The organism is Flavisolibacter ginsengisoli DSM 18119, assembly GCF_900129295.1.
In the GTDB taxonomy this organism is placed as follows: Bacteria; Bacteroidota; Bacteroidia; order Chitinophagales; family Chitinophagaceae; genus Flavisolibacter; species Flavisolibacter ginsengisoli.
This window is the reverse complement of record NZ_FQUU01000008.1, coordinates 1-197,973: the sequence shown is the minus strand read 5'-3', so window position 1 is coordinate 197,973 and position 197,973 is coordinate 1. Positions and strand designations below refer to the sequence as shown.

Genomic DNA, 197,973 nt, shown 5'->3' with positions numbered 1-197,973 from the left:
CAGTGCCAGGATACGGTAACGCTGCACTTAACCATCAAACAATTGACTACATCCATTACAACAGTTACAGTATGTCCTAACCAATTGCCTTATACGTGGAATGGAAAACAATATACCCAGGCAGGTACATATACTTACATTACTACCAATGCAGCAGGTTGTGATTCGGTTGCTTCACTGGTACTGGAAATAGCACAGGTAATTACCGGCAACACAGATAACGTAACCGTTTGCGCCAATAGCCTTCCTTACGTCTGGAATGGTCAGAATATTATGCAGGCAGGTACCTATAATGCCACACTTAAAAACACGGCAGGTTGTGATTCGGTTGTGACATTAAACCTTGTAACCACACCTCTGGCAACTGCAACAGTTAGTGGAGGCAATCCAATTTGCGCAGGAGCCAGCACAACCCTGGCCATAACATTAACTGGTTCTGCTCCGTGGACGGTTGTATATTCTGATGGTGTAACCAATCATGTGATCAACAATATAGCTGCTTCGCCATATGAATTAACTGTATCACCAACGGCAACCACTACGTATACTTTATTGAGTGTTACAGATGCCAAGTGCAGTAATAACGCACCTAACAGTGCCATAACGATCACTGTTCAAACGCAGCAATCAGGTATAAGGTATCCGAATGTGACAACTACGGCCAACACAGCCACTCCATTGCAGGCAAGAAACCTGGGAAGTAACTATACTTACCAGTGGAACCCTCCTGTTGGATTGAACCGTACGGATGTAATTGATCCGGTATTTAATTATGACAATTCAGTGCAGTATACCATTACCCTTACGCCTGACAATGGCTGTAAAGTGATAGATACGGTGCTCGTCATTATGCGTGACCAGGGCCAATTGATCCGCTCCGATATATTTGTTCCAAAAGCATGGAGTCCTAATAAAGATGGGCATAATGATGTGTTGCGACCACTGTGTGTAAACATAGCCGAGATCTATTATTTCAGGATATTTGATCGTTGGGGTCAGTTGATGTTCGAGACCAATGAGATAGGTAAGGGTTGGGATGGTATATTTAATGGCAAGGCACAGGTGCAGGATGTGTATACCTGGACATTGGAAGCAAGAGGTGAAGATGGTAAACATTATAAACGGAGTGGTAATTCCATATTAATGAGGTAAAATTGTATATGAGAAAGATCCTGGTATTGACAGCTTTTATATGGGCCCTTGGGGCCGGGAAAAGCTATGCCCAGGATCCAAGCTTCTCCCAGTTTTTCTCTTCTCCGCTTAATATCAATCCTGCATTAACAGCCAATATTAATGCTGACTGGCGCATGGTTTCCAATCTCAGGGACCAGTGGATAGGACCTGCCAGTCCCTATATGACCGGCTCTATTTCCTATGACCGAAAGGTGATGCAAAATAAGATGTCTGGGGTTGAAGAGGGAAATGTGATGGGAGTGGGAGGGATGTTGATGTTTGACAGGGCCATGGGGGGAATAGCCAAAAGTATTTATGGATCACTGGATATTTCCTACCGGATCAAACTCATAGATGCAGGCAATAAGCACAAATTGGGAATTGGCTTCGGCGGTATTTATGGTCACCGCACTGTTGACTTTAGCCGGCTGGATTGGGAAGAGCAGTTTACAGGGTATGGATTTAATACAAATCTGCCTACAGGAGAGGCGGCCCTTGCCAATATGAAGGGGTACATTTCTTTAAGTGCAGGACTTACCTATAGCATCAGTAATGAAACCAGTAACCTTGATTTTGGAGTAGCAGCTTTTCATGTGAATAAGCCAAAGCAAACCTTCCTGGAGGATGATAAACAGGTATTGGCCATCCGCAAAGTGGGTCATGCCAATTATGAAACTTTCCTTGATGAGCGAACAGTGCTTAATATCAATGGCATTTACCAGTTCCAGGACCAGGCAAAGTATTTCTCTGTTGGTGGGGCTGTAGGTTATTACCTGGAAGATGAAAATGAATCTTTAATCACAGCAGGCGTATGGTACTGGTCAAAGAATGCCATTGTGCCGTATGTAGGCCTTGCCTATAAGGATATGCAGTTTGGTGTAAGCTATGATCTTACTGTTTCAAAACTCAACCAGGCTACCCGCAAACCTAATACGTTTGAGGTATCTGTCATTCTACGGGGAACTAAGCCAGCCACTGGCATTATTCCATGCCCCTGGAAGTAATAGAATCCATTCATAGCCTAGGTAGTTAATGCAGAAAAAACTCTTCACTTTTTCTCCAGTTATTTTATTCTTATTAATATCAGGACATATAGATTGAAAATAATAATGCCCATTCTTATCAGGAATGGGCATTATTGAAATAGGTTTATGATCTTATTTAGCCAACAATTTAAAAGAAGCTTCTTTCACATCTGATGAATTGGTACCAATGAATACTTTAAAGTCTCCAGGTTCTGAAACCCATTTCAGATCACTATTATAGAATTTGAGGTCATTTACTCCAATAGTAAAACTTACTTTCCTGGATTCACCTGGTTTGAGGCTTATTTTTTGAAAGCCTTTCAGTTCTTTTACCGGGCGGGATACACTACCCACCAAATCACGGATATATAACTGCACTACTTCCTTTCCTTCTTTAGTTCCCGTATTGGTAACCGTTACAGAGGCTGTGATTTTGTCCGTAGGGTGCATTTGATCCTTGCTTAGCGTGATATTGCTATAATTAAAACTGGTATAGCTTAATCCATAACCAAAGGGATATACGGGTTCGTTGGAAACATCGAGGTAATTGGACCTGAATTTCTGGAACCATTTTCCCTGTTCAAGGGGACGGCCTGTATTCATATGGCTGTAATAAATGGGTATCTGACCTACATTCTGAGGGAATGTTGTTGTCAGTTTCCCGGATGGATTCACATCACCAAACAATACATCACCAATGGCATTGCCTGCCTCAGAGCCTCCAAACCAAACATTCAGTATGGCTGGTACATGCTCCGATTCCCATTTGATGGTGAGGGGTCTACCGGTGAACAATACCAATACTACAGGTTTACCTGTTTTTAACAACGCAGCTAAAAGGTCTTTTTGTGTTTGGGGTATATCAATATTGGAACGGCTGGAACTTTCTCCACTCATTTCTGCCGCTTCACCTACAGCTGCTACAATAACATCGGCCTGTGCTGCAATGTCAAGTGCCTGTTGTAGTAAGGTTGCTGCAGAACTGGTATCGCGTTTCAGTGTTTTTCCAAACATGGTAGCTCTTTCAACGAATGCACTATCCGCATCCAGGTTGGCACCTTTTGCATAAAGTATTTTGGCATTATTCCCTGCCACATTTTTAAGTCCTTCTAATACAGTAATAGGCTTGGTGAAGTCCGTGGCTACACTCCAGGTACCAGGCATATTCTCACGTGCATCTGCCAATGGGCCTACCAATGCAATAGTACCGGATTTCTTAAGAGGCAGCACATTGTTTTGGTTTTTCAACAGCACAAAGCTTTCAGCGGCTATGCTCCTGGAATCTTTCAGGTTTTGGGGTGTATAGATCTCGGTTTTGGAGCGTTGAACATCGCAGTATTTGTAAGGATCATCAAACAGGCCCAGTTTATATTTAGCTTCCAGCACACGCCTGCAGGCTACATCTATTTCCTGCTGGGTAACCTTTCCCTCTTTTAATGATTTTTTTAATGTGGTCAGGAAGCCTTCACCCACCATGTCCATATCAACTCCGGCTTTAAGTGCCAATGCAGAAACAGTTTGGAGGTCACCCATGCCATGATCAATCATTTCATTGATGGCAGTATAATCTGTAACCACGAATCCTTTGAATCCCCACTGCTTACGTAAAAGGTCAGTCATCAACCAACGGTTGGCGCTGGCTGGTATTCCGTCGATTGTATTAAAAGAACTCATCACACTTCCGGCTCCGGCATCAATGGCTGCCTTATAAGGTGGCAGGTATTCATTGTACATGCGGAAATGACTCATATCCGTAGTATTGTAATCGCGTCCTGCTTCTGCTGCACCATATAATGCAAAATGCTTGACGCAGGCCATGATGGTATTGTTCTTTGTAAGATCCGTGCCCTGGTAACCTCTTACCATTGCCCTTGCAATCTCAGAACCCAGGTAAGGGTCTTCACCACTTCCTTCCGCAATACGTCCCCAACGCGGATCACGGGCAATATCTACCATAGGAGAGAACGTCCAGCAAATTCCATCCGCACTGGCTTCAGTGGCAGCTATCCTTGCAGATTTTTCTATTGCATCCATGTTCCAGGTACAGGCCAAACCCAACGGGATAGGGAAGGCCGTCTGGTAGCCATGGATGACATCCATTCCAAATATGAGGGGGATCTTCAGGCGGCTATCTTCTACGGCCACTCTTTGCACTTCCCTTATCTTTTCTACCCCTTTAATATTGAACAATCCACCTACCTTGCCAGCCTTGATCTTGCCGGCAATATCAGAACTGCTGGCCTGGCCTGTTGTAATATCTCCGGCCCCCGGTAAGTTCAATTGACCCAGCTTTTCATCAAGGGTCATTTTGCTCATCAGGTTTTTGACAAAGCTGTTCATTTTAGTATCACCGATATTACTCTTAGCCTGGCTGCTGGCGCTATTAGCTGCGAACAGCAACAAGGCTGCTGCTATTATTTTGAATCCTTTCATTGCTTTATTTTAAAAGATATGGTTTAATTATTTCCTGCCATAAGGCGTAGCCCTTTTCATTCATGTGTAAATTATCTTCAATAAAGATATCACTCCTCGGTTTATGGTCAGCCCCGAGCATGGCATCATAAATATTGATAAAGGCGCTGTTTTTTTGTTTTGCCAGGAATGCTTTGATCATGGCATTGGCCCTTTTCATTTTTGGCATAAGATGCACACGGCTGGGGCTGGGTTTTATAGATACATAGGCAATATTTGCTTTCGGTTCATTCTTGCGGATGATATTAAACAATGTCTTAAACCTGCTTAATACCATTAGTGGCGTTACTGCATCTGAAGAAGCCAGGTCATTATCACCACAATAAATAACTACCTGTTTTGGATGGTATTTCAAAATGGTCTCAGGTGCAAAATGGATAACATCCGGTAGTGTTGAACCACCGAAACCCCTGTTGATAATAGTATAGCCAGGGAAATAATCAGATACATTCGTCCACTTGGTAAAAGAAGAACTGCCAACAAATACGATTGCATGGCGGGGAGGTGCAGAAATGCTATCAGCTCTTTTGAATGCCTGGATATCATTTTGATACGGTACCTGGGCCACTACAGTTTCCTTGCATCCTGCGAGGATCATTAAGCCGATCAGGAATTTCATAATTCTTATCATACGCTGCTATTTAAGATTAATCAACACGCATCACTTTTGTTCTTTGTGATACCCCATTTTCATTGATGGCCTCAATCTGGAAATAATAAGGCTTCGTTCTATCCATACCCTTATAATAATATTCATTGGCATTATAGATCATGATATTATTATACAATTTATCAGGAGCTGTGCCCATATAAATATTGTAAGCATAGGCATTATTTACCGGCTCCCATTTGATCCAGGCACTTCGTTTGTCCTTTTCAGTTCTCAATACAATAAAACTTTTTACTGTATCAGGAATATTTCCTGGCCCTTTCCCAAAAACCCGGAAGCCACTGATAGCAAATTTGCCCGTGGGCATATGTATATTTTCCAGCTTCAGAAATCTTGTTTGTACAGGTTTGGATAGTTCAATGTAATCATGTGGCACATCTGTCCTGTTCTTGCTTTTATCTATCAATAGCTGCCATTTTTTACCATCATTGGACTCATAGATCTTATATTGGTGGTAAACATTCAATGACTTTCCCAGGAATGAGGAATCTACATCCTGGTCAGCATAATTTAGCTGTATGGCATTTACTGTAGACATTGCACCAAGATCTGTTTGTATCCATTCTCCTTTGTCTGCTGACCTGGCGCTCCAATAGGATTTGATGTTTTCATCAACGGCATTATTGGGATAGTAGCTGCCGAGTGTGGATGATACCTGTACCGGTTTATTATAATTCAGCAACATCCACCCTGTGAATCCCCCATGTTCTGCTTTGTCCTGGTAGGGTGCCCAATGGGGATAATCACCGAAGGCTGTATTGCACCACATCACATCATCCTTATCAAAGCCGGCAGGCCATATGCCCAGTCGGCGTTCAAAATTATTCTTCACTGAAATAGAGATGGTAGATATGTGCCAATAGTTGTTTTGATTATCCGTGAAAGTAGAACCATGTCCTGCTCCGCGGGCAAACCCACCAGCTTTCCAGGAGAGTGGGTCTGATTGTGGAGTGAAATAACCTAATGGTTCCGGGCCGACAACTACACCATCTGCATAGCCGCTGAATTCTGTACCGGGAGCTCCATATTGTAAATAATATTTTCCATTGTGTTTGGTCATCCAGGCACCTTCGATAAAAGGATCAAGGAATGTATTGTCAAGGTATTCTCCAAATCTTTGCCATCCATACCTGTCCGGTTCCAACAGGTACATTTCTTTTCTTGTTCCTATCGGCTGCATGGTTTTTCTATTCAATTCCACGCCATATAAAGGATATTTATTGCTGCTTCCATTATACATATAAAACCGGCCGTCAGTGTCTGTGAAAAATGCAGGATCCCATCCCCCGATATCGAATGAATCCACAAGAGGTTTCCATTCATTAGCCTTAGGATTGGTACTCATCCAGATAGTGAATTGACGGGTATAGGTAGATCCGAATACAAGCATGGTATCGCCAATGATCCCTACTGCGGGTGCACACAATTCGTCATATCCTTCATTCCAGGGTCGGAGGAATCGTTTGGATACATAATTCCATTTGAGCATGTCATGACTCCACCAATATCCCCACTGGTTGGTAGAAAACAGGTAAAAGTCTCCTTTGTAGTTAACGATCACAGGGTCTGCCGTTGCCCTGTGTCTTCCCCATTCACTGAAATTAGGTATGGGCGTATAGCCATAATCAATATTAATGGGGTTGCAAAAGGTTTTTTGATTTGCCTGGGCGAACAATTCATTTTTGCCAGGAATAATAAACAAGAGCGATAAGAGATAGCGGGTAAATTTCTTCATAGTGCTTATTTATGATGAGAGAAAAGCCAGGGCAACAATTCTTTTTCTGCTAAGGCCGAGTCCCAGCTATTGTGATTGGCATCGGGGTACAAAGTTAACCTTACCTCAGCACCAGCCGCTTTTAATGCTGCTGCCATGATCTTACTGTGAACCGGGTCTACAACATTGTCTTTTAAACCATGAAAGATCCACCATGCAGTATTCTTCATTTCACTTGCACTGGAGGCATTGGCACCTCCGCAAATGGCAAAAGCTGCTGCGAAAAGTTTTGGTTTTCTTCTTACCAGTTCAAAAGTTCCCATGCCACCCATGGATAATCCACCCACATACAGCTTGCTTTCATCCAGGCGATATTCTTTAGAAAGTTGCTTTATTAAGCCCAATAATAAGGTCATGGCTTTTGTAGGCTCCCCATCTTCCTGGAAATTAAAAAACCGTGTTTTTTGTATGGTGTCTGAAATGATGTTTACATTACTCCAATAGCTGTTCCTGCTGCACTGAGGAAATACCACTATAGCCTTGTACTGGTTCCTGATGGAATCTCTTAAAAAAAACTCCCCGCCATGGATCAACTGTGACTTATTATCATTTCCCCTTTCTCCTGAACCATGAAGGAATAAGATCAAAGGATACTTAATGGACGGGTTATAATCAACAGGCAATAACACCCTGTAGGGCATGGTGTCTTTTTTGTCAATATAATACTGGTGTTTATATAAGGAAGTGTCCTGGGCCATCACACTAAAAGGTAAGAAAAACAGGATGTATAAAAAGAACCTTAGCTGTATATGCATTCTTACCGGTTTTGCGTTCATGCTGCCTGTTTTTTGTTATAGAGCAAATGATCTAAGCTATACTTTCCCGGCCCTATGAAAAAGAATACCAGGGCCAGTAATACAAACATAAAGGGATGTTGATCTTCGTACCAAATTTTTCCTGTGCCTACAAAGAAGGTGATATAGAACATGGTAACAGCAATAAGCAATGAGGCCACTCTTGTCCATAATCCTGCAGATAGCAATAATCCACCGGCTAACTCTGCGCTCTTTCCCACATAGATCCTGCTAACTGCAGTGGCATCTTTAAATTGATCCCATTGCAGGTAGGTATTCATTTTCTCATCATCAAATACTTCCCATCCATGGTATACCATAAATGCGCCAACAAACACCCTTATAAAGGCAAGACCGTAATGTGGCCAGATGGGCGAAGTGGAAAATAAGTTCATATTGTATGGAGCCATTTTATTTCAATGCCTCGTCTTTTTCCTTATCAAGGAAATTTGTACTTACCATAGCGGCACTGTGGTTTTCCATCATAGCTTCGTCTTCCACTACCTGGAGGGGTATTGTACTTGATTGGGAAGGCTCATTATAAGGCACATTACTGCTCCTGTTATACACACTTATCAGTGACCAGCGTGGCTTCTCTGAAAGATTGGCTTCCGACCTGTGCAGCAGGTTGCTGTGAAAGAACAGTGCATCTCCCGGAGACAACTCAACGTATACATGTTCCATTGTTTTCAGTGCAAGGTCAACATAATGTTGCGAAGCACCCACCTGTTCTCCTGCAAAACCATGTTCTAACCGACCCATTTTATGAGATCCCTTTATAACCTGCAGGCATCCATTTGCCTTGTTGGCTTCTGTGATGGCGATCATCACCGACATCATTTGGTCGGGAAATAAAAACTCGTTCTTATACCAGTATCCATAGTCCTGGTGCCATTCCCAGGCGCCACCAACGCGTGGTTCCTTTTGCATCAGTTTAGAGTGAAAATGACAAACTGCAGCATTACCATCCAGTAGCTTATCTACAGATTCAACCATTTTCCTGCTCCTGGTAAGCAAGCCATAAGCATCGTCACCCGGGGTGTACCATAAGGTTAGTTTAGTTTTTTTTCCTGACTGGTCATTTAAGTCAAAGGCATGCTGCCGCATGGTTTCGTCACCGGTTGCGATCTTATACAATTTATTGGCTTCATCGGCAGCAAGGAAACTCTTGATAATTACATAACCATCACGATGGTAATCACTGATCTGCCGGCTGGAGAGTTGAAAAGTTGACATAGCTGGTGTTTTAAGGGTTTATAAAATTAATCCTTATTGGTTGATCGAAAATGATTGGTTAAACCATTGGCCATGGAAACCTGCTTTTTAATTTTATTTTCATGCCTGTGTCAGATGATTTCCTGGCTGCTTCAATTATTTCCAATACATGTAAAGCATGTTCTACATTGATACGTGGTTCTTTTCCCGTTACAATACTTTCTCCGGTTACCCTTGCGCCTTCCTGCCATTCATATCCGCCTTTTTCTGTTTCCAGCAATTGCGGCGGTTCTGTTTCTGAATTGTCAAGAACAACACCATTTGTTTCCCAATCATAACCTATCAGCCGCATATTCCCTTTGTTCCCAAAAATCTGTATTGAATGCAGTTTCTGATCTTTAGCCTCATGACCGTGTGTGTCAAAAAAATTGAACCCACACATGACATGACTAATCACTCCTTTATCATGTTCTAAAAGAAGATGTGCATTATCCTCTGCTTCTACTTTTATTTTTCCTTTGTCATCCACAGTTCTCTCGGGTGTAATAATGCTTGTCATGGCCATTACAGCCTTAGCAGGCCCCAGCAACCCTGTTAGGGTGGCCATATTATACACACCAAGGTCTGGCATGCTGCCACCACCTTTTTCGTAAAAGAAAGCCGACCACCCGGGGCATGGGCACTTGCCAGGCGTCCTAATTTACCTGCTTGTATAGTCTTGCTCATAAATGCAAACTGCGGGCTGTTTACTACAGCCGGGGCACCCCAAATGTGTAGTTTTTTGGCTTTCGCCAGGTCAAGCAATGCCTTGCCTTCGGCATAAGTATTGGCCATGGGTTTTTCACTCCACACATGCCTCCCTGCCTGCAATGCCTTTTTATTCAGGTCTCCATGAACCTGCATATCAGTTAGTGTAACCATCATGTCAAAAGGCACACCTTTTAACATGGCGTCAATATGAGGGTAGGTGGCTGCATTCACCTTGTATTGCTTGTTCTGGGCAAGAGCACGATCATATTTGATATCACAAAGGCCGACTACTTCAATCATTGAGGAGGAAAGTAATTGTGGCAGGTACCTGTTACTTACACTTCCACAGCCTATTACCGCAACCTTGATCTTTTTGGCGTTCGTTGCCACAGCCCAGCTTTCCAGGGAAGATACCAACAGCCCCGCACCAGCAAGGGCGGTCATTTTTAAAAACCTTTCCCTTGAAATTTTATCATGCATACGAAATAAGTTTAGTGTTGTAAAATAAGTTCAGCCACTATTTTTCTTTAAACCATTTACTGGTAAAGCCCAATTTTTTTAAACCATTCTGGATATCAGGTATTTGCATGAAAAGCTTCCAAATCAATCCAGTCCTGTAATTCTCAAGCATCACTACGATTGGCCCCTGGTCAATGGCCAGGTGGCTTTTTGCATACCAGTTATGATGAATGCTGAAACCATCAACAAAACCATATTTGCTCCAGATCTTATTGCCAAGCCCATAATAGAAATACCGTAATGCGTGCATGCTTTCCTTTGGTGTATAGGGCATTGAGGAAATGGCTGCTGTAGGTTGAATCACTCCGAGATCATTTTCCGGGCTATGGGCTACATAGCCTTTATAACTATCACCTGCCGTTAATCCCCAGCAGGTTTCACTATAACCTTTATACTTTTTGGGGTTTTCAATACAATAAGCCCTGTTGATGAGGGTGTGGTTTTTTCCCTGCATAAAATAGTCATTACCCAGGGAGTCTGTTAGTCCATTTGGGTCAATACCCTGGAAGGTGTATTGTTCAAAGAATAATGGTCCGCCCTTGTCCTTATCATAATTTCCCAGGGGGAGTTTGAATCCATAATATTCCTTTCCGTTTTTAAAGCCAGGACTTCCTACCCAGGATCCGTTGTATACATCTTTAGAAATGGAATGGTTAGGTGAAGAAGCCGACATGATATATGTGATCAGGCATTCATTCCATCCCCACACAGGAAAGTTCATGTCGAAATCGTTATTAGGGCTCCAGTGCCAATACAACTTATTTTCTCCTTTTGTATGCCAGTTCCAATTGGCGGCACCCCACATCTGGTTGATGCGGTTACGTAAATACACTTCCCTTGGATCACTACTATTAAAGTATTCTCTCGCACACAAAAACCCCATGAGCAGATAGGAGGTTTCAACAATGTCAGCCCCATCATCCAGCCTGTCAAAGGGAATGGTCTTTCCCGTTCTTCCATTCATAAAATGCGGGTAGATACCATGGTAACAATCAGCCTTGATGAGGAAGTCAGCAATTTTTATCAATCGTCTCACAGCGGTATCACGCCCTATCCAGCCCCGGCTAACAGCTACCACTGTACTCATGATACCAAACCCTGTTCCGCCTATAGCTCCAGCGTCAGGGCCAAAAGGTGTTTTACTGAAATTGGGTTCTCCCCAGGCTTCATTAATATAGTCCCAGTAATGTTCAGCCAGAACCGTATTGCTTCTTTCAAGCGCCAGCCCGCTCACCGGGTGAGCCCCATGCCAGAAATACCTGAATGTTTGCTTTTGTACTACTTCCAGTAATTGGTCGTCATTCAATCCTTTAATGATCCCCACAGGTGCAATGGAATCAGGATAGGTGCGTCCACCTGCCTGTTTGGTTTTTTGCGCATAGAGAGATGTGCTAAAACATAAAACAGCGATGCTTAAAAAGGTGATGTGAAACTTACTCTTCATTGCTTCATTTTTTATTAATCACTATCCATCGGTTCAACATGTTAAAAGGCATTTCAATGACTATTTTATAAAAACTGGAAGGGGTATTCTTTACGTCAACTATTGCCTTTTGTGCACCTACAGGTATGGTTGCCACCAGTTGGTATTTATCTCTGCCACCTGTCTTAAAGGAATTCGTGGTGGCCAGCCAAATCTTTGCTTTCCCTCTTCTGTCAATTGCCTTCCAGCTAACCCTGATCTTATCTTTGATGAGGATAGCCCTGGCATTGGTTGCCGATATTTTACCTGTCAAGGGAATACCATCTACTTCCATTAACTGTTCATGGGGTATGTTGATCTGTAAGAACCTAGCTAAAGACGGCATGATATCTACAATAGCTGGTTGTTCTTTTGTAAACCTTTTATTCAAACCCTTTGCATTGGTAACGATCCATGTAGTTCTTTCTCTTGGACTCTGCCCTCCATGATTGTAACCAATTGAATCCCTTCCATGATCAGTGGTAATATAAAGTTCCCAATCTTCTTTGAAATTTTGCTGGCGATATTGAATAGCCTGCCATATTCTATGGACCTGCTTATCAAGCATCAGAACGGCATTGTCCAGGTATTTGCTATTTCCATGTCGGTGGCCCATTTCGTCCGTATATTCAAGGTATACCCATGTCAGGTCAGGGGCCTTTTCTTTAATGTTGGAAACAGTACTATCTGTAACCGCTTCATCTATAAGGTGGTAGAAATAGCCTGCGGTATCATGGGTATATTTGACAGTATCTAACTCTAATCCATCCACATGAAAATCGGGTTCCAGGTTATCTGCTTCTTTCACTTTACTTCCCACTAATTTGGTCCTGTTGTCAAGCCATGTAGAGAAAACAGCGGTCTTCTTTTGGGGATATTGATTTTTTAATAGCCTGAAAATATTCCAGTAGGCGTAATTGGGTGATTTGATATCGTTATTCCATACATTGTGTTTATTAACCCAGGTGCCAGTAAGCAAGCTATTGTAACCCACTGCTGAAATGGTGGGTGTTTGGGAATAACCTCCTTTCTCTCCACCTACGTAGGCACGGGTGTAGCCTCCCTGCCTGCTAATTTCATCCAGTGCAGGTGTAGGTAATTTTTCAATCACATCAGCAGGTATTCCATCGGCAATAATGAAGATTGCCTTATGTGCCTTTTGAGCAAATAATTGAGTAGAAAAAGCTAGCAATAGTGCCAGGTGAAAAATGGCTGGTATTTTTTGTGAATTGTATTTCTTAATCAAAGCAAACACGTATAAAAAGGAGATATACTTAGGCATTATTCAATCAATTAGATAATCGGCTAGTTTCTTTCAGCAGTTTCTTTATTCAATCTCTTTAAACCATTTTGCACATCCTTATCACTCATGAAAAGCTTCCAGAGCAAACCGGTACGGTAATTTTCCATCATTACTACTATAGGTGCCTGGTTCAAACCCATATAGATATCTGAACACCAGTTTTCATTGAGATCAAAGGCATCACGAAAACCATACTCCCCCCAAAGAAATTTGCCATAGTTGTAATAGTAATTCTTCAAGGCACTCATTGATTCCCGTGGAGTATAAGGAAATGAAGCCAATGCACCCGTGGGTGCTATCTTGCCCAGGTCACGATTGAATACCGGCTCATCCGCTGAATAATGGAAAGGGCCGTCACTGGCTGTCAGGCCCCAGCAGCTATCACCATATCCTTTGTAATGGTGCGGATTAGTTATGCAATAATTCAGGTTGATCTGAGCAATGTGCTGGTTATTGGTGAAGTAATTGGTGTATTTGTCTGTCAACTGGTGAGGATCGTAGCCCAGATAAGAATAATGGGTAAAAAATAAGGGGCCTCCATTGGAAACGCCAACATCCAGCTTAATGCCGAAATAACTGTTACCATTAGTGTACATTGAACCTTCTCTTGTACCTCCCCAGGCGCTTCGGTATTGTTGTCCAGTGCTATCCTGGTTGGCCCATCCTGAGTAATATAGACTAGCAGGTACAGGGTGGCCAGGAGAGGCTATAGCTAACAGGTAAGTTACCATGGTCTCATTCCATCCTATCAGCCGGTGATTGATTACCCATGCCTGGTCCGGCGACCAGTGCCAGTACAGGAATTTACTGTCCGGGAACCTCCTGTACCAGTCCCATTCAATTCTTTCCCAGATGGAGGTAATGCCTTTTCTTATTTGTTCTTCATCCTTATTACTTTCTTTAAAATAAGCCCTCGCAGCTATCAACCCTTGTAATAGGAATGATGTCTCAACCAGGTCTCCACCGTTATCCCGTTTGCCAAAAAAAGGTTCTACTTTACCTGTGTTCCCAGCAATGAAATGTGGAAAAGCCCCATGAAATGTATCTGCTTTTTCAAGAAAGCTCACGATCTTTTTAAAACGGTCTACCAATTGTTGCCTGGTTATAAATTTCCGTTCTGCACCCACTAACAATGCCATAATTCCGAAACCGGAGGCACCTGTCGCGATCATGGATTGCCAGCCAGGAATATTTTCCCTTGCCATACCACTATTTGATTCAGCTCCTTCCCAATAATACCTGAAACAGGCTTCCTGAACCATATCCATTAATTGTTCATCATTCATAGACCTTGTTCTAGCTTTTACTTGTTTGGATAGAGCCGTTTCCTGGTAGTTTGAATTCAGGAAGGAGATCTTATACAGGTACGACCTTCCTGTTTCCCCAACAAAATCTGAATACCTATGGATAGACATTGCTTGTATGCCAACTGGTTTAAAAGGGTTTCCGTTTTCAGATCTATAGATCTTCACATATTTGATATTGGTATCAGTTACAGGCTTCCAATTAATATCAATATGTCTTGCATATCTATTTATTGTTAGTATAACAGGTCTTTCTTTTACAGTTTTTGTCTTTATTGAGCCGGTCAACTCTATATCGTCTACAAAAATGCGCTGGATTGTTTCACTGGTGCCCTGTTGTGAAAAAACGATCCCGATGATTTCCCTGGGATCTTTAAATTCCCTTTTATCAAATTCAGCCAGGGGAATGTTTATTGTTTCCCATTTGCCCGAATTCTTTATCGTTATAGCATTTTTTTTTGTCAGGCTACTGTCTCGTAACAAAAGCTGTACGTAGGGAAGATTACTGCGGGATATAACTGTAGAAGCTAAAAGGTGGAAAGAAAGAAAGTGTGAAGGAATAAAATGATCCTGGCCTCTGAATGCTGGTTTATAGATGAAAGCCATCCAGTTACCTTTTGCACTGTTTTTATATTCCAATAAAAGAGAATTGCCGGGGGTAAAAAAATTACTATCGTGGACAGGCAATCTATCCTTTTCACTTTTTATATAAGAGGATCCTTCTATTACTACCTTACTATAAAAATAATTGCCCTCCATGCGGCTATTGACAAAGAACTGGTAGGTATATGGCAGTTCCTGGGCCTTGCAGGCAATAGTAAACAGCAAGCAAATTATTACCGGAAGTGTTCTCAATGAATTCTATTTAGGTTCAGGTAATGGTTTTATATGTGGACTTTCAAATCCTAGTTTTTGCAGACCGTGTTGTACTTCCGGGCAACTCATGAATAACTTCCAAAGTAATCCTGTCCTGTAATTTTCAATCATCGAAATAATGGGTCCCTGGTCAATAGCAAGGTAAGATTTGGCATACCAGTTCTTTGATTCACTAAAGGCATCAATAAACCCGTAATCACTCCATATTTTATCTCCAAGATCATTGTAAAAATGTTTCAATGCCTGCATAGAATATTGTGGTGTATAGGGAAATGCAGATAGTGCCGCAGTAGGTGAAATCACGCCCAGGTCTTCCGTGGGTGAATGCGCTGCATAGCCTACCCAGCTATCACTTGCTGTCAGTCCCCAGCAATTCTCCCCAAAGCCTTTCCATTTTTTCGGATTATCGATGCAATAAGCCCTGTTGATAAGGGTGTGTGCTTTATTCTGTTCCCAATAATCTGCGTACCGGTCTTTCAGTCCACGGGGGTCAAGACCGAGGAATGAATATTGGCTAAAGAACAATGGTCCGCCATAATCAAACCCTAGTGGTAATTGAATATTATAAAAGGATTTACCATTTTTAAAAAAGTTGCTTTGAGCCCATCCTCTATGGTAAACTGCACTGGACACAGGATAGTGTTCACCAGATGCTGCTAATACATACACGATCAGGCATTCATTAAAACCACGAATGGGGAAGTTCATGGCCCAGCCATTATTGGGACTCCAGTGCCAGTATAACACTTCTTCGCCTCCTTTAGTGAACCAGTTCCATTCTATATCATTCCACAGCCAATTGATCCGGTTGCGCAGATCTCTTTCAACCTGGTTATCTGCTGTAAAATATTGCCTGGCACACAACAGGCCCTGGAACAGGTATGAACTCTCTACAAGATCTGCCCCGTCATCTTTCCGACTGAAAGGAATAGTTTGCCCTGTTGCTCCGTTCATCCAATGGGGGAATACGCCATGGTAAGAATTGGCCTTACTTAAAAAACTGACAAGCTTCAATAAAAACCTGGCGGCTGTGTCTCTTTTGATCCATCCTCTTTCTGCAGCTACTATGACGGACATGACGCCAAAACCACTACCACCTGTTGTAACCACTTCGTTGCCGTACTCATAAGCCACATTGCTCCTTTCCCTGGCTAATCCACTTATGGGATGTGCAAAATCCCAGAAGTATTTAAACGTTTGTTTTTGTACTAATTCCAGTAAGGCCGTATCTGAAAGGTTCTTTGGTCTTTGAAGTGGAACAGGATTCTGCGCACTCAAATAAAAAGGCAGTATGGCAAAGAAGGTGAAGAGTATTTTATTCATTTAGCAGGCAGTAAAAAATATTATAAATAAGGAGCTGTAAAACCAAGTGATTTCATACCGGTTTTAACTTCCGGGCAACTCGTAAATAAATTCCAAAGTAATCCAGTTCTGTAATTTTCAATCATAACAATGATTGGTCCCTGGTCGATGGCCAGGTATGAATTGGCAAACCATCCATCCTTCAGGCTAAAAGCATCATAAAAACCATAAGGACCCCATAGCTTGTCGCCTAGCTTATAATAAAAGAATTTTAAAGCTTTCATAGATTCTGTTGGAGTGTAGGGAAAAGATGATAATGCAGCCGTAGGCGCTATGACACCTACATCATTGGTAGGAGAGCTGGCAGTATATCCATTTTGTATGTCGCTTGCCGTAAGTCCCCAGCACTGATCACTGTACCCGTAATACCCGTTTGGGTTCGATTTGCAATATTCGTAATTGATTTTTGTATGATTAACTACCTGTGTGTGATAATCTGCATAGGCATCTGTAAGGTTATTTGGATTAATTCCCAGGAAAGAGTAATGGCTGAAAAATAATGGTCCTCCCTTTTCAGGTCCCAGGGGCAGCACATAGCCATAATAGCTTTGTCCATTTTTCATACCTCCATTTTGTGCCCATCCATTATCATAAACTATTTTGGGAATTGAATAAGTGGGTGAAGAAGCTGCCAGCACATAGGTTATCAGGCATTCATTCCATCCTTTTATTGGCATATTCATGTCCCAGCTGTAATTCTCACTGTAATGCCAATACAAAGTGTTTTCATTGTTTCGGCGAAACCAGTTCCATTCCACACCATTCCATAAGGCATTTATATCCGTTCTTAATGTTGTTTCATTGGCGTCATTGCCATTAAAATATTGTCTTGCGCATAAGAGTCCCTGCATGAGGTAGGATGTTTCAACAAGGTCAGCGCCATCATCTTTCTGGCTAAAGGGTACTATTGCACCTGTGGCCCCATTTAACCAATGGGGGAATGCCCCATGTACTTTCCGGGCAGTATTTTTTAAAAAACTAACCATGGTTTGCAATCTGTCCAATCCCTGTGCCCTGGTAATAAAGCCCCTGTTTACCCCCGTTACAATTGCCATGATACCGAACCCCGAGCCTCCTGATGTAACAATATCTCCTGAAGTATTTCTTTCCCTTGCTAATCCACTTACAGGATGACCAAAATCCCAGAAGTATTTGAAGGTCTGTTTCTGTACCAATTCTATCAAGGCAGAATCACTGATCTGTGCAAACTTGTCAGAAGAATCAATCGTTGTCATGAAGTTGATCTCAGTAGCCGCATTAAGATTTCCTCCACTGGCAGATTTTAATCCCTTTGATACACTTATCCTGTATTTTGTTAATGGAACTAACGGTGCTGTAGGTTTTATTGCAAGGGTATTGTCAGCATTACTATAAACAACATCATATGGCACGTTGGTGCCGGAAGTCTGGTTAAAAGATATGTTACCTGAAACCGTGCTTTTATCAATGGCAGTCGAGAAATTTAATTTCACTTCGGGTGTTCTGCTTGCAATATTGCCTGTCCATCCATCTACTGACCAGGATTTCAAAGAAAAACTGGATGGAGTAGGAGTTGGCTGTGGTTCCGGGGTTGATGATTTACTGCATTGGGTGAATGTAACTACGGAAAGTATAAAGATGCAGGTATAAAATAGTTGTTTCATTGTATTCTGATCATTTCGGGGTGGTCAAACTATAAAATTTTAATGGACTATTATTTCCGGCTACTACAAGCACAGGTCCAGCACCAGTCTTTATCCATTTAATATCTCTTACCTGCTCTTTTAAGCCAGATATATTTGGGTCATTGAAATAGTGAACCTGTTGCTTATTGATACTAAATAAGGCAAGTGCCTGGGCATCATAACGTCCCTCATAGGGAATAACATCAAAAAAGTTGCCACCGGCCAGGTATCCACTTATATTATTTGGAAGACCTATCTTTTGAAAACTGAAAATAGGGGCCAACTGCAAGTTTGCCTGCAGGTCTTTAACTGTGAAGCCTCCATTACCATCTCCAAAACAAACAGCAGAACCTAGTCTTTCTGCTTCCAGGGGTTTAACTGTTTCCGCAAATCCATAAAACGCATCCTTCATGGGCAGGCCAGCATAATCAGCATATAATAGATAATGTTTCTTTAAAACTGGCAATGCCTTTTCCATTTCGTCCTTGGCAAGAAAAGGATACTCGATTCCATCTTTTGTATAAGATAATAACTGGTCAGTTTGCCCATTCTTATCAAAATCAGCTACGTAAAGTTTTACAGGACTGTTTTTACCATCTTCAAATTTGTTGTTCCATCCCCAATTTCCTGCAAGTATGTCCATTTTCCCATCCCCATTCACATCATCGGCAAAGATATTTTGCCACCATCCCGTTGTATGGGGTATCTCGGTTTTTACAAACTTTCCATGGTTATTTGTGAATACTGTAATAGGCATCCATTCACCAGCGAGTAATAGGTCACTCCATCCATCATGGTTGATATCGGTGAATATGGCTGTTGTTACCATTCCTATATTCAATAAGGGCATGATACCATTGTCAGCTACTTTAAAATTCCCTTTGCCATCGTTAAGGAGAAGTTCCGAAGTTTGGGGAATGCCATATGCTTTTGCATTGGCCAGGTTCCCAACAAACAGATCCATATCACCATCATGGTCTATGTCTGCCGCACTCACACAGGATTTATTCTGAAACAAATCCGGTAATGCATTTGCTGTCCTTGCAAAGTGGCCCTTGCCATCATTAATATATAAGCGGTCCAGCAGGGCAGGGTCATTGCCTGTATATTCATTTCCCCCACTTACTACGTAGAGGTCAGGCTTTTTATCGCCATTGGCATCAAAGAAGATCGCATCTACATCTTCACTTGCTGCATCTTGTTTAAAAACAGCCGTATCACTTGTAATGAAAGATCCACCCGGTTTTTGCAGCAACAATGTCCCGGGTTGTCCTTTTGCCCCGCAGGCATACATATCATCAAGGCCATCGCCATTCACATCTGCCACAGCTATCTTAGGACCGCGGGTTGATTCTGCATGGGGAATAAGGTATTGAACATTGTAGTCTTCAAAATCATTCTCCTTATGTTGCCAGTTTGTAACCAGGCTGGTTATAGGAAATAAATAAGATGGCGGGGGAGGAAAAAAGCGGTTGTAGTCAAAATGACCCGCTGCTTCTTTTTGTTGTATATGCAATATTTGATTAGTCTTAAGATTTTTTAATACCTGCCATTTCTGATCAGGCCAGACTATTAATAAACTGTCTACCCTGGCTGCAGAATCAAGTCCGAAATGCAACCTCGTATCTGAACTTGATTGAAAACCCCTTGTTGCCATTACTTGCTGGTATTGCATTTTGCCATTGACAAAAACATAAGCTTTGGTGCCCAGTCCCATTCTGTTAAGGCCATCCCCCTGCAATGCTAGTGTTATGTAGTTTTTGCGTGGCGCATTATTTTTTAAAATCACTGCAGGTGCATCAATACAGTTTATTACAAGGTCAAGATTGCCATCATTATCAAGATCAGCATAAGAACTACCATTATAATAACCTTTCATTTTACCAGTTCCCCAGTCATCACTGACATCCTTAAAATAATTTTGCCCATCTCCCTTAAATAAAAAAGGATGAGAACTCCCATCAGGCATTTTTTCCAATGCCATATCATCATATTTGTCAGAAGTATTCAATGCTTTATGCATGTACAGGTTAGAAACGAATTTCACGTAATCCAGGTCAACAGGGCGTTTTACAATGCCACTGGAAACAAAAAGATCCTTTGACCCATCATTGTCAAAATCGGCAAATAAAGGACACCAGCTCCAGTCGGTTGCCGAAACACCGCTTAAGAGCGCTGTTTCACTAAAACTTGCACCATTACCATTATTGCGTTGCAGGCAATTCTTTGAATATTGATACTGGTATCCGTTCCTCAGTATCTTCAACTTATAGATATCTGCATTTTCATCGCTTCCATAGGTCTTTAAAACTTTTTCATCCTTTGGCAGCATATCCACTGTTACCAGGTCGGGTTGGCCATCATTGTTATAATCTGCAATATCATTACCCATACTGAACCTGGAGTAATGATTAAAAACCTTTGAACCGCTTTCTGTAAAACTGCCATTGCCGTTATTGACATAGTAATAGTCATTCTCGTGAAAATCATTACCTATATAAATATCATCCCATCCATCATTATTCATATCGGCTATAGCAATACCAAGGCCATAACCCAGGCTGCTCTGGTAAATGCCTGCGCTTGCTGAAACATCTGTAAATTTTCCAGCAGGCGTATTCATGTCGTTTCTATACAGCCTGTCACCGGCATATTTATCGAACTTTCTCCGGTTGATGGTATCAACAATGTTTTGGTTTGGTTGATGCGACTGGTTTAAAATATAACAATCGAGGTCGCCATCATGGTCATAATCAAAGAATGCTGCCTGGGTAGTGAAACCAGAAAAATCAAGACCGTATTTAGCAGCGCTTTCGGTAAATGTTCCATTACCATTATTAATAAATAATTCATTACGTCCTTGTAGTCCATGGTGGTTGGCTACGGCAGAAACATATATATCCAGGTTACCGTCGCCATTTACATCCGCCATGGTTACACCACTGCACCAATCTGAATTACCTGCAACTCCTGCCTTGTCTGTAATATCTTCAAATTGAAAGTTACCTTTGTTGAGATAGAGTTTGTTATGACCTTTACTATTGGCTGTGAAATAAATATCAGGTAATCCGTCATTATTAATGTCCCCTGTAGCAACTCCGCCACCATTGTAATAATACAGGTAATAGAGGATGCTGAACAAGTCACGTTTTTCCAGGTTGTTAGCGAAATGGATATTTGTTTTAGATGCCGAAAGGCTGGTGAATAAACTGCTTTTTTTCTCACAGGAATTAAATAGCAAAACAAAGGCTATACATGATAAAAAAGAGAGGCCTTTTGAAGGCATAGTTTAAATATTTATTCGTCAGGAATTAGCAAATAAATGTTACGAGATAATTTATCAATTGCACCGAAGGCTTTGGAGCTCACGGATTATAACATTAGCTTGTAAATTTACTTAAGTTTATTATGGCAACCTATCCTTTTACATTCAAAAGAATACTGAAATATCCACGTACTGTCACCATAGTTGGTTTAATGGCCATAGGGGTGTTAGTTTTTTCAAAATGCTCAGATAAGAAGGATGAAAACCCAGGAGTAATTGAAAACGCTTCAGGTGAAAGGTTTGCTGGTTCTGCCTCCTGTGCCGGTTGTCATAAAGATATTTTTGATCATCATTTGAAAACGGCTCATTATCTAACTTCCAGGCCTGCTACTGCTGAATATATCAAGGGAAGCTTTGAGGCAGGAAAGAATGCCTATTTTTTTAATGCCAGCGTTGTCGTGGAAATGGAAAAAAGATCTAATGGGTTTTACCAGGTGGAATATTTTCGAGACCAGCAGAAGAAGGCCAAACGCTTTGACATTGTGGTTGGTTCGGGCACTATGGGCCAGAGCTATCTTTATTGGTCAGACCATAAATTGTTTCAATTACCCATAACTTATTTCACAGCAGCTGACACATGGTCTAATAGTCCCGGATTTCCCGATAAGGTAGTTTTCAACCGTGTAATTACTTCCCGTTGCCTGGAGTGTCATGCCACTTATGCTAAAACTATCTCAGACCCCGGGATTGAGCCTGAGAGGTTTGATTCAACGAGATTAATACTTGGTGTTGACTGTGAAAAATGCCATGGACCCGCAGCAAAGCATGTGGACTTTCAGTCAGCGCATCCCAATGAAAAGAAAGGACAGTTTATTATCAACCCGGCATCTTTATCGAGACAGCAGAACCTTGATCTATGTGCATCGTGCCATGGAGGCCGCCTTCAAAAAACACAGCCTTCATTTAGCTTTAAGGTGGGAGATAAGCTATCTGATTTTTATATTGTAGATACCACTGCTCCGAAGCCTGAAAATATTGATGTGCATGGAAATCAATACGCGTTGATGCGGGCAAGTAAATGTTTTAGAATGACGCAGACATTGACTTGTAATACTTGTCACAATACTCACCAGCGGGAGAAAGGGCAAACTGCATTGTTTTCACAGAGATGTATGGAATGTCATAACAATGGACATGGTTCTGATTGTAAATTAACCCAAAGCCTGGGTAAAGTAATTACCAGTAATTGTATTGATTGCCACATGCCATTGCAGCCTTCAAAAGCTATTGCTGTAAGATTACAAGGGGAGGAGCAGCCAGTAGCAGCTATGATCCGCTCGCACTATGTTAGTATTTATCCTGATGAAACAAAGAGAATACTTCTTGAATTAAAAAAAGAACCCCGGAAAAAATAATATGATTGAATTAGAAAGAAAGTGGTCATTATAATAATTAAAAGAGGGCTGTATTCACAGCCCTCTTTTAATTTTATTTAAGTCTTATTATTTTTTGTTCGTAAACAAATCTGCAACTTCACTAGCAGAAAGAGCAGTATCATATAACCTGAATTGATCAATCATACCATTAAAATTACCCATCCAGCTATCTGGAGTTTTACCAATAGCATAATGTCCTGCACCACCAATTACTAAACCAGCAGATTTTGAGAAATTAACCTGTCCGCCATTATTTGTAAACTTTCCAAAATCTGCAGGAAGATTAGTGAAAGCTTGTCCATCAATGTACGTAGTAAGTGTTGAGGTAGTTTGATCAAATGTAAATGCTAAATGATGCCACTGACCGTCCAATACATGAGGCATTCTTTTAGCACCTGTAAATTCAAACCACTGATCTAATAAATAGAACTTGGCAGAAGCCAGGTCGGCACTGCTTGGATTTCCGGCATCTTCAAACTCAAGGAACATGTCCTGTTTTGTCCATATATCTGTTGTAGTAGCTAAACCAAAGACGAAAGATGTACCAGCTCCGGCCGGATTGGGACCATTTTTCTTCAGCCAAAAGGCAACAGTAAAACTGGTAGATTTTTTAAAATCATTAGCCGAACCATAGCTTATATAGCCATTATGTGTACCATCCATTGCTTGTCCTTGCACACCCGCTGTATAAGTAATATCTTTTTCAGCACCAAAGTTGGCTCTTGTACTGTCAACTGAAGTGCCATCCATGGCAGCATAAAATTTTAGGGGACCTCCGGGAGGATTTGTATCTTTTGCATAATCTCCTAAAGTAGGTCGGTCCATTTTCTGACATCCCATCACCGCAAAGCTAAAAGCAGCCAGGATCACTGTGCTTCTAACTATTTTATTCATGTAATTCATAATAATTAAAACTTTAATGATTTGAAAAGATAAGTTGCCTTTCCAGGCAACTTATCATTATAAGATTACCATTCTGGATTTTGTGTCAGTACACCACCTGAAAGATCAATTGCTTTTTGCGGAATAGGATAGAACCTCGCCCGATGTGTATATCCAAGTGGTCCAAGCACGGCATCTGCATCACCCCAACGCACCAGGTCGTAGAAGCGGTATCCTTCCATGGCAAACTCCCAACGTCTTTCGTCTTTGATAGCCTGGCGCATTTGCGCCTGGTTAACAAAGTCGATCTTTGGAACTATAGTACGCAAAGGTCCTTTATTACCACTGGCCCTGTTGCGAATCAACTCAAGGTTTTCAGCAGCAGCTGCACCATTTCCTAATTCATTGTCTGCTTCCGCTAACATAAGGATCACATCTGCGTACCGCAAAATTCTGTGGTTGATCCAACGGGCAGCACCACTGGCATTGATGTAACCAGTTGACTGACGAATGGTGGGATCATTTCCTGTATACAATTTCTTATTCCAGTATTTCTGTGCAAGGCCTCCTGTGCCTGCAGGATTGGAATAGGCAGGAACATTAGCTCCAAAGCCTCCCAGGTCACGGCCCCCATCATTTTGACCAGAAAATAAAATTGTTTGTTGTTTCCTGGGATCGTCTGCCGGCCAATCACTAACCAACTTATCTGTTGGCGTATTCCAACCCCAGCCAAGGTTCCATTCAATAGGCGCTCCGTTGCGGCGAACCTGCTGGCTGGTTCCCCAATCAGAACCGAAATCTACAGCAGAATTAGAAGCTGCTCCAGGTCCTACATAAGCCTGCATTTCGAATATGGATTCAGGACCATTTTCTCCTTCAGTTCTCCAGATATCAGAGAAATTAGGCACTAATGAATATTGATTGGAAGCTATTACCTCTGTACAAAGTGCAGCTACTCTCGCCCAATTACTTCGGAACAAATAGGTCTGTGCCCATAAGGTATTGGCCGCCCCTTTAGTTAACCTCCCATCATACCCTGCACCATATTCGGAAGAAGAAACTGGCAGTAAACTTACCGCAGCCTGCAAATTGGAATCTATGAATTCATAGATCCTGGAAGCAGGTGATTTAGGTACAATTCCCTGGGCAGCAGTTTTTACTTTAAAGTTGATCAGCGGTACATCTCCATAGGTCTTTACCAATTCAAAGTAAGAGTAAGCTCTGAAAAAACAGGCTTCACCAATATTTCTTAATGACGCTGCATCTGAAACCTTTAAGGAATCAACTGCTGTATATAGAGCTTCGTTCGCCAGGTTGATCATTGCATAGTGGTCATTCCAATAGGTATTGGGTGCCCAATCATCCTTGGTATATTGGTACGTATCAAATTCAGTGATCACTTCATTGCCATCTGTATTATCACTTCCTTTTTGAGCATCATCACCCCGAATGCTGTGAAAGTCGATCCATGGAAGTAATGAAAAACCTGCAAGTGTTCTGAGGTTCGAATACATCCCTAATACCTGCCCCTCTAAGGCGCCCTGGTTCAAATCTTGTAAGGTCGCCGTAAGCGGCTTACGATCCAGGAACTTTTTACATCCGGCTACTGCTAACAACATCGGAATAGCAGCCAATAAACTCCAGAATATTATTTTATTTTTTTTCATGCAATTAGAATTAGAAATTTAAAAAGTAACATTCAAACCTATAGTTCCTACCATTGGTAAAGCACCACCGGCATTGTCAAAGCCAAAGCCAGTTGCATCACCACCATATTCTGCTGTATATCCATAATTGTGCTTAAAGGTCTTTAAGTTTTGAACGTTGGCATAGATACGTAGGTTAGTCATTTTTAACCTGGATATAGTGCTTCTTCCAAAATTATAACCCAGTTGCACATTTCGAATACGGAAGTAACTACCATCTTCAATATTATAGGTTGATCCGTTATAATTAAAACGATCGGCCTGGCTAACCAATGGAACCCAGTTTGAAGTGCCAGGTCCGTGCCATGCATCTATCTGGAAAGCCGCATAGTTCACACGCTGGAAAGGTGATTCCAATGATCCCCATGTTCTGAAGATCTCGTTTCCATATACTCCATTAACATCGATGCCTAAACTCAAACCTTTGTAGTTGAAATTAATTGAACTTCCATAGGTGAAATCAGGCGTTGGATTTCCGATAACAGTGCGGTCATCGGAAGTTATCTTTCCATCACCATTTACATCTTTGAACTTAAAGTCACCTGGCCTGTAGGCACCCAGGGCACCCGCATTTGGCGATTTTAAAATATCGGCATAGCTCTGGTAAATGCCTTCAACAACATAACCATAGAAGGAACCAATAGGATACCCAGGCAAAGTTCTTGCTTCAGCACTTCCATTATTCTGAAAGCCTCTGATTAATACTCCAGTTGGAATATCTTGTGCAAGGCTAATCACTTTATTCTTTAAGAAGGTAATATTTCCACCAATGGTTATATTGAAGTCTTTGGAAATATTTTGATTCCAGTTGGCACTTAGCTCTTCCCCCCAGTTCCTGATCTTTCCGCCATTTACTAATTCATCTTTTTGACCAATGGTATACCTGCTCACATAGGTCATTAAATTATTAGTTGTTCTTGAGAAATAATTAGCCTCAAAATGAAGACGATTCTGAAATGCGTTTAATTCAAATCCTATTTCTTTCGCACTTACCGTTTCCCATTTCAAGTCAGGATTTGGGATATAAGATGGATCAGCTGCAGCATGCATTACTGTGCCAAAATTAGCTGCAGTACCTGTATTTAATCTGGGATAGAACGGGTAATCTAATGAATTTCCTCCCAAATCCGAAGCCGATTGGTTACCTAGAACGCCTATAGAACCTTTAATCTTCAGAAAGTCGAAGAAACGCTGATCTGCCATAAAGCTTTCCTTGGTCAGGTCCCAGGCGGCGCCAACAGCCCAGAATTGCTGGTGGCGATTCTTTTCAGGAATCCTTGAAGAAGCGTCATCACGGTAGGAAGCATTAAGGAAATACCTGTTCTGGTAATTATACAACACCCTTGCGAGGTAAGAAACGGTGGTATATTCACTTTGACCTGAACTGGAAGAAGTGCTTCCTGAATTCTCAAAACCATTGGTAACATACCAGAACCTTGGATCATTAGGAATTGGTGCAGCATTTTGGTCAGGTTGACTTGAACTCGCATACCTGTTGAAATTTCCAAAATAGTAGGTTGTAAAACCTCCTGTTGCCGTAATTCCATGAGCACCAATATTCTTTTTAAAAGTTAATAAATGGTCCTGCTGGAACTTCCTCCAGTCTTGATTACTTTCATTCACACCGGTAACCTGGCTATACAATTCAACTTCATTAGTACGTGGATTATATCCATAATACCTGGGGTTGTAAGTACGCCTTTCCACGTTACTCATATCAGCATAAAATGTAGACCTCCAGGTAAAATTTTTCAAAAAGTTTACTTCTCCAAAAACACTTCCCACTGTCCGGTATTCAACACCTTTTGTTTTATCCCAGGTGTTTTCAACCTGTAACAATGGATTAATAACTCCGGAGTTTTGCAGACCTACGTCAAGCAAAGAATATAAGTTCTGTGTGATCGTATCTCCACCATAAGGGTTTCTAACCTTGAAAGGTTTTGTACCAGAAGATATCTGCGGCATTACCTTTCGGGCTGCATCCAGTACCCAGGTTGCGTCATAAGGACTATTTTGACGGGAAGCATTTAAGTTTACTCCGATTTTAAAAACATTGCTGATCTTAAACTCATCCCCTAATGAAAGCACCAGGCGGTCCAGTTTTTCATGAACGATCAGTCCTTCATCATATATATAACCTAAACCAAAATTGAATTTATTCCTGTCAGAACCTCCGGAAATGCTCAGGTTACTGTTGCTGAACTTTCCTGTTCTAGTTACTGCATCGATCCAGTTAGTATTGGCATTTAAAGGACCATAATCAAAAGGATCTACCACTCCATTGTTTAAATTTTCCTGGTCAAATAGTGTCTTAAATTGTGCAGCATCTGCCATTTTGATCTTGTCAACCAGCTTCTTGAAACCGTAGTTGGTATTAAAGTTCACTACCACCTGCCCGGCTCTTGCCTTTTTGGTGGTAATGGCAATTACACCTGTTGCACCTCTTACACCAAAGATGGCCAACGAGGAAGGATCTTTCAAAACTTCAATTGATTCAATATCATTAGGATTCAGGTAGTCAATGTTATCCTGTAAAATTCCATCTACGACATACAATGGATGTACCTGCCCAATGCTGATCGTACCTCTAATACGGATATCTGGCGCCTGTCCCGGAGTTCCAGAGTTAACAACCGATAAGCCGGCAACTTTACCCTGTAAAGAAGCAATCGGGTTAGAGTTGGGCTTGTCAGCTACTTCTTTACCTGAGATCTTTACTATAGATCCGGTAAGGTCTCTTTTGCTGGCAGTACCATATCCAATTACAACGATCTCATCCAGGGCGTTTCTTGAAGAACTTAATGAAACATTTATAGTAGTTCTTCCATTGATAGCTTCTTCCACCGCATCATAACCAACATAAGAAAACACAAGGGTCGTGCTGTTATCCGGAACACTAAGTGTATAATTACCTCCTGCATCTGTTGTGGTTCCGATAGTGGTCCCCTTAACAGATATGGAAACGCCAGCTAATCCTTCACCATTCTGGCCGGTAACTTTACCGGATATCCTTATATCCTGAACTTCTATTTTCTGCCCATTAACAGAAGCTTTCAATACTATCAGGTTATTATCCATGATCTGGTAGCCAATACCGATTCCTTCAAATATGCTGTTTAAAACAGCTGGAACTTCAGCATCCTTAACATGCACATCTACTTTCTTATTATTAATAAGCGCCTGGTCATACAAAAAACGGTAGGTCGTTTTCTTTTGTATCTCTGTCAGCACCTTTTTGAGGTCAGCCGACTGAAGATTTAACGTGACCCTGTCCTGGTTAAAACCTGCCGCAGATACCTGCAGGCATATTAACAGCATAAATGCACACATCATTTTCATAATCCGGCCTATGTTTGAAAGGTTGGGATGTTTTAGATAAGTCGTGTGTCTCTTTTTTTTCATACTATGACATTATAAGTTATAAGTTAATTGATGATCTTCTCTCCATTTAGTTCTTTGTTCTTTAAGATGTATTGTCCTTCATAAGCAGTCTGTTTAGCGTGTTATCAGTATAGTATTCTCATTTATAGTATAATTAAAAGGCGTTGCGATGCGCAATGCATCCAGCGCCTGCCGAATATTCTCATTTTCAAATGTTCCACCCAACCTAACCCTGGCAAGTTGTTGGTCTTTTATATCCATCCTGACGTTATACCATTTTTCCATTCTTTTGGCCACTTCTTCAAAACTCTCATCCTGGAAAACCAGTTTATTATCCACCCAGGAAGTTTCAACAATTGTATTGTCAGCTGAATGGGTCAATGAGCTTAAAACAACTTTAGGTTCAGTTGTTTGAGTAAACTGGGGCTTTTTTTCTTCCGGTTCATTAGCGATGACCAGTTTTTCATTAGGCTTTAGTATGAATACTTCTCCGGGTCTTTTATCGTGAGTAATTTCCACCCGGCCCCTGATCAGGCTGGTCTCCGTCTTGCTCTCATCGGGGTATGATCTTACATTGAAAGCAGTGCCTAACACTTTTATATGCAAGCCATTAGCCATAATGGTAAAGGGAATAGTACTTTTCTTTACATCAAAGTATGCTTCACCAGTTAATGTGGTATTTCTGTTGGTAATGCCAAAATGTTCATTGTAGGTAAGTTTGCTCCCTGCATTCAACCATACAACAGAACTATCGGGTAAAATCATTCTTGTTTTGGACCCAAAGCGGGTTGACACCTCACTGAAGGCTTTTTCATCAGCAGGCGTGCCTGAAGGAACAGAAGTATAATGTTGGATCCAAAGCACCAGCGCCAATAAACAAACAGCTGATAATGCCAAAGCCCAGGTTTTTTTATAAGATTTTCGGGTTAATGTTTGTCCGGAGAATGGAATAGGGAGGGGATCAGCATGGTCTAAATCAATTCCATTCTTTTTTAAATTGTCAAGGTGAAGTTCGAAAGCTATTTCTGAGTCATAAGAATTTAATTCGTCAGGCTTTACCTTCCAGATATTCTCAATAAATTCAGTCGAATAATGCCATTCAGGATGAGATTTTATCAGGCTTTCCAGTTCCTGTAATTCTTCAATCCCGGCATCTCCGGCCAGTTTTTTAGCAAGCAAGTTCCAATATCTGTTTTCGGTCATTAGCAGGCAGTGTATGCAATGGACAATAAATATCTCTTTTACCCCTAAACCCTACAAGAAATTAATTCAAATAGGTTTTGGAAACTTCCAATTGGATGGATTCGCCAATCTTCCGTAAAGCAATAGTCATTTGATTTTCTATTGTTTTCTGCGAAAGTTCAAGCAACTGGGCTACTTCCTTATATTTCAAACCATCTTCCTTAATAAGCTTAAAGATCAACTTGCACCTGGGCGGAAGGGCGTCAACAGCCAGGTTCAAACGCTTGTGCATTTCAGAGGTGATCATTAATTGTTCCGGGTTGGGATACATACTCTTTAATTCAACTTCAGTGTCATCAATGGAAAAAGACTTATTTCGTTTTAACCTGGTAAGACAGTTAATTGATTGGTTCTTTGTTATAATATAGATGTATAAATGAAAGTTTTCTATCCTCGTCAACGTAGAACGGGTATTCCAAACTTTAAGGAATACATCCGATACTACTTCTTCGGCTGCTTCTTTTGATTTAGTGATCAGTGCTGAAAAACGGATAAGTTTCAGGTGATAAAGAGAAAAAAGTTCCTTATAGGCGATAGCATCGTCATATAGGGCAATCCTGTTTAGCAGTTTATCCAGCAGTGTAGTACCAATCATTTATAGCAGTCGATAACCAAATCTATGTTAAAAAGCTGAACTAACCATTAACATTTCACGTTGATTTTTAAAAAAAAGGGCTTGCCTCATCATTAGGCAAACCCTTCTATAGTATTAAAAATCAATAAGTAATATAATCTTATATGATTTGTCTTTTAAAATACCATTGTCATTATGGAATGTGCAAGGCTTTTGGTTTCAGCTGCCTTACCGCCCATCCATAAATGAAAAGGCATATCCTTACCAGTGGTATTCATTACCACTACTGCAATTTTCCCATCCGGATTGATAAAAGCTGTGGTTAAAAGCGGGCTTCTGCTTGCCGAACTTTCAATTCTTTTAGCACCAGGGCGAACAAATTTAGATATCTGGCCAATGTAATAATAGGAATTCGTATAGATCAAATTGCCTGTTTTAGTATCAGCATGGATAGGTGCAAAGCAAAAGTTCCCAACATGGTTAGGCCCGCCTTTCTCATCTAATAATACGTTCCAGTCCGTCCAGCCTACTGTATTATTATTCAAATCGTTAATCATGGATCTGCCATACCGTTCCCCAAGCGCCCAGTCTTTAAGCCTGGCTGCTGTAAACTTGTCATTACAACCCTCAGTAAAAATCAGGTTTTTATCCGGAAAGCTTTCGGATACTTTTTTTACATTTTCGAATACCTGGTCGCCACCACTCCAGTCCTCATACCAGTGAAAACCAACTCCCCAGGCATATTTTGCAGCTTGCGGGTCATTTAATAAAGTACTTGCCCGTTGGTACAAAAGGTCCCTGTTATGGTCCCAAACTATGATCTTCCTACTGCCCAATCCTTCTTTGGCCAGGGTAGGACCAAGGTTGTTCTTTAAAAAATTTGTTTCTTCTTCGGCAGTATAAATACAGGATTCCCAGGTTTGCCTGGCCATAGGTTCATTTTGTATGGTTAATCCCCAAACCGGTATCCCTTCTTTTTCGTAAGCCTTAATAAATTTTACATAGTAGTTGGCCCAGGACTGGTAAAATTCTGTTTTAAGTCTTCCGCCATGCAGCATGTCGTTATTGTCTTTCATAAATGCCGGCGGGCTCCAGGGAGAGGCATATAAAGTTAGCTTACCACCCGCGGCAGCAATGGCATCCTTTATAAATGGAATCCTGTATTGTTTATCATGATCAATATTAAAAGAGGCGAGCTCCTTGTCGCCTTCTTTAATGTAGGTATAGCTTCCACTGGAAAAATCACAGCTATGGATATTTGTCCTGGCAAGGGTATAGCCAATACCAGTATTGGGATCATAATAGGCCTTTAAAAATTCCTTTTGCTTTTCCCTGGAAAGTTTAGCAAATGTTTCAGCAGAGGCATCTGTAAGGGCGCCTCCTATTCCCAATAAAGTCTGGAATGTTTTTGTAGGGTCTACAAATACACAGGGTTGTGTTTCAAGTGGCTGTCCAAAATCTTTAAACTCCAATGTATCAGTGGGAGTCAGCCTGTAGTTGGCTGTATCGGCTGTAGTATAAACTACAATCGATTTTCCTGCAGCTGGTACGTTGGCCGAAGTTGTAGCGGAGGAAAGTACTTTTGCCTTTTTTTCTGAACAGGCAAAGACCGTTACCACTGATATTGCCAATAGGATTTGTTTCATTATACTTTATTTAAACTTAAATATTAAAAGAATTCAAATTACCAAATATAGGTTCCAACTGCACCAGCAGGCAAAGAGGTAGTTACCCACTTGTTCACCATACGTATCTTAAACCCCTGGGTTGTATTACCATCATTTTCCACAATTAATACTTTTTTCCCTGCGGGAGTTTTAAAGGCTACATTTTGCAGGTTGCCTGCGATATTGCTACCAATTCTAACAGAACCTGAAGGAACAAATTTAGAGGCATGGGCCACTATGTAATAAGCTACATTACGCTGTACTGTACTTGTAATGGTCAGGGCTCCCTTGCAGGTGTTACATCCACCAGGGGTATGTGGCTCAAAGGAAGCATTATTAGCCAGGTTCCATTCTAATGCGGTCTTGCTCCAGTTACGCATAGAACCAATGATCACATTCTTCAAATGCCATTTCAGGTCACCCCCAAAATCGCCATTGGACGCAGTGTACTGTTCGGTAAAATATAGGTTCTTATCCGGGTGTGCATTTCTTACCTGTGAAAGGGCGCTGATGTCACCTGCATAGAGGTGAAAGGCAGAACCTTCAACAAAAGCCTTTGCGGCCGGGTCATTTAGTATCGTTAAAGGATAATCAGGCCTGTCGCAGTTGTGATCGTACACAATGATCTTAGTAGAAATGCCGGCCGTTTGGAATGCGGGGCCTAAATGATCTTTAATAAAAGTTAATTGCTGTTCAGCCGTCATATAAAGGCTTGGATTATTGCCCGGGTTCAAAGGTTCATTTTGAGGAGTTATGGCAGTAATGGTGATCCCCTGGGCCTTCATTTGCTGAATATATTTTATAAAATACCTGGCATAAACATCATAATACTCAGGCTTAAGGCTTCCACCAATACTACTGCCATTATCCTTCATCCATACAGGCGATGACCATGGCGTTGCCAGTATTTTGATAGCGGGATTAATAGCCAGTATTTCCTTTAACAATGGGATCAGGTTGTCCATATCAGGAGCTAAAGAAAAATTAGCCAGTGCCAGGTCGGTTTGTCCTGCCGGCACATCATCATAGGTATAGACGGAGGCACTCAGGTCTGAAGCACCTATGCTTATTCTTAAATAGTTAATGCCTATGGAATTGGCATCATTACCAAACAATTCTTTCAAAAGCGCAGATTTGGTAGCTGCGTTTAATGCGTTTATTACCATTGCGCTTCCACTTGTGAGCGTATAGCCAAAACCATCAATGGTTTGAAAGGTATTGGTGGTATCTACATCTATATAGGGATCATTGTTGGCTACCGTTCCAAAACTTAAGATGGTACTTTGCTTTTCTAATAATGCAGTCTGGTCACTTTTGGTTAACCAAAAATCCACTTCATTCACACCAGGTGGAGGAGGGGTGGGAGGATCTATAGGGGGAACAGGGGTGGGGGTAGGCGTGCCCCCGGTGCTTGTGCTTTTGTTGCAACTGGAGGAACATACCACCAGGAAAAGACAGGAAATTAAAATAAACCGGAAAGCTGGTATTAAACGTTTCAAGAAAAATGATTTAATTGTAGAGGATAGTTCTGCTCCTACTCCGGCAAAATACCGGTGTAGATCAAAATTAGTTTAGAAAGCAGTATAACCACCAGCTTATGGACAATTAATCAGCTTTCTACCCCTAAGTTCTGTAGAAAATGAAATAGGATCCCGAAGCTGGCCATAATGGGTTTTGTTCTAAATTATCAGGTGATTGGTGGCGTAGTTCTACTATATTGATGCATTTATGATGTCATTCTAATTTGGGTACAGCCCGATACCTTATTTTTGCGCCGCCTGATCAAAGGCCAATATTTACCCAATGGGAAGTAATGATGAACCTGTATTAGTATTGAAAATCGCTCTATAACGAACTGGTTTCAGAATGAAATATGTCATTTCAAAAAATGTAGATAGTTTTTTTACAGATGTCTCAGATGTCTTTGGCTTTGTTGTACGTTTTTTTAAGGAGGTGTTTAAGCCCCCCTTCGAGTTCAATGAAATGATCAAACAATGTTATAATGTAGGTGTTCGCTCAGTAGCATTGATAACAGTTACAGGTTTTATAACAGGGCTCGTTTTTACCAAGCAATCAAGACCATCACTTGCTGAATTTGGAGCTACTTCCTGGTTGCCTTCCCTGGTAGGCATAGCGGTTATTAAATCCCTGGCGCCCCTGGTAACTGCCCTGATCTGTGCAGGTAAGGTAGGGTCGGGTATTGGTGCTGAATTGGGATCTATGAAAGTGACAGAGCAAATAGATGCCATGGATGTTTCAGGAGTAAACGCTTTTAAATTCCTTGTAGTTACCCGTATCGTTGCTACCTCTATATGCATTCCATTGCTAATGATGTACGCTGCTTTTGTGTCCCTTATGGGTTCCTATATTGATATCCACTCCCATGAAAATATTACCCTGCTTACCTTCTTCCAGAATGCTTTTCAGAAGATCACTTTCCTTGATTTTGCTTCCACGTTATTTCGCTCTGTGATATATGGATTCACCATTTCTTTGGTTGGCTGCTTCAAGGGCTACAATACCACCCAGGGAACAGAAGGCGTTGGAAAAGCTGCAAATATGGCGGTGGTCGTTTCAATGTTCCTGATCTTTATAGAAGAAATGGCAATTATTCAAATGGTAAACTGGATCCGTTAAATGCAAAAAGAAAAAGGCCATATCGATTATAATACCCCGGTCATAATAATTAAGGACCTCTACAAGTCCTTTGGTGACAATGATGTATTGAAAGGAATAGACCTTACAGTTTACAAAGGGGAAAATGTGGTGGTATTGGGTAGATCGGGAACAGGTAAGTCGGTCCTGATCAAAATGATCTCAGGCCTTTTAAAACCTGATAGTGGTACTGTAAATGTTTTAGGTTATGATGTTCCCTCCCTGAATGAAAAGAAACTAAGAGAACTGCGCATGAAACTGGGATTTTCTTTCCAGAACAGTGCTTTATATGATAGCATGACAGTCAGGGAAAACCTGGAGTTCCCGCTGGTAAAAAATTCTCACCACCTGGCTAAAAAAGATTTGAATAACTCTATTGAAAGAGTGCTGGATGCTGTGGGCCTCCTGCAATCTATCAACCAGATGCCTTCTGAACTTTCAGGCGGACAACGCAAAAGGATAGGTATAGCCCGTACATTGATCATGCAACCACAGATCATGCTGTACGACGAACCAACAGCAGGTCTTGATCCAATTACCAGTACAGAAATTAATAACCTGATAGTGGCCGTGCAGGAAAAATTCCATACCAGTTCTATTATCATCACGCATGATCTTACCTGTGCCAAGGCAACAGGGGACAGGGTGGCTATGATGCTGGACGGTCAGTTCGTCAAGGTTGGTTCTTTTGATTCCATCTTTGATACCAAGGATGAACGGATCAATAGTTTTTACGAATACAATTTTATACAATAAGAAATGAGATCAACTAAAAATACAAGAAGTGTATTGGTAGGTATTTTTATATTCATAGCCCTTGTAATTTTTATAGTGGGTATACTAACACTGGGAGGCCAGCGGAAGACCTTTGCCAATACCATTGACCTCATGGCTGTTTTTGATGATGTGAATGGCTTGCAGAAGGGAAGCAATGTATGGTACTCGGGTGTTAAAATAGGCACTGTAAAAAGCATTTCTTTCAATAAAGCGGGTTCTGTTGATGTGGCTATAAGCATTGAAGAGAATACTACGCAATTTATTCATAAAGACGCTTTTGCCAAAGTAGGTTCTGATGGCCTGATAGGTAATAAAATAATTGTGTTATATGGAGGCACTCCACAGGCAGCGCCGGTGCAGTCTGGTGATATGCTACATGTTGAGAAAACTGCTAGCGTGGAAGATATGATGAGTACTTTTCAATCTAATAACAAGAACATACTTGCTATAACCACTGATTTTAAAGAAGTAAGCCGCCGCCTGGCAAATGGGGAAGGCACTATAGGCAAATTATTGAAAGAAGAATCTCTTGCCAATGATCTGAATAATACAATGGCCGTATTAAAAAGGGCTTCAGTTAATGCAGAAAGGTTGACCACACAATTCAACTCCTATGCTGCTAATCTTCAGAAGCCGGGAACACTTACCAATGATCTTATTACAGACACTGTATTGTTCTCCAGGTTGAAGACAAGTGTATTACAGGTGGAGGAAATGACCCGGAAAGCAAATGAGGTAATGGTAACCATTAATAACGTTAGCCAGAACCTGCAGTCGGATCTTAAAAAAACCAATACACCTGCCGGCGTATTGTTGAACGATGAGCAATCTGCTGCTTCCATAAAGGAAACAATTAAAAACCTGCAATCAAGCACTCAAAAACTTGATGAAAATATGGAGGCCCTTCAACATAACTTTTTATTAAGGGGATTCTTTAAAAAGAAGGCACAGGGCAAGCTGTGAGACAAGTCAAAAGCCAACATTCAAAAGTAAAGATCATAGCTTAGAGGTAAGGGGTGAAAATTGATTGGTCGATAATTTAACAGGGGAAAGAGCAAGTCAAAGCTCTTAAGGTTAGTCCATTAATAGCGAGGTTATTTCTTAGCGTTCGGATCTGTCTTTTTCATCATTTCAATTGCCATTTCGAAATAACTGGCCCAACCGATAGTCAGTTTGTTCCATTTTCTAAGGTTCCCTGATACGGCTATTACATAGCTGGTTAGTTTACCTCCCAATTTTGCCATGTCTTTTTATCATGTATGTAACGGCTTTGTACCGCCTCTTTAAAGAGCCGTTACATAGGCGGCACAAAGCCGTTACATAGGCGGCACATAGGCGTTGCATAATGCAGTTAGGGTAACTGGAAAATTTCAGTTCTTTCTGACTTTTTATGGGATAAAACTGTCAAAATAACATGGAGACATATCAATTGATACCGACAGCATATAACCGGGTTATTGCAATAATTCAACGTGGTATTCTAAGTTCCATGAATAAGATTTTAAAGAGAGGGAAATTGGTCTTATATAAAAACCTACACAAATGCTGTAGAACATAAACCATTCGAAAGCTTTTCTTTGAAATGAAAGGATATAAGTTTTAGTTTGCCGCGTGTTATTACAATATATATTTCTACTAATACTATTGACGGGAGGTGCTTTAACCAGCATTTGGACCGGTAAACTGACAACAGTAGCTGGGATAACGGGTATCATGTTAGGTTTAGTGATCTTTATTGGTACAGGGTGGCTGGGATTGTTGCTTATGGCATTTTTCTTTTTACTGGGCACCCTTGCTACTGCCTGGAAGCGTAATAAGAAAGAATTGTGGAAAATTGCAGAAAGAAATAAGGGAAGACGCAGTGCCACCCAGGTACTGGCCAATGGCGGAATGGCAGGAATATTAGCTTTGCTGGCAATTGTATGGCCCGAAAAAGCAGACCTGTTTACCTTACTCATAGCCGGGGTTTTTTCTTCGGCCACGGCCGATACCCTTTCTTCCGAATTGGGCAGTTTGTATGGATCCCGGTTTTATAATATTCTAAGCTTTCGAAAAGATACAAGAGGCCTGGATGGCGTGATAAGCCTGGAAGGAACACTTATTGGGATTGCAGGTAGTTTTTTGGTAGCCATAGTAACATCAGTGGGCTATGGTTGGGGCCTGTATATCCTATGGATAGTTATTGCTGGTACTATAGGTAATCTTACTGATTCCTTATTAGGAGCTACATTGGAACGTCGGGGCCTGATGCCAAATGACCTTGTAAACTTTTTAAATACTGTAGCTGGCGCCCTGGTTATGTTCCTGTTATTAAAGATCCACTAATGATTTGTTTTTGAAATATGCGCATACGATAGGCATTCATAGCTGTTAGACCCAGTTTTTTTACCAGTTTATAATTAACTAACACGCCAACTACTGCACCAATTCCAGGCACCAGTTGCGCCATTTTAGCAAGGTCAATATAATCCCTGTATTCCATTTGAAAGTTGCGCCAGTCAAACTGGTTAATATCATCTGGCAACAAATGCTTTTGATTTTCCCAATCATTCATCTGCAGGTATATATGTGTGCGATGCTCATGGCTGCTAAAGGCAAGCTGGAAAATGTGAAGCAGGTAAACCCGTTCTTTATAATCCTGCACATCAAAGCCATACAGGCTGGCAATATCAAACAGCATCTTGATCTTAATAGCAAGGAGTAAAGGGAAATCGGCAAGGCCCATAAGGATGCCTCCTGCGCCTGTCACACCGCCTTCCACCGATGCAGTATGTTTATAATTGCGAATGATTTTTTCCACTGCTTCTTCTGTAGCCTGGAGATCCTGAAAGGGGGAACTTTCTTTTGTGATCTGCCTTGCTCCAAATAACACCCCCTTTATCATTTGCTTAATAGTAGCGGTGATAACCTGGTGGATCTTTTCTGGAATGAAACTGTTCATTTTAACCTGCAACTTTTTGGAAAGGCGGTTAAAAAAAGAAGGGCTGCTAACCATTTCACACTGCCAGGCCCGAAGTTCCCTTAATGCTATGTCTTCATAACTCATGAACCAGGATGTTGATTAGGTGCCATAAATATCTATTGATTTGCCAAAAGCAAGACCCCTGTTTCCAGGGGTCGAACTACTATTAAAAAATTATGATCATGCTTTACCTTGCCATTGATCCTGTTGCTTTTCTTTTGCCTTTCTCAGCATACCCTGGAGCTTGTTTACAGCGGAGTCTACCGATTGTTCAAATTCAAGGCTACTTTCTTTTATAAATAGATCATTGCCTGGTACTTCCAGCCTGATCTCACAATAGGTATTTTGAGTCGCCTTATCTGGTCCTAAAAACAGGGTTACGTTAGCCCTTACTATATGATCGTTGGGCGTTAGTTTTTCAAGTTTTTCCTTAATATAAGCTTCCAGTTGTTCTCCCGCTTTAAATCCAAGCGATTGTATGATTACGTCCATAATTTATTTTTTTAAAGTTGTACCATTATCATACCATCTTAATTATATGGCATATGGAAGGTAGGATGTATTTGGGCAATAAATTTGTCAGGATTAAATAAAATCAGAAGAGGAAATGCAGGAATATATTATAGATGTTTCAAAAATAGAAGAATTACAGACAATCAGTAACATCAATGAACTGGATAACATATTCGAACGTGCCAAAAGCACCATCGTAAATGGCGAAAAAGTGCAACTGGTTAGGAAGTTGCAGGGGCAACCCCAAAAATTTGATGAGTTCTCAACTCTTGAAGAGCTTGCTGACTATAAAAAAACGGTTTACAAGTATTTATAGCCAATCAGATAGCTGAGGCATTTGCATATTGCTCAATGGCTGTTCCTAACATGCCCAGTAATGCCGGAGATATATCATCAGCACAATGCCATTGTTTCTTTTTGTACAATATATATTCTGCCTGAGAAGAGGATACAAGCACCATAGTTTCTTTAATAAAATAGAACGAATACATTTCACCGTTTACCAAGGCTTCAAAATTCATAGAGAAAGGTTTCGGATTGCAATATATAAATCTACTATAAAGTACATAAATATTTTCTATGCTTTATAGGTGAATCTCCTTAGTATTTTTCCGATTAAGCTCAAATAAGCTGTTTAAAACAACCTATTGGGGCCTATTTATAAATTTGAATGTATTTTTCCCTGATGAAATATGGTATTTTGTTTTTTACCAGGAAGATTTGCACCAGGTTTTTATTGCTGCCTCTCTATCTGCCTATTGTTTCATTTACCTCCTGCCAAAAAACATCTGCAGCTGTTGAAATAGCCCTGTTCGATTCTGTACCCGTTGTAAAGCCTGTATTACCCATGATCAATGAGATTTCGGGTATTGCTGATAGTAAATTAAATGCCGGTTACCTCTGGGGTGAGCAGGATAGCGGCAATCCGCCTGCTATTTCCCTGATTGACCATAATGGCGAAGTGTTTAAAAACGTTTTCATAAAAGGCGCAGTTAATCGCGATTGGGAAGATATGGCCCTGTCAGGCTCTGATTTGTACATTGCCGATATTGGAGATAACAACCAGGTATATCCTGATTACACGATCTACACTTTTCCAGAGCCTGCTAAATCAACCGACACAGTAACTGATTTTCAAAGCATCAGGTTTCAATATGAAGATGGATCGCATGATGCAGAAGCCTTTATTGTAGATCCGGGCTCAAAAGATATTTACTTGTTTACCAAAAGAGATAATAATTCCAGGGTTTTCAAATTGTCCTATCCTTATTCCTTTACAACTATAAATGTGGCCAAACAGGTGACAACGTTGCCGTATGGTGGGGTAGTTTCTGCCTGCCTTTCAGCAGATGGAAGGGAACTGCTGGTAAAGACCTATCCTGCTATTTTGCATTATGCAATAGCAACGCAACAAAGCATTGTACAGGCGTTGGGCAAAGCTTATACAACTATACCGTATAAAATGGAGCCATTAGGCGAAGCGGTAACCTTTGCTGTTGATAATAAGGGTTATTATACCTTGAGCGAAAAAGGCTTCAGTAACAGTGTGAATCTCTATTATTACAAAAGAAAATAAAAAAAGCCGCCATTTGGCGGCTTTCCAGGCTTATGCCAGCGTACCTTCTGCCGAAATTTCGGTGTTCAATAATTTAGATATAGGACAGTTTTGTTCAGCATTCTTTACAGCTTCATCAAACTTTTCCTTGCTGATTCCAGGTACTTTACCCGTAACAGTTAAATGAGATTTAGTAACCGCTCCGTTTTCAAATGTGATGCCGCACTTTGTTTCCAGGCTTTCGGGTGTAAACCCTGCTTCACCTAAAACAAAACTCAATTTCATTGTAAAACAACCAGCATGCGCTGCTGCTACCAATTCTTCAGGGTTAGTGCCAATACCATTCTCAAAACGGGACAGGTAAGAATACTGGGTATCCTTTAAAACAGTGCTTTGAGTGGTCAGTTTTCCGTTGCCTTCTTTTCCAGAGCCGTTCCAAACGGCGGTTGCATTACGTATCATAGTTTTTAATATTAAGCGTGTTATTAAAACAAAGCTACAGGAAAGCGTGGAAACTACTCAGTGGCAACAAGGCCTTTCAACATGGAAGGGGATAGATGGTGTCTATAATCGGGAGATTCATCTATTGGTAAACTACAAAGGGAACCATGAAGGTTCCCTGGAAGAAATATCTTTAAACTTTTATTATGCTGCGTGAGCGCTTTCCAGGATTTCGTCCATGGAAATACTCAGGTGACTCTCATCATAGATGCATTGACCATCTTTAATGACAAGAACCTGGGGAGATTCGTGATACACTCCAAATACCTCTGAGATCTTAGAAGAAAGTCCCCTGTAAGCGATCAGGTCAAGAAAGTAAAAGTCAATATCAGAGGGCTGATCTACTTTCTGCAATCTTTGCAGGGCAACCGAACTAATAGAGCATCGGGTGCTGTGTTTAAATATTACCTGTGGCTTATTTTGAGAATTACTAATGATCTTTTTCAACTGCTCTTCATCGGTAAGATGAATCCAATGCATACACAATAATTTTTAATGATTAAACCTTATGCTTCTCAATAACAGGAGTTTTGGCAGATGCTGTTGAAGCAGGGCAACCATAACGGGAACCTGCACAGGAAGCAAAGACCAGGCTGGTCAGGATTAACAGGGAAAGGTAAAGCAATTTGTTTTTCATAATAACTAGTTTGGATTAAAACGGCTTAATTTGCCGCTTATTATGCAAATATAGCTATGAAAATTACATTTAAAACCCCTGTTGGCCCTGTCCAGCCCTTTCATCGGTCAAAAGCTCATAAAAGCAGGTTAGCAGGCTATAGCTTATCCATCCAAACCATATAGATAAACCATGAGAATACATTTTACTTCCATTGGTGGCAGCGTTATGCACCAATTGGCAATAGCGTTAAAGCGAAAAGGATACCAGGTTACAGGAAGTGATGATGAAATATTTGAGCCCGCCAGGGGCAACCTGGACAGTGAAGGTATATTACCACAGCAACTTGGCTGGCAACCAGACCTCGTTGATAGCAAGCTGGATGCCGTAATACTGGGTATGCATGCCAGGGCTGACAACCCGGAGCTTATAAAAGCCAGGGAACTGGGCATCCCCATTTATTCCTTTCCGGAATATATTTACCAGGAAAGCCGGGGAAAGACAAGAGTAATTGTTGGGGGTAGTCATGGAAAAACAACTACCACTTCCATGATTATGCATGTGTTAAGGTCAGCCAATATCGACTTTGACTACCTGGTAGGGGCCAGGCTCCATGGGTTTGATCAATCTGTTAAGATCACCGGGGCTCCTGTTATTGTTTGCGAGGGAGATGAGTATCCCGCGAGTGCAATAGAAAAACGACCTAAATTCCATTTCCTATTTCCACATATTGCGGTTATAACGGGTATTGCCTGGGACCATATCAATGTATTTCCCACTTTTGATAATTATTTGGAACAGTTCAGGATCTTCATTGAAAAGATTGAAAAGGGAGGCCACCTGATCTATAATGATACGGATGCCACATTAAAAGAATTGGTGGAAGCTCAAAATAGAACGGATATACATTATCATCCATATAGGGTACCCGCACATGAGATAAAGAACGGGGAAACAAAAGTTACTATTGAAGACAAAGAAGTGTCTTTAAAAGTATTTGGCGATCATAACTTACTCAATATGCAGGCCGCCTGGCTTGTTTGCAAGCAATTGGGTGTAAGCGCGGCTGATTTTACAAAAGCTATTAGCAGCTTTACGGGTGCCTCCAAACGCCTGGAACTGCTTGCAAAAAATGAACAGGCTTTATTTTTCCGGGATTTTGCCCATGCGCCATCCAAAGTGAAAGCAACAATAGAAGCCCTTAAGCAACAGTTTCCCGACAAAACCCTGATAGCGGTCCTGGAACTTCACACCTACAGCAGTTTGAATGAAGCTTTTATGAAAGAATATGATGGCGTGATGGAAAAGGCAGATTGGGCTGCTGTTTTTTATAGCAGGCATGCATTAGAGATAAAGCGGATGCCAGACCTGTCGAAAGAATCTGTAGCAAAGGGATTTGACAAAAAAGGTTTGGCGGTGATCAATGAACGGAAGGATCTTGAAGACTGGTTAAACAGCAATGATTATAAAAATGCAGTTGTAGTCTTTATGAGCTCCGGAAATTATGATGGATTAGACACAGAATTATTTGCTAAACAAATAACAGGGGCAAGTCATTAATTTCGTCCTGAATATTACAAAACTTTACCTTTACCCATTTTAAGAAACCACTGTAAATGTTACAATTAAAGAAACCCCTGGCCTTTATTGATATTGAAGCCACGGGCTCGAATGTCAGTGCAGATAGAATAGTTGAAATAGCCATTGTAAAAGTGTTGCCGGATGGTAACCGCACGGTGAAGAGAAAGATCATCAATCCACAGATACCCATTCCGGCTTCCATCAGTGAGATTCATGGCCTCACAGATGAAATGGTAAAGGATGCTCCAACTTTTAAGCAGGCAGCGCATGAGATCAGGCAATTTTTAGATGGCTGTGATCTTTCCTGTTACAATGCTTACCGTCTTGATATACCTATGTTGATGGAAGAATTTATCAGGGCTGATGTGGAATTTGATATGAAAGGCCGTAAGGTGGTTGATGTTCAAAAGATCTTTCACCAGATGGAGCAACGTACATTGTCAGCAGCTTACAAATTTTATTGCAATAAATCACTGGAGGGGGCACATGGCGCAGAAGTAGATGCCGTAGCTACTGCAGAAATTTTAAATGCGCAGTTAGAAAAATATCCTCAGTTAGGGACTAATATAGATAGCATAATAAAAGCTATTGGTGAAGAGCAGATCATTGATTTTGCCCGACGTTTTATATTTAATGATAAGGGTGTGGAAGTATTTAATTTTGGAAAGCATAAAGGGCGGCCTGTTGCTGATGTATTAAAGGCTGAACCACAGTATTATGACTGGATGATGAAAGGAGAGTTTCCAATGAATACCAAACAGAAGCTAACTGAAATGTATACCCGCATCATGTTAAAAAAGTTCTAGTAACCTTTTGGAGAAACTCGTTATTATACCAACCTATAATGAAAGGGAGAATATTGGCCCTATCATCCAGGCCATACATGACCTGAACCAGGATTTTCATATCCTGGTGATTGATGATGGCTCACCCGATGGGACGGCTGATATTGTTCGTACCTACCAGGCACAATATCCTGATACTGTTTTCTTGGAAGAAAGAAAAGGGAAACTGGGACTGGGTACAGCCTATATACATGGTTTTAAATGGGGGATCAAGAGAGAGTATGCATACATTTTTGAGATGGACGCTGATTTTTCGCATAGCCCTTCAGACCTGCCTCGTCTTTATGATGCCTGCAAAAACGGTGGGGCAGATGTTGCCATTGGTTCAAGGTATATAAAAGGTGGAGGCGTGCAGAACTGGCCACGTAACAGGATATTATTATCCAAAGGCGGCTCATTGTATACACGCCTGATATTATGGATGCCTGTTGAAGACCAGACTGCAGGTTTCATGTGCTATAGACGTGAAGTATTAGAAACCATTAACCTGGATGAAATTCATTTTGTTGGATATGCTTTCCAGATAGAAATGAAGTTTGCTGCCTGGAAACTTGGGTTCCGTCTTAAAGAAGTTCCCATTCAATTTGAAGACCGTAAATATGGAGAGTCGAAAATGAGCAAGGGAATTGTAAAGGAAGGCATCCTGGGTGTATTGAAACTGCGCTGGTACAGCATGTTCACCAATTACAGGCGCAGGGTGAAAAGCAAACTAGATCCCAGCCTGACAAATGGGTCTTAGTCTTCACTGTAACTACTCTTTACTGCTTTCCATTGAATATTCCTGATACTTTGCATGATCAGCCAGGTGGCAATGATGGAAAGAACTGCGCCTATAATAACCACGGGCATGATGGTATATATAAAGAAATGAAAGAGGGCAATTACCCCCGAAACAGCCAATACAAACAGGTTTCTTAATAATGACCCGGATTTTATATTTGTATTTTGATGCATGGAGAAGGGGAAAAGTTTATTGCCCACATAAACAAGTAAGGTTGCGATAAGCAATTCATTAAATAAGCCCAGCAAAATATTAGGCAATACACCAGGTCCTATAAGTACCAGGCCAGCAACTGTTATAAAAAACACTATAGGAATATAGAATTTCAGGATGGCGGCTTTGGCGCCCCCTAAAATGATAGCTCCGGGCTTGTCTACCGGTGGGATGTAATACATCCAGGAAGCTTTATACTTTTCTGAATATACTATTTGGGAAATGGCCATGGTGAGGATGAAACTTGTAAAGTACAGGGCTGATATTACCAGTATCCTGCTCTTTATACTTTCTTCCCTTAATTCCTGCAGGTCCATAGATTTGGTATTCATGAACATGATGACTACATATACGGCCAGGTAGCCAATGGAGGGATAGACCTTTAATTTAAAATCTCTGCTCCGCGATGTCATCTTCCAGGAAAACAAAAAACCCATTTTTTCGGAAGGAGAGGAAGTGAAAAGTTTGCTTAATAATAAAGGGTAGTCAAATCGGTGCTTACTACTGTTCACAGGCCTTGCAGTTGCAGAAGTTCCACTTCCGGATGACAATAAAGCCAGTTTATTATTGAAAAATGGAGCCAGGTATTTGACAACAAGGTAAATGCTGATAAATGGTAAGCACAATCCCAGAGCTGTTCCTATGGCTTCCCTGCTGCTAACATGAAAAGAGTACAAGAATTTCCAGGTGCAGGCTATCCAGTAAAGGGGATAAAAAAGAATACCTTTTTGAAGGGAAAGATCAAGGCTGCCCAGGCCAAACCGGTTAATCATGCGGGGAAAGACCTGGTAGCTGGCATATATAACTATAGCAAAGACAATTTGGATATAACTGATAACAGATTGGAATTTCTGAGGAGTTGTTACTTTAAGAATTCCTATGTAAACGGCATTGATAAACAGTATAGCAAAGATGGTGGTGAAAAGAACCATCAGGATAAAGGATAGCGCTGCAGCAATGTTAACATTCATAACCAGGTAAACAATACCTGCAAGGCTCATGGGAAGGACTATTTTGGAAACATGTATCAGGATGTGCAACAGTCGTGAGATTAATAACGTTCTATCATTAACGGGTTTAGGTAAAATGATAAATGTATCTCTTACATCTATAAGCACCGATGTGAAATCAGAGATCAAAGTTGCAGAAAGCATAAAGAAGAACATGGAGAAATAAATGGTAAGACTGGTCACCATATTAGAACCTATTGAGAATGCAAACAGGTAAACCAGGCCGATTAAACCACTCATAAGCATGGTACCAAGAGTAGCCATAGATACCTGTTTGCCTTTGTTTCTGGTCCTGGTTTGCTGGATGGTGTTAGGTCTTCTATCATCCATGATCAGTTTAGTGACAAGTATGGATCTTAATTGATCCATGTTTACTCCCATGCTTTTGTATACAGCTGTGGGAAGCAGCACCAGCTTTAAAAATATTTTATTGACCGGGTTCACTTGGGTTTCTATTTATTTTCGTACCAGCCACTTAATTTAATAACAGGGTATTAGTTTTCCAATGCTTTGATCAATTCATCTGCAGTTGAAGCCAGCGAATCCTTACTTGTAAGATTGGCAAAGATCTGTTCAAGACTTTTATTACCCTGTTGAACTTTTAATTCTTCAAAACTTCCGTTTGCAATGATCCTGCCTTCATCAATCAATACAATGCGGTCACTAACCTTTTCCACGACATCCATCATATGGCTGCAGTAAAAAATTGTTTTGCCATCACGGGCCAGCCTGCTGATCATTTCCTTAATGATAATAACACTGTTGGCATCCAACCCACTCAATGGCTCGTCAAGAATGATAACATCTGGATTGTGTAAAAGCCCGGAAGCAATCAGTACCTTTTGTTTCATACCCTTGCTAAAGCTATCCATGCGCTGATCTATATTATCAGCTAGGCTGAATGCTGACAGTATCTTTTGTATTCTTTCAGAACATACCTGCTCATTGATACCATACAAAGCTCCCATGAAGGAAAGGAACTCCTTTGGTGTGAGTACGTCATAGAGTTCTGCCATCTCTGGTACATATCCTATTATCTTTTTCACCTCAAGTGTATCCTTTTTAACATCAAACCCCTTAACTTTTACTTCACCTTCATAATCTGTAAGCAACCCGCAAAGGATCTTTACGGTTGTGCTTTTTCCTGCACCATTTGGGCCAATGTACCCTATGACCTGTCCGCTATATACTTCCAGGTTTATATCTTTTAATACCTGCTTATTTCCAAAGTTCTTGAACAGGTTTCTTATGCTGATAACAGGTTCCATATAACGGTCGAATGCTTTTTAATAGAAATGAACATGAGGACTGCCGTCTAAAGATAATCAAGTAATTGAGTCCGGGGCTTATAGTGGATTTTATGTTTCTTTGATCATGCGAAAGGCTTTGCTGCAGTTACATACTGCGGTTTTTTTATGGGGTTTTACTGGTGTGCTGGGAAGGGTAATAACACTTGACCAGACATGGTTGGTCTGGTATAGGCTACTGATCACTACTGTTTCGCTATGGGTATTATATTTCTTTATGAATAAGATAAAGAAACTGCCCTCCAGGTCGATCTTTCTTATTAGTTGTATTGGATTCATCCAGGCATTGCACTGGGTATGTTTTTATGGTAGTATCAAATATGCCAATATTACTATTGCCCTAACTACTTTATCAACATCTGCCTTGTTGGCATCAGTTATTGAGCCTTTGCTGCTGCGCAAAAGATTTGATACAATTGAGATATTCCTGGGATTATTTGCCATTGCGGGTATTGTCATAATCTATAATACCCATGTACAGTTCTCTGTTGGTATCATCATAGGCTTGTTGTCCGCATTACTTACTGTATTGGTTTCTGTATTAAATAAAAAAATTGTTGACCAATATGCCCCAGACCAGATCACGCTTTACCAACTTACAGGAGGATTTGCAGGTTTAAGCCTGTTACTGCCTGCATACCAGTATTTCTTCCCGGAACAGCATCATATACCAGTTGCAATGGATTGGTTGTGGCTGGTCTTACTGAGTTGGGTTTGTACCATAATGACCTTTTTCCTGTATATACGTTCCCTGAAAAAAATATCAGCTTTTACCATGAACCTCACGCTTACCCTTGAACCCGTGTATGGTATTTTGCTCGCCTTTGTGATTTACCATGAGAATGAAAAGCTCAGTAAATGGTTTTATGTGGGTTTTGGACTGATAGCATTGGCAGTGGCCTTTCATATGATTCATTTATTACGGTATACACGACTAAAATCATCATCAAATTAAAGGGCTATGCTTATTTTTAATGCCTATATAAATCTTTATGAAGCTACCGGTTTTCCTGTGTTGTATTCTTAGTTCTTTTTACGCTTTCTCCCAAAAGCCTCCGCTTGATCATTCAGTATACGATGGATGGCAAAGCATAGGCGAACGGATGATCTCAAATGATGGCAAGTGGATAGTATATTCTATAACGCCACAGGAGGGTGATGCTTGTTTGTATATTCTTCCTTCTCAGGATACATCTCAAAAAATCGTTGTACCAAGAGGGTATGGAGCTGTGATATCAGAAGACAACCGGTTTGTTGTATTCAAAATAAAACCAGCGTACAAGGAAACCAGGGAAGCAAAAATTAAAAAGAAAAAGGCAGATGATATGCCCAAAGATTCGGTTGGGGTATTAGAGTTAGGCAATAAGGAAATAAAGAAATGGGCTCGCATCAGGTCATTTAAGACACCTCAAAAGGCAGGTGGATGGATTGCCATTCAAAAGGAAAAGGATCCAGGCAAGCCAGGCACAGCTCCCACTCAGAAAACGGTTGATAGTTTAAAAAAGACCATTGATTCTTTGTTGCTGCTGGTGACAGAAATTAAAAATATAAAGGCTGGTACAGTCGACAATATAGATGCGGAAGAAGACCCTGCTTCAGTGGCTGGAGCATTAGAGGGAACTGACCTTATTCTATATAGCCCAAACAATAAAAAAGATAAGGTATTCAGAAACGTCAGTGAATATTTCTTTAATGCATATGGGCAGAAACTATTGATGAGGATTACAAAGAATTCCAGGGATTCTGCTTCTGTGAATGGAGTCGTTGTTTATGATCTTTTACAGGGGAAACCTGATACTATTATTAAAGGTGGAAATGATTTTAGAAACTTTGCCTTAACTGAAGCAGGAGATAAAATAGCTTTTGTAGGCGAAAGGGACACTACTACCAATGCACTGCAGAAATTTTATGGTGTATACTTATACCAGGCTGGGGGTGATAGTGCAAATTTATTATTGGATAAGAACACGCCAGGTATGCAACTCGGTATGACTGTAAGTGAGAATGGACAGGTTAGCTTCAGTAAAACCGGCAAGCGGTTATTTTTTGGAACCATTCCCTTACCAAAACCAAAAGACACAAGTTTGGTTGATATTGACCTGGTCAAACTTGATATCTGGAACTATAAGGATGACTATTTGCAAACACAACAATTATTACGGTTGCCGTCTGATTTGAAAAAAAGCTTCCTTGCAGTGTATGATTTCTCTTCGCAAAAAATAAGACAACTGGCAAATGAAGGATTACCAACTATAATCCCAACCAATGAAGGAGACGGGAATATGTTTGTTGCCATCACCGATACAGGCAGGAGAGTGGAAACACAATGGTTGGGCAATGGCAAAAGCGATGTTTATTCCATGGATGTGCTTACGGGGCATACCACATTGGTCAAAAAAAATCATGATGGTGGTATTTATCCTTCCTCTACAGGGAAATATATACTCTTATATGATGCTAAAGAGAAGCATTATTTTTCATGGAACGGGAAAGGTTTGAAAAATATTACTTCTAACATCCCGGTGCCTTTATATAACGAAGAAAATGATGTCCCGGATGATCCCGGTCCTTATGGCTTGATGGGTTGGCACAAAGGGGATTCGGCAGTGTACATTTATGACCGATATGATGTGTGGAAAGTTGATCCTGCTGGTATATCGCAACCTGTTAATTTAACTGCATCAGGGCGCAGGCTTAAGAACACTTATCGGTATATACGGCTAGACGAAGATGAGAAGTTTTTCACCAGTTACCAGCCGGTATTTTTTAAAGTGCAGAATCAGGTAACAAAGCAAACAGGTTATGCATATAGTACCCTTGACAATAAACTAAATTTACATACGCTGGGATTTGGGGAATATAATTTCAATGCACTAACCAAGGCAAAAAACGGACAAACCATCTTATATACGAGGGAGAATTTCATACAATCCCCTAATTTATTTCTTATTAATGGTAATAATGAGCATAGCAATTTATCCTTGCCTTTAGATATTGATAATAGTATTAAAATAACAGCCTTAAATACCCAGCAGGCAAATTATAATTGGGGAACTACGGAATTGTACAAATGGAAGGCCTTCGATGGAAAACAGGGAACAGGAATTTTATACAAGCCAGAAGATTTTGATGCTTCCAAAAAATATCCTGTAATCTTTTACTTCTATGAAAAATTGAGTGATGGATTATACAATTATTCCGCTCCTGCACCTACACCCAGCCGCCTAAATATTCCTTTTTTTGTAAGCCGCGGCTACCTGGTTTTGGCGCCGGATATTTATTATACAAAAGGCCATCCGGGAAAGGATGCCTATAATTATATAGTTAGTGCTGCTAAATCTTTAGCTAACCGAAAGTGGGTGGATGGGAAGAACATGGCTATACAAGGACAAAGCTGGGGAGGTTACCAGGTGGCTTACCTGATCACAGCAACTAATTTATTTAAAGCTGCATGGGCAGGAGCACCTGTGGTAAATATGTTTAGCGCCTATGGAGGCATACGTTGGGAGAGTGGCAACAACAGGCAGTCGCAATATGAAAAAGGCCAAAGCCGCATCGGCTCAACCCCATGGGAAAGACCTGATCTTTATATGGAGAACTCGCCATTTTTCCATTTGAAGAAGGTAACTACACCATTGGTTATAATGGCTAACGATGCCGACGGTGCAGTGCCATGGTACCAGGGAATAGAATTTTTTACAGCCATGAGGCGATTAGGTAAAAAAGTGTGGCTGCTGAATTATAACGGGGAGGCGCATAACCTTGTTGAACGCAAGAACCGGAAGGATATTCAGGTTCGGGAACAACAGTATTTTGATTGGCTATTGAAAGGTCAGCCAGCTCCTAAATGGATAACCGATGGAGTGCCGGCTGTAAAAAAAGGCAAAGAATGGGGTCTTGAATATGGTGTTTTTTAATGTGTGAATTGCTTTCTTTAATCCTTAGTCAATAATTTATCCAACAGAAGGTGAAAGGTATTTCACGAGGCTCCTTTTGGCTATGGGTAACAAGGTCTCTTCTACCGGGAACTGGAGCTCGGTTTCAATACAATAAACAGCCGGATTGGGCAAATCAGTCCGGTTTTTAATGAGGTCATACTTCAGGTTTTCATAAGTGTTAACAAGACTGCGGCGCATTTCATCAAGGTAAGAGGTACGGATGCTCCTGAACTTTTCATCATGTTTTTCAAATATGGACAACCGGTAATGATAAACCCGGGTAGCTTTGACATACCCTGCACTTAAAAAGAAATAGCCTTCCTGGTTATCAAGAGGTACAAGGCCCACAGGTGTAATGGTCAGCTTTTCTTCTACAAATTCATACAGTTCAGTTCCGCTACTAATGGTAGTCTTCATTTCATTAGCTGAATAATTGATGATCTCTTCCAGTTGTTGCATGAGTTCATCATCCGCAATCATTTGTTCATATAATAATTGAAGTTTTTCTATTTGAATGCCTGTTAATTTCTTTGGGAAGTGTTCCTGCAGGTATTTCTTATTTTCTCTAAAGGCAACAATATTGTTGTAATGAAAGATGAGATCTGCCAATTGCGGATAGAGCTTATTCTGATTGAAATACTTATTGATCTCTTGCAGGTAAGCCAATAAGGTATACTTCTTTAACTCAAAATCTATATATCCTTCGGCAAACCATGTTTCAGACAATTGCTTCATAGTTTAAAGATTTGATTACCTAATTTACTAAATAGACTATTCAAATCATAGACCTGTTTATCTTTAATGTGTTAATAATATGAATATGCGTATTGCCAGGCTATTATTGGTATTATTACTCCTTCATTCCTGTAAGTCAGCCAGTTATTTTGTTGTGCGTCATGCCGAAAAGGAAACAACCACCTCCATGGGAAGTGACGTTCCTTTGTCTGAGGAGGGAAAGGAAAGGGCAGAAGCCTTGAAAGATCAATTGATGCATAAGCATATTCGTTCCATTTATTCTACAAATTTTTTACGCACCAGGTCAACTGCACAGCCTTTGGCAAAAGCATTAAATCTTTCTATTCAAATCTATGAACCCCTTGATACCAGCCTGGTAAAGCTATTAAGGAACAGGAAGGAAAATATATTGATAGTTGGCCATTCCAATACAGTAAATAATATTGTCAATACGCTTATAGGGTCAAAGGTTATCCCAGGGGATCTTGCTGACAATGAATATGGAGATCTATTTGTAGTAAAAAGAAGGGGCCGGCATTACAGCTTTGACAAAAAACATTTTGGTAAATGAGGAGTTTGATAATTCTTTGCGGATGGCTGTACTTTTTATAAGCTTAAAAGAATAGGGAGAACCAATACACAAATAGCATAATGGTTCTCCCTATCTATTATTACTGTTTTAATACTCCCTGTTGATATCAAAATTCTGAAGCTCATTGGCTACAGCGGTAAGGAATGTGGCCCCAAGGCTGCCATCTACTATCCGGTGGTCATAACTCATAGATAAATACATCATGTGCCGGATGGCTATACTATCGCCATGAGGTGTTTCTATCACAACCGGGCGTTTTTTGATAGCACCAACAGCTAATATGGCAACTTGTGGCTGGTTAATGATCGGTGTTCCCATAAGGCTTCCAAACGTTCCTACATTGGTAAGGGTAAATGTTCCGTCTGCAATGTCTTCCGGTTTTAATTTATTATTACGTGCAGCGTCGGCCAGGCTATTGACTTTTTTGGCCAGGCCTACCATATTTAGCTGGTCGGCATTCCTGATCACAGGCACAATAAGATTTCCTGTGGGCAGGGCTGTAGCCATGCCAATGTTTATATCTTTTTTGACAACAATATTATTTCCATCCAGGGAACTGTTGATCAATGGAAACTTCCTGATACAGCGAACAATGGCTTCAATGAACAAAGGAGTAAAAGTGATCTTTGTTCCCTCCCGCTTTTCAAATTCTTTCTTCACCTTTTCCCGCCACAATACCAGGTTGGTCACGTCTGCTTCAGTAAATGATGTTACATGGGGGCTGGTGTGTTTACTGCGCACCATATGGTCGGCTATCAATCTGCGCATCCGGTCCATTTCAATGATCTCCACATTGCCGCTATAGGTAGTAGGGGCAGAGGACTCAACTTTATTCACCGGAATCATCATTTGTTGCTCACGGGGAGATGATGTTTGCTGGGGTTGAGGTGAAGCGCCAGTATTGGCTGGGGCTTTTCCACTTCTTCTTTCGTTTACATATTGAAGTATGTCTCGTTTTGTTACCCTTCCCTCATTGCCGGTACCACGAATATTTTCAAGTTCTACCATGCTAACACCTTCCTGCGCAGCAATATTCAAAACCAGGGGAGAATAGAATTTGTTACCATTTGAGCCAGTTTCATTACTGCTATTTACAGTAGAATAGGATGCTGAACTTACCTGTGGCTTTGGAGCATTATCTTCCTGGATACTATGTGATGTATAAGATGGCTCCTGGACAGTTGGTGCAGGTGTAGAGGGAGAAGTTGCCACTGATTCTCCTGCTCCTGTTTTTATTCGAGCAATGACAGTACCTATTGGAACGACATCATTTACATTAAATAGAATTTCAGAAAGAACACCTTCTGCTGTAGAAGGCACCTCACTATCCACTTTATCTGTTGCAATTTCCAAAACAGTTTCATCCATTTTGACAGCATCTCCGGGGTTCTTAAGCCATTTTAAAATGGTCGCTTCCATTATGCTTTCGCCCATCTTAGGCATTACCAGGTCTACAGTAGCCATATAATAATTTAAAGTTTCGTTTTAACCTTCCAGGCCACAATGCAACCAGCATGACTTTCACACAGGATGCCTTTTTCAGAGCACCTATTAAGAAAATACAGCAATCATTAGCATTCCGTCCATGGAATTTGCGCCAAAAATAAGGAATGCCGCATTAATCCTTCAAGGTCTCCTGTTCTAAGATAAAGCCCCGCAACATGGTTAATGCTGCCTGCGCTGTCATTTCAATATTCCTGGTGCGATCGTACCTGAATTTATATTGAGCTGCCTTTACATTGTTTTTATTCCCTACAGCTATCCAAACCATGCCTACAGGCTTTTCTACAGAACCTCCATCAGGTCCCATGATTCCGGATGTAGCAAGCGCATAATCGCTGTCAATACAACTTAATACGCCCTGAACCATTTCTTTCACGGTTTGCTCGCTAACTGCTCCAAAATTCCTGATCGTTTCCTCCTTTACCCCTAATACATTTTCTTTTACTTTATTAGAATACGAAACGATACTTCCATTAAAAATTGCAGAGGAACCAGCTTTTGAGGTAATTAGGTGCGCTATATATCCGCCAGTACAACTTTCAGCAGTTGCCACCGTTTTGCCCAATTTCTTTAAAAGGTTACTTACAGCTTGTTGAAGACTAATGTCAGAATCAGCAACCATCCATTCTGCTACCAGGGGCTTCATTTTTTCAAATTGGACGGATACTTCCTGGTCTACCATTTCCTTATCGCTTCCCCTTCCTGTAAGTCGTAAACGAACCATTCCATAAGATGGGAGGTAAGCCAGTTTAATATGACCTGGCAAATCCCTTTCAAAATCTTCCAGTACGTCTGCTATGGTTGATTCGCCAATTCCGGATGTCAGCAAAGTGCGGTGTACAACTGCCGGTAACTCCAGTGAATCTTTCAATTTGGGAGCTACACTATTTTGCATCAATCCTTTCATTTCGTTTGGAACTCCGGGTAAAGACACATAGAATACGTTATCCTTTTCAAACCACATTCCTGGTGCTGTACCCCGAAGATTTGGTAATACCGTGCAATTGTCCGGTACTTCTGCCTGCTTCAGGTTTCTACCAGTCAATGGCTTATTCAATTTAGAGAAAATGTCTTTCACGTTTTGAAGGGCACCTTCATCAATGGTGATCTTTGAATGAAAATACTCGCATAGGGTAGGCTTGGTAATATCATCGGCAGTAGGACCAAGTCCTCCGGTTATGATAATCACCTCATTTTCTTTACTTGCTTCAGTTAGCGTATTTAGAATTTCTTCTTTATTATCCCCGATAGCCACTCTTCTTTTTACCCAAATGCCAATCTTATTCAACTCCTGCGCAATAAATGCACTGTTGGTATCAATGGTTTGACCTATCAACAATTCATCTCCGATAGTTATTATACAAGCATTAACTTCTTTCATCAGTGAATCTCTTAATTTTAGCGCAATGTACGAAGCCATGAAAAAACTACTTCTTTTCAGTCTTTTATTATCATATTTACCGTCCTTCGGTCAATCTGTTTCAGGGAATATTGAAAAAGCTTTCAGGTCTTTTGAAAACGACTCCCAATTAAGACATGCCATTGCCTCTCTTTATGTTATCGAAGAGAAAACCGGTAAGATTGTTTTTGAAAAGAATGCCGGTATCGGGTTGGCTCCTGCATCTACGCAAAAAATCATAACCGGTGCTGCTTGCTATGAATTACTGGGAAGTGATTTTAGATTTAATACTATAGTGACTACAAATGGAAAATTCGAAGGAAATGTATTGAAAGGTGACCTTTTCATCAAAGGCAGTGGAGATCCTACATTTGGCAGTTGGCGTTACCAGGATACAAAAAGGGAAGCCATACTTAATACCATAGTTTCTAAGCTTCGTTCTTTAAATATCAAACAGGTGCAGGGCACCATTTACCTGGATGAGTCTTCATTTTCCTTTCAGCCCACCCCGGGAGGCTGGATATGGGATGACATAGGTAATTATTACGGTGCAGGCAGCAGGGCCATCAACTGGAATGAGAACCAGTATGACCTGGTTTTGAAGCCAGGGAATAAACCTGGTGATACCACCCGCATCATTACAAAAGGAAATGGCACATCATCTTTCCAGTTGCACAATGGCATTAAAACCGGTAAAAAGGGTAGTGGTGACAATGGATATATCTACCTGGCACCGTATAGTCAATTTGGATTCACTACAGGAACTATACCCCAACAGGATAAAAACTTTACTATCTCAGGTTCATTACCTTATCCTGCATTGTCTTTTGCTGAAGAAATCGAATCCACTCTGCGAAAAGCGAATATTTCTATTAAAGGAGGAACTAAATTATATAATGGCAGTGAAGACTATTCATTAAAGGATGTAAGTGCTGAACATGAATTACTGACCTTCCGTTCTCCATCCCTTGATTCTATTATCTATTGGTTCTTTAAAAAAAGCATCAATCTATATGGAGAGGCACTTATCGAAACGCTGGCTCTAAAAAAGGAAGGCTTTGGTGACACTGAAATAGGCGTAGATATCCTAAGGAACTTCTGGAAGGAAAAAGGTATTGAGATCACTGAATTAAATATAGTTGATGGTTCAGGACTGTCACCTCTTAACCGGGTTACCACGCATGCACAGGTGACAGTGTTGCAATATGCAAAAAAGCAAAATTGGTTTTCCGGCTTTTATGATGCACTTCCTGAATACAATAAAATGAAAATGAAAAGCGGAACAATAAATGCCGTTAAAGGATTTTGCGGTTACCAGCATTCAGCTGATGGTAAAGATTATATCTTTTCTTTTTTAGTCAATAATTATAATGGTTCTGCTTCGGCAATTGTTCAAAAGATGTACAAAGTGCTGGATGAATTAAAATAAATCCAGCAACCCGCCTGTGCCTCCGGGCATTAGATTATTGCTATTACTTTGTATTTTGGAGCAAACAAAGACCCCGGTTTTATGAAAGAACAAAACTATAAGAATCACAGGCAGTTCCTTTTTACCTATCACATTCTCACACTTCTGTCTATTTTGGCTCTTTTGATAGGTTCGATAAGAAATGTAATTTATAGCAGCAGGGAGAATTTATATTCCGCCTGGTTAATTGTATTGATATCTTTTATTTTATTGAGTTTGTATATCCATAGCCGTGTCTTTGCACTAAAAGCCCAGGATAGGGCCATCAGGGCAGAACAAGGGTTGCGTTACTTCTTACTGACAGGTAAACGCCTTGACACGAGACTTTCCTTAGGCCAGGTCATTGCCCTGCGTTTTGCCAGCGATGAAGAAATGCCGGCATTGGCAGACCGAGCTTTAGAGCACGGGTTAAGTAATGACGCCATAAAAAAAGAGATAAAAATCTGGAAGGCAGACTGGCATAGGGTGTAACAAATAAATCTTACTCAATCATAATTGCGGCAATCAACCATTTGCCAGCTTTGTATATTACCCTGATACATAGGTCCAATTCCAAATAAAAGTACTGGTTACCTTCATAGTAATATGAACATAATATGGTAATCCAGCTACTGGTTATTTACCAATAAACCTGTCTAAGCTTACTTTCCCGGGACCTGTGAACAACAAGGTAATAAAGCAGGCAAGAAATAAACCTGCAGCTTCACCCACACCAAAGAAGGCACCTTTATTTGCAATGAACAAGGCCACTGACATAGCAATAATAAGCGGTATGCAGGCCAGTCGGGTGAATAAACCAAGAATTATAAATGCAGAACAAAAGAACTCAGCAAACACTACTAAGGAAAGAGATGTAGTGGAACCTATATGGAAAGGATCAGCGAACCTGGGTGCTTTTTGTGCAAAATGCATTAGTTTATCAAGGCCATGGTTGATCATCATTGATAAACCAACTCCAAGGCGTAGAACGAGCATGGCAAAGGAAAAAGCATTATCGGAAGTACTGGTGTTGAATAATTTTCTCATTAGGTTAATTGAATTGTGCCGCAAGTTTACGTAAACATATTGAAATATAACAGACCTTCTGATATGTTAAATAGGATGCGCAAATGCAATTTTATGATGTTCTTTGGAATGATGTTTGGGCATGGCCAAAATAATTGGAATTCAATCAACGTTATCTTCGCAACGGTTAAAGGACGATCTATGAAGAAAATTTGTACTTCTCTCTCATTCTGCTTTATTTGTGTATTATCCTATTCGCAGCAGACTTATTTCTTTAAAAATCCAAAGGAAACATTTAATGAGGCAAAGGAATATTTTCAAAAAGAACAATATAGCCTTGCATATCCTCTTTTTAAAGAATTGCAACAATCTGCGAGGGAAACCAATGTAGTAAATGATCCTATTGAAACCCAGGAGATCAATTATTATGCTACTGTAAGTGCATTAAAGCAAAATGAGGGTAGGGCGGAGCAGGATGCCCTGCAATTTATAGATGTAACCAAGAACAATGCGAGAGTGCAGATGATGAATTTTCATTTGGCTGAATATTACTTCAGACAAAAAAGGTTTTCTGATGCGGTGCAACTCTATGAACATGCCAATATTGCCAATCTTAATAACAGGGAAGTAGCGGATTATAAGTTTCATGAAGGGTATGCTTATTTTACCATGCAACAGTTTGCAAAGGCAAAACCTCTATTAAATACCATACGCCAGGTAAAATCTGACCCTAATTATATTGATGCTAATTACTATTATGGGTTCATTGCCTTTCGTGACAGGGATTATAACGACGCTCTTCAAAGCTTTCGCATAGTTGAAAACGAGCCTGCCTATGAAGCCATTGTGCCTTATTATATTGCCCAGATCTATTATGTGCAAGGTAAAAAGGAAGAAGCAATCAGTTATGCAGAAAATAAGATCAAACAAGGAAAGACTCAATATTATGACCTGGAATTAAAACAGTTATTAGGTCACGCTTATTTCGAAAAGAAACAATATTCTAAATCCCTGCCTTACCTGGAAGATTATGTCAACCGTTCAAAAAAGGTTCGTCGGGAAGATCTTTATGAACTTTCCTATGCTTATTACCAGGCTGCAGATTACAACAAGGCGATAGAAGGATTTAAGCAGTTAAGCGGTAAGGAAGATTCATTGAGCCAGCATAGCATGTACCTGTTAGGAGACTCTTATTTAAAGACCGGGCAGAAAACCAATGCCAGGAATGCTTTCTTATTCGGATCTTCTAACAATAGTAATCCTGAACAGAGGGAAATATCGAGGTTTAACTATGCCAAGTTATCTTATGAATTAGGGTACCAGGATGAGGCATTGAAGAGCCTCCGGACATTTCTGAATGATTATCCCGATTCTAAATACAGGGATGAAGCTATCGAGTTGCTGGTGGGCGCATTAGCCAATACTAATAATTACAAAGATGCTCTTACCCTGTTGGAAGGCATTCAATATCCAACAGCTTCGGTAAAACGTTTGCTGCCGAGGATATTATATGGCCGTGCTACTGAAATGATCAATGATGGACAGTTGGCAGAAGCTAATGCTTTATTGGATAGAGCATTGAAAGACCCTAATAATGCTTCCGTTCTGCCTCTTGTAAATTTTTGGAAAGGAGAGTTGGCCTATCGTAGTAATAATATTGATGATGCCATACGTTATTATAATGCATACCTGAATGCCGGAGCGCCAACTTCAGGCGAGGCCAGTGAGCGATCTGTGAAATATAACCTTGGGTATGCCTATTACAGAAAGGAAAATTACCCTGTTGCTAAAAGCTTTTTTGAACCCCTGGCTACTAACGTATCTCTCAGTTCAGACCCTATTACACAGGATGCATATATCCGGACCGCTGATACTTATTTTATGGGCCGAAATTATTCACAGGCTCGAAACATGTATGATAATGTCATTCGTTATTCCTGGCCTGCTGAGGACTATGCAACTTTCCAGAAAGCAATGATAACAGGCATTAATAACTCAAATGAAAAAGTCAACCTTTTAAATACGCTAATACGCAAGTTCCCACAATCCAACCTGGTAGATGATGCCAATATGGAGATTGCCAATACTTACCTGGCGGACGAGCGTTTCCGTGAGGCCATACCATACCTTACCACTATTATTAATGCTACGGGGAACAATAGCATGAAGCCCCAGGCATATTTAAAATCTGGTATAGCCTATTACAACTTAAACAATAATGCATCTGCCATCGCGCAGTATAAACAATTGCTCAACAATTATCCAAACTCGCCTGAAGCGGAGAATGCATTGGAGAATTTAAAAGTTATTTATGTAGAACAGGGCAAACCTTCTGAATATGCAGATGTGGCCAGGCAGGCAGGAAAGCCTATCTCTGTTTCAGCAGAAGATTCCTTAACCTATTCTGCAGCTCAATTGCAGTATGAAAATGGAAATATGCCAGCCGCACTGGAAGCTTTCAATACTTACCTCCAACGTTTTTCGGATGGTACCTATTCCACCAATGCACAATACTACAGGGCCGAGATCTATAATACACGTAAAGACTGGCAGAAAGCTTTAAGCAGTTATACGGTGGTGGCTGAAAGAGCTCCCAATACATTTGCTGAAAGAGCAGTGTTGCAGGCTGCCCGTATCAATTTCTTCGAATTGAAGAATTATGCAGAGGCGGAGCGTTACTATGCCCAGTTAAAACAAATTACCTCCAGCCAGGAAAACAGGCTGGAAGCTATGCGTGGATTATTGCGCAGCCAATACCAGCAGCAAAAATGGAGCGATGCGGTTGCTAATGCAAAAGACCTGATCAGCCAGAAGGGAAGCAGCTCAGATGATAAGTCCCTTGCTAATATGGCTATTGGAAAATCCGCACAAATGGGAGGGCAATATGATGTGGCAATAAATTCCTTTAAGCAGGTGGTGGCTGTAAATAAGGCAGCTCTTGCCGCGGAAGCACGCTATGAGATTGCAAATAGCTGGTTCCTCCTGGATAGAATGAAAGATGCTGAAAAGGCTGCTTTTGAAGTTATTAATAAATCGGGTTCCTATGACTGGTGGGTCACTAAAGCCTATATATTACTAGGCGATGTATATTTTAAGGAAAAAGATTACTTCAATGCCAAGGCCACTTTCCAAAGCGTGGTAGACAATTCCTTGAACGCTGAGTTAAAATCTGAAGCACAGGGTAAACTTGACAAAGTGATTGACGAAGAAGGAAGAAATAGTAAAGTGAATAATTAACCGGGTTAAGGAAAACAGTATGGTTAACAAACAAAATTTTGAAAAAGCATTTAGTAAGCAGCATATGAAAGCTTCCATCTTTATAGTATTTACTTTACTGGCAGGATTTGCAGGCATGGCCCAGGATACTACCATCAAAAAAAGAGAGGTCAGCGTAACCTCCACTTTCAAGCCCTCTTTAAAAGAGGCTGCTAAGATCAATATCAATCCTACGCCTCCTGTACCAGATACTACAAGGCCAAGGTTGCAATATATCATTCCGAACCAGAACCTTGCCTTTGCCTTTCAGCCGGGAAGTCTTAAGCCGTTGGCCCTACAGGTGGATACAGGTGGCAGGTGGAATAACGATAGTTATATTAAAGCTGGTTTTGGCAGTCTTTCCACACCCTATATACAGGCAGGCCTATCAGTGGGTGACGGTAAAACACTAGGATTGAATGCCTATGCCAAGCACTATTCCTCAAAAGGTAAGTTACCTTACCAGGATGTAATGCATACCAATATTGACCTGGATGCATTTGTTCAAACTTCAAAGAACCTTGAATGGAATGCCCGCTTTGGTGGAGTACAGGAAAAGTATAATAAGTACGGCTTTCAGCCTTCCACGCTGGAATTCCCTAAAGATTCACTCAATATAAAATACCAATCATGGAAAGGACGTCTTGCCTTCCACAATATCAATCGCACGGAATTTGGTATTTCTTATGCGCCTGAAATGAAGATTGATGTTTTCAATGACCAATTGAGCAATTCAGAAAACAATAGTTATGTCAACCTGCCTCTCACTAAAACAATAGGCACCCAGTTCGAAGTTGACCTGGCACTTGAGGCCAACCATGCTACTTACAAGCCTGAAGGCAAGAGTACCATAACCAATAATTTTGTCACTGCTTCTCCCTCGATTTTATATAAATCTTCCAACGTCAATATACAGGCTGGTATCAAGCCTAGTTGGGACAATGGGAATTTTAAGCTGTTCCCCAATGTCATGGCTGTATTTAGTTCTGCTGACGACAGGGTATCTTTCCAGGCAGGTTGGCTCGGATATATGCGTTATAGTGGATTTCAATATATGGCCAATTACAACCCATATATATGGGCGCCTGCTACTACCAGCAATACTTGGATTGAGGAAAGATATGCTGGCCTGAAAGGCTCGATAGGGGACCATTTCAGCTATAGTGCCAAGGTGGGTTATAATAAGGTCAATAACCAACCGCTATATATTAACGATACCCTGAGTGGTAAATCTTTCGAAGTGATTAATGAACCCGAAATGAAAGTGGTGAACTTTACGGGAGAATTAGGTTATACAGTAGGAGAGCAGTTCTCAGTGATATCAAACCTGGCTTTTAACAGGTATAAGCTACAGCAAAATGATAAGGCCTGGGGCTTACTTCCCCTTGAATGGAACACACGGTTGACTGTGCAGGTATTAAAAGACCTATATGTTAATGCTAATTTATATGCGTTTGATGGTCCCTGGTCTTTGAATAAGACAGGCAGAAGGGATTTACCTGCTGCCATGGACCTAAGTGCAGGCCTTGAATTCAAGGTGGTTAACAATGTAAAATTGTGGGCGCAGTTCAATAATGTATTCAATAAAGAATACCAACGCTGGAATCAATATCCAACTTATGGGTTTAATTTCCTTGGCGGAGTTGTATTTTCGTTCGCTCAAAAGAATTAAGGTGCTGGCTTTACTTACCAAATATTTATTGCAATTCCGCAGGCTATCCATTCCTCATGTAGGTACATTTGAGTTGGTGCAGTATCCTGCGGAATTTAATGTAGTGGACAAACTGGTACTGCCGCCCTCATTTTCTCTTAACTGGCATAACAATGATGCCCTGCCCGAACACCAGGTGCATTACCTTGCCTCCAGTTTTGATTCCGATCCAGAAAGTATCAAAACCAAATTGGATCAATTTGGTAAGATGTTTAGTACCCGGGTTAGAAAAGGGCCATTTGCCTGGAACGGGATAGCTAATTTACGGGGAACAGAAGGTAACATAACTATTGAGCAATACCCCATGCTTATCGAAGGTCTTGGACCTGTAGGCGCACATAAGGTAATCAGGGAAAATGTAGAGCACAATATGTTGGTGGGCGATCGTCAAATGACATCGCAACAGGTCACAGATAGTTTATCAAAGCCTGGTAAGAAAAGATCATTGGCAGTTTTAATTGGTTGGATATTATTGATTATAACCATCCTTGCCATAGTTTATATCTTATACAGGAATGGATTTAATCCGCTGTCCTCAGGTCTTACTTTGAAGGCGTCACAGGCAACTATCAACTAATATTGTTTTCCGATTACCTATTTTGCAGCCTCTTTTTATGAGCAAATTGCATTATACCCATTGCCCGGTTTGTGGCAGTTCTGATATTCATCCCATATTAACTGCAAAGGATCATTCTGTAAGCGGCGAAGATTTCGTAATCTGGCAATGTCAGTCATGCACCTTACGTTTCACCCAGGATGTTCCGGATGAGAATTCCATAGGGCCATATTATCAATCACAGGACTATATCTCGCATAGCAATACCAATAAAGGTTTGCTGAACAAACTTTACCAGGCTGTAAGAAAGTTTACCCTTGGGCAAAAGTCCGGATTGGTTATTTCCCATACTACCCAAAAAGGTAGGATACTAGATATAGGGGCAGGTATTGGTGCTTTTTTAAATGAAATGAAGCAAAAAGGTTGGGATATTGAGGGTGTAGAGCCAGACTATGGTGCAAGGCAGCAGGCCAGGAATCTCTTTGCCATTGATTTAAAACCAACACCGGAATTAAACCAACTGCCTCATGGCAGCTATGATGCCATTACTCTATGGCATGTGCTGGAGCATGTTGAGCCCCTGCAGGACTATGTGGCCCAGTTAAAAAAGCTGCTGACCCCAAATGGCAGGATATTCATTGCGGTGCCTAATTATACCTCTTTAGATGCAGATCTTTATGGAAACAGGTGGGCGGCTTATGATGTGCCAAGGCATTTGTACCATTTTACGCCTCGGTCCATAGAAGTACTGGTAGAAAAGCACGGCATGAAGATCATAGGCCGTAAGCCTATGTGGTTTGATGCTTTTTACATAAGCTTATTAAGTAGCAAGTACCGTACAGGAAATACTTCATGGTTAGGAGCCGGCATTAATGGAATCCGGTCCAATTTTAAAGCATTGGTTAATAAGAAAAAAGCCAGTTCCCTGATCTATATTATCTCAAAGAATTAAAAGGAGAATTGGATCTCATACATCTGCGACCAGTTTTTGCCGGTTACATATGCCTTTTTTGTTTCGGGGTTATAAGCAATGCCATTGAAGAATTCTGCATGGGGATCGCTGTTTTTAACTTTGTTAACCAATTCTGTCAGGTCCATTTTAGCTACTACCTGGCCATTCGAAGGATCTATCTTTAAGATGTAATTGTATTGCCATTGATTAGCATATACAAACCCGTTAATATATTCCAGTTCATTGATATTCACTGCAGGCGTACCATTTTCAGTTACTCCCTGCACGCGTAATAATCGAAATGTCTGTGGTTCATAAAAATAAAGGTTGCTACTGCCATCGCTTGCTATCAGGCTCTTACCATCATTGGTCATTCCCCAGCCTTCGGGATTCAAAGGCAGTTCCTTTATTTTCTTAAAATCTTTTGCTGAATACACCAGTACCCGGTGCTCCTGGTAGGTCAACTGGTACAAGGTATCATGTAAAACAGTAATTCCTTCCCCAAACAGTTTGGGGTCAAGTGTTACTTCTTTTAATATTTTAAGATCAGGGAAAGATTTCTGAACCAGCTTTGATTTTCCATACAAGCCAGTGCTTTCCAGTAAAGTGCCTTTATAGAATTCTATGCCTTCTGTAAAATAGCTGGTATCATGGGCATGGGTGGAAACCACACTGTAACTCATTATTGGAATGGGTTTTTCTGCCGGGGTGCCGGAACTGTCTTCCGTATTATTATTGCAACTAATGAAAATGATGAAAAGGGTAGCAGCAAGTACGCAACTAAGTTTCTTCATCTGACAAAAATAAGGGATGGGTCAAAAGACTTTTGTTAAACAAATAGTTTTGTATTCTTTGTTTATATGGATATTGGTATTTAAATTTGGGCATTCCCTTCTACGTATCCTACTAAAGATCCCCAATAACTTTACACTGTCCTTTACCTCCGATTCCTGGGAATGACTTTTGCAATTCCTTTTCCTGTAGTTCCAACATTCCTGGAAAATTCCGTACTCCATAAGCCTGTGCATTGCTGTAAACCCTGGAACTATGAGGACGATCGTCTTTGGTATATGTTTATTGCTTTCCACTTCTATATATGCTCAACGCAACTGCGGCACTCAATCCTATATTGAGGTTTTAAGAAGCGCACAGCCTCAATTACAAAATAAGCTTTCTAATATAGAAGCATTCCTGCAGCGCCAGAAAATGAACTTCCGTGTAGATGGAAATTTTGCAAACCCTGTTATCGTTATTCCTGTTATAGTCCATGTATTATATAATGATGGTTCTCAAAACCTTTCAGATGACCAGGTGAAAAGCCAGGTTGATGCATTGAACCGTGACTTTAGAAGATTAAACCAGGATACAAGCCTTACTCCACAGCGGTTTAAAGAAATGGCTGCAGATGTAAGTATAGAATTTAAACTGGCTACTGCCGATCCCTTTGGCAGGCCTACCACAGGGATTATTCATAAAAAGACCTCGCTTCCTTTCTGGAAGACTGACGATAAGATCAAATACAACAGGGAAGGGGGTGACGATGCCTGGGATAGCAGGTATTACCTGAACATATGGGTTGGTAACATCCAGTCAGTAATTGGTTATTCCTCAGTGCCTGGTTGCGATGCTGCCACCGATGGAGTTGTCATTGCCACTTCAGTTTTTGGAACCCTCAATAGGTCAGGTACTTACAATATGGGGAGAACAGCAGTTCACGAAGTGGGGCATTGGTTAGGCTTGAAACATATATGGGGTGACTATTATTGTGGCGATGATGGGGTTGATGATACCCCAGTACAGGGAAATTTTACACCCGGATGTCCTAACACTTTCAGAAGTTCCTGTAGTAATGGCGCATTGGGTGATATGTACATGAATTATATGGACTATACCGGTGATGCCTGTATGAATTTATTTACCAATGGTCAGAAATTAAGGATGCGCAGCATGTTTTATGAAGGCGGACCAAGGGCTGGCTTACTTTCAAGCAAAGGATTGAATGAGCCATGGATGGCTGAAGCTCCGCCTGTAACAATCATTCCTTCTGCAGCCATCTTCCCCAACCCGGCTATGGGTGACATTAGCATAAACCTTGACGATAGCTGGATTGGCTCAACCATCCGCATTGCGGATATGAATGGGGTTGTGTTATCTACTTTCAATATTACTGCAAGAATTCAAAAAGTACCTGTATCTCATTTAAAGCAAGGCATGTACCTGGTTCAGGGTGATAATGGTAAAAGACAGCTGAGAGAAAAATTCATAAGACTCTGACCATATCATATTGGGGTTATGGTTACTTAGACCCACTACCGGTCCATCATATGGGCTACCTGTTTTCCTACTTCTGGTGCCAAAGCTACTCCCATGCCACTCATACGAACTGCACAAAAAACACCTGGTTCCAATTCTTTTACTATTGGTGCCTTTTCGCTTCCCATTGCCATAATTCCTGCCCATCGGTATTCAACCTCGTATTTACCCCGATGATTAGGCAACACCACTTCAGCAAGGTAATTTTCCAATTCACCCTGGATGAACCCTGTGGTAGCCATTTCAGTGGTTTCCTCTTCCTGGAAAGCTTTATTCCTGGCACCCCCTAGTAAAACCCTTTTCCCGAGGTTTCGGAAGTAGTAATAACCTTCATCGGAATGAAAGGTTCCTTCCCAATCCAGGTCTTCTATTGGTGTAGTTAAAAGTACTTGTCCCCGTGCAGGTTTGATGTCCACCGATGGATATAGATTTTTGGTAAAAGCATTGGTGCATAGCAGCAACTGGGTGGCAAAAAGTTTTCCTATGGGAGGCACATGAACTTCCATATGATCATTTACTTTTTCGAAGCAGCTAACCTCCATGCCGGTAAATACCTGCACACCCATTGACTGAACTAATAGTAACAACCTTTGTAATAGTTTGCCTGAATGAAGGGATCCTTCCCAAATATTCTCCACCAGGTGGCGTGTATTTCCAAAACCAAAACCATTAATCTTTTCATTAACAAGGTTATAGGTTCTTTTACTTCCTGTTATTGGTTTAAGCAGGGAGTTAATGTATGCAATGTTATTTTCCAGTTCTTCAGGAGTTATGCCCTCCGAATTGTCATAGAGTTCGTACCCTCCGCAAAGTGAAAAGCCAATCTCCTTTTTTCCAAACACCTTCTGAATACGCTCCAGCCCTTTAAATCTTTTTTCCACTAGGTCTAGCATATTCTCTGTTCCCATAGCTTGAGCATCATGAACCAACTCACTTAAGCTGCCGAAACAGGCAAATCCGGCATTGCGTGTACTGGCCCCCATGGGAATAAGCCCTCTTTCAATAATGGTTACCTTCAGATCCGGGTCCCTCTTTTTTAAGTAATAAGCCGACCAAAGCCCCACAAAACCACTACCCACAATAATGATATCCTGTGGGGCATAAAAACTTTCCTTTTCCCAAATTGAAACCTGCATACTGTATAATATAATAACTAAAATATACCCAAAACAGGAAGTTACAATAGTTTAAAAATCTCCAAATGCAGTTTGTGTTGAATCGTGGATTTACCAGGAAAAAATACCCGTTATTAAAAGTCTAAACCTTATTTAACCCATTATTATATTCCAGATGACTATTTTCACTATACAAACCATTCTATGAAAAAATCACTATTGCTTTCTTCACTACTCGTATTCTTTTTCTTTGGTCAAAGCCAGGGATTGAAAGGCTTATTTAAAAAAGACTCTTCCGGGAAACTTGGAATAGGGAAGGTCCTCAACACCGGAACTAAAACAGGCTTAAGCAATGACGATATAATTAATGGATTAAAAGAAGCCCTTGCTGTTGGTACCAATAAGGCTTCGCAAAAATTATCTGCGACAGATGGATTTTTTAAAGATGCAGCTATAAAGATATTGATGCCGGAAGAGGCTAAAAAGGTAGAAAGCAAGTTAAGAGGAATAGGAATGGGTAAGCAGGTTGATAATGCAATACTCTCTATGAACAGGGCTGCTGAAGATGCAGCAAAAGAAGTGACACCCATATTTATCAATGCTATCAAGGGTATGACCATTCAGGATGGAGTGGGTATATTAAAAGGTGGAGATTTTGCTGCCACCAACTACCTTAAGGATAAAACCACCGCTTCACTCACAGAAAAGTTTCGTCCTGTTATTGAAGCCTCGTTGGCCAAAGTAGGTGCTACTAAATACTGGAACACTATTTTCTCCAATTATAACCGTTTTAGCAGCGAAAAGATCAATCCTGACCTTACTGCTTATGTAACGGAACGTGCATTGGCTGGTATTTTTCACCAGGTAAGCCTTGAAGAACAACAAATACGAAAGGACCCAATGGCCCGCACAAGCGATATTCTAAAGAAGGTTTTTGCTAATTAATAATAGTAAGAGCAAAAGGGTAGTTATTTAAAGTTCTACTCTTTTGCTCCTTTTGTTAATAGTAACCAAGTATTTTTAAAATGCTACTCCAAAGGAAACACCTGTTCGGAAACCAGGCAGGGCACCTTTAAAATCGGTAATGACCGTCCTGTTGTTCTTGTCTACCATCACATCCACATGATCCCTGATGAATGGAAACTTATCTATAAAGTTCCTGATGTCTTTTTCCGCTTCACCCGCCTGGATAGATGTCCATGGAATAGAATGTGATGTTTCTACAGCTTTGAAATTGTTCCGGCTTGAATTGATTTCAGGACCAATTAAAAACAGGTCAATTACAAATCTTTTTTTAATCATAAACTGCACGCCCAGTTGGGCACCTACACCCAGTCCATTATAATCATTGGTAAAATCCATAACCACCGGATCTCCTGAAAGCGTTCCATTTCCCACACCCTCCGCATTCTGATGAACATACTTAAAAAAAGGTTCAAAATACAAACCTCGCATATGCTTCTTTGAAAGGTACATCCTGTAACCAGCGAGAAAAGATGTTGCCCGCATTTGGAAGTCAGCATCTTTATCCTCATAGGTAAACGTATGATTCACCGTAACAGGCAGGCCTATTTTAGCTGTTAACGAGTTCTTTCCAAAATTGTACTCTCCCTGCAAACTAAGGCTGCCTAAAATAAGCCCGCTAGGTGCCCATTTTATGGCTAACTGTCTTGAATCAGCGACATCCTGGGCTTTAAGAATCGAAGCATAGGCAACAAGTGTAATAAGGATTAATAGTTTTTTCATTGGTAAGTAAGATTAAAGAGTTTTGAAGAAAGTATAAAAGCCATGCCCTGGTATCATCATTAAAAAAGCCCGTGGTTACACAGGCTTTTCTTTTTATGAATGAGGTGCTATTATAAATGAATAGCTTCACCATAAGCTACTTCAATGGCATCTTTAATGCTTTCACTGATAGTAGGGTGTGGATGAATGCTGTTTAATACTTCATGGTATGTGGTTTCAAGTTTCCTTGCTACCACAGTTTCAGCAATGATCTCTGTAACATTATACCCGATCATATGTGTTCCAAGCCATTCGCCATATTTAGCGTCAAAGATCACCTTTACAAAACCTTCGGTATGGCCGGCTGCCGAGGCTTTACCTGATGCACTCAATGGGAATTTACCTACTTTAATTTCATAGCCAGCTTCTTTAGCCTTTTGCTCGGTTAATCCTACAGACGCTATTTCAGGGGTGCAATACGTACATCCTGGTACATTTCCATAATCCAGTGGTTCTGGCTGGTGGTTGTATTTCTTCTCACCAAAAGCAATATTCTCTACGCAGATAATTCCTTCTTTCGAAGCTACGTGTGCCAGGGCCTGCCCGGGTACACAGTCACCAATAGCATATATGCCAGGAACGCTGGTCTGGTAGTATTTATCTACGCTTATAAGACCTCTTTCTGTTTTAATACCTGCAGCTTCCAGTCCTATATTTTCAATGTTGGCTGTAACACCCACAGCACTTAATAAAACATCTGCTTCCAGGGTTACTTCACCAGAAGCTGTTTTTACTGTTGCTTTTACCCCATTGCCAGAAGTATCCACTTTAGTTACCTCGGAAGAGGTCATAATGTCAATACCCTGCTTTTTAAAGTTCTTTTCCAGTTCTTTAGAGATCTCTTCATCCTCTACAGGAACCACCCGTGGCATGAATTCAACAATGGTAACCTTAGTTCCCATGCTACTGTAGAAGTAGCCAAATTCCACTCCTATAGCACCGCTACCCACTACGATCATGGATTTAGGTTGCTGTGGTAATACCATAGCTTCCCGGTATCCAATGATCTTCTTACCGTCAATTGGCATGGAAGGTAGCTGGCGGCTACGGCCACCTGTAGCAATAATGATATATTTTGTATCAACGGTCTGTTTATTGTTATCGGCACCAGTTACTTCAATCTTTCCCTTGGCTACTACTTTACCAAAACCATTTATAACGTCGATCTTGTTCTTGCGCATCAGGAAGGCTACACCCTTACTCATCTTATCTGCCACACCACGGCTTCTTTTAATGACAGCTTCAAAATTGTGCTGTCCAGTTGCTTCAATACCAAAATCCTTTGCATGCTTGATATATTCATATACCTGGGCACTTTTTAAAAGTGCTTTGGTTGGGATACAACCCCAGTTAAGGCATATACCTCCCAAACTTTCCCTTTCAATAATTGCTGTTTTAAAACCTAACTGTGAGGCACGGATAGCGGCAACATAACCACCAGGACCCGAACCAATAACGACTACATCGTATGCCATTTTATTACATTTTTAATTCCCTTTTCTTCCTAACAGGAATCAAGGTTAAGATTTAGAGTGATCAAAAATCAATTTCCAGGGTCAGAAGGTCCTTGTTTCAACGACTTACTTCCCTGACTTTTCAAAAGCGGCACGAAGCTAATTTAAAATGAGTGAAGCACAAAGAAGGTGAGCTATGAGCCGATAAGAAAAAGGAACTACCGGAATACAACATACTTTGGCCTTCAATAGGTTTATTGTAAGCCCTGCCATCCTTTCAGTCTACCTTATTTTAATCCAGGTTGGTAGCGGAGCCATACCTGCGCCCTGGGAACTCCCTATCTACGGTATGGATACTCCGTGCGGGTACGGAGTATCTATACCGTAGCTATACCGGAGATAGGGCTTTCCCATGGCTTTCCTATGTAGTAAACAGGAGGGAAGTAATTGTTATATAAAAAGGAGCCTGCACTAAATGGTATCTTTATTGCAGAAAAAGAAATATGGTGAATCATCCATCAACAGCATTCAAAGAGTACCTGGAAGAACAAATGGATCTTAGAAGACCCTGTATTATTAAGTTCAGGTCGGTAGATGGGGGCGTTTCTATTTTAAAGACCCGGATTATTGATATGAGTACCGTTTCTGAGCGGGATATGATAGAAACTGATGCAGGTATTCACATTGGTTTGGACCAAATTATACAGGTAAATGACAGAGTGGCTGAAAATTATTGCTAATATTTTCTAAACAGATGAAAATTTCTCAATTTGCCTTACGCTCATTGCCCATTTTCCCTTACCTTCGCCCTCCAAAATTTTCCAAGTCATGGCGCGAGTATGTCAGGTAACGGGTAAAACGCCAATCGCAGGTAATTCTGTTTCTCACTCAAACATTAAAACCAAGCGTCGTTTTCTACCCAATTTGCAAACAAAGAAGTTTTTCTTAGCAGAAGAGAATAAGTGGATCACTTTAAAACTTACTGCAGATGGTATCCGTACTATCAATAAAAGAGGTTTATTAACCGTTGTAAAAGAGCTGAGAGCTCAGGGTCAACATATTTAATTAGCTGATGGCTAATTTTTAAATTTTCAAATCAATCAACAATGGCAAAGAAAGGAAACCGTGTACAGGTAATTCTGGAATGCACTGAGCAAAAAACTACGAGCGTGCCTGGTACCAGCCGTTATATCACTGAAAAGAACAAAAAGAACAATCCAGAGCGTTTGGAGCTGAAGAAATTCAATCCAAACCTGAAGAAAGTTACTGTTCATAAAGAAATTAAGTAATTAGGTTTACCCTAGTGGCTCATGGTCATTTAGGAATGCCTGTCAACTAATCAATATATCAACTTATAAGTCATGGCAAAAGCAGCAAAAACCGCGATTAAATCTAAAGATGCCAGGGCAGCCGCTGAAGCAAAGAACTGGTCAAAAGTTATCAAAGCTGTGCGTAGCCCTAAAACTGGTGCTTATACCTTTAAAGAGGCTATCATTCACAAGGATAAAGTGAAGGATTTTTTAGCGCAGAAATAAATTAAGGGTTAGTAAATTTTCCTAAAGCTGTCCAACCGGACGGCTTTTGTTATTTGAGGCAAGGACTGCACTTTGTTCTTAACAGGAATATATATTCCTATTGTATCTTGCAGACCCCGAAGCTGGTGTTTTCAGTTTTAGGCTATCTAGCAGATAAATAATGGATAGGGCAAACATATTAAAAAAGGCCTCAAAGCAAATGAGGATTAGAATAACAATCAGCAAAAGGAGCCAAGATTATGGGATTTTTCAATAAGATATTTGGTAAAAAAGAAAAGGAAAGCCTGGATGAAGGACTTCAGAAAACCAAGGAAAACTTCTTTTCTAAAGTTTCAAAAGCTATTGCCGGAAAAAGCACGGTAGACGAGGAAGTGCTTGATGACCTGGAAGAGGCATTGGTGACGGCTGATGTGGGCATTGAAACAACTGTAGCCATTATTGATCGTATTGAACAACGAGTTGTAAGAGATAAATACCTTAATACCAGTGAATTAAACAGCATACTTCAAGAAGAAATTAAAGAAATGCTGGTTGGGGAAGCTTCTTATGATTTTACTTCAGACATTCCTCACAAACCCTATGTAATACTGGTAGTTGGAGTAAACGGAGTAGGAAAGACCACTACTATAGGAAAGCTTGCTTATAATTTTAAAAAGGCTGGTAAATCAGTGCTTTTAGGAGCTGCAGATACATTCAGGGCGGCGGCTGTTGACCAGTTAACCATCTGGTCGGATCGCACTGGCGTGCCTATTGTGAAGCAGGCAATGGGTTCAGATCCGGCTGCTGTTGCTTTCGATACGGTTCAAAGTGCAATTGCCCGGGGTACGGATGTGGTGTTAATAGATACTGCGGGACGTCTTCACAATAAGGCCCATTTGATGGAAGAGCTAAGTAAGATCAAAAGGAGCGTACAAAAGGTAATTCCAGGAGCTCCCCATGAAGTGCTATTGGTACTTGATGGATCAACGGGGCAGAATGCATTGGAACAGGCAAAGCACTTTACCGCAGCTACGGACGTAACCGCCCTGGCCATTACCAAACTTGATGGCACTGCTAAAGGCGGAGTGGTATTGGCCATTGCAAACCAATTCAAAATACCCGTTAAGTTCATTGGTGTAGGCGAAAAAATGGAGGATCTGCTCATTTTTGATAAGCATGAATTTGTAGATAGTATATTCAGTATCAACAAATAGTGGACCTTATTTAATAATAACGTTTAGGTGGTGCTTTAAGTACTTCCATGGTCATTCACTAGTAAGACTTTTTATTTAGGAAGGATGTTTTAAGCTAATTATCCCAACCGTGTATGGACCTGGTTTCCTTATTCATTTAAGACACAGGCATTGATTGATTTAAGAGGTTGGCAGTTCTAATAATTCGCGATTTCTATTTACCAATTTCTAAACAGGGCTAAAGATGGAATCTGCCTACCTTTGCGCCTCGCATGAAATCAAAAACCCTCAAAAAGGATAAAGTCAATATAATCACTCTTGGTTGTAGTAAAAACATGGTGGACAGTGAGGTCCTAAGTGGCCAGTTACTCGCCAATGAAATAGATGTGGTTCATGAAAGTGGCAAAAAGGATCATAATATAGTTATTGTTAATACTTGTGGTTTTATAGATAAGGCCAAAGAAGAATCAATAAATACCATCCTTGAGCAGGTAAACCTGAAACAAAAGGGACGACTGGATAAAGTTTATGTTACGGGATGCCTCAGTCAGCGTTATCGTGAAGACCTGGAACAAACGATTCCTGAAGTGGATGCCTGGTTTGGCACCATGGAACTCCCCCTTATCTTAAAGAAATTTGAAGCTGATTATAAGTCTGAACTGCTTGGAGAACGTCTTTTGGCCACACCATCGCACTATGCCTATTTAAAGATAGCGGAAGGATGTAACAGAACCTGTGCGTTTTGCGCTATTCCCCTAATGCGTGGCCAACATACCAGTCGATCTATAGAAGACCTGGTTAAGGAAGCTGAGAGCCTGGCCCGCCGGGGTGTGAAAGAGATCTTGCTAATAGCCCAGGAGTTAACCTATTATGGCCTGGACCTATATAAGAAAAGGATGCTTCCGGACCTTTTAAAAAGATTAAGTGATATCCCTGGAATAGAATGGATCCGTCTCCATTATGCATATCCTCATAAGTTTCCAATGGAAATCCTTGAAGTAATGCAGGAGCGGGATAACATCTGCAAGTACCTGGATATGCCATTGCAGCATGCTGCAGATAATATGCTGAAGGCCATGCGTCGCAATATTACCCGTGCTGAAATGGAAGATCTGATCGTTAATATCAGGCAAACCGTTCCAGGCATTTGTATCCGCACTACGCTTATTACTGGTTTTCCGGGCGAGACACTGGAGGATGTGGAAGAACTGAAAGGTTTCCTGGAACGTCAGCGTTTTGACAGGGTGGGCATTTTTACCTATTCTCATGAGGAAAACACATCCGCTTATGGGCTGGTAGATGATGTTCCGGCCGATGAAAAACAACGTAGGGCTGAAGACATTATGGCTGTTCAGCAAGAGATCAGCTATGAAAAGAACCAGGAAAAGCTAGGACAAACGCTGAAGGTATTGGTAGATAAAAAAGAAGCAGGTAGATACCTGGGACGTACAGAGTTTGACAGTGTCGAAGTTGATAATGAAGTTATTATTCAGACTGACAAGAAATTGCAGCCAGGTAATTTTTATAATGTAAAGATCACAAGAGCATATGATTATGATCTTGAAGGTGAATTAGTATAAGAAAAAGAGGGCCTTGGCCCTCTTTTTTAGTCCTCATCTTTAGTATCTGTTCCCCGAGCCTCATTCTGATTTGATCCGTTTTCTGTATTCTGATCACTTACAGTTGCAACTCCGGATCTGATTTCAGTATGCCTGATTGATCCCCCAAGGTGTGCTGTTTGAGCCATGGCTCCAGCTGAAATCAATGATAAAATAAAAACACTAGTGCGGGCCAGCTTTCCTATTATCCTTCTGGAATAAAACACAATTCCTGAAAGTGCCATTAAAGCAGTTAAGGAGATGACAATCAATGTGAGATTGGCAACATCTTCATGTTTTGAAATTATAGACTCTGAAACTCCGGGGAGATTTTCTACAGCCTCCTCAGTTCCTTCTCCTGTTAAATAAACAGGTACTGTAAAAATGCCTGCGGCCAACAACAGGTAAAAGGAGGTTTTGGTAATTGTTTCATTTTTCTTAAGCAGTCCAATGCTTAATATGACTAGGCCAATAAATGATAAAACTACTGGCACATGGGTAAGTGCCAAATGTATTTGGGAAGCGTTCATAATACTGTCTTTTAAGGAATTAATTAATAATAAATAACCTGGTTAACAGACAGTACGTGGAGGATGAAAAATGGAGAATACCTGGATTGAAGCAACAAAAGATATTGGTGGAAAGAACTTAGTATCCTGGTTAACAGGAGGTGTTTCAATTGTTTCCTGCCCAGCTGAAGGTAAACTTGCTACTAAAGAAGGTGCAGGTACAGCCAATTTAAAAGGAAGCTGCATATCTTCTTTATTATCGCCATCATCTCCGTGATAAGTATAATGCTCTTGCAGATAATTGAAGAATGAAACAGGATTCTTCTGATAATGGGAAAAATAATGCTGAACCAGTATGGGTAATTTAACCAGTTGCCCTAAATCAGTGTAAGTAGTGGCGAAAATTACTAGAAAGAATATGGATGTTATTCTTTGCATACCCATATAAAACTAATATTAATATGGGTTGTTTTAAAGAATTCATTGTTAAACATTTCTTTTAAACCTGGAGAAAAGCTAACCTGTACAAAGAGAAAATCGGAATACTTTTCTGAGCGTATAGAAAGGTAGAAAAAACTAAATGAGTCAAAACCTAATTAGCTATATAAAGTATTTAAGTATTCAATTTGAGATTAATACTAAAGGATGTATAATGATCGCAAAACAGTGTTTCCTATATTTTCTTTTTATCCTGGTTTTCTGAATAGAACCATGATTGGAAATATTGGTAGTAGGTACTTGCCTCGGCGGCATATAAGCCTATCACAGGCAAAGAATCAGGCGCGTTATTTTCTTTTATCGACTGGCGACAATAATCGCAGCCGGAACATTTATTTGCCTGTTTGCTTCTATCAAGGCACAGGTTGTAAGCGTTGACCATTTTAATAATTTTACGGTTTTGGTGATAAGATGCTTTACCTGGTTAATCATATTTACTTTTAATTATCATTGGGATAAGGTATAATCTGTAGCGAAAGTAATGGCGCCTTAAGCTCAAGGCAATAAACACATGGATGAACTGCTGAATCTCAGACAGGAATTGAGAAGGAATAAACCTATATAGTTATTTGTTAGTTTTTGTTAATCTGAATCCGTATTCATTGATTTACATTTATACAGCAAACAATCATTATGGCTTCTTCAATGGTAGATCATTATTCAACTACAAATCCTGACACTGGCTTTGGAAATCAACCAGGGCAATTTGGTGGGCGGTTTATGAATAAGGATGGCTCTTTCAATTTAAAAAAAACAGGTGCTCCTTATTTTAAAAGAGCAAGCTTTTATTCCTACCTGCTTGAGATTTCCTGGTTAAAATTTATTACGCTTGTCTTGCTGTTTTACCTGGTGGTGAACCTTCTTTTTGCTGTTGGTTATTTTATGATAGGGGAAGACCAATTGCAAGGTCTTGTATCCACGGGATATTGGAGCAGGGCCAGGGAATTGTTTTATTTCAGTACACAAACCTTTACTACAGTAGGTTACGGAAGGATAAATCCCATAGGTGATAGTTCGGATATCCTGGCATCGATACAGGCAATGGGTGGGTGGTTGTTCTTCGCCCTTGTCACTGGCTTATTATACGGAAGGTTTACAAGACCCCAGGCCTATATTGATTTTAGTGAACACGCCTTGATAGCCCCATATAGAAGCGGCAAGGCGCTTATGTTTCGTCTTGTACCCTACAAAAGCAATCATCACTTAAGCGATGTGCAGGTGGTAGTAAACCTTTCCTATGTTATGTTGAAAGATGGAAAACCAGAGTATGCTTTTTATAAGTTGGGACTTGAGCGCTCAAGGGTAGATATGTTCAATATGAATTGGACGGTAGTACATCCTATTGATGAGCAAAGCCCACTGATAGACTTTACAAATGAAGACCTGGAGAAAGCTGATGTTGAGGTACTTGTGCAGGTGTCAGGTTTCAATCCCATTTTTTCAAATGTAGTGATGAGGCGCACTTCTTATACTTACGAAGAGATCATATGGGGTGCGAAATTTAAACCTATGTATCACGAATCAGAAGATGGCATGACAACCATACTTGAACTGAATAAATTAAATCATTACGAACCCGTAGATTTATAATTAGAAAATCAGAACAACTGTATATCTATTCTCAGATACGGCTTTCAATTTCTTTATTAAGTTGTTTTTGTTTATAATATAAAAGGAAGCAAAACAACAGTACTAATAAGGCGTAGAATTCTATTCTCATAATAATCGGTATTTTTTATGGTGCTATTATTTGATTTAACCATTTAAAATTCCAATTGTTTAGTGTTATATAAATGAAGAAACTGAATGGAGTGTTATTAGTTTAAAATGAATTGTTCCAAATAAAATAGTTTACAAATCATTTAGATTTCTTCTTTTATAAAAGACCAGCAAACTGGCAAAGGTTATAAGGGTAATAAATAATTCAATTCTCATAGTGGTGTTTATGTATTTGACAGGAGAAAAAGGCCATTTAGCCATAACACTATGTTAAAAGGGAGATGAAGGGCTTAAATAAGTACGACTATAGGTAACGGATGATTCCATCTCAATTACGGAACTTTACAAAAAAACAATATGGGATTTGAGGATGCTACAAAAGGGGAAATAGACCAGGCCTTACAACTTTCATGGCAGGCATTTCAAGTGTATAAAGAATACCCACTCACAAAAAGGGCAGAGTTGATGGCGACTATTGCACATGAACTAAATAAAGGTGCAGCCAACTTGATACCAGTTGCGGCAAAAGAGACAAATCTTGATGCTGCCCGGCTACAATCAGAATTAAAAAGAACCATATTTCAATTAGAATCTTATGCAGAGGCGTGTATTGATGGGACCTGGTTAGATGCCAGGATAGATACGGCAGATAAGAGCAAAAGCCCAGTTAAACCAGATCTGCGTAAAATGCTCATTCCTCTTGGTCCAGTTATTGTTTTTGGAGCATCGAATTTTCCCTTTGCCTATTCAACCGCGGGAGGTGATACTGCTTGCGCCCTTGCTGCGGGTTGTTCGGTTATTGTAAAAGCCCACCCAGCACATGCTGAAACTTCGGATTTGGTAGCTGCAATTATTAAAAAAGCGCTTCATGCGCTTAATATGCCTGAAGACATTTTTATCCATATCCATGGTACTTCCTTTGAAGTGGGTAAAGAATTGGTCGAGCACCCTTTAACTAAGGCCGTTGGATTTACCGGGTCGTTGGAAGGTGGAAGGGCTTTATTTGATATTGGCGCCCGAAGACCTGTACCCATACCTGTGTTTGCGGAAATGGGTAGTGTAAATCCTGTATTCTTATTGCCCGGAAAACTAAGGCAGGATGCAAAAGCTATTGCATCGCAATTAGCTACATCCATTACCTTAAGTGCGGGACAGTTTTGTACGAATCCAGGCATACTTGTAGGCATTGATAATGAATCCTTATTGAAATTTAGAGACTACCTGGAATTGGAAGTGGAAAAAGTGCCACCTGTAAAGATGCTGCATCCGAGTATTGCAAAAAGCTTTCATGAAAAAAGAAATGCTGCATTACAACAAAATGATGTGAAAGTTATTGCAACAGCCAAATATGAAGAGAATGAATTACAAAGCCTCCCGACCATTGCAACAGTCAAAGCAAAGTCATTTCTGAATAATCCATTATTGCACAAGGAGGTTTTTGGTACATACTCCTTATTGGTTAAATGTAGTGATGTAGATGAAATGATTGAAGTGGCTAAAGCCCTGGAAGGCCAGTTGACTGCAACTATTATAGGAACTTCTGAGGAAATTAGGGATAGGCCACAATTGATCAATACTTTAAAAGAGAGAGCTGGGCGACTGGTGATGAATGGCGTGCCGACGGGAGTGGATGTTGCTATTGGCATGCATCATGGTGGACCTTATCCAGCTACTACAGATAGCCGTTTTACCGCAGTTGGAGCAGACGGTATCAGGCGTTTTGCAAGGCCTGTTTGTTATCAAAATTGGGAGAATGAACTATTGCCTGATGCATTAAAAAATGAAAATCCATTACATATCTGGAGAACTGTCAATAACCAGTTGACCAAAAATCCTGTAGGAAGGTTTCCAGAATAATTGATAGTTAACAATTTTGAATGACTGGTTGTTTTAATTTTAAACCATGTTTGCTGAACAGCGCATCCCTTATAGCCAGACCAACGCCTTTTCCAAAATTGCTCTCGATTACCTTAAAGGAGATGAAAAGTTGCGTTCTTTTTATGCAGAAAGCCCAACATTAAATGGTATTGCAGAAACAATAAAGCAGAAACAAGTTCAAATCATTGACCGGAACACACTCGTTCGAACATTATTGGAACAGTATGATCATATTCAGGCCAACACAGAAGTAATAAATAATATTAAAAAGCTGGCTAATGATAATTGTTTTACAATTTGCACCGCCCATCAGCCTAACCTGTTTACTGGCCCACTGTATTTTATTTATAAGATTCTCCATACTATAAAATTGGCTAAAGTATTACAACAGGAATTGACTGGGTTTGATTTTGTGCCTGTTTATTATATGGGCTCAGAAGATGCTGACTTTGCTGAATTAAACCATACTTATGTAGACGGGAAGAAAATAGAGTGGAAAAAGGAACAAAAGGGAGCAGTAGGCCGAATGGTTGTTGATAAAAGCCTGGTGCAGTTAATAGATGAACTGGAAGGGCAATTAATAGTGGAAAAGCATGGCGCAGAAGTAATTGACTTATTGCGAAGTTGTTATAGCGCAGGCAAGGATATTCAGACAGCAACTTTTGAGCTGGTGAACCATTTATATGGGGAATATGGATTGGTGGTACTCATTCCTGACCATCCTGCATATAAAGCCCAGATGATATCATTATTTGACCAGGAGTTATTTCAAAATACTTCAGCCAATATAGTACAACAAACCTCTAAAAAGCTGGAAGAACACTATAACGTCCAGGCGCATCCAAGAGAGATCAACCTTTTTTATTTGAAGGGTGACATACGGGAACGCATAATCAGGAAAGAAGAATCTTTTCTTGTACATAATACAACACTTAGTTTTTCAGCGGATGAGATCAGGGCAGAACTATCAAACCATCCTGAACGATTTAGTCCTAATGTAATATTAAGAGGGTTGTTCCAGGAAACTATTTTGCCTAACCTGGTATTTATTGGCGGGGGAGGTGAGTTAGCTTACTGGCTTCAATTAAAAGACCTTTTTGAATATTACAAAGTAGTATACCCTGTTTTGGTGTTAAGAAATTCTTTCTTAATTCTTGAAAAGAAATGGAAACAAAAGATAACCAGTTTAGATCTTTCTATCCCTGACATTTTTAAATCACCTGTTGATTTAATGAACCTGGTGGTTGAAAGAAAGTCAACAAACCAGGTGTCTTTAAATAGCAACTTTCAAAAAGCGAATGCTTTTTATAATGACCTTAAAACGCAGGCAGTAGCTATAGATCCAACGTTAGGTAAGCATGTAGCTGCACTTGAAGCCAGGTCCTTAAGATATCTCCAGGAGCTTGAGAAAAAAATGCTTCGGGCAGAAAAACGAAAATACACAGATGAAGAGAGGGGCATCCAGCATCTGAAATCTGCATTATTCCCTGCCAATGGATTGCAGGAGAGAAAAGAAAACTTTAGCAGCTTTTATGCTAAATGGGGCAAAACATTTATTGATCAATTATACAAGCATTCTTTGGCCCTGGAACAGGAGTTTATGGTACTTATCGAATCATAAGTCTTCTTAAGGCTAAACAAGTCTTTATTTATCGAAGGTATTGGGCCAGCCAGCAGATTGCAAATGCTGCACTTTTTCCAATACTTCTTTATTCATTTTTTCTTTATAGGCAGCAACCTTTTCAGCTATGTTTTGGTCAAAAGCACCAATGAACTGCGCGGCCAGTATGCCGGCATTTCTTGAGGCATTTAAAGCAACAGTGGCAACGGGTACTCCATTGGGCATTTGCAAAATAGATAGAATAGAATCCCAGCCATCAATTGAATTACTTGATTTGATAGGAACTCCTATTACAGGTAGTGAAGTAATGGAAGCTAGCATGCCTGGTAAATGCGCAGCACCTCCAGCACCTGCTATGATCAGTTTCAATCCACGATCTTTAGCTCCGGAAGCATATTCCACCATACGCAATGGTGTACGGTGGGCCGACACTACTGTAAGTTCAAAACTGATTTCAAAATATGTTAGTATATCAGCTGCGGCCTGCATCACAGGAAGATCACTGTCACTGCCCATAACGATGCCAACAACAATAGTTTCTGGTTTTTGGTTTATAGTTTCTTGTTCATTCATGATTTCAGTCTGTCTTTAAATTTTAGTCCTTTATGCTCTGCAGAATTTAAATAAATAATAAAAGAAGCGATTTTACGTGATAAAATATCCGCTTCACTATAAAGTGTATTAAATTCTTCGGAATTGATATAATTATTATCAAGGCAGCGATAGAGTTGAGACTTTAATTCACCCACTTCGCCTTTTGAAATACCAAGTGAATTCAAAAATTCAAGCCTGCTACTTCTTTCAAAACCTTCAGCAATATTATCCATTACTGAACCTGAAGCAGATCTCATTTGCTCTGCAAAACGATACTCTTTATTGTTTTTAAGAATTTCTATTACCGGAGATAAACTTTTATAGAACTTCCTGGATAATTGCCATATCTCCAGCTCTTCAAACTTATTGATAGTTGCCATAAGAGTGAATAATGCGCGATGAAGCTACAACAAGAAACTATAAACCAAAAACAAGAAACTATTTTACCAGGTCGCCTCTCAATCTCAATAATTCTATCTCGGCTACCTTGGTGTTATAGCGCGCCTGGATAAGTCGATTGGTAGCATCTGCAAGGCTTTGTTCGGCAGTACGCATTTCAAGAAAAGTTGTTACCCCAAGACGGTAACGTTCCTGGGCAATAAAAAGATTTTCCCTTACGAGCTTGATATTATCTTCTTCCAATAAAAGAGTTTGCTGGTATAAAGTATAATCCCTGTAAGCAGTTGCCACACTTGTATTGATTTGCGCCAGGTTTCTTTTATAAGCTAGCTGCTGGTATTGTATATCCAGTTCGGCAGCCCTTATATTCCTGCGGGTGAGGTAACCATTAAAGATGGGAATAGTAGCTGTAAAACCATAGTTCAATCCTTTGTTTTGACTGAACAAGGGTTGAAATGGATTAACAACGCTTTTATTATCTGTTCTATTAAAATTATAAGCCGAATTAAAACTTACAGTGGGTAATCTCTCAGCTCTGCGTTCCTGCAAAGCAAGTCCGGCAATATCAAGGCTTTTTTGCGCCAACAGCAACTGTGGATTCGTTGCTGTTAGGCTACCCTGGATAGAGTCCAATGTCAACCCGGTATGAATTGGAATGGTATCTAATACGGTAAAATCATTGTTCAAAGGGATGGCCAGTAAATTATTCAGCTGCTCCTTCAGTTTGAGAATATTGGTTTGTTGTGTTAGCTGTTGTGACTTCTGGGCATTATAATCAATTTGTGCCTGCAACACATCTGATTTAGTGCCTGTTCCAACTTCAAATTTATACTGCGCAAGTTTAAGGCGTTCACTACTTAACTGCATCTGTTCTTCAACGGCTTTCAATTGTTGTTGCTGGCGGCTTATATCATAGTAGGTGCGCATCAGGTCTGCAACACTTGCTATAACCTGGTTCTTTATCTGCAATTCTCCCAGTTCCACCATTTGCCCTAACCTGCGACGGGTTATAAACATCTTCAGACCATCAAATAGGGTCCAGTTCAGATTTAAAGATGCAGTAGCCACATTGGATTTGACTCCTTTACTTTCACGCTTGGTTCCATCTGCAAGCACCTGCTTCTGGTTATTATTATTGAAGTTGACGCCTCCATTAGCATTCAGCCTGGGATAAAATGCATAATCCGCAAATGCATAATCCAAAGCAGCCAATGCAGAATCATTCCTGGAAAGCTGTATATCGTAATTGTTGGCAAGTGAAGTGGCAATAGCCTCTTCTACACTTAATGGTCTTTGGGCCTTTGCAATAAATCCGATCAAACAACTACAGGCCAGTGCAATATTCTTTAGTCTCATTAATGTAATAATTGTGCATGTTCTTTTTCCTTCAGCTGTTCTTCTTCCAATACTTCCAGTTCATTTCTTTTTTTATTGGAAGAAAGGTAAGAATACATAGCAGGGATTACAAATAAGGTCAATACAAGGGAAAACATGATACCACCTACCATTACAATACCCAGTGGAATCCTGCTTGTTGCGGCTGCTCCAAGAGACAAAGCAATTGGTAAAGCTCCAAGGGTCATAGCTAGACTGGTCATGAGGATAGGTCTAAGGCGCTGAGATGAAGCATAAATTACAGCATCAGCTTTATTCATGCCGTTGATTCGGCTTTGATTGGCAAATTCAACAATAAGGATACCATTTTTGGTAACAAGGCCTATCAGCATGATCATGCCAATCTCTGAAAATATATTTAAGGTCTGGTCAAATAGCCAAAGGGATAATACTGCACCTGCAATAGCCAGCGGTACTGTCACCATTATTATAAATGGATCTATGAAGCTTTCAAACTGTGCTGCCAGGATCAGGAATATAAGACCCAGGGCAAGGAAAAAAGCAAAACCAATATTGCTTGAGCTTTCTTGGAAATCACGGCTATTACCAGCCAGTGAGGTAGTATAGGTATCATCCAGTAATTTATCAGCTATCTGCTGCATGGCTTGAATGCCATCCCCAATGGTCTTACCAGGCGCCAAACCTGCTGAAATAGTTGCAGATTTAAAGCGGTTGAAGTGATAGATAGTTGATGGGGTGGTAGCTTCTTCAAAACTTACCAGGTTGTCCAGTCCAATCATTTCACCTTTTTGATTTCTGACATAAAGTGCTTTTAAGTCCGTAGGATCATCCCTGTCAGATCTTGCCACCTGGCCATATACACCATATTGCTTGCCTTCCTTGGTAAAATAACCCATGCGACGATTACTCAATGCCAGTTGAAGTGTTTGCGATACATCTTCCACGCTAACACCCAATTCACTGGCTTTAAGACGATTCACATTGATCCGTAATTCGGGCTTATTAAACTTCAGGTCTGCATCTACTCCCTGCAATACAGGATTGTTACCAGCTGCCTCAATAAATGCAGGAAGGACTTGTGCCAGCTTATCGAAATTGTTATTTTGTATTACAAATTGAACAGGCTGCCCACCCCGACGATTGACCTGGATGGTTTGTTCCTCAATAGCAAACGCTCTTCCTTCATTAAACATGGATAAGTTCTTGTTGACCATGGCAACAATCTCCTTTTGAGAGCGGGTCCTGTCTTTAGGATCAACCAGGGTTACACGCACCATACCTGAATTGGTAGCACCGCTAATAAATCCTGGTGCTGTAATAGAAAGCACTGTTTCTTTTTCAGGGACAGAATCCAACATGAAGTTGGTAACTCTCTGCACATAATCATCCATGTAATCATAAGCTGTACCCTCAGGTGCCGTAAGTGCAAGCCTGAATTGGCTCCTGTCTTCCATTGGTGCAAGTTCCGATGGAATTCCTTTGCCTAGAAAATATATGATTCCTCCGCAAATAGCAATGATCACAAATGCTATCCAGCGCACTTTCATGAAACGGCTAAGCGCATTTTTATAGCTGTCTTCCATCCACCTGAAGAAAGGTTCCGTTCTGGTATAGAACCAGGAATGCTGGTGAATGTTTTTCCTTGTCATCTTAACATTCAGAACAGGGGTAAGCGTAAGTGAAACAAAAGCAGATATTAATACCGCTCCTGCTACCACTATTCCAAATTCCCGGAATAATCGACCAACAAATCCCTGGAGAAATACGATAGGAAGGAAAACGACGGCAAGTGTTATGGATGTAGCAATAACTGCAAAGTAGATCTCCTTAGATCCCTCTTTGGCCGCCTGCCACTTATTCATGCCCTTTTCCATTCTTTTATAAATATTCTCTGTTACCACTATCCCGTCATCCACTACAAGTCCTGTTGCTAAAACTATGGCCAGAAGGGTAAGTACATTTATGGTAAACCCACAGATATACATGATAAAGAAAGCTCCGATAAGAGATACCGGGATGTCAATCAAGGGCCTGATGGCGATAAGCCAGTCTCTGAAGAAAAGGTAAATGATAAGAATTACCAATACAAGGGAAATGATCAGTGTTTCTTCTACTTCGGATATTGATTTCTTAATGAACTTAGTCTGGTCAAGCGCTATATTCAGCTTGATGTCTTCAGGCATTTCCTTTTTGATCTGCTCATACCTTTTATAAAACTCATCAGAGATAGATACATAATTAGAACCAGGTTGGGGAACAATGGCAAGGGCAATCATGGGTATGCCACTTTCTCTTAATTGTGATTCCTCGTTCTCAGGGCCCAGAACTGCTTCGCCAACATCCTTTACCTTAATATCACTTCCGTTTACATTCTTTATAATAATATTATTGAACTCTTCTTCTGTGTTTAATTTTCCAAAAGTCCTTACTGAGAGTTCTGTTGCATTACCTGAGATCTTACCTGATGGTAATTCAACATTTTCCCTAAGTAAAGCATTCTGAACATCCAGTGGGGTTAATTTGTAAGCAGTTAGCATATCGGGCTTGAACCAGATACGCATAGCATATCTTTTTTCGCCCCATATCTGTATACCACTTACCCCGGGAATGGTTTGCAATCTTTCGAGCAATACGTTATTTCCCCATTCGGTAAGTTCAAGCTGGTTCTTAGTAGAACTTTGAACAGTCATGGAGATAATGGCATCTGAACTGGCATCAGCTTTTGATACAACAGGCGGTGCATCGAGGTCAGAAGGAAGAGATCTTAATGCCTGGGAAACCTTATCCCTTACGTCATTAGCTGCAGCTTCCAGGTCCACGCCAAGATCAAATTCTACATTTATATTGCTGGAGCCTGCATTACTGGAAGATGTAATATTCTTGATGCCTGCAATACCGTTTATTGCTTTTTCAAGAGGCTCGGTTATTTGAGATTCTATAATATCCGGGTTGGCGCCAGGATAGGAGGTGCGTACATTGATATTAGGAGGATCAATGGCAGGATAATCGCGTATGCCAAGGAACTTAAACCCAATGATCCCAAACACTACGATCAGGATGCTCATCACAATGGCTAAAACTGGCCGCTTTAATGAAAGTTCACTTATGTTCATCGTTAATTAGTTAAGATCGACATTTGAACACAGACTGCAGGCTGCTGCAGTCCATAAATAACTACTGAAACAATAGCCTTTAGCTTTGCTTGTTTATAACCTTATTGACTACAATCGGCGCCTTTGCTTTTACTGTAAGAAGGCCTGTAACAACAACTGTATCCCCTTTTTTCAATCCAGTAGTTACCTGGACCATGGAAGAATCCCTAACCCCTGTTGTCACATCAACAAAGTCGGCAATGCCGTTCCTTGCAACAATAACTTTCTTACCCCTTGCCTGTGGAATAATAGCTTGTGAAGGTATTAAAAGGGCATTAGGATCCGGTTGGAAATTCATCTTAACCTTGGCAAAATTTCCAGGCGTTAGCCCGGCAATATTTCCCTTTACCTGGGCCCTCATCACTAATGTCCTGGAATTTTGATCTATCCCGGATTCTGTAGCAGAGATGACAGCTGTATAATTGCGATCACTGCCTTCAACCGTAAAATTGACATATTGTCCCTTATGAACCTGGTTGGCATATTTCTCAGGAAGGTTAAAATCGATCTTTAGATCTGCAGTTTTTTGAATAGTTGCTATTACAGATTGAGGGGTAACATAAGCGCCTGTGCTTATATCCTTTAAACCAAGTTTGCCGCTAAAAGGTGCACGGATAACCGTTTTGGCTATCGAGGTATTGATGATGTCAAGGTCAGCACGCAGATTACTTACCTGCAGGGCGCTGGCAGCATAATCTTCTTTGCTGATACCACCAATTTCCAATAGTTTTTCATGACGACCTGATGTTTGCTGTGCTATCTGGAGTTGTACCTGTAACTTTCTTTTTTGTGCCTGCAGATCTGCATCATATAATTTGGCAAGTACAGCACCTTTACTAACAAAATTGCCTTCCCTTACATTCAGGTTTATAATTCTGCCTGAAACTTCAGGGTGTATTTCTGTTGCGTCCTCTGATACAATCGTTCCAGGTATTTGCAGCGATTCACTTACTGTTTGTGATTGCACTACAAAAACATCTACCCGGGGAACAGGGGGCTTATTACCCATTTTTTGTTTTGCCTGGGCTTCTTCCTTGCGTTTACTGCTGCAAGAGCTTAATTGAATGGAAAGGGTTGCGAAAAATAATAATAGATAAATGGGATAAAAAACTTTCACTTGGTATGTCAATTGATGTTAGAACGTCAAAAATAGCCTCTTCTACAGGAAAAGCGCCTTTAAAAAAAGCCTAAGAATCATTTGATTAACCTTAATTAACCTTAACCGCTTGATAAGCGGTCAATATAAATGATGACCTTAGGAAACTACATTTATGGTTTGCCTGATCTTATTGGCTTTATGAATGAGGTCTTGCTTTTCATTACTGATAATAGTTACATGACCCATCTTCCTTCCGGGCCTTGTCTCAGCTTTTCCATATATATGAACAAATGCGTTGTCTATTTTTAATACTTCATTCAGCCCTATATATTTCGCCTTACCGGAATGACCTTCTCCTCCAATGATATTGACCATAATTGATGGAAACAGGTATTTGGTATTACCAAGGGGATAGCCCAATATAATCCGCCAAAGCATATCAAACTGGGATGAATAATGAGCCTCAATGGTATGATGACCGCTATTGTGTACCCTGGGTGCTGTTTCATTTACAAAGACCTCGTTATTCTCGTCAACAAACAATTCTACTGCAAACAGACCTGGGGAATTAAAATTGCGAACTACCGTTAAGGCAATGGCTTCCACTTTCCATAACACCTGTTGCGGAATATCTGCAGGGCATAGCTGGAAATCCAATTGGTTCAAATCCTTATTAAACATCATCTCTACCGGCGGGTACAGTGCTGTTTTACCCAACTGGTCCACAGCTACTATCTGGGCGATCTCTTTTTTTATTTTGATTTTCTTTTCCAGCACACTATGTTCATCAAAGAACAAATGACTATCCGATAAGTTGTCTATTACCTGGACTCCCCGGCCATCATAACCACCCTCTGCCAGTTTTTGTACTGCCGGCAACAGGTGAGGTAATTGGCCGATTTCGTTTTTGTTAGTTATTATGGCAAATTCTGCAGTAGGAATGCCATGTTCGAGGTAATATTCTTTCTGGCGTACTTTATTCTTAATAATCCTGAGCACGGAGGGTTTGGGAAATACCTTCACGCCTTCAGCTTCGAGTCTTTCCAAAGCCTCAAGATTGACATTCTCAATTTCTATAGTGACAGCATCAAGACCTTTTCCAAAGTGGTAAACAGTCTCATAGTCACGTATATTGCCTTTTATAAAATACCGGCACAGGTGCGCTGCCGGGCATTCATCATCATTTTCCAATACATGTGTTTCTACAGGGTAATTTGCAGCTGTCTGCAATAACATTCTTCCCAATTGTCCACCCCCTAAAATGCCCACTTTTAACATGCGGCGAAGATAGTAACTGTTTGTAGTTTATTACTACCGTTTTAGCCCTCCGGATAGCTGCAGTTTAATTTGGCTTTTCCTTACATTAACCAGGTTATTAATAAGTATTTCTTTGGCTTGAGAGTTGTGCTAAATATAGAAATGGAATCATATGTATGAGCTCCAAACATCTAAAGACCTGGACGCTTTGATGGATGATATTGCAGATGCAGAAGTTGTTATGTTAGGGGAAGCATCACATGGAACACACGAGTTTTATACCTGGCGCACCGCCATTACCAAAAGGTTGATCAGGGAAAAAGGATTCAACTTTATCGGGGTAGAAGGTGACTGGCCTGACTGTTACAGGATCAACCGTTACATCAAAGGTTACCAGGATGGAGGTGATGATATTCAAACTATTTTAAAAGGCTTTGATCGTTGGCCTACATGGATGTGGGCTAACTGGGAAATAGCCGCCCTTGCTGAATGGCTTAAAGAATACAACGACATAAAACCAATAAATAGAAAAATAGGTTTTTACGGATTGGATGTTTACAGCCTTTGGGATTCAATGAAGCAAATGCTTGAATATCTGGAAAAAGAAGATATACAGGCAGCAGATGCTGTTAAACGGGCCATCAAGTGTTTTGAGCCGTATGAAGAGGATGAACAGCTATATGCCCGTTACTCCCTTACAGAACATTCCTGCAGGGATAAGGTGATGGAACTATTAAAAGAGGTGCGTTTGCGGGCACAGTTTCTTGATGGCGACCCCGAAGCCGGATTTAATACGGAACAAAATGCCTTGATAGCAGTTAATGCTGAAAAGTATTACACGGCCATGATGGGTTTTGATAATGAAAGCTGGAATGTGAGGGACAGGCATATGATGGAAACACTTGACCGGCTTAGGGTCTTCCACGGAAAAATGGCAAAGGCCATTGTTTGGGAGCACAACACACATATCGGAGATGCCAGGGCTACAGATATGAAAAGAGGGGGCATGGTAAACATTGGCCAACTCGCTCGTGAGCAATATGGGATTAACAATGTTTACCTCGTGGGCTTCGGATGTTACCAGGGATCAGTTATAGCAGGTGAAGCATGGGGTGCACTGATGGAAGAAATGGAAGTGCCGGGCGCCAGGGAAGGAAGCATAGAGTACCAGTTGCATAAAGAAAATCCCCGCGACCATTACTTATTATTTAATACTTCGGATATGCAAAGAAAATACGACACCTCCATCAGGCATCGCGCTATAGGGGTGGTGTATAACCCTGAAAGAGAAAGGCATGGAAATTACGTCCCATCAGTTATGTCGCAGCGTTATGATGCTTTTGTATTCCTTGATACAACCCGGGCGCTGCATCCATTGCATCTGAAGCCAAATGATATAAAGGTGCCCGAAACATATCCTTTTGGCTTTTAAACTAATAAAATAAATAAAATGCAAAAGGCAGCTTTATGCTGCCTTTGAAGAAGGTTTGTAATCACTTTATTTTGTTTTGATTTTACTGATCTCTTTTAATTTAAAATAATTATTAGCCTTTGGTAGGTACACTTCTTTTTCTATCCATGAAATGGCAATTTCTTTACCTATTAATGAGTTCAGTTTATCACCAAAGTAATTTTCGGAACCATCAAAGTACTCAAGCCATATAAAATTATGCTCCCTGTTTGAGGCATCTTTTACAGTGAGGTATACGAAATCCTTTTTATCAACTTTCAACAGCTTTCCGGAAGTAATAGTTTCCTTAACTGCATCTTGGTCATCCTTCTTTTCATTTGCCGATATCTTAGCGAATTCAAGATAGCTTGCACATTTTTGCTTTAGTAATTCCTTACCTATTTCTACACCAAGGTCCCTCATGGCCGTTTGGTCACTGACATCAAGCCCTCTTTCTTCAGCTAGCTGTACAACATGTTCCATGGCTCCTGTGGTAAAACAATTCATGGCTGCATCTTTATATTCCTGTACTTTGGCCGGGTCGTATTTAACTTTATTCAGGCAACCACAGATATCATCGGCTGCTTTTTGCATAGTAGTTTTTGTTTCCTGGGCACCTGCTATCAAACCTATCAATAATACAAAAGGGGTAACGAACCGTTTTTTCATAAGTAGTAGTTTTCGCAATAATACATAATATAATTGGCTGGCTAAACTGGTATTGTGCCTTAATTTTACAATAGATAATTAAAACGTATACTATGTCGATTGCTGCTATTCAAAAGGAAAATACTAATACCCAAACCGATTTCTTACCTCTGCAAGGCACCGATTATGTTGAATTTTATGTAGGCAATGCCAAACAGGCTGCCCATTATTACATGAGCGCTTTTGGTTTCCAGGCATTGGCTTATGCAGGACCTGAAACAGGTATAAAAGATAAAGTAAGTTATGCTGTACGACAGCATAAACTAACCTTCGTGCTTACTACTCCTATAAGACCAGGAAATGAAATAGCTGACCATATATATAAACATGGTGATGGGGTTAAATTCCTGGCTTTAATGGTAGATGATGCAACAAGTGCCTGGGAACAAACTACCAAAAGAGGTGGCCAGTCTTATTTGGCTCCCCAACAATTGAGAGATGAAGCAGGCCAAGTAGTGATGAGTGGGATACATACATATGGAGACACTGTACATTTATTCATTGAAAGAAAAAACTACAAAGGTGCATTCTTACCTGGGTTTAAGCCATGGAGCAATCCTCATTTTGCCCCTGCCGATACGGGTTTGTTATATGTTGATCATTGTGTTGGTAATGTTGGCTGGAACCAAATGAACCCATGGGTTAAATTCTATGAAGATGTAATGGGCTTTAAAAATATTCTCAGTTTCGATGATGAGGATATTTCAACGGAATATTCAGCCCTGATGAGCAAGGTTATGAGTAACGGGAACGGGTATGTTAAATTTCCAATTAACGAACCTGCGGAAGGAAAGAAAAAATCGCAGGTAGAAGAGTACCTTGAATTTTATAATGGCGAAGGAGTGCAGCACGTAGCATTGGCCACACATGATATTGTAAAAACTGTAAAGGACCTGATGAGCAGGGGTGTGGAATTTCTGAAAGTACCCAATAGCTATTATGATGACCTGCTGGACAGGGTAGGACATATCGATGAAGACCTGGAGCCCTTAAAAGAATTGGGGATTTTAGTTGACAGGGACAACGAAGGTTACCTGTTGCAATTATTTTCTAAACCGGTTCAGGACAGGCCTACGCTTTTCTTTGAGATCATACAGCGAAAGGGGGCTAAAAGTTTTGGAAAGGGGAATTTTAAAGCTCTATTTGAGGCAATCGAAAGGGAACAAGCTGCCCGGGGAAACTTATAACTTATAAATAATAACAAAATTTAGCAATACCTGGTTACATCGGGTTTGTAAGGATCTTCTTCCTACCTCCGGTATACCAAAGCCCTATCTACGCCCATGATACTGCGTAATCACTACGCAGTATCATGGGCGTAGGTATAGCGTTAATAGGTAGGAGCTATGGCTTTTCTATTCAGCAGATGAAGTGAAATGTCCATTTACCAGGTATATTAGGCAGGCCTTACCGAAGCAAGTTGGCGGCTTACCGAGTTCTGTTTCAGCATATTATAGTTTTCTTTACATTTATAACCAGAACTTGCTTCATTCTAAAGCTGTCATTCAATGAAAAACCTTTTAGTCGCCGTATTATTTATTTTAATAGCTGCGCCTGTTTTCAGCCAGGGGCCCAGTGCTTCCTTTGTTGATTACCAAAGGGCATTACCCCGCCCGGGTGATGCGCTGAAGCGAAAAGAAGATACCCTGCAAAAACAATTTGCCGCAAAAGGGCTTTCCTGGCCTGCCCGGTATGTTTATATCCGCTCTTTTAAATACGATGGCGAAATGGAGGTATGGATTAAAAATGAACGTAAGGAGCCCTTCAAACTTTTTAAAACCTATAGAATATGTGCTTTGGCAGGTACACTTGGGCCCAAGCGTATGCAGGGAGACTACCAGGTGCCTGAAGGATTTTACTATATCAATGAATTTAACCCTAATAGTGCCTATTATTTGTCACTGGGATTGAACTATCCCAATGCCTCTGACAAAATATTAAGCGATTCCATTAATCCGGGGGGAGATATCTATATACATGGAAGTTGTGTTACAGTGGGGTGCATACCTGTTACGGATAAACAGATTGATGAGATTTATATCTTAGCTGCCTATGCCCGCAATAATGGGCAGGACTACATCCCTGTGCATATTTATCCTGTCCGGTATAATAATAAAAGAAGCGCCACTTACCTGGCGAACCTGGAAAAGAATGACAGCCAACTAAAGTCCTTTGCTGACCAGTTGGAAAGTGTATATGATCATTTTGAGATCACCCACCAACTGCCTGTTATTATGACCAGTAGTAATGGTGACTATGTATATGATGGGTTATCAAAAAAAGTGGCAAGTGCAACAGTTGAAAAACCCAAAAGAAATCCAATGCCCCACAGGACAAGGAATATTACAGAACTGGCAGACGTGGTAGGACAATGGCCACAGTTCCCCGGTGGTGGAGACAATTTTTTAAAGTACCTTGATAAGATGGGCAAAGCCCTTGTTCCTTCATTGCCAGATGGAAAAAAGAAGGCTAATGTAATGATCGAATTTATTGTAGATAAAGACGGCACACCTACCAACTTCAAGGTGCTGAATGGTGTGAGCGAAGAGTTTGATGATGAATTGATCACAGTTTTGGAACAAATGCCTACCTGGCAGCCTGCTATTTTAAATGACAATCCTGTAGCTAAGAAAATGAAGCAAAGCTTTCTTATACAGTAAACACTTAAGGTGAAAGTTTATTTCTTTAGTGGCCTTGGTGCTGATAGAAGTGTATTCAGGCATATTCATTTACCTGCGGGGTTTGAACCTGTATTTATAGATTGGATTCCCCCTTTGGAAAATGAATCATTGTCTTCGTATTCTCTGCGCTTGTCAAAAAAAATTGATTTTACAGAATCCTTTTCATTGATAGGGGTATCAATGGGGGGTATGATAGCTGCAGAAATTGCCAACTACGCGAAACCAGAACACCTGGTGCTGATCTCTAGCATCCCTGTCTCCAATCACCTTCCACCATACTATCGATATCTTGCCCGGATCAAATTGCACAGGATACTTCCTGTTTCATTCTTTTTAAAAGGAGCTGTAGTAAAACGGTTTTTTACTTCTGAATCTAAAGAAGATAAAAAGCTGATCCGAAATATGATCAGCAAGGCAGATGTATCTTTTATCCGGTGGGGAATGGAAGCAATAGTAAACTGGCAAATGGAAAATATTCCAGTAAATATCATTCATATCCATGGTAGCAGGGATGAAATACTTCCCAGGCGTTTCACCCGGCCTACATTCGTCATTCCAGGCGCAGGGCATTTAATGGTTTTAAACCGTTCTTCAGAGATCAATAAAATACTTAGCGGGATATTCAACTAATTCCCCCGGGCTTATTTATCATTAGAAATTAACACCTGGATAGTTTCAGGAGTTTGCTGTTTCAATATTATTTGCCCTTCGCCACATAGTTCTTTCACCAGGCCTTCATTATAATGCCTTATAGTAAGCAAGGTCAATCCTTTGGTTACCTGCACATCAAAAAGCTTTGAAGCTTCCATGGCCAGTTCATTGATCTTTTCAGCATGGCCATCAACTACGCATAAAAGACTGATCGCACCATTTTGAGTAAGGTTTGGTTTGAACTTTATTTGTTCAAACATCTTATAGAGTTCTGCGGTCAATCCTTCTCCAACAAATGAAAAGTCCCTGGAATTTAATTGCACCAACGCCTGGTTTTGTTTATAAACAATAATGGGAGGGAGTTGGTTGATCGTTTTATTATGAATGCAGGTGCCGGTTTCTTTGGGGTGCAAAAAGGAACGTACAAACAAGGGAATGTTTTTGTTTTGCAGGGGTTTGATGGTCTTTGGGTGAATGACCTGTGCGCCATAGTAAGCCATTTCAATAACTTCCCTGTAGTTCAGCTCTTTTATCCATTGGGCGTCCTTATATTCCTTGGGGTCGGCATTCATTACACCTTTTACATCTTTCCAGATAGTCTGGCTTTCTGCGTTTAATAGATTGGCAAATACAGCAGCTGTATAATCACTTCCTTCCCTGCCAAGTGTAGTACTTTCATTTTCATCGGTTGCTCCTATAAATCCCTGGGTGATCACTATAGTATCACCATTGAATAATGGCTCTATTTGTTGCTTTACCCTTTCTGCAGTAAAGGTCCAGTCAATAATAGCATCTCTGAAATTGTCGTCAGTCCGGATAACATCTCTTACATCCACCCATTTATTAGGTACCCCTGCATTATTTAAATAATTACTGACTATGGCTGTTGAAAGTAATTCACCCACGCATACAATCTGGTCGTAGTAATAATCATAATTCCTTACAGGCCTGTCATGCAATAACCATTCTATTTCTGTGAAGAAGTCCTCGAGGTAAGCAGTGTCAGCCGAATTTCCATCTGCATTATTTACCAGTTGGCGGGCGATGGAAATATGGTTTTCTTTTATATCCTTAAAAAGAGATATAGCAGAATCCTTATCCCCGGCAAAAAAAGCTTCAGCCACTTTTTCCAGTGCATTGGTTGTTTTGCCCATAGCTGATATAACCACAAGTAGCTTTTCATTTGCATTGTCCTTCAGGATATCCCCAACAGTTTTTATTCTTTCAGCAGTGCCTACAGATGCGCCCCCAAATTTGAAAACCTTCATAGTTTGCAAAGATGTGTAAAATGAGGACTTTGAAATAAAACTTTCGTCACTTATGCATAGTAATCAACTATCCCATATTAAATCTCTATTAGCCTTACTTTTGTCTCCATTAAAACGATTGCATGAACCCTATAAACCGACAAATCTCGACCCTTGATGAATTTACCATCCAGTCACTGCGGCAATTTCCACATGCCACAGGAGAATTAAGTTCGCTTCTTCGTGATATTGGACTTGCTGCTAAAAGAGTCAATGTGGAAGTAAATAAAGCAGGATTGGTGGACATCCTTGGCGACCATGGAAGTACTAACGTGCAGGGAGAAGAAGTGAAAAAACTGGATATCTATGCCAATAACCAGTTTATGGGTGTATTGCAAAGGGGTGTTAGTTGTGCGGGTATTGCCAGTGAAGAATTGGATGATTATGTTGCATTTGATGATGCAGTAAGCCGTAACTCCAAGTACATATGCATGTTCGATCCATTGGACGGAAGTGGTAATATAGATGTAAATGTTTCTATCGGGACTATTTTCGGAATTTACAGGAGGGTTACCGAAAGAGGCACCCCTGTAACAAAAGAAGACTTTTTGCAAAAGGGTATCAACCAGGTAGCTGCAGGATATGTGATCTACGGATCATCGACTATGATGGTATATGCTACAAGGAGAGGAGTCAATGGCTTCACCCTTGATCCATCAATTGGAGAGTTTTGTCTTAGTCATCCCGACATTAAATGTCCTGAATGGGGTAAAATATATTCTGTTAATCATGGAAACTTTTTCCAATATGCAGATGGAGTGAAAAAATATATAACAGAGTGCCAGCATAAATGCAAAGACACCGGTGGTCCCTATACGCAGCGATATATTGGAAGCATGGTAGCCGATGTACACAGGAACCTGATCAAGGGCGGTATCTTTATGTATCCCGGAACCATTGAAAAGCCTAAAGGAAAACTCCGGTTGTTATATGAATGCAATCCTTTTGCCTTCATAGTGGAAGTGGCAGGAGGAAAATCATCCAATGGTGAAGTATCCATATTGGATATCCAGCCAACAGAACTTCACCAGCGGGCGCCATTTTTTGTAGGAAGTAAAAAAATGATGGAAGAACTGGAAGGATACCTGCATCCCCGGTTAGAAACAGTAAAATAATGGAAAGAACAATTATATCAGTTCAAAACCTGGTGAAGAACTATGGGAATTTTGAAGCCGTTAAGGGCATCTCATTTGATGTGCATGAAGGAGAGATTTTCGGATTATTGGGGCCAAATGGAGCCGGTAAGTCAACTACACTCGAGATCATTGAAACCCTGAGAGAGAAGACAAGCGGTAAAGTGATCGTTGATGGATTGGACATTGATAAGGATCCTAATGAGATTAAAAAGATCATAGGTGTTCAATTACAGACCAGCGGCTTCTATCCTGTTCTTAATTTAGTAGAGTTGATAGACTTATTTGCCGGGCTGTACAACCGTGAGGCTAACGCCATGGAATTACTCGACAGGGTGAACCTCCGCGATAAAGCAAAGTCAAAAGTGAAGGAGTTAAGCGGTGGACAAAAGCAACGTTTTTCTATAGCTACCACCATGATCAATGATCCCCGGATCATATTTCTCGATGAGCCCACAACAGGACTCGATCCGCAGGCCAGGAGAAATCTCTGGGAGTTAATACGTGATATCAGGAAAAAGGGGACTACTGTAATATTGACTACACATTACCTTGACGAAGCGGAATACCTCTGCGATAGGGTGGCTATTGTGGACAGTGGTAAAATTGTTGCTATGAATACACCTGACAAACTTATTGACGAATTAGTAGCGACCGGGTTTGAACGCCCCAAGGAAGTTAAAAAGGCAAACCTTGAAGATGTATTTATTCATCTTACGGGTCGCACATTAAGAGAAGAATAAAAATAAACATATGGGATTACAAGATAAATTACGCGGGCACCGCGAAGAGAAGCTACAGGCAGAAAAAGAAGCAGGTATGCAGTTTATGTCTGCCAACAAAAACAATGAAGGTGTGACTGAACTACCAAATGGTATTCAATACCAGGTGTTGAAAGAAGGTAATGGACCAAAGCCTCAACCGAACAGTAAAGTGAAAGCACATTACAGGGGTGCGCTCCTGGATGGTAAAGAATTTGATAGTTCTTTCAAGCGCAATCAACCATTTACAGCACCGCTTACTTCTCTTATCAAAGGTTGGCAACAAGTAGTTCCATTAATGCCAGTGGGCAGCATGTGGCGACTGTGGATACCTTCTGACCTGGCATATGGTGATTATGGAACAGGTGGCATCCCCGGGGGAGCAACATTGGTTTTCGACATTGAGTTATTGGAGATCGTTTCCTAAGGCAAGGGCTGTAAGTATTTGAAACGAAGGAACATTATAAACTAGCAAAGCTTTATTTACCAATATTTGATTATGAGTACAGATCCCCGTTATCCCGTTGGGAAATATGAACCAAAGCCATATTCAGACGAATTAAAAGAACAATGGTTGTCAGATATCAGGTTTTTTCCTGATGCTATTGAAAATGCCATTCTAAACCTGGATGAACAGCAATTGCAAACTCCCTACAGGGAAGGCGGATGGACAGTGCATCAATTGGTACACCATATTGCTGACAGTCATATGAACGCCTATATCAGGTTTAAGCTTGGCTATACAGAAAACAATCCTACAATAAGACCTTACGAAGAAAAGTTATGGGCAACTACTGCTGATGTAAAGAACCTTCCTGTAAATATCTCCACCACACTTTTGTTTGCGCTTCATAAGCGTTGGTACGAGTTTTTAAAAAGCTTTACCAGGGAGGATTGGGATAAGACCGTGTACCATCCGGAACATAAAAAGGAAATAACCCTTTGGTTGCTGTTAGGGATGTATGCATGGCACGGAAGACATCATGCAGCACATATTACTTCACTTCGTGAAAGAATGGGTTGGTAGGAATATTGTACGTGTTAGCTTTATTAAATTGTCATTCAGCATTGGCAGCAATAGAATAATATGCATTGGAAAGTTTTAAATTCCGAATACCTGTTCAATGAGCCATGGTTAACCATTAGAAAGGAAAAGTGTGAATTGCCCGATGGCAGGATTATGCCAGCGTATTATACGCTGGAGTATCCTAATTGGGTAAGTGCTTTTGCACTTACTAAAGAAGGGGAGGTGGTTATGGTTAAACAATACCGCCATGGTCTTGGAGTAGTGAGCACTGAACTTCCGGGAGGTGTGGTAGATAAAGGTGAAACGCCTGAGAGAGCTATAGCCAGGGAACTTATGGAGGAAACCGGATATACATTTGAATCTTTTGAGTTTATTGGAAAGCTTTGTGCCAATCCTGCCACCTCTAATAACTATATGCACATGTTCATTGCCAGGGAAGGGATAAAGGTAGATAAGCAAAAACTGGATGATACAGAAGATATTGAAGTTGTAATCTATTCCATTGAAGAGGTTAAACAATTAATCAGGGAAAACAAAATTGTTCAGGCTTTACACTCAGCATCCATATTCTACGCGTTGGAAAGGTTAGGCATTCTGAAGTATTAAATCCTTATTGACCTCTGCCACAAGGAAAATACTACCGCAAACTATTATAAGATCATCCATTGATATATTATGTAGTGCTTCGTGAAGTGCTTCATTCACATCACTATAAACTTTACCTGTGAGTGAAAAATTCGCAGCTTTTTCTTTTAGTTCCTCTGCAGGTAATGCCCTTGGAATGTGAGCCTGGGTAAAATAATATCTGGCATCACTGGGCAATAATGAAAGCACCTGGGCGGCATCCTTATCCTTTACCATACCAATTACCATATGGAGTTTATCAAAAGACAATAGTTTTAAATGCTGCAGCATTTGTTCCATGCCATCTTTATTATGCGCTACTTCAAGGATAACAATAGGTCGTTCGCGAAGTATTTCCCACCTTCCCATTAGCCCGGTTAGCTGCCTGACATTCTTGAGTCCTTCATGAATACTTGCCTCGGTAATTTGGTATCCATCCTTTTGTAAAATATCCAGTGCATTCAATACTGTCAGCAGGTTTTTTTGCTGGTATACCCCAGGCAGATCCAGTTCAAATGAACGGACACCCTGGCCTTCTTTTTTTACTGTAATGATTGTATGGTTGTTCTTCCATTCCTGGGAGATCAAATTGTATTGATCTTCTGCAAATGCTATGGAACTGTTTTTTTTGATGGATTGATCTAAGAAAACCGGGTCCGTTTCTTTTTTTCTTTCACCAATAACAACTGGAACACCTTCTTTAATGATCCCGGCTTTTTCTGCCGCAATTTCTTCCAGCGAATTGCCCAGCATGTTCATATGATCCCAGCCAATATTGGTAATAACAGATAACTCCGGAGTAATGATATTGGTGCTGTCCAATCTTCCTCCAAGCCCTACTTCCACTATGGCCATTTCAACTTTCTTTTGAGCAAAATAGTCAAAGGCCATAGCAACTGTGATCTCAAAGAAAGAGGGCTGTATATCTTCTATAACAGGCTTGATCTTTTCCACGAATGAAATAACGTAATCTTCGTCAGCCACCTGGCCATTCACTCTTATCCTTTCCCTGAAGTCATAGAGATGTGGTGAAGTATATAAACCTGTAGTATAGCCGCTTGATTGAAAAACTGAGGCAAGCATATGGCTTACAGAACCCTTGCCATTGGTGCCACCTACATGAACAGATTTGAATTGTTGCTGTGGATTGCCTAAATATTCACAAAGGATCCTTGTATTGGTCAGGTCTTTTTTAAAAGCCGCACTGCCGACGCGGCTGAATAAAGGCAGCTTATGATACAGGTAGTCTATTGTTTCTGAATAATTCACATCGGCAAAAGTATTGCTGTGGGGCTTATCCTCTTACTTTAAAATTAAAGATGACAGTTCCTTTTTGCCCTTCATCTGATGTAGGGAATTTTAATTCGAAGGCTCTTTTGCGTGCAATGTCTTTCATTTTCTCTGTGGCTGTACCGGTAGATCCCTTTGGTTGATAATTGGCAGATACAACCTTGCCATTCTCATTTACCACTATATCCATTGCTATTTTAGCATTCTGGTTAAAATCATCTTCAAATGTCTGGTTGGGAATACTCAGCACTTTTACTCCGAAGTTTCTTGGCGCACCATTATAATTTCTTCCATTAGGATCACCACCAGGTCTGCCCTGGTCGCCATTTCCGCCAGCTATACCTTCATTGCCACCAGGTTTATAACTATCTGCACCATTACCCCCGTTGCCATTGCCACCGACGGTTCTTCCAAGTACTGCTCTTGGTCTTGGAGGAGCTTGTGTAATGACAGGTTGCGGATTTGTGGCTTTTGATTTAACGACTTTGCTTTCAGAATTTATTTTAGTGGCCTCAGGTTTACTGACAGCAGGTTTAATTACAGGAGGAGCATCATGGCTGGTCTCATCAGAACTAACGTCCTTTACTGCTTCTTCATTTGATTGAACAGGTTGAGGCGGTGTATAGCTTGTTTGTTGGGCAGGTGCCGGGTCTCCGGGCAGTAAAGGCTGGTCGGAACCAAATCCCTGATCACCACTTCCCAGGTTTACTTCTACATATTCATCAACTGGTGGCACCTCTTCATGAGGAATGGCAAACTTTACCCATATAAAAATAAAAAGGAGGGCAACCGCTATTCCTGCGGTTATACCTGAAGCTTGTAAATTTTTTTGCCTCTCGAAATCAGCTGACATGGATAAATGGTTGTTCATACAAATATAAAAGTTCAGGTGGTAAACAGTCGCCTGTACAATAGAATTAATGGGTATCCTGGTAGCAGAACTGTCGCCAGCCTTTGTAGTTTTGACTCTTTAACGGTGCAAAAGTTAGACAAATTGCCCTGTAAACTATAGATCAAGGCCATGTTTTAACATTTAAGTGCAGCTATTTACTGGATATAGCAACCCGTTGCAGTTTTCTACGTATGTATATGCTGAATACCTTCAAAGACATAGTCATTACCACTTAACTATTAAAACGAAATCTATGGTAAACAAGGCTCTTAATTTTTGTACTGCATTTTTAATGGTGGGTTCTTTATTGGCAGGCATCGGTTGCAGTAAGGACAATAATAACAATAACCCGGCACCTAAAGTTGATTATACTCTGAGCGGCACTGCTTCTGGTAGCCAGGAAGTACCTGCAGTAACAACAGCCGGTTCGGGTTCAGTAACCGGAAGCTATAATTCCAGTACTAACCTGCTTAACTACACTGTTACCTGGACAGGCCTTTCAGGTCCGGCAACACTTATGCACTTTCACGGCCCAGCCCTTGCAGGTGCCAATGCTGGTGTTGCCTTAGGAATTACAGGTTTCACCTCTGCAGCCTCCGGATCATATACGGGCTCTGCTACCTTAAATGATACACAGGAAGCAGACCTCCTGGCCGGGAAATGGTATTATAATGTTCATACAACCAACAATGGAGGCGGAGAAATAAGAGCACAGGTTTCTGCTCAATAATTACCTTTCAAAATAAACATACCTGCCTGTAAACCCTGGCAGGTATGTCTATTTTCAATGGGCGAAATCGATATCGTACTGGCCTTTTATTCTTTCCATAGGTGGATTGAAATAGCCATATTTTAATTGGGGGAATTCTTCTTTTAGCAGTTGCATCAATTGTTTCATTCCTAAAATTTCCCCTGAATCTATCACACCAATCTTTCCTAAATACCAGTCAGGATCAATATTAAAATTCCTCCATTGTATCATGTCAAGATCTGTATCAATGATCAATTGTCGCAATGCTTCATATTCAGCCACTGAGTCGGTCATGCCTGGAAAAACAAAATAGTTTATAGAGGTCCATCCACCAAAAGACTTTACTACTTTAAGGCTTTCTATGATATCCTCAAACTGGTAATTATTGGGCCGGTAATATGGCAAATAGATTTCGGGCCTTGCAGAATTGGTGCTTACCCTTATACTATTCAATCCTACCTCGCACAAAGCTTTTACAGCATTGGGCTTAGAACCGTTAGTATTGATATTAATACTTCCTTTTGAAGTATGTTTCCTGATCTCAATGATTGATTCCCTGATAGTTTCCCACATCAGCAATGGTTCTCCCTCACATCCCTGTCCAAAGCTGACTATAGGGAATGGGGCAGTTTCCAGGTGCGGCACGGTATATTCAACTATTTCAGCCGCAGTAGGTTTAAAGGTTAAACGATCCTGCGTAGAAACTATGGTTTCCTCTTCAGGTTGGAAGGATATGCATCCTACACAGTTGGCATTACAGGCAGGGGATGAAGGAATAGGACATTCCCATCTGCCAATAAAATAATTTCTTGCAGCCGGGCAATGATAAGTGAGTGCACAATTGTTGGCAAGATGGGCTACCAGCCTGTTATGGGGATAAGCCTTCAAAAGCTGTTCTACTCCAGTTTCTATTTTGTTTTCATCGAACCCGCCACATTCCTGCCGGATGTCGTTTTCAATACGCGTGGCTGGTACAAAGAATTTATTGTCATGCCAACCCACTGCTGTGTAACAAAACAGGGGAAGGGTAGGTGCGTCGGGAGCCGTTTCATAGGCTGCCAAATAGAAGCCCGTATGCGCTGGTGGAATAAAAGCAGCTACAGCCCATCCTTTATCACACAACCGCATTTCACCAGTCTTTACATCTATTCCAATTCCTCTTCGGCCTGGTAATTCATACAACTGTCCACCCTTGGGTAACTCTACCCATTCATCGGAAGGTATAGGCATGGCGTCCCAGCCACTTCTTCCTACCACGTATAAACTCTGGTCCTCGAAAATGGACCCTTTCCCATCAGAATATAAAATGAATGGAGACATAATTAATTTTTTAAAACCCTTTCCATTACAATCAAATACAGCAAACTGTTTGCCTTCATTAACTCGTCAGCTTATTAACTCCGGCTTCAGCTTTTTCTATCTGCTCCCTGCAAAAGGCATTGATCTTTGCTACTTCCAGGGTGGAGAGGTCCTGCATTACCTGGTATTGCAAATATTTTTTCTTTACATGAAATAAAGTCAGGAAATCTTCCCTGATGATAACCTCATTCAATTCCTCCCAGCTTACCAGGTGGTCCTTATAGTTACCTGGAATCATTACACCCTTTTCATCAAAGAATAAGGTGGTTTCCTTGAAGATCCTTTTTTCCGATAATAAAAGCAGTAAACATAAAAAAGCAAATAAAAATAAACCTGCATAATCCCATGTAGTACCCCTGTTCATCATAGCTATTCCAAGCACCAGGAAAGTGATGATCTGCAGAACCCGGACCAGGGAATTGTATTTAGCAAATACATCAACCTTTCTTCTGAAAAAGCCATAAAACAATGAAATACCTGCAACGGCAAAAATGGGAAGAAGGGTAATAAATCCCTGGAAATTCAACAAACGGTAATAATCAGAACCTTTGGCAATAAGAAAGAAACCAGTAACAATATGCAATAACCCAGCGCTGCGTCTTTTACTTTCTATACCATCTATCTTTACCGTAATGCTGTACATATTTAAACCGGGTTGCTGGCTACCAGCAGGTTGCACAATTTAAATAAAACCCGGGCACCGACATTTGCATCCCAGTAATTCTCACTGGTACTTACTTCACTTAAATCAAATCCAATGATCTGTCGTCCGGACTGTAGTATCTTTTTAAATATATAAAATACCTGTTCTGTTTCAAACCCACCTTGTACAGGTGTACCTGTATTAGGGCAAAGCTTAGGGTCCAAACCGTCAATGTCAAAGCTGATGTATACTTTTTGAGGCAGCTGGCTCACAATTTCATCCACTACCTGCCTAAAGCTTTCACCTTCATATTGTCTTGCCCTGATATCAGCATCAAAATAGGTTTTTACCCTTTCTGAATTCTGTTTTATAAATTCATGCTCACCTTCAGAATAATCCCTTATCCCTACCTGAACAAGTTTTTGCAGTTGTGGCACTTCTTTCAGTGCATTGTACATAATACTGGCATGGGAATAAACAAACCCTTCATATCCTTCCCTTAAGTCGCAATGCGCATCAATTTGAATAATGCCAAAATCGCCATGTTTCTCACCAATGGCTTTCATAAAGCCCAGGGGTGTGCTGTGATCTCCACCAAGGAGAGCCACCAATTTACCTTTTTCTAAAAGTTCCCTGGTCTGGTGATAAACCCAATTATTTAAAAAGTAACCGCCCTCGTTAACTTCCTTCAATGTTTTACACATGAACTGGTTATTGGCCACAATATCACCTTTTGATATATAGTCTATATAAAGCTCAGCTTCTTTACGGAGGTAATCACTTTTTAACAGCACCTTACGGTCTGTCTCTTTCATAAAAAAACCTTGTTTCCAGCCATCGACTACCTCTGGATCAAATAGGTCTACCTGGAGGGATGCACGCATGATCTGCTCTGCGGAACGGGCAGTTCCTGCACCAAAACTCACGGTTACCTCCCATGGAATGGGAATGATCACCAGCCTGGCATCATCTTCAGAAAATGGGAGTCCAAAAATGTTATTGTTGGGGTTCCCGGCATCATTGGGATCAAAATTTGAAAGATCGGTCATGTTTGATAGTTAAAAGCGGTGCAAGATAGGAAGCTTTGACGTTCTTTTGCTATTCATGGCCCTATGCTTTAACTAAAGTGCGAAAGTTTAATGTTTCTTTTAGGTCAGGACAAAATACAGTTATACATACAGGTTTATTTCTAACCTATCCCATTATAGTTTTGTGAAAAAGGGTTTCAATTGAGCAATTAGGAACATGAACCGGGTGGGCGAGAACCTTTTTGCTCTAACTTTGCCAAGGCCACTTAGTGTAAACAATTTGGTGTCATAGCCCGTTTAAGTTACCAGAATGTTTCCTGGCTTAAAACAACTGTTCCGAGATGAAAAAAATTCATATTGTACTTTTACTCCTGGTCATCGGTGGTATTGTGGGCATGTCTTTTTTTATAAAAGACCTAACTACACAGGAAACTTTCAGCACAGCTTCCCAGAAAAAGGATTTCGTCGTTGTTAAGGTTCAACTGGATAAGAATACTCCCATTGAATATGACGGATTGAAAAATCCTAACCTCACCGTTTTTTATGCTACAGACCAGCAAGGTAAGCGCAGTAAGGTTGTCTATAAAAATGCCAAACCAACTGATATAGAAAAAAGCGATGGTATTGACCTTAACGGTTATATGCGTGATGGTTATTTTGAATGTACCAAACTGCAAATGAAATGCCCTTCTAAGTACAAGGATGATATGAAGGTTGCCCAGAAAAGTCTCCCAACAAGCGATAGCGCAAGTACAAATAAATATTGATCAGGAATGAATTTTATTGGTGAGCATTTATTGCCCGGCCAGTTAGGCCACTTCTTTTTATTGCTTTCTCTAGTTGCTTCTATTGGTGCCACAGTCAGCTATTTCTTAAGTGTGCAAAAAGGCGCATTCTATAATAATGCAGGGAATGCATTGAAAGGAACCGGAAGCCTATCTGTAAACACCGCCTGGAGAAAACTGGCAAGGATCTTTTTTATAACGGAAGCTATCTCTGTTTTTGCTGTTTTTGTCACACTGTTTTATATCATCAGTAATCACCTCTTTGAATACAAGTATGCCTGGCAGCACAGTAGTTTATCCCTCGAGATGAAATACTTGCTAAGCTGCTTCTGGGAAGGCCAGGAAGGTAGTTTTCTCTTATGGAGTATATGGCATTGTGTACTGGGGCTCGTCATCATTTGGCGGGAAAAGGAATGGGAAGGACCAGTGATGACAGTGATTAGTTTTGCCCAATTCTGCCTGGCAACCATGTTGTTGGGTATTAGTTTTTTTGGTTTAAAATCAGGTTCTAATCCTTTTATATTACTACGAAATTCCGGGGTTCTAGACAATGCACCGGTTTTCTATGGTGCAGATGGAATGATGCGCCAGGACTATCTTTCTCTTATTAAAGATGGCAATGACCTCAACCCTTTATTGCAGAATTACTGGATGGTCATTCATCCTCCTGTATTGTTTCTAGGGTTTGCGTCTACCATAGTTCCTTTTGCTTTTGCCATTGGTGGCTTATGGACAAAACGATTTACAGAATGGACAAAGGCAGCACTTCCCTGGGCTTTGTTTTCGGCAGGTATCCTTGGCCTTGGAATCATGATGGGTGCTGCATGGGCCTATGAATCCTTAAACTTTGGTGGATACTGGGCATGGGATCCGGTGGAAAACGCTTCGCTTGTCCCCTGGATGGTATTGGTGGCTGGTGTGCATACACTGCTTATATACAGGCACACCGGGAATGCATTACGTACAACGAACCTGTTCTTTATCCTTTCATTTCTGCTGGTTTTATATTCTACTTACCTCACACGTAGTGGCGACCTCCAGGAAACCTCTGTACATGCTTTCACCGGTGAAGGCATTACCAAATGGCATTTAAGGGGGCTGTTGCTCATATTTTTATTGCCTTCTTTTGTCCTGTTCTTCAAAAGGTATAAACACATTCCTTTTATAGCTAAAGAAGAAGAAGGTTCTTCCAGGGAGTTCTGGATGTTTATAGGCTCATTGGTATTATTCCTTTCAGCCATTGTCATTATTGCCATGACTTCGGTGCCCGTATTTAATAAAATCGCCGGGTTATTTACAGGCAATGATAAAACCTTTAAGGCCTTTGCCGTAGGAGAGGACGCTGCTTTTGCCTACAACCGCATACAGATCTTTGTAGCTATCATAATAGGTTCCCTTACTGCCATTGGTATGTATTTAAAGTACAAGACAACTGGCAAACCTTTCTTTAAAAAAATGATCATTCCTGCCATTATTGGTTTAGTGGCTGGTGGATTGGTACTGGCTTTTGGTAACATCGATTACCGGGAGCATGGCATTGGCTACCTTGGAGCCATTTGGCTGGCCCTCCTGGCTTCTGTTTACTCTTTGATAGCCAACGGCAGTTATATTTTTACCGGGCAAAAAGGCGTACTTAAAAAGGCTGGTGGGGCTATAGCTCACGTGGGCTTTGCCATGATGCTGACAGGTATTCTTATATCCTCTTCTAAGAAGGAAGTTATTTCACACAATACCACCGGCATCTTCCTGAATTTCGGTGAAGGGAGCAAAGAAAAGCCAGGTGAGAACCTCACACTGATCAAGGGTGTACCAACAAAAATGGGAGAGTTCACCGTTACATACGACAAGGACTCTGCACATCCCAAAAAACCATTGTGGTATTATCGCCTAAAATTTGAAAAAGACGGTAAAGAAAGCTTTTCCCTTGCGCCAAATGCATTTGTCAATTATAAGGGTAATGAAGGACTGATGGCAAATCCTGACGCCAAACATTACCTTACACATGATATATTTACTTATATAACTTCTCTTCCAGATCCCTCCAAGGCAAATGAGGATACAACTTCCTTTAAATCGAGGGAAGTGGCAATAGGAGATACAGTTTTCTATTCTAAGGGTTTTGCTGTGCTGGAAGATGTTTCATCAATTAAAAACATTCCAGGTGTGGAATTTGGTGCCAATGACAGCGCTTCGGTCGCTACAATTAAGGTCATTTCAAAGACCTCTTCCATTTTCACTATAAAACCAACTGTTATTAATCTTAAGGGAACTGTTTTTGCCCAACCCGATACGGTTCTCCAGGAAAGCCTGGTGATGCAGTTGCAAAAGGTTGACGGTAAAAAGATTACGCTTGGAGTGAAGGAATCTGATGCCATTATGCAATATGTTACGCTTAAAGCGTATAAATTTCCCTTTATCAACCTTCTATGGTTAGGGACATTGATTATGGTCCTGGGCTTTATGATCAGCATGGCCTGGCGCATCCAGGGCAACAGGAAAAAAACCAGTGGCAAAGAAAAGGGAGTAAAAATGGCTGGGGTCCAGGAAAAAGCTTTTGAAGTGTAAACTTTTATAGAAGTGACCTGGGGTAAATATCCTTAACCGGCAGCTTCAGACTTATATGGAAATTTAGCCTTTCTTAAACAGCATTTCTTTTAACTTGCTTGTCTGTTTTAAAAGGCCAGTTTCATTTGTATATTTAAGTATGCCCCGGATAATTTCCATACTCTTATTTTTTATCCTTGTTGGCACAGCACAGGACTGCAGGGCGCAGGAAGATTCTTCACATCCCAATCCGACCAAATGGGGTGTTAATGATACTATAGTAGTTCCGGCTATTTATTATAATGGAGAATGGATGCCATATGGTGAAATGGATATGGTCTATGTCTCTAAATTATCACCCGATGAACTAGCTAAGGTTCTGGCAGCATACAACAGGCTGCGTAATGCAGTATATGTTACACTTCCGTATGCTAAATCAGCAGCTACTATCATTAATGATGTAAATAGTCAACTGGTAGGTATCAACGCTAAAAGAGACCGCAAAGCTTACATAAAGTCGAGGGAAAAAGAACTCAAGGATAAATTCACAGAACCCCTTTCCAATCTATCGGTGTACCAGGGTAAGGTACTCATGAAGTTAATATACCGGGAAACAGGCAATAATTGTTACGAGATCATTAAGGATTACCGCGGTGGCTTCAATGCAAGATTATACCAGACGGTTGCCTTCTTTTTTGGAAGTAGCTTAAAGCAGGAATTTGACATTCAAACCAATCCTACAGATCGACAGATCGATGCCATAGTACAGGAGATCAATGGCTCATGGTATAACAATGCTTACAAGCCGGGGTATAGGCCGGGACGATAAGTGATAAGTAAAAAGTCAAAACTCAAAAGGCAAAATTGCGGTTGAAAGGTTGATTATCAAAGCTGGAAGGTATTGTTCTTGATACTTCATTAAACCCGGTAAATATTAGTACTACTTCCCACTCATAATTGCTTTTTTATTCTGCCACCAGGTTATTGAATTACCTGTATCCAGTTCATGGTCATTTGGCTTAAATGAATATATTCTTTCCATAAGACATTTTTTAGTTAAAAACGATAGACCATCAATATGAAAAATATCCCAATTATAAATTTAAAAAGTCTATCCCCAACGTTTGACCTGACTTTCCAACGCCTTTTTACCCCCTCTTTAAAGAGCCGTTACATAGGCGGCACAAAGCCGTTACATAGGCGTTACATAGCCGTTGCATAATTGAAGGACATTACCTCGATATAGTCCTACATTTTGGAATAAGATTACATTAAAAAGAAGCATTATTTATACTGTTATAGGGTTTACTTTTTTTGTCATGCTAACAACGCCCTTAAAATCAGGATATGGCAGTTTTCTTATCTTTCCGCCATGAAATTGGATGTATTAGCGGTAGGATCTCACCCTGATGATGTGGAACTGGGATGCTCCGGAACCTTGATCAATGAAATAAGAAAGGGAAAAAAAGTTGGCATTATTGATCTTACCCAGGGAGAATTAGGTACCAGGGGAACTATTGATACCCGGTACCAGGAAGCGGCTGATGCTGCCCGTATCATGGGTGTTTCGGCAAGGGAAAACCTGAAAATGCGGGATGGTTTCTTTGTTAATGATGAAGCCCACCAATTGGAACTGGTGAAAATGATTCGTAAATACCGGCCCGAGATCGTTATCGGGAATATCCTTGAGGATAGACACCCTGATCATGGCAAAGGAGGGTGGCTAACCTATGATGCCTGTTTTATTTCGGGCTTACGCCAGGTGAAGACTGAATATGAAGGAAAAGAACAGGAAAGATGGCGCCCTAAAATGCTATTGCATTATATACAGGATCGTTTTTTTGAACCTGACTTTATCATTGATGTAAGTGATGTGTGGGAGCAGCGTATGGAATCGATAAAGGCTTATAAAACACAATTCCACGATCCTAATAGTAATGAGCCACAGAGCTATTTATCAAACCCTGAATTTATGGAGGCCATAGTATCCAGGGCCAGGTTGCTTGGCAAAAGAATTGGCGTGAAGTATGGCGAAGGATTTATGTCCAAGAAAAGCATTGGCCTCACAGGATTGGATGCGCTGGTACTAAGAGAAACCTAAAGTACTTGAAGCTGTAAATTTTAACCTTACCAGGTTCATATATCCCTATGCTAAGTTTTCCGGGTACTGCCAGGCAATGACAGGTTATAATACCATTTTACTTTTTCCTGGTATAGTGTATTTGCCAGGAAGGCTTCCATGTCAGGCCTCCATCAACAGATGCATCCCAACTCCAATCGAAAGAATCGGGTTGGATATTATAATAAACCATGCGCATTTGTTTCTTGCCTTTAGGAGTTTGCATTTCACCTGTCTTTAAAATCATTTTTCCTTCTTCCATTGCGCCTGTAAGTGCGATGTAACCACCCTTGTTATCGACCCAGGTTTGATTCCATTGTTTAGTAGAAGGATTATAGACGCTCCAGCTTTCTCCATGGTAATTATTGTTTGGATCATAAAAGTTTTCATGCACCGTGCAGTTACCAAACTTTTTTTCAATGATATTGGTCCCATGAAGCGTATCGGCCCATGTAGCTGTCCAGCTACCTATCCAGAAATCAAACTGGGATGCACCAGGGGAAGCGCATGGAGCTGGAGAAGTGTTTTGCCCATAAACAGTAATTAAACAAATATTTGCAAGAAGGAGTAAGTAAAATTTCATAACAGCAGTTTGTATTAAACTTATCAAATATGGTGATCAATAAAAACGGATTATACATGAGTGGTATTACGAGAGTTGCTTTTTCATTTTATGGTGGGCAATACCAACTTCAAAAAACTCATTACCGGTAATTACATACCCGCTTTTTTCATAAAATCCAATTACAGGGTTTCGTGCATTCATGCTTAGTATTGAAAATCCATTCAGCCTGGCTGTCTGCTCCGCGAATAGTATGATTTGTGCTCCAATACCCTTTCCCTGGTGGTCAGGATGCACTGCCATTTGCCTAAGTTGAATCTGTTCATTATCAATGGGTGTCAAAATACAACAACCAATCATTTCACCCTGTTCCATTGCTGCTATCAATATATCATTCTTTTCTTTTTCCGGAACTATATAATGGGCAGGCACACCTATTGGTGAAAGAAGAGCTGTAATGCGGAGTTCTATCATTTTCCTGTATTCAGCAGTGTCCTGATTTATTATTTTTATGGTCATGGTGTGCTGTTCAAAATGCAAATGTATAGCTTTGCACAGGCCATAAAACAGACATTGTTTAAGTATGGTTTTTTGAAATAAAACTTCCTGGTTATGTCATCTCTTACAGCATTTGCAGGTTCTGTGCCTGCTAACTACGATAAATATCTTGGTCCCCTTTTATTTGAAACCTATGCGCTGGACCTGGTGGAAAGACTTCAAGCCAGGCATTTAAAAAATGTGTTGGAAATAGCATGCGGCACCGGAAGGCTAACACGGCACCTTCTATCCTTATTACCCAGTGATGGAAGTTTAGTAGCAACAGATCTGAATCCTGATATGATTGCTGAAGCAAAGTCTCATATAATCAATAATAGGGTTCAATGGCTGCAGGCGGATGCACAGCAACTGCCTTTTAAGCAAAACAGTTTTGACCATGTGATCTGCCAGTTTGGAGTTATGTTCTTTCCGGATAAAGAAGTGGCATTTAAAGAAGCATTCAGAGTTCTGGAAGAAGGAGGCGCATATATTTTCAGTGTGTGGGATAATATGATCTACAATCCCAGGGTTTTTATCTTAAATAAGGTTATGGATGAGCTGTTTAAGGATGAAGCTCCTGATTTTTTAAAAAAAGGACCTTATTCTTATTTTGATAAAGACGAGATCAGGGACAAGCTTTCAAAGGCAGGATTTGTAAACATCTCTATAGATGTTGTTATGAAGACAACAGAGTTAAAAAATGTAGATGATGTGGTCATTGGATTTGTAGATGGTTCTCCACTAAGTACTTTTCTTGCTAAAAAACCTGTTGATTTGCAGCAAGAAGTACGACATAAACTCCACGAGGAAATAAAGGCACAGGTTGACCAGTACGGTTCAGTCATGCCTCTGCAGGCTTTGTTAATACAGGCTATCAAAAAATGATCATTATAAGATCCTTCCGGGGTGCTAAAAATGGCAGGCACTATTTTGGTAGTTGCTAAGACATCAAAACCCATTTTTATGCGAATAGCAGATAAAGATCAATTGGATTCAACAAATGCAAAAGATACCAGGAGTGAAAAATATACTGAGGCAAATGACAGGGCCACAGAAATGACTGATATGGAAGTCTGCCTGAAACGCCTTGAAGCTAAAGGTTATACAGATCAGTTCAGGGTAGAAAAGGGAAAGCTGTTGTCTATAAAAGACAGTAAAAAGAAATACAAGTCTAAAGATGTTATGGCAGCCAATTTTTTTCGGTTTGAAGGGATTTCTAACCCGGATGATATGTCTGTGTTATATGCCATAGAAACAGCGGATGGCAATAAGGGTACATTAGTAGATGCTTATGGGTTATATGCAGATGATGATACAGGTGAGTTTATGAAAGAAGTGGAAATACATAAAAAAGTTACCCAGGGCAAATTAGATTAGTTTTTAGTGATCAAAAGATAGCCATGTGTTCCTTGAATGCATGGCTATTTTGTTGCTATAATGTATTCGTATAAATATATCCGTTATCAATTTATGGCAATTTCTGAACTTTGTAGCTTCCAGATCGTTATACAATAAAATCAAAAAAACCAACGGTATGAAATCTTTTTTCTTCCTTACATTGGCAGTCTCGATTGGTATGATATCTTGTAATGGCAATGCTAATCCTGATGAAAAGAATGCAGAGCAAAAGAAGGACAGTATGCAGTCACAACTATCTGATAGCGCAAACATCAAAGAAGAAGAAGTTGAATATACTGCCAACGGGACTAAATTAAAAGGGTATGTAACCTACGATGAATCAAAGCAGGGTAAAAGGCCTATTGTTCTTGTGGTTCCGGAATGGTGGGGAATAACTGATTACCCAAGGATGCGTGCCAAACAACTGGCGCAGTTGGGTTACCTTGCCATGACTGCGGATATGTATGGAGATGGAAAAATAGCTGATAACCCAGAAGAGGCGCAAAAAGCTGCCACTCCGTTTTATGCCAATCCAAAGATGGGCAAAGAAAGACTTGATGCGGCTCTTGCAAAAGCAAAGACCTATCCACAGGCTGATACTACCCAAACAGCAGCCATTGGTTATTGCTTTGGTGGTTCTGTAGTTTTAAATGCTGCTAAACTAGGCTCCGACCTGGATGGTGTAGTAAGTTTTCATGGTGGTTTGGAAGGTGTGCCTCCACGTAAAGATCTTTTGAAAGCTAAGATACTTATATGCCATGGGGGAGCTGATAGCTTTGTTCCACAATCACAGGTAGATGCCTTTCGTAAAAGCATGGATTCTGTAGGGGCTAGTTATACCTTTAAAGTATATCCTGGTGCTACCCATGCATTTACTAATCCTGATGCTACTAAAAAGGGCGAACAATTTAAAATGCCTATTAAATATAATGCTGCTGCTGATAGTGCCTCATGGAATGATATGAAGGCCTTTTTTGCCACTATTTTTCATTAAGGATAATATGGATAAATGCTTATGTAAAAGATTCTGATCTTTTACATAAGCATTTTCTTTTTTAATAGGCCTTATTAATCAGCGTTTGCTTAAGGTATAATTGATATTATAAGTTCTGCCATTGACATTAACCTGGTCATATCCACGAAGAGTATTTCCATCAAATTGAGTAATGCTTAGGTTGATGTCACCGGAGGGCATAGAAATATCAAGGCGGTTATTGGAAAGTTGCCAGCTCATATTTTCAATGGGCGCATCACATCCCTGTCTTGATTGACCATAACCATTCCGTTGAAAATTTAAAGAAATGTCTTTTTGGCAATAGCTGTAGGTGTCAAAAATATCTGTCTCTGTGTATCCATCATTATTCCAATCATAAGGATAATCAGAATATATGCCTGTGACTACCCATGTGCCTTCCATCTGGTTAACACTTGTAACAGTGTCCTGCCTGGTACAATTGGTAAGAACAAATAAACTGCTTAGCAGAAAGAAGGCTGGTAAAATTTTATTTTTGAACATACTACCGTTTATTTAAGGGTTGGTTAAAAGAATTAGACTTGTATTTAACCTGGTAGCTTAATGAATGTGCTCTCAATTACTTTTTTTAACATTCTGCCTTTCGTCAAAGCAACTACGACAAAAAGAAATGATCCTTACTTCCATTTAGCAGCCACATTTTATTGTTTCCAAAAACGTTTGTATAGCATGTATTAATAAATAAAAACCCCAGTCTTTGACTGGGGTCTTGGTTTATATGCAGAGGTATATTATTTATTGGAAGCCTGCAGCACATCCCATGTGCTTGTAGTTGTTTTTAAAATGATCTTTTTTGAACTGTCTTCAACTACAACAAAGTATTTAACATCTTCATTGTCTGTTAATTTATACACGTCTACCACAGTGTAATTGCTATAGCTTTTACGAAGATTAGCTTGTTGTTTTTTTGAAAGTTGGTTAATTGTTAGTGGTTCTGCTATTACCGTTAAATCGCCTTCAGGATTGAAATAAGCGTATTGTTTTTTGTCATCCAGGGTGAAGTCAGCTACATAAAATCCATTGGTCACAGACCAGGATACATTTTCTGCATCAGCAAACCTTGCCTTGAAAGATTGCATAATAGTGCTTGAAACTTTTACATCAGTGGCGAAACTATAAGTTGAGGCCAGTGTTAATACAAGTGTAAGGGTGATAATGATCCGTTTCATAAAATTAAGTTTAGGTTGTTTTTAAATTCTTTGTTTAAATATGAGACGTATTGTTCTCATTTCTGGTTACAAAGTTTATATGGAAATACTTCGAAGTAAATAGTAAGATGGACGAAATGCCGATTTTTACGTATGAAGCATGTTAAAAACATTAACAGGCAAATACTACTGCCGGTCATCTTTTTTAAAGACCATTTATAAGCCTCATCAGGACTTGTTAAAATCTTAAGTAACTTTAAAATAAGCCTGAAATTGCAATACAATCATAAATGAACGGGGTTAAGGACTTATGAGGTTTTTGTTAAGCATATGGTTTATGTGTATTATTGGAACAGCCGGAGCACAATCTCTTTCGAACTATAGCAATATAGACTGGAGGGTAGGCAGTATCGATGCGCCAACACCTGATTCCTTATCAAAGCTTCTAATAGCTCCGTACACAAAGGATGTAGATAAAGTACGGGCTATATTCAGTTGGGTGGCACAGCATATATCGTACAATACATTTGTAATCAGCAGCCAGAGAAGAAATGGTTCGTCAAAGTACTCAGTCGAGCCAGAGGACACTACCATGGAATGGAAATCGGCAATTGAGATGACGGCTATAAAAGTGCTTAAAAAGAGAATGGCAGTTTGTGATGGCTATGCGAAGCTTTTTAAAGCCTTATGCGATCATGCAGGTTTGCGCTCAGAAATAATTTCCGGTTATGCGCGTGGGTATATGCAGGGAAACAGAAAGTTTAGTTCCAACCATTCATGGAATGCGATAATGATTGATAGTGCTTGGCACTTATTGGACGTTACCTGGGCTAGCGGCTATTTTACTTATTCCGATCAATATGTGCAACGCCTTAATGACACTTATTTTCTTACTCCGCCGGAACAATTTATTCGTGATCATTACCCCGAAGATTTGTATTGGACGCTAATGGACAACCCACCTTCCATACCTGAATTTCGCAAAATGCCTTTTCATTGTAAATCTTTTATAAAGTACAGTATTGGCGAAGTTTCTCCTTCTAATGGTATTGTGGAAGCATACCTGGGCGACACGGTACATATTGAAGTGAATATTACCAACAAATCGAGGGATAAACATATATCTCCTGATCCCTTTTTTGATTCTTCAATTATTGAAAGAAATGTCAATGAAGTTTATCTTATGGCATCTGATAGCACGCCTCACAGTTTGAAATATTCCTTCCGGGTAAATACACCTAATGTGCAATGGATAAATGTGATGTATAACAATGATGTGATTATGCGTTACAGGCTTGAATTGAAAAGCGCATTGGCTGCAAGAACAAAAGAATGGGGCAGGAATTAAATAAAATCCTTTACCTGTTGTAGCATCCTTTCATAATGTGAACCCTTCCAGTATACCTTTTTACAATCCTGGCATTGGAAAAATTCATTGTAAAAAAGTTGTGTACGGGAAGGTAAAAGGTTCAGCACATTTATTTTTTGAACTGTATGAAGAAGTCCATTGCAAAGGAGACAACGCGAAAATGGCTGTACGCTTTTTTTTAATTGATACCTGTCGAAGACTTCTTTCAATTGCCTGAAAGAATTTTGTGACCGAAGCCAATATCCCCATACTACTGCTCTTTGTTTTAATAGTCCTATATCCCGGGTAAGGACGATCCTTTGCTCTATTTTTATGAGGTTTATAATTTCCTTATCCAGGTATTGATTATCATACCATACATCGAAACCCAGCAACCTTAGCAAACGGGCTAATTTTCCTAAATGCACATCAAGGATAAATTTCAGGGGCACATCTACCATTTGATCAAAAGGAAACACCTCTATAAAAGATGTGTTTTCTAAAGGTTCAGATAGTGAAACAATTTGCCCGTTAGCCTTTATTTCACCAATTTCCGGGTGAGGGACACCTATTGCTTCTATAGCATCTTTAAGGGTGGGATGGCCTGAATATGAATACTTGATAATTCTATCCCTGTCCGGCAGATACATAAAATCATTAAGATTTCCATGGAATTTAAAGCTGCTTATATTCATATGGGCTTTCTATAGTAAACTTACACACAATAGGGCAGCAGGTTTAAAAGTTTCCATTTCAGGTATTGAATGAGGGAATAGCGGGGTAGTAATTACACCTATACATACTATAGGCTTATCTTTGCACCCGCTACAATAATTAAGTATGAGTGAAGAAAAGCATTTGAATTTTATAGAAGAAATAGTTGAAGAAGACCTGGAAAGCGGAAAGTATAAATCTATAGTTACAAGGTTTCCTCCTGAACCAAATGGGTACCTGCACATGGGTCATGCCACCAGCATTTGCCTGAATTTCGGGCTTACAAAAAAATTCCCTGGATATACAAACTTAAGGTTTGATGATACCAACCCGGTAACTGAGGACACAGAATATGTAGATAGTATTAAGGAAGATATCAAGTGGCTGGGTTTTGAATGGCAGAATGAGCACTATGCTTCGGATTATTTTGATGAATTGTATGAATATGCTGTAAAGCTTATTAATAAAGGACTGGCTTATGTGGACGATTCTACATCGGAGGAAATAGCCTCTCTTAAAGGTACCCCCACTGAACCAGGGAAAAACAGTAAATACCGCGATCGTAGTATTGCTGAAAACCTGGACCTGTTTCAAAGAATGAAAGCAGGAGAGTTTCCTGATGGTTCTAAAACCTTAAGAGCCAGGATTGATATGGCGCATCCAAATATGCTGATGAGAGATCCTGTATTGTACCGCATCAAACATGCGCATCATCACAGGACAGGGGATAAGTGGTGTATTTATCCTATGTATGACTTTGCCCACGGGCAAAGCGACAGCATTGAAAAAGTAACCCATTCTATTTGCACGCTTGAGTTTGTACCGCATCGTGAATTATACAATTGGCTGATAGAAAAACTGGAGATCTACCCTTCGCATCAATATGAATTTGCCAGGCGCAATCTCACCTATACAGTAATGAGTAAAAGGAAACTACTGCAATTGGTGAATGAAAAGCATGTAGATGGATGGGATGACCCTAGAATGCCAACCATTAGTGGGATGCGCAGAAGGGGGTATACCCCTGAAGCTATACGTGATTTTTGTGATCGTGTAGGCATTGCAAAAAGAGAAAATGTAAGTGATGTTGGATTGCTTGAGTTCTGTGTACGTGAACATTTGAATAAAATAGCATTAAGGAGAATGGTGGTTTTTGATCCGCTAAAGGTGATCATAACAAATTTTGCAGAAGAAACCCAATGGCTGGAGGGAGAGGATAATCCAGAAGATGAAAATAGCGGGACAAGAAAAATTCCTTTTGGAAAAGAGTTGTACATCGAAAGAGAGGATTTTATGGAAAATCCTCCAAAGAAATATTTCCGATTGTTTCCTGGCGGAATGGTAAGGCTTAAATATGCTTACATTATTCGTTGTGATGAAGTGGTGAAAGATGATTCAGGCAATGTGACTGAAGTACACTGTACCTATATTCCAGAAAGCCGCAGTGGGCATGATACATCAGGAATTAATGTAAAAGGAACATTGCATTGGGTTGAAGTAAAGAATGCAGTTACTGCAGAAGTGCGATTGTATGACCGTTTATTCAAGGTTGAAGATCCTTCAAGCGAAGAGGGAGACTTTAAAGAATATATCAATGATAATTCCCTGCACACGGTGGCAACAGCTTTTGCAGAGCCAGCTTTAAAGAATGCCAGGATCAATGAGCGCTACCAGTTCCTGCGTAAGGGTTATTTTACCCTGGATAATAAGGATACATATAGCAGGTTGGTCTTTAATAGAACTGTAAGCCTCAAAGATTCGTGGAAGCCAGGGCAGGCCACACCTTTGAAAGGATAGTATTGAAATTGTCTTTTAAACTAAAAAGCACCCGGATCGCCGGGTGCTTTTTAGTTTATATTAATCACGGTAAGTAGTGATCATATCCTGACATTAATCTTTTGGGTTCAAAGCCTCGGTAATACGATCCTGAACATCCAGTAAATGTGCCCTGGTATTGGCATCTTTATAAGCTGGAAGAGCAGCTTTGATTTCTGCTGAAAGCGTTCTTAACTGCGCCTTGGCAATAGAAATAGCATCTGAGGTTTTACTGCTGGATGAAGGTGCTGAAAATCCTATAGGTGTCAGGACAATAGATGATCCGGCCTGGTCAGGATTAATGATCTTATTCAAGCTCTCTACAAAGGATTTTTGCAGGCTCCTGCGGTAAATATCTACAGGTTTATGAATTGCAATTTCGCTCCATATCCCTTTCCTCAGATCAGTAAGCATTTCCGTTGCTGTGTAAGCGTTTTTATTTTCTTCTTCGAAACGGAAAAGCTTATTGAACGTGTTGTTATTAATCAGGCGTCCTAATATATTATTCTGAACATTACTAATGGTAGTAAGCCTGTTGCTGCCAGTATAATCAGAAATGGTATTATCAACAATCCATTTTGGTGTCTGGAATAATTGTAACTGTAGAAACTGCATAGCTTCTTTTTGCTTGCTGCGTGAAACAAATTCCACCACTGTTCCCTGTTCTTCAACCATTTTAGGAGTGGTTTCTATGCCTCCTATATTTTTAGCCACATGACCCATATACCTGTTGAATTGGGTTACTACCTGGCCATATAACTCATTTAATCCTGAATAATCTTTATTGGGTTCTTTTGTCCACTCCGGAAGTTGCACAACAATACGCTTCAGATTCTTTATACCATAATTACTTGCAGTGATAGCATTATCACCAAGGTCTTCATTTTGTGCACGTGGATCATCAGGGTCTGTTTCTGTGCCAAACCAATAGCGCTTGTCTTTAAGCTTCTCTATAGTTTTTTTGTTCATTAAAGCCACTTCCTGTTCAGGTGTAACAGAAGGCGGTGTCCACCTATAACCCCATTCAATGGCCCATTTATCATAGTCGCCAATACGAGGGAATAAACCCACTTCAGAAATATGGTCCTCGGGTTGAGCTACATAGTTAAAGCGGGCATAATCCATGATAGAAGGAGTATGTCCATTTGCTTCTACCCAGGCTTTATTGCGAAGGTTTTCTACAGGCACGGTTGAAGACGATCCATAGTTATGGCGCAAACCCAATGTATGACCTACCTCATGTGAGGAAACAAAACGTATCAGTTGGCCCATTAAAGAATCAGGAAATCTAAGTGACCTTGCCCGTGGGTCTACGGCTGCCGTTTGTACAAAATACCAGTCACGAACAAGGTTCATGACATTGTGGTACCAGTTTATATGCGATTCCAGGATCTCGCCACTTCTTGGGTCGTGAACGTGGGGGCCACTGGCATTAGCTACATCGGATGGTTTGTATACAATTGCTGAATATCCTGCACCTTCAAGGCTCCAGGAAGAATCATCAGTAGGAGGGAGTTTTGCAACGATCGCGTTTTTCCAGCCGGCTTTTTCAAAGGCCGCATTCCAGTCGTTTACACCAGCGATGAGGTATGGAACCCATTTCCTTGGCGTTGCAGGGTCAATATAGTAAACGATCTGTTTTTGAGGTTCCACCAATTCGCCTCTTAAATACTTATCTACATCCCCTGGCTTAGGTTCAAGCCTCCAACGTGTAACCATCCTTATTTCTTCCACTCCCTGGGGATTGGCGTCAAAATCTGTATATCCTGTTGCAAAGAATCCAACTCTTGGATCAAAATAACGTGGTTTCATTGCGGTAGAGGGCAATAAAACCATGGAGCTATTCAATTCAAAGGTAGTTGGCGTTCCTGCGGAAGGCCCAAAAGATGCAGCAGGCGAGCCTGATCCAAATGCTGGTGCCTGGGATCGGATATAAGTCTTTACTGTTTTGATTTCGATATTCTTTGGATAAGATCTTACGTCATTTATATAAGAGTTCTCTTTCTGATAGGCATTAAGTCCCAGTGCTCTTTTGGTGCGGGCATCAAAGAAAAGAACATCATTATCTCCCATTATATAATCTGTCATTTCTATTACAGAGCCTTTTGTATTGGTAAGCGAATCCTTTGAAAACGCTTTGATATCAAAAGAAGCGGCAATAGGTTGGAGGTTGGAATTACGAACAGACTGGAACATGCCTGCAGAATCTCTTCCTACTTCCTGGTAAGAAATATTTCTGAGGAAAATCTTGTTATTAGGGCCTTTTTCGAAGGAAATAACATTATCTGAGATCTGGTCTCCTGCATAACCCAGAAATCCTGCACGTGCGCCGGCGGGTGCTTTTGAAATGCGGTTAACTACAAGGATATCCCTGTTAAGAAGAGAATCAGGAATGTCAAAATAGTATTTGTCTTCCACTCTGTGAGTGGTAAATAATCCTTTATCTGTTTTGGCTTTTGAAGTAATTACTTCAGCATATGGCTTAGGCCCATTATTATTTGAAGTAGTCTTTCCAGATCCTGGAAAATTGCCAGGGGTAACAGTTCCTGAACCTGGACGCGCAGGTGTTTCCTGGGCAAAGGTTAAGGTAGATGAAAACAGTAAGCTGGTTGCAACAGCAACAGCAACGCGACGATTCATGTTCTATTTTTAATTGTTAGGTAAATGAGGCAGTCAATGAGGGGGGTAATTTACAACAGTAATGGCAGTATTAAGTGCTAATACATAACAGTCTTTAACCTTTATTAACAAAATTTGACTAAGAATAATGGATTGGTTATTAAGGTGGTATTTGTATTAAATTATTCATAGCATATTAGAGGAAGAACCTGAACTAAAGGATTACACTTAGCAATCAAAGCCTTCAGGGATAATTTACTTACTGTAGTATAGTTACTCCATTTGAAAGAATCTAAATTTTATTATTCCCTGCTTCCTTTAGATTTGCAGCCCTTACAATTAATATCCTATAATAAGTGAGCTATGGAGCTTAAATACATACAACAAATTGCGGGAAAGTTAAACCTGGCAGTAAAACAGGTAAATAGCATTGATCAGTTACAGAGTGAAGGAGCTACTATTCCGTTTATGGCACGGTACAGAAAGGAAGTTACAGGTAACCTTGATGAAGTAGTTATTGGTAACGTTGTAGAGGAGATCAGTTATTTTAAAGAGCTGGATAAGCGAAAGGAAACCGTCTTGAAGACGATCGAAGAACTGGGCAAACTCACCCCTCAATTAAAAACAAGAATTGAGGATTGTTATAGTGCTACTGAACTGGAAGACATTTACCTTCCTTATAAGCCTAAACGCAAAACAAGGGCTACCCAGGCTATTGAAAAAGGCCTTGAACCTTTAGCCAAACTCATTTTTGAACAAATGGCCGGGGATGTGGAAGCTGAAGCTCTTAAATTTATCAAAGATGATGTGAAAGATTCAAAGGAAGCCTTGCAGGGTGCCCGGGATATCATTGCTGAATGGATTAGTGAGCACGAGCAGGCCAGGGCAAAAGTCAGGCAACTATTTACAGAAACAGCTGCCGTAACCTCCAAGGTTATATCTACAAAGAAGGATGAGGAAGATGCCCAGAAGTACAGGGATTACTTCGAGTGTAAAGAATCACTTTCACAATGTCCTTCCCACAGGCTATTGGCTATCAGGCGTGGAGAAAAGGAAGGTTACCTGATGATGGATATCAGTGTAGAAAAACAATTGGCAATTGAAGAGCTGGAAAGAATTTTTGTAAAAGCCTCTAATGCTGCTTCAGCTGAAGTTAAAAAAGCTATAGAAGATTCTTATAACCGGTTACTGAAATCTTCTATTGAAAACGAATTCCGTTTGTTAAGTAAGAATAAGGCAGATGAAGAAGCCATTCATGTGTTTACAGAAAATCTGCGCCAGCTTCTGCTGGCTTCACCATTAGGCTCTAAAAAAGTCCTTGCGCTTGATCCGGGATACCGTACTGGTTGCAAACTGGTTTGCCTGGATGCCCAGGGAAATCTTGTATATAATACTGCCATTTATCCTCATCCACCACAAAATCAATGGCAGGAAAGCGTTGCTGAATTAAAACATCTGGTAGATAAATATGAAATTGAAGCAATAGGAATAGGCAATGGCACTGCCGGACGGGAAACGGAACAATTGGTGCGTAGCATTGACTTTGGCAAACATGTAATGATATTCCAGGTAAATGAAAGTGGAGCTTCTATCTATTCAGCCTCGGAAGTGGCAAGGGAAGAATTCCCTGACCATGATGTTACAGTGCGTGGTGCTGTTAGCATTGGCAGAAGGCTGCTTGATCCATTAAGTGAATTGGTAAAGATCGATCCCAAGTCCATAGGTGTTGGCCAGTACCAGCATGATGTAAACCAGGTAAAATTAAAACAGGCATTGGATAGGGTGGTGGAAAGCGCTGTGAACTTTGTAGGAGTGGACGTAAACACTGCTTCCAAGCATTTATTGCAATATGTATCAGGAATAACTTCCACCCTTGCCAACAATATAGTGCAATATCGTTTGCAGCATGGAGCATTTAAAAGCAGGGAAGAATTAAAGAAGGTTTCACTGATGGGCCCAAAGACATTTGAACAATGTGCTGGTTTTTTAAGAATACCAAATGCACAAAATCCACTGGACAATTCCTCAGTGCATCCGGAAAGTTACGAGGTGGTAGAAAAGATGGCCAGGGATGTACAGGCTACCCTGGAAGACCTGATTAGGAAATCGGAATTGAGAAAGCAGATCAACCGAAAACAATATATTTCTGAAACCATCGGCGAATTTACAATTGATGATATACTGAAAGAATTAGAGAAGCCCGGCAGAGACCCCCGTGAACAAATTGAGGAGTTCAGATTTGACGAAACAATTAAATCTATAGGAGATCTGAAAGTAGGCATGAAAGTACCAGGGATAGTGACAAACATTACAAATTTTGGGGCTTTCGTAGATATAGGTGTAAAACAAGATGGATTGGTGCACCTATCACAATTAAGCAATCGTTTTATTTCTGATCCAAACGAGGTAGTGAAATTGAACCAGAAAGTAATGGTGACTATCACTGAAGTTGATGTGAACAGAAAGCGTATCGCTTTAACCATGAAAGATGAGAACCGCCAGGAAGCCAAAGGAGTAAAAACTGGATTAGAAAGAAAAGGGCCTCAGGTTAATAAACCAACCAGCAAAAAACCAGAACCTTTAAATCCATTTCAGAGCAAGCTTATGGAGCTTAAGAAGAAATTTAATGATTAGGCTTACCGGTATAATTTAAAGAAATAAAATGGCTCCTTCAGGGAGCCATTATTGTAATGAGAATATGATAGGTGTTATTCATTTACAACCTTTACAATAGTAAAAGTCTTTTTGCCTGAGGGTACTTCCCAGGCAATTTTTTCGCCTTGTTTAAATCCCAGGAGCGCTGTTCCTATAGGGGCCATTACTGAGATCTTTCTTTCTTTGATATTTGCCTGTTCTGGAATGACAACCATTAATTCCATTTGCTTGCCACTATCTTCCTTAATGACGACCCTGGAATTGAGCCGCACTACATTTCCAGGAAATTGATCTTTCGGCACCAGTCTTGCCTTTTTTAATTCAGATTCCAGTTCTTCTATATTCTGATGATCAAAGGCAGTCTTGCCCTGGCCACTTCTGATGCAGTTAATTAATATATCGTAATCATCTTTTCTAAGTAATAGTTGATTTTTTGTCTTAGTCATAATGGTAAAATTGAGGTGAATAAATACAATTGGATTATGTCCGATCTCCCGGAATGGAAAAGTTGGGAGGGGCATTTATGCCCTTTCCCTTGTTTCTGACATTAATAATTTTGTAATCATTTTTTCCCAGTCCCTTGCCTTTAATTCCAGTTCAGACATTTCATAAATATGATTGGTGATGTTATCATAAAAAGAAATCTCAAAGGGCGGCTTGTTTTTCCAAAAAGAAAATTCTAGGGTAATGGATTGAAGGAAAGTTTCTGGTTTATTACCTCCCTGAAATTGTTCAACCTGGTTATAGTTCTTTTTTACGGAACATTTTTTTACTTCTTCCAATGCAATCAGTGTTTCGATTATCTTTTCTTCCCTATATTCTACTATAAGTATTTTTCTTGTTATACCATCTACGCCAATGATGCGTTTACTGGAAACCTCCTGGCTTGAAAAGTTTAAATTATGCGCTGATGCCATATGGCTACAGATGGAAAGTAATTCACCTGTTATTTTCTTTTGGTGCTGTTTACTGGAATAAATTAAAGCAAAGCTTATAGCTGCTATTATGGCAATGATTATTAGTGCCACAAGTATTGTAGACATGTATGATAATTAAAAAGTTAATGAATGTGATTCAGGCAAATACAATGTTGTAAATGCTTAAAACTTTTAATTACCAGAAATAATGATGTGGAAAGATGAGAAGGAGTGCGATAGGTTTAGTTAACCTAAAACTTTCCGGAATTTCCTTTGTATTACTTACCCGCTCATTGCCAAATTGGCTCTCCTCAAAGAAAAATCTTTCAAAGGGGTGGTAGCGGTAGGAAGCATAATTAATCCCTGTTTGGGGAATAGTGGTAAGTGATGCAAATTGCTTTGGACCTAACTTATCCTTTCTAACGGAAGATTGCTCAATTGATTTACCAGATACTATTTTTCCCTGGTTTAAGGGAAGCATTCCTGCATTAACCTGTCCTGGGTTAATGATATAAAAGGAAGCTAATAGTATGTAAAGCAAGAATCGCATTAAAGCAAATGTAAGTATTTAAACAGGAAGGTTTTTTTCCAGGCCTTTTGTTAACAGATCCTTTGTGGATTGAAAGTAAATGCATTGTTAGAATCCTGGTTTATTATTTAAGCCTTCTTTACATTTACCCTTGATAATTGTCTATTGTGGAGGAAACCCCAAAAGTTTTAAGGAAGATCATTCATATTGATATGGATGCATTCTATGCTTCGGTGGAACAACGTGATAACCCCGATTTAAGAGGGAAACCTATTGCTGTTGGAGGTTCTCCCCAAGGGCGTGGAGGAGTTGTGGCGACTGCCAGTTATGAAGCAAGGAAATTTGGTGTCAGGTCTGCCATGCCTTCTAAAAGAGCTATACAGTTGTGCCCCGCGATTATTTTTGTAAAGCCTCGTTTTGAAGCATATAAAGAGGTGTCCAGGCAGGTCCGTGCCATCTTTGAGCGATATACTGATATTATAGAGCCATTGTCGCTCGACGAAGCATACCTTGACGTGACAATTGATAAACAGGGTATTGGTTCTGCAATAGACATTGCAACAGCAATAAAAGGTGCTATAAGGAATGAATTGGGATTGACGGCTTCTGCTGGAATATCTATTAATAAGTTCATTGCTAAAATAGCATCTGATATGCATAAGCCTGACGGCATCACTTTTATTGGGCCTTCCAGGATAGAAAGATTTGTTTCTGATCTACCAGTTGAAAAGTTTCATGGGGTAGGAAAGGTAACCGCGGAAAAGATGAAAAATTTAGGACTGCATACCGGTGGTGACATTAAAAAGCTTAGTGAGCAGGAATTGAGAAAGCATTTTGGCAAGGCAGGCAGCTTTTACTACAAAATAGTGAGAGGAATTGATAATAGACCAGTTGAACCAGAACAAGAAACCAAATCGATAGGAGCAGAAGATACTTTTCCATATGATCTTACAAAACTGGAAGAAATGGAACTGGCATTGGAAAAAATTACTGAAACGGTTTGCAGGCGCCTGGATAAACACAATCTGAAGGGGAAAACCATTACTGTAAAGATCAAGTACAGTGATTTCAAAATCATTACCCGTAGCAAGTCATTTTCTGACTGTTTAAATGATCACAATTCAATACTTGCCGCTGCCAGGGAACTTCTGGAAAAAACAGAGCCCGAGGGAGCAAAGATCCGTTTACTGGGTATTACGATTTCTAATTTCCCCTCTCTGTTAAGTAAAGGAAATGGCAAATGTGCACCGGGCCAGCTTAATCTTTTTTAAACCATTACAACTTCAGCGTTATAGTATTTCTTTTTTTCTGACCTTTAGCATAAGCACTTAAATTTTTACAATGCAAATCCTTTTACGCGCTTTCTTATCCTTAATGAGCATAATGATAATATTGAATGTGGCTTTAGCCCAGGAGAATAACATTATCTGGAAAACCAATCAATATACTATCTATAAGGACAGCGTTGTACAGGGAAAATTTGTTGCCAAAGCTATTTCAGAAAAGGAATTGATTTCTGATTACCAAAGCCCTGTAAATGAATTTAAGAGTCCTGCTATTACATTCAAATTCAGCATCAATGGTAAGGACAATGAAATGAAATCAGGAGTAGACCATCATTTTGTGGTGATACCTAAAAATGGTTTAGCTGAAACACCGATAATTAAATTCGGTGTACAATTAAAAGACACCACTTCATCACATGGCTATTTGCCATCTAATACTACTCTCAAAATCAGGTTAGATATGAGGGAAGTAATAAATGCATTTAAAACACAGGGTTATTATACCACATTCAATGGTGATAAGATCTATAAGGAAGATTTTAAGGGCGTATATGTTGCCGGTAGTACTTCCCCGCTTACCTGGGATTTCGATAACCTTGTTAATCATCAAGGCTTGCAATTACATGACGAGGATGGAGATGGTATTTACGAATTAAATATCAAGCTAAATGAACCTGGTGATGTGAAAGGTACAGCAAGTCATTGGAAGGCATCCAGGGATGTTTCTGCATTTCCATCGTATTCCTCTGGCTTCCCTATTTCAGATGTTATTTATAACCTGGCACTAGAAGAAATGGTTAATGCTATTGAACCAGACAGTACTTTCAGGACAGGCAAAGAATGGGCAGGAGTTTGGACAAGGGATATTAGTTATAGTATTATTTTATCAATGGCATACCTGCAGCCTCGTGTAGCAATTAAAAGTTTGTTGAAAAAAGTAACCTCTTCTAAAAAGATCATCCAGGATACTGGAACAGGTGGGGCATGGCCGGTAAGTTCAGACCGAATGATCTGGGCTGTGGCTGCCTGGGAAATATATAAGGCTACAGGAGATAAAGATTGGTTGGAACAGGCTTATTTGATTATAAAGAATTCTATTGATGATGATCTTAATACCATTTATGATGCAAAAACAGGAATGGTAAAAGGTGAATCTTCTTTTCTTGATTGGAGAGAACAAACCTATCCTAAATGGATGCAACCAGTTGACATCGCAGAGTCTGAATGCCTCGGAACAAATGCAGTTCATTACCAGGCCAATATGGTTTTAAGTAAGATGGCATCTGAATTGGGCCATAAACAAGTGGCTGAAAAGTATGCTGCCATAGCGCAGAAGATCAAGAAAGGTGTGAACCAATATTTGTGGATGCCTGGTAAAAATTATTATGGTCAATATTTATATGGTAGAAATAGCATGTCTCTATCTCCAAGGTCAGAGGCACTTGGGGAAGCATTAGCCATTTTATTTGGTATCGCAGGTCCCGAACAGCAAAAGAAAATAGTGTCTAATACCCCTGTCACTGATTTTGGAATTAGTTGCATATTTCCACAAATACCTAATATCCCGCCATATCATAATAATGCGGTATGGCCTTTTGTTCAAACTTACTGGTTATGGGCAAGTGCTAAAGCAGAAAATGAAAAATCGGTTATGGAGAGTATTGCGGCCATATACAGGCCTGTAGCTTTATTTGTAACCAATAAGGAGAATTTTGTTGCAGCTAACGGAGATTTTGCGGGTACACAGATCAACTCCAGTAATATGCTCTGGAGCCTGGCTGGTAATCTTAGTATTGTACATAAAGTATTATTTGGTATAAGATTGAATGAAGATGGTCTCAGTTTCCAGCCTTTTGTTCCGGAATCCCTGAAAGGACAAAGAACCCTTAATAATTTTAAATACAGGCGGGCAGTTTTAAATATAAAAATGGAAGGCTTTGGAAACCAGGTCAGTCGCTTCCTTGTAGATGGCAAGCCATCTAAGCCTGTAATTCCAGTAACCCTGGAAGGAAAGCACCAGGTAACTATTATATTAAAGAATAACCTTTTCATAGCTAAAAACATCAATAAAGTTGCTAACTATACTAGTTTACCGGCCCCGGATGTAACTTATTTAAATGGGAAACTGCAATGGTCACCTGAACCAGGAGCTCGGACATATAAAATTCTTAAGAATGGTAAAGTTTTGACAACTGCTTCAGATTTGCAATACCCTGTTAAAGAAGGCGTGTATGCTGAATACCAGGTGGTAGCTGTTGATAGAAAAGGAATTGAATCCTTTGCCAGTCAACCCATTGCTGTTGTTGATAAAAAATATGCTACAACCATTGAGATGGAAGATGTATTTCCAAAATCTGAAATGGCTTCCAGCGGTTATTCAGGCAAAGGATTTGTGGAAATAAGTAAGACAAAAAACCGGGAACTAACAATACCCTTAACTATTAAGGCTGATGGCGTATACCTGGTTGACTTTAAATACGCCAACGGTAATGGCCCTACAAATACAGAAAACAAATGTGCCATCCGCACCTTATTGGCTGATGGGAAAAAACAAGCAACCATATTATTTCCTCAACGGGGAAAAGATGTATGGTCTGATTGGGGCTGGACTAATACCATTCCTGTTTTCCTAAGCAAAGGAAAACATGCAATAACCCTGGCTTTCATGCCTTGGAATGAAAATATGAATGTAGAAATCAACCAGGCAATGATCGATATGATGAGAGTTATTCAAGTCAACGAGAAAACGCCATAATGAGATTTACTCTTTAATTGCGCTAACCTTAATTCCACAATTTAAGTGTAGACACCAGGAATTTGGCCTTTTCAACCGGGTATGATTTTAGTATTGTGTACATGGTACAAGAATAAACGTTGCAATTAAAAAGGTTTATATCTTGTAGTCCTAACCATGCGACCTGATTTTCCCTTCAAATATTTTAATGATGAACGTACTCTGTATGTTTATCTCATTATGTCCCTTGCAGGTGACCTCTCTTAAACATTTTTACAAGCTTCTCCATTTCCGTATCAATTAGCTGTCCACCTACAGCCTTTACCTATTTAAACGATTGCTATGCTATCTAAAAACGTTGTCCAATTGGACCAGGTTGGTATGAAGGATATTGACCTGGTTGGAGGGAAAAATGCTTCCCTGGGCGAAATGCTTCAAAATCTCACAAAATTGGGTGTAAGTATTCCCGGTGGATTTGTAATTACTGTGAATGCTTACCAGGAATTTATCAGGCACAATAACCTTGATGAAAAGATCAGGGCCCTGGTAAAACAGATCGATTACAAATCGGTTGAATCATTACGCAGGTCTGGACTTCAGATACGTAATGTCATTCGCAATGGCCGCTTTCCATCACATCTTAGCCAGGAAATCATTGATTGTTATTATGATCTTTCAAAAAGGTACGACCAGGAAGGAACTGATGTGGCAGTGCGTTCTTCAGCAACGGCCGAGGACTTGCCAGATGCTTCTTTTGCAGGTCAGCAGGAAACTTATTTAAACGTTAGAGGTCCCGCGGCATTGATGGATTCTGTACGTAACTGCTTTGCATCGTTATTTACAGACAGGGCTATTTCCTATAGAGAGACTTTTAAGTACGACCATTTTGAAATAGGTCTTTCAGTTTGTATTCAAAAAATGGTTCGTAGTGATTTGGGTGCAAGCGGCGTAGCCTTTTCTCTGGATACAGAAAGCGGATTTAAAGATGTCATTGTAATCAATGGTTCTTATGGACTTGGTGAGATGGTGGTGCAGGGCAGTGTATCTCCAGATGAATTTATTGTATTCAAACCAACCTTAAAAACCGGGTATGCATCCATCATTGAAAAGAAGCTCGGAATAAAAGACCAGATGATGGTATATGGAGATGACCCGGATGAAAGAGTAAAAATTATCCCGGTAGATAAAGCGGCTCAGAAAGAGTTTTGCCTGGATGATGAAAAAATACTTCAATTATCACGATGGGTATTACATATCGAAGGATATTATTCTCAATTAAAAGGCCATTGGTGTCCAATGGATATAGAATGGGCATTGGATGGTTTATCTGGTGATCTGTTTATTGTCCAGGCAAGGCCGGAGACCATTCACTCAAGAAAAGACCATGACACACTTACTGAATTTGTAATGCACACAAATACGGCTCCTGTATTAGTAAAAGGCATTGCTGTTGGAGATAAGATAGCATCCGGTAAGGTGAAGATCATGTATTCACTTGACAAAAGAGTAATGGAGGGGGAAGAATTTAAAGACGGTGATGTATTGGTAACTGATATGACAGATCCGGACTGGGAGCCTATCATGAAAAAGGCTTCAGCAATCGTCACCAATAAAGGTGGTAGAACCTGCCATGCTGCTATTGTAGCCAGGGAGATGGGAGTTCCTGCAATTGTAGGTTGTGGAAACGCCACCAGTATTTTAAACGACGATGATGAGGTTACTATTTCATGCGCAGAAGGTGATATCGGAATGGTTTACCAGGGAAAACTTTCCTTCGAGGTAATAGAAACAAAACTGGTAGATCTTCCTGCAGTCAAAACACAGCTGATGCTAAATGTTGCTTCTCCATCCCTGGCTTTTCGTTTTTCACATATTCCCAATAAAGGTGTGGGACTGGCAAGAGAAGAATTTATTATCAATAATTATATTGGTATTCATCCTTTGGCTTTATTAAAGCATCATGAGCTAAATGATAAAGAGCTTACCCAAACAATAAAGACAAGTATCAGAGGTTTCAAAAATGAAGAAGACTTTTTTATATCCAAACTTTCTTTTGGAATTGCCAAGATAGCTGGAGCATTTTATCCTAATAAAGTCATCGTTAGATTTTCTGATTTTAAATCAAACGAATATTACAACCTTCTGGGAGGAAAGTATTTTGAACCGCATGAAGAAAATCCAATGATTGGATGGAGAGGTGCGAGTCGATATTATTCAGATAATTATAAGCCAGCCTTTGGATTAGAATGCAAAGCGATCAAAAAGGCAAGGGAAGAAATGGGCTTGACGAATATAGTAGTAATGATTCCTTTTTGCCGAACTGTGGAGGAATTAATCAAAGTAAAGGAAGTAATGGCTGAATATGATCTTGTACCAGGTAATGATGGACTGGAACTTTATCTTATGGCTGAAATACCTTCTAATATTATAATGGCTAAAGAGTTCGCTGCACATATTGATGGATTCTCAATTGGCTCTAATGACTTAACCCAGTTAACCCTGGGACTTGATAGAGATTCCTCTTTAGTGGCTCATTTATATGATGAAAGGAACATGGCTGTTAAATCAATGCTTTCCCAATTAATTACAACAGCAAAACAGTGTGGAGTGAAGGTTGGTATCTGCGGCCAGGGTCCTTCCGACTATCCTGATTTTGCACAATTCCTGGTTGAAATGGGAATAGACTCTATTTCTGTAACCCCTGATTCTGTAATAAAAACAATGAAAGCGATTCACTACATTGAGCAGGAAACGCTTAAAACAAAGGAAGTGATTTCATCGTCAGGAGAATTGATCAGTTAATAGCAGACAATATAAAGAGGCTATTGTTGTGACTAAAGCAGCATTTAGCCTCTTTTCTATTATAGCTATAAAATAGTTTGCAAACTTGGGCCTATTCTATCAAACGCATACAAATTAGAATAAAGGCCGCGATGTTACGCTTAACTTACTTTACTATCAGGCATATGCGCTGCAACACAATGATCCTGGTAACATCAAATAAAGTAGCCATATTATACTTAAGTATTTGCTGAACTGACATTAAAGAAAAGCCGTTTCTATTTGGTTTATGAACTGCGTTAGCCCATATTGCTTTTTTATTAAAAGCTAATTAGAATATATTAGTTGGATATTATTGCCACCTAGTTAAGCTAACTTTATAATCCTTAGCAAGGATAATAGTTAGTCTAAAGATTTAACCATATGAAATGGACCTCTATACTTTTATTTATTCTGGTTTTATTTACTTCAGGTTGTGATTCACAAAAAAAACGAAGAGAATTAAATGAAAAGGAAATTGCTTTAAATGAAAAGGAGCAGCGGCTCCTGTTGAAAGAAAAAACACTGGAGATCAAAGAGCAGGAATTGGCGAAAAGAGAGCAAAAGTTAGATAGTTCATTGAAGACAGATACAATTGGAAATTTTAATCCGGTTATAATAGGGAAATGGTCGGTAAAAATGACCTGTACTTTAGCTACATGTCCCGGCTCTGCAGTAGGTGATACTAAAACCGAATTATGGGATATTTCATACCAGGCTAATAAGGTTGTTGTCAATGCCCTGGCTGGAGATAAATTGGTAAGAGTATATATTGGAAACTTTACAAATAATATAATAGAATTAGAAGAAAATCCTGACAGCGCAGATTCCAATAGTAATACCCGCATGACAGTAAGACTGCAAATAACTGATGACCTAAATATGGAGGGGCAAAGAGAAATTGCCCGTGATAATGAATGCCGTGTTGTTTATTCTTTACAATTGGCAAAACAAAAATGATAAAGCCGGAAACTTATGTACTTATTAAGTGACGTGGATTTTAGTTTGCCATTAACGAACCCGGTGATTATTTTTTCACTGGTCCTTTTTATAATCCTTTTTGCTCCTATTCTATTTAATAAGATTAAAATCCCTCACATTATTGGTTTAATTGCAGCAGGAATAATAATTGGTCCCTATGGCCTTAACTTATTATTGCGTGACAGCAGTATTGTTCTTTTTGGAACTGTAGGTTTGATCTATATAATGTTTACTGCAGGCCTTGAAATTGACCTGGAAGAATTCCGTAAAAACCGTTTTAAAAGTCTTGTCTTTGGATTGTTTACTTTCATATTGCCCATGACACTGGGTACACTGGCGGCTTACTATATTTTAAATTATAACCTTCCTTCCGCATTATTATTAGCTACAATGTTTGCATCTCATACCTTGTTGGCCTATCCAATTGCAAGTCGCTATGGTATTTCCCGTATCCGGTCAGTAACACTAACAATAGGTGGCACTATCATTACTGATATATTGGCATTGTTGGTATTAGCAGGAGTTACAGGAATGACACGTGGGGATATCAATGCAGGTTTCTGGATTCACCTTGCTATCGCCACTATAATATTTGGGTGCATAGTTTTTTTCTTATTTCCTATTATAGCGAGGTGGTTCTTTAAAAAGTTCGACGAGCCTGTATCACAATACATTTTCGTTTTGGCAATGGTATTCTTAGGATCCTTTATAGCAGAATTGGCAGGGTTGGAGCATATTATTGGCGCCTTTCTGTCTGGACTGGCCCTTAACCGGTTTATTCCTCATTCTTCTGCTTTGATGAACCGGATAGAATTTGTAGGCAATGCTTTCTTTATTCCCTTCTTTTTAATCAGTGTTGGAATGCTGGTGGACTTTCGGGTCCTTTTTAAAGGGGTGGGTGCACTGGAGGTTGCCGCAGTGATGATTATTCTGGGTATTCTTTCAAAATTCCTTGCTGCCTTCTTAACCCAAAAAACATTCAGGCTTTCAAGCCTGGAAAGACAGATGATCTTCGGGCTAAGTACCGCCAGGGTTGGAGCCACTCTTGCTATTGTATTAGTTGGTTATAACATCATTATTGGTGAAACAGGTGCAGGTGAGCCTATACGATTAATCAATGAGGATGTATTGAATGGAACAATTTTAATGATACTTGTTACATGCACAGTAAGTTCTTTTATAGTAGAAAAAGCCTCGCAAAAACTTGCACTTAAAGAAGAACATCAAAACGGAGAAGAAACTGAAGCTCAGGAAAAGATACTTATTTCCCTCGCTTATCCTGAAACTGTAACAGAGTTGATAGACTTTGGTTTAATGTTAAAACCTAAGAAAAGTAATATCCCCGTTTATGCCTTAAATATAATCAGCGATGAAGCTGAGAGCAATAAAACAGCCTCTGTTGGCAGGAAAATGATGCAAAAAGCAGTTAGCCATGCTGCAGCTACTGAACAAACTATTCTTCCCATTACAAGATTTGACATCAACATAAGCAATGGAATTATATACACCTTAAAAGAACAAAATATTACGGACTTGCTAATAGGTCTTCACCAGCAGGCTAACCAGCATAGTTTTTTGGGACCAACAGCAGAACAGATATTAAAACATACAGCAGAAACAGTATTTATTTATAAATCTGTTCAACCCTTGAATACTATAAAAAGGATGGTTGTCATCGTTACTGCAAGGGCAGAATTGGAGCCTGGTTTTTCCCATTGGTTCAGAAAGCTGTCTACTATAGCAAAGGAAGCCGGATTGAGCCTGGACTTTTTTGCAACAAATGAAACGCTGCTTGAATTGCAAAGCCTTCAAAAGGAGCAAAGATCAGAAGGGAAAATGACATTCAACCAATTCTGGAATTGGGATGACTTCCTGATTTTTACCCGGGAAGTGAAAAAAAATGACCTCTTAGTAATAGTTTCTTCGCGCAAAGGACAAATATCTTACCAGCATCAATTGGAGAAACTTCCCTATTACCTTTCTAATTACTTTACTGCCAATAGTTTTATTATGTTATATCCTAAGCAAGTAGAAAAGGGAATAAAAATGGACGATGTTCAATACTTCGACAGCACACTTGCAGAAAAAATTGCTGAAGCAAAAGTGGTTAGTAAAGCCGGGAGCTATTTGACGCAATTGTTTAAAAAGAAGCCTCGAGGGTCAAAGCAATAACCTTGTGTTCCTTTATTTTTTGATAATAGCCGTTTACATCAAAATCAGTCTTACACCCACCAGTAGTAATGCGAAGGCTAAAGATCGTACAATCCACACTGCTTTTATTTTGTGTGAATAGTAAGCACCCAATTGTGCACCTATTATTATGCCTGGAGCTATGGCCAGCGCTGTTTTCCAACCTCCCCCTTTAAAATTACCCTGGTATATGTGCACAATGGTACCGGCTAGGGCCATTATAGCTAATATAAAATGCGAAGTAGCTGTTGCCACATGAATAGGGAAGTTCAGTAGGGAAGTAAGCGCAGGCACATGAATGATCCCTCCTCCAATGCCTAGAAGGCTGGATAAAAAACCCACAAAAAAGCTAAGGATAATCCCGGTCCAGATATTAAAAGAATAATCATAATGCTGACCACTTTTATCGGTTAGTTTCCTGTGCGTATGATTTTGATTTCTATTTTTTCCTGCCAAAGCTCCCTGCTTTGGATTTATTAAAAGAAAAATAGAAATGATAAGCAATAATATTCCCAGTATAAGATCAAAAGTAGTCCTTGGAATATAACTGGTAAGAAAAGCTCCAATTACAGACCCTGGTAAAGTTGCCAATGCAAAAAGGATAGCAGATTTGTAATCAATACGCTTCATTCTTGCATAGGCAATTGATCCGGAGGTAGCATTTACAAACACCACTCCAAGAGATATGCTGGTAATCACCTCCGGTTTTAAGTCAGGGTAAAGTATTAATAATATGGGTACAAGAATAAAACCCCCACCAGCACCGATCAGCGTTCCGATAAACCCTACTAATAATCCTAATCCAGCCATCAATGCCAGGTGTGAAATATCCATTTCCTTACTTTATCGCCAAAAATAGATCGTTTGCTATTTATAAAATAATAGTTATCAAAAGATAGCATAGTTATGTTGACCAAGTTAAAATCTTACTACACCTTCTTTGGGATTATAATGAAATAGCAGAATAGCAAATTTTGAAGCATGCCCTATGTTGTGCTTTTTGCTTAAATTTAAAAGGAATAAATTGCTATATCTTATTATGACAGAACAGGAAATCGCTAAACAATTTCCGAAATTAGAACCTGAGTTGATACAGGAGATGGTCAAGGTGGCAGACTTAAAGGTTTTTCAGGAAGGAGATCTATTGATCAGGACCGGGCAGAATATCCGTTCAGCCATTTTGGTACTTGATGGATTGGTGAAGATATATCGTGAAGATGACCAGGGAAATGAATTCTTTATGTACTACCTGGATGCCGGAAAAGCATGTGCCATTTCTCTTGTTTGTGCATTGGGCAGTGAAACAAGCGGTTTGATGGCGAAAGCCATTACAAAAGCTTCAGTAGTAAGCATACCCGTTCAATATGTGGACGAATGGATGGGAAAGTATAAAGGATGGGCACAATTTGCTTTAAGCAGTTATAGGGAAAGATTTGAAGAACTTCTTGAAACCATCGATCATATTGCTTTCCGGAACATGGATGAAAGATTGGTTTTTTACCTGAAGCGTCATCAGGAAAAATTTCATACCAACATTGTCCCCATTTCCTTTACAGAAATTGCCCAGGATTTAAATTCATCCAGGGAGGTTATATCAAGATTAATGAAAAAGCTTTCAGAAAAAGGAATAGTTCAATTACATCGTTCACAGATAGAGATTATTGATTTGCAAAGAGCTTTATCCTAAATCACAAGGAAAAGTAATCACCACTGATTATTCAGCTTTGTTAGATTTTATCTGTTTATAATTAATAAAATGTCTTTCGTTTTCTGGTTGGCATACCTGGTATTTACTGCCATTTTTAATGATAATTGTATTCAATCTTTATAGTTAAATCTTTGTATGACATCAACATGTACACGTTAGAATGCACGGTAAAGTCATAATATCAATGCCCGTTTCTTTTTAAGGAAACGATAAAAAAATAAGTAATCCGCACAATCGTGACCAGTGTCACGATATACCATTTTATCCTTTCGGAAGTTTAATTAGAAATATTAGTAAAAAGTAGAAGTATATGAAAGGTTTGATATCTCAGCATAAGTTATATATGATAGGCTTTCTGCTCGGTTCTGTTGCAGGATTTTTATATTGGAAATATATAGGTTGTTTAACTGGTACCTGTTCTATTACCTCCAATCCCTTTAGAAGTAGTATATATTTTGGAATCATGGGTGCCTTGTTATTTGGTTTATTTCAAAAGCGAAAAGTTGAAAAGCCTGTTGAGTGAGATTAACCAGTTTAGATATAACAAGTCATTCAATAAAGATTAACCCTCATTAATAATTATATATTATGGTTAATGGTACATCCAGGAGAAATTTTTTACGTTACTCCACACTGGCTGGGTTAGGATTAACTTTAAATCCATTTTCAAGTTATGTACATATGGAAAGGGATGTTCTCCCATCAAAATGCAATGATGATTTAAAAGACGGGCAACAAAGGATTACAATACTTCAATCTACAGATGTTCATTGCCAGTTACACCCTCATGATGAAATGTTTTGGGAGAATGATCAAATGGTATTCAGAACTACAGGCGGATATGCGCACCTCGCTACTTTTTTCAGGCAAATGCGTCTTAATAATCCAAATACTTTTATTATTGATACAGGTGACATGTTTCAAGGTAGCCAATTGAGTGTGGAAACTACTGGAAAAGCCATACAGCCTATTTTGAATGCAATAGGTTATGATCTTTATCTGCCTGGCAATTGGGAAGTAGTTTACTATAAGAAGGCTATGCAGCAACTGTTAGGAGGGTTATCTGCTCCTAAGATATGTGCAAATATGTATCACGACATTGGTGATGGCAAAAAGGGGGATTTGATCTTTCCGCCATATTATATTTGGAGTGCAGCAGGAATCAAAATTGGTTTTGTAGGATACACAGACCCCCTGGTTCCCATCAGGCAATCACCGGCATACAGTAAAGGCATTATTTATACAAAACCCGAAGATAACCTGGAGCACTATGTTTCTGTATTGCGTGAGCAGGAGCAATGCAATATGGTTATACTGTTATCACATTTGGGATTATCCCAGCAGATTGCCTTATCTAATTCAAACGCATGCAAGGGAGTGGATTATATTTTCGGAGGAGATACCCATGAAAGGGTCCGGACTCCAATATATGGTAAGTATTCCAAAGTGGTTGAACCTGGAGCATTTGGTTCGTTTGTGGGCAAATTAGATCTCATAGTAGAAAACGGAGAGATCATTAATGAGCGTTATGACCTAATTGAAATAAATTCAAAAAGCTATGCACCGGACAATATAGTTGAATCTACTATTCAAAAAAATGAAGGGCCATTTAAAGAAAAGATGAATCAGTTGGTAGGGTATAGTAAAGTGCCCTTATACAGGTATTTTGTAGTTGAGAATACTATAGATACACTTATCATTGACGCATTGAAATGGAAAGTAGGGACAGATATCGTTTTATCTAATGGGTTTAGATTTTGTCCACCCAATAATACAAGAGATAATACCGGTAATATTCCAATAACTGAGGGTTACCTATTTGATATGTTGCCCGTGGATGCACAGGTGCGTACCGGAAAAGTATCCGGGGCTCAGATCATGGCCTGGCTGGAAAAAGAATTAAATAATGTATTTGCCACTGACGCTTCCCAGCGTATTGGAGGATGGATGGTGAAGTTTAAGGGCATGAAGGTGGAATTTAAAGCGTTTGTAGAGTTTGGGAAAAGAGTTCAGTCAGTTTTGATTAATGATGTGCCTCTTGATAATGCAACGCTATACTCTGTTTGTGCCTGTGAAAGGGAAGGAGACCCACCAGACATGCTATGCAGAATGACAGATGTTACAGAGGCCAGGAACACAAACTATAGCCTGCATAGAGTGCTTAAGGATTATCTAAAAGTCAATTCACCAGTTTCTCCATTGCCCGAGATGAATGCGGTTATCCTCGACGCTTCTAAAGATATGTTGAGCCAGGTAAGTGGAGTAGATTATCAATTTAGTTAGTTAAATCAACTACAAAAACATAATAGTAATTGGATTAATTACTTACGTTGCATTTATTTCCTGGAACTCTAAAGGCTGAAATATAAATACTATGATGAACAGACTAAGGATTATTGTAACCGTATTTGTAATAATGGTTATTACAGCGTGCAAGGAAAATATTGCGAAAACTAATGACAACAATGCAATAGTTGAACAATCGAATTCTGAAAGTAACACTGCGGGCGCTACAAAAGAAAGCCTGCCAGAGTTTTTATTAATGGATGTTAATGGTAACCCCGTCAATTTGCAAAACTTCAGGGGCAAAAAGATATTTGTTAATCTGTGGGCAACCTGGTGTCCACCTTGTCGTGCCGAAATACCTTCGATTGAGAAATTATATAGAGCAACTGATACCAATAAAGTTGCCTTTATAATGGTATCACTGGATGATAATTTCGAAAAGGCAAAAAAATATGCTAATAAAAAGAAGTTGAAACTCCCCATTTATTATCCGCAAAAAAGCCTGACTGGAATATTCAACGTATCCAGTATTCCATCCACTTTTATTTTTGATGAATCGGGCAATTTGATACAATCAATTGAAGGAGCTGCTGATTATAATACTTCACAGTTCAGGGATATGTTGAAATAATGAATTAAGAGCATATAATATGGGAATAGTTTTAAAACTAATCTTGTAGTAATCTTGTTGCTAAACTCATTACTATTGATTATGCCATGCGTTGTAGATTAAATGTAGTATATTGGAATAGAATCTTTCCCTCACAAAGCTTATTCTGTGCTTTTTGATCACCATTGATCATTTTCTTCATCACCAAATCATTTATTTATGAAATTGTCAGCAACTCTATGTATGGCTCTGTGCATGCTATTAACTGCTTCCTACAGTTATTCACAAGCCAACAAATCAATGAAAGGGGCTTACGCTCTAACAAGGCAAACGGTAAATGACACCGCTATGCCCATTCAGCAAATGAAACTTTATACAGAAAAATACATGATCTATGCCCATCCCATACCTGGAGACTCATTAGCCGATTATGGAATTGGAACCTACAAAATGCAAGATGGGAAAGTAATTGAATATGTTTTTTACACAAGTTCAGGCGGGGCACATAATGATACAGTAAAACTTGATATAACAAAGAAAGGCAATGGTTATTCTCAACTAATTAATTTTCCATCCGACACAGGCCGATCCTTTATCCTGGTAGAAGATTATGATAACGTCAGTAAAAATGCAAGAACTTCAATGGATGGCGCATGGAAACAAACTCAATCAGTATATATACCAAAGAATGGTAAAGCGGATACAAGCCAGGTTACACAGTTTAAAGTTTTTGAATCCGGCAATTTTATATGGGCTAATACTGTTCAGGATTCTGCCACCCATAAACCCAAGTCTGCTTTTGGGTACGGTACTTTTGTAATGAATGGAAATAACCAGTTAGTCGAAACAAATACCAATTCGACTTATAAAACAGACCTCGTTCAAAAACCTGTCACCTTACAAATTGAGTGGAAGGGCAAAGACAACTTTAAACAATCCATTGCATGGCCAAATGGTGATAAATCAATTGAGTATTATGAGCGATTAAAATAGAGTATTATAATTCAAATATTTAAATCACTTATCAATAGGATCGTAATAATTAAAAGGCCTCATTACTGAGGCCTTTTAATAAACTTTAAGGATACTATTTCATTGGGGTAAATGCCAGTCCTGATATCAGTTTCTTTCTTCAGGATTAAGAGTCAAAATAATCTAAAATCATTGAAGCTAAATTACCTCAATAACATTGAGACTCATTAGAATTCATTACCCAGGGCAAACACTGGTTTGCGGTACATCCATTGACCACCAGTGAAATCTGGAAATTCAACAGTTTCATTACCCAGTTCAATAGAGTTTTCACTTAATGGCGTTATGGCACTCCAGGTAGCAGCGTCATACACGTCCATAGGTGTTGGGGTCTTTCTTTTAATAGATTCAACAAAGGCATGAATGACAAAGAAGTCCATACCTCCATGGCCCGCACCTTCTGTTTCCTTGCTCCATTTTTCCCATAGCGGATGATCATATTTGTCCAGCCAGGTTTTGGCATCATCCCACTGGTGAGGTTTGGCTGATTTATCCTGTATATAAATCCCCTTATTCACATCCATCCAAAGTCCTTCTGTCCCTTGCACCCGGAATCCTAAGGAGTAAGGCCTTGGCAGGTTGGTATCATGTTGCAATAGAACTGTTTCTCCATTGGCACAATTGATCTGGGTAGTTACAATATCTCCAAGCTTAAATTTAACTTTCGCATTGGGATGGGTTTCTCCTCCTTTTTTGACAATATAATTGTGCAATCCCCGGGTTTTGGTTGAAAAAGAATTGAGGGAAAGAAAACGATTACCCCTGTTGATATCAATATAATGAGCGATAGGTCCAATACCATGAGTAGGATAGAGATCTCCATTGCGGTGCACTGAATGTTCTGTTCTCCAATGTGCTTCAGAATAGCCTTTTTCTCCAAACTCCACTCCATTGCCATAGTAATTAATGCCATCATTAAACTTCACTTCACGCAGGTCATGCTGATAACCGCCTTGCAGGTGAATGAGCTCACCAAATAAGCCCTGGCGCACCATATTAAGCACTGCCATCACATCGCGGCGGTAACATACGTTTTCCAGCATCATCACATGTGCATTATTCTTTTCTGCAGCTTTCACCACATCCCAATGATCCTGCAGTGTAATTCCTAGTATAACTTCTGTAGCGATGTATTTTAGCCCTGCATCAATAGCACCTATAATCATTGGCTTGTGCCATTCCCAGGGTGTAGCAATCACCACTCCATCAATCCCTCCTTTTATTTCCAGCATTTTTTTCCATGCATAGTTATCACCAGTAAAGATCTGTGGCATCTTTTTGCCAGTTTTATTGATCATATCTTTTGCAAGCGCCAGCGTGCGGGGTTCCACATCACAGATAGCCACCAGGTCTATATCCTGTCTTCTTAATACCAGTTCCAGGTTGTTTAATCCCCGGGCGCCTACTCCAATAATGGCAAGCTTTACCTTAGCATCACCATATTCCTTTGCAAATAAATTCCCGGAAGGCAATACAACTAATCCAGCGGCTGCTATACCTGCTGTTCTTACAAATTCTTTTCTATTCATTGGTTTTGATTGTTGGTGGTTACGTTAATTGAAAAAGGAAAGAAAAATAAGCCTTTTAAGGCCTACAGTATTGGAAATTAAAACATTTATGGAAAGAAGAATGCGCAAACGAAAGCGCAAAATTTCAAATCGATAAGAATGTTATCTGCCAATCACTTAAGATATCTGTCTAATTTTTCTTTAAGATGTGCCTATTCAGAATCGTATTGTTAAAGACTAATATTTATTAAGATAAATGCAGCCTTTTTCCATAATAAGTTTTAAAATTCTTTTAGATATAATTTTCAATACCAATGTAAAAGACCCGCATGCACTTCTCATAAGAACAATGCCTAAACGATGATAGGCCTTATATTTTGACTAGTAGGTCCATAATCATCAAGGTAATTATTTAAAGTGCTTTGATAATAATGTCAATGAAGCAAAAGTTTATTTGAAAAATGGCTTTTATTAAATTATTCGTACTTCATATCTGCAATAGGTCTTTGTTTCTGCCAGGTGGGCAACCATAAATTATTGTTTTCTTATACACAACATTTGAAATTGGCCGGAGTAAAAGCTGTTTGCTTATTCAAGGGAACCTGCAATTCAACTTTGAAATATGTTGACATTAATTTCGTATAAAGTCAAAAGAAAAAGCATAAAAAAGAGTCGAAAGCAGCACTTTTCTTATTATTCACAGGTGTATTCCAGGAATCCGTCCAGGATCTTCTAGTTATCTTCTCCCTACCTGCTATATAGCTTCGGCATAGGAAAGGCATGGATACTCCGTGCCCGCACGGAGTATCCATACCTTAGATAGGGAGGAGGTATACCGTAGTTATTGCTTAGATACCATCAAACCCATTTATAAACAAGCGTTTATTCTTATAGTTCCAGGGTCAAATAGTAGAAGTTGACAATCTTTAATGTATTGGCCCGGTAAAAGGAAAATTGCCCTGCCTGTTCCTATATATAAAGTCAGGTTGTTTAATATATCTTAGATATTCTTTTTAAAATAATTTAAAACTTTTTAATTATTTTATAAAAGTTCCTTATCTTAACTTAATTATTCTAATTGTTTTATAAACAACTCCTCCCGAAGTGAGCAAACAAGATTCTTATAAAAGAAACATAATCAAGCATTTATATTTTTCTGGCCAATTATCATGTGCTGAATTAAGCCAATTAACAGACAAGAGTTTACCTCTAACTACAAAAGTCCTTAATGAATTAATTGAAGAAGGAAGTGTACAGGAATTAGGTTATGCATTGTCTACCGGCGGCAGGCGGCCACAGACGTATTCCCTTAAATCGGACTTAATGTATGTGGTAGCTGTGGCCATGGACCAATTGATTACCCGAATGGCTATCGTGGATATGCGAAATAATCTTATTGGAGAGGTAGAAAAGGTAGAATTGAAATTAAATAACAATCCTAAGGCGGCAGAAGAACTTCGTAAGAATATTTTAAAGTTTATAGAAAAGTCAACTATACCTAAAAGTAAGATAGCTGGTATTGGTATTGGAATGCCAGGGTTTATAGATGTTCTTAAGGGCATCAACCACTCTTTTTTAAAGATAAGTGAAGGCAGCATTGTCAGTTATATAGAATCAGAGGTTGGCTTGCCAGTTTTAATAGATAATGATTCAAGTTTGATAGCCCTGGCGGAACTGAGATTAGGAGAAGCAAAGAACAGGCAAAATGTAATGGTTATCAATATTAACTGGGGAGTAGGCCTGGGAATGATTTTGAATGGTGAGTTGTTCCGGGGATATAATGGGTTCGCCGGGGAGTTTAGCCACATTCCATTATTTACCAATAACAAAATGTGCAGTTGCGGAAAAAGCGGATGTCTTGAAACAGAAACTTCTTTGCTTGTTGTAGCAGAAAAAGCTGTGGAAGGTCTTAAAAAAGGAAAGGTTTCAAGATTAAAGAATCTTGTATTAGAGAATATTGAAGAAACGGCAGCGGCAATTATGGACGCGGCTGACAAGGGCGATAAGTTTGCTGTAGAATTGTTTTCTGAAGCTGGTTATAATATTGGCAGGGGCGTAGCCATATTGATCCATTTGCTCAACCCTGAGTTAATTGTATTAAGTGGTCGGGGTGCAGGTGTGGGCAAACTATGGTTGGCACCTATTCAGCAGGCTATCAACGAACACTGTATTCCGAAGATTGCTGAGAACACTGAAATAAAAATTTCATCATTAGGCTTTCAGGCAGAACTAATAGGAGCGGCGGCACTGGTCATGGAAAATTTTGACATGCTTGATAGTGCTTTGGAAAAAAAGTCTTTTGATGACGTAGTGGCATAATCTATAATAAGAAGTTTAATACCGTTAATTTAAAATCAAACTGCAATGAAAAAAATGACCCCAAAGCTCCTGCTTTGCTTGTTACTGAATCTATGTTTTGTTGTGGCTATGGCACAGCAAAAGCATGTTTCGGGAACTGTAAAGGATGCAAATGGTAATCCTATAGCGGGAGTTACCTATCATATCAAAGGCACAAACATCAGTGGCGCCACTGATGAAAATGGAAATTTTAGTGTCGATGTAAAAGATGCTAATGCCGTAATTGAATTCACTTCAGTAAATTTTACAAGCAAGGAAGTTGCAGTGGGTACTGGCGCTAACTTGAATGTTGTATTAACCGAGGGCAATAACAGCCTGAACGAAGTGGTGGTAACAGCATTAGGTATCAGGAAACAAAAAAAATCCCTGGGATATGCTGTACAGGAAGTGAAAGGACAAACACTGGTTGAGGCCAGGGAGGTTAACCTGGTAAATGACCTTTCTGGAAAAGTTGCAGGTTTACAAGTTGTTCGTTCAGGTAACGGGCCTGGTGGATCTTCGCAAATAGTTTTGCGTGGTAACAATTCACTTACCGGAACCTCTCAACCATTAATTGTTGTAGATGGTGTACCTATGGATAACTACACAGGACGTGTAGGTATAGGCTCTACTAATGATTTCTGGAATCCTTCTCTTGATATGGGTAACGGATTAAGTGATATTAACCCAGATGACATTGCATCTGTTAGTGTCTTAAAAGGCCCTGCGGCCGCTGCACTATATGGTTCACTTGGTGGAAATGGCGTTATATTAATTACTACCAAAACCGGTAAAAAGCAAACAGGCCTCGGTGTTACAGTTTCATCTTCTGTTGGATTTGAAAGCATATTTACAAGGCCTGAAATGCAGGATCTTTATGCACAGGGAAGTAATGGAGTTTATGACTCTGTTTCTACATCAAGCTGGGGACCAAAAATAGCTGGCCAAACAGTTACTGACTGGGCTGGTAAACAGGTTACACTTCAACCTTATGATAATGCCAAAAGCTTTTTTGGAAACGGTATAGTTTCGAATCAGAATATCTCAATACAGCAACAGGTTAATAATACCTCTGTATTTGCTTCTTATAATCGCTTTGACAATAAAAGCATGATTCCCGGAGCTAAACTTACACGTAATAATATTACGGCAAGGGCGGTTACTAAGTTTGGCAATAATGACAACTGGACATTGGATACCAAGGTTCAATACATTAATGCAATTGCTAAAAACAGGTCGCTTGAAGGGCAAAACGGAAGCATCTTTGCCACTATATATGGCTTGCCAAGAACACTCAACATTCTGAATTTCGAAAATCCCCTGGATAGCAGTGGGAATATGTTCTGGTGGCAAAAAGGCTCCGGCATGAACCCTTATTGGGCTGCTAAATACAACCTGAATGCAGACACCCGTGACCGTTATATTTTATATGCATCTCTTAAACACCAGTTTACTAACTGGCTTTCAGGAGAACTGAATGGTGGGGCTGATATGTACACTACCAGTACTGAATCTAAAAGATATGGTGGAAGCCCCGGTAGTCAAAGTGGATCTTACGGACTAGGTAAACAAACCTATCATCAAACTAACTATAGCGGTATGCTTACTGCCAAAAAGGATAATCTATTTGGAAGATTAGGCGGTTCTTTAATGGTAGGTGGCAATCTTATGGCATGGCAAAACAGTGCTTTAGATATCAATGCAGGAAATCTACGGGTACCAAACTTATTCTCTGTAAACAATTCTGTAGGTAACCCAGCTGTGAGCCAGGCTTTCAGCCAGAAGAAAATTAATTCATTGTATGGAGCTCTGGAAATGAATTATGATAATTATCTATTTTTAAACACTACTTTCCGTAACGACTGGACTTCTGCACTGGCTCCAAAAAATAAATCTTATTTCTATCCTTCAGTAAGTCTTTCTTATGTATTCACTGATATGATCAATAGTCATGGAGGTGATTTACCTTCCTGGTTAAGCTATACTAAGTTGCGGGCGTCTTATGCTGAGGCAGGAAGTGATCTTGGACCTTATGAACTGTATAATACTTACAGCATTGGTACGGATCCTAATGGAAATACAACTGCCTCAAGAAATGGTACTTTGTATGATTCTACTGTGAAGAGTCAATTAATCAAGTCTTATGAAGCGGGGCTTGAAATGCGCTTTCTTAAAAGCCGGGTTGGTATAGATGTTTCTGTTTATAAATCAAATGCTATCCGTCAATTGATCGACCTTCCAATGGATCCATTAAGTGGTTATAGCAGGATGAAAGTGAATTCAGGAAATGTTCAAAACAAGGGAATAGAGGTAACTGCCGATGCACGCATTCTGGAAAGCAGAAATTCTCTAAACTGGACCATGGGAGTAAATTTCTCTCACAATAAGAATACAGTGCCTTCCATATATCCTAATGTAGACAAGTATGAATTAGGAGGTTTTGATAACATCAAGATCCTGGCAGTCGCCGGCCAGCCATATGGTGAAATTTATGGAACCCAGTTATTAAGGGTTACAGATCCGAAAGATGCAAACAATGGCCAATTGATTTTATCTTCCGGTGGCCTGCCTAAAGCAACTACAGATATAACCAGGCTTGGAAATCAACAGGCAGATGCATTATTAGGCCTTTCCAACTCATTTTCATATAAGGGGATAGGCCTTTCAGTACTGGTCGATGCCCGCATTGGAGGAAAAATATTCTCTCAAACCTTAGATAATATGCAACGTGCTGGTACTGCAGGTGTAACTGTAACGGGCGGATCCAGGGATTCAATGATCGTTCAGGGTGTGATACCAGACCCAGGGGGTAATGGATATATTGCTAATACAAACAAGATATCTACCCAGCAATATTGGGCAGCTGTCGCCGGTGCAGGAAACACAGGTATAACTGAAGCTAATTTATATGATGCGTCTAATGTAAGAATAAGGAATATCCAGTTGAGTTATAATCTACCACGCACCGTATTACAGAAAACTTTTGTTCAAAAAGCAATTGTGTCGGTGTCTTGTAATAATGTATGGCTTATCAGCAGCCATATGCATGGATTAGATCCTGAATCGGTATTTGCAACGGGTACTACAGCTGTGGGTTTTGAAAACGGAAGTGCACCTACCACCCGTACTTTTTACATCAACCTTTCATTAGGGTTCTGATCATTAACTCATTAATTCAACAGTCATGAAACATATAGTTAGAAAATCAATTTTATTAATAATGCCTGCGCTGATATTTTCTGCATGTAAGAAAATAACAGAAATCAATACCAATCCTGTGGCAGCCAATAAGGACCAGGTGCAGGTAGAATACTTTATAGATAATTCCATCATCCATGCACAAATGAACCCAGATGCTTCGGAGCGCACATTTGTACTTTATTGGGTTCCTGCAGGTCACCAGATCAGTGATGCAGATGGTGCCACATTTTCCTGGGCAGATTATAATGACGGATGGATCTCTGCATATTATAACAACCAATCTGGCGCTTTAAATTATATAAATAGTGCCATTGATGTTGCGAAACAACAAATAGCTGCCGGGAGCAATAAAAATTATACAAACAATTTAATGCAGGTTGCAAGAATATGGAGGGCCTATTTACTGAGTGAGATGAGTGACAATTTTGGTCCTATGCCTATTGAGGCTTTTCAAGGTGTCAATCCTGATTTTAAGGACGTAAAGAATGTTTATTATTTTATTCTGGATGAATTAAAAGACGCCACTTCTAAGTTAGACCTTTCTATATCATCTTTGCCATCAGATGTATCAAATGAAGATCCTGCTTACGGATTTAATTTTACCAAATGGCAAGCCTATGGCAATTCATTGAGGTTACGTCTGGCCATGCGTTTATCAGAAGTGGATGCTGCTAAAGCAAAGGCGGAATTTGAAGATGCAGCCCAGGGAAATTTACTGATAAATGCAAACCAGATATTCCAGGTACAGGAAAAGTCCGGATGGGATGATCTGTCAGGCATGTATTCCCGCTGTTGGTATCAATTGCCAGAAGCGGTTACTTTCAATAACCTGGTAGTTAATTTAGGAAGTGTGACATCGCAGCAACAGATCCCGTCGGTGATTAAGGATGTGCCAAGCCAGGCTACTGCCATTGCTAATATTAAACCTGCTGATTATGCCGGGCAATATTATCCTGTACAATTAACTACAAAAACTAATAATCCCTTTGCACCTTATTGGTTAGATGGATTACCTAACACGATTGACCCAAGAGCATACCAGATCTTTTATATGCCGGGTAATAGCAGTGATGCTTCATTCCCTGGCGGAACCTGTGGTGCTGTTACCTCAAACACAATTGGTAAAGTAAAAGATGCAAGTGGTACAGTAATTAAAACCATAGATGGAAAATATACCTGGAATCCTACCCCTGATGGTAACTGGGGTGTGAAAGGTGATTGGCACAATAAACTTTTCCAGGCCCAGGATATAGGCGCGTCTACAGGCATGTCTCCAACCTTGAAGAACCAATTCAGAACACAAAATGCAAAAAGAGTGTTTTTTGGCGCCTGGGAAACTTATTTCCTTTTAGCTGAAGGTGCAGTAAGAGGTTGGACAACACCTGTTGACGGGCAAACTGCATACGAAACTGGAATAGCAAAGAGCTTCGAATATTGGGACGTTTCCTCTTACCTGGGGACTTACCTTGCCTCTACTGAATATAATAGAGTAGGAACATCTGTTAGCTGGTCCCATACTACAGAACCAGGGGATAGCCACGTTATGAACTATGTAGATGGCATTACAGGAACACCTGGAACTGCGACCATAGCTTACCCTGTAAATAATTTATACAAAAACGGAACTGTAAGAAATGACCAGCTTACTAAAATTATAACCCAAAAGTTTATAGCACAAACACCATGGTTGCCTCTTGAAACCTGGAATGATCACAGGAGGTTAGGGTTGCCATTCTTTGAAAATGTGGTGCTTGAAGGTCCTATTCAAACTCTTCCTGAACTTAATACGGGTAATCTTATGACTAGTAAAGTTCAATTTTTCCCACAAAGAATGAAATATCCATCTGGTCTGAAAAACAGTAATGTAAATGGTTACAACCAGGCAGTGGATGCTTTGGGTGGTCCAGACGAGGTACTCACACCATTATGGTGGGCTAAAAAGCAGTAGTTAGTTTTTCTCATATAGCAGTGCTTGTATTTTCATAGCCCCTATTTCTATAGGGGCTATTTTTTCAAATTCACCGGATACATTCAAGGGTTAAGTTTGATATTCAGTTATAATGCTAATGTGCAGTTACTTTTAATTAAACAAATAAATATTGTATGGGTTGGCGTCGGTTTTCTTTTGGTGTTATGCTTTTCATTTTCACAAATGCGGTAGGGCAAAAGAATTATTCTTTATTGGTAAATCCTTTTATTGGAACGGGGGGACACGGTCATACATATCCAGGTGCAAGCATGCCCTTTGGAATGATGCAACTAAGCCCTGATACAAGGCTTGAAGGGTGGGATGGGTGCGGAGGGTACCATTATTCCGATTCAATTATTTATGGCTTTTCTCATACACATTTAAGTGGTACCGGCATTGCGGATTACTGCGATATATTATTGATGCCATTTACTGGTGAAGTAAAATGGAAGAATAAAGAATATGCATCACCATTTTCGCATAAGAATGAAAAGGCGCATGCTGGTTATTATGAAGTATTGCTTGACAAGAATAACATTAAGGTAGCGTTAACCACATCCACACGATCTGGCATGCATGAATATAGCTTTCCCAATAACGCTTCGGAAGGAAACATATTACTTGATCTGCAACACCGTGACCAGGTTCTGGAATCTTCTCTTGAAATACTCAATGCTTACGAGGTAAGAGGAATGAGAAGGAGCAGCTCATGGGCAACAAATCAATCAGTATTCTTTTATATGAAGTTTGAGAAACCTTTTAAGGACTATGGTATTGCAGTGAATGATACACTACAGAAAGGAATTAAAATTGCTACAGGAAATAATATTAAATCCTATTTCAGTTTTGACCTTACAGGAGATAAAAAACTTCATGTAAAGATCGGTATATCAGGGGTTAGTATGGAGAATGCAAAACTCAACCTGGATACGGAGATTCCGGATTGGGATTTTAATAAACTAAAGTCTATTGCTGAAAATACCTGGAATAAGGAATTGGGAAAAATAGATGTCAAAGGAGGAAGCGCTGATCAGCAAACAGTCTTTTATACTGCTTTATACCATGCCTGCTTAGCACCAAATACATATACTGATATAAATGGTCAATACAGGGGTACTGATCTAAAAATTCACAAGGCTGATAACTTCACTAATTACAGTGTGTTTTCTCTTTGGGACACACATCGCTCATTGCATCCATTGATGACTATTATAAACCGTAAACGCACCAATGACTGGATCAACACATTTTTGGCTCAATATAAATATGGAGGTATGTTGCCCGTTTGGGAGCTAAGCGGGAATGAAACCTTTTGTATGATTGGATACCATTCTGTTCCTGTTATTGTAGATGCTTACCAAAAAGGAATTCGTGATTTTGATGCTCAAATGGCGTTGAAAGCAATGACAAATTATGCAGAGAGTGATCGTTTCGGTTTAAAGGAGTATGGAAATTTGGGTTTTGTCAGCAATGATATTGATCACGAGAGCGCCTCCAAAACTGTGGAGTATGCCTATGATGATTGGTGCATTTCTCAACTTGCCAAATGGATAGGAAATGACAGTGTTTACCGCAAATATTCACTGAGAGCTCAAAACTATAAAAACCTTTTTGATCCCTCTACTAAACATATAAGAGGAAAAGTACAGGGCATGTGGTATTCGCCTTTCAAGGCAACTGAAGTCAACAACTTTTTTACTGAGGGTAACTCCTGGCATTACTCTTTTACTGCCCAACAGGATATTGATGGTTTAATCAAACTACATGGCAGTAGGGAAGCTTTTGCTAAAAAGCTTGAGGAATTATTTACAACAACTGAAAACCTTAGTGGCCGGGACCAGGCAGATGTTACTGGGTTGATTGGTCAGTATGCGCAGGGGAACGAACCTAGTCATCACATGGCTTACTTGTTTAATTATGCAGGAAAACCCTGGCGTACACAAGAGTTGATACATAGGATCGGCACTGATTTTTATACGAATAGCCCCGATGGATTAATAGGCAATGAAGATTGCGGGCAGATGAGTGCATGGTATGTTTTGAATGCGATGGGCTTTTATGAAGTAACGCCAGGAAGTGGCATCTATGCATTAGGAACACCAATGTTTGATGAAGTGAAAGTACACCTGGAAAATACGAAAACGTTCTTCATAAAAGCACAAAACAGATCATCCGGCAATTTTTATGTAAATTCAGTATCCTTAAATGGAAAACTTCTCCCAGGGACTTATTTCAGGCATGCCGACCTTTCCAATGGTGGAGAGTTGATCTTTACAATGAGCAATAAACCAAACTATGGAAGAGGTGTAAAAGAAAAAGATATTCCGCATTCTTCAATAGTAGACGGCAAATTTGTAGCAGTCCCGTATTTTGACATGAACACCAACAAGTTTAAACAAAGCCTATCTGTTAAAATGGGAACCCTCGACAAACAAGCTGCCATTTATTACAAGTTGGATGCAAAAGAAAGTCAGGCCTCAGCTTTTACCCGGTATACAAAGCCATTCACGATTAATAATACTTGTAAGGTATCCTTCTATTCAGAAAATAACGGATCCAAAAGTGCCGTCGTAACACAAAGCTTTTATAAAGTTCCTTCTGACAGAACGATTACTGTAATGAGTGAAGTGAACCCAATGTACACTGCAGGTGGTGAACAAGCCTTAATTGATGGTATTACAGGAACAAAAAATTGGAAAACAGGGGAGTGGCAAAGTTATTTCGATAAAGATTTTGTAGCACTAATAGACCTCAAATCCTTGCGACCAATAAACCACGTTGGCATTCATGTATTACAGGATGTGAGTCCCTGGATAGTTTATCCAAAGGAGGTAATATTTGAGTCCAGCACCGATGGAAAGGTTTTCCAGCCTTTAACAACAGTCCGGAACAAAATATCAACAGAAGATAAAGGACCTGCTGTGCAGGAATTAGGTGTTGATGTAAAAGCCAATGCGCGGTATATAAAAGTTACTGCAAAGAATGGGGGTGTATTACCTGCCTGGCACGAAAGTGCTGGCCAACCCACTCATATTTTCATAGATGAAATACTAATCAGGTAAGTAAACTAAAGTTGTAAATCCAGGAAAATATCTTCTTGGTTATGTTTTACCTGTTAATTAATATTCTTTAAAAAATTCAATTATGAAGAGGTTTTTTTTACCTTTTATAACCTTATTGGTATCTGGTGCTGCATATTCACAATCAAAAATCAGCCAGGATTCAATATCCAATAAAATGCAATGGTTCTCGGATGCAAAGCTAGGTATCTTCATTCACTGGGGCATTTATTCGGTAAACGGTATTGATGAAAGTTGGAGCTTTTATAACAAAAAGATTAGTCATGAGGATTACATGAAACAATTAAATGGATTTACTGCCAGTAAATATGACCCTAAAGCATGGGCTTCTCTTATTAAAACTTCGGGTGCCCGCTATGCTGTAATTACAACAAAGCATCATGACGGTGTAGCCTTGTGGCCTACAAAGCAAGATCATTATAGCATTTCTAAAAATTCTCCTGTGAAAAAGGACGTCCTTACCTCTTTTTATAACGCCCTTGATAAGGAGGGAATTAAACGTGGCGCTTACTTTTCTCTTATTGACTGGAGTCACCCCGATTATCCTGGGTTCCTGAATGACAGTAACCGCTACAAAATTGCTGATGACCCCGATCGCTGGCAAAGATTCAGGAATTTCTTTCAATCACAAATCAAGGAGATCAATACTGCATTTACGCCTGCACTTTGGTGGTTTGATGGCGATTGGGAGCATACTGCAAATGAATGGGAAAGCGAGAAAGTACGGAATGAAATATTGCACCAAAACCCTACTGCTATTATAAATGGCAGGTTGCAAGAATATGGGGATTATGAAACCCCGGAACAAAACTTTCCTGTCAGTCGTCCTAAATACAAATGGTGGGAATTATGTATGACCATTAACAACAGCTGGGGCTACCAACCAAAGGATACTTCATGGAAAACCCCATTTGAGATCATAACCATTTTTGCCGATGTGGTAAGCAATGGAGGAAATCTTTTATTAGACATCGGACCCAGGGAAGATGGCACTATCCCCCAACAAGAGATTACTGTTTTGAAAGAATTAGGCAAGTGGAACAAAAAACATGAAGAAGCAATTTTTGGCTCACTTCCCGGATTGCCCCAAGGCCATTTTTATGGTCCTACCACAATATCAAAAGATTCAAACTCCTTATATCTCTTTTTGCCCGGTGGAACTACCGGAGACGTAATGATAAAAGGTTTATCCAATACTATTAAGCGCATCCATGTTTTGGGGACCAATTATACTTTGCCGTATAAAATAGTAGGCAAAATCTCATGGAGCCCGGTACCTGGACTTGTATTTATCAAGATCCCGGAGAAGTTCAAAGACCCATATATGACAATATTGAAATTAGAACTTGATGGACCTCTTAAATTATACAGGGGCCAGGGAGGCTTGAATTGAAATAAGGAGCCTAGCACTAATTTCCACTCTTACAAATAAAACCCAGGTTCTCGCTTTTGAGGGCTAGAAGCGTAGTTTGATATTTGAATGAGCATTATTAAACTATTATCTTAAGTTCATTTTATAATCGCACATCTATCTCATCCCCATTATGAATAGTTTTATCAACAACAGTCTTCCCGCCATTGGTTACTGAGATATGAAGGCCTGTATCAACCTTTCTTACCATAATATCGATATCACTTTTAAAAGCATAAATATGACGCAGGCTTATGCTATTCCATGAAGAGGGAAGCCTGGGTAACAATTTAAAACTATGCAATCCTGTAGGCCTGATACCGAATAATCCTTCTGTAAATATGCGGCAATACAAACCGCTTTCTGCTGACAGATGCCGTTGGTTTCCTTCAGGGTAAGCTTCCACAGGATAAGGCACGTGATCACCGAGTAACCTGCGCTCAGAATAGGAATGCAAAAAGTTCAATGCTTTATCAGTTGCGCCAGCCGACAATACCCCTCTTAATGCATAAAGAGTGGATCTATCCCAAAATGTTCTTTCACCCGCAATACTTGCCAATCCATCTGCGGTCCATAGACGAGGCGAGAATAATGCATCAATAGTACCTGCTGCACGGTCATAAATACCCATAGTTAATGGAATGCATATCCATGCACGTAAGGTATCATTTCCTTTATAGTATTTGTAAGTTTTAAATCCGTCAATAGTTCCCCCAAAATATTTTTCTATGGCAACTTTTATTTTTTCTGCCTGCTTCTTGTAATCCGAGGCCTGCCTGTTTCCTTCCCCCAGGATTTTAGCGAGATAAGCGGAAGAATTTAATGCGTCATAATAAAGAGAAGAAGTGCATAGGTTAGCATCACCTGAAGGCAGGCGACCTTCCAATTCGTCGGAATTTGAGGTTACTACCCCTTCGTTGTTCAATTTCCTGCGGCAGTATTCCAGGCACCATTGAATTAGTGGCCACAACTTTTTAGCTTGCACTATATCACCCGATGCTAAGGCGTAACGAGCTGCACCATATGCAATCATAGCCGCATCACCCCGATCTCCGGCGCCATCCCAAATGTCCGTGCCTTCTGCAATAATAGAGCTCGGGATTGGCTTATAATCCTTATTCATAAACCTTGCGAAATGCAGGTAGGCGTTTAAGGATGCCTCGTTTCCATAAGCATAACCCAGGTAAGGAAAGAATGGACCTATATATTCTGCCTGGTCATTGGCCCAGATAGCTGCATAATAAGCTTCTCCTCCGGGACCATGCAAGGGGCCTCCTTTGGTGGCGTAGATACTTTCTGCTCCTCTTATTTTGGCGAATGCGAATTCCCTGTTTAATACAGTATCAGGTGTTTCCAAAACTAACTTGCTCCACAATTCATGTATAAAATTGAGTCTTTTTACTCTTTCATCTTCAGCTTGAATTTGCAATACAGGGTTGTTTTTAGAAGTACCCGTATAAGATACCGAGAAGCTGAGAGAATCATTATTCTTTAATGGATGGCTGCCATTATTGGATACCTGCATATGTAAGGCATAACTTCCTTCAGTTCCTTTTGAAGAATCGGTTATAAAGGTTTCATGCAGATTTGGTATTTCCACTATACAATCTTTCCCTGAAGTATTTTTAAGGGTATACAATTCACAATAACCCGGCAGCTCAGTGGAAGGGAAAAACTGTCTTTGCAATTCCATTTTTTCGGATGTTACACTTTTTATTATTAGTGTGCCGTTAAGCGTGATGGAATTTACTTTTTCATGTTCTACAGGTTTATAATTAATGGTTATAAGGTCAAATCCATCTTGTTTGAAACGTCGGGTAAGACTGGCATGTGTATTATTGGGAATAGTGCGAAGCATTGGCCATACCAGGCTACGTGTAGCGTAAAACGAACTGTCGGCATTAACACCATAACGCAATACACAGGCAATGCGTTTGCCACTCATTTCAATATGGTCGGCATGGGGGAGTTGTTTATGAATGTTCCAGGTGATGGATTCATCTGCATTGATCTCCCATCTCTGATTTTCCTGTGCTACTGCAGGTAGGGAAAAAACCATTAACAATGATAATATCGTAAGCAGGTTCTTATTGTACAAAGTCAGTAAACGGATCATCAGCATTATAATTGTAAATTTCCATAGGTCCAGGCAAATATGGTGGGACCAGATGTATAAAATTAATTGGTTTTATAACTGAACCTATTATTAATTCCAGCATATTTAACCTCGTTTCTTTGCAGGTTTTTATTACATGACACAATGTTCTTGGTGCTTTACAGAATTCCTTCTTAGCGAATATCTATTTATGTCTTTATAATTACTATAACTGGAATGAATACTGTTTTTTAAAAATACTGTAATAACATGAAAATTAAAGTATAATCAGATTTGAGTCAAAAAGGAAACTTTCATTTTCTAAATCTACAGTCAGATAATTCATTTGTGTTAATGCGGACCTCACGTTTTATTAACCACTATTTGTTGAATCATTCAAATTGGCATTGTGAAACCCTTAATAGAATTCATACAGCAAATAATTATTATAAATATTCTATCTATTGGTAAAAATTTGAGCTAGTTAAAATTTCAATGTATTCAGATGTGTATCTACCAGGATGCCCTGAATTGGTTTTAGATCATAGTTAATTTTATGCTTTGCTATCATTTTTATTAGAAATAAGTCCATAGATCCCTGCAATGTTTCCCCCTCGCCTATATTTACAAAGGTGGGATATAGTACTTTTTCTCCGTTAGAATGGAGACGGTCGTTGGTCATATTTTCCATTGTGGCTAAATTGATGGGTGTAATTCCTACAAAGTCAAAATCCTTATTGTTGTAAGGCAAGGCAAAACTCAGTGCATTTACAGACCTCAAATCACTGCCTTTAATTCTCAATTCCACAATTTCATTTTTCTCATAAGTTCTTTTATTCGGAATAATCATCAAACTTCCAGTTAGGCTATCTAATTTATTTGAATTAGCTCCCCCTTCAAGGCGAGTGGCTACGGTTGAAATATCGTAGGCATCAATCAAGTTGTTTTTGTTCTCATCTCCTTTGCTAATATATCCTTCAAAATCGCTATCACCCTTTCGCAAACCTGTATAATTTCTATAGGAGATAAGATCATTATTGTCAATTCTATTATCATTATTAATATCTCCAATAAGGTGACTTTCTGATCCTGGTACCTTAAATACATAGATTTCACGACCGGAACCATAATCGCCTACTCCTTCTGTAATGGCTATTTTTATATACCGTGCTAAGGGGTGTGACTGGAATTTAAATTCTTTTACGTCGCCATTCCCTATCCATTTAAATGAGTCAGCTTCGTTCCAATTGATTTTATCCAGGCTATAAGATACCTTGCCTTTCATAATTATTCCATTTCCCCTGTTGCGAGGCAAGTATTGAATTTTGTCTACCTGATTTATAGACATTAGATCCAACACCAAATTAAAGGGTACTGCTTTTTCTCCCCATTTACTATGCCACATTGAGCTTTCATCAAAATCGAATAAGTTGGACAATTCAGTTCCTTCCTCGGCGGGCGTTGTGGAGTATGCCATTATGCCCTTAATAGCAAATTCCAAAGGATTCACTTGTGTCCTGGCTGAAAATGAAGTCCAGGGTGAGGTCGCAACTTTATTAACGGAACGTAATTTAAAAGTATAGTTTGTCTCGGGTAATAAATCCTCAAATGCGAGGCTGGTATCTTTAATGTGTGTGTATCTCTGTCCGTCGAAATCAATTTCATAATAATCTGCATTAGAAACCTTATTCCAGGATGGTTTTAAGGTATATGCTTTTCTGTAAGCATCAGTAACATGTGCATTTAACGGTGTAATAAGCGGGCCTGATGATGTTCGGGAATGGTCGGTAGGCTCAAAAATAAATCCATTCACTATTAGCTTAATTTTATTTATTGTGATATCCGTTGCAGCAATTTTTACAAGTAGCTGAGGGTTCCTGGAAATGATCAGTTTTTCAAATTCAGTTCCTTTAGTAGCAAAGCTGTTTAGATTTGGAGCAGGGTCGTAGAAATACACATTAGTTTGCCTTATAAAGCTCTGTTTTGATACTGCCTTTCTTAATTTAATTTTTTGGTTCCCCACACTGGCCATTACTGAGCGGGAGGGCTGAGTAACATTTATTCGAAACTCCGTAGTTTTATTTTTCACAAAGCCAGCGAAGTTTCCTTTAGAAGGATGAATAGTAATAGTGACCATATTACCTTGCTGGGAAGATTCTATGAGAGTTGAAATGCTATTGCCTTTTTTGTTCGATTCAGTAACTCCGTCATCATCGTATTCATTAAAGTAGGATTTGCCTGCTGGAAAAATTTCATAAATTCGTAGGCTTTTATCTATTTCTGTTACATTGTTATTAGGATTAGCCAAAGGGATGATAGCCCCATTCTTTATAAATAAGGGAAGTTTCCAAATTGGTGTTTTGAAATTATTGAGGATGCAGTCTCCGCTGTACATATTTCCTGTGAAATAATCGATCCATTGACCTTTTGGCAAGTAGATGCCATTCCGTATATCATTACCCAATGTGTCAGCATTAGTAGATTTATAAACCGGAGCTACTAAAAATGAGGGTCCATACATGTATTGATATTGCGTATGAGTACCGAATGTGTATTTGCCTGGATATTCAATGAACATGGCACGCATCATTGGCAAACCAGTGATTGATTCTTTGGCAATGCTGTATGTATATGGAATGAGCTCAGATTTTAATTTCAGATAGGTACGATTAATAGATGTAGCTGGTTCTCCCAAGGCGAAGGGATATTTTTCATTGGAACCCCATCCGTCCATATTGAGTTCCATAGGAGTGAAGGTTTTCCACTGGAAATCCCTGGTATTTATTATTGCATTCTTCCCTCCAAATATTCCATCCATATCTGAGGTAATATTGGGTTGGCCAGATAATCCTGAGCCTAAATATGTAGGAATATGAAATCGTATATATTCCCACATGCCGCCTGTCTGATCGCCTGTCCATACGCCTGCATAGCGTTGTGTACCTGCCCAACCATCTAAAGTAATTATGAAGGGACGGGCATTATCACCATACTGAGGGATAATCTTTGAGACTTCAGCAACTGCATTCAAGCCAAAAGAATACCCCTGGCCAACCCAGGCTACGTCTGTTTTCAAGACTCGTACTCCAGCCACACCCACTTCCTTTACAATATCTCTTTGCAGTAATGCGGGTATGCTGTCTTTAGGATGGAGATCAGATTGTGTCCACAATCCGATATATACTCCGTGTCGCCTGGCATATTCACTAAAGGATTTTAGATTCAGAATATTGCTATCCAACGTATTTGTTTGTCCATAACCTGCACCATAACCGTCATTGGGAAGTATCCAACCTAAGGGAAAATCATTTGATTTATACCGGTCAATTACAGCACGCGCAGAAAACTGGTAATTTTTATTTTCACCATTTAGGGACTCTTTAGTTCCCCCATTGTCTTTCTGACTCTCTTTATATCTTTTTGAATCTTCAAAAAGAATGGCACTTGAATCCGCTTTCCAAAAATCCCTATTATAGGCATTTAAATGTCCTTCATAAAAAGCAAATTTTGGCAGTAATACCGGGTGCCCTGTTAGTTGGTAAAAATCGTTTAGAATGGTTTCGGGGCTTTTGTCCACCATAAAAAATACATCCAGGTAATTGGTCTCATGTGAAAGGGAAACTACACCTGGTTCCTTATTTCCGAAATCGTATTTGCCTTTTTTAAAAGTGTACCACAATATACCGTAACCATTTGTAGACCAGAAAAATGGGGTAGGAGATGCCACACCACCATCAGTCCAGCTATTCTGGTTTTCAATTGCAATTGTTTTTCCTTTATGGGAGAATCTGCCATTTTGGACGCCACCGCCATAGAAATATTCCTGAGCGTTTTCTTTCAAGTGCAGTGACACTTTTTTCTTGTCAAATGACACTGGTGCCAGGGTCTCTACAATGATCTTTAATTCCTTATTTAATATTCTTATACCTGTTGATGATTTATCCAATTCAATATCTATTTTTCCAGTGCTGATATTGAATTTGTTATTAGAACTTGTTACCTGTAATTTTTGAACAGGTTTTCGTGGGTTGTCAACCAGAATGTTTGCAGCTGGTTGTGATTCAGGATCCCGGAGAAGACCTCCGGTTTTATCATAGAACCATCGAAAGATGTTGTCACCATAAAAATCAAACAACATGTGTTGTTTATTGGAGAGTTGCACATCCACCGTGGTTGTATTTACTTTTCTTACGCTTATTATTGTTACGGTGTCCTGCTTTGCTTTATTAATTTCTGTATGTGGCTGTTGTGCAGTTGCTTTAAAAGAGCATGTTGCCAGATATATAATTGTGAAATAGAAAGATATTAAATATTGAAATCTCTTTTTCATCAGCAATTTGAAATTAAAGTGAGAATGATTAGTCAACGAAAGTTAACCTACGATCCGGCATGTATACCATACAAACGATTGCGCAAATATTGCTATTGACAAAGGTTTTCTGATCTTTTATTTTTTCTATTTGCTTTCTTACTAAATTTTGCATGTTTGAAGATAAAGAAGCGTTGTATTCAAAATGAGGTTTTTGAGAACCTGTAGTCTTTGTATATGCCACATCTAACTTAGGTTTTCAATTCTGAATCTACATCAATACTGACATCCAGGCGAGACAAAGTTCCTTGAGTTTGAAGATCTTTTTAAAGGAAAAGGAATCGTAACCAATATGTACCACTGGATTTATTGCAACACAAATGTCATTTTACGGGACTTTAGAGGATAAATAAGATGTAGCCAAATAATGTAAAATGCCTGAATAGTTTTAGTAATTCAGAGCACAGATTTATAAAGATTGTTTTTTAAATGCTGGTTTTGAATATGAGCGTAGATCTTATTCTGCAATAATGATCACGTCTCTGGCCCCAAGTTCTCTATGGCATTGGGGTTTTGCTTTCATAATGGCCTGGTGATTATTAATGTCTGTGACTTCATTACCCGGTAAGGGAATTTATAGTGTTTCGGTGCTAACCGAATTGCCAACCTGCAGAGTGGAACATTTTGATCAACTTTTTACTACTAAAAGCAAAAAAGCCGCTTAAAATTTTCATTCTAAGCGACTTTTTGCAAGTTTGATCTGTTGTTTGTGATCCCGCTGGGACTCGAACCCAGGGCCCATACATTAAAAGTGTATTGCTCTACCAACTGAGCTACGAGATCATTTCGTAATTGGGAGTGCAAAAATAAGGGCGTTCACTATTGCTGCCAAAAAATCTTCCTTTTAATTTTTTAATTTATTAACTCTGTATGCAATTTTTCCATCACATCTTTCTCTATCATCTTCTGCGCAACTACAATCATATTTTTAAATGCCTTGCCTTTGCTGATCCCATGACCAATGATCACAGGTTTTGATATACCCAACACAGGTGTACCACCATAATTCTCAAAGTTGAAACGGTCGAAATATTCATGATGAATTTCCTTACGTCCTGTTATCTCAAATAAACTTTCAGCCAATTTCAAAATGATATTACCAGAGAAACCATCACACACTATAATATCAGCTTTATCTATTAATACATCCCGACCTTCTACATTACCAATGAAATTGATGTGCTTGTTTTCCTTCAGCAGGGGGTAGGTGGCCTGTGCCAGCAAATTACCTTTCCCTTCTTCTTCTCCAATATTCAACAGGGCTACACGTGGATTGTCAATGCCCAATATCTGTTGTGCATATACAGTTCCCATTACCGCAAACTGGTTTAACTGCTCAGGTTTACAATCAGAATTCAGACCTACATCAAGCAAAAGCCCGGTGCTGCCATTTTCTTTAGGAATGATAGTAGAAATAGTAGGTCTTAAAACGCCTTCTATAGGTTTCAGGGAATATAAAGAGCCAACCAGCATGGCACCAGTATTACCGGCGCTGATAAAAGCATCCATTTTGCCGGAAGCCAGCAAATGAAATCCTACGGCTATTGATGACTGTTGTTTTTCTTTTAATGCCCTGGTAGGATGTTCGTGCATACCAATCACCTGTGGTGCATGCACCACTGTATATCTTTCACCGGGAATATTATATTCAGACAGCAGGGGAGTGATCTTGTCTTCGTCGCCTATCAAAACCAGGTGTGCATTGCCTTCCTCTACATAGTGTTGAATACCCTTAATTGCTTCAAGGGGGGCAAAATCGCCACCCATCATGTCAATTCCTATCTTCATTCGTATCCAAAAATAAAAAATCCATGCTCCCGCCAATCAGCGGAAGATGGATTCTGTAAAAAAGATTTCGATTACTTCTTAATCGGGGAAGTTTCTGCAACTACTTGTCCTTTGTAGTACAATTTACCTTCACTTACATGTGCGCGGTGACGAACATGTGTTTCGCCGGTAGCCTTGTCGGTAGTAAGTGTAGCTGCTACAGCCTTATAATGTGTTCTACGCTTGGCACTTCTCTGCTGCGAATGTCTGCGTTTGGGATTTGGCATAACTAATAATTAAAAGCGTTCAATAATTTTTTTGTTACCAGCTTTTGGTTCTTTCCTCACCGTTCCTTGTGTCACTCACTTGTACTGCAACAAGTTTATTCAGCCATTTGCTCCTTCGTTTCCTTCAGAGCTAATACTCTTCTTTTGTTCTGCTTCACCCTGCAGTTTTGGCCAGGTCAACTCTCGTTTCCTGCTCCTTCACCTGCTGGTGGCGATTTAAATTTTTCTAATCCTTTCCATAAAGGATTTTCCTTGGGTGCTTCTTTGGGTTTTAATCCATTCAGCAATTCCCTTGCTGCTGCATTGCAATAAGGACCGTCCATATTCTCATATTCGCAGGTCTTTTGCATGGGTATGCTAAGGTTGATGAATTCATATATCCAGTCTTTTACATATAGGTGGCTTTCACCACGGGAAATGTAATAAACATCCGGATCTTCTTCCTGGTCATTCATCAAATCAGGTTCTTCCACCATCTTCACTGTAACAGTAAACTCATCAAACAACTGAAGCGGTAGCTCGTTGTTACAACGGTCGCATGTCACATCAGCCTTACCGCCAATTTCAAAGCGTAGTATCAAAAAGCTGTTATTCTTTTCCAGCCTTAATTTTACATTGGCTTGCACTTGTTGGAAATCCTGAACCCCATAATCTTCAAAGAACCTGTCTGAAATCTCATAACTGAATTCGTGAATACCTGGTTTCAAACCCACAAAAGCAATCTCATATTCCCTCCTGTTACTCATGATCCAGATTTTAAGACCTCTCCAGGGCAATTGCCCGGGATTTATTTCAGGGTCGCAAAGGTAAAGGAAATAGGCTGAAAAGCAGTATTTTGCTTAAAGATTTTAACGAATCTGCCTATAAAAACATGTTGAAAAGTCTACTGAGGGACAGAAAGTTACTAATACTTCTCTTTATTGCTATTGTTATCAAGCTATTTTCTGTGAAGGAAGCATTGGTGGAACAATACTATACTTATGGTTTTTATCCCTTGTTCTCACGATTATTAAGATCCCTATTTGGATGGATCCCGGTTAGTATAGGGGATATTTTCTACCTGGCAGCATTCATATGGCTGGTGTGGAAAACATGGAAGTTGATTAGTTTGCTGGCAAAAAAACAACTCCAGGAATACCTTTCCCGGGTGCTTTTTAAAAAATATATCAGGCTTGTTTTATGGATCTATATCGTGTTTAATGTGTTTTGGGGATTGAATTACAACAGGCAGGGTATAGAACACCAGTTAGGTTTAAAGGTTGAAAATTATACTGCAAATGATGTTTACGAGCTGGCATTGTCCCTCCAGGTAAAACTGAATGGTTATGCCATGGGTGTTGACTCTTTGAAAAGACTTCATCTTGATGACAATTCCTTTTTGTTCAGGGAAGGCGTGGCAGTTTATGACAAGATCAAAGAACAATATCCCTATTTAAGTTACCAGTCTGCTTCTATAAAAGGTTCCCTGTATTCGCATGTAGGCCAGTATTTTGGATTTACTGGCTACTACAATCCCTTTTCCGGTGAAGCACAGGTGAAGACCACTGTGCCGGCATTTATTAAACCATTTATTCTTTGTCATGAGATAGCCCACCAGTTGGGGTATGCCAAAGAAAATGAAGCAAATATGGTGGCATTTCTGGCTGGCAGAGAGTCAAACAACCTGGAATTCAGGTATTCAGCCTATTATGATGCTTATACCTATGCCATAAGAGAGTTGGTTCGGTTTGATACCACCCGATTTAAAGAACTCCGCCTGTCTGTTCATCCCCAATTCAAAAAGGATTATAAAACCTACCTGGAATATATTTATAACAGCCGCAATGTAGTTGAGCCTTTTATGTCAGACTTTTACGACAGCTACCTTAAGATGAACAACCAGCCAAAAGGAAAAGCTACTTATAACGAAGTGGTAGCCTGGTTAATAGCTTATATGAAGAAATATGGCGCCCAGGCCCTTTGATTTCCTTCAATTAACTTAATATCCTGTTTCAATACCTGCCGGTTGGCCTGGTAATCATTCAATAAGCATTTCTATTAATTTCTGTTTTCCAGCTATCGGTTTCACCCTTATCTTCTTCCTATCAACTTCCCATCAACTGTATAGCTCCGGTATAGATACTGCGTGGTGATCACGCAGTATCTATACTGCAGGTAGGGCTTTCCCTTGCCTTAGATAGGGAGAAGGATGGGAATATTGAATGTCGAACAAGGAATGTCGAATGATGAAGGAGAGAACCATGAATAACAGGAATTAAGAGGATTATTGAGGAAGTTGAAGTGAACCCTCTCTTATCAACTTTTCAACCTGTTAACCAGCCAACTTTGTGATTTTTTACTATGTCTATTGTCTAACTCAAAACTTATTCTTCCACATCATGCTTTCCACCGGTGTTTTAGGCTGGCCGCTGTATTTGGCATTAGCTTTCTGGTTGTAGCTAACCAATATTTCACCGTCAACAGGGAAATAGATCAATTGGCCTACTGGCATACCACGATATACCTTTACTGGTTGTTTTACAGATATCTCCAGCGTCCAGTGTCCGCAAAAGCCCACATCGCCTTTGCCTGCAGTGGCGTGGATATCGATGCCAAGGCGGCCGGTTGATGATTTGCCTTCAAGAAATGGTACATGGGCGTGTGTCTCTGTATATTCCTCTGTTACTCCCAGGTAAAAAATATGAGGATATAAAACAAATCCTTCTTCAGGTATTTCAAAATGCTCGATCTCATTGTGCTTTTTAGCATCCAGTATGTGTTCCCTATACGTGGCCAGGTATGGGCCAAGGTGCACATCATAGCTATTGCTTCCAAGGCATTCCCGGCGGTAAGGGTCCAGCTTGATGGTTCCTTTTTCTATCTCTTCAAGAATGCGCGAATCTGAAAGGATCATGAATATTTTGACTTTTGACTAGTTATATTTGAATTTTGACTGAGGCAAAATACTTGCGATTTTTGAAACAATGCCCATTTTTTATCAACAGGATATTGATACATACACCAGGCTGGCCATTTGGAAGTTGGAAGAGGCTGAAGATTTCTTTTTAAAAGCCGTGCCCCTTCAGCGCGAAATTACACATCCGCATAAGCGCTTGCAACACCTGGCAGGCAGGTGGTTACTAAAATACCTATTCCCGGAATTTCCGCTGGAATTGATCCGCATTGCTGATACCAGGAAACCTTTCCTGGAAAATGAAATCTATCACTTTTCCATATCACACTGTGGTGATTATGCGGCAGTCATTGTCAGTGAAAAATGCAGGGTAGGGGTTGACATTGAAATACCAACCCAGAAGGTAGAGCGCATTAAACACAAATTCCTTCACAGGGAGGAACTGGAATTTTTGAAACATAAGGGTATGGAGAGCATTGTTCCATTAACCCTAATGTGGTCCTGTAAAGAAGCAGTATTTAAATGGTGGTCTTATGGGAATGTGGATTTCAGTGACCAGATAAGGCTGTTGCCTTCAGATCTTAAAGTCAAAGGTTCAATAAATGCCTGTTTTATTGAAAAAGAAAGCTATGATCTTTCGCTTCATTATAACTTATTTGAAGATCTTTGCCTTGCCTGGGTAAGCACAGGTTTTTGAATCATCAAAAGGTCTCCCATATTGACCCTGATGCTGGAAAAGTATCGGTACTAAATAGTATTATTTTACCAGTAATTTCTGATCTGATTCTTCTTCTTCATCAAGTCCATCCTCAAGTAGTGGAATGTTGCCGATAGAAGCGCCTGCAATTCCTTTAATAGAACCATACATTCCGGATGTGCTAAGCAATACTCTTTCTAATTGTTTTTCTCTTTCTTTCCATATCTTTTCCATTTGTATCCTTTCTTTTGATATGGAGTTTTTCATGGAAAGAAATCCTTCTACAATTGTTTCTATTTGTTGGCGAAATTCTATGCCTGTCAGGTAACCATAGAGCATCTGCATTTTCTCGCCCTTATTTTCTTCTGCTTTCTTTGTTTCTGCAATGCGGATAATGGTATGCCTGAGTGCATTGGTAAGCGCCAATACTTCACTGAAGGAACAGATCCATACACCATCCTTTTCTCCGAAGCAGGTCATTTCTTTTGGATAAGCCTGTGTTACCAATATAGCCACATCTGCCTGCTTATTGCGCATATCTGCTTTCAGCTTTTCTATCCAACCATTATTGAATGACTTGGTGCGTTTGCTTTCAAAAATGATCTTGCCGCAATCGTGACCAAGATGATTACGTACAACCTGGATACAATCTGCTCCTTCTACACCTTTGCCCACTTCACCAATGCCATCAAAAGGAAAATGATCTTTCAATATCTCTTCCAGCAATAGTTCCTGCACTTCCCCCTGCAATTGCATGGAACCTTGTTCTGCCTTTCTTTTCATTTCATCTGCCAGCTTTCGTTGATCATCCAGTTGCTTTTCAAGTTCTTTTAGCTTTAGCTGGTATTCGTGTTCGCGGGCTTCATTTTTCTGCGCTTCCATCTTGCGGATCTCGTCTGAAAGCCTTTCTCTCTCTTTTTGCATGGCACGTTTGGCTTCCAGTTCTATTTCTTGTTCTTTCATTTTGAGTGCTTCTTCCTTTTGCAGGTATTCCATTTCCTTCAACCTGGCAGACCTTAGTTTTTCCTCATTATCTTTTGCACTTTGCTGCAGCAGGCGTAACTGGTTTTCGAAATCTGCGGCTATGCTTTTTCGTAATTGCTGATTGATCTCAGTTTCCAGTTTTTGTTTTTCCGCCTGCAACCTTTGTTGGAACAATTCATTTTCTTTCCTTCGCTTTTCTTCAAACAACTTCTGATCTTCCTCAAGCTTTTTCTTTTCAAGGCTTACCTGGTTCCGGGATTGCTGAAGCTGTTTTTCATACTCCTGCCTTATCTTTTGTTCTGCATCGGCAGAAAGCACTTCTTGCACATCAAATTCATTTCCGCAATTAGGGCACTTTATATGATTGGCTGACATCCTCGTATTTTTTTACAAATTAACGGTACTTCCTAAAACATTTAGCATTTTGGGGAAAAATCAAGGAATTGTTATAGCCTCTAAACCATTAGCATATAGAAAAATACCAGTGAAAGAAAGAAAAGGAGATGCCTTTTATAGGCAGACATTTAAAAAAAATTTGCTTGTTAGAAATAATCACTATTATCTTTGCGGCAGTTCTTTTTTAATTTACTTATCAAGAAAGGCTGAGGGATATGGCCCTTTGAAGCCTTGACAACCTGTTCTTTTTTTTATACAACCTGTTTGGATAAAAATGAGAATAAGGTGCCAACTCCATCACGCAGGAAGATTGCGTGACAGATAAGTCAGATAATAGCTTTAAAATTTACTACTGTAAAATATTATAAGCTCTTCTGATCTATCGGGAGAGCTTTTTTTGTGCCCATTAGGCACCGGATAAGCTTTTTCGATAAGCACTTGCCCTCTCTTTCCTGGTAAGCCCTTTAAACAAATTTATTAATCTCCCTGGCAGGGACAAAACCAAAGAGATGAGCAATATAACTGACATCATTCACAGCATTCCGGTAGATCCATTAACAGGCGCTATTTCAGTGCCTATATACCAGACCTCCACCTTTATACAGGAAGCGCCTGGTGTGAATAAGGGTTATGATTATGCACGGAGCGGAAATCCTACCCGCACAGCATTGGAAGACCTCATCGCACACCTGGAAGATGGACAAGTGGGAGCGGCATTTGGCAGCGGCCTTGCAGCGATAGATGCCGTGATTAAACTGTTACAATCTGGCGATGAGATATTAGCTGTAGATGATATTTATGGAGGTGCTTTCAGATTGTTTACCCAGGTTTATCAAAAGTTCGGAATTACTGTAAACTATGTTGATGCAACAAAGGCAGAAAATGTTTTTGATGCCATTACACCAAAGACAAAGCTCATCTGGATTGAAACGCCTACCAATCCAACACTAAAGATTGCTGATATAGCAGCTATCGCCAGGATTGCGAAGTCTTCAGGGTGTTGGCTTTGTGTGGATAACACTTTTGCTTCACCCGCCCTGCAAAAACCTCTTTCGCTGGGAGCAGATATTGTAGTTCATTCAGCCACCAAATACCTGGGGGGGCATAGCGACCTGATTGCAGGGCTGGTAGTTACTAAAGAAAAAGAGTTGGGAGAAAAGATACGGTTCATTCAAAATGCAAGCGGTGCAATTCTTTCTCCATTTGATAGCTGGCTGGTTATTCGTGGCATTGAAACCCTGCCACTTCGTATAAAGCAACACTGCGCTAATGCTCAATTAGTTGCTGAATACCTGGAAGCACATTTGGCTGTCGATAAAGTATTTTATCCTGGATTGCCATCACATGTCAACCATGAAATTGCCAAACAACAGGCAAAGGGGTTTGGAGGAATTGTTTCTTTCAGTTTAAAGAACGATACAGAAGAAGCAGCGGTGAAATTGGTAATCTCAACAAAGCTGTTCAAGCTTGCCGAAAGCCTGGGCGGAGTAAAAAGCCTTTTGTGTCATCCGGCAAACATGACACATAAATCAATACCTGCAGCAAAACGCAGGGCAGCAGGAGTTGCTGATAGCCTTGTGCGATTATCTGTTGGTCTTGAGGATGCAGAGGACCTTATAGCTGACCTTGAGCAGGCATTGAATCAACTTTCCAATACTGAAGGGGTTAGTTCTTTAACAGAAAAAAAGCAAATAGCCATTTAAATATCAAAAATCATTTAGTATAAATTTGTAGTGTCTACATGAACACATTAATACATACAAGCATAAACAAAAGCAAGCTTTCCATAGCTTGTTGTATGTGTTGTATGCCGCAAGGCATACTATAATCTATGGTCCATTGGGCCGTTCCCCGACGCTACTTATATTTTCTTCATCCATCTCACTTAAAAAATTAAAGTTATGAGCAACTTACGCTTCGAAACACTTCAATTACATGCCGGACAGGACATAGATCCTACAACACTTTCAAGGGCAGTACCTATCTACCAGACTACTTCATATGGGTTTAAAAATGCACAACATGCTGCCAACCTTTTTGGACTAAAGGAGTTTGGTAATATATACACCCGTATAATGAACCCAACGACAGATGTATTTGAAAAACGTATAGCTGCTTTGGAAGGCGGTGTAGCTGCGGTAGCTACCAGTTCCGGACAGGCAGCGCAGTTCCTGGCACTCACAAATATTTTGCAATCAGGGGACAACTTCATTACAACAACCTATTTGTATGGAGGCACCTACAACCAATTCAAGGTTTCATTTAAGCGCCTTGGAATAGAAGCACGGTTTGCTAATGGTGATGATGTGGAAAGCTTTGTACCCCTGATAGATAAAAATACAAAGGCTATCTACCTGGAAACTATTGGCAACCCAAGGTTAAATATTCCTGACTTTCAAAAGTTTGCTGACCTTGCAAAAGAGTATGACCTGCCTCTTATAGTTGATAATACTTTTGGTGCAGCAGGCTATTTATTCAAGCCCTTTGAGTGGGGCGCCAATATAGTAGTGGAAAGTGCTACTAAATGGATTGGAGGGCATGGCACCTCTATTGGCGGAGTAATTGTGGACGGTGGTAATTATAATTGGGGTAATGGTAAATTCCCTCAATTCACGGAGCCATCTGAGGGCTATCATGGTTTAAAATTCTGGGATGTATTTGGTGAAGGAAATCCATTAGGCTTACCGAATATTGCATTTGCCATAAGGGCAAGGGTAGAAGGCTTACGTGATTTTGGAACCAGCCAGAGCCCATTCAATTCCTTCCTTTTATTGCAGGGTCTTGAAACCCTTTCGCTACGCCTTGAAAGGCATGTGCAAAATGCACAGGCCCTGGCAGAATGGTTGGAACAACATCCCCTGGTAGAATTTGTTCAATACCCTGGATTAAAAAGCAGTGCTTATCATGAACTGGCCAGGAAATACCTTCCCAATGGATTCGGTGGTATTTTAAACTTTGGTGTGAAAGGTGAAAAGGAAAAAGCTAGCCAGCTCATTGATAACCTGAAGTTGGTCAGCCATCTGGCCAATTTAGGCGATGCTAAAACACTTGCCATTCACCCTGCTTCCACTACCCATGAGCAGCTTAGTGAAGAAGAACAGAAAACGGCTGGAGTAGCGCCAAACCAGGTAAGAATTAGCGTTGGCCTGGAACATATTGAAGATATCAAGGCCGACCTGGAACAAGCATTTCAAAAAGTATTTTCAAAAGAGCTTGCCTGATAAAAAAGCATAAAGCAGGATGCAGTTCATGCATCTTGCTTTTTTAATATGACAAAAACATTTTACTATAAGGATGCATTTATCCTGGAGTCCGGGGAAATATTACCAGGATTCCATCTGGGGTATACAGCACTTGGTACTTTAAATGATAAGGGAGATAATGTTGTATGGATCTTTCATGCGCTTACTGCTAACAGTGACCCCTCTGAGTGGTGGTATGGTTTGGTAGGGGATCAATGTTTATTTGATCCGCAACAGTATTTTATAGTTTGTGTGAACATGCCAGGAAGCTGTTATGGCAGCATTTCTCCGCTCGATATTAATGTTCCTGGAAATGAACCCTATTATCATGATTTTCCCACTTTTACCACAAGGGATATGATAAGGGCTTATGGACATTTGAAAACAGAATTGGGTATACACAGGATTAAGGTTGGCCTTGGTGGCTCAATGGGGGGGCAGCAATTGCTGGAGTGGGCCATTGAAGAACCAGGTTTATTTGAACATATCATTCCCATTGCTACCAATGCCAGGCATTCACCCTGGGGGATAGCCTTCAATGCAACACAACGGTTTTGCATAGAAGGCGATCCCACATGGAAAGAGAAGAATGAGTTAGCCGGCATAAATGGGATGAAGGTTGCAAGAGCTGTAGCCTTATTATCTTACAGGAATTATTATACTTATGGTACATCGCAGCAAGGAGTGCATAATCTTTCTGCATCAACCCCAGGTAAAGAGATTTATAAAGCTGAAACCTACCAGCAACACCAGGGCGATAAACTCGCAAGAAGGTTCAATGCCTTTAGCTACTATTTTCTAAGTAAATCCATGGATTCCCACGATGTAGGAAGGGGAAGGAAATCCATCGAGACAGCACTGCAACAGGTAAGGGCAAAGACTTTGGTGATCAGTATACAATCAGATATTTTATTTCCTCCTGTTGAGCAGGAATTCCTTGCAAGCTATATTCCTTCAGCAGAGCTGGCGATTATTGATTCTCATTATGGGCATGATGGTTTTTTGCTGGAATTTGAAAAGATCACTGATTTGATCATTCCGTTCCTTGGTATTACTAATATAAAATCTAAAGTATTTACACAATTAAATGAAAAGCATGAAGCACGATAAAGTATTACAGATAGGATTATTTGGATTTGGAGTAGTTGGTGAAGGCATCTATAAAGTTTTGCACCAAACCCCCTCTCTAAATGCGCTCATCAAAAAGGTGTGTATCAAGCATGCAGAAAAAGAAAGGAATGCACCTGCTGCTTTGTTTACAACGGACTATGATGAGATATTAAATGATCCGGGAATAGACATTGTTGTGGAATTGATTGATGACGCAAAAGAAGCCTTCACTATCGTAAGAACAGCTCTGAAGAATAAGAAATCTGTTGTAAGCGCTAATAAAAAAATGATTGCTGAACACTTGCCTGAATTATTGCAGTTACAGGAAGAAAATGAAGTTTCCTTTTTGTATGAAGCAGCCGTATGCGGCAGTATTCCCATTATAAGAAACCTTGAAGAATACTATGATAATGATCTATTGCAAAGCATTTGTGGTATTGTAAATGGTTCTACCAATTATATTCTCACGAAGATCATAGATGAAGGACTTACTTATGTCGAGGCGCTTCAAAAGGCCCAGCAATTAGGATTTGCCGAAAGCAACCCGGCACTTGATGTGGAAGGGAAAGATGCTACTAATAAATTGACCATTCTTTTAGCACACGCTTATGGCATCATCACAAGGCCCGAAGAATTATTACATCTTGGGATCACCCGTTTGCATTCCACTGACACACGCTATGCCGAGGAAAAAGCATACCAGGTAAAATTAACAGCACAGGCCTATAAATTGTCCAATGGTAAAGTGGCAGCTTTTGTACTTCCGCAATTTGTAAAAGCAGAAAGTCAATTACATGGAGTAAAGAACGAGTATAATGGAGTAATCATTGAAAGTAAACTGGCAGACAAGCAATTTTTGTACGGTAAAGGTGCCGGAAGGTATCCAACTTCCTCAGCTGTAATAAGCGATATTTCTGCGTTGAGCTATGATTATAAATATGAGTATAAGAAATTGAACCGAAAGGAAAAATATGCTATTACAACAAGCTATTATTTAAAGGTGTTTGTAAGTTTTAATGATTGGTCAGAAGTGAATAAATGGGACTTTGAGCAGGTCTCTGAATTTCACAGTACCGAGAATAGGCAATATCTCCTGGGGCTGATCCATGTTGAAAAATTAAAGAATGCATCCTGGTTTAATGACCCTGCTGTTTCAGTAATCTTATTACCGGAAAGCATTATAGAAAAAGAGGCCATAATTTCCAGTTCATTAAAGAAAGTTAGCCTACAGTTAGCAGGTATTAATTAGGATTAAGGGGTAAGTGAATTTTCAATTTTATTAAGTTCTATTACTGTCAGGAATTAAAGAAATTGGTCAGGTTCAGGCTATCCTTGAGCTCGGTTTCACAGAGTGCCAGTACAATTGTACTGATGCTATTGGCATGATATGCCAGTTGTGTTTTTTTGATTTCAAAAGCCGCCACTTCTAATGCTTTTTCATGGTAATTGCGAATAATACTTTTACCTGCAAGTATGGAAGCAAAAGATTGAAGATAAGTATTGGATGAACGGGCGATTTGCTCTGTTTTCATTTCCTGCAATTCATAAGCGGCGGCATCACGGACGCCACTATTGGAACTTAACAGGTTTTCCTGGGCCAGGGTATGAAACTGGTCGCCAATGCGTAGCGCAAAGATGGAAAGTATCAGGCTATCCAGGAATTCATAATTAATAGCATTGAGTTGAACATCTTTAAAAGTATAAAGACCTTCAATGCCGGATAAAAGCAGTAGCGGATTAATATTCAGTTGCTTTGCTTTTGTGTTTACATTATGTAAGAAAAGCTGCTCGTTCATGAACAATTATTTTGAAGTTTTCAAGGGTTTATGCTAAATGCGCCTACAAGATATTCGATTGTTTCTGTTTGTGCTTTTCTCTAAAATATTTAATACAGAAAAGGTTCAGGTTCAGTTTCTTAAGAATTTTATAAAGCTTTTTTTAAGAACGTTATTTTGGTTTTTTTATTTGATGTTAGGTTGTATCTTCATTCCTCATCAAAGAAAAGGAGGTATTCATGATATCTACAGATTATTCATGGGAACCTTCGGTTAGTTTCGCCTAACCGGGTTGCGCCATTAAAATATCTGATTGACGCTTAAGCGTTAAAAAGCCATCCCGGTAATCAGGATGGCTTTAGTTTTTAATAATCATGTCATTATACATCTGTATCTCTTTCAACTGTTTTGGTTACAGTTACCCTGTCAGTGCTGGTATCAGAGGAACGACTTCTTTCGCCACCTACCAATGCCACAAGTAAAAGGATAAATACAGCAGCTCCTATAATCCATACCCATGGAGAAGTATACCAGTCACCACCACTATTTTGTACATTAATGTCAACCTTTTTGGATGAACTGCTGGTTGTAGAACCTCCACTGTCCTGGGCAAACAATACTACTTGCACTAAAGTGCAAATCATCAATGCGAAGAACATTTTAATGTTCATTGATTTTAATGCATTTTTCATATTAACTGTTTTAAGTTATTTGTTTCACTTATTGATGAGAAACAATTAAGTACTTTCAACAATTGCGCCATGGAAGAAATTACTCATTTTTGAGGGGGCCAGATATGTCCTCAGTCTATTCTAAAATGACGAAATAATATATATCAGTAGTTGAAGAAAATGAACATTCCAAATCCGCTCAGTTACATGTCTTTGTATAAAATGAAAATATATGTCCTGGTCATCACATTGTTTCTGTCTTTTCAATTTGCGAATGGGCAGAACATTTTGGGAACCTGGAAGCAATTGGATAGTTTGAGCATGGTAACCGATACAGCCAAAGAAGGGGTGGGGATGCCAAAAATGGAATACAATACCAACATAAGGATTAACATACCTGGCTATTTTATTCTTTTAGGTAGTGACTTTAAGCAGCAATTGACAGCTCCTTTTCACACCTCGGTAAATACATGGAAAAAAGTAGGCGCTTTTGCTTTATTAACAGGAGCACTTGCCTTTGCAGATGTACCCATACAAAAGCAGGCTTTTCGTATTCGTAATAACAGTGAAGAAGTCAGAAAAGTAAGCCGGTTCATTACCAATTTCGGAGGCCCTTATGAAACGTATACGCTTGCATCATTTGCCGCATATGGATTATTCTTTAAAAAAGAAAAAATACTGAATACAACATTGCTGGCCACACAGGCATATATAACAGGTGGAATGATAGAGTCTATTGCAAAATACCTGTCAGGAAGGCAACGACCTAGTTATTTTGGCGTCGACACTATGGGCACTCCGAGGTTTCATGGACCGATCTCCATTTTAGGAAGGAAATATAATGGACAAACAGTAAGCAGTTCATTTCCTTCAGGGCATACCACCGTAGCATTTGCGGCAGCTACCGTTTTCGCAATAGAATACAGGAATAAGCCCTGGGTGCCTGTTTTAGCATATAGTACAGCCTCTCTTATTGGAATCAGCCGGATCACAGAAAACAGGCATTGGGCAACTGATGTTCTGGTAGGTGCAGCTCTTGGTTATTTAAGTGGCAGGCAGGTAGTTAATAATTATCACCGCTATGCATTTTTAAAAGCTTCAGGAAAAAAGACTCCTCACGTAGTATTTACTTTCCACTATGAATTTGGGCGCTTTATGCCGGGAATAGTGTACCGGATTGAATAGTTGAAAACCTTGAACAATATGGCCACAATCATTTTCCCTGTACATTTACGGCTTTATAATGCCGTAAATGGAATTCCAAAATATATATACTGAGAAGAGGGTAGGGTCTGATAAAATACCAACGGGTGCCAGGTCGGGATTTCAACGAGATTTTGACCGCCTTATTTTCTCCTCTGCCTTTCGAAGACTACAAAATAAAACGCAGGTGTTTCCGCTCCCGGGAACAGCATTCGTCCACAATCGGCTTACTCACAGCCTTGAAGTGGCTAGTGTTGGCAGATCTTTAGGTAAAATGATAGGGGAACGCATCAGCATGGATTATAAGTCTGGCAATGATGATGCCTACGAGTTTTATCGCTATGAATTGGCCAATGTTATAGCTGCTGCCTGCCTTGCCCATGATATTGGAAATCCCGCTTTTGGACATTCAGGTGAAAAAGCTATTTCGTCCTATTTCATTGAGAATGCCCATACACAAATAGAAGGACAGGAACTGATCGGGTTTTTCAATGAAAAGGAGTGGAAGGATCTTACTTCTTTTGAAGGCAACGCAAATGCGGTGCGGGTATTGACGCATAGCTTTAAGGGAAGGTTCCAGGGTGGGTTTGGGTTGACTTATACAACGATTGCTTCCATTTTAAAATATCCTTGTGAATCTACGGCAGTACTCAAAAAATATAAGCACCGCAAGAAATATGGTTTCTTCCAGACCGAAAAGGAAACAGTTGAAAAGATCGCAACTGAATTAGGGATGATACCGGAAACCAATGATCCCATAGTTTATAAGCGGCATCCATTTGTTTACCTGGTAGAAGCTGCAGATGATATCTGTTATAGTATAATTGATATGGAAGATGCACATCGTCTTGGCATTTTGCCTGTAGAAACGGTAAGGGATGCATTTATAGAATTAATAAATGCCATAAAACCAAAGGGGGGAGAAGCTGATAAGACACTTCGGTATTTTAAGGATATTAAAGACACCAATGAGGCCATTGCTTTTGTACGGGCACGTGTTATCAACCTGCTTGCCAATGCTGCGGTGGATGTATTTTATGATAATAAAGAAGCTATACTAAGCGGAACATTTAATGATACATTGATTGATAATATTGAAGGCCGAACAGGCGCTTTAAAAACCATCCAGGATATATCGCTTCATAAGATATATGGGCATGACACAGTGATCCAGGTAGAGATAGCAGGTTATAACGTAATGTCCGGGCTTTTACAATTATTTATACCCGCATTGTTAAAAGAAAAACCTTCACATAAGGAGGAGAAGGTTTTGAAATTATTCCCCTATCAATTTACAGAGTTTAAAGACACCAGCAGTAAATATGAGAAGGTTATGAATGCCCTTGATTATTTAAGCGGCATGACTGATGAATATGCAACTGAGATCTACCGGAGACTCCAGGGGATAAGTATTCCGAGGCATGGGTAGTGCAACCCCCGGAATTAGGTACAGAGAAAATGGCTCGTGCTAAATATGCTGTAATTAATGTAAAAGCAAAAGAGGCATTCTTATGACTTCGCGGGACCTTACTAAAAAGAAAAAGCTTCTGATAAATCAGAAGCCTCTAAGGTTTTCAGATATTGGTGGCTAATTAGTTGTTCAAAGACTTGGATAATGTTTTTACTAGGATAAGGTTTGTATGTACAAGATAGGATGGTAATTGATAACGGAAAACAGGTGTCCTTTCATAAAAGGTATAGTTGCATTTATTCACATCGGGTTTATTGCCGCATTTTAGCCTGTTTTAAGCCCGGCAATTTATTTATCAACATTTAGAATAAAATATTCTGTACCGTATTTTCCACATCATTATAATGCGTTTTTAAACATTGGCCTATCATTCCCTGATATGTACTGGCTTAAATTTTGAAATAAATGGAATGTTTCATTAACCAAATACATTATCATGAAGAATTATTTAATTGTTGGAATGATCGCATTTTTAGCCTCTTGCTCAAATGGAAGCGATTCATCTTCACCAACCACCACCAATGAAGCTTCACCCAATACACCCGTGGAAAATGTAAATGGAAATGTACCAGATACCATTAATAGTATTTCACCTGATACAAGGGATAAGACCAAGATTGACTCCACCTATGTAGATTCTACTAAGAAGTAGCTTAAAGCCTGAACTCCTTTAAGTATTGGGCATCTGCTTTTGCGGCTTCCAGCGGGGTGGTACCTTCATAGCGCTCCTGTTCTACTATAAAATAATCCAATCCTTTTTTTTGTCCTTCTTTAAGGATTTTATGGAAGTCTATTTCTCCTTGCCCCAGTATGACAGAGGCGTCTTTAGCAGAGGCATTCTTTTCCCTGTCTTTAATGTGGCTTAATTTAAATCGGCCTGGGTATTTGTTAAACCAGGTTATAGGATCCTGGCCTGCAGTTACTACCCAGTAAATATCCATTTCAAAATCTACGAGGTCTTTATTGGTATGCTGCATTAAAACGTCCTGGGGCAATTGTCCTTCCTGCGGAATAAAACCATAATCATGGTTGTGGTAGGCAAAACGCAACCCATTTTTTTTACAAACTTCTCCTTTTTGATTGAAGTTCTCTGCAGCTCTCTTAAAATCATCAATGCTTTTCTGTGGACCCAGGTAAGGGCAAATGAGATACTTCATTCCAATGGCAGCTGCTTCAGCTGCCTTGCGATCAAAGTTTTTATTGATATCACAATGGCTTGATATGATCTTCATACCCAGGTCGTCCATTAATCTTTTAAATTCTGTATTGGACATGCCCCAGAACATCCCTTTGTCACCTTCATAGCTTTCTATTTGTTTATAACCATAGGAGGCCACCTTTGTGAGGATGCCTTTAGGATCCGAAGGCAAAACATCTCTCAGGGTATATAGCTGAAGCCCGAAGTTCTCACTAATGGTTTTACTGCTATTAGCAGACTTACAGCCTAAAAGGCCTGAATAGGACCCAAGGACAATGCCCGATCCAATCAATGTGGCGCTTTTAAGAAATTCCCTGCGTTGGTATGGCATAGTGTAGGTTTTATATTTAGAGATCAGGCCCAGGCTTTATCACCTTTTTTGTAAGGGATGCATCCTTCAAATTTGCCTGGAACAGGGTTATATCTCAAAGCTTTGGTAGCGCCGGGCTCCGAAGTAAAATAACCAAGTAATGTCAACTGCTTCATCAATGAAAAATAATGAGGAGACATTTTTTGCTTCTGGTATTTCATATTTCCCTTTGCCAGCTCTTCTCTTTCTTTCTTATCCTCCTTACCATTAAAGTCAGACACTTTTACCTGGTAATCCTTTGCTTCCTTATCAAGGGCGATCAACAGTTCTTTTCTCTGCTCAGGACTGATCTTCATGAAGCTGTTGCTGTATTTTTTCTTACTGGCTTCATTGAGCTTATCCATGCCATCTCTAAAGGTTTTTTGATCACCTTCTTCATAGCAATCATTTACCATCACCGTCATAAACTGGCCCACCTTAGCGGCTTTTGCACCCGGTGTGTTGGTTTGGGGTAAAATGGTTTCTGCTATTTCATCAAGGTAGGCCACATCATCCTGTGACCATTCACCAGGCTTTCCTGTTGAACTCTTGCAACCTGTAAGAAAACTATCTGCACCTACTAAAGTGCCGCCTAAAAGAATGCTGATATATTTTACGGCTTCCCTGCGTTCCATATTGAAAGATTTTAGAGTTTGAATTCGTTTATTATTGATATAAATGATAAGGTTATACTTTCAGGCTGTAGCCCTGCCTGTATTCACGTTTTACAAACTGGTTCACAGCATCGAAATTGGTCACTTTCATATTATCATTATCCCATAACAATTTGATATAACGGCCTGGGAAATCAAAACCTTTCTTATCTGCTTTAGGTACCCTGATGTCAAAGGCCCTGATGGCCAGGTTGGCCATTAATAAAGATTCAGTTAATGGTCCGGCGGATTCAAAAGGAGAGCTTACTTCATTCTTTCCTTTTCCTGCTATACAGGCTTCCACCCATTGTGCATAATGGCCTTCGGCACCGCCCTTCACTCTTGGATATTTCTGTTTCACTTTCACGTGATCTGTACGGGATATAGGAAGAAGCTTGGGGTTGGCTCCATAAGTGCCACACATCATCTTACCCTTTGTGCCAATGAAGAATGTACCATTGCCACCATCACCGAATGTTTCATTAGCGCCCAGTTCTTCGGGACGCTCGGGTTGAATACCGCCATCCATCCAGTGCAGTGTTACATCATGTTTGGTTTTATTGGTTTTGGGATAGTTAAGAATAACATGGCTGGAAGGAGGGCAACTTTCGGGGAAATATCCTCGTTTAAATTCATCAACATATACACTTCCAACAGAAGCCTGTACATCTGTGGCATAACTAAGGTTCAATACACGGAATGCCGGCTCGATGATGTGACATCCCATATCTCCCAATGCACCTGTTCCATAATCCCACCATCCGCGCCAGTTAAAAGGCACCAGTTTGTCTACATAATCTTTATAAGGAGCAGTACCCAGCCACAGGTCCCAGTTCAGTTCTTTTGGTACTTCGGCTTTTTGTGTGGGCCAGGGAATTCCTTGCGGCCATACGGGGCGGTCAGTCCAGCAATAAACAGTATGTACATCACCGATAAGTCCTGCATCATACCATTCCATTAGCTGGCGAACACCATCACCAGAAGCACCCTGGTTACCCATTTGTGTCACTACGTTATAACGTTTGGCTGCCTGGGTCAAAACCCTTGCTTCATATATATCATGCGTTAAAGGCTTTTGTACATACACATGTTTACCCAGTTGCATGGCTGCAAGCGCAGGAGCAGCATGGTTGTGGTCTGGGGTAGATACTGAAACGGCGTCAAAATTCTTTGATTCTTTGTCCAGCATTTCGCGCCAGTCCTTATAATATTTAGCTTTTGGAAAGCTTTTAATTGAATTGGCGGCCCTGCGATCATCAACATCACAGAGAAAAGCAATTTCTGCCTTTCCTGATTTGTAAAAATTCATAATGTCGCTTTCCCCTTTTCCGCCAACACCAATACCTGCTACTATCAGCCGGTCGCTTGGTGCAATAAAACCTTTACCACCCAACACGAATCTTGGCACAATAAAAAATCCTGCGGTTGCTAAAGCCGTATTCTTTATAAAATCCCTTCTTGAATTCTGTTGTGGTAATTCCTCGTTTTTATCAGGCATAGACTAAAAAAATTTATGGTTCAATAGGTTTATATTATGGTTTGTCTGAGCTATATAGTACCGATTGTATTTAGATATTCATCTTTTTCAATTCCTTTACGGCATGATCACAGGCCCTGGCTGTTAATGCCATATAAGTAAGAGATGGATTCACGCAGGAGGCTGATGTCATACACGCGCCATCCGTAACAAATACATTCTGCGCATCCCATACCTGGTTCCATTCATTCAACACTGAGGTCTTGGGGTCTTTTCCCATTCTTGCCGTACCCATTTCATGAATGCCCATGCCCGGGTAATAATCATTGTCATAGGTTGAAACATTCTTTATCCCAGCGGCTTCCAGCATTTCCTTGGCATCATTAGCCATGTCCACACGCATTTTCTTCTCATTATCCTTGATCTCACAGTCTATGGCAAGAACAGGCATGCCCCATTTATCTTTTTTGTCCTTATCCAATGTGATCATGTTTTCATGATAAGGAAGCATCTCCCCAAAGGCTGTCATGCCCATGGTCCATTGGCCTGGTTCGGAGAGTGCATCTTTATATTCTCCGCCAATATTTAATTCGGCTATCTCTCTTGCCCAACCTGAACGTCCGGCGCCACCCTGGTATCCAAATCCACGGATATAATCACGCTTTTCGCCATCCAGGTTCCTGTAACGCACCACGTAAATACCATTTGGTCTTTTTCCATAATAGTATTTGTCCTCATATCCATCTACGCTACCTGAAGCACCAACCCTAAAATGGTGGTCCATTAAATTGTGGCCTAATTCACCACTACTGCTACCCAGTCCACCAGGCCAGATATCCGTGGCTGAATTCATCAATAACCAGGCTGAGTTAAGGGCAGATGCATTGACAAAGACAATCTTGGAAAAATAATCATAGGTCTTATTGTCCATTGCATCCAGGATTCGTACACCTTTTGCTTTTTTAGTGTCCTTATCATAAATGATCTCTTTGGCTATAGAAAAAGGGCGAAGCGTAAGGTTGCCTGTTTTCATGGCAGCAGGCAGGGTAGCTGATTGAGTACTGAAATAGCCTCCAAAAGGACAACCCAGCCAGCATTTATTTCTGTATTGACAATTGGTCCTGTTCTCATGAGGAACCGTAATATTGGCAGTGCGCCCAATGATCATATTACGTTTGCCACCAAAGTTTTGTTTAATGCGGGCCGCTACATCTTTCTCCACGCAATTCATTTCCATAGCAGGCATGAATTTACCATCGGGTAACTGCGGTAAACCTTCTTTAGAACCACTGATTCCTGCAAATGTTTCTGCATAATCGTACCAGGGAGCGATATCCTTATACCGGATAGGCCAATCAATTGCAATGCCGTCCTTGGCATTTGCCTCAAAATCAAAATCACTCCACCGGTAACACTGCCGTCCCCACATCAGCGATCGTCCGCCAACATGATAACCTCTGTACCAGTCAAAACGCTTTACCTCTGTATAAGGACATTCCTTGTCTTTTACCCACCAGTTAAGGTTCATTTCATTCAGCGGGTAATCTCTTTTCAATACAGGATAGTCTTTTATCATTTCCTGTGTCCGTCCGCCACGATGAGGAAATTCCCAGGGAGCTTTATTGGTACTAACGTAGTCTTTTATATGCTCTATATTTTCTCCACGTTCCAGCAATAAAACCTTCAAACCTTTTTCGGTTAGTTCTTTTGCGGCCCAGCCGCCACTGATCCCGGAACCTACCACGATGGCATCATACGTATTGTCAGGCATAAAATCTTTTTAGGGTTTTCGTTTTTAAGAATAGAGTATATCGAGAAATAATGGTTACAAGTTAGGTACTTCTGTTTATTATACATCACATGTCAGTATGGCCTGCTTTAATGATTGTATCTTTTCATTGTTATCTTTTCCCGTTGGAATGAACTCCTGTGCCACATAATCTTTAAATCCTGTCTGGAGGATGGCTTTCATGATAGCAGGATAATATAACTCCTGTGTATCGTTAATCTCATGCCTGCCTGGTACACCCCCGGTGTGGTAATGACCAAAGTATTCATGGTGATTCTGTATGGTCCTGATCACATCTCCTTCATCAATCTGCATATGATAGATATCATAAAGTAGTTTAAAGTTGGGAGAGCTTAATCTTTTACAAAGTTCGATGCCCCAGTTGGATCTGTCGCACATATAATCTTTGTGATCCACCTTACTGTTCAGGAGTTCCATCTGAACAATCACTCCTTTTTTTTCGGCCAGGGAAATTACCTGCTGAAGACCTTCAACACAATTTTTTAAACCTGTTTCATCATCCATGCCTTTTCGGCTCCCACTGAAGCAGATCAGGTTTTTATAGCCTGCTTTGGCCACTAGGTTAATGTGTTCTGTATAGTTCTTTACTAACGTGGGGTGGTATTGTTTATTATTCCAACCTTCCGTTAAGCTGATCTCTGCTCCGTTACACATGGAGGAGTATATTCCATACTGCTTAAGCAGTGGCCAGTCTTTCGGGCCCACCAGGTCAATAGCCGCAAAGCCCAGCTTTTTTACTGCCTGGCATAATTCATCCAGTGAAAGAAAATCATAAGTCCACCGGCAAACGGAATGGTTGATATTTCCTTTCAATGCCTGTTTGGGTGAGGCACCGCATGTAGCAAGGCTAGCCACAGGTGCCAGGGCGATGGCTGTTGAACCCACAACAATCTTTTTTACAAGGTCTCTTCTTTGCATTTTATCTTTTATGGTCAACGTCTCAGGTAAGTGGGGTAGCTGCCAAACCTTTTTCTGCTTCTGATTCTGTAATGACTTTCTTTTTGACAGGTTTAAAAAATAAGGCGAATAATATTAATATGGCAAAAGCAATAACTGCAGGTACCATCCAGATGCTCTTCCAGTCATGACCGCCACCTGGGAGTGAATATTTTTCTGCCACCAGGCCTGCTATCCAAAAGCCTATCAACATACCTACACCATAGGTAGCCAGGGTAATCATTCCCTGGGCAGAAGAACGTATTCTTTCTCCAGCTCTCTCATCAGTATAGATCTGCCCGGTTACAAAAAAGAAATCATAGCAAACACCATGAAGTATAATTCCAAGGTAAAGCATCCACATGCCACTGCCTGTGTCGCCATATCCAAATAAGAAGTACCGCACAGCCCATGCAGCCATACCTACCAGCAGCATTTTTTTTACACCAAGGCGGGAAAAAAACCAGGGCATGGCGAAAAGGAACAGCATTTCAGACATCTGTCCAAAGGTCATTTTACCTGCAGCTCCCTTTACATTGATCTCATTTAAGTATATATTGGTTTCCTGGTAGTAGAAAGCAAGTGGTATACAGATCAGTAAGGAAGCAAGGAAAAAAATCAGGAAATTCCTGTCCTTTAACAGCCCTAATGATTCAAGTCCAATGATCTCGCCAAATGTTGTTTTGGTACCGGCTTTAGGTGGAGGTGTATTGGGCAGTGAGAAACTGAATAACCCCAGCACTACTGATAAAATGGCGGATAACCTGAATGTATTAACAAGAGTGCTTTTTTGCTCCCAGGCCAGCCAGCCAATGATCAAACCTGCAACGATCCATCCGATTGTTCCCCATACACGAATGTTGGAAAATTCTTTTTCCGGACTCCTCATTTGCTTGAATGAAACTGAGTTCACCAACGCAAGTGTTGGCATGAACAATATCATATAAACAAGGAGAATAGGATAAAAAGCACTGAAATTATCAAGGGTGGATATATAGTACATCAAAGCGGCACCAACAAGATGCAGCACACCTAATATTTTTTGTGCGGCAAAGAACTTGTCAGCGATAAGGCCAATGATAAATGGTGCTGCAATGGCACCCAATGCCTGCGTGCCATAAGCCACACCTACATTAACGTCAGAAGCATTCAGTTGAGTTTTCAGGTAAGTTCCCATAGTAACAAACCAGGCACCCCAAACAAAGAAGTTTAGAAACATCATAAGGGAAAGCTGGATCCGGGTTGACATTTTCATGCGCAAATTGTTTTGTTGAATTTGTATGTTAGACGAGAATCCTGGAAGCTGATCTTTTGAGAAAATAATTGATAACAAGTGTACGTGTAACTTCCCTTCATCGTTAGTCGCGTGCTTAAATGTACTATTTTTTAAAAATGGCGAAATAATTCTTTACCACAAAAAATACACACACATAAAAAATAGTGGTGTGCTAAGTAAATCTATGTAGAGAAGTAAGCAATTCATTCATACTTTTAGCAATCATTGAAATTATAGTGTTGTGCCATTCTATGGGCAACCTGTCATTGACATATTTTACTATTTAATTTTAAACCATAGTCAATATGAGAAAATTAAGAATGGGCATGATCGGCGGCGGAAAAGATGCTTTTATTGGAGCAGTGCATCGCATTGCTTTAAATATGGATGGACTTGTAGAATTAGTTTGCGGGGCATTGAGTATTAATCCTGATATAGCTGTTGATTCGGGCAAGTCACTGTTTTTGGATGAGAACAGGATCTACCTCAATTATGAAGAAATGATCCGCAAGGAAAGCGAAATGCCGGCAGATAAAAGAATAGATTTCGTTACCATCGTCACCCCGAATTTCGCTCACTTCGCACCAGCCATGATGGCGCTGGATCATGGTTTCAATGTGGTTATTGAAAAGCCCATGACCTTTACTTTGGAAGAAGCCAAACAATTGCAGCAAAAAGTTCAGGAGACGGGTTTGCAACTTTGCCTGACACATACATATTCTGGTTATCCCATGGTAAAGCAAGCCAGGCAAATGATCAGGGATGGAGCATTAGGAAAGATACGTAAGGTTTACGTGGAGTATGCACAGGGATGGCTGAGTAAATTAAGTGAACGGGAAGGCAATGCGCAGGCAGCGTGGAGAACAGACTCGAAAAAATCTGGGAAAGCGGGATGTATGGGAGATATAGGTACACATGCTGCCCACCTGGCTGAGTATGTATCAGGTGCAAAAATTTCAAAGCTTTGTGCTGATCTGAACATAGTAGTAGAAGGAAGAGGCCTGGATGATGACGGGGGAGTGTTGCTGAAATTTGATAATGGTGCCAGTGGTGTACTGGTGGCCACGCAGGTGGCTGCAGGGGAAGAAAATGCACTAAGGTTAAGGATCTATGGAGAAAAGGGTGGCATCGAATGGGCCCAGCAGGAGCCTAATACATTATTGGTGAAATGGCTGGATGCTCCCACACAGGTATTGAGGGCAGGGGCGGGATACACAAATCATTTATCTTCCTTTGCTACTCAAAATTGCCGCACACCTGGCGGTCATCCTGAAGGGTACCTTGAGGCCTTTGGAAATATCTATAGGAATTTTGCACTTTCCTTGCTGGCAAAACAGGAAGGTAAAGAACCATCTAAAGAAAATGCCGATTATCCCCGTGTAGAAGAAGGCGTTCGGATGATGGCTTTTATAGATAACGTTGTGGCATCATCGCAGTCTGATAAAAAATGGTATGATTTTACGGTTTGAGTAACTGGTAATATGCACCAACAAACTTTTCCAGGCAATTAATACATCATATCCAGATATATTTGGCATAAACAAAATCCTGGTGCATATGCTTGCACCTTTTAAGGAGTATGAAAACAATAAAAGGACCCGGAATTTTTTTAGCCCAGTTTCTAGGCGATCAGCCTCCATTCAATGACCTGCGCTCTATCTGCCAGTGGGCAAAAGGTTTAGGATTTGTAGGGGTGCAGATACCAACGAATGATCCAAGGTGTATCGATCTTCAAAAAGCAGCCGAGAGTAAAACTTACTGTGATGATCTCAAAGGGCTTGTAGCTGACTGTGGACTTGAAATAACAGAGTTAGCCACACATATACAGGGTCAACTGGTAGCAGTGCACCCGGCATATGATATATTATTTGATGGATTTGCACCTGAAGCATTTAGAGGCAATCCTAAAGCAAGGACTGAATGGGCAGTGCAACAAATGAAGTATGCAGCTAAAGCCTGCCAGCATTTGGGCATTACTTCCTGTCCTTCATTCAGTGGTTCTTTGCTATGGCCCTATTTTCATCCCTGGCCACAGCGGCCAGCCGGGTTGGTGCAGGAAGGTTTCAAGGAATTAGCTAAACGGTGGACTCCTATATTAAATGTGTTTGATGAATGTGGTGTAGATATTTGTTACGAGATTCACCCTTCTGAAGACCTGTTTGATGGTATAACTTATGAGATGTTCCTGGAACAGGTGAACCAACACCCAAGAGCCTGCTTGTTGTACGATCCATCTCATTTTGTGTTGCAGCAATTGGATTATTTGCAATATATAGATAACTACCACCAACGTATTCGTGCTTTTCATGTAAAAGATTCTGAGTTTCATGCCACAGGCAGGCAGGGAACCTTTGGTGGATACCAGGATTGGGTGAACAGGGCAGGACGCTACAGGTCTCCCGGTGATGGGCAGGTGGATTTCAAATCTATATTCAGTAAGCTTACTCAATATAATTATGATGGATGGGCAGTGCTGGAATGGGAATGTTGTATCAAGCATCCTGAGCAGGGGGCCAGGGAAGGAGCTGTATTTATCAAGGACCATATTATTAATGTAACTGAAAAAGCTTTTGACGACTTTGCCAAAACCGGGGAAGGTGAATCTTTTAACCGGCAGGTACTTGGATTAAATTAACCTGATCATTAAACAGAATAATAAATAGAATGAAAAAAACGATCTTACTGTTTTCCCTTATTGCCATTATAAGCAGTTGCGGAAATAACAATGAAAGCAAAAAAGATAGCAAGCCTGCAGAACAAACATCAACAAAGGCCGAAAACCCGGAAGTTGAAAAAGGTTTGAACCTTGTAGCTAAAAGTGATTGTCTCACCTGTCACCAGGTAGAAACCAAAGCTACAGGGCCCGCCTATATAGATGTAGCAGCAAAATATCCGGCCAATGATGCAGTGATCGATTCCCTTTCTGATAAGATCATTAAAGGAGGTGCAGGCAATTGGGGAACCATCCCAATGGTAGCTCATCCACAGGTAAGTAAAGATGACGCCAAAGCAATGGTTACATATATCCTTTCACTTAAAAAATAATACATGAATAAATTACCGGTCTATTTTATGGCATTTGCTTTTTCTGCCTGCACAAGTTCAAAACAATCAACTATGAATGCATCAACAAACGGTACCTCCAAAGACGAAACCGGGTTTGTCTCCCTGTTCGACGGCAAAACAACCAATGGATGGCATACCTATGGGAAGAATACAATTGGCAAGGCATGGAAAGCTGAAGACGGTGTTTTGCACCTGGATGCCGCCAGTAAAAAAGAATGGCAGACGGCTGAAGGGGGTGATATCATATCAAACGAAGAATTTGAAAACTTTGACCTCCGCCTTGATTGGAAAATATCTCCTAAAGGCAATAGTGGTGTGATCTTCTATATTCATGAAGACCCTTCAAAATTTCAATATCCCTGGAATACTGGTCCTGAAATGCAGGTATTGGATAATGGCTCACCGACACAGTTAGGACATGATGATGCAAAACTATACACCCACAGGGCAGGCGACCTGTATGATCTTCTTGCATCCAAAGATGCGGTCAAGCCTGCAGGTGAGTGGAATGCTGTGGAGATAGTAGCCAATAAAGGGAAACTGGATTTTTATATGAATGGGGAACATACTCTTTCTACGACCATGTGGAATGATACCTGGAAGCAAATGATTGCCATCAGCAAATTCAAAGGGATGGAAGGATTTGGCACTTACCAAAAGGGAAGGATAGGATTGCAGGACCATGGCAATGATGTATGGTTCCGAAACATCCGTATCAAAAAACTTTAAATGCGTTTATTCTATATTGAAGTAAGTAAGGTAAATAGCTAAAGAATTAAATCTCAATACAACACAAGGGTCCTCATGGACCCTTTTTTATTTAATATAATGTACCAGTATTAGATACTTGCTGCATTCACATGTGGCTAGACTCTATTAAGCTATGCCGGATAAAGCCTCATGGTCCAGGTATTCAAAGTGTATATAACGGCTCTTTAAAGACCCGATTCAAAGTCGGCTCAAAGGCGGCACAAAGGCGGTACATAGGCGTTGCATAATTCCAGAAGGTTTCCTTTTAGGTTAAGTGCTAAGTATAAAAAAATGAAATAATCCGGTTTTATGGGATCTGCTCTGATAATTTTTTTTAAAGTAACTATATAACTATATATAACAGGGTAAGAAATTGTTGGTTATTTGACGGAACCCGCCATGGGGGCTTCATGTACAGAACACACAATTTGTTTAAAGCTCTAGTACATTGAATTTAATTTAGTTGTACATTTTAAGGATGTGAATAAATTTTTTATAAAAAATGTTTTTGTTTCTAAAAAAAAGTTAATTTAATGGCTCAATCTTCTAATCGACACTGCTATGCGAAAATTGAAAATCGTCAAATTGACTACCTATGTAGTTGCCTTTCTATTGTTTTTAACCCCCGCATTTGCCCAGAATCGAACAGTTTCGGGAACCGTAACGGATCAAGCCGGAAAAGGTATTCCCGGGGTAACTGTTTCTGTTAAGGGTACTAACACGTCTACACAGACGGATGCAACTGGGGTTTACCGCATCATTGCAGCGGACAATGCAACCCTCGTATTTACATCTGTAGGCTATGGTGCCTCAGAATTGAAAGTAGATGGACGTTCGTCTATAGATGCCTCGCTTAGTCCTTCCAATGACAACCTTTCAGAGGTTGTTGTAATTGGTTATGGTACTGCCCGGAAAAAAGATCTTACAGGTGCTGTATCTACAGTAACTGAAAAGAACTTTAATAAAGGTGTGTATACTTCACCTGATCAACTGATACAGGGTAAAGTATCCGGAGTGCAAATAACTAATAATAGTGGTACACCCGGAGGAGCTTCAACTATTAAAATCCGTGGTAACTCGGCGCTTACAGGTAGTGGCAACCCACTGTTTGTTGTTGATGGTGTTGCCCTTGATGGCAGATCTGCCAGGCCTGGTCTTGGTGACCTGGGTGTTGGTGGAAGTAACCCCGGTACAAACCCACTGAATTTCCTTAACCCATCAGATATCGCATCTATTGATGTATTGAAAGATGCATCTGCAACTGCTATCTATGGATCAAGGGCGGCTTATGGTGTTGTAATCATTACAACTAAAAGAGGCCAATCTGGTCAGCCAAGAATTGATTTTGGAACTTCTATTGGATTTTCCAATGTCATGAAGAAAATCGAAGTTTTAGATGCCAGCCAGTTCCGCCAGGCATTAACCTATTATGGATTGACCAATGCTAATGACAAAGGCGGTAATGTAAATGCCTTTGATGAAATCACACGCAGAGGTGTGGTTCAGAATTATAATGTAGGTATCAGTGGTGGTACTGAAAATGCAAGATTCCGTCTTTCTCTTGGAGCTTTGAACCAGGAAGGTATAGTAAGGAAAACAGGTATTAAAAAGTACACTGCCAATTTTAATGCACAGCTAAAATTCCTGGAAAGCAGGAACCTGGGTTTGGATATCAATATTATTCCAAGCCAATACCAGGAAGCTATTGCACCTATATCTAATAATGCAGGATCCCGTGGAAGCTTAATCGGTAATGCACTTCAGTGGAATCCTACTGAGGCATTGATCGTAAAGAATTCCCGTGGACAGGATTCATTAAATGTTGTAAGAGGTGGTGACCTGATCAATCCACTGGCTTTGCAAAGAGCATTTGATGATAACTCCAGGGTAACAACTATACTGGCTAGCATTTCTCCTTACTTTAAGTTTACCAATTGGTTGGAATATCGTTTCCTGTATAGTATCAATTATGGTACTGGTACACGTCGCACCTCTTTACAGAACTTTATCAATTTCAATGATGTTCTGGATATTGGCCGTGCACGTATTGCCGGAGCTGAATTAACCACACAACAGTTAACACATACACTTAATTTCAACAGGGCTCTTACATCATCTCTTCATTTAAATGCTGTAATTGGTTATGAGTATACCAAATATGGCAATAAGGGTTATGATATGGGAGGTTATGGACAGGCTACCGATCCTGGAGGATTTGGTAATTATGGCCTGGATTATACTAATTATATACAGTATTCTAATCCAACCAACCGTACTATCAGTTCATTTGTAGATCCTAATTCTGAACTGCAATCTTACTTTGCCAGGACAGTATTTAATTTACAGGATAAATATTTATTAACTGCTACTATTCGTAGAGATGGATCATCCAAGTTTGGTGCAAGCAGCCGTTATGGTAATTTCCCTTCCTTTGGTGCTGCGTGGATAGTTAGCAAAGAGGATTTCTTCCCTCATAATGATGTGCTGAATACTTTGAAATTCAGAGCTGGTTGGGGTAAGACTGGTAACCAGGAGTTTCCTGCCGGATCAGCTGTGGCCCGCTGGTCATTTAATAATGGCGGTGGTTTGAACCCTAATAATGCCTTCAACGACCAATTAGGATGGCAGACTGATAAGCAATGGAACATTGGTTTTGACCTTGGATTGCTGAATGACAGGGTAAGCGTAGTTGTTGATTATTTCAACAAGAACACTTCAAAACTTTTATTCCCAAGCGAACCAGCACAGCCAGCAGCTCCTGGTGGAACAGTTAAATGGGTAAACCTTGATGGTAACATCATCAACAAAGGATTAGAAGCAGCAGTTAATGCTTCAATAGTTCAGCAGAAAGATTTTTCATGGGACTTTGGTGCAAATGCCACCTTCATGACTAATAAAGTGACAGGCTTATCCTCTTCAATCAATACAGGTGGATTAAGTGGACAGGGAAGCAGTGGAACCACTATTGAAGTGATCAGGAATAACCTTCCAATCAATGCATTCTTTACCAGGCAATACCTTGGCATTGATAAAGCAACTGGTCTTGCAAGCTATACAGAAGGCGGAGATGTATTGTATTTTGTTGGAAATCCTAATCCAAAGACATTGTTAGGTTTAAGTACAACTGTACGTTTTCAAAAGCTGACTTTGTCTGCCAATGCGAACGGTGCTTTTGGCCACCAGATATACAATGAAACATTAAATAACGTTATCAATGTAGGTAGCATCAATAATGGTAAAAACATTGCATTATCAGTTTACCAAAACCCGGTTAAAGAATCTTTTGCCAACCCGGTAACAGCATCTTCAAGATTTCTTGAAAGTGGAAATTACCTGAAATTGACCAATGCTACTTTGAGTTATGCCTTAGGTAATGTTGGTAGAATATTCAAGGGTATCAATGTGTATGTAACAGGCCAGAATTTATTTGTAATAACAAAGTTCAGTGGATTTGACCCTGAGGTGAACGTTGATAAGAATGTAAACGGTGTACCTTCTGTGGGTATTGAATATATTCCTTATCCATCTGCACGTACAGTAACCTTTGGTGTAAACTTTTCACTGTAAACTCTGTTAAACTCTAAAAAAAGACTTATGATACGTAAAAGTATATTTCTAATAAGCTTTTTCTCTCTTGCGCTGGTCAATTGTACCAAGCTGGAAGAAAAGTTCCCTGGCCAGCTAACGGCCAGCCAGGTGGGATCCAGTTCCGGCGGAGCTGCTGATGCCCTTTTGAGAGGTGTTTATAATTCTTTAAGAACAACTTTCCAGGACCAGGCCGGAGTATATGCCCTGGAAGAAATGACCACTGATGAACTGATAGGGCCAACCCGTGGTGGTGACTGGGATGATAATGGCGCTTGGCGCGTATTGCACTCCCATAAGTTTGATGCAGACCACATCCGTGTAAGGGAAGTGTTCAATGCATTGAATGGTGCAGTTTATGCAGCCACAGATATGTTGCGTTTTAATCCAACTGCCCAACAGGCTGCAGAAGCTAAAATGGTGCGTGGTTTTTCCCAGTTCATGATCCTTGATGGTTGGGACCAGGTTCCCTGGAGAGACAGGGGTGAAGGACCCAACGTAGCGCCAAGAGTTAAGAAAGGAGTGGAAGCACTTACCTGGATCACAGATACTGTTGAATCAGTATTAAATGATCTTCCTGACGGTCCGGCAAGCAAGGCTAATAAGGATGCAGCCAGGGTATTATTAATGAAATGCTACCTGAATAAAGGAGTATATGCTAATCGTGCGGCACCTACTTTTGATCCTGCAGATATGCAAAAGGTAATAACTCTTGCTGACCAGGTTATAAATAGTGGAAAGTATTCGTTTGCTCCTAATTATTTTGACAACTTTGCACCTGCCAATACCACAATTGGAAAAGAGAATATCTGGGTGCAGGAAAATGTAGGAGGAGTTGATCCGGGTGCTTCCACTGTCAGGTCTCGTTATCATAGTGTAATGCACTACAACCAGCAGCCCTCAGGTTGGAACGGCTTTTCCACTTTATCTGATTTCTATAATAAATTCGAGGCTTCAGATAAAAGAAGAGGCGTTGCCTATCCTGCGAATGATCCTGCCTATTCTAATCCTGGTAATCATGTCAATGTAGGCTTCCTCGTAGGCCAGCAGTATGATATGAAAACAGGAGCAGCATTAAAGGACAGAACTGGTGCTCCTTTGAGCTTTACCCCGGAAGTTCACATTATTGAAAAGGGCACTAACCTTGAGGTTACAGGTATCCGCCCTTATAAATATCCAATCGATTACGTACATGCCGATAATGGTTTTGTTGATAATGATTATCCATATTTCCGTTATGCAGATGTATTGTTAATGAAGGCTGAAGCTATGTTACGCACTAATAATGCTGCAGGAGCACTTACTATTGTAAATAATATTCGTGCTGACAGAGGTGCTACGCCTTTGGCTTCTTTAACTCTTGATAATTTACTGGATGAAAGAGGTCGCGAATTGTACCTGGAAAGCTGGAGAAGACAAGACCTGATCCGCTTTGGTAAATTCCTGGAGCCATGGCAGGAAAAGCCTGCAAGTGATCCAAGGTATTTGTTATTCCCTATACCTAATGGTCAGTTGGCAGCCAATCCAAACCTCGTTCAGAATCCTGGTTATTAATCATAACTTGTAATACTTTTTAAAAGGCCATTGAAAAATGGCCTTTTTTCTTTTATGAAAACGTTTCGCGAAGTTTTTGTTTTCTATTAGATTAATTGAATAAATTGCTTTCACTGACTTAGACTTTATAACCTATTTGATGTAACTGCTTGGGAACTTTGCCGGACAGATGCTTTATGAAAAAATGAAAAACTTATTCTTTCTTCCTGCCGTTTTATGTTTACTATGCTCCTGCCATAAACCTGGCGAAAAGACATTGTTTCAATTACAGGATAATACTGGCATTGATTTCAATAATAAGGTGATAGATGGCCAGTTGGACAATGGTTTTTATTTCCGCAATTTTTATAATGGAGGAGGTGTGGCCTTGGGAGACGTCAACAATGATGGTTTGCCTGATGTGCTGTTTACTTCCAATATGGGAAATAACAAGCTGTACCTGAACAAGGGCAATTTCAAGTTTGAGGATATTTCTGACAAGGCAGGCCTCAGGCAGGATTCGATGTGGAGCACAGGTGCGGTAATGGTTGACATCAATGCTGATGGCTGGCTGGATATGTACATATGCAACTCCGGTCATATGAAAGATGGCAACCGCAGGAATAAGCTTTATATCAATAACCACAATAACACATTTACCGAAAGGGCAAAGGAGTATGGGCTGGATATCTCAGGTTATTGCACACAGGCTTCCTTTTTTGATTATGACCTGGATGGCGACCTTGACTGCTTCTTGATCAACAACAGTCCTATGCCTATTAATAGCCTGGGCTATGATAACCGGCGCAATACACCTGATGCGCAATGGCCTGTAGCAAATTTTTTAAAAGGTGGTGGAGATCATCTTTACAGGAATGATGGAGGTAAGTATGTTGAAGTGAGCCAGCAAGCTGGTATTCATGGTACATTAATGAGTTTTGGCCTCGGGGTTTCTGTAGCAGATATTAATATGGACGGATACCCTGATGTATATGTTGCTAATGATTCTTACGAAAGGGATTACCTGTATATCAATCAAAAAAACGGCACATTTAAAGATGAACTTGAAAACTGCATGGAACACAACAGTTTTTCTTCAATGGGTGCCGATATCAGCGATATCAATAATGATGGTTACCCGGATATTTTCACTACAGATATGTTACCTGCTGATGATTACAGGTTAAAGACCCTGGGGGCGTTTGATAATATTGACCTGTACCGGGCACGGTTGAATGTGGGGCTCTATCATCAGTTCATGCAAAACTGTTTAATGGTTAACAACAGGAATGGAAAATTCCTGGAAACCTCTTATTACAGTGGTGTTGCAGCAACAGACTGGAGTTGGGGAGCTTTATTCTTTGATGCAAACAATGACGGGCTTAATGACATCTTTGTATGTAATGGAGTTAATAAAGATGTAACCAATCTTGACTTCATGGATTTCTTTGCTAATGATGTAGTTCAAAACATGGTGATCTCCGGGAAGAAAGAGAATGTTGATTCAGTACTAAGACATATTCCAGTGAATCCTTTGCCTAATAAGGCATTTCTAAATAAGGGCAATCTTCAATTTTCCGATGCTGGCAAGGAATGGGGATTAACACAGGAGAGTTTTTCAAATGGTGCTGCTTATGCGGATTTGGATGGTGATGGGGATTTGGATTTGGTGATCAACAATGAGAATGGGCCTGCTTTTGTGTACCGCAATAATTCAAGGGAGATAAATGGCAATGCTTATATAGGGGTGGAGTTGCGTGGCAGTGGAGCTAATCGTTATGCTATTGGCAGTAAGGTAAAGGTATATAAGGGTGGTCAGGTATATTACCGGGAGGTAGTTCCATCGAGAGGTTTCCAGTCATCGGTTGATTATAAACAGATCATTGGCCTGGGCAGGGACAGTGTGGTGGATTCTATGGTTATTGTATGGCCAGACAGGAGCTATAGTAAATATGTGCACCCGGCAGTAAACAAGGTATACAAACTGGAGCAGCCAAAGGCTGGCACAGCGCCTTTGTACGTGGAGGGGGGCTGGGGTCAAAAAGCAGTTACGCTTTTAGATACGGTGTCCACTGTGATGGAGCCGCACAGGGAGGATGATTATATTGATTTTTATGCTGAGCGTAATTTACCCGAGATGCTTTCAAGGGAAGGGCCTCATATGGCAAAGGGAGATGTAAATGGAGATGGGCGGGAGGA

The 197,973-nt window shown here is 40.1% G+C and carries 161 protein-coding genes, 1 tRNA gene and 1 riboswitch; of the genes, 82 read left to right on the top strand and 80 right to left on the bottom strand.

The genetic code is table 11. From position 1 onward, the window contains the following. The coding region (locus tag BUA53_RS11175) for a T9SS type B sorting domain-containing protein (RefSeq protein WP_139256413.1) at positions 1 to 1,152 on the top strand (1,152 nt) is incomplete at its 5' end. An 8-nt stretch (positions 1,153 to 1,160) separates the two neighbouring features. Further along, on the top strand, positions 1,161 to 2,177 hold the full coding sequence (locus BUA53_RS11170) for a PorP/SprF family type IX secretion system membrane protein (RefSeq protein WP_072835449.1): 1,017 nt from the start codon (positions 1,161 to 1,163) through the stop codon (positions 2,175 to 2,177). Positions 2,178 to 2,330: 153 nt separating this feature from the next. On the opposite strand, the gene bglX is transcribed toward BUA53_RS11170, so the two are convergent. From bglX to BUA53_RS11105, 14 genes are read right to left on the bottom strand one after another with little or no spacing between them, the layout of a single operon-like run. Beyond that, positions 2,331 to 4,631 carry a beta-glucosidase BglX gene (bglX, locus tag BUA53_RS11165; RefSeq protein WP_072835448.1) on the bottom strand — a complete coding sequence of 767 codons (2,301 nt, stop codon included), beginning with the start codon at positions 4,629 to 4,631 and terminating at the stop codon, positions 2,331 to 2,333. 4 nt (positions 4,632 to 4,635) lie between these two features. Then, positions 4,636 to 5,289 (bottom strand): GDSL-type esterase/lipase family protein, encoded by a 654-nt coding sequence (locus BUA53_RS11160; RefSeq protein ID WP_072835469.1) that lies wholly within the window; start codon positions 5,287 to 5,289, stop codon positions 4,636 to 4,638. A 28-nt stretch (positions 5,290 to 5,317) separates the two neighbouring features. Continuing rightward, positions 5,318 to 7,075 (bottom strand): family 43 glycosylhydrolase, encoded by a 1,758-nt coding sequence (locus BUA53_RS11155; RefSeq protein ID WP_084079998.1) that lies wholly within the window; start codon positions 7,073 to 7,075, stop codon positions 5,318 to 5,320. A gap of 5 nt (positions 7,076 to 7,080) precedes the next feature. After that, positions 7,081 to 7,890, bottom strand: coding sequence for a carboxylesterase family protein (locus BUA53_RS11150; RefSeq protein ID WP_217652983.1), 810 nt, complete (start codon positions 7,888 to 7,890; stop codon positions 7,081 to 7,083). Continuing rightward, positions 7,887 to 8,303: a DoxX family protein gene (locus BUA53_RS11145; RefSeq protein ID WP_072835466.1), complete on the bottom strand. Its 417-nt coding sequence runs from the start codon at positions 8,301 to 8,303 to the stop codon at positions 7,887 to 7,889. Before BUA53_RS11145 ends, BUA53_RS11150 begins: the two co-directional genes overlap by 4 nt. Positions 8,304 to 8,319: 16 nt before the next feature. Then, positions 8,320 to 9,144, bottom strand: a complete 825-nt coding sequence (locus BUA53_RS11140; RefSeq protein ID WP_072835447.1) for a phytanoyl-CoA dioxygenase family protein — start codon at positions 9,142 to 9,144, stop codon at positions 8,320 to 8,322. A gap of 58 nt (positions 9,145 to 9,202) precedes the next feature. After that, a complete protein-coding gene (locus BUA53_RS21445) occupies positions 9,203 to 9,754 on the bottom strand; it encodes a Gfo/Idh/MocA family oxidoreductase (protein ID WP_217652982.1) in 552 nt (183 codons plus the stop codon). Further along, the gene (locus BUA53_RS21440) at positions 9,718 to 10,353 is read right to left on the bottom strand and encodes a Gfo/Idh/MocA family protein (RefSeq protein WP_217652981.1); all 636 of its coding nucleotides are present in this window, start codon (positions 10,351 to 10,353) and stop codon (positions 9,718 to 9,720) included. Before BUA53_RS21440 ends, BUA53_RS21445 begins: the two co-directional genes overlap by 37 nt. A 37-nt stretch (positions 10,354 to 10,390) precedes the next feature. Continuing rightward, the gene (locus tag BUA53_RS11130) at positions 10,391 to 11,836 is read right to left on the bottom strand and encodes a glucoamylase family protein (protein ID WP_072835446.1); all 1,446 of its coding nucleotides are present in this window, start codon (positions 11,834 to 11,836) and stop codon (positions 10,391 to 10,393) included. 4 nt (positions 11,837 to 11,840) lie between these two features. After that, positions 11,841 to 13,136, bottom strand: coding sequence for an alkaline phosphatase family protein (locus BUA53_RS11125; RefSeq protein WP_084079996.1), 1,296 nt, complete (start codon positions 13,134 to 13,136; stop codon positions 11,841 to 11,843). Between the two features lie 23 nt (positions 13,137 to 13,159). After that, positions 13,160 to 15,316, bottom strand: a complete 2,157-nt coding sequence (locus BUA53_RS11120) for a glucoamylase family protein (protein WP_072835445.1) — start codon at positions 15,314 to 15,316, stop codon at positions 13,160 to 13,162. Between the two features lie 6 nt (positions 15,317 to 15,322). Continuing rightward, the gene (locus tag BUA53_RS11115; RefSeq protein ID WP_072835444.1) at positions 15,323 to 16,660 is read right to left on the bottom strand and encodes a glucoamylase family protein; all 1,338 of its coding nucleotides are present in this window, start codon (positions 16,658 to 16,660) and stop codon (positions 15,323 to 15,325) included. A gap of 20 nt (positions 16,661 to 16,680) precedes the next feature. After that, entirely contained in the window at positions 16,681 to 18,342 is a 1,662-nt protein-coding gene (locus BUA53_RS11110; protein WP_072835443.1) for a glucoamylase family protein, read from the bottom strand. Positions 18,343 to 18,352: 10 nt separating this feature from the next. Then, the gene (locus BUA53_RS11105) at positions 18,353 to 21,649 is read right to left on the bottom strand and encodes a VCBS repeat-containing protein (protein WP_072835442.1); all 3,297 of its coding nucleotides are present in this window, start codon (positions 21,647 to 21,649) and stop codon (positions 18,353 to 18,355) included. 122 nt (positions 21,650 to 21,771) lie between these two features. Here BUA53_RS11105 and BUA53_RS11100 point away from each other — a divergent pair, with 122 nt between their 5' ends. Continuing rightward, a complete protein-coding gene (locus BUA53_RS11100) occupies positions 21,772 to 23,043 on the top strand; it encodes a multiheme c-type cytochrome (protein ID WP_072835441.1) in 1,272 nt (423 codons plus the stop codon). Between the two features lie 87 nt (positions 23,044 to 23,130). Here BUA53_RS11100 and BUA53_RS11095 read toward each other — a convergent pair whose 3' ends face one another. The 7 genes from BUA53_RS11095 to BUA53_RS11065 form a co-directional block, all read right to left on the bottom strand. Continuing rightward, a complete protein-coding gene (locus tag BUA53_RS11095) occupies positions 23,131 to 23,958 on the bottom strand; it encodes a LamG domain-containing protein (protein ID WP_175546063.1) in 828 nt (275 codons plus the stop codon). 74 nt (positions 23,959 to 24,032) lie between these two features. After that, positions 24,033 to 25,613, bottom strand: coding sequence for a RagB/SusD family nutrient uptake outer membrane protein (locus BUA53_RS11090; protein WP_072835439.1), 1,581 nt, complete (start codon positions 25,611 to 25,613; stop codon positions 24,033 to 24,035). Positions 25,614 to 25,631: 18 nt separating this feature from the next. Beyond that, positions 25,632 to 28,991 (bottom strand): SusC/RagA family TonB-linked outer membrane protein, encoded by a 3,360-nt coding sequence (locus BUA53_RS11085; RefSeq protein ID WP_217652980.1) that lies wholly within the window; start codon positions 28,989 to 28,991, stop codon positions 25,632 to 25,634. Between the two features lie 156 nt (positions 28,992 to 29,147). Then, entirely contained in the window at positions 29,148 to 30,236 is a 1,089-nt protein-coding gene (locus BUA53_RS11080; protein WP_072835438.1) for a FecR family protein, read from the bottom strand. Positions 30,237 to 30,297: 61 nt separating this feature from the next. Beyond that, positions 30,298 to 30,870, bottom strand: a complete 573-nt coding sequence (locus BUA53_RS11075; RefSeq protein ID WP_072835437.1) for an RNA polymerase sigma-70 factor — start codon at positions 30,868 to 30,870, stop codon at positions 30,298 to 30,300. A 155-nt stretch (positions 30,871 to 31,025) separates the two neighbouring features. After that, a complete protein-coding gene (locus tag BUA53_RS11070) occupies positions 31,026 to 32,495 on the bottom strand; it encodes a glycoside hydrolase family 30 protein (protein ID WP_072835436.1) in 1,470 nt (489 codons plus the stop codon). A gap of 38 nt (positions 32,496 to 32,533) precedes the next feature. Next, positions 32,534 to 34,015, bottom strand: coding sequence for a glycoside hydrolase family 30 protein (locus BUA53_RS11065; RefSeq protein WP_072835435.1), 1,482 nt, complete (start codon positions 34,013 to 34,015; stop codon positions 32,534 to 32,536). Between the two features lie 367 nt (positions 34,016 to 34,382). On the opposite strand from BUA53_RS11065, the gene BUA53_RS11060 reads away from it, so the two are divergent. From BUA53_RS11060 to BUA53_RS11050, 3 genes are read left to right on the top strand one after another with little or no spacing between them, the layout of a single operon-like run. Continuing rightward, on the top strand, positions 34,383 to 35,153 hold the full coding sequence (locus tag BUA53_RS11060) for an MlaE family ABC transporter permease (protein ID WP_072835434.1): 771 nt from the start codon (positions 34,383 to 34,385) through the stop codon (positions 35,151 to 35,153). Continuing rightward, positions 35,154 to 35,927 (top strand): ABC transporter ATP-binding protein, encoded by a 774-nt coding sequence (locus tag BUA53_RS11055; protein WP_072835433.1) that lies wholly within the window; start codon positions 35,154 to 35,156, stop codon positions 35,925 to 35,927. Between the two features lie 3 nt (positions 35,928 to 35,930). Then, positions 35,931 to 36,911 carry an MlaD family protein gene (locus BUA53_RS11050; protein WP_072835432.1) on the top strand — a complete coding sequence of 327 codons (981 nt, stop codon included), beginning with the start codon at positions 35,931 to 35,933 and terminating at the stop codon, positions 36,909 to 36,911. 131 nt (positions 36,912 to 37,042) lie between these two features. On the opposite strand, the gene BUA53_RS21240 is transcribed toward BUA53_RS11050, so the two are convergent. Continuing rightward, positions 37,043 to 37,192, bottom strand: coding sequence for a hypothetical protein (locus BUA53_RS21240; protein ID WP_175546062.1), 150 nt, complete (start codon positions 37,190 to 37,192; stop codon positions 37,043 to 37,045). Between the two features lie 367 nt (positions 37,193 to 37,559). On the opposite strand from BUA53_RS21240, the gene BUA53_RS11045 reads away from it, so the two are divergent. Beyond that, positions 37,560 to 38,273: a DUF92 domain-containing protein gene (locus BUA53_RS11045; protein WP_072835431.1), complete on the top strand. Its 714-nt coding sequence runs from the start codon at positions 37,560 to 37,562 to the stop codon at positions 38,271 to 38,273. Here BUA53_RS11045 and BUA53_RS11040 read toward each other — a convergent pair. Both BUA53_RS11040 and BUA53_RS11035 read right to left on the bottom strand, forming a co-directional pair. Then, positions 38,245 to 38,994 carry an EcsC family protein gene (locus BUA53_RS11040; protein WP_072835430.1) on the bottom strand — a complete coding sequence of 250 codons (750 nt, stop codon included), beginning with the start codon at positions 38,992 to 38,994 and terminating at the stop codon, positions 38,245 to 38,247. The two genes, BUA53_RS11045 and BUA53_RS11040, sit on opposite strands and share 29 nt — an antisense overlap. A gap of 96 nt (positions 38,995 to 39,090) precedes the next feature. Beyond that, complete coding sequence (locus BUA53_RS11035; protein ID WP_072835429.1) at positions 39,091 to 39,402, bottom strand: HPF/RaiA family ribosome-associated protein; 312 nt, start codon at positions 39,400 to 39,402, stop codon at positions 39,091 to 39,093. A gap of 115 nt (positions 39,403 to 39,517) precedes the next feature. Here BUA53_RS11035 and BUA53_RS11030 point away from each other — a divergent pair, with 115 nt between their 5' ends. Continuing rightward, positions 39,518 to 39,739, top strand: coding sequence for a hypothetical protein (locus tag BUA53_RS11030; RefSeq protein WP_072835428.1), 222 nt, complete (start codon positions 39,518 to 39,520; stop codon positions 39,737 to 39,739). Positions 39,740 to 39,743: 4 nt separating this feature from the next. Here the strand turns inward: BUA53_RS11030 and BUA53_RS11025 are convergent, their stop codons facing one another. Further along, a complete protein-coding gene (locus BUA53_RS11025) occupies positions 39,744 to 39,944 on the bottom strand; it encodes a hypothetical protein (RefSeq protein WP_072835427.1) in 201 nt (66 codons plus the stop codon). Between the two features lie 164 nt (positions 39,945 to 40,108). Between BUA53_RS11025 and BUA53_RS11020 the strand changes: the two genes are divergently transcribed. Next, the gene (locus BUA53_RS11020; RefSeq protein WP_072835463.1) at positions 40,109 to 40,999 is read left to right on the top strand and encodes a hypothetical protein; all 891 of its coding nucleotides are present in this window, start codon (positions 40,109 to 40,111) and stop codon (positions 40,997 to 40,999) included. Positions 41,000 to 41,029: 30 nt separating this feature from the next. Here BUA53_RS11020 and BUA53_RS11015 read toward each other — a convergent pair whose 3' ends face one another. The 3 genes from BUA53_RS11015 to BUA53_RS21235 all read right to left on the bottom strand — a co-directional run bounded on the left by BUA53_RS11015 (position 41,030) and on the right by BUA53_RS21235 (position 42,116). Next, a complete protein-coding gene (locus tag BUA53_RS11015) occupies positions 41,030 to 41,440 on the bottom strand; it encodes an OsmC family protein (protein ID WP_072835426.1) in 411 nt (136 codons plus the stop codon). A 183-nt stretch (positions 41,441 to 41,623) separates the two neighbouring features. Then, positions 41,624 to 41,959, bottom strand: coding sequence for a bacillithiol system redox-active protein YtxJ (ytxJ, locus tag BUA53_RS11010; protein WP_072835425.1), 336 nt, complete (start codon positions 41,957 to 41,959; stop codon positions 41,624 to 41,626). Positions 41,960 to 41,978: 19 nt separating this feature from the next. Further along, complete coding sequence (locus BUA53_RS21235; RefSeq protein ID WP_175546061.1) at positions 41,979 to 42,116, bottom strand: hypothetical protein; 138 nt, start codon at positions 42,114 to 42,116, stop codon at positions 41,979 to 41,981. A gap of 171 nt (positions 42,117 to 42,287) precedes the next feature. On the opposite strand from BUA53_RS21235, the gene BUA53_RS11005 reads away from it, so the two are divergent. The 3 genes from BUA53_RS11005 to BUA53_RS10995 are packed head-to-tail and all read left to right on the top strand — an operon-like array spanning position 42,288 to position 45,260. Continuing rightward, a complete protein-coding gene (locus tag BUA53_RS11005) occupies positions 42,288 to 43,655 on the top strand; it encodes a UDP-N-acetylmuramate--L-alanine ligase (RefSeq protein ID WP_072835424.1) in 1,368 nt (455 codons plus the stop codon). A 56-nt stretch (positions 43,656 to 43,711) separates the two neighbouring features. After that, positions 43,712 to 44,482: a 3'-5' exonuclease gene (locus tag BUA53_RS11000; RefSeq protein ID WP_072835423.1), complete on the top strand. Its 771-nt coding sequence runs from the start codon at positions 43,712 to 43,714 to the stop codon at positions 44,480 to 44,482. A 7-nt stretch (positions 44,483 to 44,489) separates the two neighbouring features. Further along, complete coding sequence (locus tag BUA53_RS10995) at positions 44,490 to 45,260, top strand: polyprenol monophosphomannose synthase (protein ID WP_072835422.1); 771 nt, start codon at positions 44,490 to 44,492, stop codon at positions 45,258 to 45,260. Here the strand turns inward: BUA53_RS10995 and BUA53_RS10990 are convergent. Together BUA53_RS10990 and BUA53_RS10985 are read right to left on the bottom strand one after the other, a co-directional pair. Then, the gene (locus BUA53_RS10990; RefSeq protein WP_217652979.1) at positions 45,257 to 46,894 is read right to left on the bottom strand and encodes a hypothetical protein; all 1,638 of its coding nucleotides are present in this window, start codon (positions 46,892 to 46,894) and stop codon (positions 45,257 to 45,259) included. The genes BUA53_RS10995 and BUA53_RS10990 overlap by 4 nt on opposite strands. Before the next feature lie 125 nt (positions 46,895 to 47,019). After that, positions 47,020 to 47,793, bottom strand: a complete 774-nt coding sequence (locus BUA53_RS10985; protein WP_072835420.1) for an ABC transporter ATP-binding protein — start codon at positions 47,791 to 47,793, stop codon at positions 47,020 to 47,022. A gap of 106 nt (positions 47,794 to 47,899) precedes the next feature. Here BUA53_RS10985 and BUA53_RS10980 point away from each other — a divergent pair, with 106 nt between their 5' ends. Beyond that, positions 47,900 to 48,787 (top strand): DMT family transporter, encoded by an 888-nt coding sequence (locus tag BUA53_RS10980; protein WP_072835419.1) that lies wholly within the window; start codon positions 47,900 to 47,902, stop codon positions 48,785 to 48,787. A 37-nt stretch (positions 48,788 to 48,824) separates the two neighbouring features. Continuing rightward, entirely contained in the window at positions 48,825 to 51,749 is a 2,925-nt protein-coding gene (locus BUA53_RS10975; RefSeq protein WP_072835418.1) for an alpha/beta hydrolase family protein, read from the top strand. Between the two features lie 36 nt (positions 51,750 to 51,785). On the opposite strand, the gene BUA53_RS10970 is transcribed toward BUA53_RS10975, so the two are convergent. After that, positions 51,786 to 52,505, bottom strand: a complete 720-nt coding sequence (locus BUA53_RS10970; protein WP_072835417.1) for a hypothetical protein — start codon at positions 52,503 to 52,505, stop codon at positions 51,786 to 51,788. 85 nt (positions 52,506 to 52,590) lie between these two features. Between BUA53_RS10970 and BUA53_RS10965 the strand changes: the two genes are divergently transcribed. After that, positions 52,591 to 53,076 carry a SixA phosphatase family protein gene (locus BUA53_RS10965; protein WP_072835462.1) on the top strand — a complete coding sequence of 162 codons (486 nt, stop codon included), beginning with the start codon at positions 52,591 to 52,593 and terminating at the stop codon, positions 53,074 to 53,076. A gap of 108 nt (positions 53,077 to 53,184) precedes the next feature. On the opposite strand, the gene BUA53_RS10960 is transcribed toward BUA53_RS10965, so the two are convergent. Both BUA53_RS10960 and BUA53_RS10955 read right to left on the bottom strand, forming a co-directional pair. Then, positions 53,185 to 54,561, bottom strand: a complete 1,377-nt coding sequence (locus BUA53_RS10960) for a dihydrolipoamide acetyltransferase family protein (RefSeq protein WP_072835416.1) — start codon at positions 54,559 to 54,561, stop codon at positions 53,185 to 53,187. Positions 54,562 to 54,715: 154 nt separating this feature from the next. Further along, positions 54,716 to 56,020 (bottom strand): competence/damage-inducible protein A, encoded by a 1,305-nt coding sequence (locus tag BUA53_RS10955; protein WP_245793089.1) that lies wholly within the window; start codon positions 56,018 to 56,020, stop codon positions 54,716 to 54,718. On the opposite strand from BUA53_RS10955, the gene dacB reads away from it, so the two are divergent. Beyond that, a complete protein-coding gene (dacB, locus tag BUA53_RS10950; protein ID WP_072835460.1) occupies positions 56,019 to 57,428 on the top strand; it encodes a D-alanyl-D-alanine carboxypeptidase/D-alanyl-D-alanine endopeptidase in 1,410 nt (469 codons plus the stop codon). The two genes, BUA53_RS10955 and dacB, sit on opposite strands and share 2 nt — an antisense overlap. Positions 57,429 to 57,509: 81 nt before the next feature. After that, a complete protein-coding gene (locus BUA53_RS10945) occupies positions 57,510 to 57,938 on the top strand; it encodes a DUF6526 family protein (protein WP_072835415.1) in 429 nt (142 codons plus the stop codon). A gap of 144 nt (positions 57,939 to 58,082) precedes the next feature. On the opposite strand, the gene BUA53_RS10940 is transcribed toward BUA53_RS10945, so the two are convergent. After that, positions 58,083 to 58,493, bottom strand: a complete 411-nt coding sequence (locus BUA53_RS10940) for a DoxX family protein (protein ID WP_072835414.1) — start codon at positions 58,491 to 58,493, stop codon at positions 58,083 to 58,085. A gap of 180 nt (positions 58,494 to 58,673) precedes the next feature. On the opposite strand from BUA53_RS10940, the gene BUA53_RS10935 reads away from it, so the two are divergent. Genes BUA53_RS10935 through BUA53_RS10920 form a run of 4 tightly spaced genes read left to right on the top strand, consistent with a single transcriptional unit; the run spans position 58,674 to position 64,946 of the window. Next, entirely contained in the window at positions 58,674 to 61,709 is a 3,036-nt protein-coding gene (locus tag BUA53_RS10935; RefSeq protein ID WP_072835459.1) for a tetratricopeptide repeat protein, read from the top strand. Positions 61,710 to 61,728: 19 nt separating this feature from the next. Then, entirely contained in the window at positions 61,729 to 63,399 is a 1,671-nt protein-coding gene (locus BUA53_RS10930) for a TonB-dependent receptor (RefSeq protein ID WP_072835413.1), read from the top strand. After that, complete coding sequence (locus tag BUA53_RS10925; RefSeq protein WP_139256412.1) at positions 63,347 to 64,015, top strand: hypothetical protein; 669 nt, start codon at positions 63,347 to 63,349, stop codon at positions 64,013 to 64,015. The genes BUA53_RS10930 and BUA53_RS10925 overlap by 53 nt, the downstream gene beginning before the upstream one ends. A 37-nt stretch (positions 64,016 to 64,052) precedes the next feature. Beyond that, entirely contained in the window at positions 64,053 to 64,946 is an 894-nt protein-coding gene (locus BUA53_RS10920) for a class I SAM-dependent methyltransferase (protein WP_072835411.1), read from the top strand. Here the strand turns inward: BUA53_RS10920 and BUA53_RS10915 are convergent. After that, on the bottom strand, positions 64,943 to 65,740 hold the full coding sequence (locus tag BUA53_RS10915; protein WP_072835410.1) for a glutaminyl-peptide cyclotransferase: 798 nt from the start codon (positions 65,738 to 65,740) through the stop codon (positions 64,943 to 64,945). The two genes, BUA53_RS10920 and BUA53_RS10915, sit on opposite strands and share 4 nt — an antisense overlap. A 253-nt stretch (positions 65,741 to 65,993) precedes the next feature. Between BUA53_RS10915 and BUA53_RS10910 the strand changes: the two genes are divergently transcribed. Continuing rightward, positions 65,994 to 67,220: a M43 family zinc metalloprotease gene (locus tag BUA53_RS10910; protein ID WP_072835409.1), complete on the top strand. Its 1,227-nt coding sequence runs from the start codon at positions 65,994 to 65,996 to the stop codon at positions 67,218 to 67,220. A 35-nt stretch (positions 67,221 to 67,255) separates the two neighbouring features. Here BUA53_RS10910 and BUA53_RS10905 read toward each other — a convergent pair whose 3' ends face one another. Then, positions 67,256 to 68,395 (bottom strand): NAD(P)/FAD-dependent oxidoreductase, encoded by a 1,140-nt coding sequence (locus BUA53_RS10905; RefSeq protein ID WP_072835408.1) that lies wholly within the window; start codon positions 68,393 to 68,395, stop codon positions 67,256 to 67,258. A gap of 183 nt (positions 68,396 to 68,578) precedes the next feature. Between BUA53_RS10905 and BUA53_RS10900 the strand changes: the two genes are divergently transcribed. Further along, positions 68,579 to 69,319 (top strand): DUF4197 domain-containing protein, encoded by a 741-nt coding sequence (locus tag BUA53_RS10900; protein WP_072835407.1) that lies wholly within the window; start codon positions 68,579 to 68,581, stop codon positions 69,317 to 69,319. A 75-nt stretch (positions 69,320 to 69,394) separates the two neighbouring features. Here BUA53_RS10900 and BUA53_RS10895 read toward each other — a convergent pair whose 3' ends face one another. Together BUA53_RS10895 and lpdA are read right to left on the bottom strand one after the other, a co-directional pair. Continuing rightward, a complete protein-coding gene (locus tag BUA53_RS10895) occupies positions 69,395 to 70,120 on the bottom strand; it encodes a DUF3575 domain-containing protein (RefSeq protein WP_072835406.1) in 726 nt (241 codons plus the stop codon). A 110-nt stretch (positions 70,121 to 70,230) separates the two neighbouring features. After that, on the bottom strand, positions 70,231 to 71,634 hold the full coding sequence (gene lpdA, locus BUA53_RS10890; protein ID WP_072835405.1) for a dihydrolipoyl dehydrogenase: 1,404 nt from the start codon (positions 71,632 to 71,634) through the stop codon (positions 70,231 to 70,233). Between the two features lie 482 nt (positions 71,635 to 72,116). Here lpdA and BUA53_RS10885 point away from each other — a divergent pair, with 482 nt between their 5' ends. From BUA53_RS10885 to rimO, 6 genes are all read left to right on the top strand, one after another. Beyond that, positions 72,117 to 72,353, top strand: coding sequence for a hypothetical protein (locus BUA53_RS10885; RefSeq protein WP_072835404.1), 237 nt, complete (start codon positions 72,117 to 72,119; stop codon positions 72,351 to 72,353). An 88-nt stretch (positions 72,354 to 72,441) separates the two neighbouring features. Beyond that, positions 72,442 to 72,678, top strand: a complete 237-nt coding sequence (gene rpmB / locus BUA53_RS10880) for a 50S ribosomal protein L28 (RefSeq protein WP_072835403.1) — start codon at positions 72,442 to 72,444, stop codon at positions 72,676 to 72,678. Positions 72,679 to 72,719: 41 nt separating this feature from the next. Then, positions 72,720 to 72,902, top strand: a complete 183-nt coding sequence (gene rpmG, locus BUA53_RS10875; protein WP_072835402.1) for a 50S ribosomal protein L33 — start codon at positions 72,720 to 72,722, stop codon at positions 72,900 to 72,902. 72 nt (positions 72,903 to 72,974) lie between these two features. After that, on the top strand, positions 72,975 to 73,148 hold the full coding sequence (locus BUA53_RS10870) for a DUF4295 domain-containing protein (protein ID WP_072835401.1): 174 nt from the start codon (positions 72,975 to 72,977) through the stop codon (positions 73,146 to 73,148). 239 nt (positions 73,149 to 73,387) lie between these two features. Further along, positions 73,388 to 74,341 carry a signal recognition particle-docking protein FtsY gene (ftsY, locus tag BUA53_RS10865; protein ID WP_072835400.1) on the top strand — a complete coding sequence of 318 codons (954 nt, stop codon included), beginning with the start codon at positions 73,388 to 73,390 and terminating at the stop codon, positions 74,339 to 74,341. Between the two features lie 251 nt (positions 74,342 to 74,592). Further along, positions 74,593 to 75,900 carry a 30S ribosomal protein S12 methylthiotransferase RimO gene (gene rimO, locus BUA53_RS10860; protein ID WP_072835399.1) on the top strand — a complete coding sequence of 436 codons (1,308 nt, stop codon included), beginning with the start codon at positions 74,593 to 74,595 and terminating at the stop codon, positions 75,898 to 75,900. Positions 75,901 to 75,926: 26 nt separating this feature from the next. Here the strand turns inward: rimO and BUA53_RS10855 are convergent, their stop codons facing one another. Together BUA53_RS10855 and BUA53_RS10850 are read right to left on the bottom strand one after the other, a co-directional pair. Beyond that, the gene (locus BUA53_RS10855) at positions 75,927 to 76,448 is read right to left on the bottom strand and encodes a DUF2231 domain-containing protein (protein WP_072835398.1); all 522 of its coding nucleotides are present in this window, start codon (positions 76,446 to 76,448) and stop codon (positions 75,927 to 75,929) included. Between the two features lie 42 nt (positions 76,449 to 76,490). Beyond that, positions 76,491 to 76,865, bottom strand: a complete 375-nt coding sequence (locus tag BUA53_RS10850; RefSeq protein WP_139256411.1) for a hypothetical protein — start codon at positions 76,863 to 76,865, stop codon at positions 76,491 to 76,493. 693 nt (positions 76,866 to 77,558) lie between these two features. Between BUA53_RS10850 and BUA53_RS10840 the strand changes: the two genes are divergently transcribed. The 3 genes from BUA53_RS10840 to bshC all read left to right on the top strand — a co-directional run bounded on the left by BUA53_RS10840 (position 77,559) and on the right by bshC (position 82,143). Further along, a complete protein-coding gene (locus BUA53_RS10840) occupies positions 77,559 to 78,515 on the top strand; it encodes an ion channel (protein ID WP_072835395.1) in 957 nt (318 codons plus the stop codon). 486 nt (positions 78,516 to 79,001) lie between these two features. Next, positions 79,002 to 80,501 carry an aldehyde dehydrogenase (NADP(+)) gene (locus BUA53_RS10835; RefSeq protein ID WP_072835394.1) on the top strand — a complete coding sequence of 500 codons (1,500 nt, stop codon included), beginning with the start codon at positions 79,002 to 79,004 and terminating at the stop codon, positions 80,499 to 80,501. A 46-nt stretch (positions 80,502 to 80,547) separates the two neighbouring features. Beyond that, positions 80,548 to 82,143, top strand: a complete 1,596-nt coding sequence (bshC, locus tag BUA53_RS10830; RefSeq protein WP_072835393.1) for a bacillithiol biosynthesis cysteine-adding enzyme BshC — start codon at positions 80,548 to 80,550, stop codon at positions 82,141 to 82,143. Between the two features lie 24 nt (positions 82,144 to 82,167). On the opposite strand, the gene purE is transcribed toward bshC, so the two are convergent. The 6 genes from purE to BUA53_RS10800 all read right to left on the bottom strand — a co-directional run bounded on the left by purE (position 82,168) and on the right by BUA53_RS10800 (position 90,021). Then, positions 82,168 to 82,716: a 5-(carboxyamino)imidazole ribonucleotide mutase gene (gene purE / locus BUA53_RS10825; protein WP_072835392.1), complete on the bottom strand. Its 549-nt coding sequence runs from the start codon at positions 82,714 to 82,716 to the stop codon at positions 82,168 to 82,170. Further along, the gene (locus tag BUA53_RS10820) at positions 82,713 to 83,117 is read right to left on the bottom strand and encodes a four helix bundle protein (protein ID WP_072835391.1); all 405 of its coding nucleotides are present in this window, start codon (positions 83,115 to 83,117) and stop codon (positions 82,713 to 82,715) included. Before BUA53_RS10820 ends, purE begins: the two co-directional genes overlap by 4 nt. Before the next feature lie 58 nt (positions 83,118 to 83,175). Continuing rightward, the gene (locus BUA53_RS10815) at positions 83,176 to 84,492 is read right to left on the bottom strand and encodes a TolC family protein (protein WP_072835390.1); all 1,317 of its coding nucleotides are present in this window, start codon (positions 84,490 to 84,492) and stop codon (positions 83,176 to 83,178) included. Beyond that, a complete protein-coding gene (locus BUA53_RS10810; protein ID WP_072835389.1) occupies positions 84,492 to 87,605 on the bottom strand; it encodes an efflux RND transporter permease subunit in 3,114 nt (1,037 codons plus the stop codon). Before BUA53_RS10810 ends, BUA53_RS10815 begins: the two co-directional genes overlap by 1 nt. Before the next feature lie 79 nt (positions 87,606 to 87,684). Beyond that, positions 87,685 to 88,761: an efflux RND transporter periplasmic adaptor subunit gene (locus tag BUA53_RS10805; RefSeq protein WP_245793088.1), complete on the bottom strand. Its 1,077-nt coding sequence runs from the start codon at positions 88,759 to 88,761 to the stop codon at positions 87,685 to 87,687. A gap of 138 nt (positions 88,762 to 88,899) precedes the next feature. Beyond that, positions 88,900 to 90,021 (bottom strand): 5-(carboxyamino)imidazole ribonucleotide synthase, encoded by a 1,122-nt coding sequence (locus BUA53_RS10800; protein ID WP_072835388.1) that lies wholly within the window; start codon positions 90,019 to 90,021, stop codon positions 88,900 to 88,902. Positions 90,022 to 90,172: 151 nt separating this feature from the next. On the opposite strand from BUA53_RS10800, the gene BUA53_RS10795 reads away from it, so the two are divergent. Beyond that, a complete protein-coding gene (locus tag BUA53_RS10795) occupies positions 90,173 to 91,432 on the top strand; it encodes an erythromycin esterase family protein (RefSeq protein ID WP_072835387.1) in 1,260 nt (419 codons plus the stop codon). A gap of 66 nt (positions 91,433 to 91,498) precedes the next feature. Here BUA53_RS10795 and BUA53_RS10790 read toward each other — a convergent pair whose 3' ends face one another. Continuing rightward, positions 91,499 to 92,119 (bottom strand): hypothetical protein, encoded by a 621-nt coding sequence (locus tag BUA53_RS10790; RefSeq protein ID WP_072835386.1) that lies wholly within the window; start codon positions 92,117 to 92,119, stop codon positions 91,499 to 91,501. A 92-nt stretch (positions 92,120 to 92,211) separates the two neighbouring features. On the opposite strand from BUA53_RS10790, the gene hppD reads away from it, so the two are divergent. From hppD to BUA53_RS10775, 3 genes are all read left to right on the top strand, one after another. Further along, a complete protein-coding gene (hppD, locus tag BUA53_RS10785) occupies positions 92,212 to 93,345 on the top strand; it encodes a 4-hydroxyphenylpyruvate dioxygenase (protein WP_072835385.1) in 1,134 nt (377 codons plus the stop codon). Positions 93,346 to 93,666: 321 nt separating this feature from the next. Further along, on the top strand, positions 93,667 to 94,818 hold the full coding sequence (locus BUA53_RS10780; RefSeq protein WP_072835384.1) for an energy transducer TonB: 1,152 nt from the start codon (positions 93,667 to 93,669) through the stop codon (positions 94,816 to 94,818). A 9-nt stretch (positions 94,819 to 94,827) separates the two neighbouring features. Further along, positions 94,828 to 95,469, top strand: coding sequence for an alpha/beta fold hydrolase (locus BUA53_RS10775; RefSeq protein WP_072835383.1), 642 nt, complete (start codon positions 94,828 to 94,830; stop codon positions 95,467 to 95,469). An 11-nt stretch (positions 95,470 to 95,480) separates the two neighbouring features. Here the strand turns inward: BUA53_RS10775 and BUA53_RS10770 are convergent, their stop codons facing one another. Continuing rightward, positions 95,481 to 96,758 carry an aspartate kinase gene (locus BUA53_RS10770; RefSeq protein WP_072835382.1) on the bottom strand — a complete coding sequence of 426 codons (1,278 nt, stop codon included), beginning with the start codon at positions 96,756 to 96,758 and terminating at the stop codon, positions 95,481 to 95,483. 122 nt (positions 96,759 to 96,880) lie between these two features. Between BUA53_RS10770 and fbp the strand changes: the two genes are divergently transcribed. The 5 genes from fbp to BUA53_RS10745 all read left to right on the top strand — a co-directional run bounded on the left by fbp (position 96,881) and on the right by BUA53_RS10745 (position 100,324). Next, on the top strand, positions 96,881 to 97,912 hold the full coding sequence (gene fbp / locus BUA53_RS10765) for a class 1 fructose-bisphosphatase (RefSeq protein ID WP_072835381.1): 1,032 nt from the start codon (positions 96,881 to 96,883) through the stop codon (positions 97,910 to 97,912). After that, positions 97,912 to 98,673, top strand: a complete 762-nt coding sequence (locus BUA53_RS10760; protein ID WP_072835380.1) for an ABC transporter ATP-binding protein — start codon at positions 97,912 to 97,914, stop codon at positions 98,671 to 98,673. The genes fbp and BUA53_RS10760 overlap by 1 nt, the downstream gene beginning before the upstream one ends. A gap of 10 nt (positions 98,674 to 98,683) precedes the next feature. Then, positions 98,684 to 99,118, top strand: coding sequence for an FKBP-type peptidyl-prolyl cis-trans isomerase (locus BUA53_RS10755; protein ID WP_072835379.1), 435 nt, complete (start codon positions 98,684 to 98,686; stop codon positions 99,116 to 99,118). 72 nt (positions 99,119 to 99,190) lie between these two features. Further along, a complete protein-coding gene (locus tag BUA53_RS10750) occupies positions 99,191 to 99,718 on the top strand; it encodes a YfiT family bacillithiol transferase (protein WP_072835378.1) in 528 nt (175 codons plus the stop codon). 60 nt (positions 99,719 to 99,778) lie between these two features. Then, positions 99,779 to 100,324 (top strand): NUDIX hydrolase, encoded by a 546-nt coding sequence (locus BUA53_RS10745; protein WP_072835377.1) that lies wholly within the window; start codon positions 99,779 to 99,781, stop codon positions 100,322 to 100,324. Here the strand turns inward: BUA53_RS10745 and BUA53_RS10740 are convergent. Both BUA53_RS10740 and BUA53_RS10735 read right to left on the bottom strand, forming a co-directional pair. After that, on the bottom strand, positions 100,304 to 101,611 hold the full coding sequence (locus BUA53_RS10740) for a bifunctional folylpolyglutamate synthase/dihydrofolate synthase (protein ID WP_072835376.1): 1,308 nt from the start codon (positions 101,609 to 101,611) through the stop codon (positions 100,304 to 100,306). The genes BUA53_RS10745 and BUA53_RS10740 overlap by 21 nt on opposite strands. A gap of 25 nt (positions 101,612 to 101,636) precedes the next feature. Beyond that, a complete protein-coding gene (locus BUA53_RS10735) occupies positions 101,637 to 102,485 on the bottom strand; it encodes a hypothetical protein (protein WP_072835375.1) in 849 nt (282 codons plus the stop codon). Positions 102,486 to 102,777: 292 nt separating this feature from the next. On the opposite strand from BUA53_RS10735, the gene BUA53_RS10730 reads away from it, so the two are divergent. Then, the gene (locus BUA53_RS10730; protein WP_072835374.1) at positions 102,778 to 103,254 is read left to right on the top strand and encodes a CHRD domain-containing protein; all 477 of its coding nucleotides are present in this window, start codon (positions 102,778 to 102,780) and stop codon (positions 103,252 to 103,254) included. 54 nt (positions 103,255 to 103,308) lie between these two features. Here the strand turns inward: BUA53_RS10730 and BUA53_RS10725 are convergent, their stop codons facing one another. From BUA53_RS10725 to BUA53_RS10715, 3 genes are read right to left on the bottom strand one after another with little or no spacing between them, the layout of a single operon-like run. Then, positions 103,309 to 104,595, bottom strand: coding sequence for a radical SAM family protein (locus BUA53_RS10725; RefSeq protein WP_072835373.1), 1,287 nt, complete (start codon positions 104,593 to 104,595; stop codon positions 103,309 to 103,311). Between the two features lie 58 nt (positions 104,596 to 104,653). Then, positions 104,654 to 105,277: a hypothetical protein gene (locus BUA53_RS10720; RefSeq protein WP_072835372.1), complete on the bottom strand. Its 624-nt coding sequence runs from the start codon at positions 105,275 to 105,277 to the stop codon at positions 104,654 to 104,656. Positions 105,278 to 105,279: 2 nt separating this feature from the next. Beyond that, positions 105,280 to 106,326, bottom strand: a complete 1,047-nt coding sequence (locus BUA53_RS10715; protein ID WP_072835371.1) for an agmatinase family protein — start codon at positions 106,324 to 106,326, stop codon at positions 105,280 to 105,282. 320 nt (positions 106,327 to 106,646) lie between these two features. On the opposite strand from BUA53_RS10715, the gene BUA53_RS10710 reads away from it, so the two are divergent. The 4 genes from BUA53_RS10710 (at position 106,647) to bshB1 (ending at position 111,735) form a co-directional block, all read left to right on the top strand. Continuing rightward, entirely contained in the window at positions 106,647 to 107,072 is a 426-nt protein-coding gene (locus BUA53_RS10710; RefSeq protein WP_072835370.1) for a cytochrome c maturation protein CcmE domain-containing protein, read from the top strand. Positions 107,073 to 107,078: 6 nt separating this feature from the next. Beyond that, positions 107,079 to 109,655: a cytochrome c biogenesis protein CcsA gene (gene ccsA, locus BUA53_RS10705; protein WP_072835369.1), complete on the top strand. Its 2,577-nt coding sequence runs from the start codon at positions 107,079 to 107,081 to the stop codon at positions 109,653 to 109,655. A gap of 139 nt (positions 109,656 to 109,794) precedes the next feature. After that, positions 109,795 to 110,463: a DUF4294 domain-containing protein gene (locus BUA53_RS10700; protein ID WP_072835368.1), complete on the top strand. Its 669-nt coding sequence runs from the start codon at positions 109,795 to 109,797 to the stop codon at positions 110,461 to 110,463. 543 nt (positions 110,464 to 111,006) lie between these two features. After that, positions 111,007 to 111,735 carry a bacillithiol biosynthesis deacetylase BshB1 gene (bshB1, locus tag BUA53_RS10695; RefSeq protein WP_072835367.1) on the top strand — a complete coding sequence of 243 codons (729 nt, stop codon included), beginning with the start codon at positions 111,007 to 111,009 and terminating at the stop codon, positions 111,733 to 111,735. 97 nt (positions 111,736 to 111,832) lie between these two features. Here bshB1 and BUA53_RS10690 read toward each other — a convergent pair whose 3' ends face one another. Next, positions 111,833 to 112,336: a hypothetical protein gene (locus BUA53_RS10690; RefSeq protein WP_072835366.1), complete on the bottom strand. Its 504-nt coding sequence runs from the start codon at positions 112,334 to 112,336 to the stop codon at positions 111,833 to 111,835. A gap of 66 nt (positions 112,337 to 112,402) precedes the next feature. Continuing rightward, on the bottom strand, positions 112,403 to 112,834 hold the full coding sequence (locus BUA53_RS10685; RefSeq protein ID WP_072835365.1) for a GNAT family N-acetyltransferase: 432 nt from the start codon (positions 112,832 to 112,834) through the stop codon (positions 112,403 to 112,405). Positions 112,835 to 112,927: 93 nt separating this feature from the next. Here BUA53_RS10685 and BUA53_RS10680 point away from each other — a divergent pair, with 93 nt between their 5' ends. From BUA53_RS10680 to BUA53_RS10670, 3 genes are all read left to right on the top strand, one after another. Continuing rightward, positions 112,928 to 113,737 carry a class I SAM-dependent methyltransferase gene (locus tag BUA53_RS10680; RefSeq protein ID WP_072835364.1) on the top strand — a complete coding sequence of 270 codons (810 nt, stop codon included), beginning with the start codon at positions 112,928 to 112,930 and terminating at the stop codon, positions 113,735 to 113,737. 78 nt (positions 113,738 to 113,815) lie between these two features. Further along, positions 113,816 to 114,229: a hypothetical protein gene (locus BUA53_RS10675; protein ID WP_217652978.1), complete on the top strand. Its 414-nt coding sequence runs from the start codon at positions 113,816 to 113,818 to the stop codon at positions 114,227 to 114,229. Positions 114,230 to 114,386: 157 nt separating this feature from the next. Beyond that, positions 114,387 to 115,244 (top strand): dienelactone hydrolase family protein, encoded by an 858-nt coding sequence (locus BUA53_RS10670; RefSeq protein ID WP_072835363.1) that lies wholly within the window; start codon positions 114,387 to 114,389, stop codon positions 115,242 to 115,244. Between the two features lie 78 nt (positions 115,245 to 115,322). Here BUA53_RS10670 and BUA53_RS10665 read toward each other — a convergent pair whose 3' ends face one another. Both BUA53_RS10665 and BUA53_RS10660 read right to left on the bottom strand, forming a co-directional pair. Continuing rightward, positions 115,323 to 115,766, bottom strand: coding sequence for a DUF5004 domain-containing protein (locus BUA53_RS10665; protein WP_072835362.1), 444 nt, complete (start codon positions 115,764 to 115,766; stop codon positions 115,323 to 115,325). Positions 115,767 to 116,014: 248 nt separating this feature from the next. Then, a complete protein-coding gene (locus BUA53_RS10660; protein ID WP_072835361.1) occupies positions 116,015 to 116,452 on the bottom strand; it encodes a hypothetical protein in 438 nt (145 codons plus the stop codon). 289 nt (positions 116,453 to 116,741) lie between these two features. Here BUA53_RS10660 and BUA53_RS10655 point away from each other — a divergent pair, with 289 nt between their 5' ends. Next, entirely contained in the window at positions 116,742 to 117,779 is a 1,038-nt protein-coding gene (locus BUA53_RS10655; RefSeq protein WP_072835360.1) for a transglutaminase domain-containing protein, read from the top strand. Here the strand turns inward: BUA53_RS10655 and BUA53_RS10650 are convergent. Further along, entirely contained in the window at positions 117,776 to 118,474 is a 699-nt protein-coding gene (locus BUA53_RS10650) for a Mut7-C RNAse domain-containing protein (RefSeq protein WP_072835359.1), read from the bottom strand. The genes BUA53_RS10655 and BUA53_RS10650 overlap by 4 nt on opposite strands. 145 nt (positions 118,475 to 118,619) lie before the next feature. Between BUA53_RS10650 and BUA53_RS10645 the strand changes: the two genes are divergently transcribed. Then, a complete protein-coding gene (locus tag BUA53_RS10645; protein ID WP_072835358.1) occupies positions 118,620 to 120,290 on the top strand; it encodes a glutamine--tRNA ligase/YqeY domain fusion protein in 1,671 nt (556 codons plus the stop codon). A gap of 93 nt (positions 120,291 to 120,383) precedes the next feature. On the opposite strand, the gene BUA53_RS10640 is transcribed toward BUA53_RS10645, so the two are convergent. Then, positions 120,384 to 122,948, bottom strand: a complete 2,565-nt coding sequence (locus tag BUA53_RS10640; RefSeq protein ID WP_072835357.1) for a zinc-dependent metalloprotease — start codon at positions 122,946 to 122,948, stop codon at positions 120,384 to 120,386. Between the two features lie 342 nt (positions 122,949 to 123,290). Between BUA53_RS10640 and BUA53_RS10635 the strand changes: the two genes are divergently transcribed. After that, a complete protein-coding gene (locus BUA53_RS10635; protein WP_072835356.1) occupies positions 123,291 to 125,561 on the top strand; it encodes a Tex family protein in 2,271 nt (756 codons plus the stop codon). 74 nt (positions 125,562 to 125,635) lie between these two features. Here BUA53_RS10635 and BUA53_RS10630 read toward each other — a convergent pair whose 3' ends face one another. From BUA53_RS10630 to BUA53_RS10620, 3 genes are all read right to left on the bottom strand, one after another. Next, positions 125,636 to 126,028 (bottom strand): GreA/GreB family elongation factor, encoded by a 393-nt coding sequence (locus BUA53_RS10630; RefSeq protein WP_072835456.1) that lies wholly within the window; start codon positions 126,026 to 126,028, stop codon positions 125,636 to 125,638. A 75-nt stretch (positions 126,029 to 126,103) separates the two neighbouring features. Continuing rightward, positions 126,104 to 126,625, bottom strand: coding sequence for a hypothetical protein (locus BUA53_RS10625; protein WP_072835355.1), 522 nt, complete (start codon positions 126,623 to 126,625; stop codon positions 126,104 to 126,106). A gap of 70 nt (positions 126,626 to 126,695) precedes the next feature. Beyond that, the gene (locus tag BUA53_RS10620) at positions 126,696 to 127,049 is read right to left on the bottom strand and encodes a hypothetical protein (RefSeq protein ID WP_072835354.1); all 354 of its coding nucleotides are present in this window, start codon (positions 127,047 to 127,049) and stop codon (positions 126,696 to 126,698) included. A gap of 146 nt (positions 127,050 to 127,195) precedes the next feature. Between BUA53_RS10620 and dinB the strand changes: the two genes are divergently transcribed. From dinB to BUA53_RS10595, 5 genes are all read left to right on the top strand, one after another. Next, positions 127,196 to 128,299: a DNA polymerase IV gene (dinB, locus tag BUA53_RS10615; RefSeq protein WP_072835353.1), complete on the top strand. Its 1,104-nt coding sequence runs from the start codon at positions 127,196 to 127,198 to the stop codon at positions 128,297 to 128,299. Positions 128,300 to 128,369: 70 nt separating this feature from the next. After that, positions 128,370 to 131,069 carry an alpha-L-rhamnosidase-related protein gene (locus tag BUA53_RS10610; RefSeq protein WP_072835352.1) on the top strand — a complete coding sequence of 900 codons (2,700 nt, stop codon included), beginning with the start codon at positions 128,370 to 128,372 and terminating at the stop codon, positions 131,067 to 131,069. A 321-nt stretch (positions 131,070 to 131,390) separates the two neighbouring features. Further along, entirely contained in the window at positions 131,391 to 133,850 is a 2,460-nt protein-coding gene (gene ppsA / locus BUA53_RS10605) for a phosphoenolpyruvate synthase (RefSeq protein ID WP_072835351.1), read from the top strand. 402 nt (positions 133,851 to 134,252) lie between these two features. Continuing rightward, a complete protein-coding gene (locus tag BUA53_RS10600; RefSeq protein ID WP_072835350.1) occupies positions 134,253 to 134,828 on the top strand; it encodes a hypothetical protein in 576 nt (191 codons plus the stop codon). A 15-nt stretch (positions 134,829 to 134,843) separates the two neighbouring features. Next, complete coding sequence (locus BUA53_RS10595) at positions 134,844 to 137,021, top strand: cation:proton antiporter (RefSeq protein ID WP_072835349.1); 2,178 nt, start codon at positions 134,844 to 134,846, stop codon at positions 137,019 to 137,021. 33 nt (positions 137,022 to 137,054) lie between these two features. Here BUA53_RS10595 and BUA53_RS10590 read toward each other — a convergent pair whose 3' ends face one another. Further along, entirely contained in the window at positions 137,055 to 137,873 is an 819-nt protein-coding gene (locus BUA53_RS10590) for a sulfite exporter TauE/SafE family protein (RefSeq protein WP_072835348.1), read from the bottom strand. 205 nt (positions 137,874 to 138,078) lie between these two features. On the opposite strand from BUA53_RS10590, the gene BUA53_RS10585 reads away from it, so the two are divergent. From BUA53_RS10585 to BUA53_RS10565, 4 genes are all read left to right on the top strand, one after another. Next, positions 138,079 to 138,726 carry a Crp/Fnr family transcriptional regulator gene (locus BUA53_RS10585; protein ID WP_072835455.1) on the top strand — a complete coding sequence of 216 codons (648 nt, stop codon included), beginning with the start codon at positions 138,079 to 138,081 and terminating at the stop codon, positions 138,724 to 138,726. A 609-nt stretch (positions 138,727 to 139,335) separates the two neighbouring features. Continuing rightward, the gene (locus tag BUA53_RS10575; RefSeq protein WP_072835346.1) at positions 139,336 to 141,030 is read left to right on the top strand and encodes a bifunctional metallophosphatase/5'-nucleotidase; all 1,695 of its coding nucleotides are present in this window, start codon (positions 139,336 to 139,338) and stop codon (positions 141,028 to 141,030) included. Between the two features lie 91 nt (positions 141,031 to 141,121). Continuing rightward, a complete protein-coding gene (locus tag BUA53_RS10570) occupies positions 141,122 to 141,664 on the top strand; it encodes a TlpA family protein disulfide reductase (RefSeq protein WP_084079980.1) in 543 nt (180 codons plus the stop codon). Positions 141,665 to 141,862: 198 nt separating this feature from the next. Then, positions 141,863 to 142,636: a hypothetical protein gene (locus BUA53_RS10565; RefSeq protein WP_139256410.1), complete on the top strand. Its 774-nt coding sequence runs from the start codon at positions 141,863 to 141,865 to the stop codon at positions 142,634 to 142,636. A gap of 206 nt (positions 142,637 to 142,842) precedes the next feature. Here BUA53_RS10565 and BUA53_RS10560 read toward each other — a convergent pair whose 3' ends face one another. Continuing rightward, on the bottom strand, positions 142,843 to 144,204 hold the full coding sequence (locus BUA53_RS10560) for a Gfo/Idh/MocA family protein (protein WP_072835343.1): 1,362 nt from the start codon (positions 144,202 to 144,204) through the stop codon (positions 142,843 to 142,845). A gap of 1,083 nt (positions 144,205 to 145,287) precedes the next feature. Between BUA53_RS10560 and BUA53_RS10555 the strand changes: the two genes are divergently transcribed. The 5 genes from BUA53_RS10555 (at position 145,288) to BUA53_RS10535 (ending at position 156,163) form a co-directional block, all read left to right on the top strand. Next, positions 145,288 to 146,502 (top strand): ROK family protein, encoded by a 1,215-nt coding sequence (locus BUA53_RS10555; protein ID WP_072835342.1) that lies wholly within the window; start codon positions 145,288 to 145,290, stop codon positions 146,500 to 146,502. A 45-nt stretch (positions 146,503 to 146,547) separates the two neighbouring features. Next, positions 146,548 to 149,679 (top strand): SusC/RagA family TonB-linked outer membrane protein, encoded by a 3,132-nt coding sequence (locus BUA53_RS10550; protein WP_072835341.1) that lies wholly within the window; start codon positions 146,548 to 146,550, stop codon positions 149,677 to 149,679. A 25-nt stretch (positions 149,680 to 149,704) separates the two neighbouring features. Beyond that, complete coding sequence (locus BUA53_RS10545; protein ID WP_072835340.1) at positions 149,705 to 151,669, top strand: SusD/RagB family nutrient-binding outer membrane lipoprotein; 1,965 nt, start codon at positions 149,705 to 149,707, stop codon at positions 151,667 to 151,669. A 155-nt stretch (positions 151,670 to 151,824) separates the two neighbouring features. After that, positions 151,825 to 154,752, top strand: coding sequence for a GH92 family glycosyl hydrolase (locus tag BUA53_RS10540; RefSeq protein ID WP_072835339.1), 2,928 nt, complete (start codon positions 151,825 to 151,827; stop codon positions 154,750 to 154,752). An 82-nt stretch (positions 154,753 to 154,834) separates the two neighbouring features. Next, positions 154,835 to 156,163, top strand: a complete 1,329-nt coding sequence (locus tag BUA53_RS10535) for an alpha-L-fucosidase (RefSeq protein ID WP_072835338.1) — start codon at positions 154,835 to 154,837, stop codon at positions 156,161 to 156,163. 121 nt (positions 156,164 to 156,284) lie between these two features. On the opposite strand, the gene BUA53_RS10530 is transcribed toward BUA53_RS10535, so the two are convergent. The 6 genes from BUA53_RS10530 to BUA53_RS10505 all read right to left on the bottom strand — a co-directional run bounded on the left by BUA53_RS10530 (position 156,285) and on the right by BUA53_RS10505 (position 165,445). Continuing rightward, positions 156,285 to 158,297, bottom strand: a complete 2,013-nt coding sequence (locus BUA53_RS10530) for a glucosidase family protein (protein WP_217652977.1) — start codon at positions 158,295 to 158,297, stop codon at positions 156,285 to 156,287. Between the two features lie 463 nt (positions 158,298 to 158,760). Next, positions 158,761 to 162,606, bottom strand: a complete 3,846-nt coding sequence (locus BUA53_RS10525) for a TIM-barrel domain-containing protein (protein WP_072835337.1) — start codon at positions 162,604 to 162,606, stop codon at positions 158,761 to 158,763. 749 nt (positions 162,607 to 163,355) lie between these two features. Then, a tRNA-Lys gene (locus BUA53_RS10520) sits at positions 163,356 to 163,428 on the bottom strand. A gap of 69 nt (positions 163,429 to 163,497) precedes the next feature. Next, on the bottom strand, positions 163,498 to 164,433 hold the full coding sequence (gene plsX, locus BUA53_RS10515; RefSeq protein WP_072835453.1) for a phosphate acyltransferase PlsX: 936 nt from the start codon (positions 164,431 to 164,433) through the stop codon (positions 163,498 to 163,500). Positions 164,434 to 164,504: 71 nt separating this feature from the next. Further along, positions 164,505 to 164,699 (bottom strand): 50S ribosomal protein L32, encoded by a 195-nt coding sequence (gene rpmF, locus BUA53_RS10510; RefSeq protein ID WP_072835336.1) that lies wholly within the window; start codon positions 164,697 to 164,699, stop codon positions 164,505 to 164,507. Between the two features lie 176 nt (positions 164,700 to 164,875). Then, positions 164,876 to 165,445, bottom strand: coding sequence for a YceD family protein (locus BUA53_RS10505; protein ID WP_072835335.1), 570 nt, complete (start codon positions 165,443 to 165,445; stop codon positions 164,876 to 164,878). Between the two features lie 125 nt (positions 165,446 to 165,570). On the opposite strand from BUA53_RS10505, the gene BUA53_RS10500 reads away from it, so the two are divergent. Then, a complete protein-coding gene (locus BUA53_RS10500; RefSeq protein WP_072835334.1) occupies positions 165,571 to 166,662 on the top strand; it encodes a DUF3810 domain-containing protein in 1,092 nt (363 codons plus the stop codon). Positions 166,663 to 167,055: 393 nt separating this feature from the next. Here the strand turns inward: BUA53_RS10500 and dcd are convergent, their stop codons facing one another. Continuing rightward, the gene (gene dcd / locus BUA53_RS10495) at positions 167,056 to 167,592 is read right to left on the bottom strand and encodes a dCTP deaminase (protein ID WP_072835333.1); all 537 of its coding nucleotides are present in this window, start codon (positions 167,590 to 167,592) and stop codon (positions 167,056 to 167,058) included. Positions 167,593 to 167,662: 70 nt separating this feature from the next. Here dcd and BUA53_RS10490 point away from each other — a divergent pair, with 70 nt between their 5' ends. Beyond that, positions 167,663 to 168,289 (top strand): 4'-phosphopantetheinyl transferase family protein, encoded by a 627-nt coding sequence (locus BUA53_RS10490; RefSeq protein WP_072835332.1) that lies wholly within the window; start codon positions 167,663 to 167,665, stop codon positions 168,287 to 168,289. Between the two features lie 60 nt (positions 168,290 to 168,349). On the opposite strand, the gene BUA53_RS10485 is transcribed toward BUA53_RS10490, so the two are convergent. Next, positions 168,350 to 169,648, bottom strand: coding sequence for a DUF2130 domain-containing protein (locus tag BUA53_RS10485; protein ID WP_072835331.1), 1,299 nt, complete (start codon positions 169,646 to 169,648; stop codon positions 168,350 to 168,352). A 211-nt stretch (positions 169,649 to 169,859) separates the two neighbouring features. After that, positions 169,860 to 169,997: riboswitch (SAM riboswitch) on the top strand. A gap of 181 nt (positions 169,998 to 170,178) precedes the next feature. On the opposite strand from BUA53_RS10485, the gene BUA53_RS10480 reads away from it, so the two are divergent. The 4 genes from BUA53_RS10480 (at position 170,179) to BUA53_RS10465 (ending at position 175,270) form a co-directional block, all read left to right on the top strand. Then, positions 170,179 to 171,372 (top strand): trans-sulfuration enzyme family protein, encoded by a 1,194-nt coding sequence (locus BUA53_RS10480; RefSeq protein WP_072835330.1) that lies wholly within the window; start codon positions 170,179 to 170,181, stop codon positions 171,370 to 171,372. Positions 171,373 to 171,570: 198 nt separating this feature from the next. After that, positions 171,571 to 172,890 carry an O-acetylhomoserine aminocarboxypropyltransferase/cysteine synthase family protein gene (locus tag BUA53_RS10475; protein WP_072835329.1) on the top strand — a complete coding sequence of 440 codons (1,320 nt, stop codon included), beginning with the start codon at positions 171,571 to 171,573 and terminating at the stop codon, positions 172,888 to 172,890. A 48-nt stretch (positions 172,891 to 172,938) separates the two neighbouring features. Next, on the top strand, positions 172,939 to 174,021 hold the full coding sequence (locus tag BUA53_RS10470) for a homoserine O-acetyltransferase family protein (protein ID WP_072835328.1): 1,083 nt from the start codon (positions 172,939 to 172,941) through the stop codon (positions 174,019 to 174,021). Then, on the top strand, positions 174,008 to 175,270 hold the full coding sequence (locus tag BUA53_RS10465) for a homoserine dehydrogenase (protein ID WP_072835452.1): 1,263 nt from the start codon (positions 174,008 to 174,010) through the stop codon (positions 175,268 to 175,270). Before BUA53_RS10470 ends, BUA53_RS10465 begins: the two co-directional genes overlap by 14 nt. 46 nt (positions 175,271 to 175,316) lie before the next feature. Here BUA53_RS10465 and BUA53_RS10460 read toward each other — a convergent pair whose 3' ends face one another. Both BUA53_RS10460 and BUA53_RS10450 read right to left on the bottom strand, forming a co-directional pair. Next, positions 175,317 to 175,817: a hypothetical protein gene (locus BUA53_RS10460; protein ID WP_072835327.1), complete on the bottom strand. Its 501-nt coding sequence runs from the start codon at positions 175,815 to 175,817 to the stop codon at positions 175,317 to 175,319. Between the two features lie 359 nt (positions 175,818 to 176,176). Further along, positions 176,177 to 176,488 carry a hypothetical protein gene (locus BUA53_RS10450; protein ID WP_072835325.1) on the bottom strand — a complete coding sequence of 104 codons (312 nt, stop codon included), beginning with the start codon at positions 176,486 to 176,488 and terminating at the stop codon, positions 176,177 to 176,179. Positions 176,489 to 176,674: 186 nt separating this feature from the next. On the opposite strand from BUA53_RS10450, the gene BUA53_RS10445 reads away from it, so the two are divergent. The 3 genes from BUA53_RS10445 (at position 176,675) to BUA53_RS10435 (ending at position 179,793) form a co-directional block, all read left to right on the top strand. Further along, entirely contained in the window at positions 176,675 to 177,652 is a 978-nt protein-coding gene (locus BUA53_RS10445; protein WP_072835324.1) for a phosphatase PAP2 family protein, read from the top strand. Positions 177,653 to 177,719: 67 nt separating this feature from the next. Continuing rightward, positions 177,720 to 179,099 carry a dGTP triphosphohydrolase gene (gene dgt, locus BUA53_RS10440; RefSeq protein WP_072835323.1) on the top strand — a complete coding sequence of 460 codons (1,380 nt, stop codon included), beginning with the start codon at positions 177,720 to 177,722 and terminating at the stop codon, positions 179,097 to 179,099. 478 nt (positions 179,100 to 179,577) lie between these two features. Continuing rightward, positions 179,578 to 179,793, top strand: coding sequence for a hypothetical protein (locus tag BUA53_RS10435; RefSeq protein WP_072835322.1), 216 nt, complete (start codon positions 179,578 to 179,580; stop codon positions 179,791 to 179,793). A 1-nt stretch (position 179,794) separates the two neighbouring features. On the opposite strand, the gene BUA53_RS10430 is transcribed toward BUA53_RS10435, so the two are convergent. The 6 genes from BUA53_RS10430 to BUA53_RS10405 form a co-directional block, all read right to left on the bottom strand. Continuing rightward, the gene (locus BUA53_RS10430; protein WP_072835321.1) at positions 179,795 to 180,670 is read right to left on the bottom strand and encodes a sugar phosphate isomerase/epimerase family protein; all 876 of its coding nucleotides are present in this window, start codon (positions 180,668 to 180,670) and stop codon (positions 179,795 to 179,797) included. Between the two features lie 23 nt (positions 180,671 to 180,693). Next, entirely contained in the window at positions 180,694 to 181,323 is a 630-nt protein-coding gene (locus BUA53_RS10425) for a gluconate 2-dehydrogenase subunit 3 family protein (RefSeq protein ID WP_072835320.1), read from the bottom strand. Between the two features lie 52 nt (positions 181,324 to 181,375). Then, positions 181,376 to 182,839 carry a Gfo/Idh/MocA family protein gene (locus BUA53_RS10420; protein ID WP_072835319.1) on the bottom strand — a complete coding sequence of 488 codons (1,464 nt, stop codon included), beginning with the start codon at positions 182,837 to 182,839 and terminating at the stop codon, positions 181,376 to 181,378. A 70-nt stretch (positions 182,840 to 182,909) separates the two neighbouring features. Beyond that, positions 182,910 to 184,589, bottom strand: coding sequence for a GMC oxidoreductase (locus BUA53_RS10415; RefSeq protein WP_072835318.1), 1,680 nt, complete (start codon positions 184,587 to 184,589; stop codon positions 182,910 to 182,912). A gap of 78 nt (positions 184,590 to 184,667) precedes the next feature. Then, positions 184,668 to 185,546, bottom strand: a complete 879-nt coding sequence (locus BUA53_RS10410; protein ID WP_072835317.1) for a hydroxypyruvate isomerase family protein — start codon at positions 185,544 to 185,546, stop codon at positions 184,668 to 184,670. A 22-nt stretch (positions 185,547 to 185,568) separates the two neighbouring features. Next, the gene (locus BUA53_RS10405; RefSeq protein WP_072835316.1) at positions 185,569 to 186,819 is read right to left on the bottom strand and encodes a nucleoside permease; all 1,251 of its coding nucleotides are present in this window, start codon (positions 186,817 to 186,819) and stop codon (positions 185,569 to 185,571) included. A gap of 326 nt (positions 186,820 to 187,145) precedes the next feature. Here BUA53_RS10405 and BUA53_RS10400 point away from each other — a divergent pair, with 326 nt between their 5' ends. The 7 genes from BUA53_RS10400 to BUA53_RS10370 form a co-directional block, all read left to right on the top strand. Beyond that, positions 187,146 to 188,309 carry a Gfo/Idh/MocA family protein gene (locus tag BUA53_RS10400; protein ID WP_245793087.1) on the top strand — a complete coding sequence of 388 codons (1,164 nt, stop codon included), beginning with the start codon at positions 187,146 to 187,148 and terminating at the stop codon, positions 188,307 to 188,309. A 110-nt stretch (positions 188,310 to 188,419) separates the two neighbouring features. Beyond that, the gene (locus tag BUA53_RS10395) at positions 188,420 to 189,475 is read left to right on the top strand and encodes a sugar phosphate isomerase/epimerase family protein (RefSeq protein WP_072835315.1); all 1,056 of its coding nucleotides are present in this window, start codon (positions 188,420 to 188,422) and stop codon (positions 189,473 to 189,475) included. Positions 189,476 to 189,504: 29 nt separating this feature from the next. Then, positions 189,505 to 189,885: a c-type cytochrome gene (locus tag BUA53_RS10390; protein ID WP_072835314.1), complete on the top strand. Its 381-nt coding sequence runs from the start codon at positions 189,505 to 189,507 to the stop codon at positions 189,883 to 189,885. 3 nt (positions 189,886 to 189,888) lie between these two features. After that, positions 189,889 to 190,635: a 3-keto-disaccharide hydrolase gene (locus BUA53_RS10385; RefSeq protein WP_072835313.1), complete on the top strand. Its 747-nt coding sequence runs from the start codon at positions 189,889 to 189,891 to the stop codon at positions 190,633 to 190,635. 582 nt (positions 190,636 to 191,217) lie between these two features. Further along, positions 191,218 to 194,223 carry a SusC/RagA family TonB-linked outer membrane protein gene (locus BUA53_RS10380; protein WP_072835312.1) on the top strand — a complete coding sequence of 1,002 codons (3,006 nt, stop codon included), beginning with the start codon at positions 191,218 to 191,220 and terminating at the stop codon, positions 194,221 to 194,223. 27 nt (positions 194,224 to 194,250) lie between these two features. Further along, entirely contained in the window at positions 194,251 to 195,795 is a 1,545-nt protein-coding gene (locus tag BUA53_RS10375) for a RagB/SusD family nutrient uptake outer membrane protein (protein ID WP_072835311.1), read from the top strand. Positions 195,796 to 195,979: 184 nt separating this feature from the next. Continuing rightward, a partial coding sequence (locus BUA53_RS10370) for a CRTAC1 family protein (RefSeq protein ID WP_139256408.1) occupies positions 195,980 to 197,973 on the top strand: 1,994 nt, incomplete at its 3' end.

Excerpts from the sequence above, each read along its gene's own strand:
- BUA53_RS10445 (WP_072835324.1), top strand. The coding sequence starts at position 176,675 with ATGTCTTTGTATAAAATGAAAATATATGTCCTGGTCATCACATTGTTT.
- BUA53_RS10970 (WP_072835417.1), bottom strand. The coding sequence starts at position 52,505 with ATGAAGCAATTGTCTGAAACATGGTTTGCCGAAGGATATATAGATTTT.
- BUA53_RS10410 (WP_072835317.1), bottom strand. The coding sequence starts at position 185,546 with ATGCAAAGAAGAGACCTTGTAAAAAAGATTGTTGTGGGTTCAACAGCC.
- BUA53_RS10730 (WP_072835374.1), top strand. The coding sequence starts at position 102,778 with ATGGTAAACAAGGCTCTTAATTTTTGTACTGCATTTTTAATGGTGGGT.
- BUA53_RS11030 (WP_072835428.1), top strand. The coding sequence starts at position 39,518 with ATGCAGGAATATATTATAGATGTTTCAAAAATAGAAGAATTACAGACA.
- BUA53_RS10955 (WP_245793089.1), bottom strand. The coding sequence starts at position 56,020 with ATGGCTTCGTACATTGCGCTAAAATTAAGAGATTCACTGATGAAAGAA.
- BUA53_RS10815 (WP_072835390.1), bottom strand. The coding sequence starts at position 84,492 with ATGAGACTAAAGAATATTGCACTGGCCTGTAGTTGTTTGATCGGATTT.
- BUA53_RS10905 (WP_072835408.1), bottom strand. The coding sequence starts at position 68,395 with ATGCAGGTTTCAATTTGGGAAAAGGAAAGTTTTTATGCCCCACAGGAT.
- BUA53_RS11145 (WP_072835466.1), bottom strand. The coding sequence starts at position 8,303 with ATGAACTTATTTTCCACTTCGCCCATCTGGCCACATTACGGTCTTGCC.
- BUA53_RS10850 (WP_139256411.1), bottom strand. The coding sequence starts at position 76,865 with ATGCAAAGAATAACATCCATATTCTTTCTAGTAATTTTCGCCACTACT.
- BUA53_RS11115 (WP_072835444.1), bottom strand. The coding sequence starts at position 16,660 with ATGAATAAAATACTCTTCACCTTCTTTGCCATACTGCCTTTTTATTTG.
- BUA53_RS10835 (WP_072835394.1), top strand. The coding sequence starts at position 79,002 with ATGGGATTTGAGGATGCTACAAAAGGGGAAATAGACCAGGCCTTACAA.
- BUA53_RS10965 (WP_072835462.1), top strand. The coding sequence starts at position 52,591 with ATGCGTATTGCCAGGCTATTATTGGTATTATTACTCCTTCATTCCTGT.
- BUA53_RS10425 (WP_072835320.1), bottom strand. The coding sequence starts at position 181,323 with ATGGAACGCAGGGAAGCCGTAAAATATATCAGCATTCTTTTAGGCGGC.
- BUA53_RS11060 (WP_072835434.1), top strand. The coding sequence starts at position 34,383 with ATGAAATATGTCATTTCAAAAAATGTAGATAGTTTTTTTACAGATGTC.
- BUA53_RS10375 (WP_072835311.1), top strand. The coding sequence starts at position 194,251 with ATGATACGTAAAAGTATATTTCTAATAAGCTTTTTCTCTCTTGCGCTG.
- BUA53_RS10395 (WP_072835315.1), top strand. The coding sequence starts at position 188,420 with ATGAAAACAATAAAAGGACCCGGAATTTTTTTAGCCCAGTTTCTAGGC.
- BUA53_RS10415 (WP_072835318.1), bottom strand. The coding sequence starts at position 184,589 with ATGCCTGACAATACGTATGATGCCATCGTGGTAGGTTCCGGGATCAGT.
- BUA53_RS10530 (WP_217652977.1), bottom strand. The coding sequence starts at position 158,297 with ATGATCCGTTTACTGACTTTGTACAATAAGAACCTGCTTACGATATTA.
- BUA53_RS11035 (WP_072835429.1), bottom strand. The coding sequence starts at position 39,402 with ATGGACGTAATCATACAATCGCTTGGATTTAAAGCGGGAGAACAACTG.
- BUA53_RS10490 (WP_072835332.1), top strand. The coding sequence starts at position 167,663 with ATGCCCATTTTTTATCAACAGGATATTGATACATACACCAGGCTGGCC.
- BUA53_RS11080 (WP_072835438.1), bottom strand. The coding sequence starts at position 30,236 with ATGACCGAAAACAGATATTGGAACTTGCTTGCTAAAAAACTGGCCGGA.
- BUA53_RS11005 (WP_072835424.1), top strand. The coding sequence starts at position 42,288 with ATGAGAATACATTTTACTTCCATTGGTGGCAGCGTTATGCACCAATTG.
- BUA53_RS10560 (WP_072835343.1), bottom strand. The coding sequence starts at position 144,204 with ATGAATAGAAAAGAATTTGTAAGAACAGCAGGTATAGCAGCCGCTGGA.
- BUA53_RS11020 (WP_072835463.1), top strand. The coding sequence starts at position 40,109 with ATGAAATATGGTATTTTGTTTTTTACCAGGAAGATTTGCACCAGGTTT.
- BUA53_RS10810 (WP_072835389.1), bottom strand. The coding sequence starts at position 87,605 with ATGAACATAAGTGAACTTTCATTAAAGCGGCCAGTTTTAGCCATTGTG.
- BUA53_RS10430 (WP_072835321.1), bottom strand. The coding sequence starts at position 180,670 with ATGCCATACCAACGCAGGGAATTTCTTAAAAGCGCCACATTGATTGGA.
- BUA53_RS10590 (WP_072835348.1), bottom strand. The coding sequence starts at position 137,873 with ATGGATATTTCACACCTGGCATTGATGGCTGGATTAGGATTATTAGTA.
- BUA53_RS10525 (WP_072835337.1), bottom strand. The coding sequence starts at position 162,606 with ATGAAAAAGAGATTTCAATATTTAATATCTTTCTATTTCACAATTATA.
- BUA53_RS10595 (WP_072835349.1), top strand. The coding sequence starts at position 134,844 with ATGTACTTATTAAGTGACGTGGATTTTAGTTTGCCATTAACGAACCCG.
- BUA53_RS11155 (WP_084079998.1), bottom strand. The coding sequence starts at position 7,075 with ATGAAGAAATTTACCCGCTATCTCTTATCGCTCTTGTTTATTATTCCT.
- BUA53_RS10855 (WP_072835398.1), bottom strand. The coding sequence starts at position 76,448 with ATGAACGCTTCCCAAATACATTTGGCACTTACCCATGTGCCAGTAGTT.
- rimO (WP_072835399.1), top strand. The coding sequence starts at position 74,593 with ATGAAATCAAAAACCCTCAAAAAGGATAAAGTCAATATAATCACTCTT.
- BUA53_RS10405 (WP_072835316.1), bottom strand. The coding sequence starts at position 186,819 with ATGAAAATGTCAACCCGGATCCAGCTTTCCCTTATGATGTTTCTAAAC.
- BUA53_RS10895 (WP_072835406.1), bottom strand. The coding sequence starts at position 70,120 with ATGAAAAAACTATTAATCCTTATTACACTTGTTGCCTATGCTTCGATT.
- BUA53_RS10385 (WP_072835313.1), top strand. The coding sequence starts at position 189,889 with ATGAATAAATTACCGGTCTATTTTATGGCATTTGCTTTTTCTGCCTGC.
- BUA53_RS10975 (WP_072835418.1), top strand. The coding sequence starts at position 48,825 with ATGAAGCTACCGGTTTTCCTGTGTTGTATTCTTAGTTCTTTTTACGCT.
- BUA53_RS11090 (WP_072835439.1), bottom strand. The coding sequence starts at position 25,613 with ATGAAAAAAAATAAAATAATATTCTGGAGTTTATTGGCTGCTATTCCG.
- BUA53_RS10745 (WP_072835377.1), top strand. The coding sequence starts at position 99,779 with ATGCATTGGAAAGTTTTAAATTCCGAATACCTGTTCAATGAGCCATGG.
- BUA53_RS10505 (WP_072835335.1), bottom strand. The coding sequence starts at position 165,445 with ATGAGTAACAGGAGGGAATATGAGATTGCTTTTGTGGGTTTGAAACCA.
- BUA53_RS10480 (WP_072835330.1), top strand. The coding sequence starts at position 170,179 with ATGAGCAATATAACTGACATCATTCACAGCATTCCGGTAGATCCATTA.
- bshC (WP_072835393.1), top strand. The coding sequence starts at position 80,548 with ATGTTTGCTGAACAGCGCATCCCTTATAGCCAGACCAACGCCTTTTCC.
- bshB1 (WP_072835367.1), top strand. The coding sequence starts at position 111,007 with ATGAAATTGGATGTATTAGCGGTAGGATCTCACCCTGATGATGTGGAA.
- BUA53_RS10800 (WP_072835388.1), bottom strand. The coding sequence starts at position 90,021 with ATGTTAAAAGTGGGCATTTTAGGGGGTGGACAATTGGGAAGAATGTTA.
- BUA53_RS11105 (WP_072835442.1), bottom strand. The coding sequence starts at position 21,649 with ATGCCTTCAAAAGGCCTCTCTTTTTTATCATGTATAGCCTTTGTTTTG.
- BUA53_RS11130 (WP_072835446.1), bottom strand. The coding sequence starts at position 11,836 with ATGAAGAGTAAGTTTCACATCACCTTTTTAAGCATCGCTGTTTTATGT.
- ppsA (WP_072835351.1), top strand. The coding sequence starts at position 131,391 with ATGCTATCTAAAAACGTTGTCCAATTGGACCAGGTTGGTATGAAGGAT.
- BUA53_RS11110 (WP_072835443.1), bottom strand. The coding sequence starts at position 18,342 with ATGAAACAACTATTTTATACCTGCATCTTTATACTTTCCGTAGTTACA.
- BUA53_RS10545 (WP_072835340.1), top strand. The coding sequence starts at position 149,705 with ATGAAACATATAGTTAGAAAATCAATTTTATTAATAATGCCTGCGCTG.
- BUA53_RS11070 (WP_072835436.1), bottom strand. The coding sequence starts at position 32,495 with ATGAAACAAATCCTATTGGCAATATCAGTGGTAACGGTCTTTGCCTGT.
- BUA53_RS11000 (WP_072835423.1), top strand. The coding sequence starts at position 43,712 with ATGTTACAATTAAAGAAACCCCTGGCCTTTATTGATATTGAAGCCACG.
- BUA53_RS10725 (WP_072835373.1), bottom strand. The coding sequence starts at position 104,595 with ATGTCTCCATTCATTTTATATTCTGATGGGAAAGGGTCCATTTTCGAG.
- BUA53_RS10690 (WP_072835366.1), bottom strand. The coding sequence starts at position 112,336 with ATGAAATTTTACTTACTCCTTCTTGCAAATATTTGTTTAATTACTGTT.
- BUA53_RS10945 (WP_072835415.1), top strand. The coding sequence starts at position 57,510 with ATGAAAGAACAAAACTATAAGAATCACAGGCAGTTCCTTTTTACCTAT.
- BUA53_RS11085 (WP_217652980.1), bottom strand. The coding sequence starts at position 28,991 with ATGAAAATGATGTGTGCATTTATGCTGTTAATATGCCTGCAGGTATCT.
- rpmF (WP_072835336.1), bottom strand. The coding sequence starts at position 164,699 with ATGCCAAATCCCAAACGCAGACATTCGCAGCAGAGAAGTGCCAAGCGT.
- BUA53_RS10400 (WP_245793087.1), top strand. The coding sequence starts at position 187,146 with ATGAGAAAATTAAGAATGGGCATGATCGGCGGCGGAAAAGATGCTTTT.
- BUA53_RS10540 (WP_072835339.1), top strand. The coding sequence starts at position 151,825 with ATGGGTTGGCGTCGGTTTTCTTTTGGTGTTATGCTTTTCATTTTCACA.
- BUA53_RS10885 (WP_072835404.1), top strand. The coding sequence starts at position 72,117 with ATGGTGAATCATCCATCAACAGCATTCAAAGAGTACCTGGAAGAACAA.
- BUA53_RS10465 (WP_072835452.1), top strand. The coding sequence starts at position 174,008 with ATGAAGCACGATAAAGTATTACAGATAGGATTATTTGGATTTGGAGTA.
- BUA53_RS10940 (WP_072835414.1), bottom strand. The coding sequence starts at position 58,493 with ATGAGAAAATTATTCAACACCAGTACTTCCGATAATGCTTTTTCCTTT.
- BUA53_RS11055 (WP_072835433.1), top strand. The coding sequence starts at position 35,154 with ATGCAAAAAGAAAAAGGCCATATCGATTATAATACCCCGGTCATAATA.
- dacB (WP_072835460.1), top strand. The coding sequence starts at position 56,019 with ATGAAAAAACTACTTCTTTTCAGTCTTTTATTATCATATTTACCGTCC.
- BUA53_RS10750 (WP_072835378.1), top strand. The coding sequence starts at position 99,191 with ATGAGTACAGATCCCCGTTATCCCGTTGGGAAATATGAACCAAAGCCA.
- BUA53_RS10600 (WP_072835350.1), top strand. The coding sequence starts at position 134,253 with ATGAAATGGACCTCTATACTTTTATTTATTCTGGTTTTATTTACTTCA.
- BUA53_RS10720 (WP_072835372.1), bottom strand. The coding sequence starts at position 105,277 with ATGTACAGCATTACGGTAAAGATAGATGGTATAGAAAGTAAAAGACGC.
- BUA53_RS10645 (WP_072835358.1), top strand. The coding sequence starts at position 118,620 with ATGAGTGAAGAAAAGCATTTGAATTTTATAGAAGAAATAGTTGAAGAA.
- BUA53_RS10980 (WP_072835419.1), top strand. The coding sequence starts at position 47,900 with ATGCGAAAGGCTTTGCTGCAGTTACATACTGCGGTTTTTTTATGGGGT.
- BUA53_RS10450 (WP_072835325.1), bottom strand. The coding sequence starts at position 176,488 with ATGAAAAATGCATTAAAATCAATGAACATTAAAATGTTCTTCGCATTG.
- BUA53_RS10670 (WP_072835363.1), top strand. The coding sequence starts at position 114,387 with ATGAAATCTTTTTTCTTCCTTACATTGGCAGTCTCGATTGGTATGATA.
- BUA53_RS10625 (WP_072835355.1), bottom strand. The coding sequence starts at position 126,625 with ATGTCTACAATACTTGTGGCACTAATAATCATTGCCATAATAGCAGCT.
- BUA53_RS11095 (WP_175546063.1), bottom strand. The coding sequence starts at position 23,958 with ATGAATAAAATAGTTAGAAGCACAGTGATCCTGGCTGCTTTTAGCTTT.
- dcd (WP_072835333.1), bottom strand. The coding sequence starts at position 167,592 with ATGATCCTTTCAGATTCGCGCATTCTTGAAGAGATAGAAAAAGGAACC.
- BUA53_RS10920 (WP_072835411.1), top strand. The coding sequence starts at position 64,053 with ATGAGCAAATTGCATTATACCCATTGCCCGGTTTGTGGCAGTTCTGAT.
- fbp (WP_072835381.1), top strand. The coding sequence starts at position 96,881 with ATGAACCCTATAAACCGACAAATCTCGACCCTTGATGAATTTACCATC.
- BUA53_RS10610 (WP_072835352.1), top strand. The coding sequence starts at position 128,370 with ATGCAAATCCTTTTACGCGCTTTCTTATCCTTAATGAGCATAATGATA.
- BUA53_RS10790 (WP_072835386.1), bottom strand. The coding sequence starts at position 92,119 with ATGAAAAAACGGTTCGTTACCCCTTTTGTATTATTGATAGGTTTGATA.
- BUA53_RS10635 (WP_072835356.1), top strand. The coding sequence starts at position 123,291 with ATGGAGCTTAAATACATACAACAAATTGCGGGAAAGTTAAACCTGGCA.
- BUA53_RS10760 (WP_072835380.1), top strand. The coding sequence starts at position 97,912 with ATGGAAAGAACAATTATATCAGTTCAAAACCTGGTGAAGAACTATGGG.
- BUA53_RS10655 (WP_072835360.1), top strand. The coding sequence starts at position 116,742 with ATGAGGTTTTTGTTAAGCATATGGTTTATGTGTATTATTGGAACAGCC.
- BUA53_RS10535 (WP_072835338.1), top strand. The coding sequence starts at position 154,835 with ATGAAGAGGTTTTTTTTACCTTTTATAACCTTATTGGTATCTGGTGCT.
- BUA53_RS10565 (WP_139256410.1), top strand. The coding sequence starts at position 141,863 with ATGAAATTGTCAGCAACTCTATGTATGGCTCTGTGCATGCTATTAACT.
- ftsY (WP_072835400.1), top strand. The coding sequence starts at position 73,388 with ATGGGATTTTTCAATAAGATATTTGGTAAAAAAGAAAAGGAAAGCCTG.
- BUA53_RS10780 (WP_072835384.1), top strand. The coding sequence starts at position 93,667 with ATGAAAAACCTTTTAGTCGCCGTATTATTTATTTTAATAGCTGCGCCT.
- BUA53_RS10475 (WP_072835329.1), top strand. The coding sequence starts at position 171,571 with ATGAGCAACTTACGCTTCGAAACACTTCAATTACATGCCGGACAGGAC.
- BUA53_RS10485 (WP_072835331.1), bottom strand. The coding sequence starts at position 169,648 with ATGTCAGCCAATCATATAAAGTGCCCTAATTGCGGAAATGAATTTGAT.
- BUA53_RS10710 (WP_072835370.1), top strand. The coding sequence starts at position 106,647 with ATGAAAAAAATTCATATTGTACTTTTACTCCTGGTCATCGGTGGTATT.
- BUA53_RS10680 (WP_072835364.1), top strand. The coding sequence starts at position 112,928 with ATGTCATCTCTTACAGCATTTGCAGGTTCTGTGCCTGCTAACTACGAT.
- dgt (WP_072835323.1), top strand. The coding sequence starts at position 177,720 with ATGGAATTCCAAAATATATATACTGAGAAGAGGGTAGGGTCTGATAAA.
- hppD (WP_072835385.1), top strand. The coding sequence starts at position 92,212 with ATGTCGATTGCTGCTATTCAAAAGGAAAATACTAATACCCAAACCGAT.
- BUA53_RS10700 (WP_072835368.1), top strand. The coding sequence starts at position 109,795 with ATGCCCCGGATAATTTCCATACTCTTATTTTTTATCCTTGTTGGCACA.
- BUA53_RS10380 (WP_072835312.1), top strand. The coding sequence starts at position 191,218 with ATGCGAAAATTGAAAATCGTCAAATTGACTACCTATGTAGTTGCCTTT.
- BUA53_RS10640 (WP_072835357.1), bottom strand. The coding sequence starts at position 122,948 with ATGAATCGTCGCGTTGCTGTTGCTGTTGCAACCAGCTTACTGTTTTCA.
- BUA53_RS10550 (WP_072835341.1), top strand. The coding sequence starts at position 146,548 with ATGAAAAAAATGACCCCAAAGCTCCTGCTTTGCTTGTTACTGAATCTA.
- BUA53_RS21240 (WP_175546062.1), bottom strand. The coding sequence starts at position 37,192 with ATGGCAAAATTGGGAGGTAAACTAACCAGCTATGTAATAGCCGTATCA.
- plsX (WP_072835453.1), bottom strand. The coding sequence starts at position 164,433 with ATGAAGATAGGAATTGACATGATGGGTGGCGATTTTGCCCCCCTTGAA.
- BUA53_RS10755 (WP_072835379.1), top strand. The coding sequence starts at position 98,684 with ATGGGATTACAAGATAAATTACGCGGGCACCGCGAAGAGAAGCTACAG.
- BUA53_RS10735 (WP_072835375.1), bottom strand. The coding sequence starts at position 102,485 with ATGTCAGCTGATTTCGAGAGGCAAAAAAATTTACAAGCTTCAGGTATA.
- BUA53_RS10960 (WP_072835416.1), bottom strand. The coding sequence starts at position 54,561 with ATGGCTACTGTAGACCTGGTAATGCCTAAGATGGGCGAAAGCATAATG.
- bglX (WP_072835448.1), bottom strand. The coding sequence starts at position 4,631 with ATGAAAGGATTCAAAATAATAGCAGCAGCCTTGTTGCTGTTCGCAGCT.
- BUA53_RS21235 (WP_175546061.1), bottom strand. The coding sequence starts at position 42,116 with ATGAAAAACAAATTGCTTTACCTTTCCCTGTTAATCCTGACCAGCCTG.
- BUA53_RS11075 (WP_072835437.1), bottom strand. The coding sequence starts at position 30,870 with ATGATTGGTACTACACTGCTGGATAAACTGCTAAACAGGATTGCCCTA.
- BUA53_RS10620 (WP_072835354.1), bottom strand. The coding sequence starts at position 127,049 with ATGCGATTCTTGCTTTACATACTATTAGCTTCCTTTTATATCATTAAC.
- BUA53_RS10840 (WP_072835395.1), top strand. The coding sequence starts at position 77,559 with ATGGCTTCTTCAATGGTAGATCATTATTCAACTACAAATCCTGACACT.
- BUA53_RS11050 (WP_072835432.1), top strand. The coding sequence starts at position 35,931 with ATGAGATCAACTAAAAATACAAGAAGTGTATTGGTAGGTATTTTTATA.
- BUA53_RS11160 (WP_072835469.1), bottom strand. The coding sequence starts at position 5,289 with ATGAAATTCCTGATCGGCTTAATGATCCTCGCAGGATGCAAGGAAACT.
- BUA53_RS10500 (WP_072835334.1), top strand. The coding sequence starts at position 165,571 with ATGTTGAAAAGTCTACTGAGGGACAGAAAGTTACTAATACTTCTCTTT.
- BUA53_RS10390 (WP_072835314.1), top strand. The coding sequence starts at position 189,505 with ATGAAAAAAACGATCTTACTGTTTTCCCTTATTGCCATTATAAGCAGT.
- purE (WP_072835392.1), bottom strand. The coding sequence starts at position 82,716 with ATGAATGAACAAGAAACTATAAACCAAAAACCAGAAACTATTGTTGTT.
- BUA53_RS10435 (WP_072835322.1), top strand. The coding sequence starts at position 179,578 with ATGAAGAATTATTTAATTGTTGGAATGATCGCATTTTTAGCCTCTTGC.
- BUA53_RS10650 (WP_072835359.1), bottom strand. The coding sequence starts at position 118,474 with ATGAATATAAGCAGCTTTAAATTCCATGGAAATCTTAATGATTTTATG.
- BUA53_RS11100 (WP_072835441.1), top strand. The coding sequence starts at position 21,772 with ATGGCAACCTATCCTTTTACATTCAAAAGAATACTGAAATATCCACGT.
- BUA53_RS11040 (WP_072835430.1), bottom strand. The coding sequence starts at position 38,994 with ATGAGTTATGAAGACATAGCATTAAGGGAACTTCGGGCCTGGCAGTGT.
- BUA53_RS10930 (WP_072835413.1), top strand. The coding sequence starts at position 61,729 with ATGGTTAACAAACAAAATTTTGAAAAAGCATTTAGTAAGCAGCATATG.
- BUA53_RS10990 (WP_217652979.1), bottom strand. The coding sequence starts at position 46,894 with ATGGATCAATTAAGATCCATACTTGTCACTAAACTGATCATGGATGAT.
- BUA53_RS11125 (WP_084079996.1), bottom strand. The coding sequence starts at position 13,136 with ATGCCTAAGTATATCTCCTTTTTATACGTGTTTGCTTTGATTAAGAAA.
- BUA53_RS10660 (WP_072835361.1), bottom strand. The coding sequence starts at position 116,452 with ATGAAACGGATCATTATCACCCTTACACTTGTATTAACACTGGCCTCA.
- BUA53_RS11140 (WP_072835447.1), bottom strand. The coding sequence starts at position 9,144 with ATGTCAACTTTTCAACTCTCCAGCCGGCAGATCAGTGATTACCATCGT.
- BUA53_RS10795 (WP_072835387.1), top strand. The coding sequence starts at position 90,173 with ATGTATGAGCTCCAAACATCTAAAGACCTGGACGCTTTGATGGATGAT.
- BUA53_RS10630 (WP_072835456.1), bottom strand. The coding sequence starts at position 126,028 with ATGACTAAGACAAAAAATCAACTATTACTTAGAAAAGATGATTACGAT.
- BUA53_RS10575 (WP_072835346.1), top strand. The coding sequence starts at position 139,336 with ATGGTTAATGGTACATCCAGGAGAAATTTTTTACGTTACTCCACACTG.
- lpdA (WP_072835405.1), bottom strand. The coding sequence starts at position 71,634 with ATGGCATACGATGTAGTCGTTATTGGTTCGGGTCCTGGTGGTTATGTT.
- rpmB (WP_072835403.1), top strand. The coding sequence starts at position 72,442 with ATGGCGCGAGTATGTCAGGTAACGGGTAAAACGCCAATCGCAGGTAAT.
- BUA53_RS10460 (WP_072835327.1), bottom strand. The coding sequence starts at position 175,817 with ATGAACGAGCAGCTTTTCTTACATAATGTAAACACAAAAGCAAAGCAA.
- BUA53_RS10685 (WP_072835365.1), bottom strand. The coding sequence starts at position 112,834 with ATGACCATAAAAATAATAAATCAGGACACTGCTGAATACAGGAAAATG.
- BUA53_RS21440 (WP_217652981.1), bottom strand. The coding sequence starts at position 10,353 with ATGCATGATAAAATTTCAAGGGAAAGGTTTTTAAAAATGACCGCCCTT.
- BUA53_RS10985 (WP_072835420.1), bottom strand. The coding sequence starts at position 47,793 with ATGGAACCTGTTATCAGCATAAGAAACCTGTTCAAGAACTTTGGAAAT.
- BUA53_RS10915 (WP_072835410.1), bottom strand. The coding sequence starts at position 65,740 with ATGAAGAAACTTAGTTGCGTACTTGCTGCTACCCTTTTCATCATTTTC.
- BUA53_RS21445 (WP_217652982.1), bottom strand. The coding sequence starts at position 9,754 with ATGCCAGACCTTGGTGTGTATAATATGGCCACCCTAACAGGGTTGCTG.
- BUA53_RS10935 (WP_072835459.1), top strand. The coding sequence starts at position 58,674 with ATGAAGAAAATTTGTACTTCTCTCTCATTCTGCTTTATTTGTGTATTA.
- BUA53_RS10820 (WP_072835391.1), bottom strand. The coding sequence starts at position 83,117 with ATGGCAACTATCAATAAGTTTGAAGAGCTGGAGATATGGCAATTATCC.
- BUA53_RS10675 (WP_217652978.1), top strand. The coding sequence starts at position 113,816 with ATGCGAATAGCAGATAAAGATCAATTGGATTCAACAAATGCAAAAGAT.
- BUA53_RS10470 (WP_072835328.1), top strand. The coding sequence starts at position 172,939 with ATGACAAAAACATTTTACTATAAGGATGCATTTATCCTGGAGTCCGGG.
- BUA53_RS11015 (WP_072835426.1), bottom strand. The coding sequence starts at position 41,440 with ATGATACGTAATGCAACCGCCGTTTGGAACGGCTCTGGAAAAGAAGGC.
- BUA53_RS11025 (WP_072835427.1), bottom strand. The coding sequence starts at position 39,944 with ATGAATTTTGAAGCCTTGGTAAACGGTGAAATGTATTCGTTCTATTTT.
- ccsA (WP_072835369.1), top strand. The coding sequence starts at position 107,079 with ATGAATTTTATTGGTGAGCATTTATTGCCCGGCCAGTTAGGCCACTTC.
- BUA53_RS10870 (WP_072835401.1), top strand. The coding sequence starts at position 72,975 with ATGGCAAAAGCAGCAAAAACCGCGATTAAATCTAAAGATGCCAGGGCA.
- BUA53_RS10900 (WP_072835407.1), top strand. The coding sequence starts at position 68,579 with ATGAAAAAATCACTATTGCTTTCTTCACTACTCGTATTCTTTTTCTTT.
- rpmG (WP_072835402.1), top strand. The coding sequence starts at position 72,720 with ATGGCAAAGAAAGGAAACCGTGTACAGGTAATTCTGGAATGCACTGAG.
- BUA53_RS10585 (WP_072835455.1), top strand. The coding sequence starts at position 138,079 with ATGACAGAACAGGAAATCGCTAAACAATTTCCGAAATTAGAACCTGAG.
- ytxJ (WP_072835425.1), bottom strand. The coding sequence starts at position 41,959 with ATGCATTGGATTCATCTTACCGATGAAGAGCAGTTGAAAAAGATCATT.
- BUA53_RS10715 (WP_072835371.1), bottom strand. The coding sequence starts at position 106,326 with ATGACCGATCTTTCAAATTTTGATCCCAATGATGCCGGGAACCCCAAC.
- BUA53_RS10420 (WP_072835319.1), bottom strand. The coding sequence starts at position 182,839 with ATGCCTGATAAAAACGAGGAATTACCACAACAGAATTCAAGAAGGGAT.
- BUA53_RS11170 (WP_072835449.1), top strand. The coding sequence starts at position 1,161 with ATGAGAAAGATCCTGGTATTGACAGCTTTTATATGGGCCCTTGGGGCC.
- BUA53_RS10770 (WP_072835382.1), bottom strand. The coding sequence starts at position 96,758 with ATGAAGGTTTTCAAATTTGGGGGCGCATCTGTAGGCACTGCTGAAAGA.
- BUA53_RS11150 (WP_217652983.1), bottom strand. The coding sequence starts at position 7,890 with ATGAACGCAAAACCGGTAAGAATGCATATACAGCTAAGGTTCTTTTTA.
- BUA53_RS10925 (WP_139256412.1), top strand. The coding sequence starts at position 63,347 with ATGGGTTTAATTTCCTTGGCGGAGTTGTATTTTCGTTCGCTCAAAAGA.
- BUA53_RS10665 (WP_072835362.1), bottom strand. The coding sequence starts at position 115,766 with ATGTTCAAAAATAAAATTTTACCAGCCTTCTTTCTGCTAAGCAGTTTA.
- BUA53_RS10570 (WP_084079980.1), top strand. The coding sequence starts at position 141,122 with ATGATGAACAGACTAAGGATTATTGTAACCGTATTTGTAATAATGGTT.
- BUA53_RS10910 (WP_072835409.1), top strand. The coding sequence starts at position 65,994 with ATGAGGACGATCGTCTTTGGTATATGTTTATTGCTTTCCACTTCTATA.